Annotated in this window: 185 protein-coding genes, 3 tRNA genes and 3 rRNA genes (2 of these 191 only partly in view); 38 read left to right on the forward strand and 153 right to left on the reverse strand. The window is 71.1% G+C overall.

The window, feature by feature from the left end; genetic code table 11:
* From rbfA to rimP, 6 genes are all read right to left on the reverse strand, one after another.
* Window positions 1-471, reverse strand: the 5' portion of a protein-coding gene (gene rbfA / locus ACG83_RS05405) for a 30S ribosome-binding factor RbfA (RefSeq protein WP_054564976.1). 99 nt of this gene lie to the left of the window's left edge; the window shows 471 of its 570 coding nt (coding positions 1-471); the start codon lies at window positions 469-471; its stop codon lies off the left edge, out of view.
* A 178-nt stretch (window positions 472-649) separates the two neighbouring features.
* A complete protein-coding gene (locus tag ACG83_RS05410; protein WP_006543553.1) occupies window positions 650-979 on the reverse strand; it encodes a DUF503 domain-containing protein in 330 nt (109 codons plus the stop codon).
* Between the two features lie 83 nt (window positions 980-1,062).
* Window positions 1,063-4,179, reverse strand: coding sequence for a translation initiation factor IF-2 (gene infB, locus ACG83_RS05415; RefSeq protein WP_054564977.1), 3,117 nt, complete (start codon window positions 4,177-4,179; stop codon window positions 1,063-1,065).
* Between the two features lie 232 nt (window positions 4,180-4,411).
* Complete coding sequence (locus ACG83_RS05420) at window positions 4,412-4,765, reverse strand: YlxR family protein (protein ID WP_083473027.1); 354 nt, start codon at window positions 4,763-4,765, stop codon at window positions 4,412-4,414.
* A gap of 7 nt (window positions 4,766-4,772) precedes the next feature.
* Window positions 4,773-5,861: a transcription termination factor NusA gene (gene nusA, locus ACG83_RS05425; RefSeq protein ID WP_054564978.1), complete on the reverse strand. Its 1,089-nt coding sequence runs from the start codon at window positions 5,859-5,861 to the stop codon at window positions 4,773-4,775.
* On the reverse strand, window positions 5,858-6,844 hold the full coding sequence (rimP, locus tag ACG83_RS05430) for a ribosome maturation factor RimP (RefSeq protein WP_054564979.1): 987 nt from the start codon (window positions 6,842-6,844) through the stop codon (window positions 5,858-5,860). Before rimP ends, nusA begins: the two co-directional genes overlap by 4 nt.
* A 365-nt stretch (window positions 6,845-7,209) precedes the next feature.
* Here rimP and ACG83_RS05435 point away from each other — a divergent pair, with 365 nt between their 5' ends.
* Window positions 7,210-7,794: a hypothetical protein gene (locus ACG83_RS05435; RefSeq protein WP_054564980.1), complete on the forward strand. Its 585-nt coding sequence runs from the start codon at window positions 7,210-7,212 to the stop codon at window positions 7,792-7,794.
* Complete coding sequence (locus ACG83_RS05440; RefSeq protein ID WP_200931272.1) at window positions 7,791-8,276, forward strand: DUF4439 domain-containing protein; 486 nt, start codon at window positions 7,791-7,793, stop codon at window positions 8,274-8,276. The genes ACG83_RS05435 and ACG83_RS05440 overlap by 4 nt, the downstream gene beginning before the upstream one ends.
* Window positions 8,277-8,406: 130 nt before the next feature.
* Here ACG83_RS05440 and ACG83_RS05445 read toward each other — a convergent pair whose 3' ends face one another.
* The 16 genes from ACG83_RS05445 to rpsB all read right to left on the reverse strand — a co-directional run bounded on the left by ACG83_RS05445 (window position 8,407) and on the right by rpsB (window position 25,847).
* Window positions 8,407-9,372, reverse strand: coding sequence for an HAD family hydrolase (locus ACG83_RS05445; RefSeq protein WP_054564981.1), 966 nt, complete (start codon window positions 9,370-9,372; stop codon window positions 8,407-8,409).
* A 138-nt stretch (window positions 9,373-9,510) separates the two neighbouring features.
* Window positions 9,511-9,966 carry an Rrf2 family transcriptional regulator gene (locus ACG83_RS05450; protein ID WP_006545460.1) on the reverse strand — a complete coding sequence of 152 codons (456 nt, stop codon included), beginning with the start codon at window positions 9,964-9,966 and terminating at the stop codon, window positions 9,511-9,513.
* A 92-nt stretch (window positions 9,967-10,058) separates the two neighbouring features.
* On the reverse strand, window positions 10,059-11,102 hold the full coding sequence (locus ACG83_RS05455; protein ID WP_054564982.1) for an ABC transporter permease: 1,044 nt from the start codon (window positions 11,100-11,102) through the stop codon (window positions 10,059-10,061).
* Window positions 11,092-11,853 carry an ABC transporter ATP-binding protein gene (locus ACG83_RS05460; protein ID WP_054564983.1) on the reverse strand — a complete coding sequence of 254 codons (762 nt, stop codon included), beginning with the start codon at window positions 11,851-11,853 and terminating at the stop codon, window positions 11,092-11,094. Before ACG83_RS05460 ends, ACG83_RS05455 begins: the two co-directional genes overlap by 11 nt.
* 107 nt (window positions 11,854-11,960) lie before the next feature.
* Window positions 11,961-13,034 carry an ABC transporter substrate-binding protein gene (locus ACG83_RS05465; RefSeq protein ID WP_054564984.1) on the reverse strand — a complete coding sequence of 358 codons (1,074 nt, stop codon included), beginning with the start codon at window positions 13,032-13,034 and terminating at the stop codon, window positions 11,961-11,963.
* A 327-nt stretch (window positions 13,035-13,361) separates the two neighbouring features.
* Window positions 13,362-14,213, reverse strand: a complete 852-nt coding sequence (locus ACG83_RS05470; RefSeq protein WP_054564985.1) for a GNAT family N-acetyltransferase — start codon at window positions 14,211-14,213, stop codon at window positions 13,362-13,364.
* A gap of 16 nt (window positions 14,214-14,229) precedes the next feature.
* Window positions 14,230-15,384, reverse strand: coding sequence for a flavodoxin-dependent (E)-4-hydroxy-3-methylbut-2-enyl-diphosphate synthase (ispG, locus tag ACG83_RS05475; protein WP_054564986.1), 1,155 nt, complete (start codon window positions 15,382-15,384; stop codon window positions 14,230-14,232).
* 263 nt (window positions 15,385-15,647) lie between these two features.
* Window positions 15,648-16,835, reverse strand: a complete 1,188-nt coding sequence (locus tag ACG83_RS05480; RefSeq protein WP_054564987.1) for an RIP metalloprotease — start codon at window positions 16,833-16,835, stop codon at window positions 15,648-15,650.
* Window positions 16,835-18,085, reverse strand: a complete 1,251-nt coding sequence (gene dxr, locus ACG83_RS05485) for a 1-deoxy-D-xylulose-5-phosphate reductoisomerase (protein ID WP_054564988.1) — start codon at window positions 18,083-18,085, stop codon at window positions 16,835-16,837. Before dxr ends, ACG83_RS05480 begins: the two co-directional genes overlap by 1 nt.
* A gap of 155 nt (window positions 18,086-18,240) precedes the next feature.
* A complete protein-coding gene (locus ACG83_RS05490; RefSeq protein WP_235497672.1) occupies window positions 18,241-19,560 on the reverse strand; it encodes a PHB depolymerase family esterase in 1,320 nt (439 codons plus the stop codon).
* A 167-nt stretch (window positions 19,561-19,727) separates the two neighbouring features.
* Window positions 19,728-20,870 (reverse strand): 23S rRNA (adenine(2503)-C(2))-methyltransferase RlmN, encoded by a 1,143-nt coding sequence (rlmN, locus tag ACG83_RS05495; protein ID WP_054564989.1) that lies wholly within the window; start codon window positions 20,868-20,870, stop codon window positions 19,728-19,730.
* A 140-nt stretch (window positions 20,871-21,010) separates the two neighbouring features.
* A complete protein-coding gene (locus ACG83_RS05500) occupies window positions 21,011-22,237 on the reverse strand; it encodes a phosphatidate cytidylyltransferase (RefSeq protein WP_369812853.1) in 1,227 nt (408 codons plus the stop codon).
* A 152-nt stretch (window positions 22,238-22,389) separates the two neighbouring features.
* Window positions 22,390-22,947, reverse strand: a complete 558-nt coding sequence (frr, locus tag ACG83_RS05505; protein WP_054564991.1) for a ribosome recycling factor — start codon at window positions 22,945-22,947, stop codon at window positions 22,390-22,392.
* A complete protein-coding gene (pyrH, locus tag ACG83_RS05510; RefSeq protein WP_006544168.1) occupies window positions 22,944-23,741 on the reverse strand; it encodes a UMP kinase in 798 nt (265 codons plus the stop codon). Before pyrH ends, frr begins: the two co-directional genes overlap by 4 nt.
* Window positions 23,742-24,051: 310 nt before the next feature.
* Window positions 24,052-24,666 (reverse strand): translation elongation factor Ts, encoded by a 615-nt coding sequence (locus ACG83_RS05515; protein ID WP_054564992.1) that lies wholly within the window; start codon window positions 24,664-24,666, stop codon window positions 24,052-24,054.
* 245 nt (window positions 24,667-24,911) lie between these two features.
* On the reverse strand, window positions 24,912-25,847 hold the full coding sequence (gene rpsB, locus ACG83_RS05520) for a 30S ribosomal protein S2 (protein ID WP_054564993.1): 936 nt from the start codon (window positions 25,845-25,847) through the stop codon (window positions 24,912-24,914).
* Between the two features lie 748 nt (window positions 25,848-26,595).
* Between rpsB and ACG83_RS05525 the strand changes: the two genes are divergently transcribed.
* A complete protein-coding gene (locus tag ACG83_RS05525) occupies window positions 26,596-27,177 on the forward strand; it encodes a M23 family metallopeptidase (protein WP_054564994.1) in 582 nt (193 codons plus the stop codon).
* A 95-nt stretch (window positions 27,178-27,272) separates the two neighbouring features.
* On the opposite strand, the gene pip is transcribed toward ACG83_RS05525, so the two are convergent.
* The 18 genes from pip to ACG83_RS42010 form a co-directional block, all read right to left on the reverse strand.
* Complete coding sequence (pip, locus tag ACG83_RS05530; protein WP_054564995.1) at window positions 27,273-28,229, reverse strand: prolyl aminopeptidase; 957 nt, start codon at window positions 28,227-28,229, stop codon at window positions 27,273-27,275.
* 249 nt (window positions 28,230-28,478) lie between these two features.
* A complete protein-coding gene (gene dprA, locus ACG83_RS05535; protein WP_054565445.1) occupies window positions 28,479-29,678 on the reverse strand; it encodes a DNA-processing protein DprA in 1,200 nt (399 codons plus the stop codon).
* Complete coding sequence (locus ACG83_RS05540; RefSeq protein ID WP_054564996.1) at window positions 29,675-31,228, reverse strand: YifB family Mg chelatase-like AAA ATPase; 1,554 nt, start codon at window positions 31,226-31,228, stop codon at window positions 29,675-29,677. Before ACG83_RS05540 ends, dprA begins: the two co-directional genes overlap by 4 nt.
* Window positions 31,228-31,584, reverse strand: a complete 357-nt coding sequence (locus ACG83_RS05545; RefSeq protein ID WP_054564997.1) for a YraN family protein — start codon at window positions 31,582-31,584, stop codon at window positions 31,228-31,230. The genes ACG83_RS05540 and ACG83_RS05545 overlap by 1 nt, the downstream gene beginning before the upstream one ends.
* Before the next feature lie 249 nt (window positions 31,585-31,833).
* Window positions 31,834-32,130, reverse strand: coding sequence for a DUF2469 domain-containing protein (locus tag ACG83_RS05550; protein ID WP_006544176.1), 297 nt, complete (start codon window positions 32,128-32,130; stop codon window positions 31,834-31,836).
* Window positions 32,127-32,849 (reverse strand): ribonuclease HII, encoded by a 723-nt coding sequence (locus ACG83_RS05555; protein ID WP_054564998.1) that lies wholly within the window; start codon window positions 32,847-32,849, stop codon window positions 32,127-32,129. Before ACG83_RS05555 ends, ACG83_RS05550 begins: the two co-directional genes overlap by 4 nt.
* A 5-nt stretch (window positions 32,850-32,854) precedes the next feature.
* Window positions 32,855-34,210: a signal peptidase I gene (gene lepB, locus ACG83_RS05560; protein WP_054564999.1), complete on the reverse strand. Its 1,356-nt coding sequence runs from the start codon at window positions 34,208-34,210 to the stop codon at window positions 32,855-32,857.
* Window positions 34,211-34,417: 207 nt separating this feature from the next.
* On the reverse strand, window positions 34,418-34,774 hold the full coding sequence (gene rplS, locus ACG83_RS05565) for a 50S ribosomal protein L19 (RefSeq protein ID WP_018640599.1): 357 nt from the start codon (window positions 34,772-34,774) through the stop codon (window positions 34,418-34,420).
* A gap of 425 nt (window positions 34,775-35,199) precedes the next feature.
* On the reverse strand, window positions 35,200-35,979 hold the full coding sequence (gene trmD / locus ACG83_RS05570; RefSeq protein ID WP_054565446.1) for a tRNA (guanosine(37)-N1)-methyltransferase TrmD: 780 nt from the start codon (window positions 35,977-35,979) through the stop codon (window positions 35,200-35,202).
* An 87-nt stretch (window positions 35,980-36,066) separates the two neighbouring features.
* A complete protein-coding gene (gene rimM, locus ACG83_RS05575) occupies window positions 36,067-36,714 on the reverse strand; it encodes a ribosome maturation factor RimM (protein WP_054565000.1) in 648 nt (215 codons plus the stop codon).
* Window positions 36,715-36,753: 39 nt separating this feature from the next.
* On the reverse strand, window positions 36,754-36,987 hold the full coding sequence (locus tag ACG83_RS05580) for an RNA-binding protein (protein ID WP_006544182.1): 234 nt from the start codon (window positions 36,985-36,987) through the stop codon (window positions 36,754-36,756).
* Complete coding sequence (rpsP, locus tag ACG83_RS05585) at window positions 36,988-37,428, reverse strand: 30S ribosomal protein S16 (RefSeq protein WP_054565001.1); 441 nt, start codon at window positions 37,426-37,428, stop codon at window positions 36,988-36,990.
* Window positions 37,429-37,691: 263 nt separating this feature from the next.
* Window positions 37,692-39,272, reverse strand: a complete 1,581-nt coding sequence (ffh, locus tag ACG83_RS05590) for a signal recognition particle protein (protein ID WP_054565447.1) — start codon at window positions 39,270-39,272, stop codon at window positions 37,692-37,694.
* Between the two features lie 49 nt (window positions 39,273-39,321).
* Complete coding sequence (locus tag ACG83_RS47560) at window positions 39,322-39,456, reverse strand: hypothetical protein (RefSeq protein WP_255354688.1); 135 nt, start codon at window positions 39,454-39,456, stop codon at window positions 39,322-39,324.
* A gap of 321 nt (window positions 39,457-39,777) precedes the next feature.
* A complete protein-coding gene (ftsY, locus tag ACG83_RS05595) occupies window positions 39,778-41,091 on the reverse strand; it encodes a signal recognition particle-docking protein FtsY (protein ID WP_054565002.1) in 1,314 nt (437 codons plus the stop codon).
* 215 nt (window positions 41,092-41,306) lie between these two features.
* The gene (locus ACG83_RS05600) at window positions 41,307-45,107 is read right to left on the reverse strand and encodes an AAA family ATPase (RefSeq protein ID WP_054565003.1); all 3,801 of its coding nucleotides are present in this window, start codon (window positions 45,105-45,107) and stop codon (window positions 41,307-41,309) included.
* Between the two features lie 530 nt (window positions 45,108-45,637).
* Window positions 45,638-45,835, reverse strand: coding sequence for a hypothetical protein (locus tag ACG83_RS05605; protein ID WP_054565004.1), 198 nt, complete (start codon window positions 45,833-45,835; stop codon window positions 45,638-45,640).
* Window positions 45,836-46,335: 500 nt separating this feature from the next.
* Window positions 46,336-46,647 carry an acylphosphatase gene (locus tag ACG83_RS42010; RefSeq protein ID WP_076826810.1) on the reverse strand — a complete coding sequence of 104 codons (312 nt, stop codon included), beginning with the start codon at window positions 46,645-46,647 and terminating at the stop codon, window positions 46,336-46,338.
* A 33-nt stretch (window positions 46,648-46,680) separates the two neighbouring features.
* Here ACG83_RS42010 and ACG83_RS05610 point away from each other — a divergent pair, with 33 nt between their 5' ends.
* Entirely contained in the window at window positions 46,681-47,058 is a 378-nt protein-coding gene (locus tag ACG83_RS05610) for a hypothetical protein (RefSeq protein ID WP_054565005.1), read from the forward strand.
* 136 nt (window positions 47,059-47,194) lie between these two features.
* Here the strand turns inward: ACG83_RS05610 and ACG83_RS05615 are convergent, their stop codons facing one another.
* The 10 genes from ACG83_RS05615 to ACG83_RS05660 form a co-directional block, all read right to left on the reverse strand.
* Entirely contained in the window at window positions 47,195-47,959 is a 765-nt protein-coding gene (locus ACG83_RS05615; RefSeq protein WP_054565448.1) for a DUF2786 domain-containing protein, read from the reverse strand.
* A 308-nt stretch (window positions 47,960-48,267) separates the two neighbouring features.
* Window positions 48,268-49,200, reverse strand: coding sequence for a bifunctional DNA-formamidopyrimidine glycosylase/DNA-(apurinic or apyrimidinic site) lyase (mutM, locus tag ACG83_RS05620; RefSeq protein WP_054565006.1), 933 nt, complete (start codon window positions 49,198-49,200; stop codon window positions 48,268-48,270).
* Between the two features lie 32 nt (window positions 49,201-49,232).
* Window positions 49,233-50,093, reverse strand: coding sequence for a ribonuclease III (gene rnc, locus ACG83_RS05625; RefSeq protein ID WP_054565007.1), 861 nt, complete (start codon window positions 50,091-50,093; stop codon window positions 49,233-49,235).
* Window positions 50,090-51,076, reverse strand: coding sequence for a phosphate acyltransferase (locus tag ACG83_RS05630; protein WP_054565008.1), 987 nt, complete (start codon window positions 51,074-51,076; stop codon window positions 50,090-50,092). Before ACG83_RS05630 ends, rnc begins: the two co-directional genes overlap by 4 nt.
* Before the next feature lie 7 nt (window positions 51,077-51,083).
* Entirely contained in the window at window positions 51,084-51,254 is a 171-nt protein-coding gene (gene rpmF, locus ACG83_RS05635; RefSeq protein WP_054565009.1) for a 50S ribosomal protein L32, read from the reverse strand.
* Window positions 51,254-51,838 (reverse strand): DUF177 domain-containing protein, encoded by a 585-nt coding sequence (locus ACG83_RS05640; RefSeq protein ID WP_006545181.1) that lies wholly within the window; start codon window positions 51,836-51,838, stop codon window positions 51,254-51,256. The genes rpmF and ACG83_RS05640 overlap by 1 nt, the downstream gene beginning before the upstream one ends.
* 314 nt (window positions 51,839-52,152) lie before the next feature.
* Entirely contained in the window at window positions 52,153-52,881 is a 729-nt protein-coding gene (locus tag ACG83_RS05645; RefSeq protein WP_054565010.1) for a hypothetical protein, read from the reverse strand.
* 172 nt (window positions 52,882-53,053) lie between these two features.
* Window positions 53,054-53,542 (reverse strand): pantetheine-phosphate adenylyltransferase, encoded by a 489-nt coding sequence (gene coaD, locus ACG83_RS05650; protein WP_054565011.1) that lies wholly within the window; start codon window positions 53,540-53,542, stop codon window positions 53,054-53,056.
* Window positions 53,539-54,096, reverse strand: coding sequence for a 16S rRNA (guanine(966)-N(2))-methyltransferase RsmD (gene rsmD / locus ACG83_RS05655; protein ID WP_054565012.1), 558 nt, complete (start codon window positions 54,094-54,096; stop codon window positions 53,539-53,541). Before rsmD ends, coaD begins: the two co-directional genes overlap by 4 nt.
* A gap of 231 nt (window positions 54,097-54,327) precedes the next feature.
* Window positions 54,328-56,688: an ATP-dependent DNA helicase RecG gene (locus ACG83_RS05660; protein ID WP_054565013.1), complete on the reverse strand. Its 2,361-nt coding sequence runs from the start codon at window positions 56,686-56,688 to the stop codon at window positions 54,328-54,330.
* Between the two features lie 236 nt (window positions 56,689-56,924).
* Between ACG83_RS05660 and rpmB the strand changes: the two genes are divergently transcribed.
* Both rpmB and ACG83_RS05670 read left to right on the forward strand, forming a co-directional pair.
* Window positions 56,925-57,113: a 50S ribosomal protein L28 gene (rpmB, locus tag ACG83_RS05665; RefSeq protein ID WP_006545176.1), complete on the forward strand. Its 189-nt coding sequence runs from the start codon at window positions 56,925-56,927 to the stop codon at window positions 57,111-57,113.
* A 232-nt stretch (window positions 57,114-57,345) separates the two neighbouring features.
* On the forward strand, window positions 57,346-58,449 hold the full coding sequence (locus tag ACG83_RS05670) for a D-alanine--D-alanine ligase family protein (protein ID WP_054565014.1): 1,104 nt from the start codon (window positions 57,346-57,348) through the stop codon (window positions 58,447-58,449).
* An 86-nt stretch (window positions 58,450-58,535) separates the two neighbouring features.
* Here the strand turns inward: ACG83_RS05670 and ACG83_RS05675 are convergent, their stop codons facing one another.
* On the reverse strand, window positions 58,536-59,030 hold the full coding sequence (locus ACG83_RS05675; protein ID WP_054565015.1) for a DUF3515 family protein: 495 nt from the start codon (window positions 59,028-59,030) through the stop codon (window positions 58,536-58,538).
* 73 nt (window positions 59,031-59,103) lie between these two features.
* Window positions 59,104-59,337, reverse strand: a complete 234-nt coding sequence (locus tag ACG83_RS05680) for an Lrp/AsnC family transcriptional regulator (RefSeq protein ID WP_006545173.1) — start codon at window positions 59,335-59,337, stop codon at window positions 59,104-59,106.
* Window positions 59,338-59,547: 210 nt separating this feature from the next.
* Here ACG83_RS05680 and thiD point away from each other — a divergent pair, with 210 nt between their 5' ends.
* Window positions 59,548-60,432: a bifunctional hydroxymethylpyrimidine kinase/phosphomethylpyrimidine kinase gene (thiD, locus tag ACG83_RS05685; RefSeq protein WP_054565016.1), complete on the forward strand. Its 885-nt coding sequence runs from the start codon at window positions 59,548-59,550 to the stop codon at window positions 60,430-60,432.
* Window positions 60,433-60,538: 106 nt separating this feature from the next.
* Entirely contained in the window at window positions 60,539-61,978 is a 1,440-nt protein-coding gene (gene murA / locus ACG83_RS05690; protein ID WP_054565017.1) for a UDP-N-acetylglucosamine 1-carboxyvinyltransferase, read from the forward strand.
* Between the two features lie 212 nt (window positions 61,979-62,190).
* Here the strand turns inward: murA (ACG83_RS05690) and ACG83_RS05695 are convergent, their stop codons facing one another.
* A complete protein-coding gene (locus tag ACG83_RS05695; protein ID WP_198955743.1) occupies window positions 62,191-63,198 on the reverse strand; it encodes an NAD(P)H-dependent glycerol-3-phosphate dehydrogenase in 1,008 nt (335 codons plus the stop codon).
* Window positions 63,195-64,214, reverse strand: a complete 1,020-nt coding sequence (locus tag ACG83_RS05700) for a 1-acyl-sn-glycerol-3-phosphate acyltransferase (protein WP_235497677.1) — start codon at window positions 64,212-64,214, stop codon at window positions 63,195-63,197. The genes ACG83_RS05695 and ACG83_RS05700 overlap by 4 nt, the downstream gene beginning before the upstream one ends.
* A gap of 259 nt (window positions 64,215-64,473) precedes the next feature.
* Between ACG83_RS05700 and cofC the strand changes: the two genes are divergently transcribed.
* Window positions 64,474-65,250 (forward strand): 2-phospho-L-lactate guanylyltransferase, encoded by a 777-nt coding sequence (cofC, locus tag ACG83_RS05705; protein ID WP_054565451.1) that lies wholly within the window; start codon window positions 64,474-64,476, stop codon window positions 65,248-65,250.
* A complete protein-coding gene (locus ACG83_RS05710; RefSeq protein WP_054565018.1) occupies window positions 65,247-66,065 on the forward strand; it encodes a cyclase family protein in 819 nt (272 codons plus the stop codon). The genes cofC and ACG83_RS05710 overlap by 4 nt, the downstream gene beginning before the upstream one ends.
* Here ACG83_RS05710 and ACG83_RS05715 read toward each other — a convergent pair.
* Together ACG83_RS05715 and ACG83_RS05725 are read right to left on the reverse strand one after the other, a co-directional pair.
* Window positions 66,041-68,584, reverse strand: a complete 2,544-nt coding sequence (locus tag ACG83_RS05715) for a bifunctional diguanylate cyclase/phosphodiesterase (RefSeq protein ID WP_054565019.1) — start codon at window positions 68,582-68,584, stop codon at window positions 66,041-66,043. The two genes, ACG83_RS05710 and ACG83_RS05715, sit on opposite strands and share 25 nt — an antisense overlap.
* Before the next feature lie 425 nt (window positions 68,585-69,009).
* Entirely contained in the window at window positions 69,010-70,029 is a 1,020-nt protein-coding gene (locus tag ACG83_RS05725) for a transglutaminase family protein (protein ID WP_054565021.1), read from the reverse strand.
* Between the two features lie 249 nt (window positions 70,030-70,278).
* On the opposite strand from ACG83_RS05725, the gene ACG83_RS05730 reads away from it, so the two are divergent.
* The gene (locus tag ACG83_RS05730; RefSeq protein ID WP_054565022.1) at window positions 70,279-72,474 is read left to right on the forward strand and encodes an RNA degradosome polyphosphate kinase; all 2,196 of its coding nucleotides are present in this window, start codon (window positions 70,279-70,281) and stop codon (window positions 72,472-72,474) included.
* Window positions 72,475-72,624: 150 nt separating this feature from the next.
* Here the strand turns inward: ACG83_RS05730 and ACG83_RS05735 are convergent, their stop codons facing one another.
* From ACG83_RS05735 to leuC, 3 genes are all read right to left on the reverse strand, one after another.
* On the reverse strand, window positions 72,625-72,909 hold the full coding sequence (locus tag ACG83_RS05735; protein ID WP_006541029.1) for an HU family DNA-binding protein: 285 nt from the start codon (window positions 72,907-72,909) through the stop codon (window positions 72,625-72,627).
* A gap of 571 nt (window positions 72,910-73,480) precedes the next feature.
* A complete protein-coding gene (gene leuD / locus ACG83_RS05740) occupies window positions 73,481-74,068 on the reverse strand; it encodes a 3-isopropylmalate dehydratase small subunit (RefSeq protein ID WP_054565023.1) in 588 nt (195 codons plus the stop codon).
* Between the two features lie 84 nt (window positions 74,069-74,152).
* Window positions 74,153-75,550 carry a 3-isopropylmalate dehydratase large subunit gene (leuC, locus tag ACG83_RS05745; RefSeq protein ID WP_054565024.1) on the reverse strand — a complete coding sequence of 466 codons (1,398 nt, stop codon included), beginning with the start codon at window positions 75,548-75,550 and terminating at the stop codon, window positions 74,153-74,155.
* A 255-nt stretch (window positions 75,551-75,805) separates the two neighbouring features.
* On the opposite strand from leuC, the gene ACG83_RS05750 reads away from it, so the two are divergent.
* The gene (locus tag ACG83_RS05750) at window positions 75,806-76,591 is read left to right on the forward strand and encodes an IclR family transcriptional regulator (protein ID WP_054565025.1); all 786 of its coding nucleotides are present in this window, start codon (window positions 75,806-75,808) and stop codon (window positions 76,589-76,591) included.
* Between the two features lie 439 nt (window positions 76,592-77,030).
* The gene (locus ACG83_RS05755; RefSeq protein WP_054565026.1) at window positions 77,031-79,217 is read left to right on the forward strand and encodes a serine/threonine-protein kinase; all 2,187 of its coding nucleotides are present in this window, start codon (window positions 77,031-77,033) and stop codon (window positions 79,215-79,217) included.
* A gap of 464 nt (window positions 79,218-79,681) precedes the next feature.
* Here ACG83_RS05755 and ACG83_RS05760 read toward each other — a convergent pair whose 3' ends face one another.
* The 4 genes from ACG83_RS05760 to ACG83_RS05775 form a co-directional block, all read right to left on the reverse strand.
* Window positions 79,682-81,415 (reverse strand): sensor histidine kinase KdpD, encoded by a 1,734-nt coding sequence (locus ACG83_RS05760; protein WP_054565027.1) that lies wholly within the window; start codon window positions 81,413-81,415, stop codon window positions 79,682-79,684.
* A gap of 920 nt (window positions 81,416-82,335) precedes the next feature.
* A tRNA-Glu gene (locus ACG83_RS05765) sits at window positions 82,336-82,408 on the reverse strand.
* A 45-nt stretch (window positions 82,409-82,453) separates the two neighbouring features.
* A tRNA-Gln gene (locus ACG83_RS05770) sits at window positions 82,454-82,525 on the reverse strand.
* 145 nt (window positions 82,526-82,670) lie between these two features.
* A complete protein-coding gene (locus ACG83_RS05775) occupies window positions 82,671-83,447 on the reverse strand; it encodes a fumarylacetoacetate hydrolase family protein (RefSeq protein WP_006541022.1) in 777 nt (258 codons plus the stop codon).
* A gap of 313 nt (window positions 83,448-83,760) precedes the next feature.
* Here ACG83_RS05775 and ACG83_RS42020 point away from each other — a divergent pair, with 313 nt between their 5' ends.
* The gene (locus ACG83_RS42020) at window positions 83,761-84,027 is read left to right on the forward strand and encodes a hypothetical protein (protein ID WP_006541021.1); all 267 of its coding nucleotides are present in this window, start codon (window positions 83,761-83,763) and stop codon (window positions 84,025-84,027) included.
* Here ACG83_RS42020 and ACG83_RS05780 read toward each other — a convergent pair.
* From ACG83_RS05780 to ACG83_RS05810, 7 genes are all read right to left on the reverse strand, one after another.
* Window positions 83,939-84,787 carry a hypothetical protein gene (locus ACG83_RS05780; protein WP_054565028.1) on the reverse strand — a complete coding sequence of 283 codons (849 nt, stop codon included), beginning with the start codon at window positions 84,785-84,787 and terminating at the stop codon, window positions 83,939-83,941. The two genes, ACG83_RS42020 and ACG83_RS05780, sit on opposite strands and share 89 nt — an antisense overlap.
* A 90-nt stretch (window positions 84,788-84,877) precedes the next feature.
* Window positions 84,878-86,662: a lytic transglycosylase domain-containing protein gene (locus ACG83_RS05785; protein WP_235497680.1), complete on the reverse strand. Its 1,785-nt coding sequence runs from the start codon at window positions 86,660-86,662 to the stop codon at window positions 84,878-84,880.
* A 563-nt stretch (window positions 86,663-87,225) separates the two neighbouring features.
* Window positions 87,226-88,899 carry a citramalate synthase gene (gene cimA, locus ACG83_RS05790; protein ID WP_054565030.1) on the reverse strand — a complete coding sequence of 558 codons (1,674 nt, stop codon included), beginning with the start codon at window positions 88,897-88,899 and terminating at the stop codon, window positions 87,226-87,228.
* A 434-nt stretch (window positions 88,900-89,333) separates the two neighbouring features.
* On the reverse strand, window positions 89,334-90,011 hold the full coding sequence (locus tag ACG83_RS05795; protein ID WP_006541017.1) for a Crp/Fnr family transcriptional regulator: 678 nt from the start codon (window positions 90,009-90,011) through the stop codon (window positions 89,334-89,336).
* Window positions 90,012-90,119: 108 nt separating this feature from the next.
* Window positions 90,120-90,506, reverse strand: coding sequence for a cyclic nucleotide-binding/CBS domain-containing protein (locus ACG83_RS05800; RefSeq protein ID WP_054565031.1), 387 nt, complete (start codon window positions 90,504-90,506; stop codon window positions 90,120-90,122).
* Window positions 90,507-90,743: 237 nt separating this feature from the next.
* Window positions 90,744-91,667 carry a branched-chain amino acid transaminase gene (locus tag ACG83_RS05805; protein WP_054565032.1) on the reverse strand — a complete coding sequence of 308 codons (924 nt, stop codon included), beginning with the start codon at window positions 91,665-91,667 and terminating at the stop codon, window positions 90,744-90,746.
* Window positions 91,668-91,909: 242 nt separating this feature from the next.
* Window positions 91,910-92,941: a 3-isopropylmalate dehydrogenase gene (locus ACG83_RS05810; protein WP_054565033.1), complete on the reverse strand. Its 1,032-nt coding sequence runs from the start codon at window positions 92,939-92,941 to the stop codon at window positions 91,910-91,912.
* A gap of 502 nt (window positions 92,942-93,443) precedes the next feature.
* Between ACG83_RS05810 and ACG83_RS05815 the strand changes: the two genes are divergently transcribed.
* Complete coding sequence (locus tag ACG83_RS05815; protein ID WP_083473028.1) at window positions 93,444-94,769, forward strand: EAL domain-containing protein; 1,326 nt, start codon at window positions 93,444-93,446, stop codon at window positions 94,767-94,769.
* A complete protein-coding gene (locus ACG83_RS05820) occupies window positions 94,766-95,074 on the forward strand; it encodes a DUF1059 domain-containing protein (RefSeq protein WP_054565035.1) in 309 nt (102 codons plus the stop codon). The genes ACG83_RS05815 and ACG83_RS05820 overlap by 4 nt, the downstream gene beginning before the upstream one ends.
* A 72-nt stretch (window positions 95,075-95,146) precedes the next feature.
* Here the strand turns inward: ACG83_RS05820 and leuA are convergent, their stop codons facing one another.
* From leuA to gatC, 12 genes are all read right to left on the reverse strand, one after another.
* Window positions 95,147-96,850: a 2-isopropylmalate synthase gene (leuA, locus tag ACG83_RS05825; RefSeq protein ID WP_054565036.1), complete on the reverse strand. Its 1,704-nt coding sequence runs from the start codon at window positions 96,848-96,850 to the stop codon at window positions 95,147-95,149.
* A 389-nt stretch (window positions 96,851-97,239) separates the two neighbouring features.
* The gene (locus ACG83_RS05830) at window positions 97,240-98,109 is read right to left on the reverse strand and encodes a septum formation family protein (protein ID WP_054565452.1); all 870 of its coding nucleotides are present in this window, start codon (window positions 98,107-98,109) and stop codon (window positions 97,240-97,242) included.
* A 109-nt stretch (window positions 98,110-98,218) separates the two neighbouring features.
* Window positions 98,219-99,808, reverse strand: coding sequence for a phosphoglycerate dehydrogenase (gene serA, locus ACG83_RS05835; protein WP_054565037.1), 1,590 nt, complete (start codon window positions 99,806-99,808; stop codon window positions 98,219-98,221).
* 279 nt (window positions 99,809-100,087) lie between these two features.
* Complete coding sequence (ilvC, locus tag ACG83_RS05840) at window positions 100,088-101,083, reverse strand: ketol-acid reductoisomerase (RefSeq protein ID WP_054565038.1); 996 nt, start codon at window positions 101,081-101,083, stop codon at window positions 100,088-100,090.
* A gap of 93 nt (window positions 101,084-101,176) precedes the next feature.
* On the reverse strand, window positions 101,177-101,701 hold the full coding sequence (ilvN, locus tag ACG83_RS05845) for an acetolactate synthase small subunit (RefSeq protein ID WP_054565039.1): 525 nt from the start codon (window positions 101,699-101,701) through the stop codon (window positions 101,177-101,179).
* Window positions 101,698-103,542: an acetolactate synthase large subunit gene (locus tag ACG83_RS05850; RefSeq protein WP_255354706.1), complete on the reverse strand. Its 1,845-nt coding sequence runs from the start codon at window positions 103,540-103,542 to the stop codon at window positions 101,698-101,700. Before ACG83_RS05850 ends, ilvN begins: the two co-directional genes overlap by 4 nt.
* Window positions 103,543-103,866: 324 nt before the next feature.
* Window positions 103,867-105,723, reverse strand: a complete 1,857-nt coding sequence (locus ACG83_RS05855; RefSeq protein WP_054565040.1) for a penicillin-binding transpeptidase domain-containing protein — start codon at window positions 105,721-105,723, stop codon at window positions 103,867-103,869.
* A gap of 196 nt (window positions 105,724-105,919) precedes the next feature.
* A complete protein-coding gene (locus ACG83_RS05860; RefSeq protein WP_054565041.1) occupies window positions 105,920-106,831 on the reverse strand; it encodes a metallophosphoesterase in 912 nt (303 codons plus the stop codon).
* A gap of 38 nt (window positions 106,832-106,869) precedes the next feature.
* A complete protein-coding gene (gene gatB / locus ACG83_RS05865) occupies window positions 106,870-108,387 on the reverse strand; it encodes an Asp-tRNA(Asn)/Glu-tRNA(Gln) amidotransferase subunit GatB (protein ID WP_054565042.1) in 1,518 nt (505 codons plus the stop codon).
* Window positions 108,384-108,659, reverse strand: a complete 276-nt coding sequence (locus ACG83_RS05870) for a hypothetical protein (RefSeq protein ID WP_054565043.1) — start codon at window positions 108,657-108,659, stop codon at window positions 108,384-108,386. Before ACG83_RS05870 ends, gatB begins: the two co-directional genes overlap by 4 nt.
* Before the next feature lie 75 nt (window positions 108,660-108,734).
* A complete protein-coding gene (gene gatA / locus ACG83_RS05875) occupies window positions 108,735-110,267 on the reverse strand; it encodes an Asp-tRNA(Asn)/Glu-tRNA(Gln) amidotransferase subunit GatA (RefSeq protein ID WP_054565454.1) in 1,533 nt (510 codons plus the stop codon).
* A 17-nt stretch (window positions 110,268-110,284) separates the two neighbouring features.
* Window positions 110,285-110,581 carry an Asp-tRNA(Asn)/Glu-tRNA(Gln) amidotransferase subunit GatC gene (gene gatC / locus ACG83_RS05880; protein ID WP_006541000.1) on the reverse strand — a complete coding sequence of 99 codons (297 nt, stop codon included), beginning with the start codon at window positions 110,579-110,581 and terminating at the stop codon, window positions 110,285-110,287.
* Between the two features lie 265 nt (window positions 110,582-110,846).
* Between gatC and ACG83_RS05885 the strand changes: the two genes are divergently transcribed.
* Entirely contained in the window at window positions 110,847-111,563 is a 717-nt protein-coding gene (locus ACG83_RS05885; RefSeq protein ID WP_054565455.1) for an ACT domain-containing protein, read from the forward strand.
* A 189-nt stretch (window positions 111,564-111,752) separates the two neighbouring features.
* Here the strand turns inward: ACG83_RS05885 and ACG83_RS05890 are convergent, their stop codons facing one another.
* From ACG83_RS05890 to ACG83_RS05950, 13 genes are all read right to left on the reverse strand, one after another.
* On the reverse strand, window positions 111,753-114,194 hold the full coding sequence (locus tag ACG83_RS05890) for a bifunctional diguanylate cyclase/phosphodiesterase (RefSeq protein WP_235497682.1): 2,442 nt from the start codon (window positions 114,192-114,194) through the stop codon (window positions 111,753-111,755).
* Between the two features lie 140 nt (window positions 114,195-114,334).
* The gene (ligA, locus tag ACG83_RS05895) at window positions 114,335-116,482 is read right to left on the reverse strand and encodes an NAD-dependent DNA ligase LigA (protein ID WP_152991278.1); all 2,148 of its coding nucleotides are present in this window, start codon (window positions 116,480-116,482) and stop codon (window positions 114,335-114,337) included.
* Window positions 116,483-116,617: 135 nt separating this feature from the next.
* On the reverse strand, window positions 116,618-117,727 hold the full coding sequence (locus ACG83_RS05900) for a methionine synthase (RefSeq protein ID WP_054565458.1): 1,110 nt from the start codon (window positions 117,725-117,727) through the stop codon (window positions 116,618-116,620).
* Window positions 117,728-117,938: 211 nt separating this feature from the next.
* Window positions 117,939-118,997, reverse strand: a complete 1,059-nt coding sequence (gene mnmA, locus ACG83_RS05905; RefSeq protein WP_054565044.1) for a tRNA 2-thiouridine(34) synthase MnmA — start codon at window positions 118,995-118,997, stop codon at window positions 117,939-117,941.
* Window positions 118,998-119,109: 112 nt separating this feature from the next.
* Window positions 119,110-120,300 (reverse strand): cysteine desulfurase family protein, encoded by a 1,191-nt coding sequence (locus tag ACG83_RS05910; protein ID WP_054565045.1) that lies wholly within the window; start codon window positions 120,298-120,300, stop codon window positions 119,110-119,112.
* A 99-nt stretch (window positions 120,301-120,399) separates the two neighbouring features.
* Window positions 120,400-120,906 carry a MarR family winged helix-turn-helix transcriptional regulator gene (locus ACG83_RS05915; protein WP_035951728.1) on the reverse strand — a complete coding sequence of 169 codons (507 nt, stop codon included), beginning with the start codon at window positions 120,904-120,906 and terminating at the stop codon, window positions 120,400-120,402.
* A gap of 280 nt (window positions 120,907-121,186) precedes the next feature.
* Window positions 121,187-124,564 (reverse strand): fused isobutyryl-CoA mutase/GTPase IcmF, encoded by a 3,378-nt coding sequence (gene icmF, locus ACG83_RS05920; protein WP_054565046.1) that lies wholly within the window; start codon window positions 124,562-124,564, stop codon window positions 121,187-121,189.
* A gap of 275 nt (window positions 124,565-124,839) precedes the next feature.
* Window positions 124,840-124,956 (reverse strand): 5S ribosomal RNA (rrf, locus tag ACG83_RS05925).
* A 71-nt stretch (window positions 124,957-125,027) separates the two neighbouring features.
* Window positions 125,028-128,109: ribosomal RNA gene (locus tag ACG83_RS05930) — 23S ribosomal RNA — on the reverse strand.
* Window positions 128,110-128,490: 381 nt separating this feature from the next.
* Window positions 128,491-129,998: ribosomal RNA gene (locus tag ACG83_RS05935) — 16S ribosomal RNA — on the reverse strand.
* Together the 16S, 23S and 5S rRNA genes form the textbook arrangement of a ribosomal RNA operon.
* A gap of 927 nt (window positions 129,999-130,925) precedes the next feature.
* On the reverse strand, window positions 130,926-131,474 hold the full coding sequence (locus tag ACG83_RS05940; RefSeq protein WP_054565047.1) for a PadR family transcriptional regulator: 549 nt from the start codon (window positions 131,472-131,474) through the stop codon (window positions 130,926-130,928).
* 204 nt (window positions 131,475-131,678) lie between these two features.
* The gene (locus tag ACG83_RS05945; protein WP_006544090.1) at window positions 131,679-132,641 is read right to left on the reverse strand and encodes an electron transfer flavoprotein subunit alpha/FixB family protein; all 963 of its coding nucleotides are present in this window, start codon (window positions 132,639-132,641) and stop codon (window positions 131,679-131,681) included.
* A gap of 13 nt (window positions 132,642-132,654) precedes the next feature.
* Complete coding sequence (locus ACG83_RS05950) at window positions 132,655-133,440, reverse strand: electron transfer flavoprotein subunit beta/FixA family protein (RefSeq protein WP_006544089.1); 786 nt, start codon at window positions 133,438-133,440, stop codon at window positions 132,655-132,657.
* Window positions 133,441-133,957: 517 nt separating this feature from the next.
* Between ACG83_RS05950 and ACG83_RS05955 the strand changes: the two genes are divergently transcribed.
* Window positions 133,958-135,631, forward strand: coding sequence for a transcriptional regulator (locus ACG83_RS05955; protein WP_083473031.1), 1,674 nt, complete (start codon window positions 133,958-133,960; stop codon window positions 135,629-135,631).
* 185 nt (window positions 135,632-135,816) lie between these two features.
* Window positions 135,817-137,061 carry an endonuclease/exonuclease/phosphatase family protein gene (locus ACG83_RS05960; RefSeq protein WP_235497684.1) on the forward strand — a complete coding sequence of 415 codons (1,245 nt, stop codon included), beginning with the start codon at window positions 135,817-135,819 and terminating at the stop codon, window positions 137,059-137,061.
* Between the two features lie 151 nt (window positions 137,062-137,212).
* Here the strand turns inward: ACG83_RS05960 and ACG83_RS05965 are convergent, their stop codons facing one another.
* Window positions 137,213-137,989 (reverse strand): enoyl-CoA hydratase/isomerase family protein, encoded by a 777-nt coding sequence (locus ACG83_RS05965; RefSeq protein ID WP_054565048.1) that lies wholly within the window; start codon window positions 137,987-137,989, stop codon window positions 137,213-137,215.
* A gap of 425 nt (window positions 137,990-138,414) precedes the next feature.
* Between ACG83_RS05965 and glgX the strand changes: the two genes are divergently transcribed.
* On the forward strand, window positions 138,415-140,814 hold the full coding sequence (gene glgX, locus ACG83_RS05970; RefSeq protein ID WP_063792978.1) for a glycogen debranching protein GlgX: 2,400 nt from the start codon (window positions 138,415-138,417) through the stop codon (window positions 140,812-140,814).
* A 10-nt stretch (window positions 140,815-140,824) separates the two neighbouring features.
* Here the strand turns inward: glgX and glgP are convergent, their stop codons facing one another.
* The 13 genes from glgP to ACG83_RS06035 form a co-directional block, all read right to left on the reverse strand.
* Window positions 140,825-143,395 (reverse strand): alpha-glucan family phosphorylase, encoded by a 2,571-nt coding sequence (gene glgP, locus ACG83_RS05975; RefSeq protein ID WP_054565049.1) that lies wholly within the window; start codon window positions 143,393-143,395, stop codon window positions 140,825-140,827.
* Between the two features lie 100 nt (window positions 143,396-143,495).
* Window positions 143,496-145,514: an acetate--CoA ligase gene (gene acs, locus ACG83_RS05980; protein ID WP_054565050.1), complete on the reverse strand. Its 2,019-nt coding sequence runs from the start codon at window positions 145,512-145,514 to the stop codon at window positions 143,496-143,498.
* A gap of 198 nt (window positions 145,515-145,712) precedes the next feature.
* Window positions 145,713-146,555 carry a hypothetical protein gene (locus ACG83_RS05985; protein ID WP_054565051.1) on the reverse strand — a complete coding sequence of 281 codons (843 nt, stop codon included), beginning with the start codon at window positions 146,553-146,555 and terminating at the stop codon, window positions 145,713-145,715.
* On the reverse strand, window positions 146,552-147,733 hold the full coding sequence (locus tag ACG83_RS05990; protein ID WP_054565052.1) for a cysteine protease StiP family protein: 1,182 nt from the start codon (window positions 147,731-147,733) through the stop codon (window positions 146,552-146,554). Before ACG83_RS05990 ends, ACG83_RS05985 begins: the two co-directional genes overlap by 4 nt.
* On the reverse strand, window positions 147,730-149,355 hold the full coding sequence (locus ACG83_RS05995) for a phosphoribosyltransferase family protein (RefSeq protein ID WP_083473032.1): 1,626 nt from the start codon (window positions 149,353-149,355) through the stop codon (window positions 147,730-147,732). Before ACG83_RS05995 ends, ACG83_RS05990 begins: the two co-directional genes overlap by 4 nt.
* Entirely contained in the window at window positions 149,352-150,545 is a 1,194-nt protein-coding gene (locus ACG83_RS06000) for an HpcH/HpaI aldolase/citrate lyase family protein (protein ID WP_054565053.1), read from the reverse strand. The genes ACG83_RS05995 and ACG83_RS06000 overlap by 4 nt, the downstream gene beginning before the upstream one ends.
* Before the next feature lie 364 nt (window positions 150,546-150,909).
* Complete coding sequence (locus tag ACG83_RS06005; protein ID WP_347280175.1) at window positions 150,910-152,445, reverse strand: glycosyl hydrolase; 1,536 nt, start codon at window positions 152,443-152,445, stop codon at window positions 150,910-150,912.
* Between the two features lie 549 nt (window positions 152,446-152,994).
* Entirely contained in the window at window positions 152,995-156,807 is a 3,813-nt protein-coding gene (locus ACG83_RS46490) for a hypothetical protein (RefSeq protein ID WP_054565055.1), read from the reverse strand.
* 140 nt (window positions 156,808-156,947) lie between these two features.
* Window positions 156,948-158,633, reverse strand: coding sequence for an Hsp70 family protein (locus ACG83_RS06015; RefSeq protein WP_035957283.1), 1,686 nt, complete (start codon window positions 158,631-158,633; stop codon window positions 156,948-156,950).
* A gap of 370 nt (window positions 158,634-159,003) precedes the next feature.
* A complete protein-coding gene (locus tag ACG83_RS46495) occupies window positions 159,004-161,688 on the reverse strand; it encodes a hypothetical protein (RefSeq protein ID WP_235497686.1) in 2,685 nt (894 codons plus the stop codon).
* Between the two features lie 173 nt (window positions 161,689-161,861).
* Window positions 161,862-162,539, reverse strand: a complete 678-nt coding sequence (locus ACG83_RS06025) for a Tellurium resistance (protein ID WP_054565057.1) — start codon at window positions 162,537-162,539, stop codon at window positions 161,862-161,864.
* A 154-nt stretch (window positions 162,540-162,693) separates the two neighbouring features.
* Window positions 162,694-163,917, reverse strand: a complete 1,224-nt coding sequence (locus ACG83_RS06030; protein WP_054565058.1) for a DUF475 domain-containing protein — start codon at window positions 163,915-163,917, stop codon at window positions 162,694-162,696.
* A gap of 369 nt (window positions 163,918-164,286) precedes the next feature.
* Window positions 164,287-164,862 carry a TerD family protein gene (locus ACG83_RS06035; RefSeq protein ID WP_006543933.1) on the reverse strand — a complete coding sequence of 192 codons (576 nt, stop codon included), beginning with the start codon at window positions 164,860-164,862 and terminating at the stop codon, window positions 164,287-164,289.
* Window positions 164,863-165,884: 1,022 nt separating this feature from the next.
* Between ACG83_RS06035 and ACG83_RS06040 the strand changes: the two genes are divergently transcribed.
* The 4 genes from ACG83_RS06040 to glgB all read left to right on the forward strand — a co-directional run bounded on the left by ACG83_RS06040 (window position 165,885) and on the right by glgB (window position 173,799).
* The gene (locus ACG83_RS06040; protein WP_054565059.1) at window positions 165,885-167,876 is read left to right on the forward strand and encodes an alpha-1,4-glucan--maltose-1-phosphate maltosyltransferase; all 1,992 of its coding nucleotides are present in this window, start codon (window positions 165,885-165,887) and stop codon (window positions 167,874-167,876) included.
* Window positions 167,873-169,591 carry a maltose alpha-D-glucosyltransferase gene (gene treS, locus ACG83_RS06045; RefSeq protein ID WP_054565060.1) on the forward strand — a complete coding sequence of 573 codons (1,719 nt, stop codon included), beginning with the start codon at window positions 167,873-167,875 and terminating at the stop codon, window positions 169,589-169,591. The genes ACG83_RS06040 and treS overlap by 4 nt, the downstream gene beginning before the upstream one ends.
* Before the next feature lie 298 nt (window positions 169,592-169,889).
* Window positions 169,890-171,380, forward strand: a complete 1,491-nt coding sequence (locus tag ACG83_RS06050; RefSeq protein ID WP_054565061.1) for a phosphotransferase — start codon at window positions 169,890-169,892, stop codon at window positions 171,378-171,380.
* 76 nt (window positions 171,381-171,456) lie between these two features.
* On the forward strand, window positions 171,457-173,799 hold the full coding sequence (gene glgB, locus ACG83_RS06055; protein WP_054565062.1) for a 1,4-alpha-glucan branching protein GlgB: 2,343 nt from the start codon (window positions 171,457-171,459) through the stop codon (window positions 173,797-173,799).
* A gap of 111 nt (window positions 173,800-173,910) precedes the next feature.
* Here the strand turns inward: glgB and ACG83_RS06060 are convergent, their stop codons facing one another.
* Complete coding sequence (locus ACG83_RS06060) at window positions 173,911-174,834, reverse strand: tetratricopeptide repeat protein (protein WP_054565063.1); 924 nt, start codon at window positions 174,832-174,834, stop codon at window positions 173,911-173,913.
* A 220-nt stretch (window positions 174,835-175,054) separates the two neighbouring features.
* Window positions 175,055-175,351, reverse strand: coding sequence for an MTH1187 family thiamine-binding protein (locus tag ACG83_RS06065; RefSeq protein ID WP_035954275.1), 297 nt, complete (start codon window positions 175,349-175,351; stop codon window positions 175,055-175,057).
* A 209-nt stretch (window positions 175,352-175,560) separates the two neighbouring features.
* On the opposite strand from ACG83_RS06065, the gene ACG83_RS06070 reads away from it, so the two are divergent.
* Entirely contained in the window at window positions 175,561-177,030 is a 1,470-nt protein-coding gene (locus ACG83_RS06070; RefSeq protein WP_054565064.1) for a HAMP domain-containing sensor histidine kinase, read from the forward strand.
* Window positions 177,031-177,310: 280 nt separating this feature from the next.
* Here the strand turns inward: ACG83_RS06070 and meaB are convergent, their stop codons facing one another.
* The 4 genes from meaB to ACG83_RS06090 form a co-directional block, all read right to left on the reverse strand.
* Window positions 177,311-178,387 carry a methylmalonyl Co-A mutase-associated GTPase MeaB gene (gene meaB / locus ACG83_RS06075; RefSeq protein ID WP_054565065.1) on the reverse strand — a complete coding sequence of 359 codons (1,077 nt, stop codon included), beginning with the start codon at window positions 178,385-178,387 and terminating at the stop codon, window positions 177,311-177,313.
* Window positions 178,384-179,574, reverse strand: coding sequence for an acetyl-CoA C-acetyltransferase (locus tag ACG83_RS06080; RefSeq protein WP_054565066.1), 1,191 nt, complete (start codon window positions 179,572-179,574; stop codon window positions 178,384-178,386). The genes meaB and ACG83_RS06080 overlap by 4 nt, the downstream gene beginning before the upstream one ends.
* Before the next feature lie 364 nt (window positions 179,575-179,938).
* A complete protein-coding gene (locus ACG83_RS06085; protein WP_054565067.1) occupies window positions 179,939-180,943 on the reverse strand; it encodes a VCBS repeat-containing protein in 1,005 nt (334 codons plus the stop codon).
* Window positions 180,940-181,497 (reverse strand): SigE family RNA polymerase sigma factor, encoded by a 558-nt coding sequence (locus tag ACG83_RS06090; protein WP_050796088.1) that lies wholly within the window; start codon window positions 181,495-181,497, stop codon window positions 180,940-180,942. The genes ACG83_RS06085 and ACG83_RS06090 overlap by 4 nt, the downstream gene beginning before the upstream one ends.
* A gap of 184 nt (window positions 181,498-181,681) precedes the next feature.
* Here ACG83_RS06090 and ccrA point away from each other — a divergent pair, with 184 nt between their 5' ends.
* Window positions 181,682-183,031 carry a crotonyl-CoA carboxylase/reductase gene (gene ccrA / locus ACG83_RS06095; RefSeq protein ID WP_054565347.1) on the forward strand — a complete coding sequence of 450 codons (1,350 nt, stop codon included), beginning with the start codon at window positions 181,682-181,684 and terminating at the stop codon, window positions 183,029-183,031.
* A 75-nt stretch (window positions 183,032-183,106) separates the two neighbouring features.
* Window positions 183,107-183,808, forward strand: a complete 702-nt coding sequence (locus ACG83_RS06100; RefSeq protein ID WP_054565068.1) for a hypothetical protein — start codon at window positions 183,107-183,109, stop codon at window positions 183,806-183,808.
* A 430-nt stretch (window positions 183,809-184,238) separates the two neighbouring features.
* Here the strand turns inward: ACG83_RS06100 and ACG83_RS06105 are convergent, their stop codons facing one another.
* The 8 genes from ACG83_RS06105 to ACG83_RS43935 all read right to left on the reverse strand — a co-directional run bounded on the left by ACG83_RS06105 (window position 184,239) and on the right by ACG83_RS43935 (window position 192,053).
* Window positions 184,239-184,505 carry a hypothetical protein gene (locus tag ACG83_RS06105; RefSeq protein ID WP_054565462.1) on the reverse strand — a complete coding sequence of 89 codons (267 nt, stop codon included), beginning with the start codon at window positions 184,503-184,505 and terminating at the stop codon, window positions 184,239-184,241.
* Window positions 184,506-184,602: 97 nt separating this feature from the next.
* Window positions 184,603-185,130 (reverse strand): YkvA family protein, encoded by a 528-nt coding sequence (locus ACG83_RS06110; protein ID WP_054565069.1) that lies wholly within the window; start codon window positions 185,128-185,130, stop codon window positions 184,603-184,605.
* Between the two features lie 157 nt (window positions 185,131-185,287).
* Window positions 185,288-187,075: a 3-hydroxyacyl-CoA dehydrogenase family protein gene (locus tag ACG83_RS06115; RefSeq protein WP_054565070.1), complete on the reverse strand. Its 1,788-nt coding sequence runs from the start codon at window positions 187,073-187,075 to the stop codon at window positions 185,288-185,290.
* 249 nt (window positions 187,076-187,324) lie between these two features.
* Window positions 187,325-187,987 carry an endonuclease NucS gene (gene nucS, locus ACG83_RS06120; RefSeq protein WP_006545636.1) on the reverse strand — a complete coding sequence of 221 codons (663 nt, stop codon included), beginning with the start codon at window positions 187,985-187,987 and terminating at the stop codon, window positions 187,325-187,327.
* A gap of 22 nt (window positions 187,988-188,009) precedes the next feature.
* Window positions 188,010-188,579: an HD domain-containing protein gene (locus tag ACG83_RS06125; RefSeq protein ID WP_235497687.1), complete on the reverse strand. Its 570-nt coding sequence runs from the start codon at window positions 188,577-188,579 to the stop codon at window positions 188,010-188,012.
* Between the two features lie 97 nt (window positions 188,580-188,676).
* Window positions 188,677-190,674: a protein meaA gene (locus ACG83_RS06130; protein WP_054565071.1), complete on the reverse strand. Its 1,998-nt coding sequence runs from the start codon at window positions 190,672-190,674 to the stop codon at window positions 188,677-188,679.
* A 293-nt stretch (window positions 190,675-190,967) separates the two neighbouring features.
* Window positions 190,968-191,576 (reverse strand): hypothetical protein, encoded by a 609-nt coding sequence (locus tag ACG83_RS06135; protein WP_235497689.1) that lies wholly within the window; start codon window positions 191,574-191,576, stop codon window positions 190,968-190,970.
* Between the two features lie 144 nt (window positions 191,577-191,720).
* Window positions 191,721-192,053, reverse strand: coding sequence for an STAS domain-containing protein (locus tag ACG83_RS43935; protein WP_054565073.1), 333 nt, complete (start codon window positions 192,051-192,053; stop codon window positions 191,721-191,723).
* Window positions 192,054-192,576: 523 nt separating this feature from the next.
* Here ACG83_RS43935 and ACG83_RS45755 point away from each other — a divergent pair.
* Window positions 192,577-193,149, forward strand: coding sequence for a hypothetical protein (locus tag ACG83_RS45755; RefSeq protein ID WP_054565074.1), 573 nt, complete (start codon window positions 192,577-192,579; stop codon window positions 193,147-193,149).
* 85 nt (window positions 193,150-193,234) lie between these two features.
* On the opposite strand, the gene murA (ACG83_RS06150) is transcribed toward ACG83_RS45755, so the two are convergent.
* The gene (gene murA, locus ACG83_RS06150; protein WP_054565464.1) at window positions 193,235-194,497 is read right to left on the reverse strand and encodes a UDP-N-acetylglucosamine 1-carboxyvinyltransferase; all 1,263 of its coding nucleotides are present in this window, start codon (window positions 194,495-194,497) and stop codon (window positions 193,235-193,237) included.
* 26 nt (window positions 194,498-194,523) lie between these two features.
* Window positions 194,524-195,147 carry an NUDIX hydrolase gene (locus ACG83_RS06155; RefSeq protein WP_369812854.1) on the reverse strand — a complete coding sequence of 208 codons (624 nt, stop codon included), beginning with the start codon at window positions 195,145-195,147 and terminating at the stop codon, window positions 194,524-194,526.
* Here ACG83_RS06155 and ACG83_RS43945 point away from each other — a divergent pair.
* Both ACG83_RS43945 and ACG83_RS06165 read left to right on the forward strand, forming a co-directional pair.
* Window positions 195,137-196,201, forward strand: a complete 1,065-nt coding sequence (locus ACG83_RS43945; protein WP_235497691.1) for a hypothetical protein — start codon at window positions 195,137-195,139, stop codon at window positions 196,199-196,201. The genes ACG83_RS06155 and ACG83_RS43945 overlap by 11 nt on opposite strands.
* A gap of 39 nt (window positions 196,202-196,240) precedes the next feature.
* Window positions 196,241-196,831 (forward strand): cob(I)yrinic acid a,c-diamide adenosyltransferase, encoded by a 591-nt coding sequence (locus tag ACG83_RS06165; protein WP_054565075.1) that lies wholly within the window; start codon window positions 196,241-196,243, stop codon window positions 196,829-196,831.
* A 276-nt stretch (window positions 196,832-197,107) separates the two neighbouring features.
* On the opposite strand, the gene ACG83_RS06170 is transcribed toward ACG83_RS06165, so the two are convergent.
* From ACG83_RS06170 to ACG83_RS06280, 22 genes are all read right to left on the reverse strand, one after another.
* Window positions 197,108-197,365, reverse strand: a complete 258-nt coding sequence (locus ACG83_RS06170) for a F0F1 ATP synthase subunit epsilon (RefSeq protein WP_006544715.1) — start codon at window positions 197,363-197,365, stop codon at window positions 197,108-197,110.
* Window positions 197,365-198,804: a F0F1 ATP synthase subunit beta gene (gene atpD / locus ACG83_RS06175; RefSeq protein ID WP_054565076.1), complete on the reverse strand. Its 1,440-nt coding sequence runs from the start codon at window positions 198,802-198,804 to the stop codon at window positions 197,365-197,367. Before atpD ends, ACG83_RS06170 begins: the two co-directional genes overlap by 1 nt.
* A gap of 92 nt (window positions 198,805-198,896) precedes the next feature.
* Window positions 198,897-199,793 carry a F0F1 ATP synthase subunit gamma gene (locus tag ACG83_RS06180; RefSeq protein WP_054565077.1) on the reverse strand — a complete coding sequence of 299 codons (897 nt, stop codon included), beginning with the start codon at window positions 199,791-199,793 and terminating at the stop codon, window positions 198,897-198,899.
* A gap of 3 nt (window positions 199,794-199,796) precedes the next feature.
* Complete coding sequence (gene atpA / locus ACG83_RS06185; RefSeq protein WP_054565078.1) at window positions 199,797-201,455, reverse strand: F0F1 ATP synthase subunit alpha; 1,659 nt, start codon at window positions 201,453-201,455, stop codon at window positions 199,797-199,799.
* Between the two features lie 99 nt (window positions 201,456-201,554).
* Window positions 201,555-202,394, reverse strand: a complete 840-nt coding sequence (locus ACG83_RS06190) for a F0F1 ATP synthase subunit delta (RefSeq protein ID WP_054565079.1) — start codon at window positions 202,392-202,394, stop codon at window positions 201,555-201,557.
* 2 nt (window positions 202,395-202,396) lie between these two features.
* Complete coding sequence (locus ACG83_RS06195; RefSeq protein WP_054565080.1) at window positions 202,397-202,975, reverse strand: F0F1 ATP synthase subunit B; 579 nt, start codon at window positions 202,973-202,975, stop codon at window positions 202,397-202,399.
* 13 nt (window positions 202,976-202,988) lie between these two features.
* Window positions 202,989-203,240: an ATP synthase subunit C gene (locus ACG83_RS06200; protein WP_054565081.1), complete on the reverse strand. Its 252-nt coding sequence runs from the start codon at window positions 203,238-203,240 to the stop codon at window positions 202,989-202,991.
* Between the two features lie 69 nt (window positions 203,241-203,309).
* Complete coding sequence (gene atpB, locus ACG83_RS06205) at window positions 203,310-204,185, reverse strand: F0F1 ATP synthase subunit A (RefSeq protein ID WP_054565082.1); 876 nt, start codon at window positions 204,183-204,185, stop codon at window positions 203,310-203,312.
* 386 nt (window positions 204,186-204,571) lie between these two features.
* Window positions 204,572-204,928: an AtpZ/AtpI family protein gene (locus tag ACG83_RS42050; RefSeq protein ID WP_083473037.1), complete on the reverse strand. Its 357-nt coding sequence runs from the start codon at window positions 204,926-204,928 to the stop codon at window positions 204,572-204,574.
* Between the two features lie 6 nt (window positions 204,929-204,934).
* On the reverse strand, window positions 204,935-205,429 hold the full coding sequence (locus tag ACG83_RS06215; protein ID WP_006544706.1) for a hypothetical protein: 495 nt from the start codon (window positions 205,427-205,429) through the stop codon (window positions 204,935-204,937).
* Entirely contained in the window at window positions 205,426-206,535 is a 1,110-nt protein-coding gene (locus ACG83_RS06220) for an MraY family glycosyltransferase (protein ID WP_006544705.1), read from the reverse strand. Before ACG83_RS06220 ends, ACG83_RS06215 begins: the two co-directional genes overlap by 4 nt.
* A gap of 100 nt (window positions 206,536-206,635) precedes the next feature.
* On the reverse strand, window positions 206,636-207,892 hold the full coding sequence (gene glyA / locus ACG83_RS06225; RefSeq protein ID WP_054565083.1) for a serine hydroxymethyltransferase: 1,257 nt from the start codon (window positions 207,890-207,892) through the stop codon (window positions 206,636-206,638).
* Window positions 207,893-208,070: 178 nt separating this feature from the next.
* Complete coding sequence (locus tag ACG83_RS06230; RefSeq protein WP_198955703.1) at window positions 208,071-208,724, reverse strand: L-threonylcarbamoyladenylate synthase; 654 nt, start codon at window positions 208,722-208,724, stop codon at window positions 208,071-208,073.
* On the reverse strand, window positions 208,721-209,833 hold the full coding sequence (gene prmC / locus ACG83_RS06235; RefSeq protein WP_054565085.1) for a peptide chain release factor N(5)-glutamine methyltransferase: 1,113 nt from the start codon (window positions 209,831-209,833) through the stop codon (window positions 208,721-208,723). The genes ACG83_RS06230 and prmC overlap by 4 nt, the downstream gene beginning before the upstream one ends.
* The gene (prfA, locus tag ACG83_RS06240; RefSeq protein WP_054565086.1) at window positions 209,830-210,900 is read right to left on the reverse strand and encodes a peptide chain release factor 1; all 1,071 of its coding nucleotides are present in this window, start codon (window positions 210,898-210,900) and stop codon (window positions 209,830-209,832) included. The genes prmC and prfA overlap by 4 nt, the downstream gene beginning before the upstream one ends.
* A gap of 102 nt (window positions 210,901-211,002) precedes the next feature.
* Window positions 211,003-211,239, reverse strand: a complete 237-nt coding sequence (rpmE, locus tag ACG83_RS06245) for a 50S ribosomal protein L31 (protein ID WP_006544700.1) — start codon at window positions 211,237-211,239, stop codon at window positions 211,003-211,005.
* Between the two features lie 261 nt (window positions 211,240-211,500).
* The gene (gene rho, locus ACG83_RS06250) at window positions 211,501-213,855 is read right to left on the reverse strand and encodes a transcription termination factor Rho (protein ID WP_054565087.1); all 2,355 of its coding nucleotides are present in this window, start codon (window positions 213,853-213,855) and stop codon (window positions 211,501-211,503) included.
* 510 nt (window positions 213,856-214,365) lie between these two features.
* Window positions 214,366-215,331, reverse strand: a complete 966-nt coding sequence (thrB, locus tag ACG83_RS06260) for a homoserine kinase (RefSeq protein WP_200931273.1) — start codon at window positions 215,329-215,331, stop codon at window positions 214,366-214,368.
* Between the two features lie 59 nt (window positions 215,332-215,390).
* Entirely contained in the window at window positions 215,391-216,515 is a 1,125-nt protein-coding gene (gene thrC / locus ACG83_RS06265) for a threonine synthase (protein ID WP_054565088.1), read from the reverse strand.
* Window positions 216,512-217,825 (reverse strand): homoserine dehydrogenase, encoded by a 1,314-nt coding sequence (locus ACG83_RS06270; RefSeq protein ID WP_347280159.1) that lies wholly within the window; start codon window positions 217,823-217,825, stop codon window positions 216,512-216,514. Before ACG83_RS06270 ends, thrC begins: the two co-directional genes overlap by 4 nt.
* 5 nt (window positions 217,826-217,830) lie before the next feature.
* The gene (gene argS / locus ACG83_RS06275; RefSeq protein ID WP_054565089.1) at window positions 217,831-219,534 is read right to left on the reverse strand and encodes an arginine--tRNA ligase; all 1,704 of its coding nucleotides are present in this window, start codon (window positions 219,532-219,534) and stop codon (window positions 217,831-217,833) included.
* Between the two features lie 223 nt (window positions 219,535-219,757).
* Window positions 219,758-220,144: a response regulator transcription factor gene (locus tag ACG83_RS06280; RefSeq protein ID WP_006539829.1), complete on the reverse strand. Its 387-nt coding sequence runs from the start codon at window positions 220,142-220,144 to the stop codon at window positions 219,758-219,760.
* Window positions 220,145-220,217: 73 nt separating this feature from the next.
* Between ACG83_RS06280 and ACG83_RS06285 the strand changes: the two genes are divergently transcribed.
* Window positions 220,218-220,289 (forward strand) — tRNA-Arg (locus ACG83_RS06285).
* A 917-nt stretch (window positions 220,290-221,206) separates the two neighbouring features.
* On the opposite strand, the gene ACG83_RS06290 is transcribed toward ACG83_RS06285, so the two are convergent.
* Entirely contained in the window at window positions 221,207-221,689 is a 483-nt protein-coding gene (locus ACG83_RS06290; protein WP_054565090.1) for a GNAT family N-acetyltransferase, read from the reverse strand.
* A gap of 249 nt (window positions 221,690-221,938) precedes the next feature.
* Here ACG83_RS06290 and ACG83_RS06295 point away from each other — a divergent pair, with 249 nt between their 5' ends.
* The gene (locus ACG83_RS06295; RefSeq protein ID WP_054565091.1) at window positions 221,939-222,376 is read left to right on the forward strand and encodes a DUF4362 domain-containing protein; all 438 of its coding nucleotides are present in this window, start codon (window positions 221,939-221,941) and stop codon (window positions 222,374-222,376) included.
* A 147-nt stretch (window positions 222,377-222,523) separates the two neighbouring features.
* Window positions 222,524-222,958: a hypothetical protein gene (locus ACG83_RS06300; RefSeq protein WP_054565092.1), complete on the forward strand. Its 435-nt coding sequence runs from the start codon at window positions 222,524-222,526 to the stop codon at window positions 222,956-222,958.
* A 186-nt stretch (window positions 222,959-223,144) separates the two neighbouring features.
* Here the strand turns inward: ACG83_RS06300 and ACG83_RS43950 are convergent, their stop codons facing one another.
* Genes ACG83_RS43950 through ACG83_RS06315 form a run of 3 tightly spaced genes read right to left on the reverse strand, consistent with a single transcriptional unit; the run spans window position 223,145 to window position 224,895 of the window.
* Window positions 223,145-223,552 carry an arsenate reductase ArsC gene (locus tag ACG83_RS43950; RefSeq protein WP_152991261.1) on the reverse strand — a complete coding sequence of 136 codons (408 nt, stop codon included), beginning with the start codon at window positions 223,550-223,552 and terminating at the stop codon, window positions 223,145-223,147.
* Between the two features lie 39 nt (window positions 223,553-223,591).
* The gene (locus ACG83_RS43955; protein WP_161934722.1) at window positions 223,592-224,302 is read right to left on the reverse strand and encodes an aquaporin; all 711 of its coding nucleotides are present in this window, start codon (window positions 224,300-224,302) and stop codon (window positions 223,592-223,594) included.
* Window positions 224,303-224,313: 11 nt separating this feature from the next.
* A complete protein-coding gene (locus tag ACG83_RS06315; protein ID WP_054565094.1) occupies window positions 224,314-224,895 on the reverse strand; it encodes an ArsI/CadI family heavy metal resistance metalloenzyme in 582 nt (193 codons plus the stop codon).
* Window positions 224,896-224,997: 102 nt separating this feature from the next.
* Between ACG83_RS06315 and ACG83_RS06320 the strand changes: the two genes are divergently transcribed.
* From ACG83_RS06320 to ACG83_RS06340, 5 genes are all read left to right on the forward strand, one after another.
* Window positions 224,998-225,438 (forward strand): helix-turn-helix transcriptional regulator, encoded by a 441-nt coding sequence (locus ACG83_RS06320; protein WP_054565470.1) that lies wholly within the window; start codon window positions 224,998-225,000, stop codon window positions 225,436-225,438.
* 58 nt (window positions 225,439-225,496) lie between these two features.
* Window positions 225,497-225,760 (forward strand): metal-sensitive transcriptional regulator, encoded by a 264-nt coding sequence (locus tag ACG83_RS06325; protein WP_226932836.1) that lies wholly within the window; start codon window positions 225,497-225,499, stop codon window positions 225,758-225,760.
* Window positions 225,761-226,137: 377 nt separating this feature from the next.
* Window positions 226,138-227,622, forward strand: a complete 1,485-nt coding sequence (locus ACG83_RS06330; RefSeq protein ID WP_054565096.1) for a rhodanese-like domain-containing protein — start codon at window positions 226,138-226,140, stop codon at window positions 227,620-227,622.
* Window positions 227,619-228,218 carry a rhodanese-like domain-containing protein gene (locus tag ACG83_RS06335; RefSeq protein WP_054565097.1) on the forward strand — a complete coding sequence of 200 codons (600 nt, stop codon included), beginning with the start codon at window positions 227,619-227,621 and terminating at the stop codon, window positions 228,216-228,218. Before ACG83_RS06330 ends, ACG83_RS06335 begins: the two co-directional genes overlap by 4 nt.
* The gene (locus tag ACG83_RS06340) at window positions 228,215-228,991 is read left to right on the forward strand and encodes a sulfite exporter TauE/SafE family protein (RefSeq protein WP_054565098.1); all 777 of its coding nucleotides are present in this window, start codon (window positions 228,215-228,217) and stop codon (window positions 228,989-228,991) included. Before ACG83_RS06335 ends, ACG83_RS06340 begins: the two co-directional genes overlap by 4 nt.
* Before the next feature lie 57 nt (window positions 228,992-229,048).
* Here the strand turns inward: ACG83_RS06340 and ACG83_RS06345 are convergent, their stop codons facing one another.
* Both ACG83_RS06345 and ACG83_RS06350 read right to left on the reverse strand, forming a co-directional pair.
* A complete protein-coding gene (locus ACG83_RS06345) occupies window positions 229,049-229,738 on the reverse strand; it encodes a hypothetical protein (RefSeq protein ID WP_235497693.1) in 690 nt (229 codons plus the stop codon).
* Between the two features lie 123 nt (window positions 229,739-229,861).
* Window positions 229,862-230,686, reverse strand: partial view of a DNA methyltransferase gene (locus ACG83_RS06350; protein ID WP_054565100.1) — the 3' portion only. 423 nt of this gene lie beyond the right edge of the window; only the last 825 of its 1,248 coding nucleotides appear in the window; its start codon lies off the right edge, out of view; the stop codon is at window positions 229,862-229,864.

Consider the following 230,686-nt stretch of genomic DNA (forward strand, 5'->3'; position numbering starts at 1 on the left):
CGCGAAGGTGTCGGCATCAGCGCCGGCGTCGGCGAGGTCGAGATCGTCGATCTCACGGGGCCGGCGGTAGGGGTCCGGCTCACCCGCGGGCTGGGCGTCCTGCCGGGCCAGGGCCAGCTCCGCGTCGCGCCGGCGCGCCACGGAGAGCAGGTCCTCCAGATGCCGCGCGTCGTCCGGCAGCCGGTCGTGCACGAACGTCAACGTCGGGGTGACCTTGACGCCGGTCGCCCGACCGACCTGGCTGCGCAGCATGCCCTTGGCCGACTCCAGCGCCGCGGCCGAGGCCTGCCGGGCCTCGTCGTCGCCGTAGACCGTATAGAAGATCGTCGCGTCCACCAGGTCCGGCGTCACCCGGGCGTCCGTGATGGTCACCATCCCGAGACGGGGGTCCTTGACACCGCGCTCCAGCGTGGACGCGACCACCTCACGGATGCGTACCGCCAATCGACGCGCACGAGCCGGATCAGCCACCGTCCACCTCCCTCACTCACCCGGTCGACCTGGGCGGCGGACACCACGGTGCCCGGCCTGACCACGGTCGACACCCACCATTTCCTACCTACCCCGGGTCACTGCCTACTCGGCTGCTCCGGGCAGGCGGACCGCGGCGGAGATGCGCCAGCAGCCTGGATGACCGCCCGGAGGCGTCCTAGGACAGGGCTGTCTCCGAGCAGGTCATGCCGTCGGCATCCTGATCGGACAGGTAGCGCACCCGCGCCGAGAGAATTTCCAGCTCAGGGCGCCCGGCCACCAGGTCCTCGCAGGCGCTGAGCACGTCCGCGCAGTGCGCCCGGTCCGCGGCCACGACGGCGACCCCGATCTCGACTCGACGGTGCAGATCGTGGCTCCCGGTCTCCGCGACGCTGACGACGAACCGCCGGCGAAGCTCCGCGACGACCGGCCGAACCACCGACCGCTTCTCCTTCAGGGAATGCACGTCCCCGAGAAGGATGTCCAGTGTCAGACTCCCGATCCACATGATCTTTCCGCGACCTGTCGGGCGACGTCCCGGTGCCGGTCGAACCCGCGTATACGGGTTCGACCGGCACCGGCTTCGTCGGATCAGGTGCGGGGAACCTCCCGCTGCTCGAAGGTCTCGATCACGTCATCGATCTTGATGTCGTTGAACGACCCGAGACCGATACCGCACTCGTAGCCCTCGCGAACCTCGGTCGCGTCGTCCTTGAAGCGCTTGAGCGACTCGATGGTGAGGTTGTCCGCGACCACGACACCGTCCCGGATGAGCCGGGCCTTGGTGTTGCGGCGGATGATGCCGGAACGGACGAGCGAACCGGCGACGTTGCCCACCCGAGGAACGCGGAAGACCTCGCGCACCTCGGCGGTGCCGAGCTGAACCTCCTCGTACACCGGCTTGAGCATGCCCTTGAGGGCGTTCTCGATGTCCTCGATGGCCTGGTAGATCACCGAGTAGTAGCGGACCTCGACACCCTCGCGGTCGGCCAGCTCCGTCGCCTTGCCCTGCGGCCGGACGTTGAAGCCGATGATGACCGCTTCCGAGGCCGACGCCAGCATGACGTTGGTCTCGGTGATCGCACCGACACCGCGGTCGATGATCCGCAGGCCGACCTCGTCGCCGACATCGATCTTGAGCAGAGCGTCCTCGAGGGCTTCGACCGAACCCGACACATCGCCCTTGAGGATGAGGTTGAGCTGGGTCTTCTCGCCCTCCTTCATCCGCTCGAGGATCGACTCCAGCGTCGGGCGGCCACGGCTCAGCGCCAGCTCGGCGTTGCGCTCGCGGGCCTGCCTGCGCTCCGCGATCTGCCGGGCGACCCGGTCCTCGGGCACGACGAGGAAGTTGTCACCGGCGTCGGGAACGCTGGTGAAACCGAGCACCTGCACGGGCCGGGCCGGGCCGGCCTCCGCCACCTGGGCGCCGTTCTCGTCGAGCATCGCCCGGACGCGGCCGAAGGCCTCGCCGGCGACGACCGAGTCGCCGACCCGCAGGGTTCCGCGCTGGACCAGCACGGTCGCCACCGGGCCGCGCCCACGGTCGAGGCGACCTTCGATCGCCACACCCTGAGCCTCGGTACCGGTCGGCGCGCGCAGGTCGAGGGAGGCGTCAGCGGTCAGGACGACCGCCTCGAGCAGCTCGTCGATACCGGTCCGGTTACGGGCGGACACGTCGACGAACATCGTGTCGCCGCCGTACTCCTCCGCCACCAGGCCGTACTCGGTGAGCTGGCCGCGGACCTTCGCCGGGTCCGCGCCCTCCTTGTCGACCTTGTTCACCGCGACCACGACCGGCACGCCGGCCGCCTGGGCGTGGTTCAACGCCTCGATCGTCTGCGGCTTCACACCGTCATCCGCCGCCACCACGAGGACCACGATGTCGGTCACCTGCGCACCACGGGCACGCATCGCGGTGAAGGTCTCGTGACCCGGGGTGTCGATGAAGGTGATCGGACGCTCGTTGCCGTCGACGGTCGCCCGCACCTGGTAGGCACCGATGTGCTGGGTGATGCCGCCGGCCTCGCCGCCGACGACGTCCGTCGAGCGGACCGCGTCGAGCAGCTTGGTCTTTCCGTGGTCGACGTGACCCATGACCGTGACCACGGGGGGCCGGGCCGAGAGCTCGATGTCGTCGCCGTACTCGCCGCCGAAGGAGAGGTCGAAGCTCTCCAGGAGCTCCTTGTCCTCGTCCTCGGGGCTGACGATCTGCACGTCGTAGCCCAGCGTCACACCAAGCAGCTGCAGCGTCTCGTCCGTGCAGGACTGGGTCGCCGTGACCATCTCACCCAGCTGGGTGAAGACCACCTGGACCAGCGCACCGGGGTTCGCGTCGATCTTGTCCGCGAAGTCGGCGAGTGACGCACCGCGAGGAAGCCGGATCGCCTGGCCGTTGCCGCGCGGGACCATCGCCCCCATGCGCGGCGCCTCAAGCCCGCTCTCCCATTCCTGCCGCTTCGCGCGCTTGGACTTGCGCTGCCGGCCGGGACGCCCGCGACCGCCGGGACCGAAGGCACCGGCCGTCGTTCCGCCGCGGCCACGACCACCGGCAGCCGGACGCCCGCCGCCACCGGGACCGCCGCCGCCACCGGGACGACCGGGAGCACCGCCGCCACCGCCGCCGCCACCGGGACGACCGGGGGCGCCGCTACGGAAGCCGCCACCGCCGCCACCGGGACGCGGGCCACCGCCACCGCCACCGGGACGGCCGGGAGCACCGCCGCCACCGGGACGGCCGGGAGCACCGCCCGCCGGACGCGGCTGGAACATGTTCGAGTTCGGGCGCGGGCCGCCGGAGCCACCGGGACGCGGCGGCATCTGGTTCGGCGACGGACGCGGACCACCGGGACCACCGCCGGAGCCACCGGGACGCGGCGGCATCTGGTTCGGCGACGGACGCGGACCACCGGGACCACCCGGGCCGCCGGGGCGCGGGCCACCCGGGCGCGGGCCACCCGGGCGCGGAGCACCGGGACGCGGCGGCGCCGAGGGCGAACCGCCCTGGCCGGAGCCGGCACGCGGGCCTGCCGACGGAGTGGTGTACGGGTTGTTACCCGCACCCGCGGGCCGGGGACCGGGCCGCGGGCCAGGGCGAGGACCGCCACCCGCGCCGGGACCGCCGGGCCTCGGGCGAGGCTGAGCCGGGCCGGGCCGGGGACCGCCGGCCGTCGGGCCAGCCGGGCCCGGACGCGGCGCCGAAGCGCCGGGCGGGGTGGCTGGCGCGGACGGCGCGGCAGGCGCGGACGGCGCCGCAGGCGGGGCTGCTGACGCCGCGATGGGGCGGGGATGCTGGGGAAGCGGCGCGGACGGCGGGGCGACCGGCGGCTGCGCCACCGGGGGCTGCGCCGCGGGCGGCGTGGCCGCTGGCGCGGACGGCCTCGCGATGCCGGGCATCGGGCCAGGACGACCCGGAGCGCCCGGAGCGGGGCGACCGGCAGGGCCGGGCCGCGGGCCGGGACGACCGGGCATCGGACCCGGACGGGGCGGCGGGGTCGGCCGAGCGCCGTTACCAGGCCGCGGGCCGGGGCGTGCGGGCGAGGCGGAGCCTTCCGCGGGGAAGGCTTCCTTGAGCTTGCGGACTACGGGTGCCTCGACGGTGGACGAGGCGGACTTAACGAACTCGCCGAGATCCTTCAGTTTGGCGAGCACGGTCTTGCTGTCGACGCCGAGCTCTTTCGCGAGCTCATGTACGCGGGCCTTTCCTGCCACGGTGCTCCTTCGTTCGGCCCGCGGTCCATGCCCGCGTGACCTCGTTACCTGCTGGTCGTGATCATGGCTGCGTTCTCACTGCGCGGTCATCGCTGTCTCGACCTGCTTCCCTGTCGACGTCGATCTGGCGTCGCCTTCCGGCGCGAGCCACCCGAACCGAAACCTCCGGAACGGGTACCGCTCCGCTGTCACACCGGACTCCATGCTGGCGCGTGTAGCCCGTACCACTGTTCTACATGCCTGTGTTGCGCGTGCGCAGTTCCAGGTACGCCCTGACCTGGTTCAGCCCGAGCGGCCCGGGAACCCGCAGCGCCCGCGGGAACGCCTTGCGGCGCTCCGCGAGATCGACGCAGCCCGGATCGGGGTGCACATGCGCACCCCGACCATGCATCCGGTGGCGAACATCCGGGAGGAGCTCCCCACCTACCACGACGATACGCAACAGGTCCGACCGCGCCACCCGGGCCCGACAACCGACACAGGTACGAACCGGCCCTACCGGGATCGCGGTTCCGGAGATCGTGCTACCGGAGATCGCGGTTCGGGCTGGGGACACATGAGGAGTCGGCTCCGCACGGCGCGCCATGATAAGTCTATCCCGTTGCGCCCCGAGAGTGGCCCCCCGCCGTGGAGGACCTCCGCGGCCCTGTCCCGGATCCGTTGTGCCGGGGCGTGGCGTCCCCGGTTGGCTGGTCCGCACGGTCCGGGTTCCCCTCGGTGTCGGAGTGGATGTCGATCCGCCAACCGGTGAGCCGCGCCGCGAGCCGGGCGTTCTGCCCTTCCCGGCCGATGGCGAGCGACAGCTGGTAGTCAGGCACGACAACCCGGGCGGAACGATTCGCCAGGTCGGTGACCTCGACCTTCGAGACCCTCGCCGGTGAGAGCGCGCTGCCGACGAACGCCGCGGGATCCGCCGACCAGTCGACAATGTCGATCTTCTCGCCGTGCAGCTCCGCCATGACGGCGCGCACCCGGCTCCCCATCGGCCCGATGCACGCGCCCTTCGGGTTCACCCCCGGCGCCTTCGAACGCACCGCGATCTTGGTGCGGTGGCCGGCCTCGCGCGCGATCGCCGCGAGCTCGACCGTGCCGTCGGCGACCTCGGGAACCTCGAGCCGGAACAGCCCCTTCACCAGCTCCGGGTGGGTCCGCGAGAGGGTGACCGTCGGGCCGTGGGCTCCTCGCGACACATGCACGACGTAGCACTTGATCCGGTCGCCGTGCTCCAGCCGCTCACCGGGCACCTGCTCGGCCGGTGGCAGCACGCCCTCGACCGTGCCGAGGTCGACCAGCACCACCCGGGAGCCCGCGCGCTGCTCGTGGTGCTGCACCACCCCGGAGACGACCTCATGCTCCCGGTCGGCGTACTGGCCGTAGGTCACCTCCTGCTGCGCCTCCCGGAGACGCTGCATGATGACCTGCTTCGCGGTCATCGTCGCGATCCGACCGAAGTCCGCGGGCGTGTCGTCCCACTCGCGCGAGGTGCCGTCCGGAGCACTCTCGCGGGCGAAGACGGCCACCTCACCGCTGGTCCGGTCGATCACCACCCGAGCATCGTCAGCGGAGCCGGTGGTGTGCTTGTAGGCGGTCAACAACGCGGTTTCGATCGCTTCGACGAGCGTCTCGAAGGCGATCTCCTTCTCGCGCTCGATTCCCCGCAGCGCAGCGACGTCGAGCTTCACCGGTTCATCTCCTTGCTGTTCCGGCCGCCGCGGCCCGCTTCCGCGCCCACGGCATCATGATCTTCCGCTGTCTCGTCGGTGTCCGCTGTCCCGTCGGTGGGATCCGCACCGTCCGCGCCGAGGTGCTCGACAGCCTCGTCGGCGGCATCGGAGTCGTCGAGGTCCTCAACGTCCTCGAAGTCGTCAAGGTCCTCGACGTCATCAAGGTCATCGACATCGTCGACGTCCTCGATCTCGGGCTCCAGGTCCGCGGCATGCGATCCGGTCGCGGCCTCGCCCTCGTTCTCACCCGAACCGCCCGGTTCGGAGCCGGCGGGCGCGCCGAACTCGACCTGCACCGTCGCCCGGGTGACAGTGCTGTAGACGACGCGCTCCAGCCGGGTGCGCGCCGGGCGGCCACGGCGAGCGACGCCGGTCGGGATCGCCAGATCAGCACCATCGTCACCGGCGGAGAGCACCCTGCCTTCGACCTCACTGCCGTCAGCGCGGCGGACGAGCACCAGCCGGCCGACCGCACGACGCCAGTGCCGCGGCTCCACCAGCGGGCGGTCGACCCCGGGCGAGGTCACCTCAAGGACGTAGGGCCCGCCGAGCGGACCGGCGCCGGACCCCGACGGCGGGCGGGCACCCGCCGCATCGCCCGGCTCGGCCGCGGAGCCCTGCTCGTCCTCATCGAGAGCCGCCGAGACGATCCTGCTCGCATCCGCGACCGCATCAAGATCGATACCTTCGTCGCGGTCGACGACGACTCGGACGACACTGCGCGAACCCGCCCGCGCGACGGTCACGTCCTCGAGATCGAAACCCGCCGCGGCCAGCCTTGGCTCGAGCCGACCGCGCAGCTGGGCGCGGATGGCGTCCGCCGCCGCCCGGCTCTCGCCTGCGGCCGGCGACCCGCCGGCGGTCTGTGCCCTGCCGGTGCCCCGGGACGACGCCGTCGGCCGACGGACCTCCGCCCGGCCGGAGTTTCCCGCCCTAGCCACCTAGCCTGTCCCTTCCCCCACCGACGCGGCGCCTCTGCCCGCGGCCTGTTCCACCGGCGACCGACCGCGGCGGCGCAAAAGCAGCCACATTACCCTCGGATGCGCCCTCGCCCCGGATGCCGCCCGGACGCGATGGGGACCCGATGCACTGTCGCCAGCCCAGATGCACTGTCGCCAGCCCCGACGCGCTGTCGCCCCGCGTGCGCGCGCCCGCCGGGTCAAGCGTCGAGCGTCACACAGTCGAGATCCTTAGCCTACGTCTGCCGACGGGCCTCTCCAATTTCGGGCCGGTCCGGCGACCGGACCGGCCCGGCGGTGCGACCGCGGGGCCGGCACCGGGCCGCCCATGTGCGAAGCTGCCTGCCGTGCCCACAGCAGCCGGTTCCGGTCCGTCGCGCCGGGCGATCCTGGCCGCCGTCCCGCTGGTCGGCGCCGGAGCATCGGTCCTTCTCGCCTCGGCCGGCTGCACCGGCTCGGACCCGGTGGCCCCGACACCGACGGCGAACCCGGCCGACGTCGCGGCCGCCGCTGCTGCCCACCAGCGGGAAGCCGAGTTGCTGACCGCCTACGACGCCGCGATCAGCCGCCATCCCGGGCTCGCCACGACACTGCGCACGATCCGCGCGCATCACGCCGACCATGCCAGCGATCTGGCCGCCCTCGGGCTGCCCGGCGTCGGCGCGCCCACGACATCCGCGGCAGCGGCGACAGCACCCACGACGTCCACCGGGGATCCTGTGCCGAACACCGCGGCCCCAGCGGACACATCCGAGACGCAGGCCGCCACGCTCACCACCCTCGCGGCCCTCGAAGGCACCACCGCCGCCGCGCACCGGGCCGGCTGCCTCACCGCGAGCACGGGCCTGGCGGGGCTGCTGGCGAGCCTGTGCGCCGCCGAGTCGGCGCACGCGGAGCTCATCGGCAAGGCGCAGCCGACGGTGGCCCGGTGACCGCCACCACCGGGGTCGCGGCCTCGGGGGCACCCGACCCGCAGGCCAGGGCACTGTCGTCGATGCTGGCCTCGGCGCACGCCGCCGTCTACGCGGCCGCCGCGGCGGGCGGCGTACTCGCCCCGCTGGGCGACGCGGCCCGCCCCGCTCGGGATCTGGCCCGGACCGCCCTCGACGATCACCGGGCTCTGCGGGACTCCCTGGTCGCGATGCTGAGAACACGCGGAGCGACGCCTCCCCCGGCGCTCGCCGCCTATCAGCTGCCGGTCGAGCCCGCGGGTGTCGCCGGATCACTCGACCTCCTCGCCCGCATCGAGGACCAGTCAGCCGTTTCCGCCCTCGCCGCGGTGGACGTTCTCACCGGTGCCGACCGGGGAATGGCCGTCGACACACTGGTCGCCATGACGCTGCGGGGGCAGCGAGCCCGGCTCGCCGCCGGTGTCGCCCCGGCGTCCGTGACCGCAGCCTTTCCCGGCCGCTGAGCGGCCGCTCGGCAGGCAGGCATCCGGCAGCGCTGCCCGCTCGCCGCACGGAGCCGATCACCGCACGGAGCCGATCGCCGCACGGAGGCTGGTCGAGGAATGCTGGTCGTCGGACGGCAGGCGTCCGGAATCAGCGCGGTGGCGGCGTCCCCGGCCTGGCCGCCCCGAACGCGTCGAGGACGTCGAGAAGCTGTCCGAGCCGGGCGATGACCGCGTCCGCGGCGACAGGCCGCTGTCCCCCGGCACGTCCCTCGTCATCCCGAGGAATCGGATCGGCAAACGGATTCGGGCGAGCCGGTCCGGCCAGCTCCGTCCGACCCGGTCCGAGACCGCCCGGTCCGAGACCGCCCCGGCCATCCGCGACGAGGACGGTGCGCATGCCGGCGGCTCGGGCACCACGGATGTCGGTCTGCACGCGGTCGCCGACGAAGAGAACACGGGACGGATCCACCAGCCCGAGCGCGTCGAGCACAGCCTGGAACGCGATCGGATGCGGCTTGTCGAACGGAAGATCACTGGTGTAGACCCGCGCGTGGAACAGGCCGAGCAGGCCGTCCCGCTCCAGCAGCCGCTCGTGCCACAGCCGTGGCCAGCGGGTGTTCGTCAGCAGGCCGACGAGCAGGCCACGGGCGCGAACGAGGTGCACGAGCAGCAACGCCTCGGGGTCGCACATCGTGTGCGGGGTCCACGCCGCCAGGTCACGACGGGTGGCGGCCTGCAGCACCGCGGCGGCCACGTCGACACCCAGCCGGGCCGAGGCCTCGGCGAGCAGCTCGGTGACCGAGCCGGTCATCCCGTCCTGGGCACCGTTCCCGGACAGCCCGTCGGCGCCCTCCCGGCCCCGCCACCAGGCTGATTCCAGCCCGGCCAGGATCGCGGTGATCTCATCCGCGTGCGCCGGAGAGATCTCGATGGCGGCCATTCGCCACAGGTCGAGCAGGTCCACGTCGTGGAACGGCGTCAGTGTGCCGCCCCAGTCGAAGACCACGGCTTCGAGCGGCCTTCCGCCGTTCGGGCCCGAAGCCCCGCCGGCAGCCGGGTCGACGGCTCGGCCGACAGCCGGGTCGGTGCCCTGTGTGAACCACGAGAAGGCCACCCGATCACCGAGCTGGCTGCTGGCCCGCGACTGTCTGGCGCCCCACGACTGTCTGGCGCCCCACGACTGTCTGGTACCCCACGGCTGTGTGGTGGCCCACGGCCGTCCGGTGGCCTCTGGCCATTTGGTGGCCCCTGCCTATCTGGTGGTCCATGCGTCCGGATCCTCCCGCAGCTCACAGACGATGTCCGGCAGTTTCCCGCTGGCGACGTCGGCGAGGGTCACGGCTTCCAGCACCCGGCGCAGGTTGACCCTGGTCGCGATCCAGACGTCCTGGAGATGCTTGGCCGCGCCCTCGTAGTGCGCGGTCTCCGGTGGACGGCCGCGGACGCTCGCCAGCGGGCCGTCGGTCGCCCGGATCACCGTGGCGATCGTGATGTCCTCCGCAGGGCGGCAGAGCTGATAGCCGCCGTCGGCACCGCGGCGGCTCTGCACGAGGCCGCTGCGCCGCAGGTCGGTGAGGATGTTTTCCAGGAAACGCAGGGGGAGGTCCTGTGCCGAGGCGAGGGTCTCCCCCTTGACGAGGTTGCCGTCCGAGGCAGCGAGCGTGAGCAGGGCCCGCAGTGCGTAGTCGGCCCGGGCGGAGATCTGCATGGCACTATCTTGCAGCCCGCAGCGCCAAGCGGCGCTCGGTGGCCCCGCGGACCTGGGTGGCCGGGCAGCCCAGGTCGCGCGACGGCGGCCGGTCAGACCCCGGTACCGGACGGGCCCTCGGCGCCGCCGGCGGGTGCCGGCAGGTGCCCGCCACCCGGCTCGGCACCCGGCCCAGCGACCGCCTCCGGGCCGGGTCGCCGGGGCCCACGGGCCGCCTTGACCGCGGCCGAGCCTTCGGCCAGCAGGCCTCTTCGCTGCCGCATCCGCCGGTCGAGGGCGTTGAAGACGGCATCCACGACCACGCCGACGACGAAGATCGTCAGCATGGACACCATGACACCGACGGTGTCCGAAAGGTCGCGGGCGTTCTGCAGGTTGGCGCCGATCGAGGGATGGCCGGGGACGATGACGATCAGCTCGCCGGCCATCAGGCTGCGCCACGCGAACGCCCAGCCCTGCTTGAGCCCGGCGAGCACCGACGGCAGCGCCGCCGGGGCCACGACATGCCGATAGAGCGCGAAGCCCTTCGCCCCCATGCTGCGCCCGACCCGGACCAGCAACGGCGGGACGTAGTCGACGCCGTAGATGACACCGTTGGCCACCGACGGGGCGGCCCCGAGCACGACGACGAACATGATGGCCGACTCGCTGAGCTGGAACAGCAGGATCGCGAGCGGGAACCAGACGATGGACGGCATCGTCTGCAGCGCGGTGATGAACGACCCCACCGCGGTCCGCAGCAGCGCGAAGCGCGCGACCGCGAGCCCGACAGCCGCGCCGATGACCACCGCGAGCGCGTAGCCCTGGCCGGCACGGCTGAGGGTTCGGCCGAGCGCGTCCCAGAAGTCGGCGGTGCCGAGCTGGCTGAAGAACTCGGGCAGGGCCTCGTCGGGGCCCGGCAGCACGTAGGTCGGCTTCCAGCCCGACCAGACGACCGCCTGCCAGAGCAGCAGGAACAGCGCGAACGCGGCGACCTTCGGCCACGTCGCGGACCATGTGCGGCGCGCCAGCGGACGCTGCTCACCCACCGGGATGTCGAGCGCGTCGAGGCCTGCCAGGGTCTGGTCCGAAGTCCCGTCCGACGTCCGGCCCGGCGTCCGGAGCGACGGCACGCCGGTGTCGGTGTCAGTGGCCATGACGGGCGACTTCCTCTCGCAGCCGTGCCGTCACGGCGGCGGCCAGCTCGGAGACCTGGGGCTGATCGATGCGGCGCGGGCGGTCGATCGCGACGTCGAAGACCTCCGCGACCCGGCCGGGACGGGAGGAGAGCAGGACGATCCGGTCCCCCAGCCGCACGGCCTCCCGCACGTCGTGGGTGACGAACAGGACGGTGATGCCGGTCTCGCGCCAGATCCTCTCCAGCTCGTCGTGGAGGAGGTCGCGGGTCATCGCGTCGAGCGCCCCGAACGGCTCGTCCATGCAGAGGATGTCGGCCTCCTGGGCGAACGCCCGGGCCAGGCTGACCCGCTGGCGCATACCCCCGGACAGCTCGTGCGGACGCCGGTCCGCCTGCCCGGCGAGGCGGACCATCGCGAGCAGCTCGCGGACTCTCGCCTCCCGGGCCGCCTTCGGCATCCGGCGCAGCTTCAGCGGCACCTCGACGTTGCCCCCGGCGGTCAGCCAGGGCAACAGGGCCGAATCCTGGAACATCATCCCGGCCCGGCGCCCGCCGGTGTCGACCGTGCCCGTCGTGGGCCGGTCGAGGCCGGCCACCAGCCCGAGCAGGGTCGACTTGCCGCAGCCGGATGCTCCGAGCAGACAGACGAACTCACCGGGCCGGACATCCAGCGTGATGTCGTCCAGTGCGCGGACCTGGCCTGCGCCGCCGCCGAAGACCCGGCTGACGCCGTCGATCCGCAGCGCCGCGCCCGTCGTGAGAACGCTCAACGCTTGCTCCCCTCGGGATGTGTGGTGCGCCAGAGCGGGTGTCGTCGCGGCCATGTGGCCGCCACGGCACCCGCTCCGTTACCTGCCTGTGCTCTCGCGCCCGTGGGCTACTTGTCCGCGACCGCAGGCTCGCCCGCGTCGGCGAGAATCCTGTTGACGACCGAGAGGTCGAAGATCCCGTCGAGCTGGGGGTCCTTGATGAGCCCGAGCTCCTCCTGGTGCGCGGCCGAGGTGAACAGCGACTTCGCGACCGGGTCCGGGCTGAACGTCAGGCCCTTCCAGGCGGACGAGACGACGTCGTCGGCGAGCGGCTTGCCGGTGAGCTTCTTCAGCGCCTCGTTCGCGGCGGCCTGCCCGGCGGCCGGGTCGTCGTTCAGCTGCTTGATCACGTTGATGTTCGCCGTGATCAGCCGCTCGACGATCTCCGGGTTCTTCTTCAGGTAGTCCGTGCGCACGAGCAGGACGGTGGTGACGAACTTGCCGTCGGTCTCGGGCCACTCGTCGGCCTCGTCGACCAGGACGTGCCCGCCCTCCGAGACCAGCCTGGAGGCGGTGGGCTCGGGCACCCACGCGCCGTCGATGGCACCGGACTTGAACGCGTCGACGGTGATCGAGTTGTCCTGCGGGCGGATCGAGACGTCGCCGCCGCCCTTGGTGTCGGTCTCGAAGCCCTTCTTCTTGAGGAAGTAGCGCAGCGCGACGTCCTGGGTGTTGCCGAGGCTCGGCGTGGCCAGCGTCTTGCCGCGAAGCTGGTCGACCGAGGTGATCTCCGGCTTCACCACCAGCGCCGCACCGCCGGAGGTCACCCCGGAGACGATCCGGATGGCTTCGCCCCTGGACTTGATGAAGGTGTTGACGGCCGGGTTCGGACCGATGAAGCCGGCATCGATCGCGCCGGAGAGGATCGCCTCCGCCTCCTGCGTGCCCGAGTTGAACGTCGAGGGCGCCAGCTTCACTCCGGAGCCGAGCTCCTTGGCGAAGGTGCCCTGCTCGACGCCGACCAGTGCCGGGGCGTGGGTGAGGTTCGGGAAGTACCCGAGCCGCAGGGTTCCGGTGACCTCCCCGGACGCCGCCACGGACTCCGACCCCCCGTCGTCGCCCGAGCAGGCGGCCACCGTCAGCGCTAGCGCACTGGCAGCAACCAGTGGCACGAACCTGCGCCACAGACCCTGGGGCTTCATCACGTTCCGTACCCTCTCCCACACACCCGATCGTCTAACAAACTCGATCGAATGCGTCTTGTCGATTGATTACGTCGAGAAGGTAAGGATGCCAGAGATAGGGCGATAGCGCCACAGCAATGAACACAGATACCGAAAGGTGCGACGATTAGTGATCGAACGACCACGATCTGGCAAATTCAGGTGCTGGAGGAGGACGCGTCGACCACCACGGCGCGAGTAAGGGATCCGTGCACGCGACGCGGCGCGGAAGTGGCGCGGAAATGGCGCGGAAATGGCGCGACGTGGCAGTCGCAGTGAGAGCCGGGCTCAGCCCGGACGTCCGCGCTAGAAGAGGATCGAGGCGAACGTGCCCACGCGCTCGAAGCCGACACGCTCATAGGCGCGGCGCGCGACGTGGTTGAAGTCGTTCACGTACAGGCTCACGACCGGGGCGAACATCGCCCGGGCCAGCGCGACGACGCTGGCGGTACCGGCGGCGCCGAGGCCACGGCCGCGTAGCGCCGGGTCAACCCAAACGCCCTGGATCTGGCAGACGTCCCCCGCGACGGCACCGAGCTCCGCCTTGAACAGCACCCGGCCGTTCTCGATGTGGGCGAAGGACCGCCGCTGCCCGATGAACTCGGCGACCCGGGAGCGGTAGAGCGCGCCACCGTCGGCACCGACCGGCGAGACCCCGATCTCCTCGGTGAACATCGCGATGCAGGCGGGGAGCAGGATGTCCAGCTCATCTGGCCGGACCTGGCGGACCCCGGGATCGGGCGCGATCCTGGGCTCGTCGTTGATGGCGAGTAAAGGCTGCTCGCCGCGGATCTCCCGGGCCGGGCCCCACACCGGCTCCAGATGCCGCCACATCGCGGCGACCGCCGAAGCGACGCCGACGATCGACGAACAGCGGCGCCCCTGGCGGCGGGCCCGCTCGGCGAACAGCTTCGCCGAGTCCGGGCCCGCCCCCACGGGCCAGAGGTTCGCGCCGGAGTAACACAGGGCTGTGAGGGTGCCGTCGACCGTGTGCCCCCAGACCTCGGCGCCCAGGCGCCAGGGATCCAGGCCACACGCCGCCACCCGCGACGCGACGAACACGTCCGCGACCGGGTTGCGGCTCAGCAGCTCGGTGACCGCGGGAAGATCCCGGTCATCGAGCAGCCTGGTCGGAGTGGAGCGAAGCGGCAGACCCATCCAGCCCTTCCCGTTGTCAGGCCACAGACACCGACGGCGTACCGGAGGCCGCGCCGTCAGCCTCCATCTCCTCCGCGATTCGCATGGCCTCCTCGATCAGAGTCTCCACGATCTGCGCCTCGGGGACCGTCTTGATTACCTTGCCACGGACGAAGATCTGACCCTTGCCGTTGCCGGAGGCAACGCCGAGGTCGGCCTCGCGGGCCTCGCCCGGGCCGTTCACGACGCAGCCCATGACGGCCACGCGCAGCGGCACCTCCATGCCCTCGAGGCCGGCGCTGACCTCGTTGGCGAGGGTGTAGACGTCGACCTGAGCCCGGCCACAGGCCGGGCAGGAGACGATCTCCAGTCGCCGCTCCTTGAGCCCGAGCGACTCCAGGATCGCCGCGCCGACCTTGACCTCCTCGATCGGAGGAGCCGACAGCGAGACCCGGATCGTGTCGCCGATACCCTCGGCCAGCAGGGCTCCGAAGGCGACCGCCGACTTGACGGTGCCCTGGAACGCCGGGCCGGCCTCGGTGACACCGAGGTGCAGCGGGTAGTCACAGGCCTGGGCCAGCAGCCGGTAGGCCTGAATCATGATCACCGGGTCGTTGTGCTTCACCGAGATCTTGATGTCGCGGAAGTCGTGCTCCTCGAACAGGGAGCACTCCCACAGCGCCGACTCGCAGAGCGCTTCCGGGGTGGCCTTGCCGTACTTCTCCAGCAGGCGCTTGTCGAGCGACCCGGCGTTGACACCGATGCGGATCGGGGTGCCGGCGCCCTTGGCGGCCCGCGCGATCTCCCCGACCTTGTCGTCGAACTGCTTGATGTTGCCCGGGTTCACCCGGACCGCGGCGCAGCCCGCGTCGATCGCGGCGAACACGTACTTCGGCTGGAAGTGGATGTCGGCGATCACCGGGATCGGCGACTTGCGCACGATCGCCGCGAGGGCGTCCGCGTCGTCCTGACTCGGAACGGCGACCCGCACGATCTGACAGCCGGCGGTGGTCAGCTCGGCGATCTGCTGCAGGGTGGCGTTGACGTCCGAGGTCAGCGTGGTGCACATCGACTGGATGGAGACCGGGGCGTCACCTCCGACCGGCACGTTGCCCACGTGGATCTGCCGGCTGACCCGCCGGGTTCCGACCGGGCGGGGCGGAGCGGCGGGCATGCCCAGAGTAACGGTCACGATGTCCTCACTGGCGTGTCGGATTCTTGATCGTCAATTGGCGACCCGGCCCCGGTCCGCCATGGGCGACCGGGGCATCCGGGTCGATCAGGTCCGAGCCGATTCACAGATCGGCTGGATCGGTGTCAATCAGGTCGATGGACGTCGTGCGGAGGCGGCGCACTCACGACGGCCGGCGCGACGCCCGACCGGATCCGCCGGATCGACCGGCGACCGGGACGTCCACTGACCACCACCGCGCGCCACCGCGGGTACACGGCGGCTCACTGGTTGATGCGGATGGGGTTGACGATGTCGGCGGACAGAATGATCAGACTGAACCCGACGAGAACGACGACCGTGGCGTACGTGGCTGGTAACAGCTTCGCGAAGTCCACCGGCTGCACCGGCCCCCGGTAACCACGCAGCCGCCGCAGCCCGTGTCGGGCCTGCTCGAAACCGAGCACCGCGATGTGCCCGCCGTCGAGCGGTAGCAGCGGCAACAGGTTGAAGATCCCGATGGCGAGATTGATCGCGGCCACGAGGAACAGGAAGACCCCGATGCGGTCGGACCAGTCCTCGTCCGCGGTGACCACGTCGCCACCGAGGCGGGCCGCGCCCACCACACTGATGAAACCGCTCTCGTCGCGGTTGTCACCGAAGATGCGGCTGATGTCATCGAGCCGTTCGGTGAACGTGTCGTACATCCCGGTGAACCCGGAGCCGATCACCTTGAAGGTCTCCGGAACGGCTCCGAGCACCCCGTAGTGAACGGACTCCTGCCCCGGCCTGACTCCCAGGGCTCCGACCGGGTCCTTCCCCTCGCCGCCGGTCCTGCGGTCACGCAGGACCTCGCCGAGGTCGGGGCGCAGGGTCAGCTGCCGGCCGTCCCGGGAGACGACGAGCTCGGCGGGCCCGGGTCCGTGCTCTCGCACCAGCCGGGTGAAGTCCTCCCACGTGGTGATGGACGTTCCCTCGAAGCTCACCACCCGGTCGCCCTTGAGCAGCCCGGCGGCCGCCGCCGGGCCGGCCCCGGTGCACTCGGTCTGGCCCGCCGCGGGCAGGCACGTCGTCTCCCCGATCAGCGTCTCGCTGGTCTGCTTGGTGCCGAGGGTGACCAGCACGCCGTAGATCAGCACGATCGCGATGACGAAGTGGACGAACGAGCCCGCGGACATCACGACCAGCCTCGCCCGTGCCGGGGCCTTGTAGAAGGCCCGCGGCTCGTCAGCCGGGTCGATCTCCTCGAGGGAGGTCATTCCCTCGATCTTGACGAACCCGCCGGCCGGGATGGCCTTCACCCCGTACTCGGTCTCCCCGCGCTGCTTCGACCACAGGGTGGGGCCGAAACCGACGAAGAAGCGGGACGCCTTCATCCCGAAGTACCGGGCCGTGACGAAGTGCCCGGCCTCGTGCAGGACGACCGAGACGAACAGGGCGAGGACGAAGGCTGCGATGCCCAGGGCTGCCATCAAGCACGTCCTCCGGCCGCCACAGGCCGCCCACCGGCCTGTTCGATCAGACGGTTCGCCGCGGCCCGGGCCTCGCGCTCGGTCTCGAACACCTCGTCCAACGTCGGACGGGCGATCACCTCGTGCGCTTCCACCACCTCAGCCACCAGGTCGACGATACGGACGAACGGCAGCCCACCCGCGAGGAAGGCCGCGACGGCCTCCTCGTTCGCCGCATTGAACACCGCCGGAGCGGTGCCACCGAGCCGGCCCGCCGTCCGGGCGAGGTCGACCGCGGGGAACGCGACGGTGTCGAGTGGCTCGAAGGTCAGCGACTGCGGCCGGGTCCAGTCCATCGGCGGCTGTGCCAGGGGCACCCGGTCCGGCCACCCCAGCGCCAGGGCGATGGGCAGCCGCATGTCCGGCGGCGACACCTGCGCGATGGTCGAACCGTCGGTGAACTCGACCATCGAGTGGACCAGCGACTGCGGATGAACGACGACCTCGATGTCGTCGTAGGGCACCCCGAAGAACAGGTGCGCCTCGATCAGCTCGAGGCCCTTGTTCATCAGCGTCGCCGAGTTGATGGTGACCAGTGGCCCCATCGCCCACGTCGGATGCGCGAGCGCCTGCTCGCGGGTGACGCCGGCCAGCTCGTCCCGGCTCCGCCCGCGGAACGGACCGCCGCTGGCGGTCAGCACCAGCTTGTGGACCTCCTCGCGCCGCCCCCCGCGCAGGCACTGGGCCAGCGCGGAGTGCTCGGAGTCCACCGGCACGAGCCGGTCGGGATTGCCGCCCAGCGCCTCGAGCACCAGCGGGCCGCCGGCGACCAGGGACTCCTTGTTCGCCAGGCCCACCGTCGCGCCTGCCTTGAGCGCCGCCAGGGTCGGGGCGAGCCCGACCGAGCCCGACACCCCGTTGAGAACGATGTCCGCCGGCCAGGACGCGATCTCGACGGCCGCGTCGGGCCCCGCGAGAATCTTGGGAACCGCGAACTCCCCGCGGCGGTACCCGCGCCGGGACGCCTCCGCGAAGAACGCGAGCTGCAGGTCCTGCGCCGCGGACGCGGCGGCCACACCGACCGCCTCGACGCCGAGATCGAGCGCCTGCTCCGCGAGCAGGTCCACCCGTGACCCGCCGCCCATCAGCGCCACCACCCGGAACCTGTCCGGGTTGCGGCGTACGACATCTATCGCCTGGGTTCCGATCGAGCCGGTGGACCCGAGCAGAACCACTTCACGCTGGACCGAAGCCTCCGCCACACCGCCCATTCTCGCAGGCCCTTCGACGCTTGGACCGAGGCCTGTTCGGTTCCTGACAGGTGCAACCCGAAGGTGTGCATTGGGTGCACCCGCGCCTACCCGCGGTCAGCACCGAATACGCTGACCTGCCCCGTAGCCACTGGCCTCTCACCTGGCGTCAACCCTCACCCGCCGGCGGCCGCCGGGCTCGCCGATGCGGTGGCGGACACAGAGGGGACCACTGGAGTGGGGGACGGAGTCGGTCCGGTCGTGGGCTCGGTGGTGCTATCCGGTACCGCGGATGCGGACGGTTCCGGGCCTGTCGACCTCGTCGCGGACGCCGGTGCCGGGCTCGTCGTGGGAACGGCCGGCCTGGTCGCACCGCCCCCGGCCGTGCCACCGCCGCCGGAAGCACCCCCACCGGTGACCGTCCGGCCGTCGGCCGGATGCCCGCCGAAGAACTCCAGGGCGACGACGGTCGCGCTCAGGTTCGACACGGTGGCCCCGAGCTCGGGCCGCGCGGCCGCGCCCGGCCAGGTGTGACCACCGCCCTTGATGGCCAGCACCCCGACGTCCTTGCCCGTCGGGCAGGACGTCCAGGCAGTGAGGGCGGCGCTGGACATCTCCGCGCCGGCGGAATGCTCACCGCCGCAGCCGAACGCCCTGGCGTACCGGTCGGTGCGGCTCTCGACGGGCTGCGCGACCAGCCCCGCGAAGGGCGCGGTACGGGCCGGGCCGCCGCCGTCCCAGGGAGCGATCGCGTCCGCGGTTCCGTGCATCTCGAGCAGGTTCGCGCGCGGATCCGCGCAGTCGTCCGGGACCCGGCTCGCCGCGACCGTGACCACGGCCGCGAACCGGTCGGGCAGCGCGCAGGCGAGCTCCAGCACCATGTCGGCGCCATCGGAGAAGCCGCTGGCGAACACCCGCTTCGGGTCGAGGCACATCCGGCCCGTCAGGTCGTTGAGCACCGTGCCGATGAACAGAACGTCGTCGGGGCCGACCTCGGCCGAGCGGGTGAGGTTCCACCGGGCGGACACGCCGACCGGGGTGACGACCGCATAGCCCGATCTGGTCCCCGCGTCAGCCATCCCGGTGTACTGCTCCAGCTGGTCCACGGACTGGTCGCGGTCGTGCAGGTTGACGACGAGCGGAAGCGCCGTGCCCGCCCTGGCGCCCTGGGGCACGGCAAGCCGGTACTGCCGATCCGTGCCCGCGACGGTGACGGTCTCGGTGGTGACCCCGGACGGCAGGCTCTTGCCCGTCTGGCAGCCGCTGGCCGGCGGCGCCGGCACGGTGGGAAGCGCGGCCAGCGCGGCCGCACCCGAAGCCCCTGCCCTGCCCAGCGCGGTCGCGACCGGCGCCGCGGCATCGGACTTGCCCGACGGGGACTGTGACATCGCATACCAGAGCAGCAGGAGGAGCACCCCCGCCGCGGCGGTGATCGGCAGCCAGAGCGTGCTGTTCGGCCGGGAGCCGTTGCGCAGCGCACCGGAGCGAGCCCGCACCCGGCCCGCGGCCGACCTCGCCGAGCCCGCGGCCGACCTCGCCGAACCGACACCAGATCTCGCCGAACCGACACCAGGTCTCGCTGATCCGCCGGTCGACCTCGCCGAACCGGCACCGGGCCGGCCGTTGCCTCGCCGACGCCCGGCAGGGCTCCCGAACGCCACGGCTAGCGCCCCGTCCGCCGACGGGCCGGCGGTTCGGCCGCGAGCTGGCCGCACGCGGCGGCGATCTCCCGGCCGCGGGTGTCGCGCACTGTCGCCGTGACGCCCCGGGCTCGCAGTCGATCCACGAAGACCCGCTGGCCGCGGGGGGCGCTCGCCTGCCAGGACGAGCCGTCCGTCGGGTTGAGCGGGATCAGGTTCACATGTGCCAGCTGGCCGGCGAGCAGGGCGCCGAGGGCGTCCGCCCGCTCGGGAGAGTCGTTGACGCCGTCGATCAGCGCGTATTCGATGCTCACCCGCCGGCCGGTGATGCGGGCGTAGTCCCAGGCAGCCTCGAGGACCTCGGCCACGGGCCACCGCGTGTTGATCGGAACGAGCTCGTTGCGCAGCTCGTCGTCCGGTGCGTGCAGCGAGAGCGCGAGCGTCACCGGAAGCCCCTCACCGGCCAGCCGGCGGATCCCCGGCACCAGGCCCACCGTGCTCACCGTCAGGCTCCGCGCCGAGAGACCGAGACCGTCCGGCGTGGGCTCGACGAGCCGCCGCAGCGCGGCGAGCAGGGCGTTGTAGTTCGCCAACGGCTCGCCCATGCCCATGAACACCACGTTGGACAACCTGCCGGGCCCACCGGGCAGGCCGCCCCGAGTCATCGTGCGAGCCGCGTCCACCACCTGTTCGACGATCTCGGCCGTCGAGAGGTTGCGGGTGAGACCACCCTGGCCCGTCGCGCAGAAGGGACAGGCCATACCGCAGCCCGCCTGGCTCGAGACACAGACGGTTGTCCGCTGCGGGTATCGCATCAGCACGGACTCGATCTTGGCGCCGTCAACCGTGCGCCAGACGGTCTTGCGGGTCTGGCCACCGTCGCAGTCCGCCGTGGTGGCGGCGGTGAGCAGCCGCGGCAGCAGCGAGTCGACGAGCGTCGCCCGGACCTGCGCGGGCAGGTCGGTCATCGCGGCGGCGTCCTCGGCCCGCAGATGACGGGCGAAGTAGTGCCGGGCGAGCTGGTCGGCCCGGAAGGCCGGCAGGCCAAGCGACTCGGCCACGGCACGCCGTTCGTCGCGGGAGAGGTCCGCGAGGTGACGCGGCGGGCGAGACCGCCCTGCCACCAGTGGCAGGAGGTCTCCGGAATCGGCGGTCGTGGCAGTCATCGCCTGTCCAGTCTGCCAGGCAGTCCGGCGAGACGGCGCCCCGGTGATCCACGAGGCCCGTTCGCCGCCCCGGGTCTGCGCCGGTCAGAACGCGCCCGCGGCCCCGCTGAGCCTCGCCCGGTCAGTCGAGGTCGGCCCGGTCAGCCGAGGAACGCGGTGATGAGCAGCCAGGCCACCGGGGCCGTGCACAGCAGGGAGTCGAGGCGGTCCATGATCCCGCCGTGGCCGGGCAGCAGACTGCCCATGTCCTTGATGCCGATGTCCCGCTTGAGCAGCGACTCGCCCAGGTCACCCACAGTCGCGGAACAGGCGGTGGCCACCCCGAGCAGCGCTCCCTGCCAGATCTCGCCGTCCAGCGGCCAGGTCATCAGGACGGCGCCGACGATGACGCAGCCGACGATCGACCCGGCGAAGCCCTCCCACGACTTGCCGGGCGAAACCGACGGAGCCAGCTTGTGACGGCCGCCCGAGAGCACACCTGCCGTGTAGCCGCCGATGTCGCTGGCGACCACCGTGCCGAGGAACGCGATGGTGCGCCAGTGGCCGTCCGGCGCGGAGGTCAGCAGGGTGGCGAAGCCGGCCGGAAAGCCGACGTACGCGGCGGTGAAGGCGCAGGCCGCGAAGTCCCGCAACCGTGCCGCGCTGTTCGCCGTCGTGGGATCGCGCACGCCACGGACGGCGACGGCGGCGAGGATGGTGCCCGCCAGGGCCAGCACGAGTCCGTTCGTACCGGCGCCGTAGGCCGCGACAGGCATCGCGACGGCACCCGCCGCCAGTGGGACCAGCGGGACCGTCATCCCCGCGACGTGCAGCGCACGGACGACCTCGTAGGTCCCGATCGCCACCGCGGCGCTGACCACGCCCACCCAGATCGGGTAGAAGGTGAACAGCGGGACGAGGATCACCGCGCCGAGGACGATCCCCACCGCGATCGCGGCGGGGAGGTCACGGCCGGCCCGGATCACCCGCCGGCCGCTCTTCGCGGTGTTCTTCGCGGGCAGGCCCCCCGCGGCCGGCTGCTGGTCGCCTTCCAACGGCGGCTGGGCTGCCGGCCCGCGGCCCGCCGCATCACCGCCGCGACCGGTACCTGGCCCGACGACCGGGGCGGACGCGAGATCAACGTCCCCGGCCAGCGGTCGGGTGACCCGCTCCGAGCCGGCGGCACCGTTCGAACCGGCGGCACCGTTCGAACCGCCGGCACCGTTCGAACCGCCGGCACCGTGCGGACCACCGATGCCGTGCGGACCACCGATGCCGTTCGAGGCATGGCCGCCCGGAGCAGGCCCGTCCGCCGGGACGAAGCCGTGCTGCTCCGTTCGGAGACCGTCCCGTCCCGGGTCGTCAGGCGTGTCGGCGCGGTCAGTCACAGCCGTGTCCTCGGGCGGCATTCCCAGGGCCGGGATACTCACCGCTCCGCCCATCCCATCCGTTCCTACCGGCACGCCCGGCACGCCACCCCTGGATGGTCCGAGGTGGCGGATGGGCACGGTGCCGCATATGGCTGAACGCTGCTCGGGGGTCAGACCGAGAGCAGGTCCGACTCCTTGACGCGGAGAAGTTCATCGACCTGCGCGACGTACCGGTGGGTCGCCTCGTCGAGATCCTTCTCGCCACGCCGGCCCTCGTCCTCGCCGGCGTCACCGTCACGGACGATACGGTCGATGGCGTCCTTGGCGTGGCGCCGGATGTTGCGGATGCTGACCCGGGCCTCCTCGGCCTTGGTGCGGGCCACCTTCACCAGCTCACGGCGGCGCTGTTCGGAGAGCTCCGGAAAGACGCAGCGGATGATCGCACCGTCGTTGCTCGGGTTCACCCCGAGGTCCGAGTCCCGGACGGCCTTCTCCACCGCACCCAGCGACGACTTGTCGTAGGGGGTGATGATGACCATGCGCGGCTCGGGGATGTGGAACGAGGCGAGCTGCTGGACAGGGGTCGGCGCACCGTAGTAGTCAACGAGGACCTTCCCGAAGACCGCCGGGGTGATGCGGCCGGTCCGGATGTTCCCGAAGTCCTCCTTGGCGACCGAGACTGCCTTGTCCATCTTCTCCTCGGCCTCGAGGAGCGTGTCGTCGATCACCGCGTACCTTCCGTTCCGTACGTTTCGACACCGACCAACGTGCCGATCTTCTCACCCCGGACAGCCCGGGAGATGTTCCCCTCGGTGAGGAGATCGAAGACGACGATCGGCAGGTCGTTGTCCATGCACAGGCTGATCGCGGTCGCGTCCATCACTTTCAGGCCGCGCGCGAGAACCTCACCGTAAGTGAGGGTGTCGAACCGAACGGCGGCGGGATTCGTCGCAGGGTCGGAGTCGTAGACCCCGTCGACCTTCGTCGCCTTGAGCACCGCCTGGGCCTTGACCTCCAGCGCCCGCTGGGCGGCCGTGGTGTCAGTCGAGAAGAAAGGCGCCCCCAGACCCGCACCGAAGATCACCACTCGGCCCTTCTCCAGATGGCGGATCGCCCGCAGGGGAAGGTAGGGCTCGGCGACCTGGCCCATGGCGATCGCCGTCTGCACCCGCGTCACGATGCCTTCCCGCTCGAGGACGTCCTGCAGCGCGAGGCAGTTGATCACCGTTCCGAGCATGCCCATGTAGTCGGCCCGGGCGCGGTCCATCCCACGCTCGGCCAGGGCCTGCCCGCGGAACATGTTTCCCGCGCCGACGACGATGGCGACCTCGATACCCGACCGGCTCACCCCGGCGATCTGGCGTGCGATCGTCGAAAGGGTGACGGGGTCGATCCCCAGCGGCTCCCCGCCGGCGAACGCCTCACCGGAGAGCTTCAGCAGCACCCGGGTCCATCGCGGCTGGGTGTCAGTGCGGTCTCCAGAGTCGACTGCACCCACGGCGTTGTAGGCGTCATCGGTCACGGGGAGGCTCCTTCGCCGTTAGCCGGGATCATCGGCCTGGGACGTTCATGCTGACTGCAGTCTGCCGCACGACTCAGGCACGGCTGCCCGTGGGGCCGCGTGGCGCGTCGACGAGCGCGAACTGTGGCCGGCCGGATCGGGCCGGTGCAGATCGCGCCGCCAAACGTCACCGTGTGCCGTGTGATGCCCGCGAACGCGAGGGGCCGCAGAGGCGAAGGACCGCAAACCGACGTCGGCCGGACATCCGCAGAGGGTTCATCCCCTGCCAGATGCCCGGCCGTCTCTCCCCACCGGCGTGGCGAGCGCCTACTCAGGCCTGCCGCACGTTGAACCGCGCGAACCGGCCCACCTCGATCTTCTCACCGAGTGAGGAGCCCGCCTGCTCCAGCAGGGCACGGATGGTGATCTTGCCATCCTTCACCCAGGGCTGGTCGAGCAGCACCGCGCTCTTGATGTAGCCGTTGACCTTGCCCTCGACGATCTTCGGGATGGCGTTCTCGTTCTTGCCCTCTTCGCGGGCCGCCGCCTCGTAGATCTTCCGCTCGGCTTCCAGCACCTCGTTCGGGATCTGCTCCGCGGTCACGTACAGCGGGTCGGCCGCCGCGATGTGCTGAGCGAGGTCACGCGCGAGCTGCTTGAAGTCCTCCGTCTTGGCGACGAAGTCGGTCTCGCAGCGAAGCTCCACGAGGACGCCGAGCGTCGGCGGAAGCTGCGGGTCGGTGCGGTGGAGGTAGGACTCGACAAGCCCGTTCACCGTGCTGCGGCCCGCGCGCTTGGCGACGCCCGCGAGACCCTTCTCCCGCAGCCAGGACTTGGCCTTCTCGAAGTCGCCGTCGTGATCGACAAGCGCCTTCTTGACGTCGCTCATCCCGGCGCCGGTGAGTTCCCGGAGCTTGCGGATGTCGGCGGCTGTGATGTCTGCCATGGTGCTCTTCTCGTCAGTTCCGATTGCTGGCGATGGTCAGCGTTGCTGGAAGTCTCGACGTCGGGACTACGCGACGCCGCCGCACGGGCGCCACCCACTCCGACCGCCGCCGCCAGCGGCGGTCGACGGCCTCCCGGACGGACGCCTACCCCGCCGCCCGGCTGCCGGGCGGCGGGGCTGGAGCAACGTCTCACGGCGGTACGCGCAGACCACCGGGAGACGTCGCGAGGTCGGGTCTGGCTTTGTCAGACGGCGGTGCCGACCGCATCCGGCTGGGGCTGCTCCTGCTGCTCCTCCTGCTGGCCCTCGGCGGCCGTGGGCTCACTCGCCGCCGCGGAAGCGGCCGCAGCCGGCTCGGCCGCAGCGGGCTCGGCCACGGCGGGCTCGGCCGCGGCGGGAGCGGCGTCGCCGCGCAGCAGCGCCTGCTCCCACTCGGCCAGCGGCTCCTCACCCGTGGACTGCTCGGGCTTCGCCTCGGCGTTGCTCGACGCGCCGGCGCGTGACATCAGGCCCTCGGCCACCGCGTCCGCGACGACCCGGGTGAGCAGGGCAGCGCTGCGGATCGCGTCGTCGTTGCCCGGAATCGGGTAGTCGACCTCGTCCGGGTCGCAGTTGGTGTCCAGGATCGCCACGACCGGGATACCCAGCTTGCGGGCCTCACCGACGGCGATGTGCTCCTTCTTGGTGTCAACGACCCAGACCGCACTCGGCACCCGGCTCATGTCACGGATACCGCCGAGGGTGCGCTCGAGCTTCGCCTTCTCCCGGGTCAGCACGAGCTGTTCCTTCTTCGTGCGGACCTCGGTGCCACCGGTCAGCTCGATCTCCTCGAGCTCCTTGAGCCGCTGGAGACGCTTGTAGACCGTGGAGAAGTTCGTCAGCATGCCGCCCAGCCAACGCTCCTTGACGAAGGGCATGCCGACCCGCAGGGCCTGCTCCTCGATCGCCTCCTGCGCCTGCTTCTTCGTCCCGATGAACAGAACGGTCCCACCGTGGGCGACCGTCTCCTTGACGAAGTCGTAGGCCCGGTCGATGTAGGACAGGGTCTGCTGGAGGTCGATGATGTAGATGCCGTTGCGCTCGGTGAAGATGTAGCGCTTCATCTTCGGGTTCCAGCGCTTCGTCTGGTGCCCGAAGTGGACGCCGCTCTCCAGGAGCTGCTTCATGGTGACGACGGCCATGACTGGCGTCGCTCCCTTCTCGCCCGGCACGTTGACCGGGACGCCTCGGTTGTGACGGCCCCGGCGAGAGCCGGAGACCCCTGACGCCCGACTGGCCGTGGCCGCCGCGGGGCGGCGGACCGAGGAGGCCCTCCCGGTCGTGACCGGGAGCAGGCGTGCGAACTGAGCCCACCGAAATGGTCGGAGACCGGCTGCTGCCGGCCGCCGACCACCGCCAATGGGGCCCACGGCGCCACAGACGGCCCAGCCGGGCGGCCGGGACACCAACAACGCCGAGGCGACCTCGGCAGATGGACTCCCGTCAATGATACCCGGCCTCCGTGACCGCTCCCTGACCGAGGCCCGGGGCCGCCCGCCCGGAGGGACGGCCGCGGAGCTGCTGGTCGGACGGCCCGCCAGCCCGGCAACCGCGGCAAGCGCGCTACCGAACCCGGAAGCTCGGCGCGACGCTCCGGATCGGCGGCCTCTGCCGGGCGAAACCGAAGAGGTCACACAGAGACTCGGCGCGACCCCTTTCGTTTTCGTTTATCCACAACAGACTTCATTAGCCACCGTTTGATGGCGGATTCGTGCACCCTTGTGTTGCTGGCCAAACCGGGCGCCCCCGCCGGCCAGCAGAGCGGCGGTCGGAACCGACCCGAAGGGCCCGACCGCCGCTCATCCATCGGGGCCGCTCCGCCACAAGGCACCAGGGCGGCTCCACTACAAGGACAGTTCGTCGTGTCTGCCGATCCGGAGGCGAACCGCTGTGTCCCACCCACCGCGCCTCGACCCGGCCGTGCTGGTCATCCCGCTGCTCGCGCTGATGATCGCGCTCGTCTGCCCAGGGCGGGTGCCGATCCGGGCATCCGTCAGCACCCCGGTCCCGAGCCAGCCGGCAGTAACCGCGCCGGTGCGATCCGAGCCGGCCGGCGACGCCGCCGGGTGGACCTGGCCACTGCCAGGCGCCGTCACGGTGGCGCGGGCGTTTCAGGCACCTGAGCACCCTTTCGGCCCAGGGCACCGTGGGGTCGATCTGAGTTCCCCGCCGGGCAGCCCGGTCGCAGCCGCCCGCTCCGGGGTCGTCGGCTTCGCGGGCTGGGTCGGCGACCGGTGGGTCGTCACCGTCGTGCACGGCTCGCTGCGCACCACCTACGAACCTGTACGTCCACTCGTGCACGAAGGTGACCAGGTCGCCACGGGAGAGCAGATCGGGCTCCTCGAAGCGGGGCATTCCGGCTGCCCGACCGCGGCCTGCCTGCACTGGGGGCTTCTACGCGGCGCGGAATACCTCAACCCGCTCGCCTTCTTCCACCGGATCCGCCCCCGGCTGCTCCCACTGCTCGGATAGCCCTGCGCAAATGTTCGGCGGAATTGCGCTGACTCCGGTCAGGAACATGCACACTGCCCCGGCCCGCGCCGTACCGAGACTGGAGGTCACACCGGTCATCCCGGAGCGAATCTGGTGAGGGCACGGTGAATCTGGCTGCGCATGGTGTCGCTGCCCGTGTGGCCGGCGTCGGTGACGGCGACGAGTTCCGCGCCGGGCCAGGCGCCAGCAAGCTCCCACGCGGTCTGGAAGGTGCTGCCCAGGTCATGGCGACCGTGGATCAACACCCCGGGTATTCCTGCCAGACGCCCTGCATTACGCAGCAGGACGTCCTCCTCCAGCCAGGCGCCGTGGGCGAAGTAGTGCGCGCAGATGCGGACGAGCGCGAGGCGGGCTGCCAGCGGACGACTGCTGTAGGCGTTCCGCCGTCCGTTCGGCTCCAGGGAGATGACCGCGTCCTCCCAGGCACACCACGCCTCGGCAGCCCGTGCCCGCACCTGCGGGTCGGGATCTTCCATCAGGCACGCGTAGGCCTTGACCAGATCACCCTCACCGCCAGCCCCGGACGTGGCGGAACGGAACCGCTCCCACTCCTGCGGGAAGAACCTCGCCACCCCGCGGTACAGCCAGTCGATCTCCGCACGCCGCGTCATGGTGACTCCGGGGATGACGATCTCCGAGACCCGGCCCGGATGCCGCTCGGCGTAGGCGAGCGCCAGCGTCGACCCCCACGATCCTCCGAAGAGCAGCCACTTCTCGACGTTGAGGTGCTCACGGAGCACCTCCATGTCGGCCAGCAGGTGCTCCGTGGTGTTACAACGCATATCGGTAGCCGGATCACTCGCGTGCGGGATGCTACGTCCACAGCCCCGCTGATCGAAGAGCACCACTCGGAATCGGTCGAGGTGAGGAAACCGACGGGCGCCTACCGAGCAACCCGATCCGGGCCCACCGTGAACGACGAGCGCAGGCTTCCCCTGCGGGTTACCGCAGACCTCCCAGTAGACGAAGTTACCGTCACCGACCGGGATCATGCCTTTCTCGTGTGGTTCAACCGGAGGACTGGTTTCCATACTTTTCACCCCTAGCGCGAAGGGCGTCGGTTCAATTCGCTTCTGGGCGCCATCAGATCGCTGGATGTAATGATATCGATGCCGATAACGGTCGTTGCGCGCTCGGCGATCTGGCCGACGGCATCCACACGGCCGCCGAGCTCATATCCCCTGACTGATCGAGCGGCTCCACAGCCTGCCGGCTACTCGACGGCCAGCTTCGAGCTGCTGCCGGGCAGGACCCGAGAGCCCCAGCCGCCAGGCAGCCGTTCACGATTTGCGGGCAGCCCTGCCACCACCCGCCTGAGAGGATGATCTTCCCAGCGCCGTCAGCCGGTAGCCCGCCGGGGTCGCCTCGACCAGACCCTCCACGGCCAGCGGCCCGAGCAGTGCCAGCACCGTTCCGGGAGGACAGTCGACCCGGCGGGCAAGTGCCGCCACTCCGATGGCCGAACGGGCTGGCATCACGTCCAGCAGCTGCAGGACGAGGTCCGCTAGGCCGTCACGGGCTCGCGTCGGGCCGCTCGGTCGGGGCGCCAGCTCACCGATCTCGCCGATCTCCTCACAGACCTCGCCCGCGCAGGTGACCAGCGCCGTCTCTTCGCGCTGATCACGCAGCAACCGGTGGCAGCCAGCACTCATCGCGCTGGTGACCGGCCCTGGGACCGCCATCACGGTGCGGCCGAGGCGGCGGGCATGACGGACCGTGTTCAGTGCGCCGCTGCGCACACCCGCCTCCACGAGTACCGTGCCCGCACCAAGCGCCGCGATGATCCTGTTCCGGGTCAGGAATCGGCGCCGGTAGGGCGGGCTCCCCGGGGGAGTCTCGCTGAGTACCAGACCGGAGGCCGCGATCTCGTCAAGCAGGTCGGCGTGGGCAGCCGGGTAGGGCACGTCGACGCCACCCGCCAGGACCGCGATCGTCGATCCCCCGGCGGCGAGCGCACCGCGATGCGCGGCCGCGTCGACGCCGAACGCAGCTCCGGACACGATGGTCCAGCCGCGTTCAGCGAGCCCGAAGCCGAGTTCCTGGGCCTGGTGAAGGCCATAGTCCGTGGCCGCGCGACAGCCGACGACCGCCACCGCCCGCCGGGTGATGTCGGCGAGGCCAGCCGTTCCCCGAGCCCAGAGCACGAGGGGCATCCCGTCGTCGCCACTCTTGTCGCCACCGATCCGGTCGAGGACGTCGAGCCCAGCCGGCCAGTCCGGATCGCCCGGGCACAGTGGGCGAGCTCCGACCCGCTCCGCGGCCTCGATATCCTGCCGCGGATCGACACCAGGATGCTGCGCCCTGAGCCGCTCCCACAGGGCCACCTCGCCGACCGCCTGCAACTGCTCGCGCAGTGACGCCCGGGCCGGAGCGGCGATCCGGCTGAGGCCGACGCGCGCAAGTCGACGCGCGTCGACTTCACCACCCGCCACCGGCGCCACCGGAGACGGCCCTGACAGGTGATCCGACGGCCTGCTCATGCCGACCACCCCGGCAGCCGCAGATCGAGGGCGAGGCCGACCTCGGCAGCGCCAGGCCGTTCAACCTCCGCCAGGTCCGCGATCGTCCAGGCGACGCGGAACACCCGGTCCAGCCCACGTGCCGTGAGCAGCCCACGGTCGAACGCACGGTCCGCGAGGCGGGTCGCCTCCGGGAGCAACGGCCACCGATGTCGCCAGGCGGGCCCGGGCACGTCGGAGTTACGGCGCCACGGCGTGCCGGCGAACCTCTTCTCCATCGCGGAACGTGCGCGTGCCACTCGCTCCGCGATCGTCCTGGAGGAGCTCGCGTGCCCTCGGTCCGCTTTCAGCTCCGCCCGGCTCGGCGAGTTCAGCTGGACCTGAATGTCGATCCGGTCCAGCAGTGGGCCTGACAACCGCGCCAGGTAACGCCGACGAACCGTGCTCGGGCAGTCGCAACGGGCGTCCCGCGGGCCGCGGGCACGTGAACAGGGGCACGGGTTCGCCGCCAGGACCAGCAGGAAGCGCGCCGGGAAGCGGGTGGTGGCCCGGGCTCTCGCGACCTCGATCAGGCCGCTCTCCAACGGCTGGCGCAGAGCATCGAGACTGCTACGCCCGAATTCCGGGCTTTCATCGAGAAAGAGCACCCCGTGGTGGGCCTGGCTGGCGAGACCCGGGCGGATGGCCGGGGAGCCGGAGCCGATGAGCGCGGCGGGGGTGGCCGAGTGATGCGGGTTCCGAAACGGTGGCCGGGTGACGAGCGGCCGGCCGACCGGTAGAACGCCCGCCACCGAATGCACGGCCGTGACCTCCAGCGCTGCCCTGAAGTCCAGCGCGGGCAACAGGCCCGGCAGCCGCTCCGCCAGCATCGACTTGCCGGAGCCGGGCGGCCCCAGCATGAACAGGTGATGACCACCCGCGGCGGCCACCTCCACTGCCAGCCGTCCTCGGACCTGCCCCGCGACGTCCGCCAGATCGGGCATCGTCTCCCCTGGATCGGCCGGCTCCCCCGGATCGACCGGCTGCGCGGCGCCTGCCGGGAGGAGCACAGCCGTCGGCCGGCCACGCAGCAGCGCCAACACACCTGCGAGGTCGTGCATGGGCTCGATGACGGCATCGGGAACCAGCGAGGCCTCCGCGGCGTTCGCGACGGGCACAACAATCCGCTCCAGGCCTGCCTCAACGGCGGCCAGAACGGCGGGGAGTACGCCTCGCACCGGGCGGAGCCTGCCGTCGAGCGCGAGTTCCCCGATCAGGATGCGGCTCGCCAGTGCGCCCGAGGGCACGGCCCCGGCCGCGCCCAGAATGGCAGCGGCCATCGCGAGATCGAATCCGCTGCCGGACTTTGGAAGGGTCGCCGGGAACAGCCCAACTGTGATCTTCTGATCCGGCCAGTGCTCGCGGGAGTTCACCACCGCGGCTCGCACCCTGTCCCGCGCCTCGTGCAGGGCCGCGTCCGGAAGGCCGATCAGCGTGAAGCCCGGCAGGCCGCGCCCCAGATCGGCCTCGACCTCCACGAGGCGCCCTTCGATACCGACCACCGCGACGGCCAGGGAGCGGGCGAGAGCCATCAGAAGGCTCCCCGGCGGTGCTCGACCCGGACCGGCCCCTGCTGTTCCCGATAGACCTCGAGAACATCGAATCGCACCACGGCGGGGGGATGGGGATGTTCGGCGAGCCAGCGGACGGCAAGGCGCCGGATACGGGCGGCCTTGCGACCGACGACCGCGGCGGCGCCGCTTCCGTAGCCTGACCCGCTACGTGCCTTGACCTCGCAGAAGACAAGAATGTCGCCGTGGCGCGCGACGATATCGATCTCGCCCTCACGACACCGCCAGTTGCGGGCGAGGATCTCCGCGCCCTCGGCGCACAGATGCTCGGCCGCGACATCCTCGCCGAACCGGCCGAACCGCTGACTGACCCGCATCCGAGGCTCCGTCTCACCGGGGGTCGCACGCCCTCCGGTGAGATCAGGTTCCGCGCTCTCGCCCCGCGGAGACGCTTCAATCGGCTCCCTGTGGATAACCAGCTTTCATCCACAGAGCGGCAACGATGTACGGCGCGCCACCGGGCAACCGGCGGACCGGCACCCCTCCACGTCTCAGGTGACCCCGCCGCGCCGGACATACCGGACACGCCGGACGGACCGAGGAATCCAGCGCTCAGGACCTGGCGCTCAGAGCTCGGCCTTGGTCAGTTCCTCGACATTGATGTCCTTGAACGTGACAACTCGAACGTTCTTCACGAAACGAGCGGGCCGGAACATGTCCCACACCCAGGCGTCCCGCAGCGTGAGCTCGAAGAAGACCTCGCCGTCCGAGCTGTTACGGATCTCGATCTGATAGTCGTTCGCCAGATAGAACCGCCGCTCGGTCTCGATCACATACGAGAACAGCCCCACCACGTCGCGGTACTCGCGGTAAAGCTGGAGTTCCATCTCGGTCTCGTACTTTTCGAGATCCTCCGCGCTCATGCGCTCTCCGTGGCGCCACGCAGGCTGGTCATAGCAACTCTTTCCTCCAGCCGCAGCAATCTTGTTTTCCCCGCCAGCCCCGCCTGGGCGGCGACGTTGACATATGACAGGCGGTGCTCGGCGCACGGCCCGTACCGCGCCAACGCGGCGGTGTGCGCCGCGGTGACGTAGCCCTTGTGCTGCGCGAAATCGTACTCGGCGTACTGCTCGTGCAGACAACGCATGATCCGGTCCCTGGTCACCTTGGCCACGACGGACGCCGCGGCGATGCACCCGACAGCCCGGTCTCCCTTGATCACTGCCAGCGACTCCACCCCGAATCCCTCTACCGCGAACCCGTCCGTCAGCACATAGCCCGGCGAGACACCGAGGCGTGCGACAGCCCGACGCATGCCCATGATGTTGGCGACGTGCACGCCGATTTGGTCGATGTCCGCGGCGGGAACGACGACGGTCGCCACCGCCGCGGCGCTGGCCAGCACGTCCGCGTAGACCTCCTCGCGGACGCGCTCGGTGAGCAGCTTCGAGTCGTTGAGACGTGCGAGCCGGCGGGTCCGACCTGGGTGCAGGATCACCGCGGCGACCACCAGCGGCCCCGCGCAGGCGCCCCGGCCTGCTTCGTCCACACCCGCCACCGGTCCGAGGCCGCAGCGGGTCAGCGCCCTCTCGTAGCCGAAAAGGCCGGCGTCGCTACGGACCGTCGTGCCACGCACATCCATGGGGATCAGGGCGAACCACCCACGTCAGGCCGACGGTCAGCGCGTCGCACGCGCGACCGGACAATCCCCCGGCGCGCACGCGCGGACCTCGGCCACAGACCAACCGCCCGTCCGGACCGCCCGGGCCGTCCCAGCCCGGCACGACGACGCCGACGGCCAGGGACCACGAGCGCCAAGGCCGCCACCGGCGCCAGGAGCGCGTCCGCCGACCCCGGCAGGCCCGCCCCGGACGCGACCGGCTCGTGCTCCGCGTTGCCGCGATTCGCGGCGCTGGCCGACGGCACCCCGGAGAAGGTGTCCGGCACCGAAAGGATGCCGAAGCGCCCGAGTGGCCAGACCCGCACAAACGCGCGGCCAATCACCTTGTCCTGCGGCACCGGACCGTTCTGTCGCGAGTCCGATGACCGGGACCTGTGGTCACCCATCAGCCACAGGTCTCCGTCCGGAACCGTGATCGGACCGAACTCCTGGAAATCGTTCTCGTAGACGTAGGGCTCGTCGAGGGCCTTGCCGTTCACCGTCACGCGCCCGGCGTCATCGCAGCAGGCGACGACGTCCCCACCGACTCCGATCACACGTTTGATGAAGTCCTTCTCGCTGGGGGCGCCGAGGCCCAGCAGCTCCTGAACGTTCCGGACGAACCGGCTCAGCCCGCTGCCGGGCTCGCTGACGACCGACTCCCGCTCGAAGCCGGTGCCCTCACCGTTGAACACCACGATCTCGCCGCGGTGCACGTCCTGGAAGTGGTAGATGACCTTGTTCACCAGCACGCGGTCGTCGATGAGCAGCGTCCGTTCCATCGACTCGGACGGAATCCAGAACGCCTGCACGAAGACGGTCTTGATCAGCAGCGCGAGCAGGAAGGCGACGAGTACCAGGATCGGGAGCTCACGTAGGAACGAGCCCCGCCCGCGGTCCCGGCCGGTGTCCGGCCGAGCGACCCGCCGGCCGGTGGCCGGCGAGGCCCCGCTCCCGTGTTCGTCACGCCCGCGCTCCTCGGGCCCGGACGAAGCGCTCGTCTCCGCCTCGTACGCGGCTCCCAGCACGCCGCCGCCGATGCCCGCGTTGACGCCGGCCACGACCGGCTCAAAGGGCTTGACCAGCTCAGCGGGGTCCTTGACCGGCTCGGCGGGATCCACATCGACGGAGTTGACGGCGCCGACGGGTCGCGCGGACCCGTCATCGGCACCGGAACCAAGCCCGGCGGCGGCGTGATCCGGACGCGAACCCGTCACGCCCGGATCCATGCCAGAAACCGCGGGACCCGGGGCGTCACCGTGCGGCCCAGGACCGGCAGACGCCGGATCGCCTTCACCCGAACCGTCGAACGGTTCGGGTGTGCCGCGGTCGGATCCACTCACTGCGCCACCTCGCCAGGTCGGCCGTCATTCGTCATCGGACAGGCAGAGGCCCGCCAAGGCCGCGGTCTGACCGGACCGCAATCGACCGGATCAGCCCACGACCTGACCATCCTGATGCACCGCCCGCGCGGTGGAGTGGTTTGGTGACCGGCCAGTCGCCAGATACCCACCAACCGGAAGGCCTCTGGCGACGGTTCACCGGGAGCTTCAGCGGCCGACCGGCTCGCGCTTCTCCTTGATCTTCGCGGCCTTGCCACGAAGCTGGCGAAGGTAGTAGAGCTTCGCCCGGCGGACGTCACCGCGCGTCACGACCTCGATGCGCGAGACGATGGGGCTGTGGAGCGGAAAGGTCCGCTCGACGCCAACGCCGAAGCTCACCTTGCGAACGGTGAACGTCTCCCGGACACCGCCGCCCTGGCGACGGATCACCACGCCCTGGAAGACCTGGATGCGCTGGCGGTTACCCTCGACCACGCGCACGTGGACCTTCAGCGTGTCGCCCGGCCAGAACTCCGGCACGTCCGTCCTGCGCGACTCGGCGTCGAGGCTGTCCAGGGTGTGCATGGCAGTCGCTTTCCTCAGGGTTGTCACAGGCAAATGCATGAAACGGTCCGCCGGCCACGACCAGCGTTTCGCTGCGGCCTTCCGACCTCCCGGTCACACGGCATCACACCGGCACGTGGCCGGACGAAGCATGCGCCAGGACGGCGAAGCGGCAGAACAGCGGTTACGCCGGATCGGCGGGCCGACCGGGTGCGCCGGATCGGCAGACCGACAAGGCCACCAACCGACAACGTCACGGACCGACCAGGTCAGTTCAACCAGGCCGGCGGGTGACGGGTCAGTGTTGCGTGACACCGTCGGTCAGGAACCAGCGGACACCGCATCCTACTGTGCCACACGAGCGAGGTGTCCGGTCGGCAGGCCCTGTCCAGGCCACCCGCGCCGCCCCCGCCAGGCCGGATCCGTCACCTGCGCGCGTCACGCCGTCACGCCGTGCTGCCCTCGAGACCGTCGCCGCCGTTCGGCGGGGCACTCCGCGCATTCGGCGCGTTCGCCAGGACCGCCCGGTCAGCCGCGGACAGTTCGATCCGTTCGAGCAGCTCAGGACGTCTGCGCCGGGTACGCAGCAGAGCCTCGTCCCGGCGCCACCGGGCGATGGCCGCATGATCACCGGAGCGGAGGATCGCGGGCACCTCACGCTCCCGCCAGACCGGCGGACGGGTGTATACCGCACCCTCAAGCAGGCCATGCGCGAAGGAGTCGTCGGTGATGGACTCGACGTTGCCGACAACACCGGGAAGCAGCCTCGTCACCGCCTCGACGATCACGAGCGTGGCGGCCTCCCCGCCGGCGAGAACGTAGTCGCCGATGGAGATCTCGTCGTCGGCCCAGGCCTCGACCACCCGGCCGTCGATGCCCTCGTACCGGCCGCAGCAGAAGACCAGCCAGTCCTGCTCCGCGAGTTCGGCCGCATAGCGCTGGGTGAACGGGACGCCCGCAGGCGTCGGAACCACCACGCGAGGACGGCGGGTGGGATCACCACCACTGACGGCCCGCAGCGCCGCATCCCATGGCTCTGGGCGCATGACCATGCCCGGCCCGCCGCCATAGGGAGCGTCGTCGACCGTCCGATGGACGTCATGAGTCCATTGCCGCAGGTCATGGGTGTGGATGTCGACCAGATCCCGGGCGGCCGCACGCCCGACCAGAGCGAGCTCCAGCGGACGCAGGTAGTCCGGGAAGATCGTCAGGACGTCGATGCGCATCCGTCCGCCTTCGTCGGAGAAGGTGCCGTCGGCCGTCGGATCAGGTGCCGTTGGCGCGACGGTGATCCGCCCCACCTCGGCGGCGGATCAGTCGAGGTCGAGCAGGCCAGGTGGCGGGTCGACGACGATGTGGCCTGCCTCCAGGTCAACCGTCGGGACGATCTCCCGGACGAAGGGGATGAGGTGCTCTCCCCCGCCGGCCCTGCTGATCGCCAGCATCTCCCCGGCCGGTGAATGGATCACGTCGATCACGTCGCCGAGCGGCTCGCCCGTGGGCGTCTGCGCCCGCAGGCCGACGAGATCACGGTCCCACCACAGGTCGCCGTCATCGTCGTCGTCGGGTTCCGCCGGTGACCCGGACTCGTCGGAGTCGATGGTCAGCAGGGTGCCCCGCAACGCCTCCGCGGCGTTGCGGTCGCCCACACCGTCGAACCGGACCAGCAACCGGCCGGAATGCCACCGGGAGGTCACGACCCGCAGCATCGGCTGAGTGGACGTCGCCATCGCGCCGAGCGGCGAGGTCGCGCCCGTACCCGTGCTGCCGTTACCCGTGCCGGAGTCACCCGTGGCGGCGGGGACACCCGCCGCCGTCGCCGAGTCACCCGCGACCTGACGGCCCAGCACGGACCCGGGCGCGAAACGCCGCTCGGGCAGGTCCGTCCGGACGTCGATGGTGACATCACCGCGAACACCATGCGGACGCCCGACCCGCCCGACAATGACGGGCTCACCCATGAGAGGTTGCGGCGCGCCCGTGAACGGAGGAGACGGACATCACCGGTCCACGTCGACAACGTCGATACGCAGACCGCGACCGCCCACACCGCCCATCACGGTACGCAGCGCCCGGGCTGTCCGGCCACGGCGACCGATCACCTTGCCGAGGTCGTCGGGATGCACCCGCACCTCCAGCGTCCGGCCGCGCCGGTTACTCGACAGATCGACCCGCACATCGTCGGGATAGTCGACGATGCCGCGGACGAGGTGTTCGAGAGCCGCCTCGAGCACCTACTGCCCCGCGACCGGCTCTGCGGACGCCGTCTCGGCGTCGTCGGCGGCAGCCGACTTCTTCGCCTTCTTCGGGGTCGTCGCCGGCTTGTCCGCCGCGTCGGCGGCCGCACGGGCAGCCTCCTGGAAGACCTCGCGCTTGTCGGCCTTCGGCGCCGGGAACCTCATCGGCGGAGGCGCCGGCAGGCCCTTGAACTTCTGCCAGTCGCCAGTCACCTTGAGGATCGCCAGCACCGGCTCCGTCGGCTGCGCGCCGACCGAGAGCCAGTGGCCGACGCGCTCCGCGTCGACCTTGATGATGCTCGGGTCCGACTTGGGGTGGTACTGCCCGATGGCCTCGATGACCCGGCCGTCCCGCTTGGTACGGGCGTCGGCGACGACGATGCGGTAGTGCGGCTCGCGCATCTTGCCGAGGCGCTGAAGTTTGATCTTTGTTGCCACGGTGGTCGAACGGCTCCAGACATATCGATGACCACCAGAGCTACACGGGCACCCGTGACACCCCGATGGCGGGAGAACACCGCCGACGACAGACCACCCTGGCACTCCCCCAGAACTCCGGGGAACACGCCCGATGGCGGCCACGCCGACGCCGGCAGGCAACGCCGGTATGACCTTACAGTCTGCCAGATCACCTGCCGGGACCGCGCCCGGGGAGTCGGGAGCGTTCCCGATCGACCCCGGCCACCGCGCCCCGATCGGTGTCAGCGGCCTGAACGGGGGCGCCGCGGCGGGGTCCCCTTGCCGCCAGAACCGTTGCCGCCGAGGCCGCTCTGCTGAATCAGAGCCGAGAGGTCCGGCATGCCCTCGGGCCCCGGGGCCATGCCCGGACCGAGCGCGGGCGGCCCGTCCTGCCCGGTCTTGCGATCCTGCGACTGCGCGGCCCGGGCCGCCGGGTTTCCGCTGCGGCGCGCGCCTTTGCCCTTCTTCGGCGCCTTGCGGGCCTGCGCGGCCTTCCCCCGGCCCAGGCCGGGAATCAACCCGGACCCGCCGGCCATCTGCTTCATCATCTTGCGGGCCTCACCGAAACGGTCCAACAGCTGGTTGACCTCGGTGACGGTGACTCCGGAGCCACGCGCGACACGGGCCTTCCGGGACGCCTGCAGGATCTTCGGGTCGCGCCGCTCGGCCGGGGTCATGGAGCGGATGATCGCGACCACCCGGTCCAGGTCGCGATCGTCCACCTGGGCGAGCTGATCCTTGATCTGCCCCATGCCGGGAAGCATGCCGAGCAGGTTGCCGATCGGGCCCATCTTGCGCACGGTCAGCATCTGCTCGAGGAAGTCCTCGAGGGTGAACTCGGCGGTGGCCATCTTCACGGCCATCGCCTCGGCCTGCTCGACCTCGAACGCCTTCTCGGCCTGCTCGATGAGCGTGAGCACGTCACCCATGCCGAGGATGCGCGACGCCATCCGCTCGGGGTGGAAGACGTCGAAGTCCTCGAGGGACTCGCCGGTGGAGGCGAACATGATCGGCGCGCCGGTCACCCGGGCCACCGACAGCGCGGCGCCACCACGGGCGTCGCCGTCAAGCTTGGTCAGGACGACACCGGAGAAACCGACGCCGTCGGCGAACGCCTGGGCGGTGGAGACCGCGTCCTGACCGATCATGGCGTCGAGCACGAAAAGGATCTCGTCCGGCGAGACCGCGTCCCGGATGTCGGCGGCCTGGCGCATCATCTCCTCGTCGACACCGAGCCGGCCGGCGGTGTCGACGACCACCACGTCGAAGACGTGGCGGCGGGCGTGGGCGAGCGCATCCCGCGCGACCCGGACCGGGTCACCCACACCGTTGCCCGGCTCGGGCGCGAACACCTCGACCCCGGCCCGGCCTCCGACGACCTGGAGCTGGTTCACCGCGTTCGGGCGCTGCAGGTCGGCGGCCACGAGCAGCGGGGTGTGCCCCTGGGCCTTCAGCCACCGGCCGAGCTTGCCGGCGAGGGTCGTCTTACCGGTGCCCTGCAGACCCGCGAGCAGGATCACGGTGGGCGGCGTCTTCGCGAAACGCACCGTGGTGGTGCCGCCACCGAGGATGGCGATGAGCTCCTCGTTGACAATCTTGATGACCTGCTGCGCCGGGTTGAGCGACGCGCTCACCTCGGCGCCGCGCGCCCGCTCCTTGACGGCCGCGACGAAACCGCGGACCACGGGGAGGGCGACATCGGCCTCCAGCAGCGCCACCCGGATCTCTCGGGCGGTGGCGTCGATGTCGGCGTCGGTCAGCCGCCCCCTGCCCCGCAGCGACGTGAAGACCTTGTCGAGGCGGCTGGAAAGGGTGTCGAACACGCGCACACACTCCGAGATCGCAGACGAACCGCAGCCACCAGCGTACGCATCACTCGCTGATCCGGAAGCGGGGGTCGGGACGACAGTCGACGCCGATGTGGACGCCGGCCCTGCCCAGCCGAGCCTGGGCCGGCCCACCAGGCCGGCCCAGCCCGGCGAGGCGTGCCCGCACGGAACCCGGCACGAGGCCGGCCGGCTCCGCCCTCTGCGCTGAGGAGGGCGAGACACCTCGCCGGAGGCTCAAAGCCCGACCGAAACTCCTGGCGGACGCTCGGTGACGACCGAGGCGCTCCTGGTCGAGACTGGGCGCGGCAGTCCGCGGATCCCGACGGATCCGCACACGCGGAAAGCGTAGAGCTGCGACTGGCCGCTGGGAAGGCCGGCGACAACCAAGAATGTGGTCCCTGCGTCCACCGGCAACACATCCACCGGCAGCAGGTCCAACCGGCAGGACGTCCACCGGCAGGGCGTCCGAGGACGACGGGTCCGCCGGCGAGCCGTCAGGTCAGGCCGGCTCGCCCAGCAGTGCGTCGACGAACGCCTCGGCCTCGAACGGCGCGAGATCGTCCGGGCCCTCGCCGAGCCCGATCAGCTTGACCGGCACACCCAGCTCCCGCTGCACCGCGATGACGATGCCCCCCTTGGCCGTCCCGTCCATCTTGGTGAGAACCACACCGGTGATGTCGACGGCCTCGGTGAAGACCCGCGCCTGGGTGAGGGCGTTCTGACCGGTGGTGGAGTCCAGCACCAGCAGGACCTCGTCGACCGGGCTCTGCTTGACCACCACTCTTTTGATCTTGGAGAGCTCGTCCATCAGGCCGACCTTCGTGTGCAGCCGACCGGCGGTGTCGACGAGCACCGTGTCGGCGCCGTCATCGATCCCGCGCTTCACCGCGTCGAACGCGACGGACGCCGGGTCACCGCCCTCCGGGCCACGCACGGTCGTCGCGCCCACCCGACCGCCCCAGGTCTCCAGCTGGTCCGCCGCCGCCGCCCGGAAGGTGTCCGCCGCGCCGAGCACGACGGATCGGCCCTCCGCCACGAGCAGACGGGCGATCTTGCCGCAGGTCGTGGTCTTGCCGGTGCCGTTGACACCCACCACGAGCAGGATGGCCGGCCGGTCCGGCGCACTGGTGCGAAGCGACCGGTCCATGCTCGTGCCCACCTGGGCGAGCAGCTCGTCGCGCAACATCGCGCGCGCGTCGGCCGCCGTGCGAGCGCCGAGCACCTTCGTCCGTTCCCGCAGCGCGTCCACCATCTCCGCCGTGGCGGCCACCCCGACGTCCGCGACGAGCAGCGTCGACTCGACGTCCTCCCAGGCCTCCTCGTCCAGGTTGTCGCCCGAGAGCAGCGCGAGCAGGCCGCGGCCGAGCGCGTTCTGGGAGCGAGCCAGTCGGGCGCGCAGCCGGACGATCCGGCCCATCGCGGGAGCCGGCACCTCCAACGGGGCACGCGGAGAAACAATCTCGGGCTCCGCCGTCACCGCCCCGCCGGCGGCCGGAGCGATCTCCTCCGCCGGCTCGGTCGCCCCGCCCGGCACTCCGGCCTGACCGGCACGTTCCGCCGGCTCAGCCGCGGGTTCGGGACCGCCTGGACGAGCCACCGCAGGCGGTGCGCCCGCAGCGAGGCCCGGCGAGGCGCCGGGTGCGACTTCGGTGACGGAACCGGGCGACGCGGCGCCCGCGTCGAGGCCGCTCGAGTCCGGGCCCGGTCGGATCGGGCCCCGCCGGGTGCGCCCCCGAAGCGCGCTACCTGCGACGAGACCAACGACCCCCACCAGGGCGACGGCGATGAGGACGATGAGGATGACCAGCTCCACGCCACGATCCTTACAGATCGCGGCGCGACCATCGCCCGTCCACCCCCGGCGCTATGGCGAACGGGGTGGCCAGACCGTGGGGTTTCGGGCACCGACGCCGGTGGTGGCGCTGGTGACGGGCGCCGCCGATGGCGTTGATGGCGGCGCTGGTGACGGGCAGCGCCGGTGGCGTTGATGGCAGCGCCGAACGTGCCGAGCCCGGCCGGAGCGGCAGGTCAGGCTGAGGCGCGGGCGCGCAGCCGCTGACTGATCACGGTCGTGATGCCGTCGCCGCGCATCGCCACACCGTAGAGCGCGTCCGCGATCTCCATCGTCCGCTTCTGGTGCGTGATGATGATCAACTGGGACTTCTCCCGCAGGCCCTCGATGGCGTTGAGCAGCCGGCCGAGATTGCGGTCGTCCAGCGCGGCCTCGACCTCGTCCAGGACGTAGAACGGCGACGGCCGCGCCCGGAAGATGGCCAGCAGCAACGCGAGCGCGGTCAGTGACCGCTCACCGCCCGAGAGCAGGGACAGCCGCTTGACCTTCTTGCCGGGCGGTCGGGCCTCGACCTCGATACCGGTCGTCAGCATGTCGTCCGGATCGGTCAGGACAAGCCGGCCGTCACCCCCCGGGAACAGTGTCGCGAAGACGATCTCGAACTCCCGCGCCGTGTCGGCGAACGCGGTGGCGAACACCTCGCGGACGCGGGCGTCCACCTCGTCCACCACGAGCAGCAGGTCACGTCGTGTGCTCTTCAGGTCTTCCAGCTGGGTGGACAGGAACGCGGCGCGTTCCTGCAGCGCGGCGAACTCCTCCAGCGCCAACGGGTTGATCTTCCCCAGTCGGGTGAGCTGCTTCTCCGCCCGCGTCGCCCGCTCGACCTGCTGCGCGCGGTCGAACGGCGTCGCCTCGCCATCGGGCTCGTCCGGAGGCACCGGCACGTCCGGGCCGAACTCGGCGACCAGGTCGTCGGCCTCGACGCCGTGTTCCTCCAGGGCCTTGGCCTCCAGCGTCTCCACCCGCAGGCGCTTCTCCGCTCGGGCCAGCTCCTCGCGGTGAGCGGCGTCACGCAGGCCCGTCAGCTCGGTGGCCCAGCCGCGCACCTGCTCCCGGACAGTGCCCAGGGCCTCCTCGGTCTCGCGCCGGGCGGCCTCGGCGGTCTCCCGCTCCGTGGCGGCGGTGGCCAGCGATCGCTCCAGCGCGTCCAGCGCGGTGTCCGCGGCCGCGGCGAGGGCGGCCGCCGCCGCGGCGTGGCGTTCACGTACCTCTCGGCGGCGAGCGGCAGCCGCCCGCGCCGCCCGCTCGTTCGCCGCCGACCGCATGAGTGCGTCCGCCCGGCCGTGCAGGCCACGCGCGCGCTCCTCACTGGTACGCACGGCCAGCCGGGCCTCGACCTCGGCCGCACGAACGGCGGAGGTCTCGGCGACCAGGCGGTCGCGCTGCTGCGGCGAGCGCTCACCGACGTCCGGTTCGGCGGAGCTCGCCGCGAGCTGCGCCTCCAGCTCCGTCAGGGCGCCGTAGGCCTGGTCTCGGGCGGCCTCCGCCGCGAGCCTGGAACGTTCCAGCCGGCTGATCTCGCCGGCCGCCGTGCCGCGGGTCCGCTCGATCTGGGCGAGGTGCTCCGAAAGCGCGCGATGACGGGCATCGGCCCCGTGCCGCTCGGCGAGCACCGCGTCGATCGCGCCCCGAGCCCGCTCCACCTCCGCCCGGGCCGGGCCGAGCTCCTCACGGGCGGCTTCCCGACGGGCCAGCGCCTCGAGGGACCCGCGGTCCGCCTCGTCCGCGGCGGTCTGGACCTCGAGGACCGAAGGCGGCGTGGCGCTGCCGCCCACCGCCGACCGCCGCCCCGCGACGTCACCGTCCCTGGTGACGACCGTCGCGCGCGGACGACCGGCGAGCACCTGGGCGGCGACGTCCAGATCGTCCGCGACGACCGCGTCGGCGAGAAGTTCCCGCACCGCGGCGTCGAAACGCGGATCCGTGACCGTGACCAGCTCCAGCGCCGGCAGCGAGCCGGCCGGCAGCGGCTCGGCAACACCCGGTCCGCGCCCCAGGTCCGCTGTGTCCGCCGCATCCGCCCCGCGCACTGCGTCCGCTGAACTCGCTACATCCGCTGAATCCGCCGCGACCAGAGCGGCGCGGCCGGCGTCGGCACCGCGCAACCAGCGCAGCGCGGCGAGCGCGTCCTCGGACGTCCCCACGAGCAACGCGTCCGCCACCGGCCCGAGGGCGGCCGCGATCGCCGCCTGAGCACCCGGTGCGACGGTCACAAAGCTGGCGAGACGTCCGATGATCTCGATGGACGAGTCGAGCGGCGGGAGCTCGACGACGATTTCGGCCTCGGCCTCGCCGCGACGCCCGGAGCGGCCCTGGCGCTTCTTCCCACCGCCACGCCCGCCTCGGTTGCCGTCCGCCGACGCGCCCACAGAAGCCGCCGGCTCCCCTGTCGGCGGCGATGGCAGCGACGACAGCGACGGCGGCGGCGACGCCGCCGACCCGGACGTGGACTCGACCGCGGCGCGCAGCAGCGCGGTGGCGCCGTCAGCCGGCGCGAGCGAAAGCTCCAGCGCCTCCCGACGTGCCTGCCAGGAGGCACGATCGCGCTCCGCTGCCCGTTCGGCGTCCCGCAACGCCTCCAGGCGTTCGCTGGCGGCCTCGTGTACGGCGACCGCCTCGCTGTGCCGTTCCCCGAGCTCCTGGCGTGCGGTCTCGATCCGGGCCAGCTCGGTGTCGAGCGCCGCCCGGGACCCGGCCGTCTCCTCGTCCCGCGCGTGGGCCGCCTGCAGGGCCTCGGTCATCCGGATGATGTCGGCCTCGGCGGACGCGGCGCGCGACCGGGCCGCGTCCACCCGGCCGGCGAGTCGGGCGAGCCCCTCCCGGTGGTCCGACGCGGCCTTCGCAGCCGCGAGAAGTGCCTTCTCCTCGTTCGCCACCTGCTCCTCAAGAGAGCCGCGACGGGCCACAACCTCTTCCAGAGTCTCGCGGTCCAGCTCCAGCCGCTCCGTCAGCGCGAGCTCCTGCTCCCGGACCGCCGTCGCCTCCTGCTCCAACTCGTCCGGATCGCGACCGCTGCGGCTTTCCTCCGCGGCGCCGAGCAGCCGTGACCGCTCGGCAGCGAGGGATCTGCTCCCCCGCAACCGCTCCCGGACGGAGGCGAGGCCGTACCAGGTCTCGGCCGCCTGGGCCGCCTGGGGAACCACTTCGGCGAGGCGAGCCTCCAGCTCCGCCTCTCGGCGCTGCCCGTCGGCGAGCACTCGCTCGGTGCGGGCCACCCTGGCTCGCAGTGCCTCCTCGTCCGCCGCGTCGGTGACGACGGACGCCCGAGCCGTGGCGAGGTCGTCGGCGAGCAGGCGCAGCCGCGCGTCCCGCAGGCTCGCCTGGATCACGCCGGCCTTGCGGGCGATCTCCGCCTGGCGGCCCAGCGGGCCGAGCTGCCGCCGCAGCTCGGCGGACAGGTCCGTGAGACGGGTGAGGTTGGCGGCCATCGCCTCGAGCTTGCGAAGCGCCTTTTCCTTGCGTTTGCGGTGTTTGAGGACGCCCGCGGCTTCCTCGATGAACGACCGGCGATCCTCGGGGCGGGCATGGAGGACGGCGTCCAGCTGGCCCTGCCCGACGACGACATGAAGCTCCCGGCCGATGCCGGAGTCACTCATCAGCTCCTGGATGTCCAGAAGGCGGCAGGCCGTACCGTTGATGGTGTATTCGCTCTCGCCGCTGCGGAACATCAGCCGCCCGACGGTGACCTCGGAATACTCGATCGGCAACGCGCCGTCGGTGTTGTCGATGGTCAGTAGCACCTCGGCCCGGCCCAGAGCCGGGCGCGCCGGCGTTCCGGCGAAGATGACGTCGGACATCGTGCCGCCGCGCAGCGCCTTGGCGCCCTGCTCGCCCAGCACCCAGGCGATCGCGTCGACCACGTTGCTCTTACCCGAGCCGTTGGGGCCGACGACACAGGTGATGCCGGGCTCGAGGTGCAAGGTGGTCGAGCTCGCGAACGACTTGAAACCCCGCAGGGTGAGACTTTTTAGATGCACCGGGCTCCGGGCGGCGGACGGAACGAAAAACCGTTACCGGACCGATGGTCCACCGGTCCACGACAAGATCAGTCCAACAACAAGATCATTCCAGGTTGGACCTGCTTATCGTACCGAGCGGCACCCGGAGCCTCGACGCGGCGCCCCCGCGCAAGGACTGTCATCCGGCGACCTGCCCACCGGATGCGACGCCCGTGCCACGCCACGCGTCCGACAGCACGCGTCAGGCACCAGGACAGCGCGCCTGCCAGGCGGGCAACGGGCCTGCCGATGGCAGGGCGAACCGCACCCCGCCTCGACCAACACCTGCCTAATACACCTCAGAACACCACATACAGGGCAACACGAGGACGCGCGAGAACCCACCCCGAGCCAGGCACAGCCCCTTCAAGCGCAGCACTCACCCAAAAGGGTGCGCACCAGGGCATGAGGGAGCCCGCCCGGCAAGGAGGTCAGGGACCCTCACCGCGCTCAACCCGGTATGTGGGGCACCCGAAGTGCCCGGATGTGGAACTACTTGTGAGCTCGGCTCAGGTGAGCGCGGGCTCGACCTCGAGTGCCCGGACGTCAGCGGGTACGTCAACCCCGTCGACGAGCGCCTCGTTCACTGCCCGTACGCGTGCGAGCTCAGCCTCGAGCTCCGCTACCCGGGCGCGAAGACGGCGTACCTCGTACGAGAGACGCATGTCGCTGCCAGTACCGACGTGGCCGAATAGGGCCTTCGCCATGGTGATGGTCCTCCACGATGAGTGACCTAGCGGGATGTGTGGGAGCGACGAGATCAGAACGATCAGAGTGCGCCCCAGAGAATGACCTAAGAATCCCACGTCAGGCCACCGAAAGTCAAGAGCATGCCACAAGGCCCACGTGCGGTCCCACGAACATCAGAAAATCCTCGCCCGCGAACACCCGACGGGACACATGGCGGGACCAGATGCAGCAGGTTCGTCCACGGTTCGGCATGTGGCGCCGGTGACACGCGGCTTGTTCCGCGCCGACGGGCTGCCACGATCGGGCCCGTCACCAGCCACGATCATCCATGGACGCAGGGAAAGTCGCCGCGTGCGCGCCAACCAGGCGCATCAATGATCGACCGACGCGCCGTGATCACATGGTCTCGTTGGGCAAAAACACACTTCCGTCAACGCGGGCTTCTCTGTGAAGTTCGACTCCGTTCGCACGGACGTCGCCGCGGATTGCTCGCTTGTTCAATCGACGGCGCCGCGCATCAACGCCGAAGGAAGCCCGCCAATCCACCACGTGCCTCACTCCACACGTGCTCGACACGGTCGGTTCGACCCGGTGTGTGCCCGGTCACAAGTAGGTCGAGGAGCGACTCACAGGCAGCCCGGTCTCCTTCGGCGATCACCGCGACCGCACCGTCGGGCAAATTCGTCGCAGACCCGGCAAGTCCGAGACGTCGCCCTTTGGTACGGACATAGTCACGGAACCCCACACCCTGAACCAGACCTTCGACCCGGGCGGTGAGGCGGACCACGTCCCTGCTGGAGGCGCCGTTCGTCGCGCGAATCTCGTTCATCGGAGCGGTAGGGTACTAGCCATTGTGGACACCATGTACATCGAGAGCGCGCAGCTCAACAGGGGCACCGAGGCCACCGTTCGCGTGGGGCCGGGGCAGGGGACGCCGTCGAACGGCACCACCATTGGTGACCATGTGCGCACGCCTGGGCGATCAGGCCGTCGCCGGTCGCTCGCGTGCGTGGCCGCCGTCTGTTCGATGGGTACCGCACTCCTGCTCTCCGGCTGTGGGCAGAACTTCTCCCAGGACGGAGGAGTGATCCCGGTTCCGCATGCCAGCACCGAGGGCATCCGGAGTGTCACGCCGGTCCCGGTACCGTCCGAAACCGTCATCGGCCCGGGCTACGCTCCGCCCCGCGGCGAGCGTCCGACCCAGACCGCGGTACCCAACCTCCCCGGCGGCAAGTTGTAGTGGGGCCTGGATCGGCGTGGCCGCCGCGGCCACGCCGACAGAGCTACTTCGCACCAAGAGCTACTTCACACCAGATCCACCGAACATCGGATCCACCGCGATCGGCTGGTTCGCTCGCGGGTACCGCCCGAGCAGCTCAGCCGATCTCCGGTCGTTCCTGCGTCGGCACCCGCCGGCCTTCCCCCAGATCCGCCCGCTGGCCGGCCTGGTAGCCGTCCCTGCCACCGGATCCTGAGAGCTGGCGCGTACGCGTCGTGCGCAGCCGCGGATAGACGCGGGCGAGATGCGCCTCGACGAGCCCCTCCCGGCTGGCCAGCACGACTGCGACCGACCGCTGTTCTCCCGCTCCGTCGGCCGCGGTTGTTCTGCCCTCGTTCTCAGCCCTCCTGCGTGCCGCCTCCTCCACGAGCGCGAGCCGATCACGCACCGCGACCGAGAAGCCGGCCATCCAGGACCGCCGGAAAGCTCGCGGATCTTCCCACACCGGCGGCCGCGCCGCCGCGAGACCGTGCGCCTGCTGCACGAGCAACGACGTGTACAGCATCTGGACGCGTTCGATATCCGCCGCCATCCCGAACAGGTGCGCGGTGTGCACGGTCCCGCCGACGCCGCTCGGCGCAGGCACCGTCCTGTGCACAAGGCGGCAGCCCAGCGGGTCCGCCACACTGGCCAACAGCGAGATCTTGTCCCGCGCGTAGGGCGCGTCCACGCTCATCACGACATCGCCCGCGACGGCGCCCGCCGGGGCACCGTCCTCGACGAGGGCACGGTCGATCCCGTACTGGGCGATGAGTTCCGCGGCCTTGGCGTTGTAGTTCTCCCGAGCCGCCTCAGGCAGGCCTTCGGCCTCCGCCATCGCCAGCAGCTTGCGCACCCGGCCGAGCAGAGCATCGGGGTTCATGGCGCCTCCGTCCATGGTCCTGCTCCGGCCTGGATACAGCCGGAGGAGAACACGTCTGTGAGACCTCGCCGAACCGGGCACGACCTTGTCGTCGTCAGCTCCCGGTCACGGCCATGGACGAGGCTGATTCGGATCGAACCTGCAACTATTTGATCAACACGCCTTCTTGATCAATATATCTCCCGAACGGCACCCGCTCATATCGGGCCACGTTCACGTCGGGCCGACGATCGCGAGTCGGGCTATGTTCACGTCGGCCCACACCTACCGCGAACACACCGTCGTTGATCGAATGTGTGTTCGAAATCCTACCACCGAGCTCGGCGCGGACGCGGCTGGCACACCGGGCAGGTGTAGCTGGAGCGGTTCATGAACGCCTCGCGGCGGATGGGCGCGGCGCAGCGCGAGCACTGCTCGCCCTCGCGGCCGTAGACCTCCAGGGAGCGCTCGAACAGACCGCTCACGCCCTCGGTGGAGACATACAGCCGGTCGAAGGAGGTTCCCCCCGCGGCCAGAGCTGCCGTCATCACCGTACGGACGGCCTCCAGCAGCCGGTGCGCCTCGGCGCGGGAGACCGTCTCGGTGGGGCGCGCGTAGTGCAGGCGGGCCGCCCACAGTGCCTCGTCCGCGTAGATGTTGCCGACGCCGCTGATCAGCGTCTGGTCGAGAAGCGCACGCTTGAGACCGGTGCGGCGCCGACGAAGCGCGTCGACGAAGCGCTCGACGTCGAAGTCGGCGGCAAGCGGGTCGGGTGCGATGTGCGCGATCGAGGTCGGCAGGTCCGCGCCGGAGACCACCGCCAGGCCACCGAACGTCCGTTGGTCGACGAAGCGGAGCTCGCGCCCGCCGTCACCGAAGCGAAACCGGACCCGCAGGTGAACCTGGTCCGGGCTGTCCGACGGGACCACAAGAAGCTGCCCGCTCATGCCGAGATGCCCCAGCAGTGACTCGCCCACCCCGACAGCCGCTGCCTCTGCCCCTGCCCCAGCAGCCGCTGCCTCGATGGCCTCGGGCCCGGCAGCTTCGGCGCCCTGCGGAGAAAGACCGAGCCACAGATACTTTCCCCGCCGGCACGCGGTGGTCACGGTCCGCCCTAGCAGGACCGCGGCGAAGTCATCGGGGCCGGCGGCATGGCGGCGAACCGCCCGTGGGTGATAGACCTCCACGCCGTCGATCACGCGGCCGACCACGCCTCGCTCCAGGCCGCGCCGGACGACCTCGACCTCGGGCAGCTCAGGCACAGCGGATCATCGGCGAACTCGGCGAAACCGGATCATCCTGCGTCGCCCGCACCGGCCGCCGGGTCGCGGCCGGTAGCACCCTCCACAGCGGCACCGCCCACAGCGGCACCGCCCACTGCGGCACCTTCCGTGGCCGCCCCGTCTGCTTTGTCCTGTTGCGGCTCGCCGTCATCCGCGGCGGTGGCGCGCTTCTCCAGCATCGCGAAGGCCGTCGCTGCGGCACGCTGCTCGGCCTCCTTCTTGCTGCCGCCCTCGCCCTCGCCCAACACCTCGCCGGCGACCCGCGCGAAGGCCGTGAACCGCTTGGCGTGATCAGGGCCGGCCTCGGTGACCACATAGTCCGGCGGGCCGAGACCCAGCAGCGCCGTCTGTTCCTGCAGCGACGTCTTCCAGTCCAGCCCGGCGCCGCGGCCGGCAGCCTCGTCCAGCAGCGGGTCGAAGAGTCGATGGACGAAGCCGGAAGCCACGTCAAGGCTGTTGGAGAGGTAGACGGCGCCGATCACCGCTTCCAGCGTGTCCGCGAGGATGCTCGGCTTGTCACGCCCACCGGTGGCCTCCTCGCCCCGGCCAAGCAGCAGATATGGCCCGATGCCGGTCGGTCCGATGCGCCGCGCCACATCGGCGAGCGCCCGCATGTTGACCACCGAGGCGCGCTGCTTGGCGAGCTGGCCCTCCGGGAGGTCGGGGTGGCGGCGGAAGAGCGCGGCCGTCACGATCAGGCCGAGCACCGCGTCGCCGAGGAACTCCAGCCGCTCGTTGGTAGGCAGGCCACCGTTCTCATAGGCGTACGACCGGTGCGTCAGCGCCCGATCCAGCAGCTCGGGATCGACGTCGACCTGCAGCGCCTCGACCAGCCCGTCCCGCGGCGGCGGAACCGACTGCACCCGGCTCATCGGGACAGCCCTGCCAGCTCCCGGCGCCGCTCGACCAACGTCGCCATGGCATCACGAACCGATCCGGCGAGCCCGGCACGCACCGCGCCGGCCGCCGCACCCACCGCCGCGGACAGATCGCCCGCCCGCCCGGGGCCGGCCGCGCACGGCCTGCCCACCTGGACGGCTGTACCGTCCACTCCCAGCACGATCATTCCCCCCTGAAGTTCCGAACCGACCGCCGGTGGTGAAGCCGGGTCCGACCCGACCCATGTCGACGCGGCACTCCGTCCCAGCGCGGCAAGCACGACATCGCCGGTGAAGCCGTCGGTCACGACGACGTCCACACCGGCCCCGGTGCGCAGCCTGTCGGCGGTGACCGGCCCGACGAAGTGCAGCCCGAGCGAGGAGAGCAGATCACCCGCGGAGCGCCGGAGCTGGTCCTGCAACGCCGGGCGCGCCGACAGCAGACCGACCCGCGGACGGACGACTCCGTGGCAGGCTGTCGCGTACCGGGTGCCCGACAGGGCGAACTGGGCAAGCTCGTCGGCGGTCACGTCCACCGAGCCGCCCGCGTCGCACAGGACCACGGGAGAGCTCACGGAACCGAGGATGACCGCGGCGGCGGTTCGGGTCGCGCCCGGGACCAGGCCGAGCGTGAACCTCGCCGCGGCCAGCACGGCCTCCAACGGAGCGACCGACACCATCGCGTCAGCCTGCCCGTCCCGCACCAGCCGCGCCGCCACCCGTACGCCGGAGTCACGCCGCGCCCGAACCTCGCTCAACGCCTCCGGACCTGCCGCGACCCCGCGCGCCGCGTTGACCAGCTGGCATCGCCCACCGGAGAGGACGCCACTCGCCGCGAGCGCGGACTCGACACTGGCCGTGGGCGCCACCACGGTCAACGTCAGCCGCGGATCAAGATCGAGCGCCGTCGCAAGTTCATCGAGGAGGTCCTCCGGTGGAAGGCCCTCCCCGATCAGATCGACAGCTACGCGTGCCACACCGTGGTCAGACGTCCAGAACCTGGCGATCGTTGTAGCGGCCGCAGGTCGTGCACATCGTGTGCGGACGGATGACGTGCCCGCGCGAGCACTTCGCGAGCGTCGGCACCTTGGCCTTCCACTGCGCGCGACGGGACCGGGTGTTGCTGCGCGAGGTGCGCCGCTTCGGGACGGCCACTAGTCCTTCTCCTTGTTCTCGGTGATAGCGGGATCCTGGGCGAGACCGGACAGCGCCGCCCATCTCGGGTCCTGCCGGGTGTGGGAATGGTCCGGACCGACCTCGTCAAGACGAGCGCCGCAGTCGACGCACAGGCCTGCGCAGTCCGGCCGGCACAGGGGTGACAGCGGAAGGCTGAGCACCACCGCGTCACGAACGACCGGCTCGATGTCGACATGATCCTCGACGAGGACGCAGGTGTCGCCCTCGTCCTCGGTCTCGACGGCCCGCTCGGGGTAGTAGAACAGCTCCCTGATGTCGACGGACGTCGTGTCCGTGACCTCCTCCAGGCAGCGGGCGCACTCCCCGGCCAACGGCGCGGTCACCACGCCGCTCACCAGGACCCCCTCCATGACCGACTCGAGCCGCAGGTCGAGCCGCACAGCGGCACCCTCGGGCACGCGCAGAATCTCGGTGCCGAAGTCGGACGGCTGGACAATCGTGGTCTCGACACGACGAAGTGAACCCGGCCTACGGCCGAGCTCACGGGTGTCGAGCACATAGGGACCCCGGGGGGCACGCCGACGGGCTCGTTGTGTGGTCATGGCGGTCACAGCAGATGTTCTCACGTCACGGTCGTTACGGGACTGACCTGGGGGCGGGAGGCCGATCGTACCGATACCGACCGAACTGCCTCGGATCCAGCACAGAGATCACCCACCCTGATCCTCCCGACCGCTGACGCAGGCCAGCGAGAGCGGACCGGCTGACCGCCGGCCTGCCCGACCCGGGATGAAGCGAACCAGGCCCGGTCGGAAGTTACGCACCCACGTCACCGGGCACGGACTACCAGCGTATCCGATCGCGCCCACTCCCCCCGATCGGCGCTCCGGCACCGTGGGGCAGGCAGCCCGAAAGGTCAGGCCGAGGTCAGACGAACATGACCGGTCATGCCACCGCGGGCCGCCGGGACACCGGCCCAACGCTCGGCTCCGGAGGCGAAGGCGGCGCCCGGGCCGCCATAGGACATCCGGGAGAGCCCTGACGGCTCGCCGCCCTCGCGGTCGACGACGTCGCCAGCCATCGGCCGTTCCGGCTCGTCGGCTGCCGCACCCGCGTGAACCGCACCCGCGTGGACGGGGACCGCACCGGCCGGGGCCGGATGACCGGGCGCACCGACGGCCGCCGCGGTCGCGACCGCACCTCGCGACGCGAGCCGCTCCCGGCCTCGGGCCACCGACGCCAGGGTGCGGTCGAGCAGCTCCTCGAAACCGGCCAGCTTCCCGTCGACATACGAGTCGATCTGGCTGCGCATGTCATCCGAGGCCTGACGGGCGGCAGCCATGATCGCCGCGGCGTCGGACTCAGCCCGCACGACCACGGCACTGCCCGAGGCCAGCCGCGCGCCCTCCCGGCGACCGTCGGCGACTATCGCCGCGGCCCGCCGATGCGCGTCGTCGATGATCGCCTCGCTCTCCAGCAGGACCCGGTCGGCATCGGCCAGCCGCTCGGGCAGCCGCGCCCGGAGATCCTCCAGAGCCTCCAGCAGCTCGGCCCGGTTGAGCACGCAGGACGCCGACAGCGGCATCGCCCGCGCCCCCTCGACCAAGACGATGATCAGATCGAGGCGCTCAGCGAGATCATCCATGAGCGGTAGGTTACGACCAGCCGACGAATCACCCAGTAGCGACACTCCGTTAACGCACACGGTCAGACCACGATGCCCCAGAAGTCCTACTTCGACGTCGGGTAGCGACTCGACGCCATCCGGCGACGGGCTCGCGGGCCCGTGTAGGCGCGGGCCCGCGAGCGGAACACAGCTACAGGCCGGAACGGTCCCGCAGACCCTTGAGCACGACGTCGGGAACCAGCCCGGAGACGTCGCCGCCGTACCGCGCCACCTCCTTGACCAGACTCGACGAAAGGAACGCGTACTGCGGATTGGTGCTCATGAACAGCGTCTCCACACCCGCCAGGGAATGGTTCATCTGCGCCATCTGAAGCTCGTAGTCGAAGTCACTCACCGCACGCAGACCCTTGACGATCGACTGAATGCCGCGCACCCGGCAGAAGTCGACGAGCAGGCCATGTGACGACTCGACGATGATGTTGGTCGGTGCGGCCGGATGTGCGGCGACCGCCTCCCGGATGAGATCCATCCGTTCATCGACAGTGAACAGGTTGGCCTTCGACTTGTTGATCAGAACGGCGACGACGACCTCGTCGAAGAGCCGGCTGGCTCTCACGATGATGTCGAGGTGACCGTTGGTGATGGGGTCGAACGATCCGGGACAGACTGCCCTCCTCATGATCGATTACCGTACCAGAGGACCCCCTCTCCGTACCTGCGCTCACGGAGCGCCACAAGCCCGTCGGGCCAGGCCACAGGCCCACTCCGAGCAGCGCGTTCGACTACGCAGACGCCCCCCGCGGCCACCCATCCGCCGCTCGCCAGCCGGCCGAGCACGACGCCCAGCTCGGCGTCGGCCAGGGCGTAGGGCGGGTCGAGAAAGACCACGTTGTAGGGAGCGGTCGGCGGCACCTCCACCACCCGGGCGACCGCGGCGCGCACCACCTCGGCCCCGGGCAGGCCCAGCGCCTCGACATTGCGGCGCAGGATGCGGGCGGCACCCGCGTCACGATCCACCAGAAGGGCGTGTGCCGCGCCACGGGACAACGCCTCCAGTCCGACCGCGCCCGAACCCGCGTACAGGTCCGCCACCCGGGCGCCGGTCAGATCGACCAGCGTGCCGAGGGTGTTGAACAGGCCCTCCCTCGCCCGGTCGGAGGTCGGCCTGGTGCCGGTGCCCGGTGGCACCTCGAGGCGACGCCCTCCAGCACTGCCGCCCACGATCCGTGTCATTGAACCTTTTCCATCGTCGATGTTCGATGATCCCGAAACAGAATCCCGGGCTTCGGGCTGCCTCTGCTACTGAGCAGGACCCGAGGTTTTGGCCGCCACAACGACCAGAACCTCGGATTTTCGAGCGGTGGCTCCGGGCTTCCGCCGCTGCCGTGAAAGATCTGAGGATCGTGGTCGAAAGAACGACCCGATTCCTCAGGTCTTCGAGCTGCGGAAAAGGTTCACCGAGGATCAGCCCTTTTCCAGGAAGGCGGCGCTGGTCTCGTCCAGGGCGTCAGCAAGCAGGCGGTGCAGCGCGGGCAGCGACCGCAGCTCGGGATCCGCCGCGACGATGGCCCCGGCCTCCTCTCGCGCCGACCGGATGAGATCCTCGTCCCGCAGCAGCTCGAGCAGACGCAGGGAGCGCCGGCCACCCGACTGGGCCGCGCCCAGCACGTCACCCTCCCGCCGCTGGGCCAGGTCGAGCAGCGCCAGCTCGGCGCCGTCCGAGGTGGAGGCGACCGCCCGCAGCCGCTCGGCGGCCGGTGCCGTGGCGTCGACGCAGGTCTGGAGCAGGCAGATGCCCGGAGCACTGCCCCGCCCCACCCGGCCGCGGAGCTGGTGCAGCTGGGACACGCCGAACCAGTCGGAATCAAGAATGATCATCACGGTCGCGTTCGGCACGTCCACACCGACCTCGATCACCGTCGTCGCGACGAGAACATCGACCTCACCCGCGGCGAAGCGGGTCATCACATCGTCCCGGGCCGCCGCGGGCATCCGCCCGTGCAGGCCCTCGACCCGCAACCCGGCGAGCTCACCCGCCACCAGCCGGGGCAACGTCTGCGCGACCGTGGCGCCGACCCGCTCACCACCGTCACGCGGCCCCTGGCCACCCGCCTGACCCGGCTCACCCGGCTCGCCCGGTTCCGGAGGCGCCGGCTCCTCCGTTCCCGCCGGATCCCCGGCGCCCGCCGTGCCCTCACCGACCCGAGGACACACCACGTACGCCTGGTGCCCCGCGGCGACCTCCTCCCGCACCCGCCCCCACATCCGGCTCATCAGCACGGTGTTCACCGCCGGCACCACGAACGTGGAGATCGGCGAACGCCCGGACGGAAGCTGGTTCAGGACGGAGACCTCAAGGTCACCGAAGACGGTCATCGCGACGGTTCGCGGGATCGGGGTCGCCGTCATGACCAGCAGGTGCGGTGGGCGTCGGCCGCGGGAACGAAGCTCGTCACGCTGCTCGACGCCGAACCGGTGCTGCTCGTCGACCACGACCAGCGCGAGGTCGTGGAAGGTGACGCCCGCACCCAGCAGCGCGTGCGTGCCGACGACGAGACCGACGCTCCCGTCGGCGATCGCGGCGAGCGTGTCCCGCCGGGCCCGCGCGGGCATCGACCCGGTGAGCAGCGCGACCCGCGTCGCCGGGCCGCTCACCCCGAGCTCGCCGGCCCGGGCCTGGTCACCGAGCAGCCTGAGCAGGCTCCGGTGGTGCTGGGCCGCGAGGGTCTCGGTGGGGGCCAGCAGAACCGCCTGGCCGCCCGAGTCGACTGCGAGCAGCATCGCCCGGACCGCCACCACCGTCTTGCCGGAACCGACCTCCCCCTGCAGAAGGCGGTGCATCGGGACGGCCTTCGCCAGCTCCGCGGCGATGGTCTCGCTGACCTCCCGCTGGCCGTCGGTGAGAGCGAACGGCAGGCTCGCGTCGAACGCGTCGAGCAGCCCGCCGGCCCGGCCCGGCCGGGGCTGGGTGGCGACCAGCTCCACCCGCCGCCGCCGCTGGGCCAGCGCTATCTGGACGACCAGGGCCTCGTCCCACTTGAGCCGGGTGCGGGCGACGGCGACGTCGCCGCGGGTGCCGGGCCGATGGATGAGCTGGTAGGCACGCGCCAGGCCCGCCAGCCGGTGCCGGGAACGGACGGACTCCGGCAGCGGATCGGTCAGCCCACCGAGCGAGTCGAGGACAAGCCGCAGGCAACGGGCGATCTTCCAGCTGGTGAGCTTCGCCGTGGCCGGATAGATCGGGACCAGCGCGCCGGCGAAGTCGGCCACCGCCGAGGACCGCTCACCGCGCTCACCCGCGACATCATCGCCGCCCTCGCCCACGCCGAGCTCGCCGAGCTGGCCACCAGCCACGCCGAGCTGGCCATCGCCCGCGTCGTCGTCGGAGTCCGGCCCGTCGATCATGTGCACTTCCGGGTGGATCAGCTGACGGCGGCCGCGGAACTCGGCGACCTTGCCCGCGAACAACGCCGTGGTACCGGGCGTGAGTGCCTTCGCACGCCACTGCTGGTTGAAGAAGACGAGGGAGAGCTCACCTCGGCCGTCGGTAACGGTGATCTCCGTGCGGCCGCTCTCGCGCCGGCGGTTGTTGGTGTTCCAGTCCGCCCGGGGCTTGTGCTTCACCACCTTCGTCACCCGCGCCTGGACCGTGGCGATCTCACCGACCACAAGACCGTCCAGGTCGGTGAGCTCCCCGCGCTCGTGATAGCGCCGCGGCAGATGGTTCAACAGGTCGCCGACGGTCGCCAGGTCGAGTTCGTCCGCTAGCAGCGACGCGTGTTTCGCGCCCAACACACTCTTGAGCGGCGTGTCCAGATCGAGCACACCTCAGATAGTGCACCGCGCCACCGACACTCTCGGCTGCCGACAGCTCACGGGGACGCCGACACCTGGACGCAGGCCCACCCCGCGCAACGCCGCGGCAGGCGCCGACCTGCTCCAGGGGCCCGGCCTGCGCGGCCCACGGCGACCCGGAACGGCGCGGCTAGGGTAGCCTCACAGTCGACTACAGGCTAGAGCGGTCGGTGACTCCCGGCCATCGTGATTGACGGAGTGTTCTCGTGTCTTCGGTGTGTGACGTCTGCGGCAAGGGGCCGGGCTTCGGCATGTCGGTCTCCCACTCCCACCGGCGCACCCGCCGTCGCTGGAACCCCAACATCCAGACTGTTCGTGCGATGGTCGGCCGCACCCCCAAGCGGCTCAACGTCTGCACCTCGTGCCTGAAGGCGGGCAAGGTCACCCGCGGCTGACCGCGGCCGAAACTCCGACGGGCGCGCGTCACGGCGCGCGACCGTCCGGTTCCGGTCGCGGATCGCGGCCGAGCACATTGGTGCGTCACGGCTCCTTCCGGTGACGGATCGCGGCTGGGCTGGCACAGGCCAGCTCGCCGGTCCGACACGGATCTCACCCGGCATCATGCGGGCCGCAGGCACCCCCGGGGTCCTTCGTGCGATGCCGGATGGCATCCGTTACTGTCCCGGCATGGGAGCCTCCACTCGCAGGGTTCGACTCGTCCTGCTGTTCGGCGGGCGTAGCACCGAGCACGCCATCTCGTGTGTGTCGGCCGGCGGAGTCCTGCGGGCTCTGGACCGGTCCCGTTATGACGTGATTCCGGTCGGCATCGACCCCGAGGGCCGCTGGGTGGTACTACCCGAGGACAGTCCCGTCCTCACCGCCGTCAGCGCGGACCTGCCCACCGTGAACGCGGCGGACGGCATCGAGGTCACGCTCACCCCGGATCCGACCAGGCCCCGGTTGCTCGTGTCCGACCCGTCCTCGCCGCTGCGCGATCTGGGGACCGTCGACGTCGTCTTCCCCCTCCTGCACGGCCCGTTCGGCGAGGACGGCACCGTCCAGGGCCTGCTGGACATGAGCGGCCTGCCCTATGTCGGTTCCGGCGTGTTCGCCAGCGCCACCGCCATGGACAAGCAGCACATGAAGCGCATCCTCGCCGCCAGCGGGCTGCCCGTCGGCCCCTACACGGTCGTGCGGCCCGGGCAGACGCTCCCGGAGAGCGAACGCGAGCGGCTCGGGCTGCCGGTCTTCGTCAAGCCCGCACGGGGCGGCTCCAGCATCGGCATCAGCCGGGTGGATGCCTGGGCGGATCTCGACACCGCGTTCAAGGCCGCCCGGTCCAGTGATCCCAAGGTGCTCGTGGAGGCGGCGATCGTCGGCCGCGAGATCGAATGCGGTGTGCTGGACCGCCTCGACGGCTCCGGGCCCGAGGCCAGCGTGCCCGCCGAGATCACCGTGACGTCGTCTGCGGGGTTCTACGACTTCGAGGCCAAGTACGTCTCCGACGGGGCTCGCCTCGACGTACCGGCCCAGCTGCCCGACGAGCTCACCGAACGGGTGCGTGCCACGGCGACAGCTGCCTACGAGGCCCTCGACTGCGCCGGCCTGGCCCGTGTCGACATGTTCGTCACGCCCGCGGGCGACATCGTTCTCAACGAGGTCAACACCATGCCCGGGTTCACCTCGACCTCGATGTTCCCGCAGGTGTGGGCGGCCAGCGGCCTCGACTTCGCCGCCCTCACCGACCGCCTCGTCCAGCTGGCCCTGCGCGATGGTGCCGGCCTGCGCTGAGACCTCGGTGGTGGGCCACCACCGAGGTCTCAGCGCGACGGTGCTGGTCGGCGCGCCTCGTGCCGATCGTGACCGCCGCTCTTCGGCTAACCCTCCGTGCCCGCGGTGGGCTCGGTGTGCTCCCGCACGGCTGGCGCCAGCGCGACCAGGACCTCGAAGGCCTGTTCGTCCGCCGGCAGTGTCAGCACCACCTGGGGGGTCCTGGTCGGCGTCGAGTACCTGATCCGGTCACCGAGGGCCTCGGTGAACCAGCCGACCTCGTCGATCGCGGAAAGCACCGTGGTCGGCTGGTAGCTGGCCGCGACACCTGTCGCACCACAGGTGAGAACGGCATCCGGCTTCGCTCCGTAGGCGGCCGCGTTGGCGACGGGAGGCTTCACCTCCCGGCGATCCAGGTCTGCGCCGAGCGAATCGGGCAGCGCCGCGATCAGCGCGGCGCAGGCCGCCTGGTCTCCGACCGCCGGGGTCGGTGCCCCGGTGATCGAAACCGGGCCCGGACCACCGCAGGAAACGAACACCGCCCCGGCGACGACGAGTGGACCGGCGAGGCGGAACAGACGAAGCCGCGGCCTCCCTGTCACGCGCTCTCCTCCGGCCCCACGGGCCCGGGGAACCCTGGTGACGGGCAGTCTCGCTGCCCTGGGGAGCCTGCCCTCAGAAGTGGACCACCGGACATGTCAGCGTTCGGGTGATGCCGTCCACCGACTGGACCCGGGACATCACCAGCTTGCCGAGGTCGTCTACGCTCGACGCCTGCGCGCGGACGATGACGTCGTACGGACCGGTGACATCCTCGGCCTGGGTGACCCCCGGGATCTGCTCGATCTCCTTGGCCACCGCCGCCGATTTGCCGACCTCAGTCTGGATAAGGATATACGCGTGTACCACAGACGCTCCCTCGTCGGACGTCGACAGCCCGTCGAGCAGACACGGGCTGACAGAAGGTAACAGGCAAACGGGCCGGATGAGAGGGTCTGAGGCGAGGAATTTGCTCTGATCGCCCGACTGGCGCGGAGGAACCGCACTCCACGGGCGGCGAACTCGGCCGTTCCAGGCCTCTTACGCCCGCTTTGGCCCTCACTGTGAGGATCCCCACGCATGACCCCAGCAGTACCGCCGGATGCCGCCCCGCCGCGGGTGCTGACCATCGCCGGCTCCGATTCCGGCGGCGGCGCTGGCATCCAGGCGGACCTGAAGACGATGCTCGCACTCGGTGTGCATGGCATGAGCGCCGTTGTGTCGGTCACCGCACAGAACTCGGTCGGCGTGCACGGCGTCTGGGACCTCCCTCCCGAGGCGGTCCGGGCGCAGATCCGCGCCGTCACCGAGGACATCGGCCTGGACGCGGTCAAGACGGGGATGCTCTCCTCCGCCGCCCTCGTCGAGACCGTGGCGCAGGAGCTCGCCAGAATGTCCGTGCCGAGCGTCGTCGACCCGGTCGGAGTCTCCAAGCACGGCAACCCACTGCTGGCCACCGACGCGGTGGACGTCCTGCGTCGCGAGCTGCTGCCCCGCGCCACCATCGTCACCCCGAACCTGGACGAGGTGCGACTGCTGACCGGCGTCGACGTCGTCGACGAGACGGGCCTGCGCCGCGCCGCCGACGCTCTACTGGCCCTCGGGCCCACCTGGGTGCTCGTCAAGGGCGGCCACCTGCCTGGCGACGCGGTCGATCTGCTCACCGACGGCTCAGCCAGCTACGAGCTGCGTTCTCCTCGGCTGCCCCGCATCCACACGCATGGCACCGGCTGCACGCTCGCCTCGGCGATCGCGGCCCGCCTGGCCTGCGGTGATGACGTACCCTCCGCGGTCAGGGCCGCCAAGACCTACGTGACCGGGGCGCTCGCCGCGGGCTTCCCCCTCGGCGCGGGCATCGGCCCGGTGGACCACGCCTACCTGACCCGGCGGCCGGCCCAGGCCCTCGGCCCCACCCGCGAGACCAAGCCGGCGGGGCCCGTGAGGCCAATGGCGTCGTCTGATTGAATCTCCCCGACTTCAAGTACCAGGCGCACAGCAGAGCGCGACGCACCATCAGATGTGACGAACCTTGCATTCTGGCACATCCGACCCATCGCCGTGGAGGCACCTCGTGAGGGAAACCGGTTCCGGTCTGACCACTCCCGTGGGTTCGGGCGACAGCACCGTTTCCGGCCCCGGCGCGGCTGCCGGCAGGCACCCCTTCCCGGACCCGCACTGGTACACGATCGCCGGCGGCGCACCGCTCACCGGCTCCGTCGAGGTCTCCGGAGCCAAGAACTCGGTCACCAAGCTCCTCGTCGCCACCCTGCTCACTCCGGAGCCGTGCACCCTCACCAGGGTCCCGCGCATCGTCGAGGTGGACGTCGTCCTCGGCATGCTGGCGGAGCTGGGGACGCAGGTCGAATGGCTGGACGCGCAGACGGTGCGGGTGGCGACACCGACGATCGTCGACGCCTCCCTCTCGGAGGCCTACTCCGGCGTCAACCGCATTCCCATCCTGATGATGGGTCCGTTGCTGCACCGGGTGGGTGAGGCCGTCGTCCCGCTCCCCGGCGGGTGCCGCATCGGCAAGCGCCCGGTCGACTTCCACCTGGTCGGGCTGCGCGCCATGGGTGCCGAGATCATCGAGCAGCTCCGGTCCGTCGAGGTCAAGACGCTCGGCCTGCACGGGGCGCAGGTAACCCTGCCGTTCCCGAGCGTCGGGGCCACGGAGAACCTGTTGCTGGCCGCGGTCCGGGCCAAGGGCACCACGGTGATCTCCAATGCCGCGGTGGAGCCCGAGATCATCGACCTGATCCTTTTCCTGCAGCAGATGGGCGCACTGGTCGATGTCGAGGTCGACCGCACGATCGTGGTGCAGGGCGTCGAGGCGCTGCACGGCGCGCACCACGCCCCGATCCCGGACCGGATCGAGGTCGCGTCCTTCGCGGCCGCGGCGGTCGCGACGAACGGCCGGGTGGACGTCGTGGGAGCACGCCAGGAGCACGTGGCGACGTTCCTGAACCACCTGCGCCGCCTGGGCGGGGAGTTCGAGGTCAGCCAGCACGGCCTGACCTTCTACCGGGCACGTGAGCTCACCGCCACCCATGTGCAGACCGACGTCCACCCGGGCTACATGACCGACTGGCAGCAGCCGTTGACGGTGCTGCTCACCCAGGCCAAGGGTGCGTCGGTCATCCACGAGACGATCTACGAGGACCGGTTCGGCTACACCCGCCAGCTCAACGAGATGGGTGCCGACATCGCGCTGTCCACCAGTTGCCTCGGCGGCAAGGCCTGTCGGTTCGCCTCCCGGGACTTCGAGCACTCGGCCGTCGTCAGCGGGCCGACCCCGCTGCGCGCCGCCGATCTGGAGATTCCCGACCTGCGGGCCGGCTTCGCGTACGTGATGGCCGCCCTGGTCGCCGAGGGGTCGAGCCTGATCCGCGGAACCCGCTTCCTGGAACGCGGCTACGAGGACCCGGTCGGGAAGCTACGCTCGATCGGCGCCCTGATCGAGACCCGGCCCGCGGACGCCGTCCGGCCCACGCCGCCGGCCACGGCCTCCTGACCAGGCGTAGGAGTGGGCACGACCGAGATCGCCGCCTGAAGATCATGGGATTTTGGTTGTCCTGACGACCAAAATCCTCAACGCCTGCTCGGTGGCAACGGCTGCCCGAGGCTCGGGATCTCGCGACGGGCACTCCGGCGACCAGGATCCTCAGACCCTGGTCGCCGGCAGCAGCAGCGGCTCGCAGCGGCAACGGCAGTACCGCCCCGCTGCTAGCGGGGGCGGTACTCGGGGCCGGGCTCGTGGCTCATCAGGTCCTTGACGGCCTCCAGCGGTGGCAGGCCCTCGTAGAGCACCCGCTCGACCTGGCGGGTGATCGGCATCGACACCCCGAGGCCTTCGGCCAGCGCCAGCAGCGGCCGGCAGGACCGCACACCCTCGGCAACCTGGAGCTGCTGCGCCAGTACCTGCTCCAACGTCATCCCACGGCCGAGCCGCTCACCGAAGGTCCGGTTCCGGGAGAGCGGGGATCCGCAGGTGGCGACCAGGTCACCGAGCCCGGCGAGCCCGGCGAACGTCATCGGCTCGGCGCCCAGCGCGGCGCCGAGCCGCATCGTCTCAGCCAGCCCGCGGGCGATCAGCGAGGCCTGGCTGTTGGTGCCGAAGCCCATGCCCTCCAGCATCCCGGCCGCGAGGGCGATCACGTTCTTCACCGCCCCGCCGAGCTCGCAGCCGACGACGTCGCCGTTGGTGTAGGGCCGAAGGTAGGGCGTCCAGCAGGCGCTCTGGACCTGGTGCGCGGTGGCCGCCGAGGAACTCGCCACCACGGTGGCGGCGGGGTGCTCGACGGCGATCTCGCGCGCCAGGTTGGGGCCGCTGACGACGGCGATGCGATCGGGGCCCACGCCGGCCGTCTGCGCGATCACCTCGCTCATCCGGTGGCTGGTGACAGCTTCCATGCCCTTCATCAGGCTGACGTAGACGGCCCCCGGCCCCACCATCGGCGCCCAGTCGAGCAGGCAGGACCGCAGCGCGTGCGACGGCACCGCCAGCACCACCAGGTCGGCGTCACGCAACGCCTGTTCCGGCCGCACCGTGGCGCGCACCTGGTCGGGAAGCCGGACGCCCTCGAGGTACCGGGGGTTCACATGACGGCCGTTGATGGAGTCCGCGACCTCCCGGTCCCGGGCGACCAGGGTGACGCGCGCTCCCGCGTCGGCCAGCACCTTCGCGAAGACCGTGCCCCAGGAACCCGCGGTGAGCACCGCCGCGCGCCTCACCGCCGCTCCCCCGGCGCCGCCGGATCCCCGCCGACGCCACCACCGGGCGCCAGGTCCCGGGGCTGCGCCAGCTCCCGGCTCGGGTTCGGGTACGCATCGGCCGGGGCATCGGGCTGGACGGGAAGGACCTGATCGAGCCCGGGGCGCCGCGGGCACGGTTCGCCGCGCAGACGCTCCAGCTCGACGAGCAGATCCGCCATCACCGCGTCAGTCACCTCACGTAGCAGCCGCGCGCTGTCGGCACCGCCGTCCACGGCCGCACCACCCGTGGCCCCAACGTTCACGGCCGCGCCAGCCGTGGCCTCACCGCTCACGGCCGCGCCAGCCGTGGCCTCACCGTCCACCACCTCAACGTCTACGGCCTCAACGCCCGCGGCCTCACCACCGGCAGCATCGCCACGGCCCGTCGCCCCGTTTCCAGGCAGCGTGCGGGACCGTTCGGCGAAACGGGCCAGATCCACAGCTCTCCCAGCATGAATCCGGATCTCCGGGCGGCGGATCAGCCGCAGCCGGCGGTCCTTTCCCCAGATCTGTTGTGCACCCCACTGGGCCACCGGGATGACCGGCGCGCCCGTGGCGAGAACCAGTCTCGCCACACCGGTGCGGGACCTGCTCGGCCAGTAGTCCGGATCGGTGGTGATCCCACCTTCCGGATAGATGACCACGGCCCGCCCGGCCCGCAGCGCGGCGATCGCGTCGCGCAAGGCGTCCTGCGCGCTCGGATCCCGGCGGTACACCGGAATCTGGCCGGCACTCGCCAGCACATGGCGCAGGATCGGAACCTCCCACAACTCGCTCGTCGCCATGAACCGGGGGTTACGCCCGGCGGCATACACATAGTGCGCGAGCAGGGGTGGGTCCACCGTCGAAAGGTGGTTCGCGACCAGGATGACACCACCCGAAGCGGGGATGTTCTCCTGACCGGACCAACGCCGCCGGGTCAGCAGCCGCGAGAGCGGCAGGATCATTGCCGCGGCGAGTGTGATCCCGGGGCCGCCCCGCCACGGTCGTCTCATGAACGCGAAGTCTTGCTCAGCGCCGGGAAGCCTGTCGAGTTCGTCGCGCGGTGGCGGGACACGGACCCGCGCGAGGCCTACGCCACCGATCGTACGTTCCGGCCGCGTTCGGACCGATCCGGGCAGCTGTGCCCGGCCCGTGCCAGCCGCCGGACGCGTCGCGGGCAGCCATGCGGCGTCAGCCGCGCCGGCCGGCCCCCGGGGCTGCCCCAGCCCGCCACGGCGCCTTCGCCGGTCCCGATGGCCTATCGTCTGCGCTGTGCAGTCCGCCGAGACGATGCCGCCATGGGTCGTGCTGGTACCGCTGAAACCGCTGCAGGCGGCCAAGTCCCGGCTCGACCATCCCGATCGCGGCGCGCTGGCCCTGGCGATGGCGCTGGACACCACCGCGGCCATCCTCGACGTCGACGCCGAGGTGGTGGGCTCGGTCATCGTCGTCACCGACGACCCTTCGGCCCGCGAAGCCCTGGCCGACCTCGCGAAGGCGTACCCGACCGCCACGTCCACATCGACGTCCGCGGCAGTGGCGGTGGACGTCGACCTCCACCGCCCCGGCAGACCCGACGGATCCGTCGGGCGGGTGGGACGTCTGCTGGTAGCCGCGGACGAGCCGCGCAGCGGGCTTAACCCGGCGTTCGCGCATGCCGCGGCACTCGCCCGGCGGCTGCATCCGGGATGGGGGACGGCTGCCCTCTCCGCGGACCTGCCCGCGCTGCGGCCACAGGAGCTGCGCCGTGCGCTGACGGTCGCGCCGTCGACCGGCCACGCCGTGCTCGCGGACGCCGTCGGCACCGGCACCGTGCTGCTCAGCGCGGCACCCGGCACCGAGCTGCGCCCGCGGTTCGGGTCCGGCAGCTTCCGGGCGCACCGCGACGCGGGAGCCACCGACCTCACCGGGCTCCTGCGCGACCAGGTTCCCGGGCTGCGCCGCGATGTCGACACGGTCTCCGATCTCGCGGACGCCCGCGCACTCGGGCTGGGCCCGGCGACGAGGCGGGTGCTGAAGGCCGACCCGTCGCCACGCAGCGCGGCGTGAGCACCCCGCGCGCCGCGGCGGTCTCCCTCGGCGGGCTCGACGAGCTCACGGTGGTGAGCCTCGCCCACATCCATGATCCGGCGACGACGCCGATCTTCCCGGGGGACCCGGAGTTCACGCTGACCACCGCGGCGACGATCGACGAGGACGGCTACTACCTGCAACGGGTGAGTTGCGGTGAGCACACCGGAACGCACTGGGGGGCACCCGGCCACTTCGAGCCCGGTGGCGCCCTCGCCGACGACCTCGGCCCCGCGGACCTCTTCCTGCCCGCCGTGCGGGTCGACGTCCGGGCCGCCGCGGCCGCGGACCCCGACTACCAGGTGACGCTGGGCGACCTGGCCGCCTTCGAGCGCGAGCACGGCCGGATTCCCGCCGGGGCCGCCGTCATCGCCTGGACGGGCTGGGCCGACCGCTGGGGCACCCCCGCCTACCCGAACCTGGACCGGCACGGCCGCCTGCGCCAACCGGGCTTCGGCCTGGACGCCGTCCGCTGGCTGATCGGCACCGGGCGGCTCGGGCGACGGGGCGCTCTGGGCTCGGACACCTTCGGCCCGGATCCGGGCTCGGACGAGACGTTCGCGGTCTCCAGGGAGCTTTTCCACGAACACCGCATATCCCTGGAGAACCTGACCAATCTCGCGGCGCTTCCCCCGGCCGGTGCCTGGGTGCTGGCCGGGGGCACCGTCAACCGGGCCGGCTCCGGCTCCGCCGCCACGGTGTTCGGCCTGGTCCCGCCCCGCCCGCGCGACGGCGGCCGGCGCAGGCGAACCACGCGAACCATCCGCCATCAGGATGGTCGACGCCACCGCTGATCCGCCGGGACGGTGGCCGCGGGCTCCCCGCTCGGGATCGTGGCCGTGGGCTCCTCGATCGTGGCCAGCCCTGACAGCGGCCCCGGCCGGGCGAAGAGGAAGCCCTGACCGAGCTCGCAGCCGAGCCGGTCCAGCTCCACGAGCTGGGCCTCCCGCTCGATGCCCTCGGCGATCACGACCGCGCCCAGTGAATGCGCCACGTCGATCATCGATCGACGCAGGTTGGAGTACCGGCTGCCGTCCATCGGCGGGTCGATGAGCGTGCGGTCCAGCTTGACGACGTCCACCGGCAGCCGGTGCAGCACAGCCAGGTTCGTGTTGCCCGCGCCGACGTCGTCCAGCGCGATCGTCACCCCGAGCTCCTTGACCTCCGTCAGGACGTCCGCCGCCGCGGCGAGGTCGGTGATCCGGCTGGTCTCGGTGACCTCGACCACCAGGCGCCGCGGGTCGAGACGGCTCGCGGCGAGGACCCGGGCGACCGTGTCACGCAGCCGGGTGTCACCGATCCGGCTGGCCGAGACGTTCACATGCAGGCGCAGTTGGGAACCGGTCGGGTAGGCGAGGGCGACCTCGGTGCAGGCCCGGGTGAGCACCAGGTCGTCCAGGAGCCCGACCATGCCACCGCTCTCCGCCGCGGCGACGAACGTGCCCGGGGAAACCGGCCCGCGGCCCGGATCCGTCCACCGTGCCAGTGCTTCCAGGGCCACCGCCCGCCCGTCGCGGAGCCGGACGATCGGCTGGTAGTGGACGTCGAAGCCGGCGGAGCTCCCGCCGCGGCGCAGGGCGGTCGCCAGCGCGTCCGCGAGGTGTGCGCCGGCCTCGGGTGAGGCCATCCCGGGGCGGTAGGTCACCAGCCGGTCCCGGCCCGAGCATTTCGCCACCTGCACGGCGGTCTCCGCATGCCGCAGCAGTGCCTCCCCCGTCTCGTGCGTGCGGCGGGCGACGGCGAGTCCGGCACTGGCCCGGATCGACCGCTGCCGGCCACCGAACGACACCGGGCGGCGCAGCGCCGCCAGCACCCGGGCACCCACGACCTCGGGCGACTCGCCACCACCAGCCATGAGCACCGCGAACTCGTCCGACCCGATGCGGGCGACGAGATCGGTCGCGCGGACGCAGTGCAGCAGCCGCTGCGCGACCGTGCGCAGCAGATGGTCACCGGCCGCGGGCCCGAGGCTGTCGTTGAGAACGCTGAAGTCGTCCAGGTCGCAGTACAGGATGGCGATATCGGCACCGGGCCCGGACGCGGCCCCGGACGCGGATCCCGACCCGGCGCCCGCCCCCCGGCCGGCGGCCCGCCGGCGGTCGGACAACAGCCCCCGCAGCCGGTGCTGGAACAGGACTCGGTTGGGAAGCTCGGTCAGCGGGTCGTGGAACGCACGATGGTGCAGCTCCCGTTCGGCGGCACGGACCCGCAGCACGAGCCGACGCCCCGCTCGGGCAGCCTCCAGCCGATCCGCGACCATCCCGGTCGCCAGGGCCGCTGCCAGCCCGATCTCGACGCCGTCGGGCCGATGGCCGCTGGCCACCCCGGTGAGCACGACCGCGGTCGCGGCCCCGGCCAGCAGCGTCGGCACGACGAGGAGTGTCCGGCCCTCCGGTCCGTCGCCACCGTCGGCGAGCACGACTCCGGCCTGCCCGCGCGGCGTGGCGCCGGCTGTGTGCCACGCGGCCGCGAGCACCACGGCACAGCCGGCGATCGACATGATCCCGATGAGGAGCTCCGGCGCGTCCGGGCCGGTGGCACCGTCCCGGCCGCTGGCACTGTGTGCCAGCGATGTCGCGGCGGCCAGCAGAACCAGCCCGGCCGCCACCGCGAGGACGCGGACGCGATCGGTGAGCCGACGAAACGCCGCGGTGTGCAGCGACACCAGCACCAGCACCACGACCTCGGCCGGGCGGACGATCCCCACGAACCGTCCCCAACCATCGTCCGCGGCGGTGAGCGCCGGGCGTACGCCAAGCCCCCAGCCGACGAGGAGCACCGAGCAGGCGAGCAGAAAACGGTCGACCAGACCAGCGGACCCGCCGCCCACGATCCCGCTCCCGAACCCGCCCGCACCACCGAACCCGCTCCCGAACCCGCCCGCACCACCGAACCCGCCCGTGCCCCTGAATCCGCCCGTGCCACCGAACCCGCCCGCACCCCTGAATCCGTCCGCACCACCCGCACCACCGGCACCACCCGTGGGCACTCCGGGGGGAAGCGGCGGCAGGTCCGGCTGGCTCACCGGCCGGCGCGGTCTGGCCGTGGGCGCGGCGGAGAGGGCTGCCAGGGCGAGCACCGGCATGGCCAGGTAGCCGACATCTGCTGGCGACAGCCGGTATGGCCGGCTCCCGTGAGCCGGCCCGGCCTGCAGCAGCCAGACCGACTGGCCCGCGGTCCAGGCGACGAGGGCCACCGCGGCCCAGATCAGCCATCTGCCGTGTGCCCGTCCAAGGCGGCGGCCCTTCCAGACGCAGCCGGTCGCGGCGGCAAGTGCTGACGCGATCGCGGTGCCGTCGAGCAACAGCGGCACGCCCACCCTCCTCCCCTGCGGCCGGTGGTCCGGTCACCCGCCGGCCGTGGGCCGGATTCCCCGCACGCTGGCCCTCTACGGGCCGCGCCGGCTGCGAGCAGGGGCATGGCGGCTGTTCCTGGATGACGGCGCGTCGCGGCTCGGCCGTGACCTGACGGTTCGGCGCCCACGAGGGTCACTGACCGCGGTGAGCGACCGCGGCGCGCTCGTCGGGCGCTCCCGCGAACCGGGCATCCCCTGCCCGATCAACCATTCGACGCCGAGTGACCAGCTCGTCGGAGAGCGCCTCGCGTCACCGTATCTTGTGATCGGGCAAACACAAAGAGTGTCCACCTGTGGTGCGCGCGGCGCGTCGACGACCATTCCCGCCAGATCGCGGCGTCACGAACAGCCGGATTCGGACAACCAGAAGAAGCGCCCGAAGATCACTCGGTGACCGTGGCGGCAACAACGGGGGCCGCGCAGGCGGCGGGGGCCGCGGCGGGAGGGACCACGCTGACCACGTCGACCCGCTGGGTCGCGACCAGCGCCCCACGGCCCACGCCGACGTAACGGCCGGAGGTCGGCGCCACATCCTGGTAGTCACGCCCGACCCCGACGGTCACATAGCGCAGATCCGCGGTCCGGTCGTGACAGGGGTCGAACGGCACCGCCACCGCACCCGCCCCGCCCGGCGACAGCACCCCACCCCGCGGCACCGCCCTGCCCGACGGCAGCGCACCACTCGACGCGAGCGCACCGCTCAACGGCAGCGCACCGCCGGACGACAGCGCCCCGCTCGGCACGACCACCTCGACCCAGGCGTGCGAAGCCCCTTCACCCACCAGGTGCCCGGACACGTAGCGCGCGGGGATCCCGACCGCCCGACACATGGCGATCATGATGTGGGCCTGGTCCTGACACACCCCGGACCCGCCGGCGAGTGCCTGGGCGGCGGTCGTCCCCACATCGGTACTGCCCGAGACGTACTCGATGCGCTGATAGACCCAGCCGCAGACACGACGGGCCGTGGCGACCGGGTCGGAGCTCGCCAACGAGCGGGCCGCGTCGACCATCGCGGCGGTCGGCGTCGTGAGCGGGGTCGGGGCGAGCAGGCGGCGGCTGCTGAGCGCGGACGCCGGAAGCTCCGGCCAGCCGAGGTCGGCGACCCGCTCCACGACCACGGTGATGTCGAAGTCCAGCGTCGGCGGGACGACGTCGATCCTGATGTTGGCCACCTGCAGCCCGTCCGGCCCGCGCTGCCAGGTCGTGCGCGCGTGGGGCGCGGAGACCCGCAGGTCCATGTAACGCCGCAGCTGACCGCCGTGGCGGACGGGCGGCACGGCGACAAGCCGGTGGTCGAGATCCGTCGCGGCTCCGTCGTAGGTGTAACGGAAGCGCTGGCTCACCCGATAGGTGACCCGCTCGGCGCCCACCAGGTCGACCTCGCCCGCGGGTTCCGACATGCCGTGATGGGGATCATGCGGGGCGCACCCGTCCCTGATCGGCCCGGTAGTTGGCGCCACGCCGTCGATCGTCGCTCGTTTCTGTTTCCCGCCCGTTAACGGCGGAGACGCCGCCACCCAGCCTTTACCGAACAAAGTCAACACGGACCATCATCACTTCCTGCACGACACAACCAGTCCACACGATGACCTCACATCGTCATCCTTCGCGGCTGCCGAGTTCACGCGGAACTGGCAGCATGGGCAAGCATGAGCGAGCTGGTCGCGACCCGGTCGGAACAGCCGCAGCGAAAGGCTCGGAGCGCGCTGCTGGAACCCCTGGAGGCGCCTCGTGCGCCAGCCCCGTCGGATCTTCCCTCGGGTCGGTTCATCAACCGCGAGAAGTCCTGGCTGGACTTCAACGCGCGCGTCCTGGCGCTTGCTGAGGATGTCTCGACACCCCTGCTGGAGCGGGCGAAGTTCCTCGCGATCTTCGCCAGCAACCTCGACGAGTTCTACATGGTGCGGGTGGCCGGCCTGATGCGCCGCCACGCCACCCGCCTCGCGGTCCGCTCGGCGGACGGCCTGACCGCACGCGAGCAGCTCGATCTCATCAGCCGCACGACCGCCGAGCTCACCGCCCGCCATTCCCGGTGCTTCACCGACGAGGTGGCGCCGTCACTCGCCCACGCCGGAATAACGATCAAACTGTGGCAGCAGCTCGAAGCACCACAGCGGGAACGGCTGCGGGACTACTTCGCCCAGCAGATCTTTCCGGTTCTCACTCCGCTCGCTGTCGATCCCGCCCACCCGTTTCCCTACATCAGTGGGCTTTCTCTCAATCTCGCCGTCGCCGTGCGTGAACCGGGCGGCGAATCCGAACGGTTCGCCCGGGTCAAGGTTCCACCGAACGTCCCCCGACTGATCAGGGTGGATGTCGACGAGAGCACCGAGGGCCTGGCCGGTGCGCGGGATGACTCCACCGCGTGCTTCGTGCCGCTGGAAGAGGTCATCGCGGCCCATCTCGGGCAGCTTTTTCCCGGCATGGAGGTCGTCGACTCACACCTGTTCAGGGTCACCCGCAACGCTGACCTCGAGGTCGAGGAGGACGAGGCGGAGGATCTGCTGCAGGCGCTGGAGCGCGAGCTCGCGCGCCGCCGGTTCGGCCCCGCGGTGCGGCTCGAGGTGGACGCCGACATCGACGACGACCTGCTGAACCTGCTGATGCGCGAGCTGGAGATCACCGAGCGCGAGGTGCACCGGGTCCGCGGCCCGCTGGACATGTCCGTCCTGTGGGCTCTGTACGACCTCGACCGCCCCGAGCTGAAGGACGCGCCGCGGGTACCCGTGACCCACCCCCGGCTGCTCAACGACGAGGGCGAGCCGACGGACTTCTTCAGCGTGCTGCGCGAGGTCGACGTCCTGGTTCATCACCCGTACGACTCGTTCACCACGTCGGTGCAGCGCTTCCTGGAGCAGGCCGCCGCGGACCCGAACGTGCTCGCCATCAAGCAGACCCTGTACCGGACCTCCGGCGACTCCCCGATCGTCGACGCGCTCGTCGCCGCGGCGGAGGCGGGCAAGCAGGTCGTCGTCCTGGTGGAGATCAAGGCCCGGTTCGACGAGAGCGCCAACATCCGCTGGGCCCGGGAGCTGGAACGAGCCGGCTGCCATGTCGTGTACGGCCTGATCGGGCTCAAGACGCACTGCAAGATCTGCCTCGTCGTGCGGCAGGAGCGCGGAGGCCTGCGCCGCTACTGCCACGTCGGCACCGGGAACTACAACCCGAAGACCGCGCGGCTCTACGAGGACATCGGCCTGCTCACCGCGAACCCGGACGTCGGAGCCGACCTCACCGACCTGTTCAACGTGCTGACGGGCTACAGCCGGCAGACCGAGTACCGCTCACTGCTGGTCGCCCCGCAGCACATGCGGGACGGAATCATCGAGCGCGTGGAGGCCGAGATCGCCGCCGCCCGCGAGGGCCGGGAGTGCGGCATCCGCATCAAGGTCAACAGCCTGGTCGACGAGCAGCTCATCGACGCGCTCTACCGGGCGTCGATCGCCGGGGTGCCGATCCAGTGCCTCGTCCGCGGCATCTGTGCCCTGCGACCGGGAGTTTCCGGGCTCTCCGAGACGGTGCACGTCCGTTCGATCCTCGGGCGGTTCCTGGAGCACAGCAGGGTGCTGGAGTTCGTGTCGGCGGGCGAGTACTGGATCGGCAGCGCCGACATGATGCACCGCAACCTCGACCGCCGGATCGAGGCGCTGGTGCGGGTTCCACACGCCGAACGCCAGGCCACCGTGCGCGGGATGCTCGACCATGCCTTCTCCGACCAGGTCTCCGCCTGGGTCCTCGCCCCGGACGGCCGCTGGGAGCGGCACACCACCAGTGCCGACGACGTGGCGCTGTCGGACTACCAGCACGACCTGATGGCTCGTGCGTTCGAGCGCGGGCGCCGCTGAGGCTGGCACATCACCGCCGCCCCGGCACCGCACCCCACCGAGCCGGACACGTCGCCGGGCCGGACGGATCGCCGGGCCGGCGGCGGCCGTGCCGCCGGTCACGGCCGCGCCGGAAGGCGGCCGTGGGCGGCGGCACGGCCGCCGTGCGCTTCAGTCGCTGCTGGCGGAAACGCTGGCCTTGAACTCGGAGCCGGGCCGAAACTTCGGCACCACGGACGCGGCGACGTGCACGGGCTCACCGGTCGCGGGGTTGCGGCCGGTGCGGGCGGCACGCTCCACCCGCTCGAACACACCGAAGCCGGTGATCGTGACCTTCTCGCCGCCGGCCACGGCCTCCTGGATCGCGTCGAACACGGCGTCGACCGCCTTGGTGGCGTTCGACCGCCCGCCCTCGATCTGCTGAGCGATGCGGTCAACCAACTGGGACTTGTTCACAACAACCTCCGGACGCCCCCGCGCTTGACGGGGTGGGGAGCAGATCGGGCATCACACTGCGCTGCACCGTAGGCATCTCCACTGTCGAGGGCAATTCCCATGAGCGTGTCGCGTCACACAAACCCGCACGTCAGCGGGTTCGCGCCGGGTGACTACCGCTTGTGCACTGTTCGACGAGGCCGCCGCATCCTGCAGTTTCGTCACCTTGAGTCACTTTTTGCCAGCGGCGATTCATGCCGAACGTCACGAATTGATAGCCCCCAGACGCAACGAGACGGGTGTGCTTACCGCAACGCACCGGCGCACTACCCCAAGCGGATGTGAGATCACACTCAGCACCACAACGAGCACGCGAGCGGGGATGCCCCCGAGGTGGCGCGACCGCCCTCCGACGCGGTGGCCCGATGGCTGTGGATGTGATCAAAGCAACATCCCCGCAGCGGCCCCGACAGGCCGCCCAATGGCCCGAAAAGCCCTGTGCCGGGCCGGGTCAGAGCGTCCGCGCAAGCCCCGGACCCGGCCGGCCCGGTGGCCGTGACGACCCGGACCGGCCCGGCGCAGGGCTTCGGGCTCAGGCCGTGGTCGGCAGCCAGGCCGGCCGGCCCGCCTCGAAGGCGGTGATCCGCTCCTCGTGACGCAGCGTCAACCCGACGTCGTCCAGGCCCTCCATGAGCCGCCACCGGGTGAAGTCGTCGAGCTCGAAGCCGACCGTCCGGCCGGCGCCGCGGACCTCGCGGGCCACCAGGTCGACGGTGATCTCCGTCGTCGGATCGGCCTCCACGGCGGCCGTCAGCGTCTCGACGACGTCGACCGGTACCACCACCGGGAGCAGGCCGTTGCCCAGCGCGTTGCCCCGGAAGATGTCGGCGAAGCGAGGCGAGAGCACGGCGCGGAACCCGTAGTCCTGCAGGGCCCAGACCGCGTGCTCCCGCGACGAGCCGGTGCCGAAGTCGGGCCCGGCGAGCAGGATCGACGCCCCGGCGTACGCCGGGTTGTTCAGGACGAACGACGGGTCCTCCCGCCACTCGGAGAACAGGCCGGCGCCGAAGCCCGTGCGCTCGATGCGCTTGAGCCACTCGCTCGGGATGATCTGGTCGGTGTCGACGTCGCTGCGCCGCAGCGGCACCGCCCGACCGGTGTGGATGGTGAACGCCTCCATGACAGGCACGTCCCCTTCGAAATCGTTCGAACGGCTTCGTTCGAAAGTCGCTGTGTGCAGGCGGCTACAGGTCGGAGCGGACGGCTACAGGTCGGCGGGCGCGGTCAGGCGGCCGGTCACCGCGGTGGCGGCGGCGACCTCCGGCGACACCAGATGGGTGCGGCCCCCGGGGCCCTGGCGGCCTTCGAAGTTGCGGTTCGACGTCGACGCGCTGCGCTCCCCCGGCGACAGAGTGTCCGGGTTCATGCCCAGGCACATCGAGCAGCCCGCGCTGCGCCAGTCGGCGCCCGCCGCGCGGAACACCTCGTCCAGGCCCTCGGCCTCGGCCTGTGCCTTGACCTCCATCGAACCGGGGACGATCAGGACCCGCAGCCCGTCGGCCACCTGCCGCCCGCGCAGCACCTCGGCGGCGGCACGCAGGTCGGAGAGCCGGCCGTTGGTGCAGGAGCCGATGAAGACGGTGTCGACGGCGACGTCGCTCAGCGGCGCGCCGGGTGTGAGACCCATGTACGCCAGGGCCCGCTCCACCGAGGCCTTCGCCGCCGCGTCGCCGTAGTCGGCCGGGTCCGGAACGGCGGTGTTCAGCGGCGCCGCCTGGCCGGGGTTCGTTCCCCAGGTGACGTAGGGGCTCAGGCTCGGCGCGTCGATGACCACCTCGTGGTCGAAGGTCGCGTCGTCGTCGGTCGCCAGCGTCCGCCAGTAGGCGACGGCGGCATCCCAGTCGGCCCCCTGCGGCGCGTTCGGACGGCCCTTCAGGTACTCGAAGGTCGTCTCGTCCGGGGCGATCATGCCGGCCCGCGCGCCGGCCTCGATGGACATGTTGCAGACCGTCATCCGGCCTTCCATCGACAGCGCGCGCACGGCCTCGCCGCGGTACTCGATGACATAGCCGGCCCCGCCGCCCGTGCCGATCCTGGCGATCACCGCGAGGATCAGGTCCTTGGCGGTGACGCCGGCCGGCAGCTCGCCCCGCACGGTGACGGCCATCGTCTTCGGCCGGCGCTGCGGCAGGGTCTGGGTCGCCAGCACGTGCTCGACCTGGCTCGTGCCGATGCCGAACGCCAGCGCGCCGAAGGCGCCGTGGGTCGAGGTGTGGCTGTCACCACAGACGATCGTCATCCCGGGCTCGGACAGGCCCAGCTGCGGGCCGACCACGTGAACGATTCCCTGCCCCGGGTCGTTCATCGGGAACAGACGGACACCGAAGTCGGCGCAGTTCTTGCGCAGCGCCTCCACCTGGGCCCGCGACACCGGATCCGCGATCGGGAGCAGGGTGTCGGTCGTCGGGACGTTGTGGTCCTCGGTGGCGATCGTCAGATCGGGCCGCCGGACCGGCCGGCCAGCCAGCCTCAGTGCTTCGAACGCCTGCGGCGACGTGACCTCGTGGACGAGGTGCAGGTCGATGTAGAGCAGGTCCGGCTCTCCGTCGGCGCGGCGGACGACGTGTGCGTCCCAGACCTTCTCCGCGAGTGTGCGCCCCATTGGCCCCACTCCCTCTCTGGCGTGAGCCGGGCCCACGCTGCTCGAATCCCGGTGTCATGACTGCGCCGCGGGAGGAGGTCGCCTGGCCTCCCGCTCGTCTGGTTTTCCGCTTCGTGGTCTCCCACTCGCCTCGCCTGCCCATCCCGCCCCTGAGACGTCTCAGCCCCTGAGACATCTCAGCTCCCGAGACGTCTCAGCTCTTAGGACATCTCAGCTCTCAGGGCATCTCAGCCCTTGGGATGGCAGTATCAGACTATGGAACATAGTAGCGGCGTCGGCGTCCTGGACAAGGCTGCCCTGGTTCTGACCGCTGTGGAGCATGGCCCGGCCGACCTGCGCGACCTCGTCGCCCAGACCGGGCTGAGCCGAGCCACCGCCCACCGGCTCGCCAGCGCTCTGGAGGTCCACCGGCTGCTGGCGCGCGACGCGGCCGGGCGCTTTGTTCCCGGCCCTCGGCTCGCCGCCGGCGGCCCCGCCGCACTGCCCTGGGAGATGCTGGACGCGGCCGGCAAGATCCTGACCGCCCTGCGCGACGAGACCGGCGAGAGCACCCAGCTCTACGTTCGGCGCGGCCCGGTCCGGGTGTGCGTCGCCGCGGCGGAACGCTCCGCCGGCCTTCGCGACACCGTGCCGGTCGGCGCGGCCCTGCCGATGACCGCCGGATCGGGCGCGCAGGTCCTCCTCGCCTTCGCCGACGCCACCGAGCCCGATCTGCTGGCCCGCGCCACGTTCGCCCCGGACATCCTGGCCCGGGTGCGCCGGCGCGGCTGGGCGGAGAGCATCGGCGAGCGCGAGCCCGGCCTGGCCTCGGTGTCAGCCCCGGTCTTCGACGGATCGGGCCTGGTCGCCGCGGTGTCGCTGTCCGGCCCGGTCGAACGGCTCACCCGGTCGCCGGGACGGCGCCACGGCCCGGTCGTCGTCGCCGCGGCCCGGCAGCTGTCAGCGCCGGGCCCGCCGGCTGCGCCGGTCGCGCCGCGCCCGCCGCATCCCGACGATCAGAACGCGACCCCCCGGGAAAGTACCCGAAGTCACGATGGATAGCCGGAGAATGCCGGTCCGCGAACACACAGGAAAATCACTGGATTCTCGCCGTGAACACCACCTGCGGGCATGGCGGGGCGCAATCCAGCCACAGCGGTAAGCGTCAGCGGGACCCCGACGCAACCGGGTGAGATGCGACGTCGTAGCCTTTGGTGGTCAACAGTCAGGATCGATGTTTCCGAGCGGTTGTCCACCCACGGACATGGATGTCGCACGGTTCGGCCTGACCGTGGCTCCGCGGTTTCCGGCCGGGGCTGCGAGTGCCCGGCCCGATGTGCTTCCAGGCCGATCGCTCCGGTCGGACGCGGCGCCAGTGGCCATGCGCAATCCCAGCGACGGCAGGCACGTCGACGCGCTGCGGTTGCCGGGTCCCCGTCACGACGGGGCGCAGGCTCACGCCGGTCAGGCTCCCCACGGCAGTCAAAGGGGGAAAGGCGCAGTGCGCAAACTGGGTTCGCGGTACGTCCTGCACGAGCTGATCGGGCAGGGCACTGCCGGCCAGGTCTGGCGCGGGGCCCACGTCCCCGACGGGGAGCCGGTGGCTATCAAGGTTCTCCGGCCGGAACTCGCGCATGATCCCGAGGTCGTCGACCGGTTCCTCCGCGAATGCGACCTCCTGGTGCGGCTTGACAGCCCCGAGCTGGTACGGGTGCGGGACCTGATCAAGGAGCCCGGCACGCTGGCGATCGTGATGGACCTCGTCGAGGGCATCGACCTGCGCGCGCACCTCGACCAGAGCGGCCCACGCCCGGTGACCGAGGCCGCCCGCCTCGTCATCGGCCTGCTGTGGGCGCTCGACAGCGTGCACGACGCGGGCATCATCCACCGCGACGTCAAGCCCGAGAACGTGCTCATCGACACCTCGGATCCGCGTCGTCCCTATGTGCGGCTCACCGACTTCGGCGTGGCCCGCATGATCCACACCCCGGGCCGGGCATCGCTGACCGGCCCGATCGGGACCCCGCTCTACATGGCACCCGAGCTGGCGGACGACGTCCCACCGACACCTTCGGTGGACATCTACGCCGCCGGAGTCGTGCTCTACGAGCTCATCGCCGGCAGTCCCCCCTTCGACCACGCGCATCCCGCCGACCTGATGCGGGCGCACCGCGAGGAGCAGCCGCTACCCATCCAGGGTGTGCCGACGGCGGTCTGGGACGTCCTGGCCTCAATGCTCGCGAAGTCGCCGAAGCAACGCCCGGCCACCGCGGCGGACGCGGCGGAGGACCTGCTCGACGCCCTCGAGGACGACGACCGGGATCACGACCACGACTTCGACCAGGACTCCGGCAACAACAACCACACCACCCGGATCGACCGGGCCGAGCGGCCCGGCGCGGCCGGACGATCCGGCACCGCCAGCCGATCCGGCGCAGCCGGACGTCGGCACGGCGCCCCCGCGGGACGCGACGCCGCCTTCGACGCCGCACTCACCCAGGTCGGTGGGATCGCCCCCGTCGCCGCGACCAGCCTGCTCGCCGCCGGGACGGACGCGACCGGCGCCCACAGCGGCTGGAACGACGCCGCGAACACCCAGGTCGCCGGCATTCCACCAGCCCGCGCCGACTGGGATGCCGCGGCGCACACGCAGATCGCCGGGATGCCGCCCGTGCGGCCAGACCGCGCTGGTGCCGGGGCCGGCCCGGGCACCAGCACCGACTGGTCCGACGCCGCCACCGGGGCCCAGCCCGCGGTCCGGGTTCCGGCGCGTTCGGCGGGTTCGGCCTCCGACCGCAACACGGTGATCTCGAAGAGCAAGGATTCCGCACCCGCGGGCGCGCCAGGAGCGGGCGCGGGCGCACCGAGCGGCCGTTCGGCGGCCGACCGCCGCCGCCGCAGCCGCATCGCGGCCGGTGCCGGCCTGGTCGTGGCCCTCGTCGCCGGAGCCGGTGGCTGGGCGCTGGCCGCCGCCGGGGGCGGCGACACCACCCTGACCACGGACAGCAACCAGCAGATGTTCACCGACGATTCCGGCGTGGTCGCGACTCTTCCCGGGGGCAGCCCGATGCCGCCGGGCATGGCCCCGCCGGCCGCCGGCACGGACGGGCGCTCCACCGGCGCCGCACGCGGCACCGCATCCGGCCGTCCCGGACAGAGCACCTCGCCCGGCGCCAGCGCCACCCAGTCCGGGACGGCCTCCCCGAGCGCGAGCACCAGCCCCAGCGCCTCGCCGACGACCAAGGACGGAACCGTCCCCGACGTGACGAACCAGAGCAAGTCGGCCGCGACGAGCACGCTGAGCGGCAAGGGCTTCACGAACGTCGCGACCAGCGAGACCTGCCGGAAGGGCGAGAGCGGCGGGATCGTGCTCGGTCAGAGCCCCAACGCCGGCAGTGTCGTCCCGGTCTCCACGAAGATCACGCTGACCGTGCAGGCCACCGACTGCGTCGAGGTCCCGTCCGTCGCCGGCAGCTCGCTCAGCGCGGCACGGAGCAAGCTGACCAGCGCGGGGCTTGGCGTTCTGGACGGCGGGGGCGGCTGTCAGTGGGGAACCACCAGCACTGCGGCACGGACCAATCCCTCGGCCGGAACCATGATGCACAAGGGCGAGAACGTCTGGCTGGAGCCGAACTGCTCCGCGTCACCAGCCCCGGCCCCGACAACACCAGCCGCCACCCGGACCTGACAGGTCACCCGACCGCGCTCGACACCCACAGCCACCTCGACGCGACTCGGGGCGCGTGAAAGGGACGCGAGAGTCCGAAGGGTTGGGGGTTCTGGTCGTGCTTGCAACCAGAACCCCCAGCCCCTGCGCGGCAGTAACGCCAGCGGTGGTCGCCGCTCGAAGCCGCCGCTCGAAGATCTGAGGATCTTCGTCGTCCCGACGACCACAATCCTCAGATCCTGCCCGGCGGCAGCTCGAAGCCTGGATGCTGCTCAGTTCTTCGGACTCGCCCCATCCGGCTCAGAGGCCCAGCCGCGCTGGGATGGGCCGCGCGGTCAATCTCCGCCCACACCCGGCGCAGTTCCTCCCGGCCGTCGAGGGGCCCGAGGACTACCCAGGTCACCACCCCTCCCGGCACAGCAGACCCCTGCCACACAACTGCGCTGCCACACAACTGCGCTGCCGCGCAACGCGGGTGAGCGGAGTCAGCCAACCCAGTCCGCGGGCAGCGATGACGGCCACCCCTGCGCCGGCTCGGCTGCTGCCCGCGGGCCCGGAGCAGCCGGGGGTACGGCGGGCAGCCGGGCGGAGGACGGCTTGGGGAAGTTCGCCGGCGTCGGGGTCGGTACCTGAGAGCCCGCGCCGCTGCCGGAAGGGCCACCCCGGGGCCGGAGCAGGGCTCCGGAGCCCGCGGGCAGAGCCGGCGGATCGGGTAGGTCGGCCCGGGTGCGCAGACTGCGCGGGAGAGGCATCGGAACCGGCATGGGAGCTGGCTCCGCGGCACCCGTGGCGGCGGCCGGCGAGGCTGCCCACAGGTCGACCTCGACGATGATCTCGCCGTTCTCCGAGGACATCCGAAGACGGCCACCGTGCACCTCGACCAGGCGCCGCACCACGTAGAGCCCCATCCCGGCGCCGTCCGTCTGGCGGGTAGCCGTCCCGTCCCGCTGGGTGAACGGCTCGAAGAGCTGGCGGATTGTCGCCGGATCGAGGTCCGGACCGGGGTTACGCACCCGGAGCACCACCTCGTCGCCGACCCGGCCCGCGATCAGCCGCACCGGCGCGCCCGGCCAGGAGTGCACGAGCGCGTTGTCCACCAGGTTGGCGACGACCTGGTGCAGGGCCTGGCGGGCCATCCGCACGGAGAGCTGGGGCGGCAGGTCCACGGTGACGCTGTTGCCGGCATAGGTCAGGCCGGCGATGACGTCCCGGACCACCTCGGGTAGGTCGGCGACGGTGTTGTCGTCGGTTCCGGTGGCGGTCGCCGCCGTCAGCATGTTCTCCAGCAGCCTGGACAGGCGGTCGGAGTAGGTGACGGCGGAGTCGAGCATCCCGTCGAGCTGGGCGTCGGAGAGGCGGTCGCGGCGGCGCCTGATGGTCAGCAGGGTGCCGCGGATTCCCGTCAGCGGCGTCCGGAACTCGTGGGAGACCGTCGCGACCAGGTCGCTGCGGATGCGGTCGGTCTCCTCCAGCCGGGCCATGAGGCTCTGCTGGCCCTCGTAGAGCTGCTGGCGGTAGTCCTCCTCCCGCCGGCGGGACTGCTCGTTGTAGTGCCAGAAGACCATCTGGGCGCCGGCGAGGGCACAGATGAAGCCGGCGTGCAGGCCGGCCAGCACCAGGGCGTTGTCCTCCATCCGCCCCGCGGCCTCGGCGGTGACGATGTCGCCGATCTCCAGGCTGGCCAGGAACACGAACGCGATCGCCAGCAGGTAGACGGTCCAGTCCTCGTAGAGGGCGATCAGCGCCACCACGACGAAGAAGTGGAAGTACATCGCGGTCTGGCCGTCGGAGAGATGCACGAAGACGACGGAGCAGCACAGCAGCCCCAGGCTCGCCGCGAGGGCCCGCACCCGGCGCATGCCGGGCACCAGCGCCGCACCGAACAGCAGCGCGGGCGGGCTGGCGGCCAGGACACCGTGTGGCAGGCTGTGGTCACGCCACAGGCCGTACACGACGATCGCCGGCAGGTGGAGGGCGAGCACCCAGCACATCAGGGAGTGGCGGGCGGCCCAGTCCTCCGTGGGCAGGCCCCGGCCCCGGGGGAACCAGGAGACCGGCCCACGGGACGTGGTGTCGACACCCGACGCGGCCAGCCCGGAATCCGCCGCGTGGTTCCGGGACGGCCGAGGCTTCTCGGGTCGCCGGGCGGCGCGCCCTACATGGGCACTGCCGTGACGGCGGCGCGCCCGTGCGGGCATGGAGGGGCTGGCGGAGGACATCCGAGCAAGTTTCCCCCGTTCCGGTCCCGGAGCGCCATGGCTGGCACGGGTGGTGTCGTATGACGACTATGCCCAGCTTTGACTAGGCCATCCGCACCACCCGGTAAGGGGCTCAAAAGGGCATGGCGCAGATGCTGGCATTCCCGACAGGCTGTGGTCCGCGAGGTGGCCTCGCCGACGGCCGCCCGTGAAGGAGGACACGTGCCCCCAGTTGCCCTGACTACCGCGACCGCGACCGCCCTCATCACCCAGACAGCGCCGCAACCTGCGGTAAATGGCGCCCAGAGCGGTGTCCGCGGGGTGTTGGCGCCCCGGCCCCTGCTGCGCCTCGTCGGCTCGGAGCAGGTCGACGGGTCCGAAGGGCCCGCGGAGGTCGTCCACGGCTGGGGTGGGCCGGTCACGTGCAACTGCCGGCCGTGCGCGATGGCCCGTCACCCAGCGTCCATGCCTCGTCTCCGTGTCGTTGACTAGGGCCACGCCCAGGAACTAGTCCTCCACCGCCACCTTCCGGTAGGTCGCCCCTCGCGGCGACCTGCGCCCGACCGGGCCCGCCACCGACAACCAGACCACCCGGACCACCCGGGGGCGACCTGCGGCATGCGCCGCGGCCGGCGCAGGCCGGCAAGGCCACTGCGGCCAGCCTGCCCGCCGCCACCGCGCCACCGCGCTGCCACTCCGCCGGCCTGGGAACGGCCCCCGCCACGCTCAGCAGACCTCCGCGTCCGTCGGGCGCTCGTCGAGGGCTCCGAGGCCTACTCGGAGCCCTCGACGCGTTCCACGACAACGCGACAGGGAGACCGCGACAGGGAGACAAGGAGACGTACGTCACTCCCCCGTGGCCCGCGTCGGCAGCGGCGCCTGGCGTCGGCAGAAAAAGAAAGGCGCCAACCCGAAGGTTGGCGCCTGATGTTCTTCAAATGTAGCCCCGACCGGATTCGAACCGGCGCTACCGCCTTGAGAGGGCGGCGTCCTAGGCCGCTAGACGACGGGGCCAGAACCGTTCCTGCAATATACAGCATTTTCGTGCTTTTGGTGCAGCTGGGGTACCAGGACTCGAACCTAGACTAACGGAGCCAGAATCCGTTGGGCTGCCAATTACCCCATACCCCAAGGGGCCCTCGCGGGCGTTGCCTACTGTACCCCATGCACGGCCCAGATCCGCGAGTAGGGGCCGCGGAAAGGCCGGCCAGTTCCGGAGACCGGCGTCCGGGGGTCGGGCCGGTCCAGGACCGCCGACCCCGCGGCACCCGAGGAGCTACCTGGCGGTCACCGGGTTCGTCAGGGTTCCGATGCCATCCACGGTGACGGCGACGGTTTGCCCTGCTTCCATCGGCCCCACTCCGGCGGGAGTGCCGGTAAGCAGGACATCTCCCGGGAGCAACGTCATCGCGCGCGACATGAAGGCGACCAGGGCCGGCACGTCATGCAGCAGGTGACTGGTCCGGGAGTTCTGCCGGACCTCGCCGTCCAGCGTCGTCCGCAGGGCCACGTCGGACGGATCGAGCTCGGTCTCGATCCAGGGCCCGAGCGGGCAGAACGTGTCATGCCCCTTGGCCCGTGTCCACTGGCCGTCCGTCGCCTGCTCGTCCCTGGCGGTCACGTCGTTGGCGCAGGTGAAGCCGAGCACGACGGACATCGCCCGCTCCACCGGGACGTCCCGGCAGAGGCGGCCGATCACGACGGCCAGCTCACCCTCGTAGTCCACCCGCCGGCTTTCGGCCGGCAGCATGACCGGGTCCCCCGGGCCGGCCACGCTGGTCGACGGCTTCAGGAACAGCACCGGGCTCGCCGGTGGCTCACCACCCATCTCCCGCGCGTGGTCCGCGTAGTTCTTGCCGATGCACAGGATCTTGCTCGGCAGCACCGGAGCGAGCAGCCGGACCTCCGCCAGCGGGCGCCGCACCCCGGTGAAGGTGAACGGAGCGAACGGATGCGGTGTGATCCCGGCTACAACCGCGGTTCCTTCCTCCGGTGACCCCTCGACCACTCCGAACGCCGGTTCCGATCCGTCTGTAAACCTCGCGATGCGCACTGGGCGACCGTACCGACCCAGCTACGCGTCGGGGGCGTGGTGCGGCGCACCCAACCACCGACGCTGCGCAGCCCCGACCCCGCCGGACCACGATCAGGCCACATCCGGCCACATCCGGCCCCGTCCGGCCGCCACTGACCACGTCTGACCATGACCGGCCCGCTCGGGCCGCGCCAGCCTCGTCGAGGCATCCGATTCGCCGGGGTGGCGAAAGGGCACCGAGAATCAGGCAGGATTGCCCCGTACGGGTCCGCGCCCCGGGTCGGGACAGCGGTGACCCATCACGGACCGGCCTCGATCTGGAAGGAGCACGATGACCGAGACTGACACCACTCCCGTCTACGACGTTGGCGCACCCGAGCCCAAGCCGATCGACGAGGAGCTCAGCGTCCAGCTTGGCCACCTCGCGGAGGACGCGATCCTTCGCGGCAAGCCCAACGGCGACGAGCGCTGCGACAACTGCCTGTACTACCTCGACACCGACAAGGACATCACCTACTGCTGGCACCCGAAGCTGCGGATCCTGGTCGGCGGCGACTGGTGGTGCCAGTGGTGGGAGGAGATCCCGGAAGAGGACTGACCTTCCGGGAGGCGACGCCCCGGGGGTGCCGGGCCGCCCCGACGCCCCCACTGGCGCCCCCGATGTTGTCGCTGTCGCCGGTCACAGGCCGGCGACCGGCCAGCCAGGGAGCAGGCAGGACGTCGACGGCGGCGACCGCGACCAGGCTGCTCGCCTCGGCGAGCAGCTCCGCGACCTCCGGTTCCTGCCAGCCACGGTCCGCCGCGTGCGCCAGCTCCTCGGACTCGTGGTAGGCCGCCTCGACCAGCCATCCGCTCGCCGTGCAGGCCGACAGCAGGCCCAGCAGGTCCGGGCGGGCGTCAGGCAGCCGGCGGGCAAGCCGCCGCCGCAGCTCCCACAGCGCCGCCCGGTCGGCGGTCCGCCCCCAGGTGATCCGCACGAACCGCGCCCGCCCCAGCTCGGGGCGGTCTTCCTCCCCTGCCAGGCTCGCCTCCCCGACGAGCTGCACGTGGGGGTGGTCGATCACGGCCACGGGGCACAGCAACCCTCCGAAGGCCTCCCAGGTCCCGCCTTGCCAGAACTCGGTGCGGTCCGCATCGCCGGGGTCATGGAGGTCGAACAGGCCGACGAAGACACCGTCTCGTGACGTCCCGGTGGTGCAGGCGGCCAGCCCGGCGCCAGCCGGGCCGCCGCTCGGTGCACCTGAACCGCTCGGTGCACCTGAACCGCTCGGACCACGCGAACCGCCGGCCCCTCGCTCCAGCACATCACGCAGTGCGCGTTTGTCCCGCACTCGGCCCCGGATCGCCCGCAGCACCATCGCCACCTCCCTGCGACGGTGAGGCTACGGCGCCCGGTTACCCGCAGCCACCTGGAAACAGCGGAACCGTACGCCTGTCGTGGCTGGGGATTACGGGGCCAACGACACGACCGGGAAGGGCAGCGTGCTCCCGTCGCCGCCGGTTCCGGCAGCTTCCGGAGCGGCGGCCGAGCTCGTGGTGGCCGAACCCGTGGCGGCCGAGCCCGGGTCCACCTGGGCGCACAGGGCCGTGATCACCTCGCCGAGACCGATCCGCGCATCGGCGGCGATCTCTCCCACCTGGATCGCGGCCGCGAGCCGGTCCAGGAAACGGGACAGCTCGACAGCGGCCTGCAGACCGCCATCGCCGTCCGGCAGGGTGGCGAGCAGGTCGTCCACCGCCGTCCGGGTGATGCGTCCGGTGTCGCGGTAGGTCTCCAGATGGCGCCGCAACCCGGCCAGCGTGGGCGGAGCACCGGAGAAGTCCGCGGGATCGAGGTCGGCGGCCCGGATCCGCGTCTCGGCGGCCGCGCAGTCAGCACCGCCGGGCAGGACCCGCACCACGACGTCGAAGGGGCCGCGACCCGTCGCGCGGCCGATCGCCAGCCCGTCGACCCGCCCCAGCGAGACGACCTCGTCGCCGCTCGACACGGTCCGGGCACTCGTCCCCGTGGCCACCGTCGCGCCCGTGCTGTCGAGCACCACGAGCTCGATGGTCACCGTCCGGCCGTCGGTGCCCCCGACCCGGCCGCGTACCTCCAACGACTCATGGTCCGAGCCGGTCAGCACATCGCCGCCGACCCCGTCGACGCTGATCGATCCCTGGTCGATCACCGGCGTCAGGCAGCCCTCCCCCTCCGCGCCGGCCAGCGGCGTCAGCGCCGTGACCTCGAACGGCTGGTCCATCGGCAGGCCCTGCGCCCCCTGATCATCCGAGGTGTCGCCACCGGCCGCGTCGGCCGGTTCGGCGCCCAGGCCGCTCACGACCGTCGCGCCGACGGCGTACCAGGCCGCCCAGCCGAGGACGGAGCGGGTGTACGCCTCCGACGGGTTGTACGAGCGCACCGCGGTGAGCACGTTCTTCGGGATCCGCAGGTCACCGGAGGCACAGAGCAGCTCCGCCGCGGCGAGCGTGGCGTCGTCGAGGTCGTTGGGGTCAGCACGTCCGTCCGCGTCGGCGTCCCGGCCGGCCCAGCGCCACATCGCCGGGGTGAACTGCATCGGGCCGACCGCCCGGTCGAGCTCGCGATCACCGTCGAGCCAGCCGTCGTCGGTGTCGCGGATGTAGAACATGCCGGCCGAGCCGTCGAGCCGTGGGCCGACCACCGTGGGTGTGACCCGGCCGGTGGCCGGGTCGATCGCCGCGCCCTTTCCGTGGCCCGACTCGATTGCGCCTATTCCTGCCAGCAGCGACCAGTGCAGGAAGCAGTCCGGCCGCTCGGCGTTCACCCGGTCGGCCGCGCTCGTGTAGGCGGCCAACGCCCGGGACGGGATCGTGGAGGCCTCGGCACTCGAACCGGGTGGCGTGGTCAGCGATTCGTTACGGACCGTCGAATCCGGCGCCGAACCGTCGTCCGCCTCGTCGTCGTCGGCGGCGGCGACGTCGGACCCGGAGCGGGTCGCGGTACCGGCGGACACCGTGAGCCCGTCACGCACCGGCAGCCGGATCTGCCCGGACGCACCGACCACACCGGCCAGGGCCTCCACGGTCGCTCCGCCGAAGGCGGCCCCGTTGTCGGGCAGCACCTCGACCTGGTCGATCCGGCCGTTGACCGGCCCGTGCAGGCTGATCGGTGCGGCGGCGGGCGCGGGCGTGGCCACCGCGGTCACCGCGAGAGTGAGCACTGCCACCGCCAGCGGGAGCTTCAGCAGCGCACCCCAGGAGACGCGTGCCACCTGGCCGGCGTCGCGTCGGCGTCGCCCACCGAGGGCGGCTGACGGCGTCGGGCGGCGGGCCGCCACCTGGCCGCGTGCTGTCGCCGGCCTGCGGCGCCTCGACGGAGGATCGACCCACACCGCCTCGGCCGCGGCCCGCGAGGACCGGTGTGCACCGGCCCGACGGCCCGCCGTGCCATGACCCGCCGTGCCATGACCCGCAACGCCGCTACCTGCCGCGCCACGGACGGCCCGGCGGCTCACAGCCGCCCCCACCGGCTGTTGCTGCTGGTCTGGCACTCCATGACCGGACACCGCGCCATGGCCGGACACCGCGACACCGCCGTCCCCTCTCCCCGGCTTGGTGACCGAGCTCGCGTCTCACCATCGCCTCGGACATCCAGGACACCGATATGCGGTGGATTAGCCGGATCGCCGGAAGCGTCGCGGTCAGCGTAACGGGCACCAAAGGATGGCCGCGCCGCGTTGGCACGAGCGGAGAAATCTTTGGCAGGACGGGCGGACGCCGCATAGGCGGCGTTGACGATGTTGATCTGGCGATGGGGGACCGCCAGGCGACCGGACTAGACCGCGTCGGGGTCGGGACGCTCGCCCTGGCGACGCAGCCCGTAGATGACGGCATCCTGCAACGCCACCCAGGAGGCCGCGATGATGTTCTCGTGGACGCCGATGGTGTCCCAACGGCCACGGCCGTCACTGGTCTCGACCAGCACCCGGGTGACCGCTCCGGAGCCCTGGCTCCCGTCGAGGATCCGGACCTTGAAGTCGACGAGGTCGAGGTCCACGAGGCCCGGGTAGGCCTTCTCCAGCGCGGCGCGCAGCGCGGTGTCGAGCGCGTTCACCGGGCCGTTGCCCTCGGCCGTCGAAACGTGCCGCTCACCGTGGGAGGTGAGCTTGACCGTCGCTTCGCTGACGACCTCGCCACCGGCCCGCTGCTCGACGATGACCCGCCAGGATTCCAGGGTGAAGTAGCGTTCCCGCCCGGACACCTCGTCGATCAGCAGAAGCTCGAAGGAGGCCTCCGCGGCCTCGTACGAGTAGCCCGCGGCCTCACGGTCCTTGACGATCTCCAGCACCCGGCCGAGGGCCTCACGCTCGCCGGACAGGTCCAGGCCCATCTCCCGGCCCTTGAGCTCGAGCGTCGCCCGGCCCGCCAGCTCCGAGACGAGCATCCGCATGTCGTTGCCGACCACGGCCGGGTCGATGTGCTGGTACATGTCCGGGTCGACCTTGACCGCGCTCGCGTGCAGGCCGGCCTTGTGCGCGAAGGCGCTCGCCCCGACATACGGCCGGCTGTTGTCCGGTACCGAGTTGGTGACCTCGTCGATGGCGTGGGACACCCGGACGAGGTCGCGCAGCCGCCCGGCGGGCAGCACCTGGCGCCCCAGCTTGGTCTCCAGGCCGGCGATCACGCTGAACAGATTGGCGTTGCCGCAGCGCTCGCCGTAGCCGTTCGCGGTGCCCTGCACATGGGTCGCCCCGGCCTCGATCGCGACCAGGCTGTTCGCGACGGCGCAGGCCGCGTCGTCGTGGCAGTGGATGCCGAGCCGCGCACCCGTGAGCGCCAGCGTCTCGGCGACGACCTCGCCGATCCGGGTCGGCAGCATCCCGCCGTTGGTGTCGCACAGCACGATGACCTCGGCACCGGCCTCGGCCGCCGTGCGCACCATCTCCAGGGCGTAGTCGGCGTGGGCCCGGTGACCGTCGAAGAAGTGCTCCGCGTCGACGAACACCCGCTTGCCCTCGGCGGTCAGATGCCGGACGGTGTCGCGGATCATCGCCAGGTTCTCGGCAGGTGTCGTGCGCAGCGCGCGCTCGACGTGCCGACGGTCAGCCTTCGCCACCAGGCACACGACCGCGGTACCCGCGTCACGCAGCGCCGCGACCTGCGGATCGTCGGCCACGGCCTTGCTCGCCCGCCGGGTGGAACCGAAGGCGGTCAGCAGCGCACCGCGCAGGTTCAGCTCGGTGCGGGCACGGCGGAAGAACTCGGCGTCCTTGGGATTCGATCCGGGCCAGCCGCCCTCGATGAACCCGACGCCCAGCTCGTCGAGATGACGAGCGACGACAAGCTTGTCGGCGACCGACAGCGAGAGCCCTTCCTGCTGGGTTCCGTCCCGCAGGGTCGTGTCGTAGATGTGCAGCGACTCACGGTCGAACGCGGGTTCCGCCGGGGCACCCTCGGTGCGGGCGTCGACGGAAACGGTTCGGGTGGTGGTTGGGACGTCGTGGTGCACAGCTGGACCTCTCGCCGGAACCTTGTCTGGCCGTCACGCGCCCCGGTCTCCATGGTCAGTGACCGGTACGCGCGACGGGGACGGGTTCGCCGCCAGCGTCCCACCTTATGTCGTAACACGCTGGACACGTAGCAAGTGTGGCGAGCGCCATCGTGCCGGCCCACCTGATCTACCTGGGGTTCTCTCGCCCGGGGCCGGGCCGGCGGCCCAGAAGGCCGGCGCCGGCAGGCCCCTGCCGCAATCGATGCGACCCGTTCCTGCCCTCCACGCTACGCACCGCTCGCGGCGCGGCGGCCGGCGGGCCGGCTTCGCGGCTGCCGGGCGTGGCCCGCCGCCACCGAGCCACCGCGCCACCAGCCACGGAGCCACCGAGCTACAGAGCCATCGAGCTACGGAGCGGGAAGCGGCGAGGGAGCCCGGAAAGGCGAGCCGGCTCAGTCGCCGGCGAAGCGCCGAAGCCGGTCGACCTGCAGGATGGTGATCGTCTGCCCCTCGGACAGGATCCAGGCGCGCCGCTCGAACTCACGCAGCGCCTGGTTGACCGACTGGCGCGAACCACCCAGCAGCGAGGCGATCTCGGTCTGGGTGAGCCCGAGCTCGATGACCGGGCGGCCGGCCTCACGCATCCGCATCAGCAGCAGCTTGGCGACGCGGCGCGGCAGGTCGAGGAACACCAGGTCCGCGTTCGCGCCGGTCAGTCGGCGCACATGCGCGACCAGAGCCCGGATGAGCTGCTCGGCGACGGCGGGGCGCTCCCGGACGAGCTCCCACACGGCACTGCGGTCCAGCACCAGCGCGGTGCTCGGTTCCAGCGCCTCGACGCTCGCGGAGCGTGTCCCGGCCTCGACGATGTTGAGCTCGCCCAGGGTCTCCTTCGGGCCCGCGATGTTCAGCACATGGTCACGGCCGTCGTCCGCCTTGGTGAGCACCTTCAGCCGGCCCGAGGCGACCACGAGCAGTGTGTCCGCGGGCTCGCCCTCCGTGAAGACCACCTGCCCCCGGCGGAACCGCCGGGTCACCGACCTGCTGGCCAGCCGGAGCAGGTCCTCCTCGTCGAGTTCCTTTAGCAGCGTGGTCGCCCGCAGCAGGGTGACCGCCTCAGTGTCGTGCATTCCGTGAACGTAGCGTTGTCGGGGGATGTGATGCGCCACGGATGCCCGACTCGGTGAATTCATCGGCACAACGTCACTCGACGACCACAGTTGGCGATCCAGATCATGTCAGGCAGCGACCCGCTGGCGACTCCAGCACCGGACGACGTCTCGCATCGAGAGCACGCCCTCGACCTCGGCTCCCGAGGTCACGATCAGGTGCCGGAAGCCACCCCGCAGCATGGCCGCGGCGGCCTCGTCCAGGGACCAGTCAGGGCCGGCGACCACGACGTCCCTCGTCACGTGATCGCCGACAAGCTCGACGTCAGGATCCTGGCCGAGGGCGACCGAGCGAAGAACATCGCGCTCGGTCAGGATTCCGAACCCCTGGCTCTCGCTGTCGAGGACCACCGCCGCGCCGACGTGCCGGGCGGCCATCAGCCGGGCCGCCTGCCGCAGCGTGTGATTCGGCCCGATGACGAGGACCAGAACACTCATTCCGTCCGAAACTCGCATGGCACCCTCCTGAACCGGCTCGCTCCTGACGCTTGTGCGTTCGTGAAACGACTAAGGGAGACGGTAGGCGGCCAAGGTCGAGTTGGCCAGAGCACACGCCAGAACAGCTGTCGATGGTGTCAGAAAAGGGACAGCGCACAGCGGTCATCGCGCCATAAAACGTCCTGAAACGACAACGCCCCCGCCCGGGGAGTTACCCGGGCGGGGGCAGTCGGCATTACGCGGTCGCGGTGAACCTCAGCGGACGGACTCGTTCCAGTCCTTGTAGCGGTCGAGCTCGCCGCGGGTCGCCTGGTGGAAGATGTCGAGGATCTCCTTGGTGACCGGGCCGGGCCGGCCGGCACCGACCGGCCGGTCGTCCACCGACGCGATCGGAACGATCTCGGCCGCGGTGCCGGTGAAGAAGGCCTCGTCGGCGAGGTACAGGTCGGTCCGCACGATGTGCTGCTCCAGCACCTCGTAGCCCTGGTCCGCCGCGATCTGCATCACCGATGCCCGGGTGATGCCGCCGAGCGGACCATCGCTGAGCGGCGGGGTGATGACCTTCCGCCCGGAGACGATGAAGACGTTCTCGCCCGAGCCGTCCGCGATGTGGCCGTTCGGGCTCGTCATGATCGCCTCGTCGTAGCCGGCCTTGATGGCGGCCACCTTGGCCAGCGACGAGTTGATGTACTGCCCGGTGGCCTTCGCCGCCGGCGGGATGATGTTCGCGTCGTTGCGGCGCCAGGTCGAGATGGTGGCGCGCGCGCCGTTGCGCTCGGCGTCCTCTCCCAGGTAGGAGCCCCAGGGCCAGACCGCGATCATCACCTCGATCGAGGACGGCAGCGGGTTGAGGCCGATCTCGCCGTAGCCGAGGTAGATCAGCGGGCGGATGTAGCAGGCCTGGACGTCGTTCTCGACGATGAGGTCCTTCGTCGCCTGGATGAGCTCCTCCGGCGAGAAGGACGGCTCCATCATGTAGATCTTGGCGCTGCGGTAGAGACGCGCGATGTGGTCGGTCAGCCGGAAGACCGCACTGCCGCTCGAGGTGGCGTAGGCGCGGATGCCCTCGAACACACCCCAGCCGTAGTGGAGGCTCGGGTTGAGCACGTGGACCTGGGCGTCGTCCCAGTCGACGAGCTCGCCGTTCATCCAGATCTTTGAAGTGGGGGTAATGGGCATGGCAACTCCAGTACGAAAGACTTCAGGGCGCACGAGGGCGCAGGCGAACACTGTGACGAACAGTCAGAGATGACGAAACTGCCGATCGTCGCCGTGGTCAGGCCCTGTCGGCTGCCGTCGTACCGGATCTACGGCTCCCTTCCGAGAATAGCCCCCGGATGACCGAACGGAAAACGACCGCCGGCGCGGGCACCGCCTGCAACGATGCCGCCGCCACCGCCATAGCGCGGCGCCGGCGCCGATCAGCCGGCGGCGCGCGCCGCCAGGTCATCCCCGATCTCACGGGTGGACCGGCGCCCGCCGCCGTCAGCGGCGGCACGCGCCGCGAGCGACGCGGCGACCGCCGCCTCCACCCGTGCCGCCTCGCCGGCGTGCCCGAGGTGGTCCAGCAGCATGGCGACCGAGGCCACGGTCGCGGTCGGGTCGGCCAGGCCCTGGCCCGCGATGTCCGGCGCACTGCCGTGCACCGGCTCGAACATGCTCGGGTTCGCACCTGACGGGTCCAGGTTCCCGCTCGCGGCCAGCCCGATGCCACCCGTGATCGCGGCGCCGATGTCGGTCAGGATGTCGCCGAACATGTTGTCGGTGACCACGACGTCGAACCGCCCGGGGTTGGTCACGAAGAACATCGACGCCGCGTCGACATGCTGGTAGTCGACGGTGACGCCGGGGAACTCCGCGCCGACGTCGGCCACCGTGCGAGCCCAGAGATCACCGGCCTTGGTGAGGACGTTGGTCTTGTGCACCAGGGTCAGATGCGCGCGCGGCCGCCGGCTCGCCCGCGCGAAGGCGTCCCGGACGACCCGCTCGACGCCGAACCTCGTGTTCAGGCTCTCCTCGGTCGCCACCTCGTGCGGCGTGCCGCGACGCAGCGTGCCACCGGCACCGGCGTACGGCCCCTCCGTCCCCTCCCGGACCACGATCATGTCGATGGTGGGGTCACCGGCGAGCGGTGTGGTCACGCCCGGGTAGAGCCGCACCGGACGAAGGTTGACGTGGTGATCGAGCTCGAACCGCAGGCGCAGCAGCAGCCCACGCTCGAGAACACCACTCGGCACGCCCGGGTCCCCGACGGCCCCCAGCAGGATCGCGTCATGGCCACGCAGCTCGGCTAGCACGCTGTCGGGCAGGGTCTCGCCGGTCCGGTGCCACCGCTGGGCACCCAGCTCGTAGTCGGTCGTCTCGACCTTGGGGTAGACCGCCCGCAGTACACGCAGCCCCTCCGCCACCACTTCCGGACCAATCCCGTCGCCACCTATGACCGCAAGCCTCATGAGGCCTGACTGTAGTCGGCCCCTACGGACCCACTCGGCTGGACCGACCCCGCCGCCACCCTCCGTGAGAGGACCTGCATGCAGCGCTTCGGCGGGCCGCTCCACCGGCCGATCGTGCTCGCCGACCACAGCCCGTGGTGGCAGCCGGGCCAGCCCGACATTCCGTTCAACGAGTGCGCTGCATTCGCGTGCCGATCAGTCGGTCCAAACGAAGCACCGACCGACCCTGCACATATCAACCGGAACACAATCGCGTTGACTTCGAAAAATGCACAACGGACAAAGTTCGGACCACACCCACGCACAGCACCACAACTCCACGGAGACAGGATGCCGATGCCGCCGTAAAAGTGGTACGAAATAAACAACTTTGCTGATGCGACGTGCGGGGATACGAGGGGGTGCACGACGCATGGTTCCTCAGCGCCTGACCAGCGGGCGTTCGGCGGACACCGGCCGGCCGACGGGCCGCGGATCCGCGGGTCGAGGAGGCCACGGCGGGGTGGGAGAGGTCTCTGCGGCGGCGAAGCTCCAGCCAGCCGTGGGACCACCGACCCGTCCCGACATCGACCGGATCCTGGCCGACCCGGACGCACCAGACCTTGTCTTCCAGCCAATTGTGGACCTCCGACTGGGCCTGACAGCCGGCTACGAAGCACTGGCCCGCTTCGGCGACGACCCACGCAACGCCCCGGACCTCGTCTTCGCCGAAGCTGATCGTCTCGGTGTCGCCGCCGAGGTGGAGGCGCGGGTGCTGCGCAAGGCGATCGCCGCACGGGATCATCTTCCGGATCGTTGTTTTCTCGCCGTCAACGTCTTCCCGCATCTTCTTTCCAGCCCGGAGGTCGAGTCCGTCTGGCGGACAGCCGATCTTTCCCGGCTGGTTCTCGAGCTGAACGAGGCAGTGGCCATCGACTGCTCCTCGGCCCTGGCCGCAACATCACAGGAGCTCCGCGACAGAGGCGCCTTCATTGCGATGGACGATGTCGGCTCGGGTTACGCGGGGCTGCGCCAGCTCACCTACATCCGCCCGGATTTCGTAAAACTGGACAGATCGCTCGTAACCCACATAGACGACGACCAGGTGAAGATCGCGCTGACCGAGCTGGTCGGCGGGTTCGCCAGCCGCCTCAACGGCTGGGTGATCGCCGAAGGCATCGAACGGGTGGAGGAGCTCACCATGCTCGTCGCCCTGGGCGTCCCGCTGGCACAGGGCTTCCTCCTCGGACGTCCGTCAGCCCACTGGCAGTTCCTCGACCCCTCGGTGGCCAGACGGATCCAGACCATGGCCGCGCGTACCGACCGTTCCGCGCACATCGTCAGCCTGATGGAACCGGCCCGGGTGTCCACCGGCGATCACGGGCAGTGCGCCCGCGACGCGGCGTGCCCGCCCTGCATGCTCGACCTGGCGGACGTGCCGGAGTCCCCGGCTTCGGCTACGGAAACCGGCGCCGTGCGGCAGCCCTCCGGCGACCGCGACGGCAACGGCGACCGCGACGGCAACGGCGACCGCGACGGGGCCGGGGAGACGACCATCATCGTCAGCAACCGGTGCCGGCCCGTGGCGCTGCAGCTCGCCGGAGGCGCCGGTACCGCCGGAGGTGCTGGAGCCGCCGGAGGTGCTGCTGCTCAGGCGCCCCGCAGGATTCCCACCTCGCTGTTCGCCCGGCCGGACGAGCCCGTGACCGAGGTGGCGCGCCGAGCCATGACCCGCCCGAAGGGGCGTCGGTTCGACCCGGTGATAATCGTGACCGAAATGGGACGACCCCTCGGCCTGGTACGGATGGAGCGCCTGATGTTGCGTCTCGCGGAGCTGTCGGCGGTATGAGGCGGAACCGGTTCTGGACCGCGCAGGCCCTGATCGCCCCGCGCCCCGTGGGTGATCCCGGCGCCCGGGTCCGAGAGATCACACTGGGGCGCCCCCCGGTGATGAAGGAGTTCTACTGCGGGGCGATCATCCACGACTGTGAGACCCGCCTGGTCGCGCCCAGCGAGGACGAGATCATCGCCTCCGTCGACACGCACGCCCGGGTCGACCACGGGATGACCGACGTGCCGCTGCAGCTGACCGAGCTGGTCCGGCGCGGCATCCGCGACGTCGAGCCCACCGCGCTCAACGCGCACAACGACTGACGACACGCACTGACGGCACGCCCGGAGCGGGCGTGGGCCCGGTGGCAGCCGCGCCACCGGGCCCGCGCCACCTCACTGCGCCGGTGCCGGCGCCGGCGGCGCCACCCGGGCCCGGGCCGCTGCCCGGTTGACCGCGCTGACGACCGCGCGCATCGACGCCGTGACGATGTTCGGGTCGATCCCGACTCCCCAGAACACCGCGTCCCCGACCACGACCTCCAGGTAGGCCGCGGCACGGGCGTCCGCCCCGGAGCCCAGGGCATGCTCGGTGTAGTCGAGGACCCGGATCTGCACCCCACGGTCGGACAGCGCCGCGACGAACGCGTCGATCGGGCCGTTGCCGGTGCCCGTGATCACGTTCTCGACCCCGTGCAGGCGCACCGAGACGGTCACCTCGTCCCGCTCGCCGCTCGCCGCGGTCGTCCGCGATCCCAGCAGCTCCAGCGGCGCCTCCGGGTCGCCGCCCTGCGGGCGGTACTCCCGGGTGAAGATCTCCCAGAGCTGCTCGGCGGTGACCTCGCCGCCGGCGTCGTCGGTGTGCTTCTGCACCACGCCGGAGAACTCGATCTGCAGCCGCCGCGGCAGGTCCAGCGCGTACTCCGACTTCATCAGGTAGGCCACGCCGCCCTTGCCCGACTGGCTGTTCACCCTGATGACGGCCTCGTAGCTGCGGCCGACGTCCTTGGGGTCGATCGGCAGGTAGGGCACCTCCCACAGGGTCTGGCCGGTGCGCTCCATCGCCTCGAAGCCCTTCTTGATGGCGTCCTGGTGGGAGCCGGAGAAGGCCGTGTAGACGAGGTCGCCGCCGTAGGGGTGACGGGGGTGCACCGGCAGCTGGTTGCAGTACTCCACCGTGCGGCGGACACCGTCGATGTCGGAGAAGTCGATCTCCGGGTCGACGCCCTGCGAGAACAGGTTCAGCCCGAGGGTCACCAGGCACACGTTGCCGGTGCGCTCGCCGTTGCCGAACAGGCAGCCCTCCACCCGGTCCGCACCGGCCATGACGCCGAGCTCGGCCGCCGCGACCGCGCAGCCCCGGTCGTTGTGCGGGTGCAGCGACAGCACCACCGCGTCGCGCCTGGTCAGGTTCCGGCTGACCCACTCGATCTGGTCGGCGTAGATGTTCGGCGTGGACATCTCGACGGTTGCGGGCAGGTTGAGGACCACGGGGTTCTCCGCCGTGGGCTCCCAGACATCCATCACCGCCTCGCAGACCTCGACCGCGTAGTCGAGCTCCGTCCCGGTGAACGACTCGGGGCTGTACTGCCAGCGGACGTCCGTCCCGTCCAGCAGCTTCTCCGCGTACTGGACGCACCAGCGCGCGCCCTGCACGGCGATGTCGGTGATGCCGGCGCGGTCGAGACCGAACACGACCCGGCGCTGCAGGGTCGACGTGGAGTTGTACAGGTGGATCAGAGCACGGTCGGACCCGGCCACCGCCGCGGCGGTGCGCTCGATCAGCTCCTCACGCGCCTGGGTGAGGACCTGGATCGTCACATCGTCGGGGATCCGATCGCCCTCGATCAGCTGACGGACGAAGTCGAAGTCGGTCTGGCTCGCCGCGGGAAAGCCGACCTCGATCTCCTTGTAGCCCATCGCCACCAGCAGCTCGAACAGCTGCATCTTGCGGGACGGGGTCATCGGGTCGATCAGCGCCTGGTTGCCGTCGCGCAGGTCCACGCTGCACCAGCGGGGTGCCCGGGTGATCGTGGCGCCCGGCCAGGTACGGTCCGGCAGCGTGACCGCCTGGAACGGGCGGTACTTCTCGATGGGCATGCCAGACGGTTGCTGAGGTGTGATCACTGTTCCTGCTTCCTCGGGTATGCGGGCCGGTTCCTCAGCGCCTGCCTGAAGCTCAGCGCCTGACTGAGATCAGTGGCAGGGGACCGGTGCTGACGCACGAGAACTCCGCGACGGGGAAGCCAGCCAATATTCCGGATCAGAAAGCCCGGATCAGGCCCCGCCGCGGCACCTAAGAAGAAGCAGCGCACGCATCGCCTCGTCAGCCTACCCGACTGCCGGCGAACCCGACCCGCCCCGCACCGTCGCCCATGCCACTACCCAGACCACCGGATGTCAGATCCGGACGGACGGCCGTCGGCTCCGGACGTCTTTCGGCCCCGGACGTCTGTCGGGCCTGGACGTCTGTCGGGCCTGGACGGGTGTCAGCCCTGGACGGGTGCCGGGACCACCAGGCGCCCGGACCGGGGAGTCAGGTCCTGCGAACGGATCGTGCAGGCGATCCCGTGCACGCCGCCTTCCCAACTGGCCCGGTCCGGCCACACCGTCGCGACGGCCCCGCTCGAAGCCACGCCGAAGGCACCCGCGGACGCCAGCAGGGAACCTCCGCAGAGGTCCGTCGCGGTTGCGCTGAGCACGTCCGCGCCGGGCCAGGAGGCGTCGCCGCCGGCCCGGTCCACGACCTTCGTGATCTCGTCGATGTGAGGTTGGGAACAGTCCACCGGCACCGGGGCCAGCCTGGTCGCCGGCGCGGCCGGCCAGGCCAGGCAGTCCCCCGCCCGCAGCCCGGCGAACAGGGCCGGCGTGAGGTCGAAGCCCTGCGAAGCTGCGGCGGCCAGGCCCGCCGCCGCCCCGTTCCCGGCCAGCGATGACGGGCCGGTCGCGAACCTGGTCGCGGTGGTGGCGACCTCACCACCGGTCTCACGGGAGGCGAGCGTGCTGCTGGTGGTGCTGATCCCCGCGGCCGGCTGCGGCAAGGTCGCGACCGGAACGCTGCGCGCCGTCTGGCGCAGCGCTATGAAGGTGAGGCTGATCATCCCGAGCGCGAGGGTGAGCACGGCGAGTATCCAGGTCAGGCGCCTGGCCCGCGGCGCCGGACGCGGCGGGGCGACAAAGAGCCGGAAGACCAGCCCGTGCAGGCCGCGGGGCGCCGGCACGACCGTGCACCGCGCCCCGCCGGCGGGCGGAAACCGGCCCGCACGCTCCATCGCCGAGGGTTCCAGGAAGCGTGCGGACCGCACAAAGCGCTCGTCAAGCCGCACGTCCTCGAACGGATCCGGGTGCCGTGGCGCCATGTGTGTCACGGTAACGCCGGCAAGCGCCTCGGGCGTCACTTCTGCCTAACGATCACCCGGATCAGGTCGAGTCACACCGAGGCGCGACGAAAAGACCCATTCGGCGCTATCAGTCGGTCGAGATGCTGACCGCCCGTGCATAGGACGCACCGATGATCTTCGCGATCTCGGTCAGGATGTCGGGCGCCACCGCGTCGTCCAGGGACAGGGACATGAGCGCCTCGCCGCCGGCGCTCAGGCGGCTGACCTGCGCGTTGGCGATGTTGATGTGGGCCTCGCCGAGCAGTGCGCCGACGGCGCCGACAATGCCCGGGCGATCCTCGTAACGGAAGAAGGCCAGGTGGTTCTCGGGCCGTAGGTCCACCTCGAACCCGTCGATCGCGGTGATCTTCTCGACCTGCCGCGACCCGACCAGGGTGCCGCTGACCGAGACCGCGGTGCCGTCGGGCAGCGCTCCGCGCACCGTCACGAGGTTGCGGTAGTCCGGGCTCTCCTCGGAGGTCTCCAGCCCGACCTCGACACCGCGTTCCTTGGCGATCAGCGGCGCGTTCACATAGGTGACCTGCTCCTCGACGATGTCGGTGAAGACACCCTTGAGGACAGCCAGCTGCAGCACCGAGACGTCATGCACGGCGATCTCGCCCCGCACCTCGACCGTGATCGCCGCGGCGACTCCCCCGGCCAGGCCGGAGAAGAGCTGGCCCAGTTTCTCGGCGAGCGGCAGGCCGGGCCGCACGTCCTCCGCGACGACCCCGCCGGCCTGCACGTTGACCGCGTCGGGAACGAACTCGCCGCTCAGCGCCAGGCGCACCGACCTCGCCACCGCGAGGCCGGCCTTGTCCTGCGCCTCCTGGGTCGAGGCGCCCAGGTGCGGAGTGACGACCACGTTCTCCAGGCCGAACAGCGGCGAGGATGTGGTCGGCTCCTTGACGTACACGTCGAGCCCCGCGCCACCGACCCGGCCGGAGCTGACGGCCTCGGCCAGCGCAGCCTCGTCGACCAGGCCACCACGCGCGGCGTTCACGATGATCACACCGGGCTTGACCCGCGCGAGCTGCTCGGCGCCGATCAGCCCCAGCGTCTCGGGCGTCTTGGGGAGGTGAATGGTGATCACATCACTGACGGCGAGGAGCTCGTCCAGGTCGACCAGGCGGACGCCCAGCTGGGAGGCCCGGGCCACCGACACATAGGGGTCGTAGGCGACGATGTCCATCCCGAACGCGGCGAGGCGCTGCGCGACCAGGACGCCGATGCGGCCGAGCCCCACGACGCCGGCGGTCTTCTCGGTCAGCTCCACGCCGACGTACTTCGACCGCTTCCACTCGCCGCCGACGAGCGCGCCATGCGCGGCCGGCACCCGCCGAGCCACGGACAACAGCAGCGCGACCGCGTGCTCGGCGGCACTGACGATGTTCGACTGCGGCGCGTTCACCACCATGACGCCCCGGTTGGTGGCGGCCGGCACGTCGACGTTGTCGAGCCCGATCCCGGCCCGGGCCACGACCTTGAGCCGCGGCGCGGCGGCGAGTGCCTCCGCGTCGATCTTCGTTGCCGAACGGATGAGGACCGCGTCCACGTCCGCCAGCGCCGGCAACAGCGCGGATCGGTCGGCCCCGTCCACGTGGCGGATCTCGAAGTCCCCAGAGAGGACCTCCAGCCCGGCCGGTGAGAGCTCCTCGGCGACGAGTACGACGGGCACGGTCTGCTCCTAGTAGCGCAGCTCGTCGCCGGCCACCAGTGAGAAGGACGCAGCGGCAACGAGGCCGTGCTGCGCCGCTGCCCGGGCGGACGACGACGGTGTCGAATCAGGTGGGCTTTACGGTGCGCCTACAGCCTACAGAGGACGCTCAGCGCGATCGGTCGCCCACGGCGGTGTGCCCGCTCTCACCACCGAGGGATCACGGCCGGGCACAGCCGGGCACCGCCTGACACGCCGGGCACGGCCGGGCGGCAGTGCCACCCGGCCCGGCCCACCGCGTCAGTCCTTCGCGATCCAGGACATCATCGGCCGCAGCTTGCCACCGACCTGCTCGATCGGGTGCTGCTTGCCCTCCTCGACCAGCTTGGTGAAGGTCGGGCGACCCGCGTCGTCCTCCGCGACCCACTCGCGGGCGAACGTCCCATCCTGGATCTCGCCGAGGATCTTGCGCATCTCCGCCTTGACCGCCGGAGTGACCACACGCGGGCCACGGGTGACGTCGCCGTACTCGGCCGTGTCGGAGATCGAGTAGCGCATCTGGCTGATGCCGCCCTCGTACATGAGGTCGACGATCAGCTTGAGCTCGTGCAGACACTCGAAGTACGCGACCTCGGGGGTGTACCCGGCCTCGACCAGCGTCTCGAAGCCGGCCTGCACCAGCGCGCTGGCACCGCCGCACAGCACCGCCTGCTCACCGAACAGGTCGGTCTCGGTCTCCTCGGTGAACGTCGTGCGCAGCGCGCCGGCCCGGGTGCCACCGATGCCCTTGGCGTAGGCGAGCGCGATGTCGAGCGCCTTGCCGGAGGCGTCCGACTCGACGGCGACGAGGCACGGCACGCCCTTGCCCTCGGTGAACACCCGACGGACCAGGTGGCCCGGGCCCTTCGGCGCGACCATGAAGACGTCCACGCCGGCCGGCGGCTCGATGAGGCCGTAACGGATGTTGAAGCCGTGCCCGAAGGCGAGCGCCTTGCCCGGGGCGAGGTTCGGCGCGATCGACTCGGCGTAGATCTTGCGGTGCGTCGTGTCCGGCGTCAGGATCATGATGATGTCGGCCTCGGCGGAGGCCTCCGCCGGGGTCACCACCCGCAGGCCCTGCTCCTCGGCCTTGGCCCGGCTGGCGCTCGTCTCGGGCAGGCCGACGCGGACGTCGATCCCGCTGTCGCGCAGGTTCAGCGCGTGCGCGTGCCCCTGGCTGCCGTAACCGATCACGGCGACCTTGCGGTCAGCGAGGTTCGCGAGGTTCGCGTCGTCGTCGTAGTAGATCTCGACCATCGTTGGTGAATCTCCTAGTGGGAATTACTGGTGGGCACTGCCGGGGCACTGCTGGTGGAAACAGACTGCTGGTGGAAACAGAGGGGATGCTCGTCAGGCCGAGCGCTCGACCGCACGCAGGCTGCGGTCGGTGATCGACCGCGAGCCGCGGCCGAGGGCGACCATGCCGGACTGGACCAGCTCGCGGATCCCGAAGGGCTCGAGCATGCGGATGAGCGCGTCCAGCTTGTCACGGGTGCCGGTGGCCTCGATCGTCACCGCGTCCTGGGCGACGTCCACGACCTTCGCCCGGAAGAGCTGGACGGTCTCCAGCACCTGGGAACGGACCGTGAGGTCAGCCCGCACCTTGACCAGCATCAGCTCGCGCTGGACCGAGACGCTCGTGTCCATCTCGACGATCTTCAGCACGTTGACCAGCTTGTTGAGCTGCTTGGTCACCTGCTCCAGCGGCAGGTCCTCGACCGCGACGACGATCGTCATCCGGGAGACGTCCGCGTGCTCGGTGGGCCCGACGGCGAGCGACTCGATGTTGAAGCCGCGCCGGGAGAACAGGCCCGACACCCGGGCGAGGACGCCCGGCTTGTTCTCGACGAGGACCGAGAGGGTGTGCCGGGTCACAGGTTGACCTCCGCGTCGCCGGAGTAGTCGAAGTCGGGAGCCAGGTCGCGGGCGACCTGGATCTCGTCGTTGCTGGCGCCCGCGGCCACCATCGGCCACACCATGGCGTCCGGATGGACCACGAAGTCGACCACAACAGGGGCGTCGTTGATGCTCATCGCCTTCTCGATGGTCGCGTCGATGTCCTCAGGGGACTCGCAGCGCAGACCGACGCATCCCAGCGCCTCGGCCAGCCGCACGAAGTCCGGCACCCGGGTCACCCCGGTCCGCGCCGAAGCCGGGTGGGTGCCCAGGTCGGTGTTGGAGTACCGCTGGTCGTAGAACAGCGTCTGCCACTGGCGCACCATGCCCAGCGAGCCGTTGTTGATGACCGCGACCTTGATCGGGATGCCCTCCAGGGCGCAGGTCGCCAGTTCCTGATTGGTCATCTGGAAGCAGCCGTCACCGTCGATCGCCCACACCGTCGCGTCCGGCCGGCCGACCTTCGCGCCCATCGCCGCCGGCACCGCGTACCCCATCGTCCCGGCGCCACCGGAGTTGAGCCAGGTGTACGGGTGCTCGTAGGAGATGAACTGCGCCGCCCACATCTGGTGCTGCCCGACACCGGCCGCGAAGACCGTCTCCGGCCCGGAGATCTGACCGATCCGCTCGATGACCTGCTGCGGGGCGACGGAGCCGTCCGCCGGCAGGTCGTAGCCCACCGGGTAGGTCCCCCGCCAGCGGTTCAGCGCGTGCCACCAGGCTTCCAGGTCGGGACGCGGCTCGGCCTGCAGGGCGACGGTGAGGTCGGCGATCACCTCCCGGCAGTCACCCACGATCGGCACGTCGGCCACCCGGTTCTTGCCGATCTCGGCCGGGTCGATGTCGGCGTGGATGATCGCGGCCTCCGGCGCGAAGGACGCCAGCCGCCCGGTCACCCGGTCATCGAAGCGGGCACCGAGAGTGATCAGCAGGTCCGACTTCTGCATCGCCGTGACCGCCGCGACCGACCCGTGCATGCCGGGCATGCCCAGATGCTGCGGATGCGAGTCGGGGAACGCGCCACGGGCCATCAGCGTCGTGACCACCGGGATGCCGGTGAGCTCGGCGAGCACGCGCAGCTCGGCGGCCGCCCGGGCCTTGAGGACGCCACCGCCGACATAGAGCACCGGACGACGGGCGGCACTGATCATCTTCGCCGCCTCGCGGACCTGCTTGGCGTGCGGGCGGGTGACCGGGCGGTACCCGGGCAGCTCCAGCGCCGGCGGCCAGACCTCGTGCGGCAGCACCGAGGTGAGGCCCTGCAGGATGTCCTTCGGCAGGTCGACCAGCACCGGACCCGGCCGGCCGGTCGAGGCGATGTGGAACGCCTCGGCGATCGTGCGCGGGATGTCATCGGCCGACTGGACCAGGAAGTTGTGCTTGGTGATCGGCAGCGTGATGCCGCAGATGTCGGCTTCCTGGAACGCGTCGGTGCCGATCGCCCGGCTCGCCACCTGGCCGGTGATCGCGACGATGGGCACCGAGTCCATGTAGGCGTCGGCGATGGGCGTCACCAGGTTCGTCGCGCCCGGCCCGGACGTCGCCATGCACACCCCGACCCGCCCGGTGGCCTGCGCGTAGCCCTCGGCGGCATGCCCGGCGCCCTGCTCGTGCCGGACCAGGATGTGTCGCACCCGGGTGGAGTCGAACAGCGGATCATAGGCGGGCAGGATCGCCCCGCCCGGAATACCGAAGACCACCTCGGCACCGACCGCCTCAAGCGAGTGGACGAGCGATTGCGCGCCGGTGATCTGTGGAGTCTCTCTGGTCATCTGGTCGTCTTCCTTGACGGGGCCGGCAGAGCTGGTCGAGACGGCGATGTACAGGCGGTCGTGGTGCACGCGCCGGGCCGGACATGAAAAAGCCCCTCGTGCCGGAGGCACTGAGGGGCGGCGCGGGCGGTCGGTGACCAGTCGGTCCGACTACACGCGCTCCGAGCGTACGAGGATGCCAAGCAGCACGCGATACACCATCCCCGACATCGGCCACCACGTCAAGCGGACGGCGGTAGCCGGCCCGTGCCACCCAATTCCCGTCAAAAGGAACGAAAAGGGACACAGGGTCGCCTGGCGACCCGCAGGAGTGAAAGATCTCGGTCGTTGGAACGACAAAAATCCCTCACTCCTGCGGCTGGCCAAAGCCGATCAGCCGGCGGCCGGCGGAGCCGACACCTGGCCACCGTCGAGAGCGGTGAAGAACCTGGAGACCACGGGCGCGGCGGACTCGGCACCGAAACCACCGTCCTCGATGACCGTCGCGACCGCGATGTCACCGCGGTATCCGACGAACCAGCCGTGCGTCGGCGGCGGATTCCCGTTCCCGTACTCGGCCGTGCCGGTCTTGCCGCCGACCTCACCCGGCATCGGCACCCCCGCCGCAGTCCCCTCGGTGACCACGGCCCGCATGAAGTCGCGCAGCGGCCCCAGGGCCTGCGCCGGCAGAGCGTTGCTGCGCGGCGACTCCCCCACGACGAACGGCTGGTGCCAGGTGCCGCTCGCCACGGCGGCGGCGACGCTCGCCATCTGCAACGGCGACGCGGCGACCCGGCCCTGCCCGATCGACGCGGCCGCCGCCTCGACGTCGTCGCGCGGGGTCGGGAAGGAGCCGCCGACGCTGGCGATGGGCAGCGGCTCGACACCGTCGAAGCCGTACAGCTTGGCGGCCTGCTCGAGCGCGCCGTCGGGCAGCGACTGCTCCAGCCGGATGAACGCCGTGTTGCAGCTCTTGGCGAAGGCCGTGCGGAACGGGATCATGCCGAACTGCTCCGCCTCGGCGTTCTGGAACTCCCGCCCGCCGATGCTCACCTTCTCGGTGCAGTCGAGCGGGGTGTCCGCCGTCCTGCCGTTCATCAGCGCCGCCGTCGCCGTCACGATCTTGAAGGTCGAACCGGGCGGATACGACCCGCGCACCGCCCGCCCGTAGCCGTTGGTCGGGCGGTTCGCCACCGCGAGCACCCCGCCGGTCCGGGTGTCGATGGCTACCAGCGCCCCGTTCGGCTGCGCGGCGGTGCCGAGGGCCGCCTCGGCCGCACGCTGGACGTCCAGGTTGATGGTGGTGCGGATCGCCTCGCCGTCGCTGCTCGGGTAGGCCTTGAGGGTCTTCACTGTCTCGTTGCCGTCGGTGCGGACCACCACCGAGCCGCCCTGGGGCCGCAGCCGCGAGTCGTAGACCCGCTGCAGGCCGGAGGCCGGATCGATCCGGCCGATGAGGTTCCCGGCGAGCTCGGGGTTGGTGTCCATGGGACGCCCGTTCACGTCCAGCAGCGCGCCCCGCCTACCGGTGGAGTCGGTGCGGTCCAGGCGCAGGCCCGGCTTGAGCTCGGGGTGCACCGAGGACGGCGCCGCCCGCACCTTCCAGGCGTCGCCGCCGGCCCGGGTCAGGCCGAGCGAACCAGAGTACGTCAGCGGTTCGGTGAATCCGGCGAGCGTCAGGGTCGCGGTGTAGGGAACCGTGGCGCTCGCCCCCGAGCGCTCCGCCTTCCCCGCGACGAACTCTGCCCTGGTGACCGAGAGCCGATCGTGGACGTCGGACATCAGCCCGACCAGTGTCGCGACCGGGACGTCGCCGTCGACGCTGACCGCGCTGACCGCGGCACCGGCCCGAGCACGGGCCTGACCGGCCGCGGCATCGCCACCGCCGGTCCCGGCGGCAGCGGCTCCGGTCCCGGCGGCTCCGGTCCCGGCGGCTCCGGTCCCGGCGGCAGCGGTGCCGGTGGCACCGGTTCCGCTGGCAGCGGCACCGGTCCCGCCGGCAGCCGTGTCGGATTCCTCGGCCGCGGACGGCGCGATCGTCAGCGCCTGCCAGGCCTCCAGATAGGACGCGGCCACCGAGACCACCGCGCGGTCAGCCGCCCGTGCGTCCGACCGTTCCTTCAGCCAGTAGGTGAGACCGCCACCAACCGCCACGAGCACGAGCACCAGACCTGCGGCCAGCAGGCCCCGGCGCCCCCGCCCCCTGCGGCGCGACCGGGACGGACCGAACCCCGTAGGTGTGAGGGGCACGACGACTCGCCTCCCCCCATTGCCTCGCAGAACCATCCGGTGGGGCCCGCAAGGCCCGTCCACACACTACGAACGGCTCCGCGACTCCGCATCCGACGCGCCGCGCGACGTCGGCAAGCCGACACGCGGATGGACCGATGGTGGCAACACGGAGGACCACACCTTTGTTGGACCGGCCGACCGACCGGCCAGCCGGTCAGCCGGGCGGGACCACCGCGGACTCCGACTCGTCCCGCGTCGCGCCCCAGGGCGGGATGCGCTCACCGGTCGGCGCGGGCAGGATCTGGCGCAACACCGGTCGTCGGGTCCGCCAGCTGCGCCACTCACGCGGGTAGCCCACCGAGACCTCCTCGAACCGGACGCCGTCGTGCCAGGTCGTCCGAGGAATGTGCAGGTGACCGTAGACCACCGCGGCGACGTTGTAGCGGGTGTGCCAGTCCGCGGTGAGCTCGGTTCCACACCACTGCGCGAACACCGGGTAGCGCAGGATCCTGGTGAGCTCGCGCACCAGCGGGAAATGGTTGACGAGCACGAGGGGGACGTCCCGGGGGCATTCGTCCAGCCGGACGCGCGTCTGCGCGACCCGAGCCCGGCACCAGTCGTCCCTGCTCGGATAGGGGTCGGAGTGCAGCACCGACTCGTCGGAGCACACCACGCCCGCCGCGTACGCCGCGGCGAGCGCCTCCTCCTTGTTCGAGGTGCCCTCGGGACGGAACGTGTAGTCGTAGAGCAGGAACATCGGCACGATGCGCACGGGACCACCCAGCCCGGTCCAGATCGGGTAGGGGTCCTCGGGGGTGAGAACTCCCAGGCCCGCGCACAGGTCGACCAGATGGCGGTAACGGGCCTCTCCGCGCAGGGGCACGGCGTCCCGGCTCAACGTCCACAGCTCATGGTTGCCGGGCACCCACACGACCTGGGCGAACCGGCCCGCGAGCAACCGCAGCGCCCATTCGACGTCGTCGAGACGCTCGCCGACGTCGCCGACCACGAGCAGCCAGTCATCGTCATGGCCCGGCCGCATCGCCTCGACGATCGCCCGGTTCTCCGGATGGCGAACATGGATATCGCTGGTGGCGAGCAGACGCCCCCGCGTGGTCCCAGACATCACCGACGATCGTCGCACATTGCCGGGACCACCGTCGGTCAGGAGACTTCCAGCCGCTCCAGCAACAGCCTGCGGACGGCCGCGGCGTCGGCCTGGCCCCGCATCGTCTTCATCACCGTGCCGACGAGCGGCCCCACCGCGTTCAGCTTGCCGCCCCGGACCTTGTCCGCGATGTCGGGCGCGCCGGCGATGGCGGCGTCGACCGCGTCGCGCAGCGCCGAGTCGTCGGAGACCACGGCCAGCCCCCGCGCGGCGACGACCTCGTCGGGCGAGCCGTCACCCGCGAGCACACCGTCGACGACCTTTCGCCCGAGCGCGTCGGTCAGCTTCCCCTCGGCGACGAGCTCGCAGACCCGGGCCACCTGGGCCGGGCTGATCGCCAGCTCACGCGGCTCGACACCGGCGTCCGAGGCGCGCCTCGCCAGCTCGTTGAGCCACCACTTGCGCGCCCCGGCCGGGCTCGCGCCCGCGGCCACCGTCGCCTCGACCAGCTCCAGCACCCCGGCGTTGCGCATCTCCTGCAGCTCACGGGCGGAGTAGCCGAGCTCCGCGACGAGCCGGGCCCGCCGCTGCGCCGGCAGCTCCGGCAGGACCGCGCGCAGCGCCTCGACGTACTCCGAGGTGAGCGCGAGCGGCGTCAGGTCCGGCTCCGGGAAGTAGCGGTAGTCGGTCGCCTCCTCCTTCGACCGGCCAGAGGAGGTGCGGCCCGACGCCTCGTCGAAGTGCCGGGTCTCCTGGATGACCCGCTCGCCGGCGTCCAGCAGCGCCGCCTGGCGCACGACCTCGAAGCGGACAGCCCGCTCGACCGAACGCAGCGAGTTGAGGTTCTTCGTCTCCGAACGGGTGCCGAACGGCGCGTCCGGCTGCCCTGCCGCGGGCCGGGGCCGCAGCGACACGTTCGCGTCGCAGCGCAGCGAGCCCTGGTCCATCCGCACGTCCGAGACCGCCAGCGCCCGGCACAGCTCCCGCAGCTCGTCGACGTAGGCCCGAGCGACCTCGGGGTGCCGGATGTCGGGCTCGGTGACGATCTCCACCAGGGGGATACCGGCCCGGTTGTAGTCGACCAGGGAGTGGGTGGCTCCGTGGATCCGCCCGGTCGCCCCGCCGACGTGCAGCGACTTGCCGGTGTCCTCCTCCAGGTGGACCCGGGTGATCCCGACCCGGTGGATCTCCCCCTCGACCTCGACGTCCAGCCAGCCGTTCGAGCACAGCGGCTCGTCGTACTGACTGATCTGGAAGTTCTTCGGCATGTCCGGATAGAAGTAGTTCTTCCGGGCGAACCGGCACCAGGTCGCGATCGTGCAGTTCAGCGCGAGCCCGATGAGCGTCGCGAACCGCACCGCGGCCTCGTTCACCACCGGCAGCGCCCCGGGCAGACCCAGGCAGACCGGGCATACCTGGGTGTTCGGCTCCGCGCCGAACGTCGTCGCGCACCCGCAGAACATCTTGGAGGCGGTGCCGAGCTCGACATGGGTCTCCAGCCCGATCACCGCCTCGTAGCGCGCGATGGCGTCCTCATAGGAGGGGGTGGCGATGACGGGAGCCGATGTGCTCACCGGGATGACTCCTCTTCGATGCCGTCTTCAAGGCCGTCTTCGTGACCGCCGGCCGCCGGCCGCCCAGGTGTTGTCCCCTGGCTGCCGGCCTGACGCCGCGTGTCACGGACATGGACGTAGCCCAGCGCGAGCGCCGCGGGCAGGCCGATGATCCCCCAGACGAGCAGGATCGGGCTCAACGTCAGGACGCCGAGGACGAGCACCACGAGCGTGAGCCCCCAGACAATCAGCAGAAGTGCGCGGTCCTGGCGACCGCTGCGCAGCTCGACCATCTCTTTCTCGTCCCTCCTCTCGTGGTGTGCTGGCCTGTTGTCCACAGCGTCGGATTGTCCACAGCGTCGGTTCGTCTACAGCGTCGGTGCTTCGTCGAGCAGGGCGTGCCCCCGCCGGGCGTCCAGCGCGGCCTCCAGTGCGCCGCCGACCAGGTAGAGCCGGTCATCGGCGAACGCCGGCGCCATGATCTGGATGCCCACGGGCAGCCCGTCCACCAGCCCGGACGGCAGGCTCATCGCCGGCCCACCGGCGAGGTTGGACGGAATCGTGCACAGGTCCGACAGGTACATCGCCACCGGGTCGTCGACCTTGTCCCCGATCGGGAAGGCCGGCGTCGGCGTGGTCGGTGAGACCAGCACGTCAGCCTGTTCGTAGGCGGCGGCGAAGTCCCGGCTGATCAGCGTCCGGACCTTCTGTGCCTGCCCGTAGTAGGCGTCGTAGTACCCCGAGGACAGCGCGTACGTGCCGAGCATGACCCGCCGCTTCACCTCGGCACCGAACCCGACGTCCCGGGTACGGCTCATGACCTCCTCCGCGCCGGCACGACCGTCGTCCCCGGCCCGCAGGCCGAACCGCATCGCGTCGAAGCGGGCCAGGTTGGACGAGCACTCGCTCGGTGCGATCAGGTAGTACGCCGCCATCGCGTAGGTGAAGTGCGGGCAGCTCACCTCGACCACCTCGGCACCGAGCCCGGCCAGCTCCGCGACGGCCGCGTCGAACGCGGCCTGCACTCCCGGGTCGTAGCCCTCGCCGGCGAGCTCACGCACAACGCCCACCCGCATTCCGCGGATGTCCCGGCGGCCGGCGGCCTCCACCACCGGAGGCACCGGCAGCTCGACGCTGGTGCTGTCCATCGGGTCGTGCCCGGCGATGGCCGCGTGCAGCAGGGCGGCGTCGGCGACGGTACGGGTGATCGGGCCCGCCTGGTCCAGAGAGCTGGAGAAGGCGACGAGGCCGTACCGGCTGACCCCGCCGTAGGTCGGCTTGACCCCGACCAGACCGCAGACGGCGGCCGGCTGACGGATCGAGCCACCCGTGTCGGTGCCGATGGACAGCGGCGCTTCGAAAGCGGCCACCGCGGCCGCGCTGCCACCGCTGCTGCCACCCGGAATCCGGGTGAGATCCCATGGGTTACGGGTCGGGCCGTACGCCGAGTTCTCGGTGGAGGAGCCCATCGCGAACTCGTCCATGTTGACCTTGCCGAGAATGACGACGTCGGCAGCACGCAACCGGGAGACCACAGTCGCGTCGTAGGGCGGCCGCCAGCCTTCGAGAATCCTGCTGCCGCAGGTGGTCGGCATGCCGCGGGCGGTGAACACGTCCTTGAGTGCGAGCGGCACACCGGCCAGTGGACCCAGCCGCTCCCCCGCGGCACGCCGGGCGTCCACCGCGCGGGCGGCGGCAAGCGCGCCTTCCGCGTCGACGTGCAGGAACGCGTGCACCGCGTCGTCGACCTTCGCGATGCGGTCCAGGGCGGCGAGGGTGGCCTCCTCCGCGGAAAGCTCACCTGCGGCGATCGCGGCAGCCGTCTCGGCGGCCGTCAGCCGGACGACGTCGTCCGTCCGGGCGGACTCCACGGGCGTCGAGATGCCTGAAACGTCGGTCATGTGCAGCCTGGTGCCCTTCACTCTTCCGGATCGAGAATGCGCGGCACCCGGAACCGGCCCTCCTCGGCGGCGGGCGCGCCGGCGAGGACGTCGGCGACCGGCAGCGACGGGCGAGTCACGTCCGCGCGGAAGACATTGGTGAGCGGTACGGCGTGCGAGGTCGGCGGAATGTCCGCCGCCGCCACCTCGGCGACCCTGGCCACGGCGCCGAGAATCGCCTCCAGCTGCGGTGCGAGCGCGTCGAGCTCAGCGGAGGACAGGGACATCCGCGACAGGCGGGCAAGGTTCGCGACCTCGTCCCGGGTGATCGCCATTCCGGTGGACCCCTCGTGAGCGGTGGGCACAGGCCCTACATCGGCTAGGTCGTGGCGCGCGCCGCGCGGGCAGCGGCGTACCTGGCGAAGCGCGGCGTCAGCGTGCACTCATCGTACGGGTCCGCGTCGCGGAGCCGGCGCGCCGCGCGACGCACGCAGCCACCCACGATCACCCGTTCCCGAAAACCGTTTCCTTACAGGCAGGTGACCTGCATCGACATCTGCCCGTGACGTGATCGCCATGACAGCGTCACACATCTTGCGCATGCTCAGCCGCATGTCGTACCTGCTCCGGCTCCTTCTGCCCGACCATCCTGGCGCGCTGGGCGCGGTGGCGACGGCCCTCGGCGCGGCGGGGATCGACATCGTGAGCCTCTCGGTCGTGGAGCACACACCCGCCGGCGCGGTCGACGACATGATCGTGCTGCTGCCGCCCGGCGGTCTGGCCGACCGCGTGTTCACCGCCGCCCAGTCCGTTCCCGGGGTGACCGTCGAGGCCCTGCGCCCCTTCCTCGCCGACGGTGCCGGTATCGGCGACGACCTGGAGCTCGTCGACGCGCTGACGGAACGTCCCGCCGAAGCCGCGGCCGTGTTGACCGAGCTGGTCTCGGGTGTCTTCAACGCCGACTGGGCCCTGTTGCTCGAGCACCTGGCGCCGGGTGACGTCCGCGTCCGCGAGGCGTCGGTGGGCGCTCCCAACCTCGGCAGCGACGACCTGGGCGTGCCGGAACGGGTCCGCATCTCCCTGCCGTGGCTGCCGTTGGAGAAGGCCAGGCGAATCGCACCCAGCGATGGGGAGTTCCCGGCTCGCTGGGAGGCGGTCAGCATGGAGCTCGCCGCCGCGCCTGTCGGCCACGACCAGCTGGTCCTGCTCGTCGGCAGACCAGGCGGCCCGGCGTTCCGCGGCTCGGAGATCGCGCGTCTGGCGCATCTGGCCGGCATCGCCGCCAGCCTCGCCCGTACCAACGGCCCCCGGCGCTAGCGAGCGACCGTCCGCCGGCCCGTCAACGACGCCCGGCCCGTCAACGACGCCCGGCCCGCCAGCGACACCCGACCCGCCAACGGCGCCTTCGGCGGACAGCCTGACCTGGAGCATCGCAGCGTCTCGGCAGGCGATCGTCCGGTTCGGCGCGCAGCGCACTGGAAGCTGACGGAACCCGATGCAGTCCCGTCAGCCGTCGCGGCTCAGGCTCACCACGGCGTCCTGTGACTGGCCGTGCCTGGAGCCCACCTGGCGGGCCTCACCGGGACGATGTCCGGTGAGAAGCTCGCCGGCCTGGCCGGGCTCGACCAGCCACCGGGTGACCAACGCCGCGGGCAGTGCCGGCGCCACATGCCAGCCCTGCGCGGCGTCCGCGCCGAAACCGGCGAGCTGGCACCACTCCGTCGATGTCTCGACGCCTTCCGCCACGACGCGCATCCCGAGGTCGGACGCCATCCGCACCACGGCGCGAATGAAGGCGACCTCCCTGGTGGCTGCCTCCCAGGCCGCGGTTTCCCCATCGGCCAGACCCATCGTGACGGCGTCTCGGGGGTCGGCGCCCAGCCGGCCGATCACCGTCCGATCGATCTTGATCTCGCCGATCGGCAACCGACGCAGGGCGTCCAGGGAGATCAGTCCGGTGCCGAAGTCATCCAGGCTCACGGTCACGCCGAGGTCGACCAGATCCCGGAGCGCGCGGGCGGCCCCGTCGCCGTCGGCGGTCAGCGCCCGTTCGGTCACCTCGAAGGTGAGTGCGCCCGGTGGCAGGTTGTTGGCGGCAAGCGCGCTCGCGACGGACCCGACGAAACCGGGGTCGCGCAGATCACGCGGGGAAACGTTCAGCGCGACCGCGGCCGGGATGCCGGCCGCGTGCCACCGGGCGGTCTGGGCCAGCGCCGTGTCCATCGCCCAGGAGGTGATCGGACGGATCAGACCAGCGGACTCGGCGAGCGGCACGAAGACTCCCGGCAGCAGCAGACCGCGGCTGGGGTGCCGCCAACGCAGCAGCGCCTCGGTTCGGCGCACCCTTCCGTCGACGATCTCCGCCTGAGGCTGGTAGTGCAGTTCGAGCTGCCCGTGGTCGAGGGCGTAGCCCAGCTCCGCCGTGGTCCGCGTACGCAGCCGGGCCCGGCGGGCGTCACGCGGGCCGTAGGCCTGGACCCCCAGCCGGTGCTCCTTCGCCGCGTACATCGCGATATCAGCGGACTGCGACAGCGCTGGCAGATCAGCGCCGTGATCGGGGTAGAGCGCCACGCCGACACTCACATCGATGTCGCAGAACTGACCGTCGATCTCGTACGGCGCGCGCACGACACCGCGAACCCGCCCGGCGACCTCGGTGGCGACAGCCCGACCGTCGGCGCCGGGTGGAAGCCAGGGAAGCAGCACCGCGAACTCGTCACCACCGAGCCTCGCGACGACATCCCCGGGGCGCAGGGCAGCGGCGAGACGAGCCGCGGCGACAACCAGCAGACGGTCGCCGACATCGTGCCCGAGCCGGTCGTTGACCTCCTTGAACCGGTCGAGGTCGAGCAGCAGCAGCCCGACACGAGTACCGGTCCGTTCCGCCGCCGCGATGCTTAGCGCCGCACGCTCGGCGAGGGCGGTCCGGTTCGGCAGGCCGGTCAGCCCGTCATGACGGGCCTCATGCTCCTTCTGCCGCGCGCCCTCACCGACCCTCGTCACCACCCGCAGCGCGGGCAGGAGCAGCAGCGCCAGCCAAGGTCCACGCCCGGCGGCGATCACGATCAACGGCGCCAGGGACAGCAGGGCCGCGGCGACCGCCAGCCGCCGATGCAGCTCGTTGTACAGCAGACGGAACGATGCATCGCCACGGCTGCCGCTCCCACGGCTACCGCCCCCGCGGACGTCGTTCCGCCAGCCGCGGGCAGCTCCGCCGACACGCGCGCCCGGCCGGTTCGGCCGGGCAGGCCGGTTCGGCCGGGCAGGCCGGGCCGGCCGAACCGGCCCGCGCGACCGAAGCGGCCCGACTGGAGCGCCGGCCAGGTCATCGATCACGAACAGCACCAGCGCGGCGAGGGCGACAGCCGGCAGCTCGGCGGTACCGAGGGTGCGGTCGAGACCGAACGCCGCGACGACGGCCCCGGCTGCGGCGAGCCCAAGCGCGCGACGCCCCACCCGGGCGACCACACGCCCCAGCGAACTCCGTCGCGGCAGCTCCAGCAGAACGCCCACGACGAGGTGAACCGCCAGTGCCGGCGCGGCACCCCAGCCGAGCAGAATCGCGAACAGGAAGGTGCCCGTGAGGTCCGTGCCGCCGCCGCCCACCACCTGGCCCGCAGCGGACCCGGGCCCCAGCCCCGACAGCAGCCCAGACCCCGCCCCAGACCCTGGCAGTGGCCCGGTGATCTGCGCCGATGCGGACGGCATCAGCGATGGGTGCGGCTGCGGGCCGACGGCGACGGTGAGCCCGGCGAGCAGCGCGAAGGCCACCCCGAGATCGTCGAATCCGCCGCGGCTGGCCGCGACGGCGATGATCGCGAGTGCGGACAGGCATCCCAGCGCCCCGCCCACGGTCACCCAGACGGCGGACAACGATGCGGGTGGCCTGGACAGCCCAGACGCCTCGGACAGCCCCGACGGCCCGCCGCTCGGCCGAGGGCCCCCCATCAGCAAAGCCCAGGTCCGCCCGGAGCCCATCCGTCGACGTGTTGCAGATGCTCGTAAGCGCGGCCCGTCACGCGGCCAGGTACATGACAGAACATATGAGTGCTCACCGTGATGAACCTTTCGCTGCCAGGATTCGAAGGCTACCCCTCCCCCTCTTCGTGCACGGCAAGCGCCCTGGCCGCATCCGCTCCGTCACCGAGCAGCGCCGCGAAGCCCGTCTCGTCGAGCAACGGAATCCGCAGACTCAGCGCCTTCTGGTACTTCGAGGCGCCTGGATCCACTCCGGCGACCACGAAAGTGGTCTTCTTGCTCACCGAGCCGGTGACCTTTCCGCCACGCGCCTGCACCGCCTCGGTAGCGGTATCCCGGCTCCACCCCTGCAGCGTTCCGGTGATGACGACGACGACACCGTCCAGCAGCCCGGGGCCCTCTCCCGCGCCCTCATCCGCCAGACGGGCCCCACCGGCTGCGATACGGGCGACGACATCGCGATGGCGGGGATCGGCGAACCAGTCGACCACCGCTTCGGCGATCTTCGGCCCGACCCCGTCGACGGCGGCGAGCCGCTCGGCCGGCGCGGCGGCGATCGCGTCGAGGGAGCGCAGCTCCCGGGCCAACGCGCGGGCGGCGGTCGGCCCCACATGCCGGATCGACAACCCGACGAGCAACCGCCACAGCGGCCGGTCCCGAGCCGCCTCGATCCCGCGCAGAATCTGGTCGACCTTCTTGCTCGCAAAGCCACGCAGGCCCTCGAAGGACTCCGGCGCGAGCTGAAAAATGTCGCCTATGTCACGGATGCGACCCTCGGCGAGTAGCACCGTCGCGGTCTCATAGCCCAGCCCGTCGATATCGAGCGCGCCGCGCGACGCCAGGTGGAAAACCGACTCCCGCAGCTGCGCCGGACACGACACCGTGTTCGGGCAGCGGATGTCCACCTCGCCTTCGGGACGGACCAGCTCGGTACCGCACTCCGGGCAGTGCGTGGGCATGACGAACGCACGCTCCGAACCATCCCGCAGGTCGACGACCGGGCTGACGATCTCCGGAATGACGTCGCCGGCCTTGCGGAGCACGACCATGTCCCCGATGAGCACTCCCTTGCGGCCCACCTCGTCGATGTTGTGCAGGGTGGCCATACCCACCGTCGACCCCGCCACCTTCACCGGCTCGAGGACCCCGAACGGTGTCACCCGGCCCGTTCGGCCGACGTTGACCTGGATGTCCCGCAGCCGGGTGGTGACCTCCTCGGGCGGGTACTTGAACGCGACCGCCCAGCGGGGTGCCTTCGAGGTGGCGCCGAGCCGGCGCTGCTGGGCGAAACCGTCGACCTTGATGACGACGCCGTCGATCTCGTGCTCGACGTCGTGCCGCTGCTCACCCCACGCCCGCACGAAGGCGAGCACCTCATCGACCCCCGCGCACACCTGATAGCGCGTGGAGACCGGCAGGCCCAGCTCAGCCAGCCGCTCGTAGGCAGCCGACTGTGACTCCACCTCGAACCCCCGGTTCGCGCCGAGCCCGTGCACGATCATGGCCAGCGGGCGGCTGGCCGTGACCCGGGGGTCCTTCTGCCGCAGCGACCCGGCAGCCGCGTTTCGCGGGTTGGCGAACGGCGCCTTTCCCGCCTCGACCAGTGACGCGTTGAGCTCGGCGAACCCCGCGGTCGGGAAGTACACCTCCCCACGGACCTCCAGCAGCTCCGGCACGCCCCGGCCACGCAGCCGTGCCGGCACACTGCGCAGGCTGCGCACGTTCAGCGTGATGTCCTCACCGGTACGGCCGTCGCCGCGGGTGGCCGCGCTCACCAGAGCGCCGGCCTCGTAGACGAGGTCGACCGCGAGCCCGTCGATCTTCAGCTCGCACAGCCAGGCCTCCACCGGCTGCTCCCGCGCGGCACGTGCGGCCCAGGCGTGGAACCCGTCCTCGTCGAAGACGTTGTCCAGCGACAGCAGCCGTTCCAGGTGGGTGACCGGCGTGAAAAGCGTCGAGTAGGAGCCGGCTACCTTCTGTGTCGGCGAGTCCGCGGTTCGCAGCTCCGGGTACCGCTGCTCGATCTGGTCAAGCTCACGCAGAAGCGCGTCGTACTCGGCGTCGGCGATGGTCGGCGCGTCGAGCACGTAGTAGCGGTGGGCATGTTCCTCCAGATCACGGGCCAGCTCCGCGGCACGCGCGCGCACAGCCGTGTCAGGCGCCTCGGCCTCGGGCACCCCCGCGTCAGGCACCGGCGCCGCCGCGGGCACCGCCACCACCTGGTTGTCGGCCATCGGCTCGACGCCTTCCTCCGCCATGCTCACCGAACTCCCCACGCCACAGCTGCAGCGGAACTCACCGGCCGGATGTCACTGAGCCTTTTCCACCGCCGGCTCCGACCTGCCGCGACACGCCCGACGAGCGTGCGATGGAAAAGGCTCACTGTGTGGAAATCACTGCGGTGATTCCACCAGGACCCGCGCCGCCAGGCGGCAGTGCCGCAGCACGGCACGCGCATCGGCCACCGTGGCATGAGCCAGACCACACGTTGGTGTCACCGCGACCACCTCTCCCAGCAGCTCCGGACGGAAACCCAGCCGACGCCACAGGTCGACCGCCACCGCGACGGTACGACGAGGGTCCGACAGATCCTGGCCGACTCCGGCGGAGGTCGGTACCAGGCCGAGCATCAGCCCCATCCCCGCCTCGACCGCCTCGCCGACGGCGTCGTCCTGGTCCCGGGTGAGCAGCGTCGCGTCCAGGCCGACGAAGCGGGCCCCGGCCTGGCGCAGCAGTCCGATCGGGACGTCGGGCGCACAGCAGTGCACGCCGGCCGCGATCACCGCCCCGACCGCGGTCGCCGTGGCCAGGACGGCCGCCAGCCGCTCCGTCGCCGGCCCTTCCTCGACCGCGCGCAGCACCGAGAAGCCACTGGGTGTGCGGATGCGTCCGGCGAGCGCCGCCGGCAGCGCCGGCTCGTCCAGCTGGACCACCAGGCGGGCTCCCGGTATCCGGCGAGCGAGGTCGGCCAGCAGGCCGCTGAGTCCCTCCGCGAGTCCCTCCGCGAGGTCACGGGTGGCGCCCGCATCCGCGAGCGCCTTGTGCCCGCGTGGCAGCTCCACCGTGCTCGCCAACGTCCAGGGACCACCGACGGCCACCTTGAGCGGGCCGGTGTAGCCGGCGGCCGCCTCGGTGAACGCGTCGAGGTCCCGTTCAAGCAGGTCGCGGGCCCGGCGGAGGTCGAGCCCCGGGCGGGGCACCAGCCGCCAACCGGATGGCTGCAGATCGACCGGCAGATCCGCCAGCACCGCGCAGGTCCGGCCGATCATGTCGGCACCCACTCCGCGGGCGGGCAGCTCCGGCAGGAAGGGCAGGTCCGGGACCTCCCCCAGCACGTAGCGCGCCGCTTCGACCGGGTCGAGGTCGGGCAGTGACCCGACACCCGACGCGCACCCCGCCGACCACGGCAGGCCTTCGGGCGCGGCAGGGGTCTGGCCAGCCGGCGACGCGCTGTCCCCCTCCTCCGGCGGCCCCGGCTCGCGCTCCGTCGCGGACCACATCATCGCCACATCGACTCCTCAATCTCCGGAACAGTCTCCGGACGCATCCCGGGTCTCAGGCGCATCACACGCCCGCGGCCGGCCGGGTGCCGTCGCCGGGTGCCCTCGTGCCTGGTGCCCTGGTGCCGATGCCATCGGGCCGGTCCCGGGGCTGGCCCACGCCGCGGGCCCCAACGTGGCTTCCGCCGTCAGGGACCGGATCCGGAAAAGGATGTCAGGCGGCCAGCGAGCGGATGCGGCCGCCGCCGAGCACACGGTCGCCGTCGTAGAACACCACGGCCTGACCGGCCGCCGTCCCGCGCACCGGCTCGACCAGCTGCACGTCAAGCTCCTCGCCACGGGCACGGACCACCGCGGGGACCACACCACCGTGTGCCCGCACCTGCGCCACACACGACACCGGGCCCTCGTGCGGCCAGACGATCCGCTCCGCGACCAGGCTGCGCATGTCCAGCGCCCGCGCCGGCCCGACGGTCACCGTGGACGTCACCGGGGACACCTCGAGCACGTAGCGTGGACGGCCGTCCGGCGCGGGGTGACCCAGCCGCAGGCCCCGGCGCTGCCCCACCGTGAAGGCGTAGGCGCCGTCGTGCTCACCGAGGGTCTCGCCGGTCTCGGAGTCGACGATGGGGCCGGGCCGCGGCCCCAGCCGGTCACGGAGCCAGGCCCCGGTGTCCCCGGCGGCGACGAAGCAGATGTCGTGGCTGTCCGGCTTGTCGGCGACGCCCAGCCCACGGCGCGCCGCCTCCTCACGCACCTGGGCCTTCGTCGAGTCGCCGAGCGGGAATCGAGCCGCGGCGAGCTGGTCGGGGCGCAACGTGCCGAGTACGTAGGACTGGTCCTTGGCCAGGTCCACCGAGCGGCGCAGGGTGCCATCCGGGTCGAGTCTCGCGTGATGCCCGGTGACCACGGCGTCAAATCCGAGCGCGAGCGCCTTGTCCAGGACGGCGGAGAACTTGATGCGCTCATTGCACTGAACACATGGGTTAGGGGTTCGTCCGGCGGCGTAGTCGGCGACGAACTGGTCGATGACCTCCGCCTCGAAGCGGTCCGCGAGATCCCACACGTAGAAGGGGATACCGAGCACGTCGGCGGCACGGCGGGCGTCCCGCGCGTCCTCCAGAGTGCAGCAGCCTCGAGAACCGACCCGGTCGGAGGCCGGCGACCGGGACAGGGCGAGATGGACGCCGGTCACATCATGACCGGCGTCCACGGCCCTGGCCGCGGCGACCGCCGAATCGACGCCACCCGACATTGCCGCGAGCACCTTCATCCCGCTCACGATCCCATCTCCCGCTCTCCCGCTCTCCCGTCCGGCCAGACGGCCCTCCGACCAGCTGTCAGGATCCGCGAGTCCAGACCCGCACGACCAGACCCGCCCGAGATCAGATCCGCGAGGTCAGGCCCGCGAGCTCACCAGCCCGGCCCGCCCGTTCGACCACCTGCCCGATCACCGCGACCAGCGCGTCGACGTCCGCGGCGACCGAACCGTGCCCGAGCGAGAAACGCAGCGAACCGCGAGCGTGCGCCTCCTCGACACCCATAGCCAACAGCACATGAGAGGGCCGCGCGATTCCCGCCGAGCAGGCGGAACCGGTCGAGCATTCCACTCCGTGCGCGTCGAGCAGCATGAGCAGCGAGTCGCCCTCACAGCCGGGAAAGGTCAGATGGGCGTTGCCGGGCAGCCGGCCGGCGCCGGAGGGCGCACCGTTGAGGACGGCCCCGGGAACCTCCGCGAGGACCCGACGCACCAGGTCATCGCGCAGGTCGGTAAGCCGGAGCCGCTCCGCGGGCAGCTCCGCCGTGGCGACGCGCGCGGCCGCCGCGAAGGCGGCGACACCGGGCGTGTTGAGCGTGCCGGAACGGACGTCGCGCTCCTGGCCACCGCCGTGCAGGTGCGGCTCAAGCTCGAGGCCTCGCCGCAGGAGCAGCGCCCCGACTCCGACCGGGCCGCCGATCTTGTGCGCGCTGATCGTGAGTGCGTCCGCCGCGCTCGCGGCGAAGGACGTCTCCACCTGGCCGAATGCCTGCACCGCGTCGGTATGGAAAGGAATGCCGTAGTGGTGCGCGATACTCGCCAGCTCGGCGACCGGCTGGATCGTGCCCACCTCGCTGTTCGCCCACATGACCGAGATCAGCGCGACGGACGACGGATCGGCCTGCACGGCCGCACGCAGTGCCTCGGGGTGCACCAGGCCGGTGCCGTCCACCGGGATCTTCTCCAGCACCGCGCCCTGCTGCCTGGCCAGCCACGACGCCGTGTCCAGCACGGCGGGATGCTCGATCGCGCTGACCAGCACACGCCGCCGCTGCGGGTCGGCCGCCCGGCGGGACCAGAACAGGCCCTTCACCGCGAGATTGTCACTTTCCGTGCCGCCACCCGTGAAGATGACGTCGGACGGCCGCGCGCCCAGCACCTCGGCCAGCGACTCCCGCGACTCCTCGACGAGCCGGCGTGCGCGCCGACCGCCGGCATGCAGTGAAGAGGCGTTGCCCGCGCCGGTCAGGGCTGCGGTGAACGCCTCGACGGCCTCGGGACGCATAGGCGTGGTCGCCGCGTGGTCGAGGTAGGTCACGTCTGTAGAGGGTAGCCGCAGCCTGGACGCCTCAGCTGGGCTCACCGGGGCCGAGCGGCCCCACCAGGGATGACCGGGAGGATCGGCACAGCGTGGCCCTCAGAAGTCGCCGGCCCGGCTGCGAAGGTCGGTGAGCAGGTCCACGAGCTCGCGGACCCCGTTCTCGGGCAGACCGGGATCGGCGAACACGCTCTCGTTGAGCTTCTCGGTGGCCGCGAGCGCCGTCGCGCGACCGTCGTCGGTGATTTCGGCGAGGATGGCCCGCCGGTCGGTCGGATGCGGCTGGCGGCGAACCTGGCCACGGGCCTCCAGCCGGTCGACGGCACTGGTGACGCTGGTCGGGTGGACCTGGAGCAGGCTGCCGATGCGGCTGAGCGGCAACGAGCCCCGGCGGCTGAAGAGCAGCAGCATCAACAGCTCGTAACGGGCGAACGTCAGATCAAGCGGACGCAGGATCTCGTCGACGCGGGCGAGCAGGATCTGCTGCGCACGCATCAACGAGGTGACCGCGGCCATGCCGTCCGCCACCCCGCCCCACCCGTGCGCCGTCCACTGCCGGTGTGCCTCCGCGATCGGGTCGGTCGGAAGCGGCTTCGGCGGCGACACGAGGGCGGTACTCCAAAAGATCGCGGGGCGGACGAGCGGATGAATGGCGCTGTCCACTATGCCATTCCCACGTGCCATTCGCGGACCTTGGCAACAGGCGGGGCCCGCCGGCGCAGTGTGCCGGTGGCTCGGCTCGTCCACAACCACGTGCCGAGCCACCGGCGCCGGGCGTACAACATCTTCACGCGATGATGACGATGTAGCCGATGACCGATGTGGCGGATGATGGTCACGGCTGCGCGACCGCGCTGCCGCAGCACGTCAACGCCGCCGGAGGTGGCTAGATGTTTCGGCGATACTGCCCGCCGACTTCGAAGAACGCCGCGCTGATCTGACCGAGCGAACACACCCGCACCGCGTCCATCAAGGCGGCAAAGGTATTGCCACCCGCTGTCGCGACCTTCCGCAGACGGTCGAGCGCCAGGGCGGCCTCGGCCGCGTTGCCTGAGGTGAACTCCTCGAGCCGGCGCAGCTGTGACTGCTTCTCCTCCTCGGTGGCCCGGGCCAGCTCGAGCTGGTGTGCGACCTCCTCGTCGTCGTCCGGGCCGAGGAAGGTGTTGACCCCGATGATCGGCAGCGAACCGTCGTGCTTGCGCCGTTCGTAGAGCATCGACTCGTCCTGGATGCGGCCACGCTGGTATCCGGTCTCCATCGCCCCGAGAACGCCACCACGCTCCGAGATCCGCTCGAACTCGGCGAGGACGGCCTCCTCGACGAGGTCGGTGAGCTCATCGATCACGAACGAGCCCTGCAGGGGGTTCTCGTTCCCGGCAAGCCCCCATTCCTGATCAATGATCATCTGGATCGCCAGCGCACGCCGGACCGACCGCTCGGTGGGCGTGGTGACCGCCTCGTCGTAGGCATTGGTGTGCAGGCTGTTGCAGTTGTCATAGATCGCACACAGAGCCTGCAGAGTCGTCCGGATGTCGTTGAAGTTCATCTCGCGCGCGTGCAGCGAACGGCCCGAGGTCTGCACGTGGTACTTGAGCTTCTGCGAGCGCTCCGACGCACCGTAGCGCTCGCGCATGGCCACCGCCCAGATGCGCCTGGCGACCCGGCCGATCACGCTGTACTCGGCGTCCATGCCGTTGGAGAAGAAGAACGAAAGATTCGGGGCGAAGTCGTCGATGTTCATGCCGCGCGCCAGGTACGCCTCGACGTAGGTGAAACCGTTCGCGAGCGTGAACGCCAGCTGGCTGATCGGGTTCGCCCCGGCCTCCGCGATGTGGTAGCCGGAGATCGACACCGAGTAGAAGTTGCGCACCTGGTTGGCGATGAACCATTCCTGCATGTCGGCCATGCACCGCAGCGCGAACTCGGTCGAGAAGATGCAGGTGTTCTGGCCCTGGTCCTCCTTGAGGATGTCCGCCTGGACCGTGCCACGCACGTTCGCCAGCGCCCAGGCGGCGGCCTCGGCGGCCTCGGCCGCCCGGGGCTCACGGCCATGCTCCACCCGGAAGAGGTCGAGCCGCTGGTCGACCGCCGTGGTCAGGAACATCGCCAGAACGGCCGGCGCCGGCCCGTTGATCGTCATCGAGACACTGGTCGTCGGCGCGCACAGATCGAAGCCGGCGAACAGCGTCTTCATGTCATCCAGCGTGGCGACGGACACACCTGAGGTACCGATCTTCCCGTAGACGTCGGGCCGGGCACCCGGATCACGTCCGTAAAGGGTCACCGAGTCAAAGGCTGTGCTGAGCCGAGTGGCCGGCGAATCCGCCGAGAGGAGGTGGAAGCGCCGGTTGGTCCGAAACGGGTCGCCCTCCCCGGCGAACATGCGCGCCGGAGCCTCACCAACCCGTTTGAAGGGAAAGACCCCGGCGGTGAACGGAAACAGCCCCGGCAGGTTCTCCCGCCGGCGGAACCGCACAAGCCGGGCGTCGTCGTCTATCTCCGGAACGGCCACCCGTGGCAGTGAGGTTCCGGAGAGAGTGGTGCGTACCAGCGGAGTGCGGATCTCCCGGCCGCGCACGGTGTAGACCATCTCGTCGCCGGAACGCTCCGCGCGCAGCGCGGGCCAGGACTCGATCAGGTCCCGCGTCTCGGCATCGAGGCGCGACTCGGCGGCATCCCGCAGGCTTCGCAGCAACCGCAGGTCCGGCTGCTCGGCCTGCCCGGCCAGCTCCTGCCCGGCCCGGTCCGGCCCGGTGCCCTGCTGATGCGCCTCGAGCTCGGCGATCGCGGTGGCCAGGTGCTCGCGACGACGTGCCAGCACCGCCTGTGCCTCCGTGTGGGCGTGGTAGCCACGGACAGCATCCGCGATCTCCGCGAGATAGCGGACCCGGGCCGGCGGAACGACCGTGGTCAGACCACTGGATACCCGTACCTCCACGGGTTCCAGCGCGCCCTGCTTCAGCTCCAGACCACGCTCACCGAGGAGGTCGCGCAGGTAGAAGTACAGCGCCGTGACGCCATCGTCGTTGAAGCGGGCCGCGGAGGTGCCGAAGACCGGCATCTCCTCCCACTCCGCGCCGAACTCCTCCCGATTGCGGACCATCTGACGCGCGACATCGCGCCGCGCGTCCTCGGCACCACGGCGCTCGAACTTGTTGACGGCCACCGCGTCCGCGAAGTCGAGCATGTCGATCTTTTCAAGCTGGGACGACGCCCCGTACTCGGGCGTCATGACATACAGGGAGACGTCGCAGAAAGGCACAATGGCCGCGTCGCCCTGGCCGATTCCGGGGGTCTCGACGATCACCAGGTCATAGCCCGCCACCTTGCAGGCCGACACGATGTCGGCGAACTGCTCCGGCAGCTCCCGCCCGGCCTTTCGCGTTGCCAGCGACCGGAAGAAGGTCAGCGACACGTCACCGCCCGGCCTCGGCCCCGCCGGCTCGAGGCCGGCATCCGGCCGCATCGCCAGCGCGTTCATCCTGATCCGGTCGCCGAGCAGCGCTCCGCCGCCGCGTCGCCGCGTCGGGTCGACGGCCAGTACCGCGATCCGCAGCGAATCGCTCTGATCGAGCCGGAAGCGTCGCAGCACCTCGTCGGTGAGCGAGGACTTGCCTGATCCACCCGTGCCCGTGATGCCGAGGACCGGCACCGGCGGCCGGTCGGCGGCCGCCGCATCCCGGACGGCAGCGGCAAAGGCGCCATCCCGAGAACTCTCGAGCACGGTGATCGCCCGGGCCAGCGCGGCATCGCCGCCGGACCGCAGATCTCCCAGTGCCGGCGTGACCGCCGCCAGGTCCACATCGCTTTCCCGGACGATCCTGTTGACCATGAGGGCCAGCCCGAGCCGCCGGCCGTCCTCCGGGGAGAAGATCCGTGCCACGCCACGCGAGTGCAGAAGATCGATCTCCTCCGGAACGATGACACCGCCACCGCCGCCGTAGACCCGCACGTGCCCGGCGCCGCGCTCGCGCAGCCGCTCGACGAGATAGCTGAAGTACTCGACGTGGCCGCCCTGGTAGGAGGAGATCGCGACCGCCTGCGCGTCCTCCTGGATGGCGGCCGTCACGATCTCATCGACCCCGCGGTCATGCCCGAGGTGAATCACCTCCGCACCCTGCGCCTGGAGGATGCGCCGCATGATGTTGATCGCGGCGTCATGACCGTCGAACAGAGCTGCCGCGGTGACGACCCGCACCGGCCCGGTGGGCACGTGCAACGACGGGATCTCCTGCTCCGCCTCCGCCGCGGTAACTGCGCTCATGGCCACGCTCCCTGGACGACGCTCGGCTGCCACCGATGCCACCGACTCCCGCTGGCACGTCCGATAGTAGGACGTCCATGGAGTTGGGGCCAACCGTGCCGCTGTCGACCGCGTCTCAGGGGCTGCGGACCTCGGGGTGGTCTGAAGCGCGCCACGCGTGGGGCAACGGTTCACCGGGCCTCGGCTGCGTGCCCCGCGTGGAACGTGACAGAACGCGAAAATGCCGATGGGGTTGCCCCCGGCCACAAGACCAGAAACAACCCCATCGGAAAGAAGTCCGGCGGCGTCCTACTCTCCCACGCGGTCCCCCACGCAGTACCATCGGCGCTGAAGGGCTTAGCTACCGGGTTCGGAATGGAACCGGGCGTTTCCCCTTCGCCAAAGCCACCGAAACACCATCAGACCCGACCCTCCGGTCGCAGCCCGAGAACCGCACAGTGGACGCAAAACAGCAGAATCATATGTAGTCAAGCCCTCGGCCTATTAGTACCGGTCAGCTCCATGCGTCACCGCACTTCCACCTCCGGCCTATCAACCCGATCATCTAGTCGGGGGCCTTACCAGGCTACCCTGTGGGAGACCTCATCTTGAAGCGAGCTTCCCGCTTAGATGCTTTCAGCGGTTATCCCTTCCGAACGTAGCCAACCAGCCATGCCCTTGGCAGAACAACTGGCACACCAGAGGTTCGTCCGTCCCGGTCCTCTCGTACTAGGGACAGCCCTTCTCAAGTCTCCTGCGCGCGCGGCGGATAGGGACCGAACTGTCTCACGACGTTCTAAACCCAGCTCGCGTACCGCTTTAATGGGCGAACAGCCCAACCCTTGGGACCTACTCCAGCCCCAGGATGCGACGAGCCGACATCGAGGTGCCAAACCTTGCCGTCGATATGGACTCTTGGGCAAGATCAGCCTGTTATCCCCGGGGTACCTTTTATCCGTTGAGCGACGGCGCTTCCACAAGCCACCGCCGGATCACTAGTCCCTGCTTTCGCACCTGCTCGACATGTCTGTCTCACAGTCAAGCTCCCTTGTGCACTTGCACTCAACACCTGATTGCCAACCAGGCTGAGGGAACCTTTGGGCGCCTCCGTTACCCTTTAGGAGGCAACCGCCCCAGTTAAACTACCCACCTGACACTGTCCCTGATCCGGATCACGGACCGAGGTTAGACATCCAGTACGACCAGAGTGGTATTTCAACAACGACTCCACCGGAACTGGCGTCCCAGCTTCACAGTCTCCCACCTATCCTACACAAACCGAACCGAACACCAATATCAAGCTGTAGTAAAGGTCCCGGGGTCTTTCCGTCCTGCCGCGCGTAACGAGCATCTTTACTCGTAGTGCAATTTCGCCGAGTCTGTGGTTGAGACAGTAGGAAAGTCGTTACGCCATTCGTGCAGGTCGGAACTTACCCGACAAGGAATTTCGCTACCTTAGGATGGTTATAGTTACCACCGCCGTTTACTGGCGCTTAAGTTCTGAGCTTCGCCCCGAAGAGCTAACCCGTCCCCTTAACGTTCCAGCACCGGGCAGGCGTCACTCCGTATACATCGTCTTACGACTTCGCACGGAGCTGTGTTTTTAGTAAACAGTCGCTTTCCCCTGGTCTCTGCGGCCCCTCCCCGCTTCGGAGGCAAAGCTCCTACACAGGAAGTGGCCCCCCTTCTCCCGAAGTTACGGGGGCATTTTGCCGAGTTCCTTAACCACAGTTCACTCGCACGCCTCGGTATTCTCTACCTGACCACCTGTGTCGGTTTAGGGTACGGGCGGCCCTGACACTCGCTAGAGGCTTTTCTCGGCAGCATGGAATCACCCACTTCGCCACAATCGGCTCGGCATCAGGTCTCAGGCACACAAGACGCGGATTTGCCTACGTCTCGCCCTACACCCTTGCCCCAGGAAAACCACCTCCTGGGTTGGACTATCCTCCTGCGTCACCCCATCGCTTGCCTACTACTGGCCAGGATCCCGACCAGCCCAAGCCCCACCCGAAAGCAGAACAAGAACCAGAACGGTTAGCACAACCAGGTTCAGCATGGGCGCGTCAGCGCCGGTACGGGAATATCAACCCGTTGTCCATCGACTACGCCTGTCGGCCTCGCCTTAGGTCCCGACTCACCCTGGGCGGAAAAGCCTGCCCCAGGAACCCTTGGTCATTCGGCGGACGGGATTCTCACCCGTCATTCGCTACTCATGCCTGCATTCTCACTCGTGTAGCGTCCACGACTGGGTCACCCCGCCGCTTCACTCGCCACACGACGCTCCCCTACCCATACACAACGTGTATGCCGCAGCTTCGGCGGTGCGCTTGAGCCCCGCTACATTGTCGGCGCGGAATCACTTGACCAGTGAGCTATTACGCACTCTTTCAAGGGTGGCTGCTTCTAAGCCAACCTCCTGGTTGTCTATGCGACTCCACATCCTTTTCCACTTAGCGCACGCTTAGGGGCCTTAGCTGGCGATCTGGGCTGTTTCCCTCTCGACTACGAAGCTTATCCCCCGCAGTCTCACTGCCACGCTTCACTTACCGGCATTCGGAGTTTGGCTGACTTCAGTAAGCTTGTGGGCCCCCTAGGCCATCCAGTGCTCTACCTCCGGCAAGAAACACGCAACGCTGCACCTAAATGCATTTCGGGGAGAACCAGCTATCACCGAGTTTGATTGGCCTTTCACCCCTACCCACAGCTCATCCCCCAGGTTTTCAACCCTGGTGGGTTCGGTCCTCCACACGGTCTTACCCGCGCTTCAACCTGGCCATGGGTAGATCACTCGGCTTCGGGTCTTGGACATGCGACTCAACGCCCTATTCGGACTCGCTTTCGCTACGGCTACCCCACACGGGTTAACCTCGCCACACACCGCAAACTCGCAGGCTCATTCTTCAAAAGGCACGCGGTCACCAGGCTCCGAAAAGCCCAGCCCCCACGGATTGTAGGCACACGGTTTCAGGTACTATTTCACTCCCCTCCCGGGGTACTTTTCACCTTTCCCTCACGGTACTAGTCCGCTATCGGTCACCAGGGAGTATTTAGGCTTAGCGGGTGGTCCCGCCAGATTCACACGGAATTTCACGGGCTCCGTGCTACTTGGGAAACTGTTCAGGAGACGTGCCGTTTTCACCTACAGGGCTGTTACCCTCTATGGCGGTCCATTCGCATGACCTTCGGCTAACAACACGCTTTCTTACTCCTCGACAGGACGGCAGCCCTGCCCGAACAGTCCCACAACCCCAGCCACGCAACGCCTGCCGGCTATCACACGAAACTGGTTTAGCCTCATCCGCTTTCGCTCACCACTACTCGCGGAATCACGGTTGTTTTCTCTTCCTGTGGGTAATGAGATGTTTCACTTCCCCACGTTCCCTCCACATGCCCTATGTGTTCAGGCACGGGTGACAGGATTTAAAGCCCTGCCGGGTTTCCCCATTCGGAAATCCTCGGATCACAGCTCGGTTGACAGCTCCCCGAGGCATATCGCAGCCTCCCACGTCCTTCATCGGCTCCTGGTGCCAAGGCATCCACCGTGCGCCCTTAATAACTTGGCCACAAAGATAAAGATGCTCGCGTCCACTGTGCAGTTCTCAAACTACGAACGGAAACCAGTCGCGCCCGTGAGACCAACCACCCAACACGGATAGCGGTATCCCACACGAACCAGCCCGCACACCCACCCCGGCAGCCACAGGCCAACCAGGGCGGGGACGTACACGAGGGCATCTCACTCCCTCAAAACCCAACAGCGTACCGATCCTTCAGGAAGACCCAGCCCCAGGAACACACAGGAACCCAGAACACCAGACCAACCCGGCAGAACAAGTCAGCGTTCCACACCCATGAGCACACCAGACCAGCCATCCGACCGGCCTTCGCTCTGCGCCAGGCACCCACCCACTACAGGCAAAGCACCCAACCAGAAAGCTCCTTAGAAAGGAGGTGATCCAGCCGCACCTTCCGGTACGGCTACCTTGTTACGACTTCGTCCCAATCGCCGGTCCCACCTTCGACGGCTCCCCCCACAAGGGTTGGGCCACCGGCTTCGGGTGTTACCGACTTTCGTGACGTGACGGGCGGTGTGTACAAGGCCCGGGAACGTATTCACCGCAGCATTGCTGATCTGCGATTACTAGCGACTCCGACTTCACGGGGTCGAGTTGCAGACCCCGATCCGAACTGAGACCGGCTTTTTGGGATTCGCTCCACCTCACGGTATCGCAGCCCTTTGTACCGGCCATTGTAGCATGTGTGCAGCCCAGGACGTAAGGGGCATGATGACTTGACGTCATCCCCACCTTCCTCCGAGTTGACCCCGGCAGTCTCCTATGAGTCCCCGCCATGACGCGCTGGCAACATAGGACAAGGGTTGCGCTCGTTGCGGGACTTAACCCAACATCTCACGACACGAGCTGACGACAGCCATGCACCACCTGTGCAGAGCCCCTAAGGACCCCATATCTCTACAGGATTTCTCTGCATGTCAAGCCCTGGTAAGGTTCTTCGCGTTGCATCGAATTAAGCCACATGCTCCGCCGCTTGTGCGGGCCCCCGTCAATTCCTTTGAGTTTTAGCCTTGCGGCCGTACTCCCCAGGCGGGGCGCTTAATGCGTTAGCTGCGGCACGGAGGCCGTGGAAGGTCCCCCACACCTAGCGCCCAACGTTTACGGCGTGGACTACCAGGGTATCTAATCCTGTTCGCTCCCCACGCTTTCGCTCCTTAGCGTCAGTTCCGGCCCAGAGACCCGCCTTCGCCACCGGTGTTCCTCCTGATATCTGCGCATTTCACCGCTACACCAGGAATTCCAGTCTCCCCTACCGGACTCTAGCCTGCCCGTATCGACTGCAGGCCCGGGGTTGAGCCCCGGGTTTTCACAGCCGACGCGACAGGCCGCCTACGAGCTCTTTACGCCCAATAATTCCGGACAACGCTTGCACCCTACGTATTACCGCGGCTGCTGGCACGTAGTTGGCCGGTGCTTCTTCTGCAGGTACCGTCACTCTCGCTTCGTCCCTGCTGAAAGAGGTTTACAACCCGAAGGCCGTCATCCCTCACGCGGCGTCGCTGCGTCAGGCTTTCGCCCATTGCGCAATATTCCCCACTGCTGCCTCCCGTAGGAGTCTGGGCCGTGTCTCAGTCCCAGTGTGGCCGATCGCCCTCTCAGGCCGGCTACCCGTCGTCGCCTTGGTAGGCCATTACCCCACCAACAAGCTGATAGGCCGCGGGCCCATCCCAAGCCAATAAATCTTTCCACACCACCAGATGCCCAGCAGTGTCATATCCGGCATTAGCCCCGGTTTCCCGGAGTTATTCCAGAGCTTGGGGCAGGTTGCCCACGTGTTACTCACCCGTTCGCCGCTAGGAGCAAGCTCCTCGCTCGACTTGCATGTGTTAAGCACGCCGCCAGCGTTCGTCCTGAGCCAGGATCAAACTCTCCATCAATGCTTGAAAGAGATGGCCGGGCCGCCAAGCCCAACCGATCCTGGCAAGACAGATCCTCGTAAGATCGTCTGTCATTGCCAAAGGAATTTCCCACCACAACCAGAACATTAAGCCCTGGCCATGGACGGGGGTTTAAAACTAAATGGCACTGACTATTCGGTACGCTGTTGAGTTCTCAAGGAGCAGATGCAACCAGAGGTGCTTTTCGGCGTTTCCGGTGCGTCTTCAACTTACTCGGTATTTCCGGCCGGTGTCAAATCGCCGTGTTTCGCGACTTTCCGCCCTGCCTTTGCCTCATCCGGTCCGGCCTTTCGGCCCCGGCTGCGGCGACTCGGTTAAAGTACCGGGCGTTTCGGGCTTGTGTCAAATCGCCGTGTTTCGCGATTCTGCCACTTTGCCTTTGCCTCATCCGGTCCGGCCTATCGGCCCCGGCTGCGGCGACTCGGTGAAGTTACCGATGCTTTCGGGTTTGTGTCAAATCGCTCCGGACTCGCCGGCGACTGCCACTCTTTCCAACCTTACCGCACTGTTTTCGGGCTCTGTCCTCGGGGGGTCTGCGCCCCCTCGGAGGATCCTGGGCCCGCCAACCATCGGTTCTTCCGTTCCGATCAGGCGGTAAGGAGGAACTATACACGAGGGATCCGGGGTGTGAACGCACCCCGCCCGCCACATGCATCGCCGGCCTACCGGGCCTCGCGCAACGGCCGCCCACCCGGCGCTCGCGGCCCCCGGTCGCCCCGCCGAGCGACCTCCGGGCGCAGCCGGCCGATCCGCACGACGCGCTGCCCCGGTCCGCGCCGAATGTGTGAACAGTCCGTTCCGATGAACGTGCGGACGCCGAATCCGCTACAAACCCACCGGTGTGCGGACGTCGGCCAGGGCGGATCGCGGTGAGATCCCCACGGATGGTTCAGCGGCTCGAACGGCCTACCGGCGCGAGCGGTCGCCCGCCAGCTCTGGTCGCTGCGCCGCCCAGCGCGCCCAGGCGGCCAACGCCTCGTACAGGCGCGCGCCGCCCTCTATCGCGATACGCAGTGACCTCTGTTGTGGCGTGTCCGGCACATTTCCGTGGTCGGCGGCGTCGGCGTACGTCCGGTACCTGCTGGCCGCGGCGGCGAAGAAGTCGGCCTCCCGCACCAGATGGGCGTTGAGGTCACCCGGGTCCATCAGCCAGAAGAAGAAGGACCGCAGCAGGGGCTGCAGCCGAGTGGTGTGATCGACCTCGGACGGTTCGCTCAGCCAACGCCGGATCTCGGCCAGGCCGGCGTCGGTGATGCGGTAGGCCTTGCGGCCACGCGGTCCCTCACTGTCGATCTCGATGAGCCCGTCGCTGGCGAGGCGGCTCAGCTCGCCGTAGATCTGGGGATGCCCGGCCGGCCAGACTGCCCCCAGCACCTGCTCGAACCGTCGGGTGAGGTCGTAGCCACTGGCCGGCCCTTCGGCCAGCAGGCCCAGCAGCCCGTGACGTAGTGACACTCAGATACCTCCCGCCGCCCCATCGCTACGTAGCGTAACCGAGAAGCTGTCGGTGAGGGGCTGAGATGAGGCTGCGAAGAGCTGAGCGGAGTCAGTAACGCCGACGGCCGGGTGCGGGCCCCCTGTCCGGAGGAACCACACCCGGCCGTCCTGCCCGCCCGGGCCGTCGATGCGGCCGGCCGGACACAGCACCGGATCGGGCGATCAGCCCGCCTTGTGCTTCTCGATCTCCGTGGTGAGCTGCGGGACGACGTTGAACAGGTCGCCGACCAGCCCGTAGTCCGCGAACTCGAAGATCGGGGCCTCGGGGTCCTTGTTGATGGCCACGATCGTCTTCGAGGTCTGCATACCGGCCCGGTGCTGGATCGCCCCGGAGATGCCGACCGCGATGTAGAGCTGCGGCGACACGGTCTTGCCGGTCTGGCCGACCTGGTTCTGGTGCGGGTACCACCCGGCGTCGGTCGCGGCGCGCGAGGCACCGACGGCGGCACCGAGCGTGTCCGCCAGCTTCTCGACCAGGCCGAAGTGCTCGGCGGCACCGAGACCACGCCCACCGGAGACCACAACCTGCGCCTCGGTGAGGTCGGGCCGGCCCGACTTGGCCTCGACGACACGGTCCACGATCTTCGCGCCCTTGGCGGCGTCGGAGATCGCGATGTCGACCGTGGTCTCCGCCGGAGTCGACGGCGCGGCCTCCGGCGCGGTGGAGTTCGGACGAACGACGACGATCGGGGTGCCCTTGGTGACCTTCGAGCTGACGATCGTCGAACCGCCGAAGATGCCCTGGGTGGCCGTGAGGTCCGGGGCCAGCGCGGTCGCGTCCCAGATCAGGCCCGAGTCCGTCCGGGCGGCGGTGCGGGCCGCGACCTCGCGGGAGTCCGGCGTCGCGGCGGCCAGCACGGCGACCGGCGACGTGTCGGCGACCAGCTTCGACAGGACCTCGGCCGCGGGCGCGCCGATGAAGTTCGCGACGTCGTCGGACTCGACCACGTAGATCTTCGCGGCGCCGTACTGGGCCAGGTAGTCCTTCGCCTTCGCGAGGGTGCCCGGGGCGCCCAGGAACACCGCCGACGGCTCGCCCAGGGTGCGGGCCAGGGTCAGCAGCTCGGCCGTGACCTTCTTCGGCTCACCGTCGGTGTGCTCGACGAGAACAAGTACTTCAGCCATCGAACAGCCTTCCTCAGATGAGCTTCTGCGCCGCGAGGAACGAAGCGACCTTCGCGCCGCCGTCGCCCTCGTCCTTGACGATGGTGCCACTCTGCCGCGGCGGTGCCGGCTGCGACTCAACGACCGTGGAGGCGGCGCCGGCGAGGCCGACCGAGGCCGCGTCCAGGCCGGCGTCCGCCGCCGAGAGCTTGGTCAGCGGCTTCTTCTTGGCCGCCATGATGCCCTTGAACGACGGGTAGCGCGGCTGGTTGATCTTCTCAACCACGCCGACGACCGCGGGGAGAGCCGCCTCGACCAGGGCGTAGCCGTTGTCGGCGAGGCGCTCCACCGTGACCTTGCCCGCGCCCGGGTCGACCGTGACCTTGCGGGCCTGGGTGAGCTGCGGAAGCCCAAGCCGCTCCGCAAGCAGGGCACCCATCACACCGCCACGGGCGTCGGAGGCCTCCGACGACGTGATGACGAGGTCGGGCGAAAGGGTGGAGATCACCTTGGCGAGCGCGGCGGAGGTGGCGAGCGCGTCCGAGCCGTGCAGCGAGTCGTCGCTGAGGTGAACCGCCTTGTCCGCACCCATCGACAGCGCCTTGCGGATCGTCTCGACGGCCTTCTCGGGCCCCATCGTGACGACCGTCACCTCGCCGCCGTGGGCTTCCTTGATCTTCAGAGCCTCTTCGACCCCGTACTCGTCCATCTCGTTCATGACGTTGTCGACGCTCTTGCGGTCGACGGTCTTGTCCGAGGCGTCGAGCTTCTTCTCCGCCCAGGTATCGGGAACCTGCTTGACGGTAACGACGATGTTCACGCCTTGGGGCCTCCGTAGCCAGCAAAATCGATGTCGCTCCTCCCCGCATCGTCGCATCTGACGCGCGCACGTGCCCGATGATCCCGGCCCCGGCACAGCGGCCCCCGGGGCCGTTCCCCGGGGCGCCCGCGCCCCCTGGACGACATCCGCGGACATGGACCGGACGACCGGAACACGCCACACCAACGGGATGTCCCTACACAGTCAGGAGATTCCCACCGGATACCGCTGGCGCGGCCGGGATGACGGCAGTCGGCTCCACCTTCGACCAGGGCGTGGAACTGTGAGGTGCCACATACCGCGGGCCACCATGTCGCCCACCCTTCCCGCCGTCGGCGGTGCGGGCGCAGAAAGTACAAGGGTCCCCAGTCCCGGCATGACCGTGCATTGTGTCCCTCTAATGCACACCCCCTTCCTAAATGCGTGACCGATCGGCTACTTTCTGCCCTGTGAGGTCGTCGCGGGCCGACAACGGAGGCCCTCCGGCCACGCCCACGTAGACGGGGGAGACGTAGACATGGTCACGGACGAGCTCACTGCCAAGGCGTCCCCGGAGCAGCGGCGGCCGGGGAATCCGGGCCGGTCGGGCCGCACCTCCACGGGGCCGGAGAAACAGGCCGGCGCGCCGCGGCAGTCGGCGACACGCCCAGCGGCGGGAGCGCCGCGGCAGCCCGCCGTCAGCAGCACCGCCGCTACCACCAAAGCCGGCACCACGGCCGGGACCTCCGCGGCCGGGACCTCCGCAGGTGGCGCCTCCGCAGCTGGGACCACAGCGGCTGGGACCACAGCGACCGGAGCCACCGCGACCGACCGCGATCCGGCCGCACCGGGTCTGTTCGCCCGCCTGCTGGCCGAGGCCGGGATCTCCGACACCCGCTTCGCCCGCCAGGTCAACAACCGCGCCAGAACACAGCGCCGCGTCGAGCTCGGGCTCGCCCGGACCACCGTCGGCCACTGGCGGCGCGGCATGAAGCCGCGGGACCCGATGGTCGCGGAGCTGGCCGCCGCCGAGCTCTCCGCCGTGGTCGGCTATCCGGTTCCGCCGGCCGACCTCGGCTGGCGAGGCGAGGGCTACGAACGCGACGACCTGGGCCTCGCCGTCGCAGACCTGCCTGACGACACCCTGAGAACACTCGCGGGACTTTCAGGACGAGACATGCGGCGACGTGACGTGCTCCACGACGGGGCGGCGTTCGCCGCCACCGCCTTCGCCGACCCGGTTCTTTCCAGCCTGACCGGTGTCATCAGCCGCATCACCGGTGACACACCCGCGTCCCCGTCCGGGGGCGCGATGATCCGGGACATGACGGCGACCTTCCGCCGGCTCGACGCCCGGTTCGGCAGCAGCGAGATCCGCCCCCAGGTCGTCGCCTTCCTTCACGACCGGACCCGGGCCGCGGTGGACGGCCCCGCCGACACCGACACCTTCAGCGCCCTCGCCGAGCTGGCGCAGCTCAGCGGCTGGCTCGCCCAGGACTGCAACCGCCAGGCCCTCGCGCAGCGTTACTACATCCAGGCGCTGAGCCTCGCCGAGCACGCCGAGGACGTCATGATGGCCGGCAGGGTTCTTTCGGCCATGAGCGACCAGGCCGCCGCGCTGGGGCACCATCGGCACAGCCTGGCGCTCGCCCGCGCGGCCATCGACCGGGCCGCGCGGCAGTCGGCACCCCCCGTCCAGGCGATGCTGCAGGACCGGCTGGCCTGGGCCCTGGCCCGAAACGGCGACGAGTCGGGCTGCATGCGCGCGCTCGCGGAGATGGAACGGGTGATCTCGCGGGAGCCGGGCGAGGCGCCGTCCTGGGCCGGGCATTACAACTCCGGCGACGTCGCCGAGTGCCAGGGCCACTGCTTCATGCTGCTGGGAAAGTCCGCCGTCGCGGAGCAACGGCTGCTGGAGGCGCGCTACCTGCAGGGCGAGGCCCGCGCCCGCAGCCGTGCCTACGCCGAGGCGGACCTCGCGCTGTCCTACCTGCGGCGGCCGCGGCCCGATCTGGAAGCGGCGATCGAGGCCGGCTACCAGGCAGTCGAACTGGCCGGGTCGGTCTCGTCGACCCGAATCACCAACAAGCTCACCGAGCTGGACGAGGCGATCGCCGGATTCTCCAAGGTGGTCGCCGCGCGCGAATGGCGCAACCGGGTCAGCGACGTGGTGGATCGCGGCCGGGAGCACCCGCGGGTCAGCTCGGCCTGACCGGCCGCCAGGGCTGACCGGCCGCCAGACCCGCCCACGCACTCCCCCAGGCCCGCCGCAGCCGCGAAACGACCACGGCGGAACGACCACGGCGAACTCGCACCGGACGCTCCGGTCCGACCCGCGGCGGATGCTCCGTCCGACCCACTGCCGGGCGCTACGCGGTGACCAGTCACGCTTGTCAGGTGAGTCTCGCGAAGGACGTCGGCCGGCGCCTGGGCCTGCGCGCCCCCTCAGCAGGCGGCCGCCGGGCCGCCGGTGGCGACGGCGACGGCGACCGGCCAGGCGGAACAGGTGGCACGGGCGGCGCCGGTGGCACACCGGCGGTCCCCGCCGTCGGACCGACCGGTGCCGGCGGCGGCCGGGGCGGTACCAGCCGCGGCGGTACCAGCGGTGGCGGTTCGGGCGGCCCGGCGGGGCGGCGCGGGGGCGCCGGGGGAAGCGGTGGCACCGCACCGTCCACGGTGACGGGGCGGGAGCTGCTGGTCGCCGCCGCGTGGCTCGTCACGGCGGCTCTCGCCATCATCGCGGTCGGGCGGCTCGTCCACCTCGACGACGCGATCACCTGGCCCTACACGGTGGCCAACGCGCTGACGCCGTTGCTCTATCTGCCCGTGTACGCCGCCCTGGCCATCGGCTTCGCGCTGCGGCGCGGCCGCCTCATGATGCTCTGCGGCCTGGTCGCGGTGGCACACCTGTTCTGGGCGGTACCGGAGCTCTTCCCGGGTGGTCCGGAGAACGCCCCACAGGGCTCGGCCCGGCTGCGGGTGATGACGGCGAACCTGCTGTACCACAACGCCGAGGCGGGCCGCCTCGGTGACCAGATCCGCCGCGCCAGCCCGGACGTCCTCGTCCTCGTCGAGCTCTCGCCGCTGACGCTGACGAAGCTGCGCGATTCGGGTGCGCTCGCGGACTACCGCTATTCCGAGGTCCACCCCCAGGAGGGCGCTTTCGGCGCGGCGGTGTTCTCCCGGTTCCCGCTCTCGGACGCGGCGACGCCCGAGGTCGCCGGGTACGCCTCGCTGCGGGCGACGGTGCGGGTCGACGAGCGCCGGTCGTTCGTCGTCCACGCCGTGCACACCATCGCGCCGACGAGCGGGGAGTACGCGCGGGCGTGGCGCGACCAGCTCGACCACCTGCGGGCGGAGGTGGCGGCGTCCAGGCTCCCGGTTGTTCTCGCCGGGGACTTCAACGCGACCCGTGACAACCGGCCGCTGCGCGAGCTGATCTCCGCCGGGGTACGCGACGCGCATGACGTCGTGGGCGCGGGGTGGACCCCGACCTGGAACGCGAGCATGTTCGCGGTTCCGCCGATCGCCCGGATCGACCACATCCTGGCCTCACCGGCCTTCGCGATCACCGGCTACCAGGTCGGCTCCGAGTTCGGCAGTGATCACAAGCCGGTACTCGCCGACCTGGCCATGCGCTGAGCGCAGGCCGCGCACCGCAGTCCCACCCGGCCCGCGGGCTTCGGGCTGCGGCTCCGACTGGCGCTGCTACCGGACACGATCTGAGGACTTTGGTCGTCACAACGACCAAAGTCCTCAGATCTTCGGATGGACCAGGCCCCCGAGGACCGGTCTACCGCCCGACGAAGTCGGCCTTGCCGGGGCCGTTCGCGATGAACGAGTCCATCCCCAGCCTGCGGTCCTCGGTGCCGAACAGGCCGACGAACAGGGCCGACTCCAGCCGCAACGCCTCGGAGAGGGCGAGCTCGGAGCCGTCGTCGATCGCCTGCTTCGCCGCCGCGAGGGCCAGCGCCGGGCCGGCCACATACCGCCCCGCCAGCCGCAGAGCCTCCGCGTACACCTCGTCGGCGGGCACGACCCGGTCGGCGAGGCCGATCGCCTCCGCCTCGGCGGCGCGCACCTGCCGGCCGCTGAACACCAGGTCCTTCGCGCGGGCCGGACCGACGAGCCGGGGCAGCCGCTGCGTGCCGCCGGCGCCGGGGATGACACCGAGCGTGATCTCCGGCAGGCCGACCTTGGCGTTGTCCGCGAAGACCCGGAAGTCGGCGCACAGCGCGAGCTCCAGCCCGCCGCCGAGGGCGTAGCCGGTGACGGCGGCGATGACCGGCTTCGGGATCCGCGCGATCAGCTCGAAGACACCGGTCAGGTCACGGACCCAGCTGGCGATGCCGGCGACGTCCAGCCCGGCCATCTCCTTGATGTCCGCCCCCGCGGCGAACACCTTCTCGCCGCCGTAAAGGACGACCGCACGGATGTCGCGACGTTCGGTGGCCTCCTGGACCGCGACCCGCAGGTCGGCGGTGAGCGCGGCGCTCAGCGCGTTCATCGGCGGACGATCCAGCCTGATCGTCCCGACTCCGTCGGCGACCTCCAGCCGCACGAGCGCCATCCCGAACCTCCACCTCGCCGTGAAACCGTGGGCCGCGCAACCGCACCGTGGCCGCGACCACAGCCGTGACCGTGACCGTGCCGTGACCCCTCGGGGACCTGGCAAACCCTAGCCGAGCCGGCCCCGTCGGCGGGGCGGACAGCGTCGAGGGTCACCGCTCGCCGTCGGTTCCATGGCAGCCGACGAAGGGCCACCCGCAGCCACCGGCCGCCACCTGTCTCCATCCGTCGCGTCTCCATCCGTCGCGCCCACCTCGGCCCGAGGCAGGCCGGCGGCGGCCGGTGCGATCACGGCGGGTAGGTGGCGAACCCCGGACCGCGTCGATCCGGACAAGGATCCAAGCAAGGAAGTGACGCATCTCACTTGTCTGACCGACAGGACACGTTTCCAGGACCAGCCGGCTCGCCCGCGTTAGCGTCGAAGCCATGATCCGTCCCGGCAGCGCGCAGTCGCTCGGCGTCCGCTGGGACGGGGCCGGCGTCAACATCGCCGTCGCCGCACCGCACGCCGAAGCCGTCGACTTCTGCCTCTTCGACGACCTGGACGGCACCGGCGAGCGCAGGCACCGGCTGCCCGAGCGGGATGGCGGGGTCTGGCACGGCTACCTCGACGGGGTCCGCCCGGGCCAGCTCTACGGCCTGCGCGCGCACGGCCCGTACGCGCCGGAGCTCGGCTACCGCTACAACCCGGCGAAACTGCTGCTCGACCCGTACGCGCGCCAGGTGACCGGCGACTTCGTGCCGCATCCGGCGGTGCACGGGTTCTCCGACGGTGATCCGTACGGGCGCGAACCGGACGACCGCGACTCGGCGCCGTATGTGCCGAAGGGCGTCGTCACCGGGACGGCCACCGGCCCCGACCCCACCGCGAACCGGCCGGGCATCCCGTGGTCCGACACGATCGTTTACGAGCTGCACGTCCGCGGCTTCACCCGGCGCCACCCCGCCGTGCCCGAGCCGCTGCGCGGAACCTACGCGGGCCTGGCGCACCCGGCGGTCATCGACCACCTGCGCCAACTCGGGGTCACCGCCGTCGAACTGCTGCCCGTCCACGCCCACATCTCCGAGATGTCGCTGCTCGAGCAGGGACTCACCAACTACTGGGGCTACAACACGCTGGGCTTCTTCGCCCCCCATCCGGGCTATGCGGCCACCGCGGACCCGGTGGGCGAGTTCCGCGCCATGGTCGCGGCGCTGCACGAGGCCGGCCTCGAAGTGCTGCTGGACGTCGTCTACAACCACACCGCCGAGGGCAACGAACGCGGGCCGACGCTGAGCCTGCGCGGGCTCGACAACGCCGAGTACTACCGGTTGGAGCCCAACGACCCACGGCGCTACCGCGATGTGACCGGCTGCGGCAACACCGTCGATCCGACGTCCCCCCATGCCGTGCAGCTCATCTGCGACTCGCTGCGGTACTGGGTCACCGAGATGGGGGTCGACGGGTTCCGGTTCGATCTCGCCACCGCGCTCGCCCGCGCCCCGGAGGGCTACGACCCCGGCGCTCCCCTGCTCACCGCGATCCACGCCGATCCGCTGCTGGGCTCGGTGAAGCTGATCGCGGAGCCCTGGGACCTGGGCTGGGCCGGCTACCAGGTCGGTGCGTTCCCCGCACCGTGGTCGGAGTGGAACGGCCGGTATCGCGACACGGTGCGGGACGTCTTCAGCGGGCGCACCGGCAGCGTCGCCGATCTCGGGTACCGCGTCACCGGCTCGTCCGACCTGTTCGAGCACGACGGCCGCCGGCCCTGGGCCTCGGTGAACTTCGTGACCGCGCACGACGGCTTCCCGCTCGCGGATCTCGTCTCGTACCGGGAGAAGCACAACGAGGCCAACCTCGAGGGCAACCGGGACGGCGAGTCGGAGAACCGGTCGGCGAACTTCGGCGCCGAAGGCCCGACCGACGACCCGCAGATCCTGGCCACCCGTCGGCGGGTACGGCGCGCGCTGATCAGCACGCTGCTGCTGTCCGCCGGCGTGCCGATGCTGGTGGCGGGCGACGAGCTGGGACGTTCGCAGCAGGGCAACAACAACGCCTACTGCCAGGACAACCCGGTCTCCTGGCTGGCCTGGCCGGCATGGTCCACGGACGTGCGGGCGCCGGCGGACAGGGAGACACCGGCGGACGGAGAGACACCAGAGGCTGGCCCGGCCCAGGATGGCCCGGACCCGGACAGTTCTGACCCGGACAGCTCCGGCCCAGCCGATGTGGACCCGGCCGGCTCGGACCCGGCGCTGCTCGCCCTGGTCAGCGGGCTCACCAGGCTGCGGCGGACGTCCCCGGTGCTGCGCCGGGAGCGGTTCTTCCGCGGTGGGGCGGTCGACGGCGACATCCTGCCGGACATCACCTGGCTGCGGGCGGACGGCGCGGTGATGTCACCGGCGGACTGGAACGCCCCACAGGTGGCGATCCTGGTGGCCCACCTGGCCGGTACGTCGATCGAGTGGTCCGATCCGGCCGGGCAGCCGATCGCCGGCGACAGCCTGCTGCTCGTGATCCATCCCGACGGCGTGGACGGACCGCTCGTGCTGCCCGGCGAACCGTGGGCCGCCGGCTACGAGCTGCTGCTGGACACCGCCGAGGACGACCTCGCCGGCTTCCCCGGCACGATCGACGCACCGCGGCGGTCGCTGGGCCCCGGGGAGACGCTGCTCGTCCGCGGCCACGCCGTCGTCGTCCTGCGGGCACTGCCCGCGCGCCGCGCCACGGTGATCCCCGCATCCGGTGCGGACACGGGGATCACCGAGCCAGGCGAGCCAGCAGCACAGCCCGAACAGCCCGAACAGCCCGGGCCAGCCGAGCAGCCCGGGCCGGCGGCGCAGTAGCGAACCTCGGTCAGGGGTTGGTGACCAGGCCCAGCTCGGCCGGGCTCGCGAGGAGCGGGTGGCGCGGCAGCACCCGCACCGTGTAGCCGAACGGACCGGTCCGCCCCAACGGGATGGTGCCCTCGAAGCGGTGGCCGTGGCCGCCCTCGCCCTCACCCTCACCCACCTCGCGCAGCGAGAGGGTGCTGGCGGTGAGGATGCGGTCGGTCTCGTCCACCCGGCCGTAGGAGGCGATCACGTCGACGTCTGCGAGGTCCAGGCCGCCGAGGTCGACGGTCGCCCGGACGACCAGGGACTGGCCCACCTGGGGGGTGTCGCCGAGTCCCGCGGAGTCGACGTTGAGCACCCGCACGCCCGACCAGCCCGCGCGCACGCGCTGCTTCCACGCCGCGAGATCACGGGCACCTGCCAGGTCATGCTCGGCCGTCTGGCTGGCGGAGCGGCCGGCCGGCACGTAGTAGCGCTCGACGTACTCGCGCACCATGCGGGTGGCCAGCACCTGCGGCCCGAGGGTCGACAGCGTGTGCTTGACCATCGCCGTCCACCGCGGCGGGTGGGCCGACGGCACCGGCCGGTCGTAGAAGCGCGCGGTGACGGTGTTCTCCAGCAGGTCGTACAGGGCCGCCGACTCGATGTCGTCGCGCCGGTCGGGGTCCTCCACACCGTCCGCGGTCGGGATCGCCCAGCCGTTCTGGCCGTCGAACATCTCGTCCCACCAGCCGTCCCGGATGGACAGGTTCAGGCAGCCGTTGAGGGCGGCCTTCATCCCGGACGTGCCGCACGCCTCCAGCGGGCGCAGCGGGTTGTTCAGCCAGACGTCGCTGCCGGCGTAGAGGTAGCGGGCCATGCCGATGTCGTAGTCCGGCAGGAAGACGATCCGGTGCCGCACGCCGGGGCTGTCGGCGAACTGCACGATCTGCTGGACGAGCAGCTTGCCGCCGTCGTCCGCGGGATGCGCCTTGCCGGCGATGACCATCTGGACGGGGCGCTCGGCGTGCAGCAGCAGGCGCTTGAGCCGCTCGGAGTCGCGCAGCATCAGGGTCAGCCGCTTGTAGGACGGCACCCGGCGGGCGAAGCCGATCGTGAGCACGTCGGGGTCGAACACCGACTCGACCCAGTCGAGCTCGCCCGGCGCGGCACCGCGCTGCAGCCACGACGCGCGCACCCGGCGCCGGATCTCGGCGACGAGCTGTTCGCGCAGCTCACGGCGGGTCGCCCAGATCGCCTCGTCGGACACCCGGTCGAACTGGGCGAAGCCGGCGGCGTCACCGCTGAGCAGGCCGGGGCCGGTCTGACGGTCCGCAAGCTCGACGACGGCGCGGGACACCCAGGTCGGTGCGTGCACGCCGTTGGTGACGGAGCCGATCGGCACCTCGCTGTGGTCGAAGCCGGGCCACAGCGCGGCGAACATCTCACGGCTGACGATGCCGTGCAGGCTGCTGACGCCGTTGGAGCGCTGGGCGAGCCGCAGGCCCATGTGGGCCATGTTGAACACGTTGGGGTCAGGCTCGGCGCCGAGTTCGAGGACCCGCTCGACCGGCACGCCGGGCCAGGTGTTGTCGCCGCCGAAATGCCGCGCGACCAGGTCCTTGGGGAAGCGGTCGATGCCGGCCGGCACCGGCGTGTGGGTGGTGAACAGCGTGCCCGCGCGCGCCGCCTCCAGAGCCTCGTCGAAGCTCAGGCCGGTCTCGGTCAGCTCGCGGATGCGCTCCAGCCCGAGGAAGCCGGCGTGCCCCTCGTTGGTGTGGTACACGGTCGGGGCGGGCTCACCGGTTACCGCGGAGTAGGCCCGCAGCGCCCGGACACCGCCGATGCCCAGCAGCATCTCCTGCAGCAGCCGGTGGTCGGTCCCACCGCCGTAGAGCCGGTCGGTGACGCTGCGCTCGGCGGAGGAGTTGTCCTCGACGTCCGAGTCCAGCAGGAGCAGCGGAACCCGTCCGACCTGCGCCTTCCAGATCTGCGCGTGCAGGGTGCGGCCCTCGGGCAGGCCGACGGCGACCTTCACCGGCACGCCGCCCGAGTCGGTGAGCTGGGTCAGCGGCAGGCCGTGCGGGTCGATCCCGGGGTAGCGCTCCTGCTGCCAGCCGTCCCGCGACAGCGACTGGACGAAGTAGCCGGCCCGGTAGAGCAGGCCGACCCCGATGATCGGCACCCCGAGGTCGCTCGCGGTCTTCAGGTGGTCGCCGGCCAGGATCCCCAGACCACCGGAGTACTGCGGCAGCACCTCGGTGATGCCGAACTCCGGCGAGAAGTAGGCGATGGCGCGCGGAGCGTCCGCGATCGCCTGCTTCTGGTACCAGCGATCGGTGGTCAGGTAGTCCTGCAGGTCGTCCGCGGCGTCGGACAGCCGGCGAAGGAACTTCCGGTCCGTCGAGAGCGCCACGAGACGGTCGTGGTCGACCTCGCCGAGCAGCCGGACAGGATCGCCCTTGCAGGCCCGCCACAGCTCCGGATCGACGGACTCGAACAGGTCCAGCGTATCCGGATGCCACGACCAGCGAAGGTTCAGAACCAGCTCTCCCAGAGCAGCGAGCTGCTCTGGGAGCTGGGCACGGACAGTGAATCGGCGCAGCGCTCTCACGAAACGGGAAGCCTAAACAGGGAGCATGAACTTCCCGCACCCGGGTTCGGCGCGGCGGTAAAGAAGCGGGAACAACTTCGCCGCTATCCGCCCAGGACGACTACTCGTCCGGGGCGGTGGCGACCTTCGCCGCGAGTGCGGCCATGACCGACGGGTCGCGCAGGGTCGTGACATCGCCGAGCTCACGGCCTTCGGCGACGTCCCGGAGCAGCCGCCTCATGATCTTCCCGGAGCGGGTCTTGGGCAGGTCCTCCGCCCAGATCACCCGCCGCGGACGGGCGAGCTTGCCGATCCGGTGGGCCACGTGGTCACGAAGCTCCGCGATCATGTCGTCGTCGCCGACCTGGTCAGCGCGCAGCGTCACGAAGGCCACGATGGCCTGGCCGGTGTCGGCGTCGGCCTGGGCCACGACCGCGGCCTCGGCGACCGCCTCGTGCGAGACCAGCGCCGACTCGACCTCGGCGGTGGACAGCCGATGACCCGACACGTTGATCACGTCGTCGATCCGGCCGATGATCCAGAAGTAGCCGTCGGCGTCGAGGCGCGCCGCGTCCCCGACCAGGTAGGTCCGCGGGCCGAACCGGGAGAAGTACGTCTGGACGAACCGCTCGTCGTCGCGGTACAGGGTGCGCAGCATCGACGGCCACGGACTGGTGATCACCAGGACGCCGGTGCCCTCGGCCAGCGGCTCACCGTCCTCGGTCAGCAGCGCCGGGGTGATGCCGGGCAGCGGCCTGGTCGCCGACCCGGGCTTCGTCGAGGTGACCCCGGGAATCGGCGAGATCATGATCGAGCCGGTCTCGGTCTGCCACCAGGTGTCCACGATCGGGCAACGCCCGCCGCCGATCACCTCGTGGTACCACAGCCACGCCTTCGGGTTGATCGGCTCACCGACCGAGCCGAGCACCCGCAGCGAGGACAGGTCGTGGCGGGCCGGGTACTCGGCACCCCACTTGATGCACGCCCGGATCGCCGTCGGCGCGGTGTAGAAGATGGTGACCTTGTATTCGGCGATCAGCCGCCACCAGATGTCGAAGTCCGGATAGTCCGGCGCCCCCTCGTACATCACGCTCGTCACGCCGTTCGACAGCGGTCCGTACACGATGTAGGAGTGCCCGGTGATCCAGCCGACGTCGGCCGAGCACCAGTAGACGTCCGTTTCCGGATCCAGGTCGAACACCGCGCGGTGGGTGTAGGTCGCGCCGAGCAGATAGCCGCCGGTCGTGTGCAGAATGCCCTTCGGCTTCGCCGTGGAGCCGGAGCTGTAGAGGATGAACAGCGGGTGCTCGGCGCCGAGCGGCGCCGGCGGGCACACCGGGTCCGCGGCCGCGAGCAGCTCGTCGTACCAGACGTCCCGCCCGGCGCGCATCGCCGTCTCGACCCCGCCGACCGGGCCGGTGGAGCGCACGACCACCACGTGCTCCAGCTTCGGCAGGTCCGCCATCGCCTCGTCCACGCCGGCCTTCACCGCCGCCGTGCGGCCCTTGCGGCGCGCCCCGTCGACGGTGATCAGCACCTTCGCGTCGGAGACCTCCATGCGCTCCCGCACCGCCGACGGCGCGAACCCGCCGAAGACCACGTTGTGGACCGCGCCGATCCGGGCGCAGGCCAGCATCGCGACCGCGACCTCGGGGATCATCGGCAGGTAGATGCCGACCACGTCACCGGCGGCCACACCCAGCGAAAGCAGGCCGTTCGCCAGCTTCTGCGTGTCGGCGAGCAGCTCGGCGTACGTGACGTCCCGGCGCTCGCCCTCCTCCCCGCGCCAGTGGTAGGCGACCCGCTCCCCCAGCCCGGCCGCGACATGGCGGTCCAGGCAGTTCGCCGACACGTTGAGCTCGCCGTCGTCGAACCAGCGGTAGAACGGCGGGTTCGTGTCGTCGAGCACCCGGGTGAACGGCTTGTCCCAGCTCAGCAGCTCCCGAGCCTTCGCCGCCCAGAACCCGACCGGATCGGCGGCCGCGGCCTGCGCGTCGGCCTGCTCGGGCTGGCGCGGCGTGAAACCGGCCGGCGGGTCGAAGCTCTCGACCGCCAGCAACCGCGCAAGCTCCGCCTCCAGCTCACCACCGGCGGAGCCGGCACCGGCCCGGCTGGCATCGCCCGTGTCTGTCGCGGCCATGGATTTCCTCCCACAGGCGTCGGCGTGGTCAACCCCCGTGTTTCCACGGTGTATCACGACGTCCCCGGTACGTCCCAGGCCCGCACGGCCTTCGAGCGGCGAGCGGCGCACCCCGGGCGGCGGACGGTCCGGCGACGGACGAACGGAGGCGGGACGGACGTCGGACGTCCGACGTCCGACGTACCGGGGGACGCACGGTCAGGAGGCCGCCAGCTGCCCGGCGCGCACCCAGGTGTCCAGCAGGCCGAGGAGCTCCTCGGAGGCGAGCAGCCCGGTCCCGCTCGTCACCGTCAGGTTCGGCGCCACCCAGCCCAGCTCGTGCAGCTCACCGTGCGCCGGACGCACCGCCCGGTCCGCGGCGGACAGCATCGGCATGTCGAGCACCGAGTCACCGGCGGCGAACACCCGGGACGCACCGGCGCGGCGAGCGACCTCCGCCACCGCCGCCTGCTTGGTGAGCGGTCCCGGAACCAGGTAGACCTTGCGCCCCTGGGACGACAGCGACCACCCGGCGGCGGCCACCTCGGCGGCGACCTCGGACAGGTCCGGAATCGCCTCCCGGCTGTGCGCGACCAGGTAGACGAACAGGTCGTCGGCCACCCGGACCAGCCGGGCCCAGTCCTGCGTCCCGAGCCGTTCGGCCAGTTCGAGCACCTGGGCCAGCGGGGCGCACCCGTCGGCGAGGCGCGCGGCGATCTCGCCGGCCCACACCGGGTCGGGAACACCGTCGACGAGCAGGTGCCCGCCGTTGGCCGCGACCGCGTACCGGGGCCGCAGCCCCAGGTCGACCCGCTGGTACTGGGCGAGGGTGCGGGTGGTGACCGGGGTGAAGACCGCCGTCCGCTGCAGGTCGGCCAGCAGCCGCAGCGTCACGTCGCTGGAGAACGAGTACGCGGCGCCGTCGATCTGCTCGACCCCGGTGACCTCGGGTTCCGCGGCTCCCGGTGCCAGCCCGAAGTGCTTGCGGGAGAAGATCAGCGTCAGATCGAGATCGCAGGCGAGCAGCGCGGTGCCAGCCCCCGCGCTGTCCTGGGCGGTCATGAGGCCACCGGGCGCCAGCGCGCCGCCGGTGTGTGGAACACCGGCCCGTCACCGGACTCGGTGCGGACCGGCCGGACCAGGCCGACGCAGGAGAACGGCAGGTCCGCCATCTCCTCCACCGGAACTCCGCGCGCCTGCGCGAGCGCGAGCACGTGGGCGAGCTCGTCGAGCCGGTCGGGCGCGACCAGGATGCGCCACGGCACCCGGCGCAGCAGCACCCGGGTGGCCTCCCCGACACCGGGCTTCACCATGATCACATCCGGGATGTCGAACTGGTCCGCGATGCGCTCGACCGCGGCCCAGCCGTCCCAGGTCGGTGTGCGGTCGGCGGACCACAGCCGCGGCCACTCGCGGTCGACCTCGTCCGCGACGTCGTCGAACCAGCCGACGATCGTGTCGACGAAGTGCTGCGACAGGTCGTGCTCGGCCAGCTCCCGGTAGAACTTCGCGCCGTGGAAGTCGTCCGGGCCGATGTGCTCGGCGTTCAGGACAGTGCGGCTGACCAGGCCGCTGACGGTCGAGTTCAGGCAGGCGCTGGGGATCAGGAAGTCGTCGCGGGTGCCGAACAGCGGCACGCACCGGGCCGGGTCCGCGAGCACGGCGAGGGTGTCGTCGAGGCGCAGGTCGGGCCCGAGCCCGCGCACCGCCTCGGTCAGCACCCTCGTCATCACGCCCTTGCCGGTCCAGCCGTCGACGAACTGGACCGCCTCGGGGGCGTGCCGGTCGGTGATGTGGCGCACCGCGTTCAGGTCGAGGCCCCGGTCCTTGATGACCGAGATCGCGTAATGCGGGACGTCGAGGCCGTGCCGGAACAGGTACCAGCGCCGCATCAGGATGCCGATCGGCGTGCCCGCCCGGGCGATCGACGCGAGCACCGGGGCCGGCTTGGTGTGCCGGACGAGCTCGGCCACGATCCCGGTGGCCAGCGCCACCCGCCGCGCCGAACGTTCCAGCGCCTGCCGGTAGATGTCCAGGTACGCGGCATCGGGCTGGTACTCGATCGGCAGGTCCTCGGAGTAGTGCCGGCCGGACTGGAAGCCCTCCTCGCGGTCCTCCGTCGGCCGTTCGAGGTTCGCGTCGCTCAGGTCGGTGAGCAGGAAGGTGACGTCCTCGGGCAGGTATGAGCCGGAACCGATCAGTGGCCGGCCGCCGGGCCCGAGGGGCTGGGAGAAGCTCATACGGCACCTTCCGCGGGGTGCCCACCGGCCGCCGGCGCGGGGCGGGGAGGCACGTGGCTGGGAATGGTCACGACGGTCACCGGTGCGCAGGCACCGAGCGCCACGACGAGGCCGTCCACGGCGGGGGCGCCGGGCACGGGCCCGCGGCCGTCCAGTGCCGCGTCGACGACGACCACGATGTCCTCGTAGCGTCCGGGTGCCACGTTGTAGACGTGGCTGACCCGGGATGGGTCGTCCGGCGCGGGGAAGGTCAGCGCCGATCGGATGGCGTACCCGTCCACGTCGAGGGGGTGCACCGGCGAGCGGGTGGTCGACTGGTAGAAGATCCGTCGTTCGGTGCGCTCCACCAGGCACTGCGCGAGGCGCATCGGCACGTACATCAGCTCCTCGGTGCCCAGGACCAGGATGTCCCCACCCGCGCTGGGGTCACCGCCGCGGGCGGCACCGATGCCGGCCAGCACCTCGTCGGCCACGGCGGGGAGCTCCGCGGTGAGCCGCTCCCGGGTGTGCTGGGACCAGCCGTGCCGCGCGCCGTCCGGCAGACCGGCGGGCCAGGGCACCGTGACCCGGGTGACCGCACCAGCCGGGTCGGCCGGGTCGGCCACACCAGCCGTGTCGGCCGGGTCGACGGAACCCGCGTCGCCGGCGGCGGCGCCACCGGTGGCGGCGCTACCGGCGGCGTCAGCGCCAGCGGCGCCGTGTGCCGAGCCGTCGACCGCGGGTCCGGGTGCCGGTTCGGGCGCAGCGGCGGTGCCGACGCTGCCGCGGATGCGGGTGGCCCGTTCGGTGACGTCCACCGGCACCGCGACCGTCGCCGCGACCAGCGAGACGACGTCGATGCGCACCCCCAGCTCGGCGGCGAGCGCCGCGAAGGCAGCCCGTGCGGCCGGTGGCCGGGCATCGACGAGCGCGGCCACCGCGTAGTCCGTCCGGGGGGCGAACGCGTGCAGGATGCGGATGGTGCCGAGCGCGGTACGCCCGGTGGACAGCTCGTCGTCGACGAGGAGCAGCCGTCCGGGCTGGGCCAGCACGTCCGGGTCCTGCGGCATGAGCCAGTGGTGGGTCGCGTGCGAATGGGACTCGACGAACTCCAGCAGCGGGGTGCTGCCCGGAACCTGCCGGCGCGTCGTGTGCAGGTAGTGGCTGTTCGGCAGTCCGTCGGCGACCGCGTGGCCCAGCGCGGTGGCGGTCTCGCAGTAACCGATGACGATCGGCACCGGCGCCGCCGCGGGCCCCGGCCCGGCCCACCGGCCCGGCTCGGGCAGCGCCCGGACCAGCGCGGCCAGGCGGGCGCCGGCGTCGAGCGCGACCTCGGGTGGCACCGGGAGATGCTTGCCGAGCACCCGGCTGACCAGCAGATGGGCGCGCCGGGGGTTACGCCGCAGCGCGAGTCCCACCAACCGGCGCAGGGCCAGCTCGTCGAGCTCGTCGGCCGGCTCGCCACCGCGGATCTCCACGCCCAGGCCCAGGGCCTCCCACAGCCAGTCCTCGTCCGCCAGGTTCGCGGCCAGGCTCGCGGCCAGGCTCGCGGCCGGGGTCTGCGCCGGCGGGTCGGCCAGGTGATCGGCCGGCTGCCCCGCCGCGCCGTTTCGGGTGCCCTCGCCGGGCATCACCGCCGTCAACGGAGTGCGTCCTGAGTGGCCGCCAGGACGTCGACGAAGGTCAGGTGCTCGCGCAGCACACCGAAGGCCCGCGCACGGCGCCGGACGGCCTCGGCCCACAACCGGTGCGGGCGAAGCTCGTTCATCTTGTTCTCATAGCTGCTGGCCCGAACCCCGCCCGCGTCGCCGGCAAGAATCACCTCCGCGTCCTCGTACTCCTCCTGGGTGACCACATGGAGCGCCTGTACCGCCGGCACATGGCTCGGATGGATCACCGTCTTGCCGATCAGGCCGTTGGCCTTGTCGAGAACGACCTCGCGAATGAGGCGGTCCAGGTCGGCCGAGACGAGCTCGGACCGGATACGCGCTCCGCGCTCGCTGCCCTCGATCAGGTCCGCTTCCTCGAACGGCGTGACTCTCAGTGCACTGACAAACAAACGCTCCGGCTGCGCGAAGTACTCCCACACCGGCCCGGTGACAACATGGTCACCGCCCCGGGCGCAGATATTCACGATGTCCGCGATGCAGTCCCGGACCACGGCGATGTCGTAGATCGTGAGGTCCCGGTCACGACGTAGCCCGAACAGCCCGGAGAGATCGGTGGCCCCCAACCGCACCGCAAGCACGTTGTCCGCGTGCTTGTCGATCAGGCGTCGCACCCCGCCCAGCGCGTCGACCCTGGTTTCCCGGAAAATGACCGACGGGCTCTCCAGCACCGGCATCGCCCACAGCGGGCGGCCGAGGATCTCCGAACCGCGCAGCACCTCCTCCAGCGCCGCCTCGCCGTTCTCGATTCCGAACTTCGGCAGCACGAAACCCGCGAGAAGCCCGCGCGCCGCCTCGCCCATTCGGGCCAGCAGGGTCGACATCTGGGTAACGGTGCGGACCCGGATGAAGAGCAGCGGCACACCATCGCCACAGGTCGGCGGATCCTCGCCGAGGTTCGCCAGGGCCGCGATCACGTTGTCCTCGGCGTCGACCACCTCGTGGTCTGCGATCGCGTCCTCCAGGCAGAGGACCATCGAGGTCACGCCGGCCGCCACCTGCCGTCGGACGTCCCTGGCCAGGCGCGGCCTGGTACCCGGGGCGTAGAGGGTCGCGCCAAGGGCGGTGGCCACCAGTCGACGGTCGTCGCCCGCGACGATCTCCTGGGGAGCGCGGTGGAACAGCGCCCCGGCGGTATCGCCGTCGAGGAAGCTGAAATGACGCAAACTGCGCGCTCCTGTCAGATCGATCCGACGGTGAGGCCGAGGGCGTGACCGCGCAGGTCGCAGGGCCTCCGGCGGGGCCTGGGGCCCGTGGCGCTGACGGTACCCCGACCTTTCACCGATCCGGGACGAAACTCCACACGACGACTGGGTGGACAACTCCTTGTCCGACGGCAAACGGGCCGCCGCCCCATGACAGGAGGCGACGGCCCGTTTCACCGACACGTCGTTGTTGCCCACCGGGCGGAGCCGGTGGTGCACACCCCAAACCGCTCCGGACCGCTCCGATCAGATCCGGTCAGATCCAGTCAGAGATCCGGTCACCCACCGTGGATCCGCTCGCACCCGCCGGTGTGATCCGACCAGATCACGCGGAGCCGAACAACTTCCGATAGAGGGCGCCGGCCTTCGGGTTCTGACCACCGTTCTGAATGGTCGAGCAGACGTTCCCGGGAGCGGCGTCATGGAAGTACGCCTCGTACGCCATCACATCGGCGTTCGCCTTGAACGTGTCGTACATCTTCTGAATGTAGAAGGGGTTGTCGCCGCCACCGCCGCGGCTGCACGAGGCGACACCCCACTCCCCGACGCCGACCTTCTTGCCGTGCTCACGGGCGAAGTTGATGAGATAGCACAGACCGTTCGGCGTGTTGCACTGCTTGTTCCACTCCGCCTCGGTCCTGGAGGCCGGGAACCAGTCGTAGGAGTCGATGCCCACATAGTCGACGTACTCGTCCCCGGGGTAGGCGGCCCACGGAGTCCCGGTCTTGGGCACCGGCGAGGCATGCGCGTTGAACGTCCAGTCGATCTTCACTTCCGGATCCGTGGACCGGATGGCCGTGGAGATCTTGCGGAAACAGTCACGGAACTCGGTGCCCGCGTTGTCCGCATGCCAGTACATGAAGGTCCCGTTGAACTCCCACCCGATCCGGACGATGGAAGCGGCCCGACCGTTGTTCTTCAGGAAGGTGCCGAACGTCTTCCAGTACTTGTCGTATTCACCCCGGGCACACGCCGCGTTGTTGCCCTGCCCCTTCGGGAAGGTCGGCTGGCTGATGATCAACGTGCCCTGGAAGCCCTTGTACAGGTCCAGCGGCCAGCGCGGCTCGACCATCGCGGACCAACCCTTGCTCCGGACGGTGAAGACATGCGCCACGTCGTTCGCCCGACCGCGCCAGTTCCCGAAGGACAGCACCTGCGCCAGGATGTGCGACGGGTAGACACCCGACATCCAGGGCAGGCCGGAGAGCTTCCCGGGCGTGGCGGGCGTCGACCCGGTACGCGCCGACGGGCTCGGCGCCGCGCCGGTGGACGGCGCCGGCGTCGCGGCCGGCTCGGCGGTCGGCGACTCCGCCGTCGCGGTGCCCGGCGTCTCGGCCGCCGGTGCGGTCAGCTCCGCGTCGACGACGTCGAGAGTGCCGCTCACCTCCAGCGCGTCCTGCCTGGCGGTCACCGTCACCCGGCCGGAGAAGCCGGCAGGCACCTGGAACCCGAGAATGAAGCGGCCGTCCGTACCAGGCTGAGCCGTCGCGGAGCCGCCGAGCTCGGCGGTGGCGGCGGTGACGGCGACCTCCCGACCGGGGCTGAACCCGCGCCCCCCGACCAGCACGATGTCACCGTCGAAGAGCACGACCGTGAGACTCGACTGGCCGGCGGTGTCCGTGTTCGCCGTCATGCCGGTCACCGGTACCGGACGGGCATCCACCGCGCCGGCCGAGCTGGCCGGGCTCGGGGAGGCGCTCGCCGCGGTACCAGCCGCGCCGGCCGGCACCGGGGCGACCAGCCCCAGCGGCAACAGCAGGGCGGTCGCGACCAGCAGCCCCAGCCGCGCCCCGCGGCCGGACCCGTGCCGCCGAGGGCCTGGTCGACGAAACCGCGGGGTGTTCTCGGAATTCCGGCGCAAGCCGGTTCGGGATGAGCGGTCGACCTGAGGGGTCGGTCGGCCGCCGGATGTCAGGGCCATGCTCGCGCGCCGCCTTTCGGTCGTGGCGTGGATCATCGGCGGACAAACGGCGCCCGGCACACGCGGCAGACCCGATCACAGGTCAACCCACGGCTCGTCCCCTCCGGGCCACCACCGCCGTGGCGAGATCCCAGCGCGCCGCATCGGTGCCAGAGCCGACCGCGTCCGACGGATTCTCCGGCTACACCGGCCGGATCACGGATGAATCCGGCCATACTCCGTATGAGTGATTGGGCTCATCGTAAGGGACTAACCAGAACGGGGGTGGTCCTACCGGAAAATATCTGGCGCGACGAAAGAAAAACTTGAGACCATCCGCAGCACAATCACCGTCGGTTTAAGTAACGGATACACAACGGTATGGATGATGTCCGCGCCGCGGTCCACCCGATCAACAACGGGAGAAATTCGTCGCGGTTCGACCGAGACGCAGCCGCCGAACCGCGAATGTGCTTTGATGCGCGACCTACCCGGAGCCGGTAGGCGATGTCAGCGGATGACGAGCTGGACGTCCTCGGGATGGTCGACCCACAGCGGCGGCCCGTCCGGCGTCACCACCGGGAGAAGGCGGATACCCCACGGAAGCTGCGCGCCTTCGAGCGTGACCTCCATCGTCCACGAACCCGCCTCCGACGCCGCCTGCATCTCCGCGAGAACCTGCCCCTCGGCCGGCGTCGTGGGGGGTTCCTCCCCGGGGCGGGCGACGAGCACGAGTCGAGGGACCGGCCCGGTGGACCGCACCTGTACCCGCAGCGTCCGGCGCCGCCAGCCCGCCTTCGCCACGGTGTACGACACCGAGGTCAGCCCACTCAGATCCGGTATGACCACCTGCCCGGTGGGCGAGCTGGGCAGGGGGGCCGCCGCGGCGTCGGCCGGCACGTCAGGCCGCCATTCCGGCGGCGTCGCACCCGGCCTGCCCTGGTGCGGCCCGGCGTCACCGCCCGCGCCCGAGATCTCGGTGACCGGCATGTCGACGGTCGCCGGACCGGGCATACCAACCGTCGCCGGCCCAGGCATGCCGACCGTTTCCGGCCCAGGCATACCAACCGTCGCCGGACCGGGCATGCCCGCCGTCGCCGGACCGGGCATACCAACCGTCGCGGGTCCAGGCATGCCCGCCGTCGCCGGACCGGGCATACCAACCGTCGCGGGTCCAGGCATGCCCGCCGTCGCCGGACCGGGCATACCAACCGTCGCGGGTCCAGGCATGCCCGCCGTCGCCGGACCGGGCATACCAACCGTCGCGGGTCCAGGCATGCCCGCCGTCGCCGGACCGGGCATACCAACCGTCGGCGGCCCGGCCGGTACCCGGTACGCACCCGTAGCCGGCGCGACACCGGCGAGATCCGCGTCCACCCGCGCCGCCGCCATCAGGGGCTCGGCGGGGTGCGGTATGCCCGGAACCCCGCTCGGAGCGGATCTACGCGGCTCGATCAGCGCTGTCGCCGGTGATGGCACCGGAGCCTGCATCGGCATCGGCATCGGCGATGCCGATGCCGTCGGGGTCGGGGTCGGCGCCGGGGTGACGTCGATGACCACCGGTTGGGTGCCCGGCGAGACGGCTGGCAGCGGGGCGCGGCCGATCGGTGGGGAGGCGGCCCGGCCGGAGGAATGATCGATCGGCGACAACGGCGGCATCGGGGACATCGGCGGAGCGGGCGCGGCCGGCGGCCCGACCGGGGGCGCGGCCAGTCGGTGCCGGACCGACCGCCCGATGATGCCGATCTCACCGACGACCGTGACCGGCACGTAGATCAGTTCACTCGCCCCGTGGTCACGTTGGACAGCGGCGTCCCGCAGCTGGCCGTGCCGGCTCGCGCCGACCAGCCGCAGCGGCGGAAGCAGTTCGGCCAGCGGTACTTCCGTGCCCTCCGGTCCCAGCAGCGCCAACGGCCCGGAACCCACACCGGCGATCGTCGGGCCAACGCCCGGCACACCCGACACGCCGATCCCGCCCGACACGCCGATCGCGCCCGACACGCCGATCACACCCGCGGCGCCAGCCGCGGCATCGACCGGTACGGCGACCGCGTACACCCGCACCTGCGCACCGGTCCGGGCGGTCCAGCGCAACGCGATCTGGTCGTGCTCGGCGCCGGCCAGCAGATCGGTCACCGGCCGCGGGCGGGTGACCACCCCGAACTCCGCCTGCGCGCCCGCCGTGCGGGCGGCGTTGCCGTCGACATCCACGTACTCGACGAACGCGCGGTAGTGGTAGCCCACGCCCGGCAGCACGTCCGGGTCCAGGAAGCTGCTGCCGGTGACCCGGGCCCGGCGGGGCGGCGTGGTGACGGTGGACTCCGGGTCGACCATCCGCTCGATCGTCACGGTGTCCGCCGGCCCGCTCGGCCGCCAGGTCAGACGGACGCCGGTCGGGGTCGCCTCGGCCCGCAGGTCGGCGATGTCACGCACGGCGATGAGCGGCGCGGTGCTCACCGATCTGGACTGCCGTTCCCCGGACAGCGCCGTCACCTCGTGGCGCACCGTTCGCCACGCCGGTGCGCCGGAGTCGGCGAGCTCGGTGGCGCCGGTCGTGCCCAGCGCCCGCCGGCCGACCTGGCCCGAGCTCGGGTCGACGACGATCCGCTCCACCCGGTAGCTGACCGGCCCGGCGGACGCGGACGGCCGCCATCGCAGCAGGACGGCGTCGTCCGCCAGCACGGAGGTCAGGTCGGTCGGCGGCTGCAGCGGCAGCGCCGCCAGCGCGGCCAGCGCGTCCTGGCTGTCCGCCGCGGTGGCCAGCACCGCGACGAGCGCCGCCTCCTGCTGGTCCGACGGCAGGGCCCGCGCGGCCTCGACCCGGCGCCGGATCACCGCCTGCTCCGCGGTCAGCTCCCCGAGCACCTCGGCCGGCAGGCGGCCGTCCGGCCCGGGGACGTCGGCGGCGCGGGCCACCAGCCAGCGGGCGCGTTCGACCGCCGCGACCGGGCGCAGGGTGGCACGTTCCTCGGCGAGGGCGCGCCAGCCCGCCTCGGTCGCCGCGAGCGCGGCCCGCACCAGGGAGTCCAGTTCGTCCGCCGCCTGGGCCGCGCTGTTGCCGGCGGCCGGTCCGGCCGCGGCCAGCGCCGCGCGGACCCGGCTCAGACCGTCCCGGGCGGCCCGGGGCCGGCCGTCCTCCAGCGCCTGCCGAACGACGGTCAGCGCGTCACCGGCGGCTCTGACCTGGCGCAGGCTGTACCCGCATCGCCGGCAGGTCACGGCCGCCGCCTCGGTGAGCGAGCCGCAGGCCGGGCAGTCGGTGTACAGCTGCGTGTCGCAGTACCGGCAGGTCGTGGACCCGCCGACCGGCTCGGGACGCCCGCAGCCGGGGCACAGCACGTAGTCGACGGCGCCGCCGGTGCTCACGGCGGCGCCGAGGTCGCGGGCGATGCCGATGATGACGCTTTTCACCTGCTCGGTGCCGAGGCCACGGCCCGCGGCCAGCGCCGCCCGGACCAGCCCCTCGTAGGCGACCGCGGTCAGCTCCCCGTCGAGTACGACGTGCTCCTCGACGGCCGGCCGAAGCTCGTCCGCGACGTCGGCCGACAGGCCGGCGGTGTAGGGGGCGGGGTCGCTTTCGATCAGCCGGGATCGCACCATCGCGAGCAGGTCGGCCGTGAGGGTCTTCTCCCGGTCGTGCGGGCGGCGGGCGTTGCCGGCGGCAACCGACTCCCAGGCGGCCCGGATCCGCTGGGGCCCGGCGTCCGGCGCCACCCCCAGGAAGTCCCACAGCGAGGCGGTGCCGACCAGGTCGCCGCCGCGGAGCACCCGAAGGTCCTCGAGGCGTTGCCGGATCTGGCTGCGGACCTCGGGGGCCAGCGGCGCGGCCCCGCCCTGGTCGCCGTCGGGAAGGACCTTCTCCCGGGCCAGCCGGGCGTCGAACTCCGGGTCGCTGACGCCGGCGGCGGTGGCGAGGCGGCGCAGGCCCGCGATCCGGGATGCCGGGATACCACCAAAACGATCACGAAGCGTGACGAGGTATCCGTCGAGCTTGGCGAGCCGCTCGACGTCGCCGCTGCGCCGCGCGTCGAGCACCCGGGCCTGCAGGCGGATCCGGAGGTCACCGTCCAGCAGCGGCGCCTCCCATTCGCCACGCCGCCGGACGAGCTCGGTCGCGAGCGCCGCGTACTTCGCCGAGTTGCGTTCGCGCTGAAGGAAGGCGACCACCCGGGCGAGCTGCGCGGCCACCTCCGAGTCGGTGTGCTCGCGCCGAGGATCGAGGTCCGCGATCAGGAAGGGGTCGGCGGTGTCGACCGGCGTCCGGGCGCGCAGCGCAGCCAGCACCCGTCGCCGGTAGCCGCTGCCGTCGAATGCCGCGCTCACCGCTCCACCCTCGTTCCGCCGCCGCCCGCAGGCTCTGGCCTTGCCCCTTCACCGACGAGCGTACGGATCCCGGCCCGGTCGGCGGTCACGGTGGTGCTCATCTCCACTGTTCCACCGTCACCTGGCCGCCGCGGGTGCGGTCAGTCCCGCTGTTTGAGGAGACTGACCTTCGCCGACTCCTCCGTCTTCATGCTCTCGCTGCCGACCCCGGCCGTGACCCGGAGCACCAGCGGCTCGGACGCCCCGACATGGGTCGCGGTGACCTTGATGGTCTGGTCACGCCCCATCTCGAAGCTGACCTCGACCGGGGTGCCCCGCGGGTGGCCGGCCGGGATGCCGCTGATGGCGCCGGCCACGATCACCTTGTTGTCCTCGATCCGGGTCGACTCGACCCCGGTGCCCTGTTCGAAGACCCGGATGTCGACCTCGGCCTGGTCGTCGGAGATCGTGTAGAAGGTGCGCTTCACCTCGATCGGCAGGGCGTCGTTCTGGTGGGCCAGGAACGCGGCGACGGCCGAGCCGCGGTCCTCCGCGAAGATCCCGAAGCCGCGGGACGTGACGTCCGTCACCCGGGTGCGAACCAGATCGACCACCGAGGACGTCGTCAGCCCGGCGGCGGACGCGCTCGCCGCCGCGGCGGCCTCGAGGTCACCGGTCGCGGCGGCGTCGAGGGACTGGTCGGGGCGCAGCTTCCCGCTGGCCACGAGCTCCTCGCGGACCTCACGCTCCAGCGCCTTCTTCTGCCCGTAGACCGCGGCGCCCTTGGCCACGGCGAGGTCCGGGTCGGCGAGCCGGCAGGTGAGGCCGAACGCCTCGCCGAGGCGGCGGGACACCGCCGGCAGCTTGCTCATCCCTCCGACGAGAAGGCACAGGTCGATGGTGTCGACGCCCTTCTCCTTCGCCCGCTGCAGGACGGAGCCGGTGAGGTCGACCGTGCGCTGCAGCAGCGGCGCGGTGATCTCCTCGAGCGTCGCGCGGGTGAATGTCACGCTGCACCGCTTGCCGCCGTGCACCACCAGGACGTCCACGCTCTCCCGGCCGGACAGCGCGAGCTTGGCGTCCTCGGCCGCGGTGAGCAGCTCCTGCTCGTCGTAGACGTCGTCGAGGGGGTCACCGGCGTCCGGCTGCTCCTGGACGAACTTCTGCGCGAGGTAGCGGACGATCTCGTTGTCCCAGTCGGCGCCGCCCAGCTCGTGGTCGCCGTCGGTGGCGACGACCGTGATGTCGTTGCCGTCGAGGCGGATCACCGTCGTGTCGAAGGTGCCACCGCCCAGGTCGTAGACGAGCACGGTCGAGGCGGACTGGCCGTCCTGGGCGAACCCGTAGGCGAACGCGGCGGCGGTCGGCTCGTTGATGATGTCGACCACGTTGAGGCCGGCGAGCTCCCCGGCGAGCTTGGTCGCCTTGCGCTCCTCGTCACCGAAGTAGGCCGGGACGGTGATCACCACATCGGTGACCGGCGTTCCGGTCGCCCGCTGCGCGTCCGCGGCGAGGGCCTTGAGCACCAGGCTCGACACCGAGGCGGCGCTGTACTCGACGTCGTGTGCCACGAACCGCCAGTCCGAGGCGCCCATGTGCCGCTTGACCAGCCGGGCGACGTCGTCGGGACGGATCCGGGACTGGCGCTTGGCCTGCGTGCCGACGACGAAGGAGCCCGCGGGCCCACCGTCTCCCGCGGCACCGCTCTCGTCGAAGAGGACCACCGACGGCGTGGTGGGCTGCGACTCGATGTTGCGGATCACATCCGGGCGGCCGTATTCGTCGACCTGGGCGATACATGAGTAGGTGGTGCCCAGGTCAATTCCGAACACCTTGGTGCCTGCCACCGTCTGATCTTCCCTTCCACTGACGACTGCTGCCACCGACACCCCCGCGACCGGCGACGCGACACCCCACCGACGGGCCATCCGGGCCATCCGGGCCATACCGCCGGCCTCGCCGCCGACGATGCTCGAAGTCGGCCTCTGCCTCATGATGATGACGGGGTGGCCAACCGCCGCTGACGGCGGCCGTCCCGCCGAGTGCGGCAGGCTGCCTCCGATGCCTCGGCACGATGTGCGCAGTCACCCTGCGCCGGGCGCGCCCAGGCACCCGGGGGCGGTGCGCTCAGGCTCCCCGGCCCGGTGCTCAGGCCCCTCGGCGCGGTGCGCCCAGCGTGCTCGGCGCCGTGCGGTCAGCGTGCTCGGCGCCGTGCGGTCAGCGCGCTCGGCGCCCTCGATACACCTCGGTCTCCGCCGGGCGGACGACCGTCGACTCACCGCGGACGAAGCCGGGACGGACCGTCCGCGCGACGCTTCCCTCCAGCGCCGGGTCGTCCGTCTCGACCCGACGGACGCCCAGGAACCGCCCCGGATCGAACGCGTCACCGACCTCCGGCGAGAACGGGCGGACGTCGGCGGCCAGGTCCAGCACCTGAAGCAGCTGCTTGCGCAGTATCCCGGCGACGCTCTGGCTGTCGTCCCCGCCGAGGCTGCTCATCTGGTCGTAGAGGCGAACGAGGCCACGCAGCAGCGGTGCGATCGCCTCGTTCAGCTCACCGCCGCGCAGGCGCCCGTTCTCCGCGTGGAGGCGATCGACGAGCTCCGCGTCGTGCCTGCGCAGCCGGACGAGCTCGTCCACCCGCTCGGTCAGACGTTCCAGCGCCTCGATGGTCCGCTCCCTGTCCGCCGGACCGCCGTGGTTCGCCCCGCCCACGGCGACCGCGGTGTCCGTCCCGTCGGCGTGGCCAGCCGGGCCACCGCCGGCTCCGCTGGCGTCCTCGGAGGCCCCGCTGCCGCCCGCCGCAACCCAGGGCTGGCCCGCGCCGTCCGCGGGCCCGTGCCCGAGCCCGGGCAGCGCCGGGGCCGGCAGATCCGGCGGGTTCGCCGCGGACGGATCGAAGGTGCCCGGCGCGGTGCCGGCATCCGGGCCAGGAGCCGGCGCCCCGAGTGGACCGCCGCCCGCGCTGGTACCACTGCTGCCTACGGCTGAACCGCTGCCTGTGCCGGGACCACTGACCACACCGGGACCATTGCCCACGCTGACCTCGTCTGGTGGGACCGCCGCGGCGAAATCGCCGACGAGCGGAGCCTCCACTGCCGGCTCCGCCACGGCACCGGCAGCCTCGGCGGCGGACGACACCACCACCCCGTGCATCGGAGCGGCGCCGGTCGTCGGGGCCGCCGGCGGGAAGTAGCCGGACGGCAGGGCCGGATCGTGCCCCAGGTCCGAACCGGTGCCCGGAGCGACGTCGACGTCGACGGCATCGGCGGCGCTGGCTGCCCTGTCCCGGGTTCGGGCGCTGCCGCCGAGGATCTCGTAGTCCAGCAGGTCGAACTCGTCGCCGCCGGCGGGGTGAGGGGTCCGGCGCCGGTCCTGCGTGAGGTCGGTCGGCTGGGTGGGCGGTGACGCGGGCTCGCCAAGGCCCGGTTCGCCGCGGCGAAAGAAGTCGATCTTCTGCGCGGGCATCGGCGGGAGATCGCCGGTGCTGCCGCCCCCCGCCCCGCGTTCCGCCGCCCGGCCCTGCGCGGGACCGCCACCGTGCTCGTGAAGCCCACCGTGCTCGTGAAGCCCACCGTGCCCGCCCCGCTCGCCGAGCCCGCTCTGCTCCCCGGGCTCTCCATGCCCCCCGAGATCACCGGGCACCGCGGCGGTCCTCGGAAGCCTCGCGGTGAACGATGCGCCGAACGCGCCGGGCGGGATCACCGACCGGGGCGCTCGCCCCGGGCCGGAGTCGACCGGCGCCTCGTGGCCACCTGCCGGGTCCTGCTCGTGGGCGCCACGGTGGGGAACGTCGTCGGAGTAGGGCAGCCCACCCGCGTACTCCGCCGGCCTGCCGCCGTACGGCTCACCCTCGGCGTAGTCCTCATAGCTGCCCGTGCCGCCATAACCGCCGGTGCCGTCGTAACCGCTGGTGCCGTCGTAACCGCCGGTGCCGTCGTAACCGCCGGTGCGCTCGTAGCCGTCGGCACCCTCGGCGTCGCCGCGCCAGTCGGCCCGCTCGTATCCGCCGGTGCTTCCGCGTCCATCGGTCCCAGGGGTGCCGTAGCCGCCGGCAGCCGTGTGACCACCGGAACGCTCGTAACCACCGGAACGCTCGTAAGAGCCGGAGCGGTCGTAAGAGCCGGAACGGTCGTAGCCACCGGTGCCCTCGTAGCCACCGGTGCCCTCGTAGCCACCGGCGTCCTCGTAGTCACCGGCGTCCTCGTAGCCACCGGGACCGTCGAACCCGGCCGCCTCCCGGTAACCGGCGTATCGGTCGGCCGAGCCGTACCTGTCGGTGGCGGAATGCCTTGCGCTGGCAGGGTTCCTGTCGCTGGCAGGGTGCCGGTCGGTGACGAGGTGCCCGTCGGCCGACGGTTCCGCCCGCTCGTAGCCGGCGGCCGGGTAGCCGCCGTCGTCGTCGTGACCGGACGGGTGGTCCGCCTCCGGATCGCCGGCCCCACGGTCCGGCGGGCCGTACCCGGCACGCTCGTAGCTTTCCGACGCGAACACCGACCCCCGGCCGCCGCGTGCGCTCGCGGCCGGTCCGTTGCGTGCCGGGTAGCTCGGCGCCCGGCGCCCGACGGGCGCCGGTGCCACCTGGCCGTGGCGGCCGTAACCACCACGGCCCGGGTCCGTGCTGTCCTCAGCCTCGTACCAGGACGGCCCGCGACCCGACTCGTCCACCGCGGACCGGTCAGAGTCCACCTCCGCCGATGGCTCCGGCGGGTCCGCCGGCCCAGCGGCCTCCGGGGTCGGGTCGGGCGCGAACCAGCGGTACCCGCCGGCCTGCTGCCCGCCGGAGCCACTGGCGGCGGTGCCCGGTTCACCCGGGCCGGACGACCCCGTGCGCGAGGAACGGCGTGGCTGGAACATCGAGTAACGCCCTTCCCCGGCGGGTGGTGGCACTGGACGGATCATCTACAGGGCTCCCGGTCAGGGCTGACGCCGGGCCGGTGTCCCCACCCGGCCGTCGTCCGTGCGCCTCGGTCACCGCGCCTCGGTCACCGCGTCGCGTCGCTGCGCCTGTCGATGCGCACAGCCTGCCCGGTTACGACGATCCTCTCAACTCCCCCCGTGTCCCGACATTCCGGTCACTTCCGGCCGGCGGTCCAGTTCAGGCCCCACCCGTAGGCGGTGTCCAGCTCCCGGTGGCCGCCGACGTAGCGGACCTCGCGGCTGACGGTGAAGTCGTTGCCGGTGTTCGTGAGCAGGGCGATCGCGCACATGCGGGAACCACCCGCCTTCTCGTCCAGGTGCACCTCGATCGGCGCGCCCTGCGCCGGGGTCAGCGTCACGACCGCGTTCGCCTGGTCGAAGGAGGCCACGCCCTCGTAGATGAAGGCGAACACCAGCAGCCGCCGGATCTCCCCGATCCGAGCCAGGTTGACGTGGAGGTTCTCGCCGCCCGCCGTCGCGCCGGTGCGGTCGTCGGCGTCGAGCTGGACGTAGGGCGGGTTGTCGAAGGACCCGAAGGCGTTGCCCAGCGCCTGCACGACACCGCGCCGTCCGTCCGCCAGCTCGAACAGGCAGGCCAGGTCGAGGTCGATCCCGCCGCCCGCCGCGCTGAGCACCCGCTTGAGGAAGCCGCCCTTGGCCGCGCCCGAACCCGCCCCGTTCTGGGACCAGTTGAGATTGACGTGAAGCCGGCCGCCGCCGCCCTGCTTGCTCAGCGAGACGGTCGGCGCCGACTTGGTGAGGGTGACCTTGCTCAGCGACACCGGCGCTCCGGCCGGCGGCGCCGCTGGTCGCTTGCTGTAGTCGATGCCCATGGTCCGCTCCTTCGCGGTTGGTGGGTTTCCATCAATCGCGGCGGTCGATGACCGCCCTTTTCCATCTCATTTGCCACGGTCAGGTTTGCCGCGAGTCCGAGTCGACGACGGAAAAGGCTCGCCGAATGACCGCCGCCAGCCGGGTGTCCGTCCGTCAGCTGGAGGTTCCGACGGGCGAGGCCTTGTCGCCGCCACCGCCCAGGCCACCGGAGTCGACCGCGCCGTCGGAGTCCTGGCCGTCCGGGCCCGTGCCACCGGCACCGGACTCGATCTCGGCCGCCTTCCGCTCCTTCGCCCGGAAACGGATGGACGACAGCAGTGCCAGTCCGATGAACGCGACGCCGATCAGCCCGGTGACGACCTCGTGAACCTCGGTCTCGATGGAGACCGCGAGGATCACGGCCAGCGCGCCGATCGCATAGTGCGCACCGTGCTCGAGGAAGACGTACTCGCTCAGCGTCCCGCGCCGGACCAGATACACCGTGGTGGACCGGATGTACATGGCGCCGATACCGAGACCGGTCGCGATGATGAAGATGTTCTGCGAAATCGCGAACGCACCGACGACACCGTCGAACGAGAACGAGGCGTCGATCACTTCCAGGTAGAGGAAGAGGAAGAAGGCGGCCCGGCCGGTCGCGAGAACCAGATCCGGTGTGCCGGTCCGGCGCTCCGCCGATGCGGAGCCCGTCGCCTGCGCCGACGTGCCCTCGTCCTCGTCCTCGTCCTCGTCGTCCGCGCCGATTCCCCGAGCTTCGAAGAACTCGCCGAGCCCGCGCACACCCAGGTACGTGGCGAGGCCGGCGACACCGGCCGTCAGCACCTGCTGAGTGTGATCACCCGAGAAGGCCTCGGCGACGACCAGCAGGGCGACGAGCCCCGTCACGACGGACAGGACGTCGAGCTGGCCGGCACGGCGCAGCGGCTCCTCCAGCCACCGGAGCCATTGGATGTCGCGTTCGGGGTCGAACATGAAGTCCAGGAAGATCATGAACAGGAAGATCCCGCCGAAGGCCGCGATCGAGGGGTGCGCCTCGTGCAGCCGCGCCGCGTATTCGGCCTCGTCGTTGAGCGCGAGATCGAATACGTCCATCGGGCTCAGGTGTGCGGTCAGGGCCACGATCACGATCGGGAACAGCAGCCGCATCCCGAAGACCGCGATGATGACGCCGAGGCTCAGGAAGAGCCGCTGCCAGACCTCGCTCATCCGCCGCAGGATCGTCGCGTTGATCACGGCGTTGTCGAAGGACAGGCTGATCTCCAGGACGGCGAGGATCGCCACGATCGCCGCGGCGTCCCCGCCGCCGATCACCCCGGCGGCCGCGATCCCGATCGCAGTGATCGCGAACGACCAGCCGAATATCCGAAGTACGTGCACTTTTTGCGAACACCTCCCGGACCGACTCACTATGCTCCGACAGGCATTCGCGGGCGGGAACCGCGGTCCGTACCGGTCCCGCCACTCATAACATCACCGCGTTGTCACCGGACGTTGCGTCCGGTTCACCGGGCCGGGCCGATGCGGTTGAGCGCATCGTATTCAGCCGGAGCCCGGCTGGCACTACCAAAATCTGACGAAACACCGACCTTGACGCCGGCCGCGGCTGGGGGAAACCTCACAGAAGCCCTGGAAATGATCCCGCCGGGCGCCAGCCCTGATCCCGCCGGTCGACGGGATCAGGACCACCGGCTCGGGCCACCCCGGGTGTGGACCCCCACCGGAGGAGTGGCCGTTCGGGCCGACCGCTCAGACGTTGACGCCGTAGTCGCGGGCGATGCCGGCGAGACCAGAGGCGTAACCCTGCCCAACCGCGCGGAACTTCCATTCCGCTCCGTGCCGGTAGACCTCACCGAAAACCATCGCGGTCTCGGTCGAGGCGTCCTCGGTCAGGTCGTAGCGCGCGATCTCGGCCTGGTTCGCCGCGTTGACGACCCGGATGAACGCGTTGCGCACCTGGCCGAAGCTCTGCGACCGGTTGTCCGCGTCGTAGATCGAGACCGGGAAGACAATCTTGTCGATCTCGGCCGGCAGGCCGGCGAGGTTGAGGTTGATCTTCTCGTCGTCGCCCTCGCCCTCACCCGTGAGGTTGTCGCCCTGGTGCTCGATCGCACCGTCCGGGCTCTTCAGGTTGTTGAAGAAGACGAAGTGCCCGTCCGACACGACCTTTCCGTCGGGCCGGCAGGCGATCGCGCTGGCGTCCAGGTCGAAGTCGTCACCTGTGGTCGTCCGGACGTCCCAGCCCAGACCGATGACGACGTTGGTGAGACCGGGCGCCTCCTTGGTCAGCGACACGTTGCCGCCCTTGCTGAGGCTGACTCCCACTGCTCCTCCAGATTCGATGTTCAGGTTCGATGGTTCAGGTCCGATGTTCTGGTTCGACGTACCGCACGTTCGTCAGGCCGAGGTCCACCGACCCGCCGATGCCACGCCCGCCCCACACGCTCGTCCCACGCGCGCCCCCGCGCCCCGGCCGGGAACAGCCACGCCGGCAGACGCGCCGGCAGCCACGCCGGGCCGGTCGGGGACCGGCCACACCACCCAGGGGTACGGGCGGCGGCAGCCTACTGCGTCACACATCACGCCCAAGGCCGCCCACGGGACCGGAGTGTCCGCCCACCAGCCTCGCGAGCCCCGGATGCCCACCGCTGTCACAGAGCCGCCCACGGGCGCCACCCGGGCACCGGTAAGCCGACTACGGGGCACCCGCCCCACGGCCGCGCGCAGCCCCACCGGCGTGCGACCGCCACGGCGGCCGGCCCGGGCACCCGCGAGGGAGACGGGCGACACGGACGTATCCCCCGCTCGGCGCGGGCCGGCGACGCCTCGCCTGTCCGGTGTCACGCGTCCCCTGTCCGGTGCGGTGGTCGATGGGAGTTCGTGTTCAGCGGTCCCGCGGCGAACACTTCTGTGCCCAGCGAGACGAACGACGGCTCGGTGTAGTTCCCGGATCGCCGAGCCTGCCACCACTTATGGCGCACCGATGCCGGAAGGTCTGTCACCCATCCGACACACCGTCACAACCGCGACGTGACACCCGCCGCCCCGGGCACACGCCGTCAGAAATACCCGCGACACAGCTCGAGGCCCACCCGGGACGAACCCGCCACCAACCCCCACGGATCACACCAGCGGATCAACGTGGACAATATCCCCGACGGAAGGTTAACGATCTGAGCAAGCCGGGAACATCGGTCAGGACCGTGGCCATCGGGACAGCACAACCAGGCACACCACGACCGCAACACAGACCCATCCGGTGGTTGCACGCAGTTCACGTGGCGGTGCCATCGAACGCCATGTACAGGGTCGACCATTGAGTCGTGGTTCGTCTGGATAAGGTCCCCATGATGATCGGACGTTCAGTAGGCCGGGTTGTCATCTCCGACGTGCGCCCGGTCGTCTCCTGTGGCCAGTGGCCGTCGCGGGCGGTGGAGGGGGAAACCCTCACCGTCAGCGCGACGATCTTCCGTGAGGGTCATGACCTCATCGGAGCAAATGTCGTTCTTTCCGGTCCCGACGGTCAGGGTGCCCCGTTCACCCGCTTGAAACTGACCGGCGCGGGCACGGACCGTTATGAGGCCGACCTCGTCATGGGGCGCGCGGGCCTGTGGGGCTTTCGCGTCGAGGCCTGGGCCGATCCGGTCGCCACCTGGCGGCACGGCATCGAGCTCAAGGTCGGCGCCGGCCAGACCACCGACGAGCTCGCCGTCGACTTCGAGGACGGCGCACGGCTGTTCCTTCGGGCGTTGCCGGGCCTGCCGGAGCCCCGGCGAGCCGAGCTCGCGCACGCGGTGGCGGTGCTGCGCGATGACCAGGTCACCGATCCGCACGCCCGCATCGCCCCGGCCTGCGCGCCGGAGCTGGCCGCGCTGCTCGACGCTCACCCACTTCGCGAGCTGGTCACCCGCTCCCCCCTGCACCGCGTGTGGGTTGACCGGCCGCGTGCCCTGTACGGCAGCTGGTACGAGATGTTTCCGCGCTCGGAGGGTGCGAGCCTCGACCCGCCGCGCTCGGGAACCTTCCTCTCCGCCACGGAACGGCTGCCGGGCATCGCCGCGATGGGCTTCGATGTGGTCTACCTGCCGCCAATCCATCCCATTGGCGAGGTCAACCGCAAGGGCCCGAACAACACGCTGGTGACGGGGCCGGATGACCCGGGTTCGCCGTGGGCCATCGGCAGCGTGCACGGCGGCCATGACGCAGTGCACCCTGACCTGGGGACATTGGACGATTTCGACCTCTTCGTCGCACGGGCGCGTTCCCTCGGCATGGAGATCGCACTCGACCTCGCACTGCAGTGCGCGCCGGACCATCCCTGGGCCAAGCACCATCCGGAATGGTTCGTGGTCCGCAGCGACGGATCGATCGCCTACGCGGAGAATCCGCCGAAGAAGTATCAGGATATTTATCCACTGAACTTTGATGCCGATCCGATCGGCATCTACCACGAGATCCTCCGCGTGGTCCGGTTCTGGACGGCGCGAGGCGTGCGGATCTTCCGTGTCGACAACCCGCACACCAAGCCGGTCGAGTTCTGGGAATGGCTCATCGGCCAGGTCAAGGCCACCGAGCCGGACGTGCTGTTCCTCGCCGAGGCGTTCACCCGGCCAGCGATGATGCACACCCTGGCCAAGGTCGGCTTCACCCAGTCCTACACGTACTTCACCTGGCGCAACGAACGCTGGGATCTGGAGGAGTACGCCCAGGAGCTGGTCGAGTCGGCGCATTACATGCGGCCCAACTTCTTCGTCAACACGCCGGACATCCTGCCGGAGTACCTCCAGCGCGGCGGGCCCGCCGCGTTCCGGATCCGGGCCGTCCTGGCGGCGATGCTCTCCCCGACCTGGGGCGTGTACGCGGGGTACGAGCTGTTCGAGAACACCCCCGTGCGGCCGGGCAGCGAGGAGTACCTCGACTCGGAGAAGTACCAGTACCGGCCGCGCGACTGGGCCGGTGCCGAGCGGGCCGGGACGAGCCTGGCGCCCTACCTCACCCGTCTCAACCAGATCCGCCGTGACCATCCGGCCCTGCACTGGCTGCGCAACCTGAGCCTGCACCAGTCGGACGCACCCGAGATCATGGCCTTCTCCAAGCGGCTCGCCGACGAGGACCGGATGGACGAGGACGTCGTGATCGTCGTCGTCAACCTCGATCCGCACATGGCGCGGGAGACCACGGTGCGCCTGGACATGCCCGCCCTCGGGTTCGACTGGGGCGACACCTTCACGGTCCACGACGAGTTCACCGGTGCGTCCTACCAGTGGGGCCGGGACAACTACGTGCGCCTGGACCCGAGCGAGCCCGCCCACGTCCTGACCGTACGGCGCAGCTCATGAGCGGCTCGGAACCGTTCGCCGAGGAGGCGCTGCGGGAGACGGCGGCCGCGGGCGGCGAGGCCGAGTCCCCCCGCGACCCGCAGTGGTTCAAGCGCGCGGTGTTCTACGAGGTGCTCGTCCGGGGCTTCGCCGACTCCAACGGCGACGGGACCGGCGACCTTCGCGGGCTGATCAGCAAGCTGGACTACCTGGAGTGGCTCGGCGTCGACTGCCTGTGGCTGCTGCCGATCTACTCCTCGCCGCTGCGCGACGGCGGCTACGACATCGCCGACTACTTCCAGATCCTCCCGGAGTTCGGCGACCTGGGCGACTTCATCAACCTGGTTGACGAGGCCCACAAGCGCGGCCTGCGGATCATCGCCGACCTGGTGATGAACCACACCTCGGACGCGCACCCGTGGTTCCAGGCCTCCCGCTCGGATCCCGACGGCCCCTACGGCGACTTCTACGTCTGGTCCGACACCGACGACAAGTACCCGGACGCCCGGATCATCTTCGTCGACACCGAGAAGTCGAACTGGACCTGGGATCCGGTGCGCGGCCAGTACTACTGGCACCGCTTCTTCTCCCACCAGCCCGACCTCAACTACGACAACCCGGACGTCCAGGAGGCGATGCTCGAGGTCCTGCGCTTCTGGCTGGACCTGGGCCTCGACGGGTTCCGGCTGGACGCCGTCCCCTACCTGTACGTGCGGGAGGGGACGAACGGGGAGAACCTGCCGGAGACGCACGAGTACCTGCGCCGGGTCCGCAAGGAGATCGACGCCAAGTACGCCGACCGGGTCATGCTCGCCGAGGCGAACCAGTGGCCGTCGGACGTCGTCCAGTACTTCGGCAACGACGACGAGTGCCACATGGCGTTCCACTTCCCGCTGATGCCGCGCATCTTCATGGCGGTGCGCCGGGAGTCCCGTTACCCGATCTCGGAAATCCTGGCCCAGACCCCGGAGATCCCCCCGAACTGCCAGTGGGGGATCTTCCTGCGCAACCACGACGAGCTGACCCTGGAGATGGTCACCGACGAGGAGCGCGACTACATGTACGCCGAGTACGCGGCGGATCCGCGGATGAAGGCGAACATCGGGATCCGCCGCCGGCTCGCCCCGCTGCTCGACAACAGCCGGGACCAGATGGAGCTGTTCACCGCGCTGCTGCTCTCCCTGCCCGGCAGCCCGGTGCTGTACTACGGCGACGAGATCGGCATGGGCGACAACATCTATCTCGGTGACCGCGACGGTGTGCGCACCCCGATGCAGTGGTCCCCGGACCGCAACGCGGGGTTCTCGACCACCGACCCGGCCCGGCTGTACCTGCCCGTGATCATGGACCCGGTGTACGGCTACCAGGCCCTGAACGTCGAGGCCGAGCAGCGGATGTCGACCTCGTTCCTGTCCTGGACCAGGCGGATGATCGAGGTTCGCAAACGGCATCCCGTCTTCGGGCAGGGCAGCTACACCGAGCTCGGAGCATCCAATCCGTCGGTGTTCGCGTTCGTCCGCGAGTTCGGCGACGACCGGGTGCTCTGTGTCGCGAACCTGTCCCGGTTCGCGCAGCCCGTGGAGCTCGATCTGCGGCGGTTCGCCGGGCTGGTCCCGGTCGAGCTGATGGGCCGGGTGCATTTCCCGGCGGTCGGCGAGCTGCCGTACCTGCTGACGTTGCCCGGCCATGGGCACTACTGGTTCGCGCTGACCAGTTCGGGGGAATTCACGCCTTAGGCGGTACGACGATGTTCCGCCCGGCACCTGCCCCCGGGCGGGACGGACCGGACCAGCCCGGAGCGATCCGGGCGGGCCCGGCCGGCCGGTCAGCCGTCTGTCTCCGATGTCGGCCTTGATGTTCCCAGGGGCGGACGTCACGATTTGTTCTCCTGGAACTCACGCTCCGGGCAGATCACGGGAGCTCGGCGGCTCCGCCCCGATTCGACCGGGGCGCTCCGCGGCTCCGAGGGCTCGCCGCCGGCGGATCGCGGACCGGGCGGACGACAACGCGACACGACGCGCAGGGAGGTCGAGCATGACGGACCAGCACTCCGAGCTCGCGGACCTGCTCGCGGACTGGCTGCCACGGCAGCGCTGGTTCGCGGGCAAGGGCCGGGCAGGTGGGCAGCCGCGCGTCGTTCAGGACGTCCAGCTGAGCTCAGGCAGAAACACGGACACGGAAACGAGTGCGACGGCGAGCACCAGCACGGCAGCGAGTACGAGCACCGCTGCCGCCGGCCCGGCCGCGGTGCTGCGCCTGCTGGTGGTCGAGGTCGAGTTCGACGACGGAGGGCCCGCCGACTACTACCAGGTTCCGGTGGTCATCCGGGCGGACTCCCCCTTCGGCCACGACACCTTCCTGATCGGCGAGTCGTCGATCGGCCTGGTCTACGACGGCCTGCGCGACACCGACGGCAACGCCGCCCTGCTCGCCTACCTGCGGCGCGGGGCGAGCCGGGAGGGCCTCACCGCGACGACCGTGGAGACGCTGGACGAAGGCGAGCTCCCGGCACGCTCGATCGGCGCGGAACAGTCGAACACCTCGATCGTCTACGGCGAGGCCTACATCCTGAAGGTGTTCCGCCGGCTGTGGCCCGGCATGAACCCCGACCTGGAGATCACCCGGGTGCTGGCCCGGGCGGGCAGCGAGCACGTGGCACGCCCGGTCGCCTGGCTCTCCGGCCAGCTGTCCGGCGTCCCGACGACCTTCGCCTTCATGCAGGACTTCCTGCGCACCGGCGCCGAGGGCTGGCTGCTGGCACTGGCCAGCGTGCGCGACCTGTACGCCGAAGGTGACCTGCACGCCGACGAGGTCGGTGGCGACTTCGCCGCCGAGGCCGAGCGCCTCGGCGCCGCCACCGCCCAGGTGCACCGGCACCTCGCGGCCGCCCTCCCGACCCGGCCGGCCGACCCGGCGGCGCTGTCGACGCTGGCCGACTACCTGCACCGGCGCCTCGACGACGCGCTGGCGGCCCTCACCGAGCTCGCGCCCTTCGAGTCCGCGCTGCGGGCCGCCTACGACAACGTCCGCACGGCCCGGCATCTTGGCCCGTTCCAGCGCATCCACGGCGATCTGCACCTCGGCCAGGTGCTCCGGGTCGAGTCCGGCTGGGTGCTGTTCGACTTCGAGGGTGAGCCGGCCCGGCCGGTGCCCGAGCGCACCCTGCTCGAATCCCCGCTGCGCGACGTCGCCGGCATGCTCCGCTCCTTCGACTACGCCGCGCAGTCGATGCTGCTGGAACGGCCCGACGAGCCGGCGCTGGCCTACCGGGCGCTGGAGTGGGCCGACCACAACCGTGACGCGTTCTGCCGCGGCTACGGCGCCGAGTCCGGCCGCGACCCCAGGGACGACGACGCCCTGCTGCGCGCGCTCGAGCTGGACAAGGCCGTGTACGAGGTGCTGTACGAGACCCGCCACCGGCCAGGATGGGTCAGCATCCCGCTGCGGTCGGTCGAGCGTCTCACCAGCGAGCCGGCGGGGCGGGGCGCGGCGGCGCCCGCCCTGGAGGGCTCGGACCACGCGTAGTAGCCGGGACCTCGAAGGCGAGGTCCCGATCGGGGACGACGAGGTCCCGACCAGGAGAGAAGGACAGGTGGCCGTAGTGGACGATCCCGACGACGTGGCGCGGAACGGTTCCGTGAACGGGCGCCCTGACCTGGCGCGGCTGTCGAGGTTCACCGACACCGCGGTCGTGGACCGGCCCGGCGCGTCCGACGCGCCGGACACGCCGGACCCGGCCAGTGCCCCCCGGGTGGACGTGCCCCGCGAGGAGCTCGACCGCCTCGTCGGTGGCGCCCACCACGACCCGCACACGGTCCTCGGCGCGCATCCCGCCGGCGCCTGGACGATCCTGCGCACGCTGCGCCCCGACGCCACGGCCGTGACCGCGCTTGTGGACGGCGTCCGCCACCCGCTGACCCGGCTGCACAGCGGCGGGGTGTTCGCCGGCACGGTCCCCGGCCGCCTGCCCGACTACCGGCTCGAGGTGAGCTACCCGGACTCGACCTACGTCGTCGACGACCCCTACCGGCACGGCCCGACCCTCGGCGAGATCGACCTGCACCTGATCGGCGAGGGCCGGCACGAGCGGCTCTGGACGGTGCTGGGCGCCCATGTCCGCCAGCTGCCCGTCGCCGGTCGCGAAACCCCCGTCGCGGGCGTCAGCTTCGCGGTGTGGGCGCCGAACGCCCGCGGTGTGCGGGTGGTGGGCGACTTCGACTTCTGGGACGGCCGCGCCCTGCCGATGCGCTCCCTGGGCTCGACCGGCGTCTGGGAGCTGTTCGTGCCCGGCGTCGAGGCGGGAACCCGCTACAAGTACGAGATCCTCGGGGTCGACAGCGTCTGGCGCCAGAAGGCCGACCCGGTCGCCTTCGCCACCGAGCTGCCGCCCGCCACCGCCAGCGTCGTGCATGAGTCGCACTACACCTGGCAGGACGCCGACTGGCTCGACCGGCGGGCCGCGACGGCCTGGCACGCGGCGCCGATCAGCGTCTACGAGATCCACCTCGGGTCCTGGCGGCGTGGCCTGAGCTACCGCGAGCTCGCCGCGGAGCTGCCGGGGTACCTGCTGGAGAACGGCTTCACCCACGTCGAGTTCCTGCCGGTCGCCGAGCACCCGTTCGGCGGGTCCTGGGGCTACCAGGTCACCTCGTACTACGCACCGACGTCCCGTTTCGGCAGCCCGGACGACTTCCGCCACCTCGTCGACACGCTGCACGCCGCGGGCATCGGCGTGATCGTGGACTGGGTTCCCGCCCACTTCCCGCGGGACGCCTTCGCCCTCGGCCGCTTCGACGGCACCGCCCTCTACGAGCACCCCGACCCGCGCCGCGGCGAGCAGCCCGACTGGGGCACCTACGTGTTCGACTTCGGACGGCCCGAGGTACGCAACTTCCTGGTCGCGAACGCGCTGTTCTGGCTGGAGGAGTTCCACGTCGACGCGCTGCGGGTCGACGCCGTCGCCTCGATGCTCTACCTGGACTACTCCCGTCCCTCCGGCGAGTGGGTCCCGAACGTGCACGGCGGCCGGGAGAACCTGGAGGCGGTCGAGTTCCTGCAGGAGGTCAACGCCACCGTCTACCGGACGGTGCCGGGCGCGATGATGATCGCCGAGGAGTCGACGGCCTGGCCCGGGGTGACCCGCCCGACGCATCTCGGCGGCCTGGGCTTCGGCTTCAAATGGAACATGGGCTGGATGCACGACACCCTCGACTACGAGTCGAGGGCACCGGTGTTCCGGACGTACCACCACCACCAGGTGACGTTCTCGATGATGTACGCCTACTCGGAGAACTACATCCTGCCCTTCAGCCACGACGAGGTGGTGCACGGCAAGGGATCGCTGCTGCGGAAGATGCCGGGGGACAGCCGGGCGCAGCTGGCGGGCCTGCGCGGCCTCTACGGCTACATGTGGGCCCACCCGGGCAAGCAGCTGCTGTTCATGGGCTGTGAGTTCGCCCAGGACAACGAGTGGAGCGAGGCGACCACGCTGGACTGGCACCTGCTGGGTGACCACGGGCACAGCGGGGTGGCACGCCTCGTGCGGGACCTGAACCACACCTACCGGCGGACCCCGGCGCTGTGGGAACGCGACACCGAACCCGACGGCTTCTCCTGGATCGACGCGAGCGACGCGGCGAACAACGTCCTCGCGTTCGCCCGCTGGTCCGCGAACGGCGAGCAGGTCCTCGCCTGCGTGACGAACTTCTCCGGCGCCGGCCATGTCCGCCACCGCCTCGGCCTTCCGTACGCCGGCCGGTGGCGGGAGATCCTCAACACCGACGCGATCGACTACGACGGCGGCGGCATGGGCAACCTCGGCGCTGTCACCGCGACACCGGTCTCCGCGCACGGGCTGCCGGCCTCGGCGGAGCTCACGCTGCCCCCGCTGGGCACGATCTGGTTCCTGTACGACCCGGAGAACCCGCCCGCGGCCGAGGCCTGACGCAGCGGCCGAGCAGGACCTGAGGATTTGGTCGCTGGTACGACGAAATCCTCAGGTCCTCGGCGCTCGCCGGCGGTCGTGCGGTCAGAAGAGCGTGTTGCGGTCAGACGGTCAGAAGAGTGCGGCGGCCAGCGCTCGCCGGGCCGGGGCGACGGCCGGCTCGCCGTCACCGAGGGCCTGGAACAGGCCGACGAGGTGCGCCCGCACCTTCTCCCGGTCCTCTCCCGACGTCCGGCGGACGAGCTCCACCAGCCGGCTGAAGGCCGTGGCCGGGTCGCCCTGGGCCACCGTCAGGTCGGCCACGGCGAGCCCCGCCTCGACGTCGTAGGGGTCGGCGGCGAGCCGCTGGCGCAGCCAGCCGGCGTCGTAGCCGCTCACCCGGCGCAGCAGCTCCACCTGGGCCAGGCCGATGGCGGCGTCCGGGTCGGCGGGCGTCTCGGCGAGCTGGGCCTGGAAGGCGCTCGCCGCCGCGTCCAGGTCGCCACGGGCCATCGCGTCGTGGGCCTCGGCGAGGTGGGGCGGCGGGGCCGCGCCCGCGGGCCCGCCCGGCATCTCACCGACCGCGCTGAGCAGCTGGTCCAGCCAGCCGCGCACCTCACGCTCGGGGACGGCGCCGGTGAACTCACCGACGATCCGGCCGCCGACGACCGCCTTGACCGCCGGAATCCCCTGCACACCTGCCGCCTGGGCCAGGCCGGGGTTGGCGTCCACATCGACCTTGGCGAGCACCCAGCGCCCGCCGTCGGCCGCCGCGAGCCGCTCCAGCACCGGGCTGAGCTGCTTGCACGGGCCACACCAGGACGCCCAGAAGTCGAGGACGACCGGCACCTCCATGGACCGGGCCACGACCTCGTCGTTGAACGTCTCCTCCGTCACATCCACGACGACCGGCCCGGTGGCACCGGTGGTGGGTGCGCCGGCCGGGGCACCGGCCGGACCTGCACCGGGCCGCCCGACCGGGGGCGGCGGCGGTGCGGGCTTGGGGTCGAGGGGCACGGCGCCGGCGAGGCGCAGACCGCCGAGTGTGTCGGGCATTCGGCCCGGCCCGCCCCTGCGCGGCGAGCCGGGTGGGACAGGTGACCTCCGCTGCATGGCTCCATCGTTGCACTCGGTGGACGCGGGTCGGGTGCCACCGGTCGACTTTTTCCCGCGCGGCCATCCACAGCGGCCACACAGCGACCACACAGTGGCCCCGCGGTTGCCTTCCGGTGGCCCCACGGTGACCCAGAAACCTCGGCGGACCCGCCGGCCGGCGTCAGCCGGCGGCGAGATGCCGTTCGACGCTTGCCACCTTGTTGTGCAGGGCGTCGGTGACACCCTCGCGAAGGTCGGCCTTGAGCACCAGGCTCACCCGCCCACACCGGGCCGCGACGGCCTCGGTGGCCTGCCGCACAACCTCCATGACCTCGGCCCATTCGCCTTCGATCATGGTGAACATCGCGTTGGTCTCGTTGGGCAGCCCGGACTCACGCACGACCCGGACCGCCTCGGCGACCGGTGCCGCGACCTCCTCGCCGAGACCGATGGGGGTGACGCTGAAGGCAACAAGCATGTGGACAGACCTACCACGCCCACCCTGTCCCGGCCGGACACTCGCCACACCGGCAGATCTCCTGGGCGACGACACTGTCACCATCGGTTGATAACATCGGCGAATCAACCCGCCAACACCAAACCCGGGACAACGTCCGCTGACGGTACGCCCTACCATGACCCGCCGTGGGGTGGATGCAGATTTATGACGAGACGGACGAGGCCTAGGTGGGGCTGAGTACCCTGCTCGAGACGCTGACGGATCTTGTGGTGATCGTCGGCGGGGACGGTCGCGTCCGCGAGATGAGCAGCAGTGCCGCCGCGTTCCTGGGCGATCGGGTCGGCTCCACGCCGCACCTGCACGAACTGTCGGGTGTGGTGGAGCCCGGCTGTCGCTCCGACCTCGCGAGCCCGGTGTCGCAGGCGCTGACCCGCACCGCGGCATGGCGGGGCACCGTGTGGCTGATCGACGTCGCGGGGGCGGTGGCGCCGTACACGGTGACGGCCAGGCTGGATCCGGCGGGCGGGGTCGTCATCGTCGCCCGGGACACCGTCGACGCCCGTGCCCGCGGCGCCGCGGAGCGGGAGTCCCGGTCGAAGGACGAGTTCGTCGCCCGGCTCGGGCACGAGCTGCGCACGCCGCTCAACGCGATGCTCGGGTTCGCGCAGCTGCTCGAGCTGGAGCCGCTCACGCCCGACCTGCACGAGGACGTCGAGCGCATCATCACCGGCGGCCGGCACATGCAGGCGCTCATCGACGACGTGCTGGACCTGGCCCGGCTGCGGGCCGGGCGAGGAGACATCAACAAGGGGCCGGTCAACGTCCTGGACATCGTCCAGGGCGTGGTCGAGCTGGTCGAGCCGCTGGCGGAGCGGCGCGGTATCCGGCGGGTCATCCAGCCGGCCCGGCCGCTCATCGCCGACGCGGACCGCCGCCGCCTCTGGCAGGTCCTGCTCAACCTGATCGGCAACGCGCTTAAGTACGGGCGGGAGGGCGGCAGCGTCCGGGTCGGCATCGTGCCGGTGACCGGCTCGCGGATCCGCATCGAGGTGGAGGACGACGGCTTCGGGCTCTCCCCGTCCGCGTTGTCCCGGCTGTTCCGGCCGTTCGAGCGGCTCGGCGCGGAGGACACCGGCGTCGAGGGCAGCGGGCTGGGGCTCGCCCTCTCCCAGGCCCTCGTGACGGCGATGGGCGGTGTGCTGACCGTCGCCAGCAGGCCGGGGGTGGGCAGCGTCTTCGCGGTCGTCCTCGACGCCGTCGACGTCCGCTACGACCACGCGGACGAGGATCCCCAGGAGGCACCCGGCGAGCGTCAGCTCGAGCCCGGTGGCCTGCGCGTGGTCCACATCAGCGGCGATCCCGGGCTGCGCGAGCTCGTCACCGACACACTCGCCAGCGCGCTCGGGGCGGACACGATCAGCGTCCCGCGGGGGGCGCTGGCGGTGGAGGCCATCCGGCGGGCCCGGCCCTCGCTGGTCCTGCTGGACGGCGACCTGCCCGACGTGACCGCCGCCGACCTGTTGCCGCGGCTGGCGGCCGACCCGGTGGCCGGGACGGTGCCGGCGCTCGTCCTCGCGGCCGAGGCGGACCCGGACGAATGGACCCGCCTGCGCCGAGCCGGTGCCAGGCAGATTCTGGGCATGCCGCTCGATGTCACGACCCTGATCGCCGCGACATCCCAGCTCACCGCGCCCTGATACCGAATACCGCGCCCGCGCCCGCGCGTGGCCAGCGGCTGCTGCACGGTTGGCAGCCTCGGGCCAGCAGCCTGGGCGTGGCCCGGTCGCGCCGATGGAACGCGAACCCCACCCGCACGGCCACCCATCGAAGGATCCCGCGCCGCGTCGCAGCGCCAGTAATTGGCCTCAAGAGGGGCAAAAAGGTCACCGGGTCGCCTGGCGACCCACAAGCGTGAAGGATTTTTGTCGCTCCAGCGACCGAAATCCTTCACGCTTGCGACTTGCCAAACCGGGGCGCTCAGCCCGCCACGCCGGCCAGCAGGGTGTCCGCGGCCGTGTAGGGGTCGAGCTGGCCGTCGGTCACCCGGCGGGCCAGCTCGGCCAGCCGCTGCCCGTCGTCGAGGCGGCCCAGCCGGGCGCGCAGGCCGGCCAGCGCGATCTGGGAGATCTCCTCCCCGGCGCGCCGCAGCCGGCGCCGGCGCAGCACGCCACTGGCCCGCAGCCACGTCTGGTGGCGCTCGATGGCGGCCACCAGCTCGGGCAGGCCCTCCCCGCTCACGGCCGCCACCCGGATGACGTCGGGGTGCCAGTCCTCCAGCCCCCCGCCAGCCCCGCCATCCACGGCAGCCGCAGCACCGGCACCGGCGAACGCGGTGCCGGCGAACGCGGTGCCGGCGATCGACTCGCGGGGCCGGCCTGCCATCCGGACAGCCGTCACGACATCGCGATAGGTGTGGTCGGCACCGGGCCGGTCGGCCTTGTTGACGACCAGGATGTCGGCGATCTCCATGATCCCCGCCTTGGCCGCCTGGATGCCGTCGCCCATCCCCGGGGCCAGCAGCACCAGGGTGGTGTCGGCGAGCGCGGCGACGTCGACCTCCGCCTGGCCGACGCCGACGGTCTCCACCAGCACGACGTCGAACCCGGCGGCGTCAAGGACACGCAGCGCCTGCGGGGTGGCCCAGGAGAGCCCGCCGAGGTTGCCGCGGGTCGCCAGCGAGCGGACGAACACATCCGGATCGCTGGCGTGCTCGACCATCCGCACCCGGTCGCCCAGCAGCGCACCGCCGGTGAACGGCGAGCTCGGGTCGATGGCGAGCACGCCCACCCGCAGGCCCGCGGCGCGGTACGCACCGACCAGGCCGGACGTCGACGTCGACTTGCCCACCCCGGGTGCCCCGGTGAGCCCGATCACCCGGGCTCGGCCCGTGTGCGGGGCGAGCAGGGCGCTCACCTCGCGCAGGGCCGTCGAGGAGTCCTCGACGAGCGAGATGAGGCGGGCCACCGCGCGGCGGTCCCCCGCCAGCGCGGCAGCCGTCAGCTCCGCCGGATCGGCCCAGGCGGCCCGGGCGGCCCGTGCGGAGCCGGCGCTCACGCCTGGGCCGGTACGCGCAGCACCAGCGCGTCGCCCTGACCACCGCCACCGCACAGCGCGGCCGCGCCGACACCGCCGCCGCGACGCTGGAGCTCCAGGGCCAGGGTCAGGGCGATCCGGGCGCCGGACATGCCGACCGGGTGCCCGACGGCGATCGCGCCGCCGTTGACGTTGGTGATGTCCGGGCTGATCCCCAGCTCGCGGATCGACTGGATGCCGACAGCGGCGAAGGCCTCGTTGATCTCGACGAGGTCGAGGTCGGCCGGGGTGAGCTTCTCCTTCGCGAGCGCGGCCTTGATCGCCTCCGCCGGCTGCGACTGCAGGGAGTTGTCCGGACCGGCGACATACCCGGCGTGACCGATCTCGGCCAGGATCGGCAGGCCCAGTTCCTCGGCCTTCGCCCGGCTGGTGACGAGCACGGCGGCGGCGCCGTCGGAGATCTGGGAGGCGTTGCCGGCGGTGATCGTCCCGCCGTCCAGGAACGCGGCACGCAGCTTGGCCAGCGCCTGCGCGGTGGTGTCGCCCCGGACGCCCTCGTCGGCGCTGACGATGATCGGCTCACCGCGGCGCTGCGGAACCTCGACCGGCACGATCTCGTTCTCGAACAGGCCGTTCTTCGCGGCTGCGGCGGCCCGCTGGTGCGACAGCGCGCTGAACTCGTCCTGCTCGGCGCGGGTGAGGTTGTAACGGGAGTTGACGCGGTCGGTCACGGTGCCCATCGAGACCTGGTCGAAGCCACAGGTGAGCGCGTCGGCCGCGATGGCGTCCGTGACGGTGGTGTCGCCGTACTTCACGCCCGGGCGCAGCGCCGGGATCAGGTGCGGCGCGCGGGTCATCGACTCCATGCCGCCGGCGACGACGACGTCGAACACGCCCTGGTTGATGTAGGTGTCGGCGAGCGCGATGGCGTTGAGGCCGGAAAGGCAGACCTTGTTGAGGGTCATCGCCGGAACGCTCAGCGGTACGCCGGCCTTGGCGGCGGCGTGGCGGGCGGCGGCCTGACCCGAGCCGGCCTGGATGACCTGACCCATGATCACGTACTGGACGGCCTCGGGTGACAGCCCGGCCCGCTTCAGCGCACCGGCGATCGCGATCCCACCGAGTTCGACGGCGGTGAAGTCCTTGAGGGCGCCGGAAAGCTTGCCGACCGGGGTGCGGGCACCGGCCACAATCACAGAACCAGGCATGACGCCTCCTCGGGTTCACGGGTACCGGTTGGCGCGGTACCGGCCCGCCACGGCCACCGGGTGGTGCTCGCGACCGCGGGCCGCGCCGCTCACACCACGGCTGGCCGGGTGGGGGGATGAGAAACCAAAAAACTCTCCCAGCCACAATAACGTGATCTTGGTGCACGTGCCGGGGACGACAGCCGCCGGCGACCGGGCACCACTGCCCCGGTGACAGCCCCGGGCCGGCGGCGGTTCACCCGCCACCACGGCGGATTCCGACTCGCCATCCGGCCCGGCCGCACGACTCGTGAGCCGGGCCACAGCCGGTGAGTCACATCACGCGTGGGTCAGGACCAGAGCTGAGATCAGGACAGAGTGGAGGTCAGGACAGGGCGGAGAGGGTGCCACAGCTCGGCGCGAACAGGGTGCCCACGCTCGACCCGGTCACCACATCCTGGGTCACCTGGCCCGCGACCAGCCCGTCCGGTGTGATCTGCACAGCCGTGGTGACGGTCTGGTACGAGATGCCATCCGACGAGGTGCCCGAGATGAGCCGCAGACCGCTGCCGTCGCACTGGAAGCCGAAGGCGCTGTCCTCCCGCACCCCGGAGGCGATGCGAAGGGCGGCCCCGCCCACGGATTGGGCCTGCGAGAGGACTCCGCCGGCGGCGTAGCGCAGCAGCGCGTACTCGTCGATGTTGTCCCGGCTCGAGGTGCGGACCAGGATCTCCGCGAAGCCGTCGCCGTTGGCGTCCACGACGGCGTGCACGGTCGGCAGCTGCAGGCTCGGCAGGTCGACCGAACCGGGCTTTCCACCGCGGGAGAAGACGACCTCGACCTTCGTGCCGTTCAGCCGGACCGTGTCCGCGGTTCCGTCGCCGTCCACGTCGTTCGCGTGGGCGGGCCGGTACGCCGGTGACGGCAGGTTCAGGGAGCCGGAGCCGCCCTGCCCGGTGGTCGCGCTCGCCGCCGGGCTGGACGGGGTGGTGCCGGTTCGTGGGGTCGAGCTGGTCGCCGGTGGTGGCGTGGTCGTGTGCTGCGACCTGGTCCCGCCGGAGGGACGGGTACCGCCGCCCGAACCACCGCCGCCGGCGGAGGGCCCGGCCGACGGGCCCGCCGTCGGCTCGATCACCGACGAGATCAGCGGCGGCCCGGCCGGCTCCACGATCTGCTCGGACGGCGACGACTGCGGGCGGACGGCCACGAACGCCAGCGCGATCAGGGCCGCCATCACCACGCCGCCGGTGGCCATCAGCGGCATCCGCCACCAGCGCCGGCGCTCCACACCGGCCCGGATCTGGTTCAACGCGTCCGGCGAGGTCCGGATCGGCTCCACTGCCGCCCGCAGGAGCCTGGTGAGCTCCTCCGGTTCGAGCCCGCTGTTCACCGCAGGCCCTCCAACTTGCCACTCAGGGCCGCCAGCCCGCGTGAGGTGTAGGCCTTCACCGATCCGACGCTGCAACCCATGACCGCGGCGGCGTCAGCCTCCGACATGTCCGCGTAGTAGCGGAGCACGACCGCCTCTCGTTGCCGTCTGGGCAGCTCCCGCAGCGCCTGCACGACCGCGGCGCGCTCGACCAGAGAGTAGGCCCCCTCCTCGGCGCTCGCGGCGTCGGGCATCGGCTTGGGTGCGTGCTTGAGAGCAACCAGTCGACGACGGAGCGTGGATCGTGCGAGATTGACCACTGTCTGACGGAGGTAGGCAAGCGCCTTGTCCCTGTCCTGCAGCCGCCCCCAGGCGCCGTGAACCCGGATGTAGGCGTCCTGGACGACCTCCTCGCATAGCCCGATGTCATCCAGCAGCAGCGCGGCGAGACGGACGAGGGATCGGTAGTGCTCGGAGTACAACGCGGTCAGAGCGGCGTCGGCGTCCCGCGCGACAGCGCTACGGGCGGCGTCGCTCCGCGCAGGCACGGGTCGCCACCCTTCCACGACTGTCATGGGCGCGGTCACGGAAAGTCTGACGCGCGCCGAGCCTCCAAGGTTGTCCCAGAAGTTCTATCGCGTCGCGCGGCGCGCTGACACCCCTCAGTTCATCTGGCCCGCCTACCCGCGGGTACACCAGGCCGGGCGGGCTCCATCCGCCCTCGGTCCCCCGACCAGCACAGCCGGAGGTAGATCGATGATGAAGCACATCCTGGACGCGATCATGACGGGCGGGCAGCGGTCGCCGGAACGACAGGCGGAGTTCGCGTCGCTGGCGGTGCCGGAGTCGTATCGGGGTGTGGTGGTGCGGAAGGACGAGGTGGGGTTGTTCGAGGGGCGGGTGTCGCGGGACAAGGATCCGCGGGAGTCGTTGCATGTGGATGAGGTGGCGACGCCGGAGTTGGGGCCGGGTGAGGCGTTGGTGGCGGTGATGGCGTCGTCGGTGAACTACAACACGGTGTGGACGTCGATTTTTGAGCCGTTGTCGACGTTCGGTTTCCTGGAGCGGTATGGGCGGACGTCGCCGTTGGCGCGGCGGCATGATCTGCCGTATCACGTGGTGGGGTCGGATCTGGCGGGTGTGGTGTTGCGGACCGGACCGGGGGTGCATGCCTGGCACCCCGGTGACGAGGTGGTGGCGCACTGTCTGTCGGTGGAGTTGGAGCGGCCCGAGGGTCACAACGACACGATGCTGGATCCGGAGCAGCGGATCTGGGGGTTCGAGACGAACTTCGGTGGTCTCGCGGAGCTCGCCCTCGTGAAGGCGAACCAGCTGATGCCGAAGCCGAACCACCTCAGCTGGGAGGAGGCGGCGTCCCCCGGTCTGGTGAACTCGACGGCGTATCGGCAGTTGGTGTCGCGGAACGGGGCCGGGATGAAGCAGGGCGACGTCGTCCTGATCTGGGGCGCGTCGGGTGGGCTGGGGTCGTATGCGACGCAGATGGCGTTGCGGGGTGGGGCGATTCCGGTGTGTGTGGTGTCGTCGCCGGCGAAGGCGGAGATCTGCCGGTCGATGGGGGCGGAGCTGGTGATCGACCGGGCGGCGGAGGGGTATCGGTTCTGGTCGGATGAGGTGACGCAGGATCCGCGGGAGTGGAAGCGGTTGGGGGCGCGGATCCGGGAGCTGACGGGTGGGGAGGATCCGGACATCGTGTTCGAGCATCCGGGGCGGGAGACGTTCGGGGCGTCGGTGTTCGTGGCGCGTAAGGGTGGGACGGTCGTGACGTGTGCGTCGACGAGTGGGTTCATGCACGAGTACGACAACCGGTATCTGTGGATGAGTCTGAAGAGGATCGTGGGGTCGCATTTCGCGAACTATCGGGAGGCGTGGGAGGCGAACCGGTTGGTGGCGCGGGGGTTGATCCATCCGACGTTGTCGAGGGTGTATGCGTTGGAGGAGACGGGGCAGGCGGCGTTCGATGTGCATCGCAACGCGCATCAGGGGAAGGTCGGGGTGTTGTGTCTGGCGCCGGAGGAGGGGCTGGGTGTTCGTGACGAGCAGACCCGGGCTCGTCACCTGACGGCAATCAACCGCTTCCGCGGCGTGTAAGTACCTGTGTCCCGGGCCTGCCCAGGCCCAAGCTCCTGTCACCCGGCGATTGCCCGTCTGAGATGCTGAGGCCCTATGACAGAGCACAGCGATCTCATTCCGATGCCCGGTGACAGTGAAGGTGCTCCCGGGTTCGATCTGGTGCGCCGCGGTTACGATCCGCAGCAGGTGAATGCGCACGTCAACTGGTTGGTCGAGCAGCTGCGTGAGGCGGAGTCGCACCGGGCCGCCGCCGAGGCCGCCGCTTCCGAGGCGGCCACCGAGGCGGCCCGGGTGCGCGACGACCTCGCCGCGAACCGGCCGGCCTGGGAGGAGTTCGGCGGGCGGATCACCCAGATCCTCCAGCTCGCCGAGGAGGAGGCCGCGACCGTCCGCGCCGAGCGGACCCGGGACGCCGAGGCACAGCTGGAGGAGGCCCGTCGGATCGTCACCGAGGCGGAGCACACCCGCGACCGAACGGTGCGCGACGCCGAGGACCAGGCCCAGAACATCGTCGGCACAGCGTTGGCCGAGGCCGAGCGGGTCGTCGAGACCGCGCGCGCGACCGCGGCCCAGCTGGAGGGCGAGTCCGCCCGGCGCCTCGCCGAGCTCGAGAACCAGCGCGACCAGGTCACCGCCCAGCTCGGCGCGCTGCACGACCAGGTGACGGCCCAGCTCGGCGCGCTGCGGGACCGGCTCACCGCCGCGACCGCACCACTGCAGGCCTCGTCAACGCCGCGAGCGCTCACGGCCGGCGAGACCACATCCACCCAGACGGCTGCCTCGGCACACAGCTAGTGCCATCCCGGCAGGCTTCACCCCAGACGCCCCCGCCCGGCCCCCGGCATCAGGCGTCCGGCCCCACGCACGCACCCGCACAGCCACCCGCCGCACCGCCACCGCCACCGCCCGCACCGCTGCCCGCCGCACCGCCACCGCCCGCACCGCTGCCCGCCGGGGATCCCACGCCACCACAGCGCGTCAGCCATTCACCTCAAGAGGGACAAAAGGGCGGAGACGCGCCTGGCGAACCGCAAGAAGGAAGGATTTTGGTCGTCGGAACGACCGAAATCGTTCACTCCTGCGACTCGCCAAACCGACTACCGGGCTCAGCGGTGTCCCAGCGGACCGGAATGCGAACCCCACCGGCACGACCGACTACCGATCTTGATCGGGACCGTGCCGCGGCAGGCCTGCGGCGAGCAACATCCTCATCCCGTCGAGCCGGCTAGCCCCGCCGACCACCGCGCCGGAAACGATCCGGGCGCGCGTGCCTGCGTGCCCAGCAGGGGGTGTGCCAGTGGCGGCGATCGTCGAGCGCGCCCACCGGCCACACCACCCGATGCGGCGTGCCCAGCTCGATGAGGTGGTCGCAGCCCGGGCAGCGGTACGCCTTCGTGGTCGCAGCCCCGGTGACCGGCCGAACGACCCAGCCCTCGTCCGCCTCGTCCGCGTTGCCCGCCCCGTCCACCTCGCCCGCCCCGCCTGCGCCCACCTCGCCTACACCCGCCCTGCCTGTGCCCGAACCGCGGCCCGCGGTGCCTGCACCCGAACCGCCTCCCGCGGTGTCGCCGAGGCCACCGTGGCGCATCTCAACGACCGCCGATGTCACCGTCCGGCACGGATCGGCCGACGACCTCGCCGTCCACGACCTTGATCGTGCCCGCCGCGCCGCCGCGGTCCTCCACGCCCCCGCCAGGTCCGCCGCGCCCGCTCACCCGTTGCATCGCGGCGCCGGCCAGGGTGCGGGCCACATTCGCCCGCCGCAGCATGCCCGCCGGGCTGGCGAGCGCCGACGAGGCACCGATCAGCGCGTGGAACGCACGGTCACTTCCGCGCCAGTGCTCCCGCAGGATGGGCTCGCCGGCCCCCACGACCAGCCGGCGGAACGCGAACGCCACCACGGCCACATCGTCGAGCTGGCCGATCACCGGGATGAAGTTCGTCAGCCGGTTCTTCGGCGACGCCAGGTAGGCCAGCGCGGCGCCCGCCTCCAGCTTCGCCTGCTGCGGCACGCGCGGGTCCGCCAGCACCCGGCGCAGCATCACGACCAGGTCGGGCAGGAAAGTCGCCACCTCACGGCCGAAGTCGCGCAGCGCGTCCTTGTCCACCATGGCCACAGCCGTCCTCCTCACCGGTTCGGGCGGCCGGCACAGACGCCGCCATTCGTGCGCGCGACGCCCGCATGCCCACCCGCCGACATCGTAGACATGCCTGCCGACCGGCCCGCCCGGTGATCAACCCCGGATTTCGGTCAGTGACCTCCTCCGTACCGGCTCAACGTGAGTGGTCGCGGAATCCCCGCCCCGTCTTGCGGCCCAGGTAGCCGGCCTTGACGAGATGCTCCAGCAGCGGGGCGGGGGCGTAGCCGGGCTCCCGGAACTCCAGGTAGAGCGTCCGCTGGATCGCGAGGGTCACATCGAGGCCGACGACGTCCGCGAGGGCGAACGGCCCCATCGGATGCCCGCACCCCACCGTCATCGCCGTGTCGATGTCCTCCACAGTGGCGTAGTGCGCCTCCAGCATCCGCACCGCGTCGTTGAGGTAGGGGAACAGCAGGGCGTTCACGATGAACCCGGCGCGGTCCGCGCACACCACCGGATGCTTGCGGGCCGCCCGGCTGACCGCGAGCACCGTCGCGGTCACGTCCGGCGCGGTCAGCACGGTCGGCACGACCTCGATCAGGCGCATCGCCGGCGCCGGGTTGAACCAGTGCATGCCGACGACGTCCCGCGGCCGCCCGGTCGCCGTGGCGCACTCGATCACCGGCAGCGAGGACGTCGTCGTGGCGAGGATCGCCCCGGGCTTCACGACCTCGTCCAGTGCGGCGAACAGGGCCCGCTTGACCCCCAGCTCCTCGACGACGGCCTCGATCACGAGGTCGCAGTCGGCGAGCGCGTCGAGCTCCGTCGTGCCGGTCACCCGGGCGAGCGCCGCGTCGCGGTCCTCGGTGGTGAGGCGGCCGCGGTGGACGCCCCGGTCGAAGGACTCGGTCAGCCGCTTGCGCACCGAGGAGACCTTGTCGTCCGAACGGGCCCGGTACACGACGTCGTAGCCGGAACGCGCGAGCACCTCGACGATGCCGGTGGCCATCGTGCCCGTGCCGACCACGCCGACCAGCCGGACCGGCCGCGCGGTCACCCCGGCGACCTCGGTCGCGCCGGCCTCGTCGACCACCTGCGGCGAGTCGGGCGCGGCGTAGGTGTAGAAGCCGCGGCCGGTCTTGCGGCCGAGCATCCCCGCCGTGACGAGCTGCTTGAGCAGCGGCGCCGGGGCGTGCAGGTGGTCGCGCGACTGGTGGTACATCGACTCGAGGATCTCGTACGCCGAGTCGAGCCCGATCAGGTCGAGCAGGGCCAGCGGACCCATCGGGTGGCCGCAGCCGTAGCGCATGGCCGCGTCGATGTCCTCCCGGGTCGCGTAGTGCGCCTCCAGCATCCGCACCGCGTTGTTCAGGTAGCCGAACAGCAGCGCGTTGGCGATGAAGCCGGCCCGGTCGCCGGCGGACACCGCCGTCTTGTCGACCCGGCCGAGCAGCTCCCGCACCCCGTCGAGCACGGCAGGATCCGTGACGACCGTCCCGACCACCTCGACCAGTCCCATCACCGGAGCCGGGTTGAACCAGTGGGTGCCGAGCACCCGCGAAGGCCGGTGCGTCGCGGCGGCGAGCTCGGTGACCGACAGCGAGCTGGTGTTGCTGGCGATCACGGTGGCCGGCGGGCAGAGCTGGTCGAGCTGGCCGATCAGCTCCAGCTTGGCGTCGAGGCGCTCGTGAATGGCCTCGATCACCAGCGGGCAGTCGGCGACGGCCGCGAGATCGGTGCCGCTGTGCACCCGGGCCAGCAGTTCCTCGCGCTCCTGCGTGGTCAGCTTGCCCCGGTCAACGGCCCGCTGGGTCGAATGCTCCAGATGCCCCCGACCGCGGGCGAGGCCCTCGTCGTCCTTCTCGACGCCGACGACGTCGATGCCCGCGCGGGCCAGCACTTCCGCGATGCCGGCCCCCATGGTCCCCAGACCGACGACTCCGATCTTCGTCAGTTCACCGAGGGAAGTGTCCTGGCCCATAGCGCTCCTTCGTCCCAGGGTCCGCGCGTCCCGTCCACAGCGCGCGGCTCTGGCGGAGGCGTCGCGCGCTCGGATGACCGGATCGTCGCAGATTCACGACGCAGGAGCCTGTGATCGTGACGAAATCTGCCACATATGAAGACCCTGAAAACCCGCCGGCGCCCATGGTAGGAACACTGCCGCCGGGTCAGGGCCCCGCGCCGGGACAGCGCCCGGCAGCGGGCCGGAACAGCGGGTCGGAGTAGCGGGTCAGAACAGCGTGGGGATGGACGGCTCCAGCCCACGCAGCGCGTCGTAGTCCACGGTCGCGCAGGAGATGCCACGGTCACCCGCGAGCACCCGGGCCTGCGGCGTGATCGACTGGGCGCACAGGATCCCGCGCACCGGGTGCGGCAGGGCCGGGTCGTCGTCGAGGCGGGACAGGTACCGGGTGAGCTGCTCCACCCCGTCGATCTCGCCGCGCCGTTTGATCTCGACCGCGACGGTGGAACCGTCGACATCCCGGCAGAGCAGGTCGACCGGGCCGATGCCCGTCTCGTACTCCCGGCGGATCAGCGTCAGTCCCTCGCGGATCGCGTCCGGCCGGTCCGCGAGCAGCACCTGCAGGTGCGCCTCGACCCCGTCCTTGCGCAGCCCCGGATCGACACCCAGCTCGTGCGTGGAGTCGTGCAGGATCTCCTCGATCGAGATCACCAGCTGCTCGTCCGCCCGGTTCGTCACCCGCCAGACGCCCTCGGCCTCGACGATCGCGCACGGCGGGCTCATCCAGTTGAGCGGCTTGTAGGCGCGCCCGTCCGCGTGGATGGACACCGAGCCGTCGGCCTTCACCAGCAGCAGCCGAACCGCACTGGGCAGGTGCGCCTTGAGCCGACCGACGTAGTCCACACTGCAGCGGGCGATGACGAGGCGCATGGCGCGACCGTATCCTGCCGGGTCAGGTGCCTTCGTGCCCGGCCCCGTGGTCCTGTGGTCCCCCTGCCGCCGGCCCGTTCCCCGGCAGCCGACGGGCGGCGGCGTTGCTCCGCACCACCGCGTTGTTCCGCACGACCAGGTCGTCGAGCAGGCGCCGGCGGCCCGCGTACCGGATGGTGAGCTCCCGCGCCCGCTCGGCGGGCAGCCGGGCGAGGCGCACCGGGTCGGAGTTGTCGGCCATGTCCGCGCGCTTCACCACCACTGCGATCCGGTCGGCCGCCACCCGCGCCAGGTAGCACTCCACCGGCTCGCCGTCGCGGTGCGAGAGGGCGTCCACCGCCGCGACCACCTCGCTCGGGTATCCCGCGGTGGCGAGACCGGTCACGGTCAGGTCGGAGTCCTCCACGACGTCGTGCAGGATGGCCGCCATCCGCGCGTGCGCCACGTCGACACCGGCACCGGCGGCCGTGCGGCCGACGGTCTCCATCACCCGCAGCGGATGCCCGATGTACGCCTCCCCCGCCTTGTCCAGCTGGCCGTTGTGCGCCCAGGTCGCCAGGGCCACCGCATCCGCGATGGACGGGCCGGCCACGGAGCTCCCGGCGCCAGACGGGCCAGCGACAGACGGGCCGGCCGCGGACAGGCCGAGCCCGCCCGGGTGAGGCCCGGACGGGTCGGCAGCCGACGGGTCAGGCACCGGCGAGGCCGTTCGCCGTGCGCACGATGTTCACCATCCCTCGCATGATCTCGGTCAGGCCGTAGTCCTTGGGGGTGAACACCGCCGCGACACCGAGCGCGGCCAACCGATCCGCGTCGGCAGGCGGGATGATGCCACCCACCACCACTGGTACGTCCCCGAGCCCCGCGGCCCGCAACCCGTCCAGCACCTCGGGCACCAGGTTCATGTGCGAACCCGACAGCACCGACAGCCCCACGATGTGGACGTCCTCCTCCACCGCCGCGGCCACGATCTGCGCCGGCGTCAGCCGGATCCCCTGATAGACCACCTCGAAGCCGACATCACGCGCCCGCACCGCGATCTGCTCCGCACCGTTGGAATGCCCGTCCAGCCCCGGCTTGCCGACCAGCAGCCGCAGCCGCCGCCCCAGCTCCTCACCGGTCCGGGTGACAAGCCCACGCACCTCGGCCAGACCCTCACCGGCCCCGGCGGTCACCGCCCCCGACACACCGGTCGGCGCCCGGTACTCACCGAACACCTCCCGCAGCACACCCGCCCACTCCCCGGTCGTCACCCCCGCCCGCGCACACGCCAACGTCGCCGGCATCAGGTTGACATCCGTCTTCGCGGCCTCCCGCAGCCCCAGCAGCGCCTCATCCACCACGCCGGCGTCCCGGCCGGCCCGCCACGCGGCGACCTGCTCGCGGGTGGCCTGCTCACCAGCCGGGTCGATGACCTGCACGGCCGTGTCCAGATCGGCGAGCAGCGGGTTCGGCTCGGTCTCGGTGAACCGGTTCACCCCGACCACAATGTCGTCACCGGACTCGATCCGCGCCCGCCGGGTCGCCTGCGACGCGACGAGCTGCGACTTCATATAACCGGACTCGACCGCCGCGATCGCACCACCCATCGCCTGGACCCGGTCGATCTCCTCGGTCGCGGCCGCGACCAGCTCATCCACCCGGCCGTTCACGACCACCGAACCCTCGAACAGGTCCGGATACTCCAGCAGGTCCGTCTCGTAGGCGAGGATTTGCTGGATCCGCAGCGACCACTGCTGATCCCACGGCCGCGGCAGGCCCAGCGCCTCGTTCCACGCCGGCAGCTGCAGCGCCCGGCAGCGGGCGTCCTTCGACAGGGTGACCCCGAGCGCCTCCAGCACGATCCGGATCACGTTGTTCTCCGGCTGCGCCTCGGTCAGCCCCAGCGAGTTGACCTGCACCCCGTAACGGAACCGGCGGTGGCGCGGGTCCGTCACGCCGTAGCGGGTCTTCAGCAGGTCGTCCCACAGCGCGACGAACGCGCGCATCTTGCACAGCTCCTCGACGAACCGCACCCCGGCGTTCACGAAGAACGACATCCGGGCACACACCTCACCCATCCGCTCCTGCGGGACCTGCCCGGAGGCGACGACGGCGTCGAGCACGGCGATGACGGTGCACAGGGAGTAGGCCAGCTCCTGCACCGGCGTCGCGCCGGCCTCCTGCAGGTGGTAGCTGCAGATGTTGATCGGGTTCCAGCGCGGGATCTCGGTCACCGTGTAGGCGACGAGATCGGTGATCAGCCGCAGCGACGGGCCAGGCGGGAAGACATACGTCCCGCGCGACAGGTACTCCTTGATGATGTCGTTCTGCGTCGTACCGGTCAGCTCCGCCGGCGCCGCGCCCTGCTCCTGGGCGGCCACCTGGTAGAGCGCGAGCAGCCACATCGCCGTCGCGTTGATCGTCATGGACGTGTTCATCTTGCCCAGCGGGATCTGGTCGAACAGCGCCCTCATGTCACCCAGATGCGCGATCGGGACACCGACCTTCCCGACCTCACCCCGCGCCAGCACATGATCGGGGTCGTACCCGGTCTGGGTCGGCAGATCGAAGGCCACCGAGAGGCCCGTCTGCCCCTTCGCGAGATTGCGCCGATACAGCGCGTTGCTCTCGGCCGGGCTCGAATGGCCCGCGTAGGTCCGGATGATCCACGGCCGATCCCGCTCTGGCCGAGCCGTCTCCGTCATCGCCGTCTCCTCGCGCTCCGTGCGGGGGTGGTGCCCGGAACCGGCGGTCGGGCATGACGGCACCAGGCGGCACAGGGCATGGCAGCACAGGCTTGGCCGTCACCGACGCCGGGCCGGGACAGAGATCGTTCGCCGCCAGCTCGAAGGCTGCCGGCGACCGAAGCAGAGTAACGGCCCGAGCCGCCCGCGCGCCCCGGATGTGACCTGGCCTACGACGAGGTCGAACCGGCCCCCGCCGGCGCCGAACCGGCCTGCGGGAGATGAACCGGGCCGTGAGATCCGGTCCGGTTGGCTCAGGAGGCGCAGATACCCGGGCTCAGGACCGTCATCAGCTTGGCCGGAATCGAACTGCAGGCACCGGGCCCGAGGGCGACCAGGGTCCAGCGCTCGCTGCCGACGCGCTTCCACACATGCGGGTCGGGCGCGTCCGTCTCCGGCACGTCCTTGATCTCGGTCTGGGCGACGGCCCAGAACTCGTCATGCGCACTGTCGGCGCCCTCGATCGCGCCGTAGAACAGGGTGTCCTTGACGATGGTGACATCGTCCATGGTCGGCGTGGTGCTGCCGGCGGTCTTCTCGCGCACCTTCCAGGCGGCGAGCCACTGCAGCGGCAGGCGCACGCTCTGACGCTCGGTGGCCGACAGCGTCACCTTGTGCGGAGTGCCCTCGACTCGGCTCGTTGCCCAGCTCACCAACGGGAGGGGCGGGCTGAGGACCGGGCTGTCGGGCAGCTCGGTCGTGGTGGTGACAGTCGCCGGCTCCTCGTCGTCGGCCCAGGCCAGTCCGAGAACGACCCCGAGCAGGATCGCGACCACGAACGAGCCCGCGACGAGAAGAGGTCGCTTCCGCTCGGTCCACGTCGCGGCGCCGGATCCGGCCACGCGACCACTGGCTGAGTCCACCCCTGCGGGCACCTCCACGTCCAGCATGTCTGCGTCTGCCCTCCACCATGCCATGCCTCGGCCTGATTATCGGGAAAGCATGCCCTATCGCGACTCGACATCCTCCGACGGGCGGTCGTCAGTCACGCACCGTCTCGCGACAGATCATTCCGGTGACGTATCTCGTGAGGCAGCCGGAACCAGCGGTTCATGCACACTGCGCACCCGCAGCAGCTGCCCGAGGCGGTCGGCCGCCAGCAGCGGCCACAGCGCCGCGGGCACGTCCAGCAGGACCAGCGAACGCCCGATCGAACGCGCCCGCCGGGCACCGCCGAGCAGCACCCCGACACCGGCGTTGTCCGTGAGCTCCAGGCCGCCGACATCCACGTGCAGCGGCCCACACCCCGCGTCGATCGCCGCATGCAGCTGGATCCGCAGCTCACCGACGGATCGGACGTCCACCGTCCCGGTGAGCCGCACCGTCTGGTGCACGTCCACCTGGTTTGGGTCTGCATGGCGCGTGTCCGCCCGGTGTGGGTCCGCCCGATGTGGGTCCGCCCGATGTGGGTCCGCCCGATGTGGGTCCGCCCGATGTGGGTCCGCCCGATGTGGGTCCGCCCGATGTGGGTCGAGGTCGGCACGATCGGCTGCCGCCACCGCCCGTACGGCGCCTGGAGGCACCACCGCCTGACCTGCCGACAGCACGTCCACCGAGGCCTCCGATCCCATGCACCGGCTGCCCGAGACGTCTGTCGGGGCCCGCCGTTGGGCACCTGGACACGCGCTCGAGCTGCCCGCACGAACCGGACATCCGACCGCGGAAGTGGGCCACTCGGAGCCCACTCGAACTGATGATCCCACCAACCCGGCCACGATGTTCGGTTCCGCCGCCGCGACAGCCTGATCAGGGACGAAGTTCTCTCCGGCAGACCCGCGACGGTGCGACGATGGACCCGGCGGCAGCGATCCGGCGCCCTGCGCGGGATCGCCCAACGGCACGTCGCGCGTCCAGGAGGCGACCGTGGAGACCACCGCGCTCGGTTTTCTCTACGGGCCGACCCTGGTGCTGCTCACCATCGGCGTGCTGGTCTTCATCTGCCGGCTGACATCCGGTTCGGCGCCCCGCGGCCGGGCCGGCAGCCTCCGGAACGGCAGCGCCCGGCCCAGGAGCCCACGAGACGGCACATCCAGGCACAGCGGATCCCGGCGCCGTGGGCCACGGCGTGCGCATCCCCGCAACCGTGGCTCGAGGCCGGGCCGGGCCTGGCCCGGCGCCCGGCAGCCGCAGGACTTCGGCCTGCTCGTGCCGGTCGCCACCGGGCCGAAGGAACGGGCGGCGCAGGTGCGGGCCGCGCTCGCTGCCGGTGGGGTCCGCGCCACCCTCGGCCCGGCCGGGACGGTCCGGGCCCGGCATGGCCGCCCCGTCGAGCTCGCCCACGTGCTCGTCTTCGCCAACGACGTCCCGAGCGCGTTGCGAACCCTGCGGCAGGCCCGCGGCGCACCCGGCCAGCGGCCGGACCGCGGGCCGGACGGCGGCGGGCCGGGCAGCGGGTCAGCCGGCAGGCCGGGCGGCGGTGGCGGCACGAACCGCTGACCCCGCGGCCGACCTCGGGGTTCGGGGCTGAGGGCGCACGGGTTCAGCGCCGCGGCGTTTCAGAGCCTCGTGCCCTCAGAGGGCCTCAGGCGGCCACCACCGAGGGCGGCTCACGGCGTACCTGGGCGCCCAACCCGGTGAGGCTTTCGACGAAGTTCGCGTAGCCCCGGTCGATGTGGTGCACGTCGCGGACCTCCGTGGTGCCCTCCGCAACCAGCCCGGCCAGCACCAGCGCCGCGCCGGCCCGGACATCCGACGCCAGCACGGAGTCGCCCACCAGGCGGGGGGTGGGACGAACCACCACATGGTGGCCGTCGGTGCGCAGGTCCGCACCGAGCTTGTGCAGTTCACGGCAGAACACGAACCTGCTGTCGAAGACGTTCTCCGTGATCAGAGACGTGCCCTCGCTGATCGCCTCCAACGCGATCACCTGGGGCAGCAGGTCGGTCGGGAAGCCCGGATACGGCAGTGTGACGACATCGATCGACTTCGGCCGCCCCTGCGCGCTGACCCGGAAACCGTCCGCATGCAGCTCCACCAGGGCACCGGCGTCGCAGAGCTTCTCCAGCACGATCCCCAGATGATCGGCGCGGCCATGGTGGATCATCACATCGCCGTCGGTCATCAGCGCGCCGATCGCCCAGGTGCCCGCGACGATCCTGTCCGGCACCGTCCGGTGCGACACCGGGCTCAGCGTGTCGACACCGTCGACGACCAGCGTGGACGTGCCGACTCCGCCGATCCGCGCGCCCATCTCCACCAGCAGCGCGCACAGGTCCGCGATCTCCGGCTCCTGCGCGGCATTGTCGATCACCGTGGTGCCCTTGGCCAGCACACCGGCCATCAGCAGGTTCTCGGTCGCGCCGACGCTGGGGAAGTCCAGCCAGATCGACGCCCCCTGCAGGCGCCCGGACGAACGGGCCACCAGCGCCCCCGCCTCGACGTCCACGACCGCGCCCAGCTTCGCCAGGCCGTTCATGTGGATGTCGAGCGCACGCGAGCCGATCGCGTCACCCCCCGGCAGCGCCACCCGGGCCTCGCCGCGGCGGGCCACCAGCGGCCCCAGCACGGCGACCGACGCACGGATCCGGCGGACCAGCTCCGCCGGTGCGGTGGACTCCACCATCTCGGGCACGTCGATGACGACCCGCCCCGCATCCCGGTCACGTGAGGTGCTGGCACCGAGACCGCACAGGACGTCCGCCATCACCGACACGTCGAGGATGTCCGGCACGGCCTCCAACGTGGTGCGGCCGGGTGCGAGCAGGCTCGCCGCCATCAACTTGAGCACCGAGTTCTTCGCACCCGGAACGGCGACCTCGCCGACCAGCCTGGTCCCGCCTGTCACGACGAAGCGTTCCACGGGCTCCGATGCTAGGTGCTGCGCGGGGGATCTTCAGACCAACCCCGGGGATTGGCCGCTGTGGACCACGATCGGACCCCCGGTCCGGCCTCCGCTGACGCCTCTTCTCCCACGCCGTCCAACGCGCCACTCTCCACACCAAGGAGACGAACGCCGTCATGGTGGCGCAGGACAGGCTCCTGCCGACCGGCCAGCGCGTCCGTGACCCGCACGGCGAACGCGGGCGTCGACCGCCGCACGACCTCCTCGACCGTGAGCCACTCGACCGCCGTGGCCTCCTCGGTCTCCGTCAGCGGCTCCGCCTCCGCCAGGGCCTCGGTGTGCCCCTCTCGGCAGAGAAAGACCAGCGCGACCACGCCAAGCGGCAGGTTCAGGTAGATCCCGGTGAGCCGCTCCGGCTCGACCGACATTCCGGTCTCCTCGCGAACCTCACGGCGAAGCGCCTGGTGAAAGGTCTCGCCGCGTTCGAGCACCCCACCCGGAATCTGCCAGGCCCCGTTGTCCCGCCGCCGGATGCAGACCACACGACCGTCACCCCGACGGATCACCGCGGCCACGCTGACACCGACGCGCACCTGGCTGTGGAGAACTCCCGGGACGTCCACGCCCGCATCATCGGTGGACGTGACAGCCACCTCCCACTACCTGGTGTCGGCGTGTTACTACTCTGAGGAGGCGGGTTCGGCGACGCGGGAGGCGATCACCGGGATGCGCACCACGGTGGCCAGGAGCTGGTCGTTCAAGGCTCACAACGAGGACACCTGCGGAACGCGCGCGGACGGCGCCTGGGTCATCGACGGCGCCTCTGCGCTGGAGCCAGGGCCGCTCCTCGACGGGCTGCCCGGGCCCGCCTGGGTGAGCACCCTGGCGGGGGCCTATCTCAGCGAGGTCGACTGGGACGGGCAGGCGCTGCGGGACGTCCTGGTAGAGCTCATCGAGCACCTGATCGAGCGGGGTCGGCGGGCCGGGCTGGTCGACGCGGGCACCGCCCGCTCGTCCGGATTCCCCACCGCCGCGATCTCACTGGTCCGCCAGCGCGGCGCCCTGCTGGATGTCTGTCTGCTCGGCGACGCTCCCGTCGTACTCAGCGGCTTCGCCACCCCCGCGAGCCCCGCCGGGGCTGACGGGCCCGGCGGACCCGGCGGACCCGGCGGACCCGGCGGTCAGCCGATGGTCCTCACGGATCCGCAGTACGACGATGTCGAGCGTGAGCTACTCGGCCGGGTCCGGGCGAGCCTCGACCGAGGCGACGATCCGGCCACGGCCTATGGACGACTCCACGAGACCCTGCTGGACCACCGCAGACGCCGCAACACCGACGCCGGCTCGTGGATCCTCGGTGACGTCCCGGCCGCCGCCGCGCACGCCCGCTGCCTGAGCATGCCGCTGGCCGGCGACGCGGAGGTCCTGATCTGCTCGGACGGGTTCGGCCGCCTGGTGGAACCGTTCGGTCTGGTGGACGGCTACGGTGCCCTGCTGGCCGCGGTCCGCGACGGAGCGGCCGGCGAGCTGGTGGAGCGGCTGCGCGCGGTGGAAGCGGCGGACCCCGACCGCGTCCACCGTCCGAGATTCGGCGCCAGCGACGACGCGAGCGTCGTACACGCCATCATCGACCCGATTCTCGACCCGGGCGGCGCGGACGGGTCGCGGTCGCGATCACGGTCACGGTCAGGATCGCGCCGGCTGTAACCGCGGGCATCCGCGCAGGCTCCCCCATACAGTGACGGCATGGCGGTGCACCTGACCCGGATCTACACCCGGACCGGCGACGACGGGACGACGGCGCTGGGCGACATGTCGCGGGTGCCGAAGACGTCGGTGCGGCTGGCGGCCTACGCGGACGTCGACGAGACGAACGCGGCGATCGGGGTGGCGCTCGCCCTCGGGGATCTCGGCGCTCTCGGAGAACTCGGCGCCGAGGTGCGGGAGACGCTCGCCCAGGTGCAGAACGACCTGTTCGACGTGGGTGCGGACCTGTGCTCCCCCGTGGTCGCGGAGCCGAAGTACCCACCGCTGCGGATCACCGACACGTATGTCGACCGGTTGGAGGAGGCCTGCGACCGGTACAACGAGACGCTGACGAAGCTCAACTCGTTCATCCTGCCGGGGGGCACTCCCGCCGCGGCACTGCTCCACGTGGCACGCACCGTGGCCCGTCGGGCCGAACGGTCCTGCTGGGCGCTGCTCGAGGCGGAGCCGGACAGCACGAACCCGCTGCCCGCCCGCTACCTGAACCGCCTGTCGGACCTGCTGTTCATCCTGTCCAGGGTCGCGAACCCCGACGGCGACGTGCTGTGGAAGCCCGGCGCCGGAGGCTGAGCGAACGCCGCCGGCAGGCTCGAGCACCCCGGCCGCCGGCTACCCGCCGCGCCACCGGAGGCTCAGCTCGTCCGAAGAGTTGAGGATTTCGGTCGTTCCCACGACCGAAATCCTCAACTCCTGCCCGGGAGCAGGGCTCTCCGTAAAGAAGCGGAGAAGCGGTCGGATTCCGGTTCCGGGGGAAAACGGATCTGGCCCGGGCTCGGCGCTGGCGGCGTGCCAGCACCGGAAACCGGGCCAGAGTCAGAACAACAGTTCAGAACAAAGGAGTGCAGGTCAGGCGACCGTCGCGCTTTCCGCGAGGATGCTGACGCCCTCCTTGGTGACGGACAGGAAGCCGCCGTCGACACCGGCGGAGATCTCCTGCGAGCCGACCTTCACGCGGACGACCTGGTCACGGACCAGGACCGCCAGCATCGGGACGTGACCCGGCAGGACACCGATGTCGCCCTCGACGGTCCGGGCGACGACCATGTCGGCGTCGCCGGACCACACCTCCTGCTCGGGCGAGACGATCGCCACCCGCATCGGCATTACAGGTTCTCCGCGTTCTTCTCGGCGTCCTCGATCCCGCCGCACATGAAGAACGCCTGCTCGGGCAGGTGGTCGTAGTCGCCCTGGGTGAGCTTGCGGAACGACTCGATCGTCTCCGCGACCGGGACGAACTTGCCGGGGATACCGGTGAACTGCTCGGCCACGAAGAACGGCTGCGACAGGAACCGCTGGATACGACGGGCCCGGTTGACGAGGATCTTGTCCTCTTCGGAGAGCTCGTCGATGCCGAGGATGGCGATGATGTCCTGCAGGTCCTTGTAGCGCTGCAGGATCCGCTGCACCTCACGGGCGGTGTCGTAGTGCGCCTGCCCGATGTAGCGCGGGTCCAGGATCCGGGAGTTCGAGTCGAGCGGGCTCACGGCCGGGTAGATACCCAGGTCGGAGATCGCTCGGTCGAGCACCGTGTTGGCGTCGAGGTGGGTGAACGTCGTCGCCGGAGCCGGGTCGGTCAGGTCGTCCGCGGGCACGTAGATCGCCTGCAGCGAGGTGATCGAGTGGCCACGGGTCGAGGTGATCCGCTCCTGCAGGGCGCCCATCTCGTCGGCGAGCGTCGGCTGGTAGCCCACAGCGCTGGGCATCCGGCCGAGCAGCGTCGACACCTCGGAACCGGCCTGGGTGAACCGGAAGATGTTGTCGATGAACAGAAGCACGTCCTGCTTCTGCACGTCCCGGAAGTACTCGGCCATGGTGAGGGCGCCGAGGGCGACCCGCAGCCGGGTGCCGGGCGGCTCGTCCATCTGGCCGAAGACGAGGGCGGTGTCGTCGATGACGCCGGCCTCGGTCATCTCCAGGAAGAGGTCGTTGCCCTCACGGGTGCGCTCGCCGACACCGGCGAACACCGAGACGCCACCGAACTCCTTGGCGACTCGACGGATCATCTCCTGGATGATGACGGTCTTGCCGACGCCGGCGCCGCCCATCAGACCGATCTTGCCGCCTCGTACGTACGGGGCGAGCAGGTCGATGACCTTGATGCCGGTCTCGAACATCTCGGTCTTCGACTCGAGCTGGTCGAAGGTCGGCGCCGAGCGGTGGATCGGCCAGTAGGTCTGGGCGTCGACGCTGTCCACGTCGAGCGGCCGGCCGAGCACGTTGAACACGTGCCCCTTGGTGGCGTCCCCGACCGGGACGGAGATCGGCGCGCCGGTGTCCTGCACCGGAGCGCCGCGGACGAGGCCGTCGGTCTGCTGCATCGAGATCGCGCGGACGGTGTTGTCGCCGATGTGCTGCGCGACCTCGAGGGTGAGGACCGCGGTCTCACCGTTGATGGTGCGCTCCACGTGCAGCGCGGTGTAGATCTCGGGCAGTTCGTCGGGTGCGAACTCGACGTCGACGACCGGGCCGATGACTCGGGCGACTCGGCCGGTCCCCGGAGTCCGGCCCTCCGCCGTGGCCGGCGAGCTGGTGGTGACGGTCATGGCGTCCTCGGTTTCACTGTCGTTGCCCGCCGCCGCGGGCTTCGGGCTTGACGTTCTGCGGTGTCGACGGGCCGGAGTCTCACACCTGCCCCCTAGGCGTTGGACGCCAGGGCGTTCGCGCCACCCACGATCTCGGAGATCTCCTGGGTGATCGCGTCCTGCCGGGCCCGGTTCGCGGCGCGGGTGTAGGTCTTGACCAGTTCCTGGGCGTTGTCGGTCGCCGACTTCATGGCCCGCTGGCGGGCGGCGGACTCGGAGGCCGCCGCCTCCAGCAGCGCCGCGTACAGGCGGCTTTCGACGTACCGCGGCAGCAGGGCGTCGAGCACCGCCTCGGCCGACGGCTCGAACTCGTAGTTCGGCAGCGGACCGCCGGGCGGCGGCTCGTCGTGCTCACGCAGCACCATCGGGAGCAGCCGGTGCGCGACCGGGGTCTGGGTCATCGCACTGACGTACTCGGTGAAGACGAGGTGGATCTCGTCAACGCCGCCCTCTTCGGTCGGGGTGGTGAACGCGTCGATCACCGCGTCCGCCACCGCCTTGGCGTCGCCGTACCCGGGCTGCTCCGAGAAGCCGGTGTACTCACCGGCCAACGAGCGGCCGCGGAAGCGGTAGTAGGACACCGCCTTGCGGCCGACGGCGTAGAGCACCGGCTCCTTGCCCTCTTCGCGCAGCAGCTCGACGAGCTCACCGGCGCGCTTGAGCGCGTTGGAGCTGTAGCCGCCGGCGAGGCCGCGGTCACTGGTGACCACGACCACGGCGGCGCGGGCCGGCTGCGCACGCTCGGTGGTGAGCGGGTGCGCGATCGTCGTCTGCGAGGCCACCGCCGTGATCACACGGGTGATCTCGTCCGCGTACGGCCGGGACGCGGTGACCCGCGCCCTGGCCTTGGCGATCCGCGAGGCGGCGATCAGTTCCATCGCCTTGGTGATCTTCTTGGTCGAGTTGACCGTCTTGATCCGCCGGCGGTACTCGCGCAGCTGGCCCGCCATGGGTCAGCGGCCCTTGTTCTCGGACGGCTTCGCGTGGTGGACGGCGATCTCCTCACGCTCGACCGCGGACGGGTCGAGCGCCTCCGGAGTCGCCTCGTTCACCAGCGGGCTGCCGCTCGACAGGGTGAACTGCTGCTTGAACTCGGCGATTGCCGAGGTCAGCGAGCCGATCGTGTCGTCGCCGAGCTTGCCGGTGTTCACGATCGCGTCGTAGATGCCGGGGTGGACCCGCCCGACGAAGTCGAGGAACTCGGTCTCGAAGCGGCGGATGTCCTCGACCGGGACATCGTCCAGCTTGCCGGTGGTGCCGGCCCAGATGGAGACGACCTGGCGCTCGACGGAGAACGGCTTGTTCTGGGGCTGCTTGAGCAGCTCCACCAGCCGTGCACCGCGGGCGAGCTGGTCGCGCGAGGCCTTGTCCAGGTCGGAACCGAAGGCCGAGAAGGCCTCCAGCTCGCGGTACTGGGCGAGGTCGAGCCGGAGCCGGCCGGCGACCGACTTCATCGCCTTGACCTGCGCGCTACCCCCGACTCGGGAGACCGAGGTACCGACGTTGATCGCCGGCCGGACACCCTGGTTGAACAGGTCGGACTCCAGGAAGATCTGCCCGTCGGTGATCGAGATGACGTTCGTTGGGATGTAGGCCGAGATGTCGTTGGCCTTCGTCTCGATGATCGGCAGCCCGGTCAGCGAACCGCCGCCCAGCTCGTCCGAGAGCTTCGCGCAGCGCTCCAGCAGGCGGGAGTGCAAGTAGAAGACGTCGCCCGGGTAGGCCTCACGGCCCGGCGGGCGGCGCAGCAGCAGCGAGATGGCCCGGTAGGCCTCGGCCTGCTTGGAGAGGTCGTCGAAGACCACCAGCGCGTGCTGCCCGTTGTACATCCAGTGCTGCCCGATGGCGGAACCGGTGTACGCGGCGATGTACTTGAAGCCGGCCGGCTCGTCCGCCGGGGCGGCGACGATGGTCGTGTAGGCCAGCGCACCGGCCTCTTCAAGAGTGTTGACCACCTCGCGAATGGTCGACTTCTTCTGGCCGATGGCGACGTAGACGCACTTGACCTGCTTCTTCGGGTCGCCGCTGAGCCAGTTGTCACGCTGGTTGATGATCGCGTCGATCGCGACCGTCGTCTTGCCGGTCTGCCGGTCGCCGATGATCAGCTGCCGCTGACCACGGCCGATGGCGGTCATCGCGTCGATGGCCTTGATGCCGGTCTGCAGCGGCTCCTTGACCGGCTGGCGCTCCACGACCGACGGCGCCTGCAGCTCGAGGGCACGGTTGCCCTCGGCCACGATGTCGCCGAGGCCGTCGACCGGACGGCCCAGCGGGTCGACGACCCGGCCGAGGAAGCCGTCGCCCACCGGAACGGAGAGGATCTCTCCGGTGCGGCGGACCTCCTGGCCCTCCTCGATGTGCTCGGCCTCGCCGAGGATGACGCAGCCGATCTCGCCGACCTCGAGGTTGAGAGCGAGGCCCAGCACGCCGCCGTGGAACTCCAGCAGCTCGTTGGTCATCGTGTGCGGAAGGCCCTCGACCCGCGCGATCCCGTCACCGGTCACGACAACGCGGCCGACCTCCTCCCGTTCACCGGAGGTGGCCTGGAAGGAGTCGACGTACTCCCGGAGGGCGTCGCGGATCTCCTCCGGCCGGATGGACAGCTCAGTCATCGCGTTGGTCCTTCATGGCTGACGTGGATCTGGTCATAGGTCGTCACTGCCGGCCCTGGCCTCGGGCCCGCTCTGCGCTCGCCCATCGCGCGTCCAGGCCTAGCCCGTCAGCCCGCGGCGGGCCGCGGCGAGCCGGCGCAGGACGGTGCCGTCCACGACCTCGTCGCCGACCCGCACGGACAGACCGCCGAGGATGGACGGGTCGAGGTCGATCTGGAGCTGGATCTGCCGGCCGAAGAAACGGCTGACCGCCGCCTTCAGCCTTGCGATCTGGTCTTCGTCGAGCACGCTCGCGGTGCGGACCACCGCGACCACCCGCCCGCGGCGGGCGGCCGCGATCCGGCTCAGATGCTCCAGACGCCGTTCGACGTCACCCTGCGAGGGGTCGGCCGTCGCCTGCTGAGCCAGCCGGACGGTCACCGGATGGGCCCGGTCGGACAGCAGCCGGGACACCAGGGCGGCCTTCGCCGACGCCGGCGCGGCCGGGTCGGTGAGCGCGAGGGAGAGCTGCGGGTTCTGCCCGAGGATCCGGCCGAACCGGAACAGCTCGTCCTCCACCTCGTCCAGCACGTCAGCCGCCTGTGCCTCGGCCAGGGTGGCCTCGACCGCGAGCTCCTCCAGTGCGAGGCGCAGGTCGATCGGCCGGGACCAGCGGCCGGAGACGGCCGCTGAGACCACGGAGAGCGACGCCGGGCTGATCTGGGTACCGAACAGGCGGCTGGCGAGACCCGCCCGCGACTGCGCCGGCGCACCGGGATCGGTCAGCGCACGGCGCACCGTCGCCTCACGGCCGACGAGCGCCGCGACCGCTCCGAGCTCCTCGGCGATCGCGCGCACATCGGGCTGCCCCGAGCCGGTGGTGGCGCCGACCGGCACCGCCGTCACCTGGTCGAGGACCGACCTGGCGGCGGCGAGTGACTGCCGGCTGGCTCCCTCCACCGTCAGGCCCCCGGCCCGGCCGGGGCGGCCGCTGGACGCGGCGCCTCGTCGAGACCCGCAATGAAGTCGTCGACGAGCTGCCGCTGGCTCGCGTCGCTCTCAAGCTCGTGCCCGACGATGCGGGTGGCGAGCTCGAGCGCGATCTCGCCGATCTCGCGGCGCACCGACGCCACGACCTGGGCCCGTTCGGCCACCAGTGTCGCGTCGGCGCGTTCCCGGATCTCGGCGACTTCCTGCTGGGCCTGCGCGCGCAGTTCCTCGACGATCTGCCGCCCCTGGGCCTGGGCGTCCTCGCGGATGCGAGCCGCCTCGGTCCGGGCTTCGGCGAGCTGGGCGCGGTACTGCTCGAGCAGGACCTGTGCCTCCGCCTGCGCCGTCTCGGCGCGCTTGAGGCCACCTTCGATGCGTTCGGTCCGTTCCGCATAGGTCTTGCGGACCTGCGGATAGACCTTCCAGAAGAAGAAGCCCACGAGCAGGCCGAAGGCCAGCAGGCCGACGATCAGCTCAGCGAGCGGCGGCACAAGGACGCTGTCCTCGTGCGCGGCGCCTTCTTCGGCGGCGAGAATGAGTGTATCCAGCACCAGGCGCCCCGGATCAGGTGAAGACGAACGGCACGACGAAGCCGATGAGGGCAAGCGCCTCAACGACGGCGAAGCCGATCAGCATGTAGCGGAAAGCCACCTGCTCGGCCTCGGGCTGGCGAGCGATCGCCTGGACACCCAGACCGAAAATGATGCCGACGCCGATGCCGGGACCAAGGGTGGCGATGCCGTAGGCCACCGTCCCGATGTTGCCGCTGATGGCATCATCAGCGGCAAGCAACGCGGACGACGCGAGGAGAGACATCGTTTAGATCCGTCCTTCTGTGGTCGATGCACCGGGGGCTCTCCCACGGTGCGCGTGGGTCGTTTGGCTTCAGGCCCGCGCCACCGCGACAGCGGCGACCGGTTCGCTGTGTTCGTGGTCGTGGGCGTGGTCCGCACCGTGGTCGCCCCCGTGCGAGGAGATCGCTCCACCGATGTAGGCGGCCGTCAGGACCGTGAAGATGTAGGCCTGCAGGACGTCGATCATCAGCTCGAAGGCGGTCAGGCCGATCGCCACCACGCCGGAGACCGCACCGAAGATGAACTGCGGCCTGGGCAACAGGTAGTCGGCGCCGAGAGCGAACACGAGCAGCAGCATGTGGCCGGCGAACATGTTGGCGAACAGCCGGATGGCCAGCGTGGCGGGCCGGGCGATGATGGTCGAGACGAACTCGATCGGCGCGAGAATGATCTTGACGAACAGCGGTGCGGTCGGCGCCGGGACCAGCATGTCCTTGAAGTAGGTGCCGAACCCGTGCTCGCGGATACCGACGGCGTTGAAGATCACCCAGCTGGTGAGCGCGAGGATCAGCGGTAGCGCGATCCGGGACGTCGTCGGGAACTGCGCGACCGGAATGACCGCCAGGACGTTCGAGACCAGAATGAAGCAGAAGAGAATGGTCAGATACGGAGCAAAAGTCTTGCCCCGCTCACCGATCACGTTTCGCGCGATCGAGATATCGACGAAGTCGTAGATCGACTCACAGAAGTTCTGCAGGCCGCGCGGTACCAGCGTCGCCTTGCGGAACCCCAGCCAGAGGAAGCCTCCGACGAAGAGCGACACGAACAGCGTCAGCGCGGACCACTTGTTGAAGTAGAAGTCGATCGGCCCCAGGTCGAACTCAAACCAGCTCTTCGGCTTGAAGACGCTGGGATCCGGCCCTTGGAAGCCGTCGTCGGCCACCGCGAGCAGCGATCCGCTCGGCACTTCCGGTACCTCCAAGATCATTTATGCTGACAAAGTTCGCGATCCCCCCAGGACTGGATCGACCTCACCCTATACGGGATGGGCCGCCGCCCCGGGCAATCAAAGACAAGCGGAGGACCGCCGAGCGCTACCCGTTCATTGCTTCGGTGGCAGGGGACTCACTGTCCCGGTACCGATGCGGTCGAAGCGGGGCGCCCAGTGCCGACAGCATCCACAGACGCTCCTCGACAGGGCAGATGCTATCCGGCCGGGCGCGTGAGAGCACTCGTTGCAGGACTAAGATCTCCGACGGACGGTCGAACGTTCATCTTCCGTTGGGTTTTTGGACATATTGTCACACTACGTTGTCGATGCGTCGCCCAACGCCCCGTCAACGACACGCTCCGTCAACGGCGCGCGCCGAAACGGTAGATGACCAGATAGATCGAGGCGACCATACCGACGACAAGCCCGATCGGAAAGAACACGGGGCCGAAGCCCGCCAGGTGATCGACACCAAAACCCACCAGCCCCCAGAACCCACCGCCGGCCACGAGTGTGCCGATGATGCCCCAGGCCTCTCCCGGCGGCGGGCCGGCATCGACCGGTCCCGATCTTAGTCTTTCATCCTTTTCACCACTGCCCTTTTTGCCCGAATGGCCGCGATTCCGCCCATTGGTGCTATCCGCCGCCACGTTGCGCCTAATCCGGGCTGACGACCTGTCCAGCGCCGCGCCCACCTCGGACTGTCTGCCGCTGACCATGCTTGCCTACAGCTCCTCGTGTGACGGCGCGGCCGCGGCGGAGGTGCCCCCGGACGGGCGCCCCTGGGCGGAGAAAAGCGGCGCGACCCGGGACGGGTCGAAGGTCTGCGGATCGTAGAACGGCACCCGCAGCCGGGCGGCGACCCACACCTCGGCCCCCACCCAGCACAGCGTGGCCGCCATGATCGACCAGGCGAAGCTGGGCAGGTCGATCGCGGTCGCGTCCCGCAGGGCGAGCAGGACCACGCCGAGGACAGCCACCTTCGCCGCGTAGACGCCGAGCGCCGCCGGCAGCAGCATCGTGGTGGCGCCGCGGCGGGCCACCGCGACCAGCGCGAGCTTGCCCAGCGCGAAGAAGGCCGCGACCAGGCCGACGGCGAGGGCGGCCCCCGCCACCCCGGACGCACCCCGCAGGACACCCCCGAGGGTCAGCACGACGACCAGCAGGGCGGCCATCGCGCACAGGCCGGCACGCAGCGCGGGCAGCGCGGTGGCGATCATGCCCGACGCGCCGCTCGCTGCCCGGTGAGCAGCAGGGCGACCAGCGCGAGCAGGCCCACACCGACGGTCGCGGCGAGGATCGGGAGCGGCGAGTCCGAGAAAGATGCCGCCACTCCCCCGAAGCCGACGAGCGCGGCCCAGAAGTACATCAGCAGAACCGCCCTGACATGGGAGTTTCCGATGGAAAGAATTCGATGATGTAGATGCATTTTGTCCGCAGCGAACGGCGAGCGACCCGCCTTCGTGCGCCGGATCACCGCCAGCCCGAAGTCCAGCACCGGCACGGCAAGCACCGCGAGCGGAATCGCCAGCGGGATAAGCGACGGTAGCTGCCGGGAGGGTCCAGCGTAACCCCCGTACGCGACCTGGCCCGTCACCGAGATCATCGAGGCCGCCGAAAGGAGCCCGATGAGCATCGATCCCGAGTCCCCCATGAACAGCCGGGCCGGATTGAAGTTGTGCGGCAGGAAGCCGACGCAGACACCCGCCGTGACAGCGGCGAGCAGGGCCGCCGGCGAGGCCCGGTAGAAACCGTTGATCACCGCGATCTGATAGGCGAAGTAGAAGGTCGCCCCGGCCGCGATCGCGGCGACGCCGGCGGCGAGCCCGTCCAGGCCGTCGATGAAGTTCATCGCGTTGACCAGGATGAGCGTCGCGAGAATGGACAGCGGCACAGCGGTTTCGGGCCCGAAGCTGATGGTGGTCTGGCTGTCCCGGTCGATCGCGAAGGACCATTGCACACCCAGCAGGACCATGACCCCCGCCGCGGCCACCTGGCCCGCGAGCTTGGTCAGCGAGTCCAGCTCCCAGCGGTCGTCGGCCACCCCGAGCAGGCAGATCAGCGTCCCCGCGACGAGCACCGCCCTCGTCTCCGACCAGTCCTGGGAGACCACGGAGAGAAAGGGAAGCCGGTCCGCCACCTCGAGGCCGGCGTAGAGCCCGGCGAGCATCGCCAGACCGCCGAGGCGCGGCGTCGGGGTCGCGTGCACGTCGCGGGCCCGCGGCCACGCGACCGCACCGATGCGGAAGGCGATCCAGCGGGCGACCGGAGTCGTGAGGAAGGTGACCGCCGCCGCGACCGCGAAGACGAGCAGGTACTCGCGCATGTCAACTCATTCCGCAGTTCATCGTTCGCGCACTCGGTGCGCCCCCTCGGTGCAGGTCCTCAAGACAGGGCCGGTCGGACGGACGGTCGCTCCCGGCCCACTACCTCGGATACGCGGGGAAACGCGTGACCAGCGCGGCCACCGCCACCGTCACCTCCGGCGCGGACTCCGGCTCGCGGACAGCCCGGGAGATCAGACTGGAGATCTCCTTCATCTCACCCTCCCGCATGCCCTGGGTCGTCACCGACGGGGTGCCGACCCGGACACCGGACGAGACCGCCGGCGGCTGCGGATCGAACGGGATGGCGTTCTTGTTGAGCGTGATGCCGGCCGCGCCGCAGCGTGCCTCCGCCTCGCGGCCGGTGACGCCCAGCTCCTGAAGATCGAGCAGGGCGAGATGGGTGTCGGTGCCACCGGCGACCGGTCGCAGCCCCTCGGCGGCGAGCCCGCCCGCCAGCGCCTGGGCGTTGGCGACCACCTGCCGCGCGTAGGCCGCGTACTCGGCGGTGGCGGCCTCCCGCAGGGCCACCGCCTTGGCCGCGATCGCGTGCATCAGCGGGCCACCCTGGCTGAACGGGAAGACCGCCTTGTCGATGCGCGACGCCAGCTCCTCCCGGCAGAGGATCATGCCCCCGCGCGGCCCCCGCAGGACCTTGTGGGTCGTGGCGCTGACGACATCCGCGTAGGGCACCGGACTGGGCACCGCACCACCGGCGACCAGGCCGATGAAGTGCGCCGCGTCGACCAGCAGCCAGGCTCCCACCTCGTCGGCGATCGAGCGGAAGGCGGCGAAGTCGATCAGCCGCGGGTACGCCGTCGCACCACAGATGATCATCTTGGGCCGGTGCTGCAGGGCGAGCTGACGGACCTCGTCGTAGTCGATGAGCTCGGTGTCCCGGCGGACTCCGTAGCCCACGACGTCGAACCAGCGGCCGGAGAAGTTCACCCGGCTGCCGTGGGTGAGGTGCCCGCCGTGCGGCAGCGACATCGCCAGCACCGTGTCGCCCGGCGTGAGCAGAGCCGCATAGACGGCGAAGTTCGCCTGGGCGCCGGAATGCGGCTGCAGGTTCGCGTGGTCGGCGCCGAACAGGGCCCGCGCCCGCGCGATCCCGATCTCCTCGGCACGGTCGACGACCTCGCAGCCGCCGTAGTACCGCCGCCCCGGATAGCCCTCGGCGTACTTGTTCGACAGGGTCGAGCCCAGCGCCGCGAGCACCGCCGGGGAGGTCAGGTTCTCACTGGCGATCAGTTGCAGACCGCCGCGGAGCCGGTCGAGCTCGCCCAGCACGACCGAGGCGATCTCGGGATCGGTGGCCCGCAGCTGGTCGAAGTCCGGGCCCCAGAACGGGGTGCTCATGATGCGTTCACCTCCCGCGGCTGCAACGCCAGGATAAGTCCGGCCGCCGCGGCACCGCGCGTCGCCGCCATCCCATCCGGCCGGGCACCGGCCCGCCGCGCCACCGGAACACCTGCGGGCAAAGGGCCGACGACGGCCAGGGGTCGACGACGGCCGGGCGGTCAGCGACGCGCGAAGATCAGCGGCGCACGGGCTCCGCGATGTGCGGCACCACCGAGCGCAGCGCCTCGAGGTCCACCGCGCCCTCCCGGACGACCACCGGGACGGTCCCGGTGCAGTCCAGGATCGTCGAGGCCTTGCCGACCGGCGTCCGGCCCCCGTCGAGGTAGACGTCGACCGCACCGCCGAGCTGCGCGAGCGCGTCATGGGCCGTCGTCGCGGGCGGACGCCCGCTGATGTTCGCGCTGGACACGGCCATCGGGCCGGTCCTGGTCAGCAGCTCGATCGCCACCGGGTGCAACGGCATCCGGACCGCGACGGTGCCCCGGGCGTCGCCGAGATCCCAGCTCAGCGACGGCGCATGGTTGACGACCAGCGTCAGCCCGCCCGGCCAGAAGGCCCGCACGAGGTCACGAACCTGATCGGTGACCTGCTCGACCAAGCCGTCGAGGGTCCGCCAGGAGCCGACCAGCACCGGGACGGGCATGTCACGGCCCCGGCCCTTCGCCCCGAGCAGGCACCCCACCGCAACCGGGTCGAAGGCGTCCGCACCGATGCCGTACAGCGTGTCCGTGGGCAGCACCACGAGCCTGCCGCTGCGGACGGCGGCCGTGGCGGCGTCGAGTCCGGCGGCGCGTCGATCCTGCTCCGCGCAGTTGAACACCTGCATCATGCGTCCTCTCCGGCGCCGCGCCGCCGGCCCCGCTCCGGCGGGTTCCAGCGGGCCGTGACGAACCTGTCCCGCCCGGCGAGATCAGGATGATCAACGATATGAGACCACAGGCCGGCCCATCCCGCGCCGCCGGACGGCCCGCTCGCAGCAGGCCCGTGCGCGGACGGCCCACTCTCGGACGGCCCGCTCTCGGACGGCCCACTCTCGGCCAGCAGGGCGGGAACAGCCTGGCCGTGCTCGTCGGCGTGCTCCATGACCAGCACGCCGCCCGGGCGCAGCAGGACAGCGGCGGCGGCCACGACAGCCCGGGGGCCGTCCAGCCCGTCCGGTCCGCCCCACAGCGCGGCCGGCGGGTCATGGCGGCCCACCTCGGGCTCGACCAGTGCGCGGTCGCGGTCGGGAAGATAGGGAGGGTTGCTGACCACCAGGTCGACCCGCCCAGCCAGGTCGGCGAGCGCAGCCCGCACCGGCGGCGCTGGCGGGCGCCCCGTGCCGATGCCAGTGCCAGTGCCGGTGTCGGTGTACGCGGAGATGCCGACATCAGCCTGGTGCACATGCACCGGCAGCCCGGTGCGCTCGACGTTACGGCGCAGCCAGTCGAGCGCGGACGGCTCGATCTCCACCGCGTGGACCTGGGCGGCCGGGAACTCGTCGGCCAGTGCCAGGGCGATCACACCCGATCCAGCGCACAGATCAACACAGACCGGGCGGGCGACCCCCAGCGAGCGCAGCGCCGCCAGCGCGCCCTCGACGACCCACTCCGTCTCCGGGCGTGGGATGAAAACCCCCGGGCCGACGGCTATGTCCAGCCGGCGGAAGCCCGCGACACCGGTCAGGTGCTGCAGGGGAACTCGGCCCGCCCGCCGTTCGACCAGCGCCCGAAGCTCGGCCGCCGCGGCGGCGTCGATCAGGTCGACCAGGGCCAGCCGGCCGCGGGAGACGTCCAGCACGTGTGCGGCGAGCTGCTCCGCGTCGCCGCGGGGACTACCCACCCCGGCGGCCTCCAGACGTGCCGCGGCAGAGATCAGCTCGTCCCGCAGAAGAACGGAATCGTCCCCGGCCGCCGCCGAGACGCCGGTGCCCGCCGCCGCGATCCGCGGCAGGGTCACGGGGCCGCCACCATCCGGGCTGCCTGGTCCGCCTCGATCAGGGCGTCGACCACGGCGTCGAGGTCTCCGTCGAGCACCTGCTCGAGGTTGTGCGCCTTGTAGTTGATCCGGTGGTCGCTGATCCGGTTCTCCGGGAAGTTGTACGTGCGGATCTTCTCGGAGCGGTCCACGGTGCGCACCTGGCTCGCCCGGGCGGCAGCGGCCTCCGACTCGGCCTTCTCCCGGGCGGCGGCGAGCAGCCGCGACCGCAGGATACGCATCGCCGACTCCTTGTTCTGGAGCTGGCTCTTCTCGTTCTGGCAGGAGACGACCACCCCGGTCGGCAGGTGGGTGATGCGCACGGCCGAGTCGGTGGTGTTCACGCTCTGACCGCCCGGGCCGGAGGAGCGGAAGACGTCGATACGCAGGTCGTTCGGGTCGACGTCGACGTCGACGTCGGCCGCCTCGGGGAGGACCAGGACGCCGGCCGCGGAGGTGTGGATCCGCCCCGCCGACTCCGTCACCGGCACCCGCTGCACCCGGTGCACCCCGCCCTCGAAGCGCAGCCGCCCGAAGACACCCTGGCCGGGTCCGGCGGAGCCGCGGGCCTTCACCGCGACGCTCACATCCCGGTAGCCGCCGAGATCGCTCGGGTTCGCGTCCAGGATCTCGGTTCGCCACCCGCGCCGCTCGGCGTACCGCAGGTACATCCGCAGCAGGTCGCCGGCGAACAGCGCCGACTCCTCGCCGCCGGCGCCGGCCTTGACCTCGAGAATGGCGTCCCGGCTGTCGTCGGGGTCGGTCGGCACGAGCCAGGCACGCAGACGGCTGGCGAGCTCGGCCCGACTGTCCTCCAGCGCCGTGATCTCGTCACGGAACGACGCGTCCTGCTCGGCGAGCTCACGGGCCGCTTCCAGGTCACCCTCGACGCTCTCCAGCCGCAGGGCGAGATCGACCGGGGTGGCAAGCTCGGCGTACCGACGGGTGAGCTCCCGCGCCACCGACGGATCGTTGTGAATGGCAGGATCCGCCAGCCGCTTCTCGATGTCGGCATGCTCGGCGATCATGCTCGCGAGCGGGGAGGTCATCGCTGTTCCTTCAGTCATCGGGCCGTGCAGCATCGGGGCCGGGCAGCCGCCAGGACGCGAACGGCGCCCGCCCGGGGGTCCGGAACGGGCGCCGTGGACGGCCTACTTCGCGCCGCCGGCCTTGTCGCCTGGCCGGCGCCGACCGAAGCGACGCTCGAACTTCTCCACACGACCACCGACGTCCATGATCTTCTGCTTGCCCGTGTAGAACGGGTGGCACTGCGAGCAGACCTCGGCGCTGATCGCGGCGTTGTCCTTGGTCGAGCGCGTGGTGAACGTGCTCCCGCAGGTGCAGGTCACGACCGTCTCGTGGTACGTCGGGTGAATGTCAGCCTTCATGGTCCCTCTTCCGATGTGGCCGCCGGGTCGCCGCCGCGGGCGCGGAGGGCGTGAACCGGAGCCGCTGTTCCAGTAACGCTGCTGTTCGGGGTAACGCTGGTGTGTCGCTGGTGTTCCCAGTCTGCCAGACCCGTCCGACCGGACCCGGCCAGCAGCACTCGACAACGCCTCCGGCGAGCCTCGATGTTCCCCGGGGCCCGTCGGAGGCGTCGTCGCGCCGGTCCGCGCCGGTCGGTGAGCCCTTCCGGCGACGGAACAGGCTCAGTCCTGCGGCGGCGCGGTCTTCGCGATCTGCATCAGGAACTCGTAGTTCGTCCTGCTCTGCTTGAGCCGGTCGAGCAGCAGGTCGAGCGCCTGCTGCGGCTCCCGGGTGTGCAGGACGCGCCGCAGCTTGTGCATGATCACAAGCTCCTCGGGCGCCAGCAGGATCTCCTCCTTGCGGGTTCCGGAGGCGTCGACGTCCACCGCCGGGAAGGTCCGCTTGTCGGCGATCTTGCGGTCGAGCTTGAGCTCGGCGTTGCCGGTGCCCTTGAACTCCTCGAAGATGACCGTGTCCATCGTCGACCCGGTCTCGACCAGCGCGGTCGCGATGATCGTCAGCGAGCCGCCGTTCTCGATGTTGCGCGCCGCGCCGAGGAACCGCTTCGGCGGGTAGAGCGCCGTCGAGTCGACACCACCGGACAGGATCCGCCCGGACGCCGGCGCCGCCAGGTTGTAGGCACGGCCGAGCCGGGTGATCGAGTCCAGCAGGACGACGACGTCATGCCCCAGCTCGACGAGCCGCTTGGCCCGCTCGATGGACAGCTCGGCCACGTTGGTGTGGTCGGCCGGCGGGCGGTCGAAGGTCGAGGCGATGACCTCGCCCTTCACCGACCGCTGCATGTCGGTGACCTCCTCGGGACGCTCGTCGACGAGCACGACCATGAGGTGGCATTCGGGGTTGTTCGTGGTGATCGCGTTCGCGATCGCCTGCAGGACCATCGTCTTGCCGGCCTTCGGCGGGCTGACGATCAGTGCCCGCTGGCCCTTGCCGATCGGCATCACCAGATCGATGACCCGGGTGGTCAGCATGTGCGGCTCGGTCTCCAGCCGCAGCCGCTCCTGCGGGTACAGCGGGGTGAGCTTGTGGAACTCCGGCCGGCCGCGCGCCTCGTCCGGCTCCATGCCGTTGATCGTGTCGAGCCGGACCAGCGCGTTGTACTTGTCCCGGCGCTGCTCGCCCTCCTGCGGCGCGCGCACGACGCCGGTGATGGCGTCGCCGCGGCGCAGGCCGTTGCGCCGGACCTGGGCGAGGCTGACGTACACGTCCGTCGGGCCGGTCAGGTACCCGCTTGTCCGGATGAACGCGTAGTTGTCGAGCACATCGAGGATGCCCGCGACCGGCACGAGGACGTCGTCCTCGCGCACCGTCGGCTCGGTGTCGGCCGGGCCGCCCTGGCCACCGCGGCCACGGTTGCGGCCACGCTCGCGGAATCGGCCGCGGCGCCGGCTGCCGAACTCGTCGTCGCCCTGGCCCGCGCCGTCGCCCGGCACGGAGGAGCGGTCCCCGGCGGGGGCCCGGTCACCGGAGCGCGTCCGGTCCGCGCCGCCACGGTCACGGTCGCCGCCGCGGTCGCGGTCCCCGCCGCGGTCACGGTCGCCGGTCCGGTCGCGGTCGCCGGTCCGGTCACGGTCTCCCGCGCGGTCCCGGTCGCCCGCGGGCTGCGAACGGCCCTGACGGTCGTTGCCGGAGCGCTCCGCCCGGTCGCCCGAACGGTCCCGGTCGCCAGACCGGTCGCGGTCGCCAGACCGGTCCCGATCGCCGGACCGATCCCGGTCAGCGGAACGGTCCGCCCGGTCACGGTCGCCGGAGCGCTCCCGGCGGTCGTCACGGCTGCGGGTGGGGGCCTCGGAGCCGCCGGCCGCGGCACGCGGCGCGGCGGCCACCGGCGCGGTCGCGGCCGGGGCCTCGGCGGCGGCCTGGGGGCGGACAGCCTCCTCGGCCGGCTCGCCGGCGGCCGGCGGCGCGGACGGCAACGTCTGCTGCTCACCAGCAGGACTCGTCACCCCGCGGGAGGCACCACGCCGGCCACGTGCCCGGGCCGGGGGCGCGGACGGCGCCTCGGTGCCGGTCGGCGCCGCCGCGCTGGGCGCGCCGCCCTGCGTCGGCGCGGTGGCGGCCTTCTCCTCGGCCGGCGGCGCTGCGGTGACGGTGGCGCCCGCGGAGGCGGGCTTTTCCGACACGGCCTGGTCGGCGGTGGCGGAGGCTACGGAATCGGCGGCCGCCGTCGGCGCCGCTGAGGATCTGGGCACCGGTCGGGTCGCCGCGTCTCCACTCTGAACGTTCTGTATGGCTGCGATCAGCTGGCCCTTGCGGAGTCGACCGACTCCGGGGATGCCCATCTGCGAGGCCATGGCCTGCAGCTCAGGCAGAAGCATCGCGGACAGGCCGGTGCCGGACCTCCGGCGCCGGGGAGCCGTGGCCGATCCGGCCGAAGCGGCGTGGTTGCCGTTCGAGTCGATCGGGTCGGCCGAGTCCACGGTCGTCGTGCCGGCCGCAGCGGGACTGTCGACGGGCGAGGCAGGCGCCGCAGACTCACGTGCGCTGTCGGGCAGCACGTCGGTGGTGTCGCTCAAGGTTTTCCTTCCTGGAAGGAACCGGCCTCTCAGGCCGGGCGTAGCGTGTGAACTTTCTTCGCCTGCGCGCATGCCGGATGTGTGGAGATGCAGCACCATTTGAACGGCGAGCAACGCGCCCTCAAAGGCCCTGACGGCCGACAGCCGCGAGCGAACCCGATTTCCCGCCGACAGGTGCCGGTACGCCAGCCGAGGCAACGGCGACGAGGCTTGAAGCACCGGGATCCCTGACCAGGACCAGCCACCGTGTGCGACCGATCGCTGAGGTGAGGCTCCACCACAGCTTGGTCACCACGAAGGACCAGATCAGGCTGGCGGGGGCGAGCACGCGCCGCGGCGGCAGCGGGTGCAGTCATCAGACTATCCAGACGGAGACACCTCGGCAACAACCTAGAGACCTCTGGATCTCTCGATGACGTCACGAGGGACTCTCGATGACTACCCGCAGCCCCTTCCTGGCACCCAAACCGGTCGGGTGCCGCCATTTGTACACCAGTAGGAGTTAGCCGACTACTCCCGGGAGTCGACGGTCTCCACCTGTACGCCCTCGGCGTCGAGAGTCAGCGGGATCACCGAGAACCCGGGCGCGGCCACGCCGATCGCGGCCGCGGCCTGACCCCCGCCGACGGCGAGCGCGACGACGGAGGGCCCCGACCCGGACAGCGCCGCCGGGATTCCCTCCGCGCGCAGCCGCCGCACCAGATCCGCGGACGCGGGGAGCAGGGGCAGCCGGTAGGGCTGGTGCAGGCGGTCCTCGGTCGCGGCGAGCAGGAGCCTGGAACGCTCGGCACCCACGGCCACGGCGGGTTCCGCGCCGCTGAGCGCGAGAGCCAACAGGGTGGCCCGCCCGAGGTTCACCGCCGCGTCGGCGTGCGACACCTGCTCGGGCAGCACACCCCGCGCCTGTTCGGTCGACTGCCGGCGGGATGGGACGAAAAGGACGGGTCGTACCTCACCCGCCGGTTCGACCCGCAGCGTCTGCGGAACGCCCGCCTCGAACCAGGCCACGGTAAGACCACCGAGGAGCGCAGCCGCGACGTTGTCCGGATGGCCTTCGATCGCGGTCGCCAACCGAAGCCGGCCGGCCGGGCCGAGCGGGGAGCCCGCAAGGGTGTCGGCCGCCGCTACTCCCGCCACGATCGCCGCGGCCGACGAGCCCAGCCCGCGGCCGTGCGGGATCCGGTTCACGCAGCGCAGCGCCAGGCCGGGCTGAGCCCAGCCGATCTCGTCGAAGGTGGCCCGGATAGCCCGGACCACAAGGTGATCCTCGGTGGCGGGCACAACGTCCGGGCCGACCACGTCAATGGTGAGACCAGATCGCGTCGGGTGGACGGACACCTCGTCGTACAGGCCGAGGGCGATCCCGAGGGCGTCGAAGCCCGGCCCGAGGTTCGCGCTGGACGCCGGTACTCGCAGCCGGACCCCGCCTGCCGCCGGCTCACCAGCTTGCTCCGCCGCCTCCACGGACGTGCTCACCGCGACGCCGGTGGCGTGCGTGGCTTCGTGGGCTGCGGCGGCCCGACCACCGACGGCTGTCACAGGTTGCGCAGGCCAAGGGCCTGCGCGGCCCCGGCGACGGTCGGCGGGATGGTCTCGGGCTTCGCGGCTCCGCTGATGGCCCAGTCGGGGTCCTTGAGACCGTTGCCGGTGACCGTGCAGACCACGCGCTGACCGGCGTCCAACCGACCGTCGGCGTGGGCGGCCAGCAGCCCGGCGACGCTGGCGGCGCTGGACGGCTCGACGAAGACGCCCTCACGGCGTGCGAGGAGCCGGTAGGCGGCGAGGATCTGGCGGTCGTTGACCGCATCGATGAGGCCACCGGAGGCATCGCGGGCATCGGTCGCGAAATCCCAGGACGCAGGATTGCCGATGCGGATCGCGGTGGCGATGGTCTGCGGCGCGGTCACGACCTCACCGCGCACGATGGGCGCCGCACCGGCGGCCTGGAAGCCGAACATGCGCGGGCGGCCGCTGCCGACCCGGGTGTCCTCCTCCACGTAGCCACGCCAGTAGGCCGTGATGTTCCCGGCGTTCCCGACCGGGAGGCAGTGCACGTCCGGCGCCTGGCCGAGCGCCTCCACGATCTCGAAGGCCGCCGTCTTCTGGCCTTCGAGGCGGTGTGGATTGACCGAGTTGACCAGGGTCACGGGGAACGTGTCGGCCAGCTCGCGGGCGACGCGCAGGCAGTCGTCGAACGAGCCGCTGACCTGCAGCAGGCGCGCCCCGTGGACCAGCGCCTGAGCCAGCTTGCCGAGCGCGATCTTGCCACTGGGCACGAGCACCGCGCAGGTGAGCCCGGCCCGGGCTGCGTAGGCCGCAGCCGAGGCCGAGGTGTTCCCCGTGGAGGCGCAGATGACGGCCTGGGAGCCCTCCCCCACCGCACGGCTGATCGCGACCGTCATGCCCCGGTCCTTGAAGGAGCCCGTCGGGTTGGCCCCTTCGACTTTGAGATGAACATCACACCCGGTCAGCTGCGACAGGTGATCCGCGTGCAGGAGCGGCGTGCCGCCTTCCCGCAGGGTGATGACCGGAGTCTCCGGCGTGACCGGCAGCCGGTCCCGATACTCCTCGATGATCCCGCGCCAGGCCCGCGGCAGCTGCCCGGAGACCTCAGCGGAGCTCGACGCACTCGAAACCGGCATCGACGACATCGTGGTCATGACTCAACTCCCTCGACCCGTACCACGCCTGACACTGCCCGTACCCCGTCGAGGACACGTAGGTCCTCGACGGTCGCGGACAGCGCCGCGTCCGCGGCCGGATGGGTGACCAGGACGAGGCTGGCGTCGTCGCCACGGCCGTCCTGACGAACACTTCTGATGGAGACATCGTGCCGGGCGAACGCACCGGCCACCGACGCCAGCACACCCGCCTTGTCCGTGACGTCGAGCTGCAGGTGGTAGCTGGTGACCGTCGGCCCCATCGGCAGGACCGGCAGCGCCGCGTACGCGGACTCCCCCGGGCCCTGTCGGCCCGCGATGCGGTTGCGGGCGACCGCGACCACGTCACCGAGGACCGCCGAGGCGGTCGGCGCGCCGCCCGCCCCGCGGCCGTAGAACATGAGCTGACCGGCGGCCTCGGCCTCGACGAAGACCGCGTTGAACGCCTCGCGCACACCGGCGAGCGGATGCGAGCGGGGAATCATCGCCGGGTGGACCCGCAGGCTGATGCCCGGCCGGTCGCCGGCGCGCTCGGCGATCACGAGGGCCTTCACCGTGCAGCCGAGCTCACGGGCGCTGGCGATGTCGGCGGCGGTCACCCCGCGGATGCCCTCCCGGTAGACATCGTCGATGGTCACCCGGGTGTGGAACGCGAGCTGCGCGATGATCGCCGCCTTGGCGGCGGCGTCGAAGCCGTCGATGTCCGCGGACGGATCAGCCTCCGCATACCCGAGCGCGCCGGCCTCGGCCAGCGCGTCGTCGAAGGAGGCCCCGGTCTCGTCCATCCGGGTGAGGATGTAGTTCGTCGTGCCGTTCACGATGCCGAGGACACGGCGGATCCGGTCCCCCGCGAGGCTTTCGCGCAGTGGCCGCAGCAGCGGGATCGCGCCCGCCACCGCGGCCTCGTAGTACAGGTCGACACCCGCGGCGGCCGCCGCGTCGTGCAGCAGCGAACCGTGCGTCGCGAGCAGCGCCTTGTTCGCACTGACCACGGATTTCCCGGACTGCAGCGCGGCGAGCAGCCAGCTGCGCGCGGGCTCGATGCCGCCGACGACCTCGATCACGATGTCGATGTCATCCCGGGCGACCAGCGCGCCGGGATCGGTGGTGAGCAACGCCCGGTCGACCGCGATCCCGCGGACCCGGTCGGGGTCACGGACAGCGATGCCGGCGATCTCCAGCGGAGCGCCGACCCTGGCGGCCAGGTCGTCGGCATGCGTGCGCAGCAGACGCACCACCTCGGTGCCGACGACGCCGCAGCCGAGCATCGCGATTCTCATCGGGCGCGGACGCCCCCCGTCGATCGTCATTCGCCTCACATCCGTTCCGGCGCGCCGACGCCGAGCAGATGCAGCCCGTTCGCGAGGACGACCCGGGTCGCCTCGACCAGCAACAGCCGGGCGGCCGTCAGCGCTGTCGCCTCCTCGTCGCCCTGGGGCAGCACGCGGCAGGAGTCATAGAAGCGGTGGTACGTCCCGGCCAGCTCCTCCAGATACCGGGCGATGCGGTGCGGCGCCCGCAGGGCGGCCGCCGACTCGATCACCCGCGGCAGCTCACCCAGCGCCCCGAGAAGCTCCACCTCCCGCTGATGGGTGAGCAGCGACACGTCGACCGCCTCGAGGTCGAACGCCGGATCGGCGGAGGTCGCCAGACCCAGCGCGGCCGCGTTGCGGATCAGCGAGCTGATCCGGGCATGTGCGTACTGGACGTAGAAGACCGGGTTGTCGTTGGTCTGCCGCGCGATCACGTCGAGGTCGAGGTCGAGCGACGAATCCATCGACGCCCGGACCAGCGAGTACCGCGCCGCATCGACGCCGACCGCATCCACCAGGTCGTGCAGTGTCAGGAACGTGCCGGCACGCTTGGACATCTTCACGGCCACCCCGCCCCGCGACAGGGTCACCAGCTGGCCGATGATCACATCCAGGGTCTGCTCGGGATCGTCACCGAAGCACGCCGCGATCGCGCGCAGCCGCCCGATGTAGCCGTGGTGGTCAGCGCCCAGCAGGTAGCAGAGCCGGTCGAACCCACGGCGGCGCTTGTCCCGGTAGTAGGCCGCGTCGGCGCAGAAGTAGGTCGGGTGCCCGTCGCTCTTGACCAGGGCGCGGTCCTTGTCGTCGCCGAAGTCGGTGGTGCGCAGCCACACCGCGCCGTCCGCGTCGAAGACGTGCCCCTTCGCCCGGAGCTCCTCGATGGCCGCGGTCAGCTCGCCGGCCTCGTGCAGGCTCCGCTCCGACTTCCACAGGTCGAACTCGACCCCGAAGCCGGCCAGCGTCGAACGGATCTCCGCGAGCATCATCTCGACGCCGTCGCGAGCGCAGACCGCGAGTGCCTTTTCATCCGCCACCTGGCCACCGGACCCGGCGGCGACGAGCTGCTCCAGGCCGGGGTTCGCCGCCACGACCCGCGCGGCGATCTCGGCGACATAGGCGCCGTGGTACCCGTTCTCGGGCGCGGGCTCGCCGCGCAGCGCGGCCAGGATCGACGCCCCGAACCGCTCGACCTGCACCCCGGCGTCGTTCACGTAGTACTCGGTGCCGACCTCGTAGCCGGCCGCCGCCAGCACCCGGGCCAGCGCGTCACCGACCGACGCCCAGCGTGTGGACGCCAGCGTCACCGGGCCGGTGGGGTTCGCACTGACGAACTCCAGGTTCACCCGCAGGCCCCGAGGCGTGGTCGCACGGCCGTAGGCCGCACCGCCACGGACGACGGCCTGCGCGATCCCGCCGAGGGCGGCGCCGGCGAGCCGGATGTTCAGGAAGCCGGGCCCGGCCACCTCGACCTCCGCCACGCCCGGGTGCGTTCGCAGGCGCGCCGCGAGAAGCTCGGCCACCTGCCGGGGCGGGCGGCGGGCCGCCTTCGCCAGCTGCATGGCGACCGGTGACGCGTAGTCACCGTGCTCTGGTTGCCGCGGGCGCTCGATCGTGACCGTGGTGGGCACGGGCACATCAAGCTCACCGCCTGCGACGGCATCACGAACGGCCGCGACGATGGAGTCGGCCAGCTCGGCGGGGGTCATGTCGCGATGCTATCGGCGCGCCTGCCCATTCCGGTCGCCGCGCGTACGGACCGGGCGGCGAAGGGTGCCGCGCCCCGTTCGGCATCGCCCCAGGCAGCGCCCACTGGAGACCTTCCGCACGCAGTCGGTGGCGTCTTCAGGAAGGTCACGGAAGGACACACCGGCACCAGCCCCCGCCGCGCCGCCGGCATGTGCGCCGATCCCCGCTACCGGAGCCGGGCCCTCAGACCGGCTGGCCCGCCGCGAGGCGACTGACCACCCCGATCAGCAGATCGGGGTCGAACGGCTTCGTCAGGTAGTAGTCCACGCCGAGGCGCGCACCGCGTTTGACGTCGGCCTCCTGCGCACGCGCGGTAAGCATGATCACTTTGATGCCGGCCGTCGCCGGGTCGTCACGCAGCCGCGCGGCGACGTCCCAGCCGTTCACCCGCGGCATCATGATGTCCAGCGTGATCACCTGCGGCGCGATCTCATGGACCCGCTCAAGACAGTCAGCACCGTCGACAGCGGTGTGCACCTCGAAACCTTCCAGTTCGAGGTTGACGACCACGAGCTGACGGATCACGGCGTCGTCGTCCACGACGAGCACGCGGGGGGCGCTGAAGTACACGGGCGAAGCTTACGGGCACCGGGTTGCACAGTCTGCCGATCCCACCTGGTACGGTATGCCTCGTTGCCCTGGAGCCCCCGTAGCTCAGGGGATAGAGCACCGCCCTCCGGAGGCGGGTGCGCAGGTTCGAATCCTGCCGGGGGCACACGACTTGGGATGCTTTGTGCCCAGCGGGGCTGGGGTTTGGCGTCGTGTCAGTTTGTTGGGGGGCGCCACCCAAGCCCCCCGGGCGGCCGGCGCTCTTGGGTGGCCGGGGTTTTTATGGTGGCTTGCGGGGCTTGGCTCGTCGCCAACGCCGCGCGATCGGTGCCTGGGTGGGTTCGTGCGTGGCCAGCGGTTCGCAGATCTTCGCCTCGCCCAGGTCGAGCATGTCGCGGCCTCGGAGGGCCGCGGGAGCAGGCGCGCCGGCCGGTGCCGTCACCTCGTCCGGTCGTTCGTCCCACCGACGTCGACGTCTGGGAGTCGGCCGCGCTGTCGAACTATGAGCCCAGGGCTGGCGGTCAGCCGGAATGCCGCGCTCCGCATCAGCCCGGACATCCCGCGAGCCGTTCCGCGAAACCGTGGCATCCAGCGCCCTGGCGGAGAAACGCTCCACCGAGAGGCTCCGGAACCTCGCCGCCTGGATCGGCCTGGACCGCTGAGCGCCAGGTGTCGAACGCCGACGCCGCGGGTTGCCGGATCAGTCCCTTTATTGATCAAGCCGTGGTGCGGGTTGCGCCGCGCGGCCGGCTGGGTGTGGCCGGCTGCGCGTGGCGGTGAACGGCTGTGCTCGCCGGGCGCGTCGCAGCCCGCACCGCGTAGATGATCCCGAGATGTTCGAGGAACGCGCACCGGCCGACAGCACCCCGGAATCGGCCGAGACACGCACAGGGAACCGCGGGCTGCCACCGCGTACGCGGTGGCAGCCGAGAACGAGCAGAGGGCACGGCCAGCGCAAGACCGGGAGACAACGCCAGGACGCTACGCTCCCCGGACAGCGCGGGTGAACTCCATGCCGTCAGGCCATCACCGCGTTGCGCCTGAGTCAGCAACAGCGACCGCGCCTGTCGCGTGACGACCACCTCAGAGATTCCTGTGGTACCGGACCATGGGCAGTGCCGTGAAACCGGCGCTTTCGTAGGTGGCTCGCGCGGGAGCATGACCCGGATCACCGCCGGTCTCGACGATGGCAACGCCGCATCCAGATTTGCGGATGTACTCGATGGCTTGCGTCATCAAGGCATCCGCGACGCCTTTCCGTTGATGGCGCGGATCCACGCCGATTATCTCGATCTCGCCGCGGCTCGACTCCCGATCGATGATGACAGCCACGAAGCCGACGGCGTGTCCGTCGACGTCCGCCACCCAGACCCTGGCCTTGTCCCCCACGCAGACCCCGCGCACGAACTCCGCATGGGACACCGGCCAGTCCGGCCATACTCGAAGAAAGACGGCACGACCAAGCACCTGTTCGACCGACGCGAAAACCGGGCCCCATGCATCCACCGAGAATGCGACGACCTCTTCCACGTCCGCGGTGACCAGCGGCCGTATCACCAGGTCCACGGACTCAGTATGGCTGGTGCGGGTGTGCAGTCAATCGGCTTTCGGCGTCCTATGACGTACCGCAAGCCGAACGGCCGGGTGTAGGCCCTCCGCCGTCAGGTTCGGTGAACGGTGCCCGAGCCGCCGTTGCACGCCGAACGGCACGTCGAACAGCAGGGTGAACCGCGAGGCCCGCGCCTGCGTCCAAAAGCCATGACGTCAAGGGATATTGATCGCAGGCTGACCGTTGTCGGTGCTGTTGCCTCTCTTGTGGCAGCTCTTGCACTGGCGGGCTGCGAAAACTCGGGCGAGCCCACTCAGCCGCAGGTCCTGCCCTCGGCGACCAGTGGCGGCACCGTTGGGACCGCCGTCGTCGACTGTGGGAGCGAGCGGATCGGGCCGAGCGGTCTGGCCGCCGGGGAGGCCCGACGGTGCTTCATCGAGGCCGTCGCCGCTGGGCGGGCAGCGACCCTGCAAAGCACCGTGCTCAGCACGGAAGGCGATCCAGTTGTCTACTCGCTCACCAGTGACACCCGGCGTGGCATCACCGTCGTCGAGGACCGCGGTGAGGACCGGTTCCGCGGTGCCGGTCCAGCCCGGTGGCGGTTCGTCTGTACGTCCATCGACAGCGCCGAGGAGACCAGGCCTGGTCATGCCGATCTCGTCGTCAATCGCCTGCGCGGCTGTACCTCTCCGGAGCCTGTCTGATCCAGCTGGGCTGTTGTCGGCCGGATCGGTCTGAACGATGCATGCAACGGCCCGCCGGCGGGAACGTGCCCGCCGGACGGCGGACAATTCGAACTCGCCACCGGCGACGAATCTCGAAGCCGGAACGGCCCGGCGCTGGGAGTGAAAATGGATACGACGACTCCAGGGGATGGCGACGGCAGCCCCGACGACGACCATCATGATGGTCCGCGCGACGTCGTGCAGCTCGCCATTCCCGCCGCCGGGGCTTTCCTGGTCGTCCTGCGCACCGCGACCGCATCCCTGGCCGCGCGGGCGGACTTCACCCTTGACGACATCGAGGATCTGCGGATCGCCGTGGACGAGGCCTGCGCCCAGCTGCTGGTCTCCGCGGTCCCCGAATCGGCCCTGGAGTGCGTTTTCACGCTGTCGGCAGGCCTCCTGAGAGTGACCGTCTCAGTCGACAGCCTCGACGGTGAGCCGCCGTCGAAGGACACGTTCGCCTGGACAGTGTTGAGCGCGTTGGCCTGCGAGGTCGGCACCGCCACAGGGCCGGGCCAGCGAGTCACGATCGAGCTGGCGAAACGGCGCGGCGGCGAATAGCCGATCGCCCGCGCCCGCCGCTGCCTGCGGCCTGGACGAGGCACCTCGGAGGTTCGCGTGCATAGTTGCCGGTGATCGGCCGCCGTGCCCCCGTGGGCCGGCCGGGGGCCTTCGGGGAGCACGCGTCCAGCTCGGGCGACCGGTTCTGCGCGGATTTCAGGCCATCGTGGGTAGCCGCTCATCGCCTCAGCGGGGGGGCAGGAGTTCGTTCAGGAGCGTTTCGACGTGGGCGCGGATCGCGTCGCGGATCGGGCGGACGGCGTCGAGGTCAAGGCCGGCGGGGTCGTCGAGCTTCCAGTCCTCGTATCGGATGCCGGGGAAGACCGGGCAGGTGTCGCCGCAGCCCATGGTGATGACCAGGGTCGAGGTCGCGACCGCGTCGGCGGTGAGGATCTTCGGTGTCGCGGCGGCGATGTCGATGCCGATCTCGGCCATCGCCGCCACGGCTACCGGGTTGACCTCAGTCGCCGGAACTGAGCCGGCGGAACGGACTTCGACCTGGTCGCCGGCGAGGTGGGTGAGGAAGCCGGCGGCCATCTGGGAACGGCCGGCGTTGTGCACGCAGACGAACAGGATCGACGGTTTCTCGGGCACGGATGGCTCAGTCCTTTCACGGGCGGGAAAAATGCCTGCTCACCGCCCGGCAGACGCGAGCGGGTAAAGCACGCGGACCAGGCAGTAGCCGACCAGGCCACCAACGACCTGGGCGGCGGCGAAGGGCGGGACGGATGCGGGGGCGATACCGGCGAACGTGTCGGAGAGCATCCGTCCGAGGCTGATCGCGGGATTCGCGAAGCTGGTGGAGCTGGTGAACCAGTAGGCGGCGCCGATGTAGGCGCCGACCGCCGCCGGTGCCCGTTCCGCGCGGGCGGTCCGGGTCAGCGAGAAGATCAGCAGGATCAGTCCGGCGGTGGCGACGACCTCGGCGAGCAGGTGGGCTCCCGACGCCCGGTGGTGCGTCGAGATCGACACCGCCGGGCCGTCGAACATCAGGTTCGCCAGGATCGCGCCGCCGCAGCAGCCGGCGGCCTGGGCGGGCAGGTAGGCGGCGGCGTCCCGCCACGGCAGGCCACCGAACGCGGCGTCGACCGCCGTGACGACCGGGTTGAGGTGGGCGCCGGACACCGGCCCGACCATCAGGATGATCGCGTACAGGCCGGCGGCGGTCGCCGCGGCGTTCTCGACCAGTTGCAGGCCGACCTGGCCGGGGCTCAGCTGCTGCGCGGCGATTCCGGAGCCGACGACCAGTGCCGCCAGCAGCAGGCTGCCCAGCGCCTCGGCGAGCAGCCGTCGTGCCAGCGGCGGCCGTACCAGCGGCGGATGGCCCGCCAATGCGTTCGTCACGGGCGGCGGGTTCAGCAGCAGGAGCCGGTCGAGGCCGGTCCCGGCTCCGCGTTGGATGCGGTGGATGCGGTGGATGCGGTGACTGTGCCGACTGCGGTGGATGCGGTGGCGTCTGGCGCGCAGATCGGGCCGCAGTCGCAGGCGGAGCCCGGCCCCCCGGCACGCTCCGCACGTTCGGCGGCCGACGGCGTCGCACCTGGACGGGTCGTCTCGGCGACGTCGGCGAGCACCGTGTAGACCTCCCACGGCGCGCCGTCCGGGTCGTCGACCCACACCTTGTCCTGCAGGGCGTAGCAGCAGGCCGTGTTCTCCTCCACCGCCGTCGCCAGCCCGGCTCCGGCGAGCCGCGCGGTGGCCGCGGACACCTCCTCGGACGTGCCGACCTCGATGCCCAGGTGGTTGAGCGCCCCGGCGACCCCGGCGCCACGCGCCGCCGGGTTCTCGATCAGGACCAGCTTCAACGGCGGCGCGTCGATCGCGAAGTTCGCGTACCCCGGCCGCAGTTTCGCCGGCTCGGCCCCGAACAGCCTCCGGTAGAACTCCACCGCCGCGTCCACGTCCGAGACGTTCAGCGCCAGCTGCACCCGCTCCATCAGGAACCCCCACGATCACATCGATGGCCGTCTATGTCTGGATGAGCAGAGGATGACCGACCAAATAGACGACTGTCAATGTCCTGGGGCATGCTGGGATCCATGGCGACGACACCCCCGCCGGCCGCGAGCCCCGCCCTCGCCCCTCGCGCCGAGGCCCCCGAGCTCACGGGAGCACCAACGGGAGCGCTCTCGGCCTGCTGCGGGCCACTGGCCCGTGAGCCGCTGTCCGTCGAGGACGCCGAGCGGCTCGCCACCGTTCTCAAGGCGATCGCCGTGCCCACCCGGCTGCGGCTGCTGTCCATGATCTACGCACGTGACGGCGGTGAGGCCTGCGTCTGCGAGCTCACCGAGCCGCTCGGCCTGACCCAGCCCACGGTCAGCCATCACCTCAAGGTCCTCGTCGACGCCGGTCTGATCACCCGCGAGAAGCGCGGCGTCTGGGCCTACTACCGTCCCGTGCCCGGCACCATGGCCACCCTCGCGGCGATGCTCACGCCGGCACCGGCACCAGCACCTGTTGCCTTTCCCACCGTTCCGTAGCGAGGCGGCCCAGGTACCCCGGGGGGTACCCTCGCCGTGGAGGTGGGGCCTGGTGGAGATGAACGCCGCGATCCTGTCGGACGCGCTGACACGGTTGCGTCGCGCCCACGGTCAGCTCGGCGCCGTCATCGGCATGATCGAGAACGGTGACGACTGCGAGCGGGTGCTGACGCAGCTCGCGGCGGTGTCACGGGCGCTGGACAAGGCGGGCTTCAAAATCATTTCCACCGGCATGCGCCAGTGTCAGGCCGCACGCGAACGCGGCGAGCAGCCACCGCTGACCGAGGATCAACTGGAGAGGCTGTTCATGGCCCTGTCCTGACGCACGTACCGGGGCGCTCCCGGAGCCGTGCGGGTGGTGGAACCGCGAGACGGTCCCACCACCCGCGCGGTGTGGTACTGCCCGGGCGGTACCAGGTTCCGCAGATACCCCCCCGGGTATGGGGGCGCCCGTCCGGGGTGCGGCGGCGACGGCCCGGCGTGGTGGATCCGTCCCGCCGGGCATCGGTGGGTGCCGTCGCGCCGCCGCCGGGCACCGGTCAGGTGCCGGCCCGCACTCCGCGGGGCCCCGGCGAGCCGCTGACCCGGCCGCACCCGGCACCACCTCGACATCAGCGACCAGGCACGACCAGCGAGCACGAGCAGGCACGACCAGCGAGCAGACAAGCAGACGACCAGACGAGCCGAAGGGAAAAGCCGATGACCGTGGGAGCGGAGCTCCGGATCGACGTCCAGGTCGTGGAGACCTCGTCGCTGGGTGATCGCAGCTACCTGGCGCACGACGGGCAGGTCGCGGTCGTCGTCGATCCGCAGCGTGACATCGACCGGGTCCTCGCCCTGGCCGGGCGGCTCGGGGTCCGGGTCACCCACGTCGCCGAGACGCACCTGCACAACGACTACGTCTCCGGCGGGCTCGCCCTGGCCCGGATCACCGGTGCCCGGTACCTGGTCGCGGCCAGCGACGTGGTGGGCTTCGACCGCCTCCCTGTCGCCGACGGCGACGAGATCGCGGTGTCGGGCGCGATGCGGCTGCGGGTGGTCGCCACTCCCGGGCACACGTTCCACCACCTGTCGTACGTCCTCGACGGCACCGACGGGTCCGTGGGGGTGTTCACCGGCGGGTCGCTGCTGTTCGGCACCACCGGCCGCACCGACCTGCTCGGCCAGCGCCACGCCCACACCCTCGCCGCGCAGCAGCACGCCTCGGCGCGCCGTCTCGCCGACCTGCTGCCCGACGGCACGCGGATCTGGCCGACCCACGGGTTCGGCAGCTTCTGCTCCGCCACCCAGTCCGACGCCCGTGCCTCCACGATCGGCCGAGAACGGCAGGTCAACCCCGCGCTGCGGCTGGAGAGCGACGCGTTCGTCACCGAGGTCCTCGCCGGGCTCGACGTCTACCCGGCCTACTACGCGCACATGGGTGCCCGTAACGCCGACGGCGCCGCGCCGGTCGATCTCACCCCGGCCCGCCCGGCCGACCCGGCCGAGCTGCGCGAGCGGATCACCGCCGGCGAGTGGGTGGTCGACCTGCGCTCGCGCAGGGCGTTCGCGCACCGGCACCTCGCCGGCACGCTGAGCTTCGGCCTGGACGGACCGATGTCCACCTGGCTGGGCTGGCTGGTCCCCTGGGGCACGCCGATCACCCTGCTCGGCGAAAGCGAGCGGCAGGTCGCCGACGCCCAGCGCGAACTCGCCCGCATCGGCATCGACCGGCCCGCCGCCGCCGCGACCGGCGATCCCGACCGCTGGGCCGCCGGCGAGGAGCAGCACCTCGCCCGGCTCGCCACCGCCACGTTCGCCGACCTCGCCGCCGCCCGCCGCGGAACCGTCCCGCCCGGGCTGCCGCTGCCGCCGCCGTCTCTCCCTCTGCCGCCGCTGCCGCCGTCACCGTCGCCGTCACCGTCGCCGCCGCCGGATGTCGTGCTCGACGTGCGCCTGGGCAACGAGTGGCGCGCCGGCCGCCTCGACGGCGCCGTGCACATCCCCCTGCCCGACCTGCCGGCCCGGCTCGACGAGATCCCCGCCGGCACCGTCTGGGTGCACTGCGGATCCGGGTACCGCGCCGCGGTCGCCGCCAGCCTGCTGCAACGCGCCGGCCGCCAGGTGGTGCATCTCGACGACGACTTTCCCGCCGCCGCCGAGGCCGGCCTGACCATCGTCAACGACGAAACGGAGATCCGATGACCCGCAACGCCCCCACCGCCGGCGGGAGGCCCGCCACGATCGACGCGGCCACCCTGACGCAGCTGATGGCCACGGCGCAGCCGCCGCGGCTGGTCGACGTGCGCACCCCGGGCGAGTTCGAGACGGCCCACATCCCGGGCTCGCACAACGTTCCGCTCGACCTGCTGCGCACCCACCTCAGCGACCTGCGCACCCACCTCGACGACCACGTCGTGCTCGTCTGCGGCTCCGGGCAGCGTGCCGCCGCGGCCGCCGCGGACCTCGCCGCGGCGGGCGTGGCGAGCCCGCTGGTCCTCACCGGTGGCCTGGGCGCCTGGCAGGCCCTGGACGCCCCCGTGCGCGCCGGCCGGCCCCGCTGGGAGCTCGAACGGCAGGTCCGCCTCGTCGCCGGCTCCCTCGTGCTCGGCTCGGTCGCGGCCAGCACGGTGATCCCACGCGCGAAGTGGGTCGCGGCGGGGATCGGCACCGGCCTGACCGTGGCGGCCCTGACGAACACCTGCACGATGGCGATGCTGCTGGCGAAGCTCCCCTACAACCGCGGCGCCCGCCTCGACATCGACGGTGTCATCGCGACCCTGGCCGGCCCGCGGCCGTGATCGCCGCGCTGGGCCTCGGTGCGGCGATCGGAATCCTGCTCGGCCTGCTCGGCGGTGGCGGCGGCATCCTGGCCGTCCCCGCGCTCGTCTACGGAGCCGGGCTCTCGGTGCAGGCCGCCGTGCCGACCTCGCTGGTGGTGGTCGGGATCTCGTCCGCCACCGGGCTGCTGCCCCGGCTGCGCGCCGGCCAGGTCCGCTGGCGCATCGCCGCGGTCGTCGGCACCGCCGGCGCGCTGGCGGCCTTCGGCGGTGCGGCTCTCAACCGGCTGCTCGACCCCCGCGTCGTCCTGATCGGGCTGGCGGCCGTCATGGTCGCCGCCGCGGCCCGCCTGCTGCACGGGGACACCGAGGCCCGTGGCGACTGCGCCAGGCCCGACGGCGGCGTCAACTGGCGCGGCTGCCTGCCCAAGGCCATCGCGACCGGCATCGCCGTCGGGTTCCTCACCGGCCTGTTCGGCGTCGGCGGCGGCTTCCTCGTCATCCCCGCGCTCGTCCTGTTCCTCGGCCTGCCCATGCCCCTGGCGGTCGGCACCTCCCTGGCTGTCCTCGTCCTCAACTCCGCGGCCGGTTTCGCCGCCCATGCCGGTGACGCCACGCTCGACCACGGCATCACCGCCGCGTTCACCGCCACCGCGATCATCGGCTCGCTGCTGGCCGGACGGTTCGGTGCCAACCTGCCCGCCGACCGCCTACGCAGGTCCTTCGCGTACCTCGTGCTCGCCGTCGCCGCGTTCGTCGCCGTCCAGGCCGCCGTCAACCCGCCCAGCAGCTGACATCCCGAAGCGACTCCCGAAGCGACCTCCCGAAGCGACGTCCCGCCGGGCAGCCCGTTACCTGGCGCCGGCGAGCAGGTAGGCGGCCGTGACCGTCACCGCGGCCACCACCGCGCCGGCGACGGCCTGCGCCGGGGTGTGACCGTCAAGCTCGTCGTGATCCGCTGCGGGGTCCTGGCCCTCCGCCGGGCCTTCGGCCAGGCGGGCGGTCCGGGCCTGTACCCGCGCCCATGCCACAACCGGGACCAGCAGCCAGCCGAACACGAAGGCCGGGCCGAACACGAAAAGGACGACGGTGGCACAGCTGGCCGCGGCCGCCACATGTCCGCTGATCTTCCAGAACTTCGTGATCACCGTGAGAATCAGCGCCTCGACGATGATCGCCGCGTACACGGTGACCAGATTCCGCGGCGCTCCCAGCACCGCCAGCAGAAAGCAGCCGGCGCTCACCGACGCGCAGCCGAACAGCATCGGCGCCATCCGTTTGCTGCGTTCGGGAACGTGGTGGCCAGACCATCGGCGCTGCCGCACCCCGTGAAAGATGAACGCCATCGGGATGACCGTTCCGAACAGGATGGAGACGGCACCCCAGAGCAGGGCGTGCGCGGAATCCGGCGCATCGTGCCAGGCGATGAGCGCGAGTAGCGCCGTGACTAGCACCGCCGGCGCGGCGACCTCGGCGACGATGACGGCGACCCGGGTCGCGGGTGTCGATTTCGGTGGTGTTCTGGTCGTGGTGGTCGTCACCTGATATCTGTCCGCCCCGCTTCCGCCGGAATCATTTTCCCCTGCCATCCCGAGGATAATCGCAGGCGGCCGGACGCCGGCCGTCCGACGGACTTGTCGGTGGGTCGGTCCGTACCGGGCATGTCACGGGCGGAAGGCCCGGACATCGAACTCGAAGAGAGCCTTGTTCGAGTTCCTCTTTCGTATTACCTCGACCTCTACGCCGACATAGCCGAGCTCACGCAGCATGCAGGCGTACCAGTCCTGCGCGGGTACAACATGACCGTAGAAGGTGGAGTTTCCGACAATATAGGAGATCCGCCCGCCGGGCCGGACGAGACCGGTGCTGGCCTGGAAGTGCAGCCACATGTCGTGGTGGTATTTCCGGACGTACGCGGCCAGCAGCGGCCCGCTCCGGTCGTCGGCGGCGGCGATGCGCGCGCACACGGCGTCGAGCTCGTCGTCGACCGGCGTGCACGTGCTCGGCAGCCAGGTCCGCAGCCTCGACGTCGCGCTGCCCCACGTGCCGCCGATCGCGCGCCAGTCGAGCTGCCCGGCCTCCACGGGGCGGTCGAGGAAGCGCAGCCAGTACATGTAGGGCCGCAGCTCCCGGATGTAGGACATCCGGTTCACGTAGGGCGGGCTGGTCAGCACCAGGTCGGCCGGGCGCAGCTGGGCGGGGCATCCGCGCGAGTCCCCCTCGTGGACGGCCGCCGTGCCGGGCAGGTCGAGGCGGGCCGACTCGATGAGGTCCGTGGCCTCGGCCTCCCATCTCGCGATCGCGGCCCGCGCGATCGCGGCCCGTGAGATCGCGGCCCCCATTGCCGGGGCGCCGGCGCGCAGGGACATCGACTGGTGGTTGAAGGCCGCGTTGCTGACGGAGATGAGCACCCGGCACAGCGCGATCTGGAGCAGGTCCGCCACCGGGCCGCTGAAGGCGTCTATCTCGGCCCGTAGCGCCCGCAGCGC

Source organism: Frankia sp. R43 (assembly GCF_001306465.1).
Classification (GTDB): Bacteria; Actinomycetota; Actinomycetes; order Frankiales; family Frankiaceae; genus Parafrankia; species Parafrankia irregularis.

Bases quoted from the DNA above. Each gene is read 5' to 3' on its own strand.
- ACG83_RS05945 (WP_006544090.1), bottom strand. From the start codon at position 132,641: ATGGCTGAAGTACTTGTTCTCGTCGAGCACACCGACGGTGAGCCGAAG.
- ACG83_RS05885 (WP_054565455.1), top strand. From the start codon at position 110,847: ATGCTCAGCCGCATGTCGTACCTGCTCCGGCTCCTTCTGCCCGACCAT.
- nucS (WP_006545636.1), bottom strand. From the start codon at position 187,987: ATGCGCCTCGTCATCGCCCGCTGCAGTGTGGACTACGTCGGTCGGCTC.
- ACG83_RS05645 (WP_054565010.1), bottom strand. From the start codon at position 52,881: ATGGATGATCTCGCTGAGCGCCTCGATCTGATCATCGTCTTGGTCGAG.
- ACG83_RS05780 (WP_054565028.1), bottom strand. From the start codon at position 84,787: ATGGTGCTGCGGGCGATCCGGGGCCGAGTGCGGGACAAACGCGCACTG.
- ACG83_RS05955 (WP_083473031.1), top strand. From the start codon at position 133,958: ATGGTCACGGACGAGCTCACTGCCAAGGCGTCCCCGGAGCAGCGGCGG.
- ACG83_RS05725 (WP_054565021.1), bottom strand. From the start codon at position 70,029: ATGTCGGAACCCGCGGGCGAGGTCGACCTGGTGGGCGCCGAGCGGGTC.
- leuC (WP_054565024.1), bottom strand. From the start codon at position 75,550: ATGGGGCGCACACTCGCGGAGAAGGTCTGGGACGCACACGTCGTCCGC.
- ACG83_RS05870 (WP_054565043.1), bottom strand. From the start codon at position 108,659: ATGGTCGAGCTGCGCAGCGGTCGCCAGGACCGCGCACTTCTGCTGATT.
- ACG83_RS05465 (WP_054564984.1), bottom strand. From the start codon at position 13,034: ATGAAGCCCCAGGGTCTGTGGCGCAGGTTCGTGCCACTGGTTGCTGCC.
- ACG83_RS05700 (WP_235497677.1), bottom strand. From the start codon at position 64,214: ATGAGACGACCGTGGCGGGGCGGCCCCGGGATCACACTCGCCGCGGCA.
- ACG83_RS05410 (WP_006543553.1), bottom strand. From the start codon at position 979: ATGTGGATCGGGAGTCTGACACTGGACATCCTTCTCGGGGACGTGCAT.
- rnc (WP_054565007.1), bottom strand. From the start codon at position 50,093: ATGAGCCGGGTGCAGTCGGTTCCGCCGCCGCGGGACGGGCTGGTCGAG.
- pip (WP_054564995.1), bottom strand. From the start codon at position 28,229: ATGGAAACCAGTCCTCCGGTTGAACCACACGAGAAAGGCATGATCCCG.
- ccrA (WP_054565347.1), top strand. From the start codon at position 181,682: ATGAAGCACATCCTGGACGCGATCATGACGGGCGGGCAGCGGTCGCCG.
- ACG83_RS06115 (WP_054565070.1), bottom strand. From the start codon at position 187,075: ATGGGCCAGGACACTTCCCTCGGTGAACTGACGAAGATCGGAGTCGTC.
- rsmD (WP_054565012.1), bottom strand. From the start codon at position 54,096: ATGACACGGATCGTGGGCGGCAGTGCTGGAGGGCGTCGCCTCGAGGTG.
- ACG83_RS06220 (WP_006544705.1), bottom strand. From the start codon at position 206,535: ATGCGCGAGTACCTGCTCGTCTTCGCGGTCGCGGCGGCGGTCACCTTC.
- ACG83_RS06130 (WP_054565071.1), bottom strand. From the start codon at position 190,674: ATGACGGAGACGGCTCGGCCAGAGCGGGATCGGCCGTGGATCATCCGG.
- ACG83_RS06165 (WP_054565075.1), top strand. From the start codon at position 196,241: ATGGCGGTGCACCTGACCCGGATCTACACCCGGACCGGCGACGACGGG.
- ACG83_RS05555 (WP_054564998.1), bottom strand. From the start codon at position 32,849: ATGGATGTGCGTGGCACGACGGTCCGTAGCGACGCCGGCCTTTTCGGC.
- ACG83_RS06100 (WP_054565068.1), top strand. From the start codon at position 183,107: ATGACAGAGCACAGCGATCTCATTCCGATGCCCGGTGACAGTGAAGGT.
- ACG83_RS05730 (WP_054565022.1), top strand. From the start codon at position 70,279: ATGAGCGAGCTGGTCGCGACCCGGTCGGAACAGCCGCAGCGAAAGGCT.
- ilvC (WP_054565038.1), bottom strand. From the start codon at position 101,083: ATGGTCGAGATCTACTACGACGACGACGCGAACCTCGCGAACCTCGCT.
- ACG83_RS06180 (WP_054565077.1), bottom strand. From the start codon at position 199,793: ATGGCGGGCCAGCTGCGCGAGTACCGCCGGCGGATCAAGACGGTCAAC.
- ACG83_RS05455 (WP_054564982.1), bottom strand. From the start codon at position 11,102: ATGGCCACTGACACCGACACCGGCGTGCCGTCGCTCCGGACGCCGGGC.
- ACG83_RS42010 (WP_076826810.1), bottom strand. From the start codon at position 46,647: ATGAACGAGATTCGCGCGACGAACGGCGCCTCCAGCAGGGACGTGGTC.
- ACG83_RS06050 (WP_054565061.1), top strand. From the start codon at position 169,890: ATGACGGACCAGCACTCCGAGCTCGCGGACCTGCTCGCGGACTGGCTG.
- ligA (WP_152991278.1), bottom strand. From the start codon at position 116,482: ATGGCGGAGGAAGGCGTCGAGCCGATGGCCGACAACCAGGTGGTGGCG.
- ACG83_RS05605 (WP_054565004.1), bottom strand. From the start codon at position 45,835: ATGGCGAAGGCCCTATTCGGCCACGTCGGTACTGGCAGCGACATGCGT.
- ACG83_RS05795 (WP_006541017.1), bottom strand. From the start codon at position 90,011: ATGCACGACACTGAGGCGGTCACCCTGCTGCGGGCGACCACGCTGCTA.
- rlmN (WP_054564989.1), bottom strand. From the start codon at position 20,870: ATGACTGCCACGACCGCCGATTCCGGAGACCTCCTGCCACTGGTGGCA.
- ACG83_RS05540 (WP_054564996.1), bottom strand. From the start codon at position 31,228: ATGGCTCTCGCCCGCTCCCTGGCCGTCGCGGTGGTCGGTATCGAAGGG.
- rplS (WP_018640599.1), bottom strand. From the start codon at position 34,774: ATGCACACCCTGGACAGCCTCGACGCCGAGTCGCGCAGGACGGACGTG.
- ACG83_RS06060 (WP_054565063.1), bottom strand. From the start codon at position 174,834: ATGCCCGACACACTCGGCGGTCTGCGCCTCGCCGGCGCCGTGCCCCTC.
- ACG83_RS06330 (WP_054565096.1), top strand. From the start codon at position 226,138: ATGACCGTGGGAGCGGAGCTCCGGATCGACGTCCAGGTCGTGGAGACC.
- dxr (WP_054564988.1), bottom strand. From the start codon at position 18,085: ATGGGCGGTGTGGCGGAGGCTTCGGTCCAGCGTGAAGTGGTTCTGCTC.
- ACG83_RS06315 (WP_054565094.1), bottom strand. From the start codon at position 224,895: ATGGAGCGGGTGCAGCTGGCGCTGAACGTCTCGGACGTGGACGCGGCG.
- ACG83_RS06270 (WP_347280159.1), bottom strand. From the start codon at position 217,825: ATGACGATCGACGGGGGGCGTCCGCGCCCGATGAGAATCGCGATGCTC.
- ACG83_RS05550 (WP_006544176.1), bottom strand. From the start codon at position 32,130: ATGAGCGCGGAGGATCTCGAAAAGTACGAGACCGAGATGGAACTCCAG.
- glyA (WP_054565083.1), bottom strand. From the start codon at position 207,892: ATGAGCACCCCGTTCTGGGGCCCGGACTTCGACCAGCTGCGGGCCACC.
- ACG83_RS06320 (WP_054565470.1), top strand. From the start codon at position 224,998: ATGGCGACGACACCCCCGCCGGCCGCGAGCCCCGCCCTCGCCCCTCGC.
- leuD (WP_054565023.1), bottom strand. From the start codon at position 74,068: ATGGAGGCGTTCACCATCCACACCGGTCGGGCGGTGCCGCTGCGGCGC.
- ACG83_RS05670 (WP_054565014.1), top strand. From the start codon at position 57,346: ATGGGAGCCTCCACTCGCAGGGTTCGACTCGTCCTGCTGTTCGGCGGG.
- acs (WP_054565050.1), bottom strand. From the start codon at position 145,514: ATGGCCGCGACAGACACGGGCGATGCCAGCCGGGCCGGTGCCGGCTCC.
- ACG83_RS05515 (WP_054564992.1), bottom strand. From the start codon at position 24,666: ATGGCAGACATCACAGCCGCCGACATCCGCAAGCTCCGGGAACTCACC.
- ACG83_RS05810 (WP_054565033.1), bottom strand. From the start codon at position 92,941: ATGAGGCTTGCGGTCATAGGTGGCGACGGGATTGGTCCGGAAGTGGTG.
- ACG83_RS05470 (WP_054564985.1), bottom strand. From the start codon at position 14,213: ATGGGTCTGCCGCTTCGCTCCACTCCGACCAGGCTGCTCGATGACCGG.
- ACG83_RS05990 (WP_054565052.1), bottom strand. From the start codon at position 147,733: ATGAGCTTCTCCCAGCCCCTCGGGCCCGGCGGCCGGCCACTGATCGGT.
- mnmA (WP_054565044.1), bottom strand. From the start codon at position 118,997: ATGAAGGTGCTCGCGGCAATGTCGGGTGGCGTCGATTCGGCGGTCGCC.
- ACG83_RS05820 (WP_054565035.1), top strand. From the start codon at position 94,766: ATGAGGCGGAACCGGTTCTGGACCGCGCAGGCCCTGATCGCCCCGCGC.
- argS (WP_054565089.1), bottom strand. From the start codon at position 219,534: ATGACCCCCGCCGAGCTGGCCGACTCCATCGTCGCGGCCGTTCGTGAT.
- ACG83_RS05480 (WP_054564987.1), bottom strand. From the start codon at position 16,835: ATGGCAGCCCTGGGCATCGCAGCCTTCGTCCTCGCCCTGTTCGTCTCG.
- ACG83_RS05805 (WP_054565032.1), bottom strand. From the start codon at position 91,667: ATGCCCATTACCCCCACTTCAAAGATCTGGATGAACGGCGAGCTCGTC.
- thiD (WP_054565016.1), top strand. From the start codon at position 59,548: ATGACCCCAGCAGTACCGCCGGATGCCGCCCCGCCGCGGGTGCTGACC.
- ACG83_RS05545 (WP_054564997.1), bottom strand. From the start codon at position 31,584: ATGCGGGTCAGTCAGCGGTTCGGCCGGTTCGGCGAGGATGTCGCGGCC.
- ACG83_RS05800 (WP_054565031.1), bottom strand. From the start codon at position 90,506: ATGCGAGTTTCGGACGGAATGAGTGTTCTGGTCCTCGTCATCGGGCCG.
- ACG83_RS05760 (WP_054565027.1), bottom strand. From the start codon at position 81,415: ATGTCCTCCGCCAGCCCCTCCATGCCCGCACGGGCGCGCCGCCGTCAC.
- ACG83_RS05965 (WP_054565048.1), bottom strand. From the start codon at position 137,989: ATGGCGCTCGTGCGGCTGGAGGTCGCCGACGGAGTCGGGACGATCAGG.
- ACG83_RS42050 (WP_083473037.1), bottom strand. From the start codon at position 204,928: ATGGTCAGCGGCAGACAGTCCGAGGTGGGCGCGGCGCTGGACAGGTCG.
- ACG83_RS05830 (WP_054565452.1), bottom strand. From the start codon at position 98,109: ATGGCGCCACGGCACCCGGATCCGTTCGAGGACGTGCGGCTTGACGAG.
- ACG83_RS06215 (WP_006544706.1), bottom strand. From the start codon at position 205,429: ATGATCGCCACCGCGCTGCCCGCGCTGCGTGCCGGCCTGTGCGCGATG.
- ACG83_RS05890 (WP_235497682.1), bottom strand. From the start codon at position 114,194: ATGGGGGGCCCTCGGCCGAGCGGCGGGCCGTCGGGGCTGTCCGAGGCG.
- trmD (WP_054565446.1), bottom strand. From the start codon at position 35,979: ATGCGCATCGACGTCCTGACGATCTTCCCGGACTACCTGCGTCCGCTG.
- rpmE (WP_006544700.1), bottom strand. From the start codon at position 211,239: ATGAAGGCTGACATTCACCCGACGTACCACGAGACGGTCGTGACCTGC.
- ACG83_RS46495 (WP_235497686.1), bottom strand. From the start codon at position 161,688: ATGATCCGTCCAGTGCCACCACCCGCCGGGGAAGGGCGTTACTCGATG.
- thrC (WP_054565088.1), bottom strand. From the start codon at position 216,515: ATGACCACGATGTCGTCGATGCCGGTTTCGAGTGCGTCGAGCTCCGCT.
- ACG83_RS06230 (WP_198955703.1), bottom strand. From the start codon at position 208,724: ATGATGCAGGTGTTCAACTGCGCGGAGCAGGATCGACGCGCCGCCGGA.
- atpD (WP_054565076.1), bottom strand. From the start codon at position 198,804: ATGACCGTCACCACCAGCTCGCCGGCCACGGCGGAGGGCCGGACTCCG.
- gatC (WP_006541000.1), bottom strand. From the start codon at position 110,581: ATGGCGATCACCCGGGACGAGGTCGCGAACCTTGCCCGCCTGTCGCGG.
- ACG83_RS05610 (WP_054565005.1), top strand. From the start codon at position 46,681: ATGTACATCGAGAGCGCGCAGCTCAACAGGGGCACCGAGGCCACCGTT.
- rpsB (WP_054564993.1), bottom strand. From the start codon at position 25,847: ATGGCCGTCGTCACCATGAAGCAGCTCCTGGAGAGCGGCGTCCACTTC.
- ACG83_RS05900 (WP_054565458.1), bottom strand. From the start codon at position 117,727: ATGATGTGGTCCGCGACGGAGCGCGAGCCGGGGCCGCCGGAGGAGGGG.
- ACG83_RS06040 (WP_054565059.1), top strand. From the start codon at position 165,885: ATGATGATCGGACGTTCAGTAGGCCGGGTTGTCATCTCCGACGTGCGC.
- ACG83_RS05750 (WP_054565025.1), top strand. From the start codon at position 75,806: ATGGAACATAGTAGCGGCGTCGGCGTCCTGGACAAGGCTGCCCTGGTT.
- ACG83_RS06170 (WP_006544715.1), bottom strand. From the start codon at position 197,365: ATGCCGATGCGGGTGGCGATCGTCTCGCCCGAGCAGGAGGTGTGGTCC.
- ACG83_RS06080 (WP_054565066.1), bottom strand. From the start codon at position 179,574: ATGCCTGGTTCTGTGATTGTGGCCGGTGCCCGCACCCCGGTCGGCAAG.
- ACG83_RS05985 (WP_054565051.1), bottom strand. From the start codon at position 146,555: ATGACCGCCCAGGACAGCGCGGGGGCTGGCACCGCGCTGCTCGCCTGC.
- leuA (WP_054565036.1), bottom strand. From the start codon at position 96,850: ATGCCCATCGAGAAGTACCGCCCGTTCCAGGCGGTCACGCTGCCGGAC.
- treS (WP_054565060.1), top strand. From the start codon at position 167,873: ATGAGCGGCTCGGAACCGTTCGCCGAGGAGGCGCTGCGGGAGACGGCG.
- ACG83_RS06335 (WP_054565097.1), top strand. From the start codon at position 227,619: ATGACCCGCAACGCCCCCACCGCCGGCGGGAGGCCCGCCACGATCGAC.
- ACG83_RS42020 (WP_006541021.1), top strand. From the start codon at position 83,761: ATGACCGAGACTGACACCACTCCCGTCTACGACGTTGGCGCACCCGAG.
- ACG83_RS06065 (WP_035954275.1), bottom strand. From the start codon at position 175,351: ATGCTTGTTGCCTTCAGCGTCACCCCCATCGGTCTCGGCGAGGAGGTC.
- ACG83_RS06200 (WP_054565081.1), bottom strand. From the start codon at position 203,240: ATGTCTCTCCTCGCGTCGTCCGCGTTGCTTGCCGCTGATGATGCCATC.
- ACG83_RS05640 (WP_006545181.1), bottom strand. From the start codon at position 51,838: ATGACCACACAACGAGCCCGTCGGCGTGCCCCCCGGGGTCCCTATGTG.
- ACG83_RS06325 (WP_226932836.1), top strand. From the start codon at position 225,497: ATGAACGCCGCGATCCTGTCGGACGCGCTGACACGGTTGCGTCGCGCC.
- atpA (WP_054565078.1), bottom strand. From the start codon at position 201,455: ATGACTGAGCTGTCCATCCGGCCGGAGGAGATCCGCGACGCCCTCCGG.
- ACG83_RS06300 (WP_054565092.1), top strand. From the start codon at position 222,524: ATGGATACGACGACTCCAGGGGATGGCGACGGCAGCCCCGACGACGAC.
- coaD (WP_054565011.1), bottom strand. From the start codon at position 53,542: ATGAGGAGGGCAGTCTGTCCCGGATCGTTCGACCCCATCACCAACGGT.
- rimM (WP_054565000.1), bottom strand. From the start codon at position 36,714: ATGGGTGAGCCCGTCATTGTCGGGCGGGTCGGGCGTCCGCATGGTGTT.
- ACG83_RS05615 (WP_054565448.1), bottom strand. From the start codon at position 47,959: ATGAACCCCGATGCTCTGCTCGGCCGGGTGCGCAAGCTGCTGGCGATG.
- ACG83_RS05450 (WP_006545460.1), bottom strand. From the start codon at position 9,966: ATGCAGATCTCCGCCCGGGCCGACTACGCACTGCGGGCCCTGCTCACG.
- ACG83_RS06090 (WP_050796088.1), bottom strand. From the start codon at position 181,497: ATGACAGTCGTGGAAGGGTGGCGACCCGTGCCTGCGCGGAGCGACGCC.
- ACG83_RS05420 (WP_083473027.1), bottom strand. From the start codon at position 4,765: ATGGCGCGCCGTGCGGAGCCGACTCCTCATGTGTCCCCAGCCCGAACC.
- dprA (WP_054565445.1), bottom strand. From the start codon at position 29,678: ATGAGCAGGCCGTCGGATCACCTGTCAGGGCCGTCTCCGGTGGCGCCG.
- icmF (WP_054565046.1), bottom strand. From the start codon at position 124,564: ATGAGCGCAGTTACCGCGGCGGAGGCGGAGCAGGAGATCCCGTCGTTG.
- glgX (WP_063792978.1), top strand. From the start codon at position 138,415: ATGATCCGTCCCGGCAGCGCGCAGTCGCTCGGCGTCCGCTGGGACGGG.
- ACG83_RS06025 (WP_054565057.1), bottom strand. From the start codon at position 162,539: ATGGGCATCGACTACAGCAAGCGACCAGCGGCGCCGCCGGCCGGAGCG.
- prfA (WP_054565086.1), bottom strand. From the start codon at position 210,900: ATGACCTCCCCGCTCGCGAGCATGATCGCCGAGCATGCCGACATCGAG.
- ACG83_RS05860 (WP_054565041.1), bottom strand. From the start codon at position 106,831: ATGTCTGGGACCACGCGGGGGCGTCTGCTCGCCACCAGCGATATCCAT.
- gatA (WP_054565454.1), bottom strand. From the start codon at position 110,267: ATGACCGACGTTTCAGGCATCTCGACGCCCGTGGAGTCCGCCCGGACG.